The organism is Exiguobacterium sp. TNDT2 (genome assembly GCF_003331145.1).
Classification (GTDB): domain Bacteria; phylum Bacillota; class Bacilli; order Exiguobacteriales; family Exiguobacteriaceae; genus Exiguobacterium.
Genome location: NZ_QLVE01000002.1, coordinates 1 through 224,211, shown reverse-complemented (window position 1 = coordinate 224,211; position 224,211 = coordinate 1). Strand labels below are relative to the sequence as shown.

Sequence of the window (224,211 nt, the reverse complement as noted above, 5' to 3'; positions counted from 1 at the left end):
ATCACCAGGGGCGATATGGTCGAGGACGAGTCCTTCGAGAATGTGGACCCCGTTCCGGGCGAGCGCATGATGCGCCGCCATCTCTTTACTGTCGATCGCGTCGACCGACGGCAAATCGAGACCGATCAAGTAAATCCCAAGTTCGCCGAGACGGTCGGCAAGTGAAGACGTGAGTTCAGGGATATGGCTCGGAAACGTTCGTTTATTCGGCCAGCCGTCCGTCTTTAAAATCAACCGTTCGACGCCGGTCAAGTCAAAACCGTCCAAGTCCGTCGCCTCGATTTTTTCGCGGCCGGGGAGATGGATGACCCGGGCCGGGCCGATATAGAGACCGGGATCAAGGTCGATGACGCGCGGTCCGGCGTCGTCGAAATGGAACGGGGCATCGATGTGCGTGCCGGTATGCAGGCTCATCGTCACTTTCCCGACGTTGACCGAACCGCTGTCGGCCATCGGCCAAGCGATCTCGTAACGGAACGCCGTGTCGCCTGGCCATGTCGTGATCGTATCTTCAAGTGGTTGCGAAACATCAATCCATGTCATCGTGTTCGTCCTCCTCACAGTTTTGTCCGGACGGTCCAAAGTTCAGGGAAGAAACGGTGGTCGAGGACGCGGCGCAAATAGTTGACGCCTGACGAGCCGCCAGTTCCCATCTTTTGACCGATAATCCGCTCGACCGTGCTCATATGGTTGAAGCGCCACGTCTGCTGTTGGCTGCCGATATCGAGCAATTTCTCACCGAGCTCATACAAGTCCCAATACGTGTCCACATCTCGGTACACCTCGGCCCAAGCCGCTTCGACGCTCTCGTTCCATTCCCAGTCTTTCGTGACGTCGCGGTTGAGCACGGCGTCATCGATGGCAAGACCACGGCGGTGCATTTCGCGGACGGTCATGTCATAGATGCTCGGAGCCTGAAGCGACGTTTCGAGAAGCGGATATAGCTTCTCATCATGGGCGTACACACTGAGCGTGCGCGCGTTCTTAAAGCCGAGGGCGAACTCGATTTGACGGTTCTGGTACGATTGGAAGCCAGAAGATGAACCGAGTTTGTCGCGGAACTCCAAATACTCAGCCGGGGTCAATGTCGCGAGGACGCTCCACGACTGGATGAGCTGTTGTTGAATCTTCGAGACACGGGCGAGCATCTTGAACGAACGCTCGAGCTCTCCCGTCTCGATGGCGGTCACGGACGCCGTCAGTTCGTGCAAAATCAGTTTCATCCACAGCTCACTCGTCTGATGGATGATGATGAACAGCATCTCGTCATGATGGTCTGATAAGCGGTGTTGACTCGATAAAATCGGGTCGAGCTGCAAATAATCCCCATACGACATGTCTTTTGAAAAGTCTGTCTGAATCGATTGCTCGACTTTGTGTTCAATCCGTTCACTCATATTGTTTCTCCTTAGGCCACGACTTCGCGGACGTTCTCGAACGCCTCGTATTCTTTGTTTTCCATAATCGTCTGTAACGTCATCACGACATCATACACATCGGTGAACGTGTTGTAGAGCGCGACCGGTGCGAGTCGGATGATGTTTGGGGCCCGGAAGTCCGGAATGACGCGATGCTGTTTGAGCGCTTTACAGATGCGGGCCGCCTCCGGGTGTTCGAGACTCAAATGGGCACCACGCTGTGTCTCGTTGCGCGGGCTGCCGATGACGAAGTCATATGGTGCGAGCACTTCGTCAATCAGTGCGGTCATATACGTCGTCAAAGCGAGCGATTTCTCGCGGACGGCGTCCATCCCGATCTCGTTGAACATCTCGAGGGCACCAAGTTGCGGGGCCAGGCTCAAAACGTGCGGCGTCCCGATTTGGAACGCACCGGCGTCATCGGCCGGCGTCATCGTATGATCCATGTCGAACTGTTTATCTTTGCGTGAACCGAACCAACCGGCAAGGCCAGGCGTTGTCCCAAAGTGACGCTCGTGAACGAATAGACCGCCGACGCTGCCAGGTCCGCCATTCAAATGCTTATAGTTGCACCAGTAGGCGAAGTCGACACCCCAGTCGTGGAATGCGTGTGGGATGGCGCCGACCGAATGGCAGGCGTCAAAGCCGATCAAGATATCCCGTTCGTGTGCCGCCTTGGCGAGACGGGCCATATCGAGGATCTGTCCGCTGCGATAGAGGACGGTCGGCAAGACGATCAGGGCGATGTCGTCTGTCATCGCTGCGATGATGTCTTCTTCTTTCAAGTAGCGTCCGTCCGGGCTCGAGACTTGGACCAAATGTTCGGCCGGGTCGAGTCCGCGGAGCTCGAGTTGACTCTTCAAAGCGTAAATATCAGATGGGAAGGTGAGTGTGTCGGCTAAAATCTTCGTCCGCTTGCCTTCCGGTTTAAAAAATGAGGCGACGAGTTGGTGCAAGTTGACCGTCGTCGACCCGGTGACCATCACTTCCTCGGCTCTTGCCCCGATGAGTGGCGCGTTAAGTGCGGCTAATTGTTCTGACAAATTGAACCATGGATGGCGTCCCGACATCCAACCATCGATTCCAAGCTCTTTCCAATCGTTCAGCGATTCGAGGAGCGTCTGCTCGGCCCGTTTCGATAACAGGCCGAGCGAGTTCCCGTCCATATAAATCCCGTCTGTCGGCAAATAAAATTCTCCCCGGTAAGGTGCGAGCGAGTCGCTGACGTCGCGTGTTTCCGCGTACGCCCGTGTGAAATCTTGAGCCATATCATTTCCCCCTTTGACTTGCGTGTCATGCTGACAAAAGCGTAGCAATCAGGGCAAGGTGTGTCAACACGAATGACCGCAGTTCGGGCATGGTTCGCACGTGCTTCTCGCGCCTGTATATGTGATGATGAAATGGAGAGAGTCAATCTGAGGGAATTGGGTTATAAGACCCGAATGAAAGGAGAAGAGGACATGAAACTGATTGCCATCGATTTAGACGGAACGTTATTGTCTCGAACGGGTGTCATCACAGAAACGAACCAAGCCGCGATTCGGCGTCGCCAAGCCGAGGGAGATTTGGTCGCCATCTCTTCGGGTCGATCGATTCACGATATTGAAGAGTTGCTGAGCCGGAGCGGATTGACTTGTCCGATCTTGTCCGGGAACGGGGCGATCGCCTTCTATGAGAATGAGCGCATCTATTATCACGCGCTCCCGAAAGACGTCGTGCAAGAGTTGTGGGACGTGGCCCACGAACACGGGGCATACGTTGAATTTTATACGAATGCCGGGGTGAAAGTACTCCGTTCGGGTACCGATTTACTGAAGGGCGAGTTGGATGAGGTGTTGCCACACGACCAATCGTTCACACGAGAATGGGGCGAGCGGGAGATTGAAATTCAAAACGAGCAGTTCGGGCTGACATATGTTGACGCGATCGAGGAGATCGACTTCGAGGCCGATGAAGTGTACAAAGTCTTCGTCTATTCGTTCGACCGACGAAAACTGCACGAGCTCCGGAAGCTATATGAGCCCCGGACCGACATTTTGATCACGACGGCAGGGTGGACGAAAATTGAGATCGGCCATCCGAACGCGAGCAAAGGGATGGCGTTGACGCAGTTGGCGGAACATCACGGAATTCCACAGGCAGACGTCGTGGCCATTGGGGATAATTTGAACGACATCTCGATGTTCGAAGTGGCGGAAACGAGGATCGCGATGGGGAACGCCGTCGATCCATTGAAAGACATCAGCACCCATATCACGAAGGATGTCGAGGCAGACGGCGTCGCCTATGCGCTCGACCATTATATCGACGACTAAATTTTGGAGAAATGGTGAACAGGGATTCGATGACACGTAAAACGGTTAATGTATTAGTGTAGTCCTCATTCAACGTGTCGGGCTGAAAGGGGGCAACGGATGAAACGAAGATTCAATCGTTGTTTGACTGAGGCCGGCTCGGTGAAACGAGAGACAGGTTGGTTGAAAGACCGGCGGACTAGGTGATCTCCTGACTCAAACTGTCGTCCACCTGACCTCGCGCGAGAGGTGAGGGGCAGACAAAAAGGATATGTGGGAGGCAAAACGTCTAGGAAGCTCGGTGTTTCAAAACAGGTGGGCATGATGAGGTTCAAGATGGATTTCAACCTTATTACGTCGAAACGCAGTCATGGCCGTTTTGGAGGCAATGTCTCTGTGCAGGGTCAGATTGATGTTCAGACGAACGAACGCTCCGAAATCACGTTCTGAACCGCGTCCATTTTCTAGCACGTATCGATTGATTGCATGGGACGGTCGGCCGGGAACTTTCTCGGTCGGGTGAAAGTCCGCTCTACTAGAAAAGCTCACCGTTAAGCGCCACAGACGTGGCGCTTTTTCTTATGGGGCGAACGTGGCGACCCGGGCCGGCTGTTTGCCATCCGCTTGTTCGAACTTCACGCGATGGCCGTCTGCGGCCTGTTCGACCTGAAACGTGTAGGCGGCGTCAGGTTCGTCTTCGAACGTCAAGTCGTAGACATAACCGCTTAAGGAAAGGGTGCCGTCAATCGAATAGGTGTCCGCCGAAATGTTATAATGAGTCGCAAGGTGCTGCTCTAAGGCACGTTCGCGTTCCTCGATCTCCGTCGAATAGCGGACGTAGAGGAAAGTGGCGAGCGTGATCGTGACGACGAGGGCGATTCGGAAAATCGTCTCCCAGTTTCGTTTTGGCATGAGCGCATCTCCTTTCAATATAATGATAAGAATTTCAGAATATTTTACGAAAAATTCTGACAAATTACAAGGTAAAATAGAGAGGAGTGACGATATGCCGAAAATATACTGGCTCGGGACGTTCGTGAGCGGCCTAATCCTCATGATGATGGGGGAAACGGGAGCTGTCCCGCGAATCGTGCCCTATTTTTTGATGGCGCTTGGTGTGACGGGCTTTCTCGTCCAAGCTTGGTTCGAACAAAAACGGCGCCGCTAAGCGGACGCCGTTTTTTTGGTTACATCGATTCGAGCAACTGGTTCAACAACGTGTCGATGTCTGCTTGGAGCGCATCGGCTTGTTGCTGCAACGTCATTAATTCTTCTAAATCGTTCGTCTCATTCATTTGGTACAGGAGGGCTTGATGTGATGCTTCGAGCTCGGTCAGGCGAGCTTCGTCAACTGAAGTGTCGCGAGTCGTTTCTTGCTTCGGTTTCACGAGTTTCGGTTTAGGAACGGCGACCTCTGTGTTCATTTCATGTTGCCGTTTCTCGAGCACATACGACACGTTTCCCGGGAAACGTGCCGCTGTCCCATCAAGCCAATAGGTGACCGGGAACAGCTTGTTCAAGAAGTAGCGGTCGTGTGAGACGGCGACGAGCGTTCCGGTAAAGCGGTCGAGTGCGTCTTCGAGTGCCTCACGCGCTTCGATATCGAGATGGTTCGTCGGTTCGTCTAACACGAGCACGTTGATATCCTCGTGCATAAGAATGGCGAGCATGAGGCGCATCTTCTCGCCACCGCTCAAATCTTTGACCGGTTTGAAGACGCTCGCGCCATAGAAGAGGAACTGGGCCAGCAGTTGACGGGCCTTTCCTTCATCGACGGCGATGCGGTCACGGAACGCCTCGATGAGCCGATGGGAGTCATCGAAGTCGATGTATTGGGACAAGTATCCGATTTGGGCCCGTTCTGCTCGTCGCACAGTGCCCGAGGCCGGTTCGAGGTAACCGAGCAATACTTTCAACAAGGTCGACTTGCCGCTCCCATTCGGACCGACGATGGCGATGCGCTCGCCATGACCGGCGTAGAACGAGACGTGTTCGAAGACGGTCCGGTCGTAAGTGACGGTCACGTCGGTCGCCTCGAACACATCGCGTCCGGTCCGCCCGTTCGCTGTGAACTGGATGTCCGGTTGCACGGCCTCGAGTCGTGGTTTTTTGATCGTCTCGATACGGGCGAGCGCTTTCTCCATCGACTTGGCACGCCGATAAAATTTCTCGTTCGGTGGATTGCCTTCGTTCGCCCACTGTCTTAGCTGTCGAATCGTTTCCTTCATCTTCTTGATTTTCTTCTGTTGCTCTGTGTAGGCGTGGAACTGATCGAGCAACCGTTTTTCTTTTTGGGCGACGAATGCGCTATAGTTCCCATCGAAACTAGCCAACTCCCCATCCTCACATTCGACGATGCGCGTGGCGACGGCATCGAGAAACACACGGTCGTGCGAGACGAGGAGAAGCGTGGACGGACTGTCACGAAGGAACGACTCGAGCCAAGTCATCGCTTCTAAATCGAGATGGTTCGTCGGTTCATCTAAGATGAGCAGTTCTGGTTCTTGAAGCAATGCCAAGGCGAGCCCGACTTTTGTCTGTTCGCCACCGCTAAGTGTATCGAATGGGCGGTCGATGAAACTTGTGAGGCGTAATCCATCGATCATCGCACTCACTTTCGAATCGATGGCATACCCGCCACCGCTTTCATAGCGCATCTGCAAGGCGCCGTACGTCTCGAGCAGCGCGTCGATGTCGTCACTTGAAATCATCTGTTCCTCGAGTCGTCGCATCTCGTCACCGAGTCTCGTTAACTCGGCGAACGCCGTATAGAGCACGTCTCGACCTGACTTACCGGGATGGGCGGGAATCTGGGCCAAATAGCCGATCGTCAGCCGTTGTTTTCGATAGATTGTTCCTTCATCTGGGGACTCGGTACCGACGATGAGGCGCAAGAGCGTTGTCTTGCCGCTCCCGTTCCGTCCGACGAGCCCGATGCGTTCGCCGGCGTTTACGTGAAGATTGGCATCAGTCAAGACGGCGTGGCCGCCAAATTGTTTTTGAATATGTTGTAACTCGATGAACATGAGTGGTTCCTCCTCAAGTAGAGGCCTATCAAAAAAAACCGAGCGCAAAGAAGCGCTCGGCAAGAAAGAGAGGCGCTTTGTCGTATTTCAGCAATGTCTAAAAAAGGACAAACGGGTCCTATGGTTACGCGACATCGTGAAAAATCGCACGCAAAATGTACAAATGTTCTGTTGACCAATGCGTACGTCCGACAAAGTTCACCTTTCTCCCTCCTTTCCATTATCATTATGGTAAGTGTAAGCGATTTCGGTCGGTTCGGCAACTGGGGATACAGGAATATCAAGGATTGATGTCGTATTGTTTAGACATCAGAGAGGAGGGACGCTATGCGCAAGGAATGGTTAGGTGCCATCAGTTTAACGCTCGCCGCCAGCATTTGGGGCGGGATGTACGTCGTCAGTAAGTATGCGCTCGGCTATATCGAGCCGTTCACGCTCGTCTGGATGCGTTACGCCGTCGCTTTTGTCATCCTGTTTATAATGTGGTGGACGTTCGGTCGCGAGCGGATTGCCAGGGGCGACTGGAAGTGGATCGCGCTCGTCGGAGTCGTCGGCTATGTCGCCTCGATTTCATTTCAATTCATCGGCACGAAACTATCCGACGCCCATACGGGATCGCTCGTCACGGCGGCGACACCGGCGTTCATGGTAATTTTTGCCCGAGTCATCTTGAAAGAGCGGCTCACACCTGTCAAAATCGGGTCACTCCTTTTGGCGACGCTCGGGGTCATCATCGTCGTCGGTTGGCACGTCGAAGGAACGTATTTCATCGGTAGCCTCGTCTTGGTCGGTGCCGCCATCACGTGGGCGCTCATGTCCATCTATGTGAAAATCGCTTCCGCGACGATGTCGTCGTTGACGATCACGACGTTCGCCATCGGCATCGCCTTCGTGTTGATGACGCCGCTCATGGGGATGGAAGTGGTCGCATCCGGTCTTCCGAATATGACCATGGTGCTTTGGCTCAGCGTGTTATACGTCGGCATCATCTCGACAGCCGGGGCGTTCTTCTTTTGGAACAAAGGACTCGAACTCATGGATGCGAGCGTCGGTTCGCTGTTCTTCTTTTTCCAACCGCTCGTCGGAGGTTATCTCGGTTGGCTCGTCCTCGACGAACGGCTCGACCGCAACTTCTTCATCGGTGCCGCCTGCATCATCACGGCGGTCACCTGGTCGACACTCGCCGAACGACGGCAAAAACGGATAAGTGACGCAAGACTCGCCTCAGAACAGCATATCCTATAAGTGAAGACGGTCGACCCGATAAGGGCCGACCGTCTTTTCAAAATCCGTGATGATCGAGTTTGTCCTCGTCACGCTTCATCTCGAGCTCGAGCCGCTGGATGGCGAGCTTTTCTTGTTCGACTTTGAGCCGCAGCTCCTCGACACGAACCTTTTGCCTCTTGTTGAAGCTGTCCGCGGCGATGGACACGACGACGATGACCATGATGTAGAAAAAGAAATCCATTTGATACGCCTCCTTTTAGTGTGAGCCGAACAAATCCGTCACTAGCTGTTGTGTGAGGAGCGCCTCACGCCCATCCGTCAGGATAGCTGTATCCTCGGTCACTGCCGAGACGAAGTGGTCGATCGCTCCTTGGAACCCGCGTTGGGTCAGGAGCGTGTCCCATGACCCGAACGTCTTTGTCGAATGGGCGCCGTTCTCGAAGCGCTGAAGCGTCACCATCTCGTCGACCGTCATGCGAAGTCCGTCCCGGATGGCGCTCAGCCCTTCGTGATTCGTCCCGGCCTTGCGGTGCATTGACGTCGTGTGCAGTCCGTGCTCGTCTCGCCAAACGTGACGTGCGAAATGGAGACCGTTCGCTTCGGTCTTCTCCAAATGCCCTGTGACCAGGCGCAACTCGCTTCCAGCGAAGTACCGGAGTGTGTCGACGACATGCAAATAGTCATCGAGCAACGTGAACTGATAGTCGTGGCCACGCAATTCGTCCCCGCGATGCTTGACGAAGTCGAGCGTGTGGAACGGGGCTGCTTCTTTCACGTGCTGATACATCGGGGCGAAGCGGCGATTGAAGCCGACCATGAGCTTTCGGTTCGTCTGCTCGGCCAGCTCGACGAGACGTTCTGCCTGTTCAATCGTCGCGGCTAGTGGTTTATCGACATACACATCGATACCGTGTGCGAGCAGATAGGAGACGACGTCGAAATGCGTCTCGGTCGAACTGTGAACGAAGGCCGCATCGACGGAAGACGCGAGCTCGGGAAGTCCTGTGAACGACTCCATCCGATGGGCCCGACAAATCGCGTCGCGTTTGGCGACGGTCGGAGAATAGGCACCAATCAGTTCGAATGATGTGCTGTTCGATAAGATCGGCAAGTACGCTTTCTGGGCGATGCCGCCGAGACCGACGACACCGATTTTAGGCTGACGCATATGTACCACTCCTTTTCTATCATCATAAGGAAAAAAAGACCAGATGACACGTACGCGTGGCGCGTCACGTCCTCTGGTCTCTTCTTATAAACTGGCACTGAGGACGATCTCGCCAACGGGCGCCGTGTTGCCCCGTTCCGGTTCTTTCGTGACAGCGACCGTATCCCAATCTGTCTCCGATTCGGTCGAATCGAGTGGATAGATGACCGTCCCGTTGCCTTTGTCGTCGGTGACGAAGGCACCAGTCGGAATCGGTGAGCCGTCCTTCAAGAGCCAAACTTGATATACTTCGTTCGCTTCGAGGGGGGCGAGTCCGTTCGTCTGGACGATGAGCTGGCGCTGACCATCCTGTTCGGCCAGGTAAGCGACGCCTTCCGATTCGCCTTCGAGCGGTACCGTCTCGGTCAAGGCGATGCCGCTCGGGTCATCTTGGTTCAATAGCAGATAGCCGTTCCCGATCAAGGAGAGCATGAGTGTGGCCGCGAGGGCGAGCGCTCCCCATGGCGTCTTCTGGTTCTTCTTCGTAGCAGTGAACGGTGTGATCGGGGTCGGCTCGACTTTCTTAGGCTTTGGCTCGTCTTCAGCGAACACGTTGTCGAGGATGCGTGCCTTCATCCCGCTTGGTGGTTCAGCCGGTTCAGAGAGGAACGCGACGCCGCCGACGAGGGCCTCGAGTTGTTCGAGCTCTTCTTGACATGTTTGACATGTCGCGAGATGCGCTTCAAACTGGATGCGTTCGTCTTCTGTCAAATGCTGGTTGAAATAATCAATCAATTGGTCACAAGCGTTCATCGTTCCACCTCCTTATCGATTAAATCATGGGATAGATGCCTTCGTAACTGTTTCAACGCTAATCGAATCCTTCCTTTTACAGTACCGAGCGGGATGCCGCACGCATCGGCGATTTTTTGTTGGCTGAGCCCTTGGAAATACATGAGACGGACGACTTGTTGTTGCTCGACCGGAAGCTCGGCCATCGCCGTCTCGATTTGCGTTCGCTCTTCTTGCCATTCGACCTCGGTTTCGACGGACGGGGCCGGTGACGGGATGGCTTCCGCATAAGACTCATCAAGTTGCAGGTCGGGTTTTCGTTTGCGAATCAAGTCGATCGTGACGTGACGGCTCATCGTGAACAGCCACGATTTGAATTTTCCTTTTGTCTCATCATATACGCCGCCACCGCGCCACAGCTTAATGAATACTTCCTGCATCGCTTCTTCGGCGAGGTCGCGGTCTTTCGTCAACTGCATGACAAAGGCATACAGGATTCGTTCATAGCGATCATAAAGTGCCTCGAGCGCTTGTTTGTCTTTTTGCCTGACGCGCTCGTACAATTCAATATCAGTCATGGCTGTCTCCTTTATCCATAAGGGAATCCCTTGTATTGATCTAACGGATGAAACCGTGAAATGGATGCCTGTTTGACGTGACTATTTTGTGAACGGTCGTTATGTAGTCCCGTGTTTAACGGGAGCATGTCGACGTCGCGTCGCCGAGTCGGTGAAAGAGTTTCAAATTCAAGGCACTGAGCAATTGATGCGTCACGTAACTGGATAGCGTCGCCATGAGGAGCGTGACGAGAAGTGCGGGCCCGGTCGAGAGCCATTGTTGCCAGACCGGATACGTTCGTATCCCGAACAAAAAAGCGAAGACGAGGCCGAACCCGATCACGATTCCGCTATACTGACAATAGTAGCGGCTGAACCAATTTTTCATCATGTCACGTCCTTTCTCTCTTTCACTATACGAGAAGGGGTATGGCGACACAAGGAGGATGACGATGAGACGATTTACAAAGGAAGGTCGGACACTCGTCTGTTTTGATTTCGACGAGACGTACTTCCCGCATGCTTGTTCCGCAAAGCAGTTGGAGCACTTGCGGCAACTCGAAGATTTTCTCGATATGTACTCACATCGCTTATCGACGATGTGGGTGACGGGGAGTTCGCTCGAGACGATTATGGAGAAAGTGAAGCGGGCCGAGATGCGTTACTTCCCACATCGAATCGCGGCGAGTCTCGGGACAGAGCTGTATCAAGTGACGGCGTCCGGACAACTGGAGCTTGATCCCGGTTATTCGTCACGGTTTCCCGATGATTTTTCAGACCGCGTCACCCAAGTCGTCGACAGGCTAGGGCGAACGCTTGCGATTGAACCGCAAGCAAATCTCGGGACGAGTGCTTGGATGCACAATTATTATTACTTCGGCGAGAGCGAGAACGAGCTCGAGCACATTCGTTCGAGTGCTGGTGACTTCGGGATCGCCGTCAACGTCAGTCGTTGCAATCCGCTCGCCGGGGATCCGGCAGATGCCTACGATATCGATTTCATCCCACAAGGAGCGGGGAAAATCGCTGCTGTCGACTACGTGTGCGACCGATATCCGTTTCAGACCGAGCACGCCTACGCATTCGGTGACAGTGGGAACGATTTAGGAATGTTGCGATATGTTGGCAACGGCTACGTACTTGGCAACGGGACGGAAGAAGCCAAACGAGAACATGGTCGTGTCACCGAGGGCATGTATGCGGATGGAATCTTAGAAGTGTTACACCGAGCGATACGATAGACGGACTTACGCATTGGCGACTAGACGTAGCGCTGCGGTCTCCACCCGCTCAAACAAATGCGTTTTCAGCCGGTGTTTCGTCAAATCGAGCGGCAGACGACGTTTCCAAAGCTCGGTGAACACTTCAGATAGGACGGCCTCGGCCAAGTCGGCTCGCGTCGTCAAGCGGAGGGCGATTGAATATAAGATACGCTCATAGCGGTCGTAAAGTAGCTCGAACGCAGAAGTGTCGCGGTTTACATGCGTGCGTATAAATCGTGATCGGATATGAATGACATGGTAGATTCCTTCAGAATGAGACTGTCTCGTGGCTTGACTAGCGGGCAAATGACGTAACCTTCTTATTTCACTTATGGGGTGAACGTAAACGGCTACTTTCCGAGTCGAGCACATTCAAAAACACCCAACGTTACGCTGATGTGCGGTCGGTCGGGTGTTTTTGCGGTTAAAACGCCGTATAACAGTGAGGGCATGTCTGTGTGTTCCCACCGGACCGTTTGAACGTTTTCTTGCAGTTTGGACAAGTGACGGTCTCACTGTCTGTCCCAAAAAGACTGCCGCGGTTGAATAAGATATTTCTTAAATTCGGTAAGGCTTTGGCGGCATAAATCATGGAGATGAATAAGACGATGGCCAAAACGGCCAACATGACGTACGTCATAACGAGCGTACCCCCTTCGCAAAACAGTTGTTTCTTCTAGCATACGGCAAATTGCTCAAACGTACACCTTCAAACTGTAATTACGAACAAACGTTCTGTATAATAAAGGTACAAAGGAGGGAAATCAGATGAGGCAAGAAGTCATGCGGTGGATGCGAAACGGACGAGTCGTAGAAATGGTGTATATGGATCGAAACGGGGTCATTTCAAAGCGACGCGTCAAACTGATGAAGTTTCAAGGCGATCGACTCGTCGCCTGGGATGTGAAAAAACAGGCTCGTCGGACGTTTTGTATGGACCGTGTCCTCGCCTGTCTTCCGACGATCGAACGAGATTCAAAACGAGAGAAGGGAATCGGATGATCCCACTTCCGAAGTGTTCGGCACCGGCCGAACGGGCGCTCAAGGCCGCCAATATCGATACGCTCGAACAGTTGGCCACCTATACGAAGCAAGAGGTTTCGGCGCTGCACGGGGTTGGACCGAATGTGCTGCTAGTTTTAGAATCTGCTCTTCATGAGCAAGGACTTCGGTTCACCGACAGCGAAATACATTCCTAGTCCCGTTCTGGGCTAGGATTTTTTGGTTGGACGATTGTATCGCTCGTAAAAAGGGAAGTAATATATTTGTCATCTCCATTACCGCCTAATATCGAGTACCATGACGATAAGGTTTGCGAACCTAGCAACACCCATGAGAAAGGGAGTACACAGCATGAGGACGAAACGTTTATCCGCCATTCTAGGAAATGAGATGGATGACATCGAACGCGATCCATGGGTGACCGGAATTGAGACAGATTCCAGAAAGGTCAGTCCAGGGAATCTATTTATCTGTATCCGCGGCTATACGGTGGACGGACATGAATTCGCTGAGGATGCCGTCTCCAAAGGCGCGGTTGCTGTCATCTCGGAATACCCGCTCGATCTTGAGGTGCCGAATCTTGTCGTTACGGACACGAAGTGGACAGCCGGCGTGGTGGCCAGTGCTTTTTATGACCATCCCTCACATCGGATGCGCATTTATGGTGTCACGGGTACGAACGGGAAGACGACGACTGCGACATTGACATATGATTTATTTCGTCTGTCCGGCCGACCGGTCGGGATTGTCAGTACAATCGGAGCACGTTATAAAGATCAAACATTAAAAACACCAAACACGACGCCGGAAGCCGTCGTCTTACATCGTATCTTGGCCGAAATGGCGGATGCCGGCGTGACCGACTGTGTCGTCGAAGTCTCCTCGCATGCGATGATGGAAGGGCGTGTTGAAGGCGTCCGATTTCATGCGGCGGCGTTCACGAACTTGACGCATGACCACTTGGATTACCATCGTTCAATGGACGAGTACGCCCGGGCCAAAGCCCGATTATTCGAACAAGTCGAAACGACGGACGGGGACGCCATTATCTTGAACGCTGAAGACCCGGCCAGTAAGACGATGGCCGCCTTTGCTCCGACCCGTCGGCGCATCATGTATAGCACGCATGCGGACGTACCGGCTGAAATTCAAGTCATCTGGCATGACCAGACGGTCGTCGTCAAAATGAACGCCCTGACGATTGAGGCGCCAGTACATTTCATGGGCGCATTCAATGCCGCCAACTTGGCCGCGGCCATCGGTCTCGTCTCGACGTCGGAACTGATGTTGCGTTCGATTATCGCCAATGTGCCGGGACTCACGCTTCCGAAAGGGCGCCTCGAACGACTCGATACAGAGGACGCCGAGATTTATATCGACTACGCCCATACACCGGACGGGCTTGAAAAGTGTCTGTCGACGCTTCAGCAAGGCGAGCAGGAGCTTGTTGTTGTCTTGAGCGCGGCCGGAGACCGAGATCCGACCAAACGGGCGGAGATGGGCCGCATTGCGAGTCGCTATTCGGACGATTTGATTGTGACGGTGCATGACGTGCGGACAGAAGACCCGAGGCATATCATCGACGGGTTGCTCGAAGGCATCGATGCGCACACGCATTACGTGACGTTCGAGGAACGACGGGACGCCCTGCGCCACGCGGCGCAACAAGCGCTCGTCGGCAAACGGATCGTCGTCGTCGGAAAAGGACATGATCATGTCGAACGCGTCGGCCGAGAGTCGATTCCGTTCAATGAATCGGACATTTTGCTCGATGAATTAAAAAAATTAAAAGGTCAAGAACCGGCCGTTTAACGAAACGATGACAGCTGTCATCGTTTTTTAATGTGTAAATTTTGAAAAAGAAGGTAATTACTCTTACTGTAATGCTATCGAAGGAGGAGAACAGACATGTCAGTTTTGTATAAAGAGTTTACAAATGATGAAGAAGTCGTGACCGCCATTCAATCGATGAAAGCGAAGGGGATTGAGGACAAGCACATTTATGTCATCACCCATGATGATGATCGGACCGACCGTGTGGCCGATAACGCCGACGCGAATACGGTATCGGCATCAGATGTCGGCCTGGGGACGGCCACGAAAAACTTGTTCCGCAAAAAAGGCGATGAGCTTCGGGCTCAGTTCGAGCAACTCGGTTTCTCATCGACTGAAGCGGACCAACTTGAGAAAAAATTAGACCAAGGCAAGGTGATCGTCGTCGTCAAAGACGCACCAGCCGGATTCACTCTATAAGTCCACCACCATGGAGAATACAGAGACAGGGCTGAATCGATGGATTCAGCCCTGTTTATTTTAGTCGTGGATGCGGACGACGGTCCGGCCGCTCAGTTCACCGCGCATCATCGCCTCGGCTTGCCGAGGGACGTCATGCAACGGAATCTCATGAATCATATGATTGAGCACGTTCGAATCGAGTAGCTCCTCTAGTCGTTCCCACGCCTTCAGACGCCGTGCGATTGGTTGCATGACCGAGTCGATGCCGATGAGCCGGACGCCCCGTAAGATGAACGGATAGACGGTCGTATGGAGCTCATGGCCACCGGCAAGCCCGCATGCGACGACCGTCCCTTCGTAGCGCGTTCGGCTGAGGACGTTACCGAGTGTCTCGCCTCCGACCGAGTCGATGGCAGCATCAAATTTTTGTTCGTCGAGCGGACGACCTGGTCCTTCAAGCTGACTTCGAGGAATCACGTTTTCGATACCGAGGTCACGCAAATACGCCGGGTCTTGTTTGCCGGTCGAGGCGATGACGTGGTAGCCGAGTTTGTGGAGCAAAGCGATGGCAAAACTGCCGACTCCCCCGGAGGCACCGGTCACGAGTACTTCTTGACCGGGATGCATGCCCTCGTGTTCGAGCGCTTCGACAGCGAACATGGCGGTAAGTCCTGGCGTTCCGATCGTCATTGCATCTCGCAGCGTCATGCCTTTCGGTAGTTTGATGAGCCAATTACCAGGGACTTGAGCGTAACGGCTGAAGCCACCGAAATGTCGTTCGCCGATGCCGAAACCGGTGGCGATGACTTCATCGCCGGCTTTGAAGTCGAGATGGTCGGATTCAACGACTTTGCCGACGAACTCGCACCCGGGGATGAACGGGTAATGACTGACGATTTTGCCGGACCCGGTCAACCCGAGAGCGTCTTTATAGTTGAGCGCCGAATAATGTACCTCGACGAGGACGTTACCGTCTTCTTCTTTTGGAAGCGCGTCGAGTTTGACGTCCGTCACCTTGGCGTGGAGACGGTCATCCGTCTTGTCGAGGACGAGTGCTTGAAATGATTCGTTCATGGTCAATTGGCCCCTTTCACTGATCCGTATTCTATTCCTTTGTTATGATTCCCTACCAGCCAAAATATATACACGAATGTTTCGTTCTAACGGGGAGTGGAATGGTACAATGAAAGAGATTCAACTAGAGTGAGGAGGAATGAAGCATGCGGCACGACGACTATGAGTTTGATGAAGAAGTAGAAGAAGGCGAATTGTTTAACGTATACGACATTCTGCCACCGGATGGTACCATTCTTGAGATGGCTACGGCTGAAGAGATGGTCCGTGCGGCGGAGCTCGAGGCGACACATAATGCGCTCGAGCGAATCCAAGACTCAAACTTTCAGTTGTCAGGGGTAACCTTTAAAGAGTTGCTGGCAGAGTTCGAGCGATACGAGCAAGAATCGATGGAATTCTGGACAGGCGTTTATAGCCGATTGCGCATTCCATGGGCATGGACGATTCGAATCGATGTGGCCAACGGTCCGATTCACGTCGTCAATGACCGCGACATCTTTATCGATGAAGCGGACTTCGAAGAGTATGATTTCGAGGAATATGCGGATGATGATTACGAAGAAGAAGACAATCGATGAATCCAAAAACGTCTTTCCCTCATTCGGGGAAAGACGTTTTTTTGCTGTCGAGGAGAGCAACACGGATGCGCGTTACTTCTGTCGCTCCGAACCAAAGTCCGACACTGCATAAGATGGCGACGCCACTCACCATCGCTCCGACAATCGCCGTGTCCCCGATCATCGTGAACGACAATCCGAGACTGAACAAGCCGAAAAATAATAATCCTCCTGCAATCGTCTTCATGACTTAGTCACCCTTTCTCATTTCATCTGTCTCTAGTGTAGGCGGTTGAGCCTAAAAAGGGTGACTGAATTTTATACCAGGTTAAAAATCAGTCTAGGTCATACACCGAATACGTCTTGCCATTCTCGAACGGCTTGTCTAGCAAGTGTTCCGCCAAGATGCGGGCGACCGTCTCAGGGGTGCGCAATCGGCCCTCCGTCACGTAGGAACGGAACTGTTCCACGTCACGGAACGCGTCTTCTGACGAGGTACGAATGGTTGCTTGCATCGCGGTGTCCATGACGCCTGGATTGAACAAGGCGACCTTATCATCCGTATCAGTCAACTCAAGTGCGACCGTCTCGGTGAAATGATCGAGACCGGCTTTCGTCGCACAATAGGCACTCCAGCCCGAGATGGGGCGCTTGGCGGCCCCAGAGGTCACATGGATGAGCGAGACGGGCAGGTCGTATGCGAGCACCGCGTTTGTCAAGAGCATCGGGGCGAGCAGGTTGGCTTGGACGTGGGCGATGAGCTGCACGTCATCCAGTTGGCCAGCGCGGTGAATCGGCTCAATCAAGGCCGCGTTTTGCACGACGAGTAAGGACGTCGCCGTTTCGATGAGCGGCTTCATCTGTTCGAGCGCGGCCAGCGTGCTTGTTGGATCAGCTAAGTCGACCTTGACGTGACGAAACGAGGCAGCGGTCGCCCGCGTTCGTGAAAAATTGACGACCTCGTAATCCCGCTTCAATAGTTCCTCGGCGATGGCACGGCCGAGACCGCGCGACGCACCGGTCACGATGGCTAGTTTCATGACAGCTCCTCCTATTCGTGAATTGTCTTCCGGTACCGGTAAAACGGACGGAAGTTCAGTTTTTCGTAATACGTGTGGGATGAAGCACTCGCGAGCATCTCAAGGCGCGTCTCAGGGTAGAGCGCATGGACGTGTGATAACAACCGCTCGCCAATCCCGAGGCGACGGTGCGAGGCCGCGATGAGCAGTTCGCACACGTACAGGCTCACGGTCGTGTCGGTCAATCCACGCAAGTAGGCGATCACCTGTCCTTCTGACTCGACGACATAGGCGACGTTCGATTGCCGCCACGCCTGTTTCGTCAATTCGTGTTGTCGGACAAGTTGACTCCAACCTTCCGCTTCATTTAACGCTTGAATCTGTTCAAAATCGGCTTCTTCATAAGGGCGAATGACCATCAAGCTTCACCTACTTTCATTTCAATGGATTTCATGAGGTCGAACGCACCGTCCGATTTGTTCGAACAGACGACCGAGATGATGTCTGTGGCCGGGTAGTAAGCAGAATGAAAACTGACGCCGGGATCATAGCCCATGGCATGATATTTGAACACGTGTCGATTCGCATCCAGTTGAATCCAAAGGCCGTATCCATAATGTCCGCCTGTTTCGTTCACTGGCACGTGAGGCGTGAAGAGCCGTGATGTCATCTCCTCCCCAAGCAGGCGATGACCGAGCAGGTTTCTCCAAAGTTTGGCCATATCTTGTGTCGTCACGAATGCGCCGCCGTCCGCGCCGCCTTTGACGGGAATCGAATAGTGGTTCGTCCGCCACGAGCCGTCCGCGCTGTCGATATACCCTAGCGCCGTGTTCCTCGGTAAAGCATCGAGGGAGAAGTACCCAGAATCGGTCATGTCGGCCGGTTTAAACACGAATCGTTCGATATAGTCCGTGAAGGTCAACCCACTCGCTTGTTCGACGATAAGGCCGAGCACAATATAGCCGGCGTTATTGTATTGAAACGCACCGCCGGCTTGTCGCATCGGCTCGTGCTGGAACATTGGGAGAAAGTCACGTAGCTGCCTGATATGATACATCGGACGCTGTCGCCACAATTCCTCAAAGTCGTCCATGACAGACTCGTCGAAATAGTCGGGGATGCCGGACGTGTGGGTGAGCAACTGTTCGACTGTCACACCAGGGTCAAATCGGGGGAAGTCGATGGCCAAACTCTCACAGAGTGTCGACGTAAACGCCAATTTTCCCTGTTCGACGAGCTGGCAGATGGCGATCGCTGTGAACAGCTTACAGCCCGAAGCGATGCCGAAGCGGGTCGACGTTTGATTTTCGATTTGTTCGGCCCGATTCGCGTAGCCTTGTTGAAGTTCGAACAGGATGTCGTTCTGTCGCATGACGAGCGCCGATCCAGAAAAAGTAGATGAGACTTTATAAGGTGACCAGTCAGGACTCATGGTTGACCTCCAACTTCTAATTTTCAAGTTTACACTTATCAATCAGTAAACTTTATGTTTAAACATTAACCTAAATAATGGAAAAGGTACAGGCGTCGTTTTGCTAACGTGATACGATAGAATAGTATGTTCAGATGGGGAGCGGGGAAAACATGGAACAATTTTGGTCAGGTTTATTAGTTGGATTGATTTTGGTACTCGTTGCGCAGAAAATACTTCAATCACGTAAAGAGGTGGACGGAGCGTTTACACATTTTGCTAACCACGTTAAAGATGTCATCTACATATTTGAAGTCAAACCGACGTTTCGTTTTCGTTACATAAGTCCTTCCCTTGATTTGTATTTAGGTGAAGGTGTTGTAGCGAAAAACTATGAAAATCCAGATGATTGTTTTCGTCGTATTCACCCAGATGATTATCAACTTCTCATGAATAAAGTATCAGGAAATATGAGTTATGATGAGCCTATCTCTCAACGTTGGCGTACGAATGATGGTCGTTACTTGAGCTTTGAAGAATACACGACCCCGATTTATAAAAATGGTGAGATTGTAGCTGTACAAGGAATCATTCGGAATGTGGAAGCTGCTGTAATGAAACGCGAGGAGTTGGAATATGAGAGCCGTCATGATGAACTCACTGGGGTTTTAAATCGACGCGCTTTTAACGAAGCGCTTGATTGTCTCTCTCAAAAAGCAATAGGACTGATTGTGATTGACTTGAACGACTTGAAGAAAATTAATGATAACCAAGGTCATTCAGCTGGTGATTTGTTACTTCAAAAAGTGGGATTCCTTTTGCAGGAGTTAAGCACAGATGTTTATCGTATTGGTGGCGACGAATTCGTTTTGTTAACGGACAACATGCAACAAGATGAGTTACTGAATTTGACGGCTCTAGTTAGAAACAAATTTGAAGTGAATCACGTCTCAGCCGCTGTCGGGGTAGCTTGGGAAGAGCGTTTAATAGATTTCACGAATTTATATAATCAAGCGGATCAAAACATGTATGAACAGAAGCGTAAATGTAAAACAAACAGACACACTCTCTGCTAAATGATATTAGCAAGGAGTGTGTCTGTTTGTTTAAATATATTATTCACCAATCGCTTTTTCACGTTCGGTGTCTGTCGTACCGAGATTCGTCAAGTAAGCCTCATATCTCGGAAGCCAGTAGCGATACGACGCCCAAACGAGGGCGCCCGTCACAGCAAACAAGGCGACAGTCGCTGGCCAGAACCAGCTCGACACGATTCCATCTGCATAGGCGAGACCGATCGGCGAGAAGACAAAGTAGACGAACACCATCGAAGCAATCAGGATGATTGACGTCGAGATGGCATGGCGCCAAGGTTTGACGCGACCGAGGTCGATGCGAATCGGATTGATGTGCTGCATCGGTCGAACTTTCGCGAATACGAGCATGATGGCCGTCTCAAGGACGAACAAAATGCCATAAATATGAATGAAATTGATGCCGATGTCAAAGCCGAACCACTGCTCAGTTCCCCAGACGAGGAAGTAATACGTGACGACGTGGAAGCCGATGACGAGTTTCGCGGCAATCGGTGGCACGCGCTTCACGAGCATCCCGATTAAGACGATGACGAGAATCGGGATGTTGAAGAAACCGGTGAAGCGACGAATCAAGTCCCACAGTCCGTCCGGTGCGTACATCAAGTTCGGGGCGACGAAGAACGAGACGAGCGCGACGAGCGTCCCGAACCATTTACTGACCCGAATCAAATCTTTGTCAGACGCGTCCGGTTTGAACTTCGGTTTATAAATATCGAGCACGAATAAGGTGGCGATACTATTGAGCAACGAGTTGAACGAGCTGAACACGGCACCGAGCAAGACAGCTAGGAAGAAGCCCATGAGCCACATCGGCAACAAGTCGGCAATCAAGCTCGGGTAAGCGAGGTCCGCCTTATCGACGTTCGTACCATATAAATGGAACGCGATAATCCCTGGAAGCAGCATGAAAATCGGGACGAGCAACTTCAAGTAACCGGTGAAGAGCACGCCTTTTTGTCCCTCGGCCAAGTTCTTCGCCCCGAGTGCACGTTGGATGACGTATTGATTGAGTGCCCAATAAAATAGATTCGCAAAAATCATCCCTGTGAAGATGGACAAGAACGGGACGGAGTCGTTCTCTGAACCGATTGCGTTCAGTTTTTCCGGATTCTCGGTTGCAATCGTCTTCATCCCGTCGACGAGGTTGCCGTCGCCGAGCGCGATGAAACCGAGCGTCGGGACGAGGAAACCGATGATAATCAAGCCGATCCCGTTCAACGTATCGGAGACGGCGACGGCGCGGAGTCCGCCGAAAATGGCGTAAACGGCACCGATAATCCCGATGAACCAAATGACGAGCCAGAGTGACTGCTCGAAGCTGATTCCGAGCAGGGCTGGTACGTCAAACAGTTGCAAGACGGCCAAACCGCCGGAATAGAGCATCGATGGAATCGTGACGCACATATAGCCGAACAAGAACAAGAGGACCGTCAAGCGGCGGACGTCCTCATCATACCGTTGGCTCAAAAATTCAGGAATCGTCGAAATACCGATGCCGAGAAAACGTGGTAATAAAAACAGCGCCATGATGATGGCGGCGATTCCGGCTGTGACTTCCCAAGCCATGGCCGACATATTGCCGGCGAACGATTGCCCGTTCAAGCCAATCAATTGCTCGGCCGACAAGTTCGTCAGCAAGAGCGACCCAGCAATGAACAAGCCAGTAAGACCACGTCCGGCCAAGAAATAATCGTCGGCGCTTTCGACTTTTCCTCTTGTCATACGATACGATACGTATGCGACGAGACCCATGAATAGGGCACCCGTAATTAATATGTAAATCACTTGTTGAATGGTCAACGAGTATCCCTCCCACAATAGCTTCTTATTTATAAGTACTTTTCATGAATACCCATCCTAAATCACGATTATTTCCCATTTTTTATTTTGTAAAAAAATTGTAATAAAATTCACTAAAAAAGACACCTGAGAGCCAGGTGTCAAAAAAAGCGTAGCAGTGACGTCGCAACCGTAAAGTAAATGATCAATCCGAGATTGTCGATGACTGTCGTAATGAATGGCCCTGACGCGACGGCGGGATCAAGCTTCAATCGATTGATGAGGAGCGGTACGAGCGTCCCGACGATGGTCGCCACGCTGAGTGACGCGAAGATCGACAGGCCGACAATCATCCCGATCAAGGCACTGTCGTACAATACGGTGATGACGCCGAAGATGACGACCATGCAGGCGAGACCGAGTAACAGCCCCGTCCCAAACTCGCGGCGAATCATCTTCAATACATTTTTCCGATTAATTGTCCCGAGTGCGATCGAGCGGACGGCGACGACGAGCGATTGGGTGGCGGCGTTACCGGCCGAACCCATGACGAGCGGCATGAAGACGGCGAGTAGGACGATCGCTTCGAGCGTGTCCTCGAAACCACCGATCGTCGAAGCGGTGATCATCCCAAGGAACATAAGGCTGATAATCCATGGAGCCCGCTTTATCGCCGCCTCGACCGGTCCCATATTGATGTCAGACGATCCTTTCGTCGCCGACAGTTCTTCGAAGTCTTCGGTCGTCTCTCGTTCGATGACGTCCATGACATCGTCGACCGTGATAATCCCGAGCAAGTGGTCCTCGCTGTCGATGACAGGCAAGGCCAGTAAGTCATATTTCTGAACGGTCCTGGCCAAGTCTTCCTGGTCGGCGAGGACGTGGGCCGATACAACGCGCCGGCCCATGATGTCCGCAATTTGCACGTCGAGCGGGGAGACGATCAAGTCGCGTAGCGAGACGACGCCGACGAGCCGGCGCTCGGTGTCGATGACATACAGGTAATAGATCGTCTCGGCTTCCGGTCCGAGTTCGCGCAAGTCTTCGAGCGTCGCACCGACGGTCTTGTCCGCTTTCAACACGATGAACTCGGTCGTCATAATGGCGCCGGCCGTATCATCCGGATAGCGCATCAAGTCTTTGACCTCGGTCGCCTCGGTCTCGTCCATCAACTCGAACAGTTCGTTCATGAAATCATCGGGGAGCTCGGTCATCAAGTCGGCGGCGTTATCCGAGAACATGTCGTTCAACACACGCACGGCGAACGGACGGGGCATCTCTTGAATGAACTGTTCCTGTTCATCCAGTTCAAGTTTTTCAAACAAGTCGGTGAACTCCTCCGGAGATAACGCCTCGTAGACGAACTCACGGGCCGGACGTTCGAGTTCGATGAACAGGTCGGCCTGTTCACCAGGGTGGAGGGTGAGGAACACGTCGCGGAAATCGACCGGGTCCCCTTTTTGAATGAGCGCTGTCACTTGGGCTTCATGACGGGCGCGTTCTGTACGTTCGATTGCCATCGACTCACTTCCTTTTCAAATCATTTGTCTATATTATGTCACGTCTTCAATCAGGCTCAAACAAAATCAAAAAAATGTTATGAATTTTTTTCACAATCTATACAGTATGTATACGTTACTCCCCCTTGATGTGAGGGGACACATCGTTTCACGAGTGGTTGTTCATTCATGTCACGTCATGATCTATGCACTTTTATGTGGAATCCACCACAGTCTAAACGTCGGACTTGCCCATCCCGGAATTGGGTAAGTTGATAATGTAAGGGTAGAAACACACTCGAATCACAAGGAGGAAGCGAGATGATATCGATGACGGATCAACAAACCGCACGGGATACAACGCTGAAACATCCGATCCACGTGTATTCAGAAATCGGTGAACTTAGGACGGTACTATTGAAACGCCCTGGGCGCGAATTAGAAAATCTGACCCCAGAATATTTGGAACGGCTCTTGTTTGATGATATTCCCCATCTTCCGGTCATACAAAAAGAACATGACTATTTTGCGAGCGTGCTTCAAAATCGCGGCGTCGAAGTACTCTATTTAGAAAATTTGATGGCGGAAACGTTGTCACTACCAGGGGTGCGCGAACGGTTCGTCGCCGATATCTTGGCAGAGTCCAAATCGAACATCAACGGCTCGTACGAGACACTTAAAGAATATTTGCTCGCCTATGACAACGAAAAATTGATTGAAACGGTCATGGCCGGGATTCGAAAGTCCGAGATTAAGCCCGAAAAACGGCGCCACTTACACGAGATGATTGAGGACACGTATCCGTTCTATCTCGATCCGATGCCGAACCTATATTTCACTCGTGACCCGGCTGCGGCTATCGGGGACGGGCTATCGATCAACCGGATGAAAGAGCCGGCGCGACGCCGTGAATCGTTGTTCACGCAGTGTATTATGCGCTACCATCCACGATTCGCGAAACACGACATCCCGATTTGGTCGGATCGTGACTACCGCTTCGCGATGGAAGGCGGGGATGAACTCGTTCTTTCGAAAGAAGTCGTCGCCATCGGGATTTCCGAACGGACGACGGCCCAAGGGATTGAGCGGGTCGCCCTCAACTTGTTGAAAAACGGCGGCACGTTCAAAAAAGTCATTGCCATTGAAATTCCGAAGTCGCGCGCATTCATGCACCTCGACACGGTCTTCACGATGGTCGATCATGACAAGTTCACGATTCATCCGTTCATCCAAGGGCCAGGAGGCAAGATGAACATCTTTGAACTGACGTTGAATGCCGAGGGTGAACTTCACATTAGGCAGCATACGGATTTGTTGAACGTGTTGAAAGCCGCACTCGGTCTTGATGAGATCGTCTTAATCCCATGTGGGGGCGGGGATCCAATCGCTGCTGCCCGCGAGCAATGGAACGATGGGTCGAACACGCTCGCCATCGCCCCGGGCGTCGTCGTCACGTACGATCGCAACTACGTCTCGAACGAGTTGCTGCGCTCTGAGGGCGTCGAAGTCATCGAAATCATGTCGAGTGAACTGTCGCGTGGCCGTGGGGGCCCACGCTGTATGAGCTGTCCGATGATCCGCGAAGACATTTAACGAGGAGGAAACGAGCATGTCCACAACGTACAACTTTGATTTGAAAGGCCGTCATTTTCTATCATTGAACGATTTTTCAGGAGACGAGTTGAACTATTTGATCGATTTATCGGCCGCTTTCAAGCGTCAAAAGCAACAAGGCGTCCCGCATCGAATCTGTGAAGGGAAGAACGTGGCTCTGTTGTTTGAGAAACCATCGACGCGGACGCGTTGTGCGTTCACCGTGGCGGCCATCGATCTCGGCATGCATCCGGAATACCTCGGGAAATCGGATATCCAGTTCGGCAAAAAAGAATCGGTGCGCGACACGGCAATCGTGCTCGGGCGTATGTTTGACGGCATCCAATTCCGCGGCTTCGCCCATGACACGGTCGAAGGGCTGGCCAAAGACGCCGGTGTCCCGGTATGGAACGGTTTGACGGATTTGTATCATCCAACGCAAATCTTGGCCGACTTCTTGACGGTCAAAGAACAGAAAGGTGAACTGTCTGGCATCCGCTTCGTTTACGTCGGCGACGGACGCAACAATATGGGTAACACACTCTTGATTGGTGGTGCCAAAGTCGGGATGGACATGCGTATCTGCGCGCCGAAATCGCTTTGGCCATCGGATGAAGTCGTCGATTTTGCCCGCTCGGTCGCTGCCGAGACCGGGGCGAAGATCACGTTGACCGAAAGTATTGACGAAGCGGTCGCCGACGCCGACGTCATCTACACGGACGTCTGGGTGTCGATGGGCGAAGAGGCCGAGTTTGCCGAGCGCATCAAACTGCTCCACCCGTATCAAGTGAACATGGACATGCTCATGAAGACGAATAATCCGGACGTCATGTTCCTTCACTGTCTGCCTGCCTTCCACGACTTGGAAACCGAAGTCGGCCGGGCGATCCATGCGGAGTACGGATTGAGCGAGATGGAAGTCACGGACGAAGTGTTCCGAAGCCGCCATTCTTTCGTCTTTGATGAAGCCGAGAATCGAATGCACACAATCAAAGCGGTGATGGCCGCGACGCTAACTGACACGTTTGAATGGCTTGAACGCTGACGGATAGGAGGGGATCTCCCCTCCGGTCCGTATTAAACGAAAGGGATGAGTTCAATGTCTACGAAAATAGCGCATGACTCAAGTGGAACGGCTGGCGTGCAACCAGAGAAGAAAGATCGACGTCTAGGGCTCGGGGCGCTGACGGCACTCGTCGTCGGTTCAATGATTGGCGGCGGCGCCTTCAACTTGGCGGCCGACTTGGCCCAAGGTGCGAACGCGGGAGCGATTTTGATTGGGTGGGTCATCACCGGAATCGGGATTATCGCCCTCGGTCTCAGCTTTCAAAATTTGACGATGCGTCGTCCGGACCTCGACGGTGGGGTATACAGTTACGCCCGGGCCGGCTTTGGTCAGTTTGTCGGGTTCAACTCGGCGTGGGGCTATTGGCTCTCCGCGTGGCTCGGCAACGTCGCCTACGCGACGCTCCTATTCAGTTCGGTCGGCTATTTCTTCCCCATCTTTGAAGGTGGTCAGAATATCGCCTCGATCATCGGGGCCTCGATTATGTTATGGCTCGTCCATTCGCTCATTTTACGAGGCATTCATGAAGCATCCATGATCAACATCATCACGACGATTGCGAAACTCGTACCGATTTTTGCTTTCATCACCATCACCTTATTCTTCTTCAACCTCGATAATTTCACGTTCGATTTCTGGGGCCAGGGTGGTTTCTCGTGGGGTAGTGTGAGAGATCAGGTCGTCTCGACGATGCTCGTCACACTATGGGTATTCATCGGTGTCGAAGGGGCGGTCGTCTTATCCGGACGGGCCCGCAAGCGCTCAGACGTCGGGAAAGCGACGGTCATCGGGTTGCTCGGGACACTCATCATCTATCTGCTCATCTCGGTCATGTCGCTCGGTCTTATGAATCCGGAAAACGTAGCGAACGCCTCACAACCGGCGATGGCGTATTTACTCGAGTCAGCGGTCGGACCGTGGGGCGCGATGCTCATCAATGGCGGCCTCGTCATCTCTGTTCTCGGGGCATGGCTCGGTTGGACGTTGCTCGCCGCTGAGATCCCATTCGTAGCCGGGAAAGACGGCGTGTTCCCGAAATGGTTCACGAAAGAGAACAAAAACAACGCACCGGCTAACGCGCTTTGGCTCACGAACGGGTTGATTCAACTGTTCCTCTTCACGTTCCTGTTCTCGGATGCGGCGTATAACTTTGCCTTCTCGCTCGCCTCGAGCGCCATCTTGATCCCGTACGCCTTCTCGGCCTTCTATCAAGTCAAAGTCGCCAAGAACGGCATCGGCTACAACACCGGCGAGCGCAGGACTCGCGACCTCATTATCGGAGCCGTCGCCTCGATCTATGGGATTTGGCTCATCTATGCGGCTGGAATCGACTATCTGCTCTTGACGACCTTACTGTACGCACCAGGGACGTTGCTTTACATCAAGGCACAGCGTGAGAACGGCATCAAGACGTTGACGAAGACGGAGTGGATCGTGGCCGGTGTCTTGACCGCGCTCGCCATCTTGGCCGTCGTGCGCATCGTCTCAGGAAATATCTCAGTCTTTTGATCGGGGGAAACCAATATGCGGAATAAACGAGTAGTCATCGCACTAGGTGGAAATGCAATTCAACAAGGAAAAGATGCGACGGCCGAGGCTCAAATTCGAGCCGTCGAGGCGACAGCGGAATCACTGGCCGCGCTTATCGCCGAAGGGGTCGACGTCATCATCACCCATGGGAACGGACCGCAAGTCGGAAATTTGATGTTGCAACAGGCCGCATCGGACAGTCCGGCGACGCCGGCCTTGCCACTCGACGTTTGCGGGGCGATGACACAAGGGATGATTGGCTATTGGTTCGAGAACGCCCTCACGAAAGCACTGAGATCTCGTGGTTTGGAACGTTCGGTCGCACCGATCGTCACGCGGTCGATCGTTGACCTGAACGATAGCGCCTTCAGTCACCCGACGAAGCCGATTGGTCCCTTCTATGACGAGGCGGAAGCGCAGCAGCTTGAACGGACGACCGGTTACGTCTTCAAAGAAGACGCCGGTCGCGGCTATCGCCGCGTCGTCCCGAGCCCGTTTCCGGTGGCGATCCTCGAACATGCGGTCATTCGTGACCTCGTCGCCCATGAGCACATCGTCGTCGCCTCTGGCGGGGGCGGAATTCCCGTCATCGATACACCCGATGGCTACGTCGGCGTCGAGGCGGTCATCGATAAAGATTTTGCCGCTGCGAAACTCGCCGAACTCGTCGAGGCAGACATGCTTCTCATCTTGACGGCCGTCGATCACGTGTTCGTCGATTTCGGGACCCCGTCGGCCCGGGCGCTCGAGGAGACGACGAAAGAACAACTCGAGACGTATATCGCCGAGGGACAATTCGCACCGGGCAGTATGTTGCCGAAAGTTCGGGCCGCCCTTCAGTTCGCCGAGTCAGGGCATGACCGGGTTGCCGTCATCACGTCGCTCGAACAAGCGCTAGCGGCAGTGCGAGGCGAGGTCGGGACGCGTGTCCGGCTCGCCGCGACACTGCAACAATAAGTACGAAGCCGCAGACGAATACGTCTGTGGCTATTTTCATGAATCGGCAGCTCATCGTTTTTTATCCGTCAACATGGGGAAGGGTTGTTGTATGTCGATTCAGACATTGCTATCATCGTTTGTGTAACCGTTTGCACATGTGGAAAGGAAGTGACGAAGAGCGGCAACGCTCGAGCTTATGCGTCTATTTGAAGAGGAGAACGTCTATACGAAGCAAATGAAGCCACAGGCAGACGATCGTGCGATTGTCCAAGGGAGCTGTTATCGCTTTACGGTACTGACGAGCCAACTGATTCGGATGGAGTACGCCGAAGATGGGGTGTTCGAAGACCGGGCGACCCAAGTCGTCTGGAACCGGGCGTTTGACGTCCCAGCGTTCCGCGTGATTGAGGATGAGACAGAACTTCAAATCATCACGGAACATGTCCATCTGTACTATACGAAAGGACCGTTCGCTCCGAACACGCTCTACGTCGACGTAAAAGGAAATTTCAGTACGTATTATAGCCGCTATACGTTCAACGGACCGGAGCGGACGTTGAAAGGGACGGCGCGAACGCTCGACCACGTCGACGGGGCGACAGAACTCAGTGAAGGCATCGTCTCGAAACAAGGGTATGCCGTCATTGATGACTCTGATTCGTTCATCATGACGGAAGACCGTTTCGTCGAACCGAGGCGTAAACACATCCATGACTTGTATTACTTCGGATACGGGCATGAATATAAGCGTGCGCTCCGGGACTTCTATCAATTGACCGGCCCGACGCCGCTGTTGCCGCGAAAAGCGCTCGGCAACTGGTGGAGCCGCTACTGGCGTTATGATGAGACGGAATATAAAGAACTCATGCTCCGCTTCAAAACGGAGGATGTTCCGTTCTCGGTCAGTGTTATCGACACGGACTGGCATATCACCGATATCCCTGAGGAATACGGGAGCGGTTGGACGGGCTATTCGTGGAACAAGAATTTGTTCCCGGACCCGAAAGGTTTCCTGACGTGGCTCAAGCAAGAAGGGCTGCTCGTCACATTGAATTTACATCCGGCGGACGGGGTTCGTGCGTTCGAAGATCAATATGAGGCGATGGCCGAGGCGATGGGGCTCGATCCGTCCCACGGTGACCGCATCCCGTTCGATTTTTCTGATAAACGGTTCATTCAAGCCTACTTCGAACAGATGCATCACCCCCATGAAGTCGACGGGGTCGATTTTTGGTGGATTGACTGGCAACAAGGGTCGACGTCGAAAATGGAAGGGCTCGACCCGCTTTGGATGCTGAACCACTATCACGCGGCCGACATCGCCCGAGACGGCAATCGACCGCTCATCTTCTCCCGATACTCGGGACCCGGTAGTCATCGCTATCCGGTCGGCTTCTCGGGTGACACGTTGATTTCGTGGGCATCGCTCGCATTCCAGCCGTACTTTACGGCGACGGCGTCCAATATCGGCTATGGCTGGTGGAGTCATGATATCGGCGGCCACTACCGAGGCTCAAAAGACGATGAGCTCGCCGCGCGCTGGGTCGCGTTCGGTGTATTCAGTCCGATTATGCGGCTGCACTCGACGTTCAGTACGTTCAACGGAAAAGAGCCATGGCGCTTCGGTCTCGAGGTCGAACGATCGATGAAGACGTTCTTGCGTCTGCGTCATCAATTGATCCCGTACATCTATACGATGAACTGGCGCAACCATGCCGGTGCCTTGCCGCTCATTTTGCCGATGTATTATGAACATCCGGATGAAGACGCGGCGTATGAAGTGCCGAACGAATACTACTTCGGCAGTGAACTCATCGTCTCCCCGATCGTCGAGCCGATGAATAAACAGCTCCATGTGGCGGCGGCGAACGTCTGGTTGCCGAAAGGTGACTGGTTCGACTTCTTTACTGGTCATCGTTATACGGGCGAGAAGTCAATTCGGGTATTCCGGGGAATCGACGAACAAGCGGTGTTCGCGAAAGCCGGGGCCATCATCCCGATGGCGCGCCATTACTCGGGCCGGAACGATACGGATAACCCGGTCGAACTGGAAGTTCTCGTCTTCCCGGGCGCGTCGAACACGTTCACCCTCTATGAAGACAATGGGACGGACCGCGGCTATGAGACAGGAGCATATGCCGAGACGACGTTCACGCTCGATTGGGAGGAGAGGAAGCTACACATTCACGTCACGGGTGACCGGACCGTCTTGCCGTCTGACCGTAACGTCACGTTGCTCCTCCGAGGTGTGACCGGTTCTGGTGAGTACAATCGGACTACACAGACACTGCGCCTTGAACTCGGTCCGATTGATGAGGAGATGACGGTGTCGCTCCCAGTCGAACTGACGACGAACGATCACCGGCTCGATCGCTTGTATCGCTTCTTGGATCGGGCTGAAATCTCATATGATTTGAAAGATCGCTTGTATCGATCAGCTGCCGCGAAGACACGGCTCGAGGCATGGCTGTTCGACTTGCACGCGCTTGAGCTTGACCGCGACTTGCAAGACGCGATTATGGAATTGATGCTCGACTGAATAACTTGCTGTGACGAAGAGGGGATGTGTCCCCTCTTTTTTTGTCAAAAAATCATCGGATTTTGTAAGCGTTTTCAATGCAAATCCCGTTATACTTAGAGGAGAGGCAAGATGGATTGGAGGATTCGACATGAAACCGAAATGGACCGTAGACGACTTGCGACAGCTTGATGTGTTCGCTAAATGTGCCGCACGGGAGCTCGAGGCGTTGTTGCCCCATGTTTATTGCCGCACGTATCGGAAAGGACAGCTCTTATTTATGGAAGGCGACCCTCGGGAGCGCGTTTACTTTTTAATCAACGGTTACGTGAAGCTCGAGCGCAACAACGAGACGGCGACCCATCAATATACGGACTACTTGAAACCGAAGCAACTGTTCCCGTATCGCGGATTAATGACGGAACCGTATTATCAACATTCGGCGGAGGCGTTGACCGACATCGAGGTCATCTATATGCCGACGGACCGATTCGAACAACTCGTCTCACGGAACGCGTCGATGCTACTCCATATCGTCGGACAGATGAATCGGATTCTCGACTTGCACGAACGACGTGTCCAAGACATCATCACGCCGAACGCGACCGAGCGTGTGCTCAACACGATTCATTATTTGCTTGAAGACCTCGGGGAACCGGAAGCGGCAGGCGTCCGCGTCCGTTGTCCGTTCACGACGATTGAAATTTCACGTTTGTCCGGGACGTCACGCGAGACGGTGTCGAACATCTTATCACGCTTGCGGAAAGAAGATGTGCTCCACTTCGATGCGCGTGAATTGATGATTGGCCATCCGGAATATTTTGAACAGTCGCTTTGATGGCGCCGCGTGTGTGACGTGGCGTCTTTTGCATGTCTGGCTAAGCGAAGCGTTCGCCATGCTCGGATGCATCAGTTATAATTAGTGAGAATCCTCACAAAGAAAAGTTTTGAACAGTATAGAAAGGATGAACGCAGTGAAACGACTGCAAGCTCTCGCTTTAGCGGAAAAGCGCCATATCGTCGGACTCGTCATCGCCGCGGTGATGATCGGGTTATCGATTTTGGCGCAGGCATATTTAATCGTCGATATCGTCGACCAAGTCTTTTTAAAAAATGCATCGTTTGAAAGCATCGTTCCGACTCTCGGCTGGCTCATCCTGGCGCTCGTCACAAGAGCTGGATTTGGCTATATGTCAGGGAGGATTGGGGCAAGTCTATCGGAAAAGGCGAAACGGTCGCTCCGATTGCAGTTGCTTGACCGTTATACGTCGAACCCGATTGAGACATCTTTGTCCGGCCAATCGGGTAAGAAAGTCAGCGTCTTCATGGACGCGGTCGATGAAGTCGACGCCTACTTCAGCCAATATTGGCCACAAGTCATTCAAACGTCGATCATTCCGTTGCTCATCCTCGTCGTCGTCTTTAGCCAACATTGGATTTCGGGCGTCATCATGATGGTGACGGCACCGTTCATCCCAATCTTTTTCATCATCATCGGGATTGCGACGCAGAAAAAGTCCGAGCAACAGATGGAGAAGATGAACCAGTTTTCTGGAAAGTTTCTGGACGTGTTGCAAGGATTGACGACGCTCAAACTATACGGTCGGACCGAACGCGAGGCAGAAGCCATCGAGAAGAGCAGTCTCGACTTCCGTGACGCGACGATGGTCGTCTTGAAGACGGCGTTCTTGTCGGGTCTCATGCTCGAGTTCATCTCGATGCTCAGCACGGGCGTCGTGGCGCTCGAAGTGGCGCTCCAGATGGTCGTCTGGCAGAACTTGACGTTCTTCTCCGGCTTTTTGATTCTCGTCTTGGCCCCGGAATACTATTTGGCCATCAAAGACCTCGGCGGTGCGTTCCATACCGGACGCGGCAGCATGGGGGCGGCCGATCGTATTTTCGAGGAGCTGGACGCACCAGATGAACGCCTGCAATGGGGAAATCGGACGTTGACGAGCCGGACGCCCGAACTCGAACTCGACGAAGCATCGTTTGCCTATGCAGGCGGTCGCTTCACGCTCCATCCTGTAAGCGGCGTGATTCCCGCCGGTGCCCACGTGGCGCTCGTCGGGGCGAGCGGGTCCGGGAAGACGACCGTCTTGAACGTATTGTCTGGGCTTGTGAAACCCGACAGCGGGCGTGTCCTCGTGGACGGCGAACCGCTCGAAACGTACACCGATACATCATGGTATGGCACGATCGGCTATATCTCCCAACATCCGTATTTGTTCGCCGGCACCGTCGCCGATAATATCGCCCTCGGGGAAGCAGCGGATGAAGCGAGCCTCCTCGAAGCGGTGCATGCGGCCGGACTGACCGATGTCATCGCCCAATTGCCGAACGGACTCGATACCGAGCTCGGTGAAGGGGGGTACGGCTTGTCCGGAGGCGAACGGCAACGGCTCGCCTTGGCCCGGGCCTTCTTTAAACGTCCCGGCATCATCTTGTTCGATGAGCCGACGACGGGACTTGACTTAGTGACCGAGCAAATCGTCCGCCGCTCGATTGAGGAGTTGTCGCGTGAGGCAACGCTCGTCACGGTCGCGCATCGCCTGCACACGATCAAACAAGCCGATGCGATTTGGTTCATGGATGAAGGGCGTCTCGTCGCCCAAGGCACACATGACGAACTGCTCAGCGTTTCGCAGTACGCCGACTTGTTCACGCTACAGAAAGGAGTGAGAGGATGAATTCGCTTTGGACGATCACAAAATGGATGATGCGAGAGAAGAAAGATATCGTCCTCTCAATCTTCTTTGGCTACGTGGCCGGTATCGCGGCCGTCGCCTTGTTCGCGGCGAGCGGATATCTCGTCTCACGGGCAGGTCTCGTACCGCCGCTGTATGCGCTCATGGTGCCTGTCGTCTTGATTAAACTGTTCGGTGTGATTCGGGCGAGTGCGCGTTATCAAGAGCGTCTTGCCTCGCACCGGGCGACATTCACGATTTTGAGCGAGCTACGGGTCCGCTTTTATCGCCAGCTCGAACCGCTCGTGCCGAGCATCTTTGCCAAGTATCGGAGCGGGGACTTGCTCGCTCGCGTCGTCGGTGACGTCGAGAGCCTGCAAAACTACTTTTTACGGGTATTCTATCCGCCGATGATCTTGGTGCTCGTCTTCTTGAGCACGATTTTCTTCGTCACGTACTTCTCGATGTGGGTCAGCCTTTGGATTTTGTTCGGTGTCTTCGTGACCGGCTTTTTGATTCCGGCGTTCTTCGCCCGAATCCGTGCCAAGCACGACCGCGAGCTTCGCGCCTTACGGGGTGACTTGTCGAGCGGGATGACGGAGATGATGTACGGATATCGCGATTTATTGCTTCATCATCGACTTGGACGGACGCGCGGTGAGCTGCTCGAACAGAGTGACCGTTACGCCGAAGCGCAGAAGCGGGATGTGACGAATCAGTTCTTCAACTCGTCACTCGTCGTGGCCGCATCCTTGCTCGTCTCGTGGGGTGTTCTCGCTATCGGGGCCTATCTCGTCGTCAACGGGGAATTGAATGGCCTATATTTGGCCATGCTCATCATGATGTCGCTCACCGCGTTTGAGAATGCGACACCGATGGCGGTCTTCCCAGGTCATTTTGCCGACAGCAAACAAGCAGCCGACCGTTTGCTTGAAGTGGTCGAGCCGAGTGAAACGATTGTCGCGGCCGAGGCCGCCCGGACGGACATAGTACTCGAATCCGCTCCGGACGTATCGTTCGAGCGCGTCAGCTATCGCTATCCGGACACATTCCGGGACGTATTGAGCGACGTCGACGTGACGTTACGCAGCGGGACGAAGACGGTCATCGTCGGACCGAGTGGTTCTGGTAAGTCGACGCTCTTGCAACTGTTGCTCGCATTCGTCAGACCCGATGCGGGGGAGCTCCGATTGAATGGGCAACGGTTGGACGATGTGACCCAAGCGTCGGTCTGGCGTGCAGCCAGCGTCGTCCTTCAAGAGAACCATTTCTTCTTCGGGACGGTGCGGGAGAACTTGGCGCTCGCCGGGGACTTCACCGACGCCGAAATGGAAGCGGCGCTCGCAAGTGTTCGCCTCGGTTTCTCACTCGATGAGCCTGTCCTTGAGAAAGGGGCGAACTTGTCAGGTGGGGAACGACAACGTCTCGCCATCGCTCGGGCGCTCTTGAAGAACGGGGTGCTCTGGATTCTCGATGAAGCGACGTCGGCGCTCGATGCGCGGACCGAGGCGGACGTGTTCGCCGAAATCTTCCGTCGCGCCGAGTCATCGACGCTCGTCATGGTCAGCCATCGCTTGACCGGGCTCGAGCGCTTCGATCACATCATCGTCATGGAAAATGGTCGCGTCGTAGAGACGGGAACGTACGATGAACTGATGCGGTCCCGCGGTGTATTCTATGGCTTGAAACAAATCGAGCAAGATATTTTCGCATGAAAAAACGAGCGGCTCCGTCGGAGAGCCGCTCGTTTTTTGGATGGCAAATTTGGGTGCAACAAATGGGGGTTATCGCATTGCTTTCAAAAAGAGTGTCGTGGAGGGGAATCCACGTGACGTAATGGTTTGGGGAACGGTTACGTCAAGCTTTAGGAGCTACAAATAGAGTATAAGTGATAACGATTCTCATTGTCAATTAGTAAATTGCACAAAAAAACCGCAAACCAAACTGTTTGCGGATCGGCGTCAGCTAGACGTCACGCCTTTTCGAAGTGTGAAGCGAAGCAAGCTGAACAAGTAACGCGTATAGAATAGCGCGAACGCATAAAATACGGCGATGGCTGCTGCACCGAGTTCAACGCCCGGAATGTTCATCAAGAACTCGAGGATGAGAATCGACAGCAAGAAGATATAGAGGCCAGCGTCGAGATAGAGCGGCATCAACTTGCCGCGCTGATGCCAGAACGTCCGCACGAGCGGTGCGACGATCATGCCGATGATACGTTCCGCGAACCCGATGCTGAGCACGGAAATCATGAATGCGGCTACCGTTTCGAACGAGACGAGCTCCGAGAAGGCGAACATGGAGATGAGCAAGAGCGGGCCGATGAAAATCATCATCGAGAGTGACGTGCGTAAAAAAATCAATAAGTTCCGTTTCATCGTGCCGACTCCCCCAAAGAGCGACTGGCGGAACGTTTTACCGCGTTGATAGTCAAGGATGAACAATCCCACAAACATCAAACCGAAAAGCGATAACAATACTGTCATGAAATGTGTTTCCCCTTTTCTGTCCAAATCTATGATCAACTGTAAGAATCATCGAATCAAAGTCTAGCCTAGTTTACCGATTCACTAGTTGAAAGTAAAGCGGAAAAACTGAGGAAAATCGCAATCTTTTGCGAACATGCGACGCTTTACGACGCTAGAATGAAGCGATTTCGTCCCGATTCCTTAGCGTGGTATAACGCTTCGTCGGCATGTTTCAACACGCTGTCGACTTCAATGTCGTTCGAATGGCAGGCCCCGAGCGAAACGGTGATATGGAGCGTTCCCGCGCTCGTCTCGAACGGGAACGTCGAGACTTTTTCTCGTATAGATTCAGCGAGGCGAGTCACTTCATCTCGATTGGCGTTCGGCATGATGATTAAAAATTCTTCTCCGCCGAAGCGGCCGACGAGATGACGTCCTTCGCTCTCGGCGACGAGCAACATACCGAGCTCTCGCAAGACGTCGTCCCCGACGTCATGGCCGTACGTGTCGTTCACGCGCTTGAAATGGTCGATATCGACGAGGATCAGGGCATATTCTTTCGCTTCGACATTCAAGTTGGCCATCGCTTCGTTCAATAGACGCCGATTGGCAATGCCGGTCAATGCGTCTGTCCGGGCGAGCTGTTGTTGATGCTGGACGTTCTCGAAGTGGCGGCGTAATTCTTGAAGCAAGCGATATGCGGCACAGGCACCACCATAGGCCATGACGACGTACGCGAGAATGACCGGATAGAACAGGTGGAGCGGTAACGCATAATACATGGCGGCGCCGAAGACGACAATACTAATCGTCGTGAAAATGAGTAGCGTGCGGCGAGTGTTGTCGAGCCGAAGCCGGAGCAGGCTAATCGGGAAGACGAGCCCGACCATCGTTAAGACGGCAAGATAAAAGCCGATGTACGCTCCATCCGTCACCATGAAAAGTCGGATGACTAAAAAGATGACGGCGGCGACCGTTCCGCTTACCCAGCCACCAAACAGGACGGCGAGCGAGATTGGGATGGAGCGCAAGTCGATGAGGATGCCTTCGAGTGGCAATGCGTTCGCGAGTAAAATCAAAGCGACAAATCCGGTTTGGACACCGAGCAAGATTCGGCTTTTCAAAGGAGAATTTGGTGTGAGCCGCGGACGATTTCGAAACGGGAGGAACGAGATCGTGAATAGTGTGAACAGGATACATAGATTCAAAAAAAATGAGTTAATAATTGTGAGCATGACCGCATCCCCTTGTATGAAATGGAAATAATTAGTTTCAGTTTAGCATATTCAAATAACATTGACTGCTTATGAAAGAGTGCACAATGTGTTCACCAGTCACGCCATTACCCCCATGATCGTTCAACTTCCATCTGAGGTGCTTCCTTTGAAATGAAACATCATCTTCCTCTCTATCTTAGCAAACAAATTTGGTATGATAGACGAAAAGGGGGACTGTCCGTGCGGTATTGGGATCATTTTAAGCGAGCGTTCATTCCGATTGCGCTCATCTTGATCGGGTTGGCCATCTTTTATACATTATCGGCTCGAGGGAATCTGGCGTTGACTGTTCTCGGGGCGCTTATCGTCGGTGTCATCTTATTTTTAGTGATGCGGCATATGAACCGGGTCGAAGAAGACTAACGAGAACACGTTCGAGGTTCTCGTTTTTTTGTTGTCTGTGAGATTTTTTGGGTACACTACATAGTAAGGAGGGATTTATGATGGCAAAAGCTACATTTGCGGGAGGATGTTTTTGGTGCATGGTCAAACCGTTTCATAAATACGAAGGGGTCGAGCGTGTCATTTCCGGTTACACGGGCGGGCACGTCGACAACCCGACTTATCAGCAAGTCTGTTCAGAGACGACCGGACACTTAGAGGCGATTGAAGTCACGTTTGATCCGGAAATCATTTCGTACGAGGAACTGTTGCGCATCTATTGGCGTCAAATCGACCCGACCGATGGCGGTGGACAGTTCAATGACCGCGGTGAGTCATATCGTCCGGCCATCTTCTATCATTCGGAAGAACAGCGCGTAGCGGCGGAACGTTCAAAGCAAGAAATCGAGGACTCGGGACGGTTTGACCGACCGATCGAAGTCGAGATTCGTCCGGCGAAGACGTTCTGGGAAGCGGAAGACTATCATCAAGACTACTATAAAAAGAATCCGTTCCGTTACGAGATGTACCGCGTCGGTTCAGGTCGGGCCAAGTTCGTGAAAGAGGCGTGGAGCGACAAGAAACTTCAGAAGGAACTGAAAGACCGCCTGACGCCGATTCAATACAAAGTCACGCAAGAGAACGGCACCGAGCCCCCGTTCCAAAATGAGTACTGGGACGAGGAGCGGGAAGGATTGTATGTCGATGTGATTGATGGCACGCCGCTCTTCACGTCACGCGATAAATTCCAATCGAATTGCGGCTGGCCGAGCTTCGCCCGCCCGATCGAAGAGAAGCGCATCGACATGAATATGGATACGACGCACCATATGGTCCGGACCGAAGTCCGCTCGAAGGGGGCCGACAGTCACCTCGGTCATTTATTCGATGACGGCCCGAAAGAACTAGGGGGCCTGCGTTACTGCATCAACTCGGCAGCACTCCGTTTTGTTCCAAAAGAAGAGCTCGAGTCTGCAGGTTATGGAGAGTACAAGCACTTATTCGATGCGTGAAGGGGAGACAGTCATGTTCACATCCGTCAAACAACAAATCCGTCGTGAGACGCTCGCGACCGTCTTGGATTACTACGACAAATCGATTCGAAACTTGTCTGAAGCGGCTAGAGATGAGAAGTACAATAAGATGAGCGCGACACCGTTCTCGTTTTTCCGTGGGAGTTCGCACTTGTTCTATTATGATTTTGCGAAAGTGCCGCTCGCGTTCGACACCGACGCGTCTCATCCAACGTTTATTCAAGGGGACCTTCACTTTGAAAACTTCGGTGTGTTCGAAGATGGGGCCGGGACGATTATTTACGACGTGAACGATTTTGACGAGGCGTATCTCGGCTCTTACTTGTTTGACGTCCTGCGCATGGCCATTTCGGTCGATTTGTTCGCCACGGAATCGGGCTTTGACGCGACACGAGCGATTGAGACGTATGCAGAGACATACGCGCAGGCAATTGAACGCTATGCGAATGGGAAGGATGAAGATGTCCAGTTTACGAAAGCAAACACGTGCAAAGCCATCAAGAAAGTGATTAAAAAGGCAGAGAAGAAGAAAGACGCATTCATGGCGGAGCGAACGGAAGTCCGGGATGAGGAGCGTTACTTCGCGACAAGTGACGACCTCGTTCCAGTCAGTCCGAAGATGGCGAAGCAAATCAAGCAGGCATGGCCGGACTATTTGTCGTCCTTGTCAGAGAAGCACCGCCATCACGTCGACTATTATGAGATTAAAGATATCGCCATTAAACGTGAGAGCGGGACGGCTTCAATTGGGCTCGAACGGTATTATATTTTGATTGAAGGTGCGGACGAAGAGCATGACGAAGATGTCATCCTTGAGATGAAGCAGGCCCAATCGGCTGTACCGTCGCTCTTTCTACCGTCACATCCATTGTTCGAGGACGGACTGTCCCATCAAGGAGCCCGCGTCATCGCGGCCCAGCGCGCCATGGTGCATAGCCAAGACCCGTATCTCGGCTATTTGACCATCGACGGGAATGAATATTACGTCCGGCAACGTTCGCCTTATAAGCGGAAAGTGAAGGCGAAGCATATCAAAAATGAAGAATCGCTCATTGAGACGCTGAAAGTACAGGCGGAAATCACGGCTAAAATCCATGCTCGGGCTGACGCGGATGCGAACGTGCTCGATTATGAGGCGAGTGAACGGATTGCGGCGGCCATCGGGGCGTCACGTCCGCTATTCATTCGTCAAATCACACGCTGGTCCCAATTTTACGCCAATCAAGTCCGGTTCGACTTCGAGGCGTTTCAATCTTGGCTCAAGACGCGTGAGGAGACACGGGTCTGAAGAGCATCGGACTTGCGGCCAGGACCTCATTTGCCTCAGAATGGAACGGTAAAGGATGTGTGTGACGTATGATTACAGAACAACAGGTCATCACGCAAATGAAACAAGTGATGAGTCAAATCGAACAGTCGAGTGGCGAGACCCAAAAGCGCCATTTGGCCAAATTGATGGGGTATTGTGAGCTGTTGCTCGCCGATTCGGCTCCAACACAACCCGCTACGGCGCCGCTGGTCCAACCGACCGAGACGAAACCGCCACTCGATCGGCAGATGGCAGCGTTTCTCGGGATTCCGTTAGAAGAGGAAGACAAACCGAAAACCGATTCATTGCTCGACTTTTAAGCTGTGCCACGAGGCACAGCTTTTTTGTGAGGCGTTCGCGTTGACTTATATACCATAGGGGGTATAATGAGATTAACTAAACAATACCTAACGGAGGCGTGACTATGCTTGATTTCTTGTTTGTCGCAGTAGTGATCAGATTGATTTATTTTTGGTGGACGAAGCGAAACGGCGTCAAAACAGTGTCGACTGATGAGTTGAAACGGAAGATTGTCGAAGAACGAAACATTCAATTGCTCGATGTTCGTGAACCGCACGAATACCGCGGTGGGCATATTAAGCAAGCGAAGAACGTACCTTTATCCGGATTCGGGAATGCGAGCGCCCAGTATCCGAAAGATAAAGCACGTCCGGTCTACGTCATCTGTCAGAGCGGGATGCGGAGCCACCGGGCTGCTGCCATGCTGAAGAGCGCGGGCTATACGGACGTCTACTCGGTCAAAGGCGGCATGAGTTTCTGGCGCGGCTAATACGAGATGAATGCGGTTGAACACATGTTCAACCGTATTTTTTTATGTAATGAAGCTTACTAGGCATGGCAAGACTTGCCGTGTGACGTTTCCGCTTTCAGATTTCAGGGGATTCTGCTACGGTAGGAACATAGGAAAGAGAGAGGAGATACCAACATGGCAGTTATTTTATTTGATATCGATGGGACGCTCGTTGACACGACCGAACCGATGACGCAAGCAATCCACGAGGCGTTAGAGCAACTTCCACATTTACCGAAACCGAGCGAGGACGCGGTCCGATCGGGATACGGATTGGCCGGTAACGCATTTTGGGAGCACGTCATCCCGGAGGCGACAATCGAGGAGATCCGTCAAATTCGCAAACTTCGTCATGGGACGCTCGAACGAGCGATGGAAGGACAACACGTTTTGTTCGACGGGATTTACGAGATGCTCGAGGCGCTCCATGCGAACGGACACACGTTGACTACCGCGAGCAACTGTGGCGTCCATTATTTGAACCTCATGCTCGACTCACAAAACATTCGTCAGTTCATGACGGCTCCAGAATGTCTTGAATCCGTGAACGGTGAGAAGAAAGCCGACATTTTGACGGCGCATCGTCTCCGACACGGTGAGAACGACTACGTGATGGTCGGTGATCGTAAATCTGACGTGGAAGCGGCACGAGCGCATGACTTCCCGGTCGTCTTGACTGGTTTCGGTTTCGGCAACGAAGACGAGTGGGCGCTCGCCGATCATGTGATTGCGACACCGAACGATTTGATCGCCTTCATCGAAGCATAAAAAATCCGGTTGAACATGATGTTCAACCGGATTTTTTTATAGCCCGAGCGAGATGTATTTCACTTCTAAAAACTCTTCGATGCCGTGATGACCGCCTTCGCGGCCGAGACCGCTCTGTTTCCACCCGCCGAACGGCGCTTGCGGCGTCGACGGTAGACCGTCATTGACGCCGACGATACCGTATTCGAGCGACTCGGCCAAATAGAGGGCCTCGTTGATGTCTTGCGTGAACACATAGGCAGCAAGCCCGAACGGGGTCGCGTTCGCCCGTTCAATCACTTCCTCGAGCGTATCGAACGACGCAATCGGGGCGACAGGACCGAACGTCTCCTCGTTCATACACAGCATATCCTCATTCGCATAGCGGACGACGGCCGGCCGGACGAACAGGCCATCGAGTTGCTCGCCACCCGTGATCTCGCCACCGCGAATTTGAGCGTCTTCCAAGTGCTTCATCACTTTCTCGACCGCGGCCTCGTCGATGAGCGGACCGATATCGGTCCCTTCATCGAGCCCGTTTCCGACTTCGAGCGCTGTGACGGCTGCAATGAATTTTTCGGCGAACGCATCGACGATAGATTGCTCGACATAAATCCGGTTGGCACAGACGCACGTCTGTCCACCGTTACGGAATTTTGTGGCGACGGCTTGAGGCACGGCCTTGTCGAGGTCTGCCTGCGCCGTGACGATGAGCGGGGCATGACCACCGAGCTCGAGGGAGATTTTTTTCATCGTATCGGCGGCTCCGCGCATGAGTGTCTTGCCGACTTCGGTCGAACCGGTGAACGTCAGCTTGCGGACACGAGGATCGTGTTGCCACGTGTTCACGATATCAGTTGCTTTCCCGGTGACGAGATTGATGACGCCGGGTGGGAAGCCCGCTTTCTCGGCCAGTTTGACGAGTTCGATGGCCGTCAGCGGCGTCGCTGAGGCCGGTTTTAAAACGACGGTACACCCTGCGGCAAGTGCTGGCGCCAATTTTCGGGTGATCATCGCCGCCGGGAAGTTCCACGGGGTGATGGCGGCGACGACGCCGACGGGTTGTTTGATGGCAAAGATGCGCTTTTGGTTCGACGAGGCTGGAATCGTCTCGCCGTACACACGTCTGCCTTCGGCGGCGTACCATTCGATGAAGCCGTTCGCATAGCGGACTTCACCGATGGCTTCTTGGAGCGGCTTGCCTTGTTCCTCGACCATCGTCCGAGCGATGGCTTCAGTATGTTCATCGATCAGGCGATTCCATTCGAGCAAGAGGGCGCCGCGTTCTTCGGCCGTCTTCTGTTGCCAGTCCTTCAAAGCGTCGTGGGCGGCGTCGACAGCCTGCTTCGCTTCGGCCGTGTCACTCCTTGTCACCGTGGCCATGATGTTGCCGGTCGCGGGATTCCGCACCTCGATCGTTTCCGATGTATCAATCCATTCTCCGTTGATGAAATTGTTTTCCACTCGCATCTTGATTTCCCCTTTCGTCTAGGTGCACATTTAGAAGGTACCCGATTTCAAGATTCATACACAATATCACAATCGTCCTACTAAAAAACCGCCACTCCAAAGAGTGACGGGTTCAGACGCGGAAATCTTGGCGGGCCAAATGACGAATTTTTCGACCGAGGCGTCTGGAGTTGAAATAGGCGATGACGGCGACGACGCCACCTGACCAAAACAGCCACTCGTCAGGCCGGACGTAGCCGAACAGGCCGACGAGCAGCCCGAGGATAATCAGGCCTGAGTTGAACGTTTGGCGGTGGAGCAGCTCTTTGGACTCGAGGTCGCGCTGGAACATCGCCTGCTCGGACAGACGCTTTCGGGTCGGTTCTTTCAAATAGTTATCGAGGAGCGGCGGGACGTTCAGTAACTTCTTTCCGTAGTTGAGCGCCGTCATGACGTAACGGTTTTGAATCGTCGTCCCATCGGACTCGAGCCATTGGATGACAATCGGTTTACCGAGCGTGAACAAATCGATTTTTGGGTCGAGGATTTGTAGAATTCCGAGCAGCGTCGAAGCGGCCCGACCGAAGAAGGCGAACTCGGCCGGCAACTGGATCGGTTCGTTCTTCACGAGCAGTTGGATATCTTGCAACACTTTCTCGATCAGCTTCGTATCGACCGTATCAATATCGGTTTCTAAATAGAACGTGACCGCCTTTTCAAGCGCTTGACGAATGTTGTGCTTGTTCGCCGTAGGCAACAGGAAACGCAAATCTTCAAGTCCGTCGACGACACCGTCATAATCGAGCGAGATGAACGCCTGCAAGATTTTCCGAATCGTCGCCATGTCTTGAGCAGTCGATGACCCGACCATCCCGAAGTCGAGCAAGATGATCGTCCCGTCGGCCCGGATTTGGACGTTTCCGGGGTGGGGGTCGGCGTGGAATTGCCCGCCGAACAACAGTTGCTCGGCTGCCATCGTGAACAACCGTTCGGCAAGTGCGGAGCGGTCGATATTATTTTCTTTTAAGAAAGCGAGGTCGGTGATGCGACGGGCATCGACCCAATCCATCGTCAATACCCGATTCGTGCACAGATGGTCATAGTAATCCGGGATATAGACATTTGGATTGTCGGCATACTTCGCTTTGAAATAAAGGGCATTTTTCAATTCAGTTTGAAAATTTAACTCGTCCCCGATGACAAAAATCATTTGGCGATATAAGCTATCTAAGTCGGTCGATTTTGCCAGCGCTGTCCGTTTAAGCATCGTCGTGACGATTCGCATCGCTTTAAAGTCGGTCCGAATGATTTTTTCAATGTCTGGACGCTGGATTTTCAGAGCGACGCGCTTCCCGTTCTCAAGTAACGTCGCGCCATACACTTCCCCGATTGAGGCAGAGGCGACGGCGTCGATCCCGACGTCTTTCACAACTTGTGTATACGGGACGCCCCATTCTGCTTCCAGGATGGCGCGGGACTTGTCCCAGCCTGATGTAGGGACACGGTCGACGAGCTCGGATAACTCGTTCAATACAGAAGGAGGCAACAAGTCGGCCCGAATCGATAGAAACTGCCCGAGCTTGATGAGCAGCCCTTCGAGCCGGAGTGCGTTCCGCTTATACTCGCGGGCAAGGTTCAACATGAGCGTCTCATACTCTTCGGTTGACGCGAGACCTTGTTGCTGTTTGCGGGAGAATGCATAAATTTTAATGATGAATCGGGCGAACATCGTGACGATAATCCATATGCGGAACAAGGCGATTCGTTTCATAAAAGTACCGACATCCTTTACAAGCAGTCGCTCGACTGATCTGATTTTTTATATCTTAACTTTACCACAGAATGCTTTAAAGAAAGGGCAAGGGATATTTATGGAGTGGGAATTACTCAACGTCGTCGGAACGATTGCGTTTGCGGCGAGCGGTGCCATCATCGCGATGGACGAGAAATATGATATTTTTGGGGTATGGTTGCTCGCTTTCACAACAGCTTTCGGTGGCGGGGCCATCCGAAACGTCTTGCTCGGAAACCCGGTCAGTTTGATTTGGCAACAAAACGATCTCTTCATCCTTTGTTTTCTTGTCGCATTGCTCATCTTCCTGCTGCCAAACGTTGTTTTGCCGCATTGGGAACGCTGGGGCGTCATCGTGGACGCTATCGGACTCGTCGCCTTCGCGTTTCAAGGAGCACAAGTCGCCATCAAGCTTGATTTACCATTATCGGCCGCGATTGCAGCGGCCGTTTTGACGGGTGTCGGTGGCGGGGTCGTCCGTGATTTGTTGGCCGGCCGAAAGCCTCTCGTCCTACAATCGGAAGTGTATGCGATTTGGGCGATTATTATCGCGGTCGTCACATATTATTTCCGTCTTGAAGGAGGACTTCCTGTCTATACGTTACTTGTTGTCGTTGCGGCGCTTCGAGTGATATCCTACTATCGGAAGTGGAATTTACCTGCACGCAAAGTGCGTTGAGGAGGAAATGAATATGAAATTATTACTCATCATTGGTGCTGCTTTAATGGCGCTCGGCGTCGCCCTAGGCGCTTTCGGAGCCCATGCGTTGAAAGAACGTCTGGCACCGAATATGCTTGCGAATTGGCAGACCGGTGTGCTCTATCATATGATTCATGCGATTGGGATCATCGCTTTAGCGAGCATTTTGATGAAAGTGAGCATTAGCCAGTTCAACACAGCAGGATGGCTCATGTTTGCCGGGATTCTCTTTTTCTCAGGCAGCCTGTATGTCATGGCATTGACCGGGATCACGAAGCTTGGGGCGATCACACCGATTGGCGGCGTCTTGTTTATCGCGGCGTGGGTGTTCGTCATCATCGGCGCGTTCAAACTGTAATCAAACGTTAATACAGGATTAACAGTCAATGTGTAACATACTAAGTGTGAGACCCCTTGTCTTCACATCACAACGGACAATTGGCCCAGTTGGCCTCTTCGCTTTGAGCGAGAGACCAGCCGGGTCCTTTTTACGTTTTTTGGGAATGGTTAGACTTAGAAAAACGACTGGATGATGTTATTTAAATATAAGGTCAATAATTTCCTATTTTCAACTATTGTTACGAAAGTGTTTCGAGAAAAGAAAAGTGGAAAAATGTTGAAATATAAAGGGGTGAGGAGCCGTATAAGGTTTCCCACCCCTTCATCGTAATAAAAGTGAAATATAACTTTAACAGGAAAACATTCGACACTTCGATATAATTAGTCGTGTTGAAACTAAAAAATTAATCGTTTTTGTTACATAACAAAACGACGGACTTTAAATAGAACATGAACCTCGATCCCGTCAATAGAAAGGATGTCCCCATTGATCAATTGGAAACGCACCGTCTCGACACTCACGCTTAGCGCGCTTCTTCTTGGGACGCACTCGGTGGCCGATGCCTCGACGTCAATCAAGGAGAAACAAGAACAGCAGAAGAAAGTGCAAGAGCAACGGAATAACGTCAAACAGAACCAATCGAATACGTCTTCGAAAATTAAGCAGAATAAGAACGAAATCTCGAAAGTTCAAGCTGAAGTCAACAAGATGGACGCCCAGCTTCAAGACATCATCAATGATGTCGCAGCGAAACGCCAAGAAATCAAGCGTACGGAGTTGAAAATTGAAGACCTCGAGAAAGATATTAAAGGGTACGAGAAGAAGATGAAGGCTCAAGAAGCAATGATGAAAGAGCGTATGGCCACGATGCAAACGAACGGCGGCGGCTCAATCAACTGGGCAGAGTTCATCTTCGGGTCAAAAAACTTCTCGGATTTGATTACGCGCATGATTACGGCCGGAACGATTCAACGAAGCGACCAAGAGTTGTTTGAAGATTACGAAGCGACTCGTCAAACGTTACAAGAAGCGCAAGCCTCACTGAAAGAAGAGCGTGCTTCACTCTTGAAACAACAAAAAGCGCTTGAAGTGCGCCAAGCTCAACTCGAGAAGAAGATGAAAGAGCGCGAAGCCCGTATTAAAGAGCTCGAGGAGAAGAATATCGAATTCGAATCGCAAATCTTCAACCTTCAAGAAATCGAAGCGACGTTAATCGCCCAAGAAGAGGCGATTGCGGCTGAGATTGAAGCGCAGCGTCGCGAGGAAGAAGAAGCACGTCGTCGTGCTGAAGAGGCGGCTCGTCAAGAAGCAGCACGTAAGGCTGAAGAAGCTCGTCAAGCGGAAGCGGCGCAAGCGGCAGCAGCGGCCCGTCAAGCAGAAGCAGAACGTGCGGCAGCGGCTAAAGCCGAGGCAGAACGAGCAGCAGCACAAAAACAGCAGAACAATAGTAATAGTACCCAGTCATCTGCCTCTTCAAACCAGACGACACAAAATAGTACACCGGCACCAAAACCGGCTGCACCAGCACCTAAACCTGCACCAGCACCAGCGCCTAAACCGGCTCCGGTTACACCAGCAGCATCAGCACCTGCTTCATCGGGCGCGATGTTCATTCAACCGACAACAGGACGTTACTCGCAAGGTTTCGGTCCGGCGAGCGGTCAGTTCGGTTACACGTTCCATAACGGCGTCGATATCGCTGGACCTGTCGGAACGCCAATCCGTGCCTCGGCAACGGGAACGGTCATTCGTGCCGGATGGGGTGGCGCATACGGGAATCACGTCATGATCGCCCACGTCATCAACGGACAAGTTTGGACGACAGTCTATGCCCACATGAACTCGGTCTCGGTGAGCGCCGGTCAACGTGTGACACAAGGTTCGAACATTGGCGGACTCGGAAATACGGGTAACTCGTCAGGCCCGCACCTTCACTTCGAGATCCATAAAGGCAGCTACTCGTACTCGTCATCGAGCGCGGGCAGCACAGTCAACCCACGTCAGTTCTTCTGATTTCAATGGGCACCCGTCAATCGTGACAGGTGCTCGTTTTGTGTCCTGGAATAACGAAAAACAAGCGCCCATCCGTTGCGGACAGGCGCTTGTTTCAGTTGGCTTGTTCGATGTCGTCTGCTTGATCTTTTGCTTTGCGGAACCGCTCACGGACCAGATAGATGACGGTCAATCCGACCAACCATGGAATCCCGAACTTGAGCAGAATATTGAAGTCGGTAAACCATGTCGTGATCATCAGGCTGAGCAACAGCCCGGCACCGAGTAGCGGTAGGAACGGATAACCGATCATGCGGACCGGCAATTTGCGTCCTGTCCATTTCTTGCGGAAGAACAGATGTGAGACGAACACCATGAACCATGTGAAGATGGCTCCGAACATCGAAATCCCCATGAGGAATGGATACGATGTTTCCATGAACACTTGAAGTAGTGCCGCGAGAATGATTCCGCCCGTCGAGACGAATAGGGCGGGCATTGGAATCCCGCTAGCGCTGACCTTTTTAAAGATTCGCGGAGCATCCCCGGCCTCGGCGAGGGAATACATCATCCGCGTCGACGCGTAAAGCTGGGCGTTCATCGCCGACAAGGCGGCGATCAAAATGACGAAGTTCAGAATACCGGCGGCACCAGGCACGTCAAACTGTTGCATGACGAGAACGAACGGGCTTTGATCGATCCCAGCCTGCTGCCACGGGATGAGCATGAGCATGATGGCGATTGTGACGAGATAAAAGAACGTCAACCGGAATACGGTCGCACGCAACGCTTTCGGGACGGCGCGGTCCGGGTCTTTCGCTTCACCAGCTGTGACGGCGACGAGCTCGGTTCCGAGGAAACTGAAGAGCGAGATGAAAATCGTCACCCACATCCCGTAAAACCCGAAGGCGAAGAAACCTTCATTCCCGGTCGTGATCGATTCGATTGGTGAACCGGGTTGACCGAACAACGTGGCCGCCCCGAGGACGATGAACAGAATGATGGCCGTCACTTTGATAAACGATAACCAGTATTCAGTGGTCCCGAACGTATGGACGTGCCGGGCGTTGACGTAGATGAGCAACCCGCCGAATACGGCGACCCAGACGAATCCGTTCACATCAGGGAACCAGTACCGCATATAGATGGCGATCGCACTCACTTCGACGCCGATGGCCAGGACGTTGGCGACCCAGTACGAGTAGCGGACCAAGAATCCGGCAAGCGGATGGATATACCGCTCGGCGATCGTGCCGAACGAGCCCGAGGTCGGATGGGCGACCGTCATCTCAGCGAGACAGCCCATCAACAACAGGACGATGAACGCCCCGATGGCGTAACTGACGAGCACGCTCGGTCCGGCCGTTTGAATGGCGAGCCCGCTTCCGAGAAAGAGGCCTGTCCCGATGGCACTGCCGAGCGAAATCATCGTCAACTGCCGTGTGGACAGTTCACGTTTTAATTTGCTAGTTGCCAAAGTTGATTCTCCTTTAGTTGAGTGAAGTGTGGTTGGGGACGACTATAGCAGACAAAAAAAACAAGTGTCAACTCGTGAAATCGTAAAAGACGGCATCGATTTGGCCGCACCTATAGAAGCAAAGTTTTTTTGCACGCTTTTGTTTGACAGGAGGTTGCCCGCCCTGTATAGTACGAGTTAACTTAACTGAAACGAATAAAGGCGTCGACGAAGAGAAGTAACGACGGTCCCTGCATGACAGAGAGCTGATGGTTGGTGCGAATCAGTATGCGGGACGTCGCGAATGGACTTCCGAGCTCTAAACCGAAACTTTTAGTAGGCTTTAGCGGGTCACCCACCGTTACCATGGGAAAGCGGATGTTTGTCCGTGAAGTGGGTTCTACGGAACCAACGAAGGTGGCACCACGGGGTTACTCGTCCTTCTCCTAGCGTAAGCTATGAGTCGGGCGGGTAACCTTTTTTCGTTTCAACACATGATAAATCAGTGATTGAGAAGAGTAGCGTGAATAAGTCTCGTCAAGAGAGCCGGGGATGGTGGGATCCTGGCCGAGACATTTACGTGAATGGGCTCATGAGAGCATGGCTGAATCAAGTAGGTCATGACGGCTTCCTCCGTTATCAGGATACGATGTGATAGCATCGGAAAGTGGGATCAATCGATCCAACGAGAGGTGGCACCGCGGTCCATACCGTCCTCCATACGACAGACGTCGTATGGAGTTTTTTTATACCCAAAATGCTTGAGGAGGAACGGACATGTTAACACGACTATTGACGAACCCATTGACGACGAACGAAATGAAACTGGCGGCGGCCGAGCTGTTCCAAGCCGATGAAGCGCAAATCGCCGAGGTGTTGCTCGCCATGAAAGCGCGCGGGGAGACGGCCGAGGAGATGGCCGGGCTCGCCGACTACATCCGTGAGGCAGCCACGTTCCCCGAGACGGCGCTTCCTGTGCTCGACGTCTGTGGCACGGGCGGGGACGGGGCGAACACGTTCAACATCAGCTCGACAGTCGCGTTCGTCTTGGCGGGGCTCGATATCCCGGTCGCCAAACATGGGAATCGCAGCGTGTCGAGCCGGTCAGGCAGTGCCGACGTCCTCGAGTCATTAAATATCCCAATCGTCCAAAGTCATGAGGCGATGCTCGCCGACCTCGAGCGGACGAACTTGAGCTTCTTGTTCGCCCAACATATCCATCCGGTCATGAAGCACGTCATGCCGGTCCGGAAACGACTCGCCACGGCGACCATCTTCAATCAAATCGGTCCGTTGACGAACCCGCTCAAGCCGAAGCGCCAATTGATCGGCGTGTACCACCCATCGCTCGTCGAGAAGATGGCGACGGCGATGCGCCACCTCGGCGTCGAGCGCGGCATGGTCGTCCATGGGTCAGGCGGGCTAGATGAAGCGAGTCTTGCCGGCAGAAACGACGTCTTGTTCTTCAATGGCGACAAAGTAGTTCGCTACACCGTCGACCCGAGAGATATCGGACTGATGCGAGCGCCGCTGTCAGCGTTAAAAGGCGGGACACCGGTTGAAAATGCCGAGACGCTCCTTGCCGTCTTGAACGGAGAACCAGGACCGGCGCGAGACGTCGTCTTATTGAACGCCGCACTCGCCCTATGTACGTACGGGACGGTCCAGACGCTTCGCGAAGGCGTCGCCGTGGCAACGGCAAGCATCGATGAAGGGCACGCCATCCGCGTACTCAAACAACTACAACGAACGGAGGTCGGCGCATGAGCTACTTGACGAAAATTATCGGGACGAAAATCGAAGAGGTCAATCAAATGGCAGACATCAAGGTGACGCGGTCGACAGCCATTTCTTTACCGGATTTAATGAAGGACGGCTTCCATGTTATCGCTGAGATTAAGCGGGCATCTCCGTCAAAAGGGGTGATACGCGAGGAAGTAGATGTCGTGAGTCGGGCCCGCACGTATGAACAGGCAGGGGCGACAATGATTTCGGTTTTGACGGATACGACTTACTTCAACGGTTCGTTCGACGACTTGCGTGATGTCGCGGCCGCTGTCGAGATCCCGGTCCTCTGTAAAGACTTTATCATCGACGAACGACAACTCGACCGGGCCAAAGCGGCCGGGGCGAGTGCGGCACTGTTGATCGTCGCGGCACTTCATCCGAGTCGGCTCCATACGTTAAAACAGTATGCGCGGTCCATCGGTCTCGACGTCCTCGTCGAAGTGCACGATGAGGCCGAGCTAAAGACGGCACTCGAACTCGGAGACGTCTTGATCGGCATCAATAATCGGAACTTGAAAACGTTCGAGGTCTCGCTCGATACTTCGGTCGACTTGATGAAGAAATATCCTGACGTCGCGTTCGTCAGTGAGAGTGGTGTCAGCACAGGCGAGGCGGCCCGACGGTTACAGACGGCCGGGGCCCGGGCGATTCTCGTCGGGGAGGCGCTCATGCGACAGGACGACCCGACAGCTTTAATCGAGGAGTTGACGTCATGTTCGTTAAAATATGTGGACTGACGACCGAGGCCAGTGTCGTCACGGCGGTAGAGGCGGGAGCAGATGCCATCGGGTTCGTGTTTGCGGACAGTCCGCGGCAGGTCGATATCAAAACGGCGCAACGGTTGCGCCAATTGATTCCTGACGGGGTTCGGGTCGTCGGCGTGTTTCTCGACCCGACAGTCAAAGAAGTCGAAGCTGCCGTCGCTTGCGGCTTGACCGACATTCAATTGCACCGTCGGACGCGCCCGCTTGAAGCGTTCCGTCAGTTCGGGCTTCCGCTCATCGAAGCAAGTCAACAGTCGGAGGCTGATGTCATTTTACTCGACGCCCCGACACCGGGCAGTGGGGAGACGCTCAATTGGGAGACGCTCGAACGGCCGGAGCGAACGTTTTGGCTCGCCGGTGGATTGAATGTCGACAATGTCGGCGCGGCGATTCGCGCCATGCGACCGGACGGCGTCGACGTCTCGAGTGGTGTGGAAACAAATAAACAGAAAAATCACGATAAGATTCGCGCGTTCATCCGACGCGCCAAGGAGGAAACATGATGTATACACAACCAGTGAACGGAAAGTTTGGCCCATATGGCGGAAAATATATCCCGGAGACGCTCATGCAAGCGGTCGAAGAGCTCGAAGTGGCTTACGAGGAAGCGAAACAAGACCCTGAGTTCCAGGTACGCTTCAACGATCTCCTCAGCGAGTACGTCGGTCGTGAGACGCCGCTCTATTATGCGGAGAACATGAGCCGTCGCCTCGGGACGAACGTCTATTTGAAACGGGAAGACTTGAACCATACCGGGGCCCATAAAATCAACAACACGATCGGCCAGGCGCTCCTCGCCAAACGAATGGGCAAACGAAAAGTCGTCGCCGAAACAGGGGCCGGACAGCACGGTGTCGCCACGGCGACGGTATGTGCGCTCCTCAATCTCGAATGTACGATTTTCATGGGGGAGGTCGACGTCGAACGTCAAGAATTGAACGTGTTTCGAATGGAACTGCTCGGTGCGACCGTCGTTCCCGTCAAGTCAGGGAGCCGGACATTGAAAGATGCCGTCAACGAGGCACTCCGTTACTGGGTCAAACATGTCGATGACACGCATTATGTGATGGGGTCGGTGCTTGGACCGCACCCGTTCCCGACGATGGTCCGCGATTTCCAAAGCGTCATCGGGACGGAGACGCGTCGCCAAGTGCTTGAGAAGACAGGTCGTCTCCCTGATGCGGTCGTCGCCTGTGTCGGTGGCGGCAGCAATGCGATGGGTATGTTCTATCCGTTCTTGAATGACGAAACAGTCGCCTTATACGGTGTCGAGGCAGCAGGGAGTGGCGTCGATACGGACAAGCATGCGGCGACGCTCACGAAAGGTGAGGTCGGGGTGCTCCACGGGTCGCTCATGTACGTCTTGCAAGACGCGGCCGGACAAATCCAGGAAGCGCACTCGATCTCGGCCGGGCTCGATTATCCGGGCGTCGGACCAGAGCACAGCTTCTTAAAAGACATCGAACGGGTTCGCTACGCGGCGGTAACGGACGAAGACGCACTCGCGGCCTGCATGACGCTCAGTCGCCAAGAAGGAATCATCCCGGCACTCGAGTCATCGCATGCGCTCGCCTATGCGGAAACGCTCGCCAAAACGATGGACGCGGATGACGTGCTCGTCATCTGTCTATCTGGTCGCGGGGATAAGGATGTTCATACGATTCGAGAAAGGGTGACACAATGATGCGGTTAGATGAAGCGATTCGACAGCGGAGTGAAGGGACGGCGTTCGTCCCGTACATTATGGCCGGGGACGACGGTCTCGACAGCTTGATCCCGACGATCGAACGGTTGGAGGCGATGGGTGCGACGGCCATCGAGCTCGGTATCCCGTTTTCCGATCCGGTAGCAGACGGTCCCGTCATCGAGGCGGCCGGAATGCGCGCCCTCGAACACGGTGTGACGTTGACGGACGTGTTGGACCGTTTAATAGAAGGAACGGGTCGTTTTTCGGTCCCGATCGTCCTGATGACGTACTTGAATCCGGTGTTCCGGTTCGGGGTCGAGCGCTTCTTCGAGCGAGCGGCAGCGTCTGGAGTCAGCGGCGTCATCATTCCCGATTTGCCGTTTGAAGAGAGCCTCGATTTGTTCGCCGGCATCGATCGTCACGAGGTCGCGGTCGTACCGCTCGTCACGTTGACGAGCAGTCAGGCTCGCATCGACACGATCCTGGATCAGGCGGAAGGATTCGTCTATGCGGTGACGCTCAAAGGGACGACCGGGAAAACGGATGTGTTCCCGGAGGAGTTACTCGACCACTTGCGTTCGTTGACGGAGCGGTCACCGGTACCGGTGCTCGCCGGATTCGGTGTCCATCGCGCCGATCAGGTTCGGACGCTCGGGGCAGCCTGTGACGGGGTCGTCGTCGGTAGTTTTATCGTCGAGGCGCTCCACGCGGGACGTGTTCAGGACGTGGCCGCGTTGATTGCATCGGCGCGGACGGTCAACGCAAAAAAATAAGGGTCGTGCCTCGGCACGATCCTTATTTATTCCTCGATTTCGATGGTGCGTGCGCTCGAGCCGTCATCGGCTTTCGGTACGGTCAAGTGGAGCACGCCGTCTGACAGTCTCGCTTTGATGGCATCTTCTTTCACGTTCGGTAGATAGAGTGAACGTTGCATCGATGTGACGCGGCGTTCCCGATAGACGTAGTCTTTGTCTTCTTCCCTCTCTTCACGTTGGTCGACCGAGAGGATGAGATAGTCTTTGTCGTAGCGGATGTGAATGTTATCTTTTTTGATACCTGGCATCTCGGCCTCGATGACGTATTGGCCATCCTGGTCCCGGACGTCGAGTTTGAAGGAGTCGAGGAACGACGTGGAACCGTCTTTTAGGTCGAACAGTTGATTCATCCGATCAAAGACGTCGCCGAACAAATCTTTGCGCAATCGGTCGAGCTCATTCTTCCGAAATGGCGTCAAATCGAACATACAAATTCCCCCTTCAAAAAACGGACAGCGTAGAAGTGTTGTCACTTTTACTCTGTCCGTTTTTAGCTAAGGATAAACGTAATTGACGTGACAGTTTATTGAAGAAACGAGAGTCACAATTCGACGCGCTCTAACCCGTCTTCCCCGAACTTGCGATCGAGTTGGTCATGGCGATACGTCGAGGCGAGGACGTATAACAAGTCGCCTGGCTCGATTTTCGTCTGGCCCGTCGGCGGGATGAGATAGTCTTGACGGACAATCGCATTCACGACCGTGTTCGGTGGCAAGGTGATATCGGCGAGCGTTTTTCCAATCATTGATGATTCTTCGGTCGCCACGTAAGGGACGAGCTGATGTTGCGATTGCTTGCTCGAGACGAGTGCGATCGTATAGGGCGATCGAATTTTATCCGGTCCGAGCAAATCGAGTTTTGCCGCGAGCGGTGTCAATGTCGTTCCTTGAATCAAGGCACTCGTCACGACGACGAAGAAGACGGTGTTGAAAATCAATTGGGCGTTGTCGATGCCTGCGATGAGCGGGAACGTAGCGAGGACAATCGGCACGGCGCCTTTCAGTCCGGCCCACGAGATAAACAGTTTTTCTTTGTGGGTAAACTGCATCTTGATTGTCGATAAATAGACGGCAATCGGCCGGGCGATGAACATCAGGATGAACGAAATCAATAACCCTTTCCAGATGAGCTCCGGGTCGAGCAACTGTCTCGGGAAGACGAGCAGGCCGAGAATGACGAACATGATGATTTGCATAATCCAAGCGAGTGCCTCTGAGAATTGGACGATGGTCACTTCGTGGGCTGTATGCGCATTCCCGACAATCATCGCGGCGAGATAGACGGCGAGCAGTCCGCTACCGGCGAAGTATGCGGCGACGCCATACGTCATGAACGCCATCGAAATCATGAGGACGGCGTGCAAACCACTCGACTCGAGGCGCAAGTGGTTGAGCATGAGTCGGGACAAGTTCCCGAGCATGTAACCGACGAACGCCCCGACGAGGAGTTGGAGGGTAAACATCCAAACACCGTCCCAAATCGTCGTGTCGGGTTTTAACATGAAATCGAGGGCGAGAATCGTCAAGAACATCGCCATCGGGTCATTCGTGCCGGACTCGGCTTCGAGTGTCGCGCCGACTTTCGGCGAGATATTCTTTCCTTTAAAGGCGGCGAAGACGGCAGCCGCATCGGTTGAACCGATGATTGCGCCGAATAGGAAAGATTCAATCCAGTCGAAGCCAAATACGAAACGAACGGCCACGGCGATAAGTCCGGTCGTCAACAAGACGCCAATTGTGGCGAGTGAAGCGGACGGGGCGAGGACGCTCCGGATCGACGACCATTTCGTCTGCAATCCACCTTCGAACAAAATGACGACAAGTGCGGCGACGCCGATCATTTGAGCGAGATCGGTATCATCGAAGAAAATCAGACCGGTGATATCGCTGCCCATCAGCATACCGATACCCATAAACAGGATCAAGGCAGGCAAGCCGAAACGAGTCGATACGCGTGTGGCCAACACGCCGGCGACAAGGAGCAACCCGAACAACAAAATTAAGACATCCGTACTTAAAATCGAACCATTCAAACACATCACTTCCTTTTAGAAATTAATCACATTTCGCTATATTATTAAGTTCATTATACCATGAAACCGTTATGAATTAAGAAATAACGCATCATAAATTATGCGCATTGGAATAATCGGATATCGATGTGGTACAGTAAGGGCATCAAAAAGGGGGATTCACATGGCTAAAATTCACGTGCTCCATGAAAACAACGAATGGACCGATCACCTCGTGAAACGACTCGAGGAATTATCACTGCCGTATGAGCTGTGGCATCTTGACCAAGGGACGATTGATCTCATGGCAGAGCCGCCGGAAGGTGTGTTTTATAACCGGATGAGCGCCTCGTCACACACGCGAGGGCATCGCTATGCGCCGGAATTGACGGAAGGGGTGCTTGCTTGGCTCGAAGCGAACGGACGAACGGTCTTCAATGGGACACGGGCGATTCGGCTCGAAGTGAGCAAGGTCAATCAATATACGGCGCTCCGCCAAGAGGGAATTCGAGTGCCGAAGACGATTGCGGCCGTCGGGAAAGCCCAAATCATCGAGGCGGCCGAGAAGCTCGGGATGACGCCGTTCATCACGAAACACAACCGGGCCGGTAAAGGGCTCGGTGTCCAACTGTTCCATTCGATCGATGCGTTGAAGGCATACGTGAACGGACCGACGTTCGAGGAATCGATTGACGGGATTACGCTCATCCAACAATATATCGAGGCACCGAAACCGTTCATCACACGCTGTGAGTTCATCGGGGGCAAGTTCGTTTACGCGGTACGAGTCGATACGTCAGACGGCTTCGAACTCTGCCCGGCCGACGCCTGCTCGATTGAAGGCCAGTTTTGCCCGGTCGGCGAGACGCCGCCGGCGAAGTTCGAAATCGTCGCCGGTTTCGACGACCCGATTATCAAGCAGCTAGAGGCGTTTCTGAAGAACAATCAAATTGCCGTTGCCGGAATTGAAATCATCGAAGACGAGGACGGGAACGTGTACGCGTATGACGTCAACACGAACACGAACTATAATTCGGACGCCGAAGCGAAAGCAGGGCAGTATGGCATGCTCGAACTGGCGACGTTCCTTGGGGACGCCTTGGCGGTCACGATAAAATAAAGACAGAAGAAAGGGTCAGGCTTTTGCCTGACCCTTTCGCTGTGTATGTTGTAATTGCTGTTCAAATCGAAGTTGGACTAGTTCTGCCGTCGGTGCCATTCGTTCGATGAACGAATTTAAATGCTTCGCAGTGTCTCGATTTGATTCCTTGAACACGCGCATCGTTGTTCACCTCATTGATCATTGATATGTTGCTTCTACAACAACGATTCCCGAGGCTCGGACGACGTAAACCTCGTTTACCCGAGGAATGTGCCCAGTTCTTCTTTTGGAAGGATGTTCCCGACATAAAAGTCGCCGAATTCGCCATATTTGGCACTGACTTCATCAAAACGCATCTCATAGACGATCTTCTTGAACTGGAGCGAGTCTTCTGCAAACAAGGTGACGCCCCACTCCCAACCGTCAAAACCGGTCGAGCCGCCGATGAACTGTTGAATCTTGCCGGCGTAGCTGCGGCCGATCATGCTGTGGCGATACATGAGGTCTTTACGCTCATCCATCGATAACGAGTACCAGTTGTCCCCATCGCGACGAGCCTTGCTCATCGGGTAGAAGCAGATGTGAGCCGCTTTCGGGAGTGTCGGATAGAGACGGGCCCGGATGTGAGGATTCTCGTACGGGTCACCGTCTCCTGAACCACGGTACATGCCGAGTTCGATGACTGACACGTATGAATAGCTTGGAATCATGTAATCGTATAGTTTCGTCTTCCGAAGAGCGAGTTCGACTTGTTCGAGCTCTTTGAACGTCGGACGAAGGACCATCAAGACGACGTCCGCCTTTTGGCCAAGAATGGAATAGAAGGCGTGGCTTCCTTCACCGCGTCTCTCGACATCTTCGAGTGAGCCGAGGAAGGCGACGAACTCGTCAATCATCTCTTGACGGGTGGTTGGGTCGACTGCTTTTAAACGAGTCCAATCGATTGTGCGAAAATCATGGAGCGTATACCAACCGTCTAACGTGGCGGCCGCGTGTTGCGTATCGGTTGTCGGTGTTGGTGCTGGACGTTCTGACATAAAAAAACTCCTTTCGAGACTAGGCTTCGCTGACTATTTTACCATATACGAATCACCGTCTGGCAAATTTGACGCTGTTGTGAGGGTAGTCACACTTCGAGCTGGGTAAAGAGGTAAAGAGCAGGTTTTATGAAAACGGCTTCACAACAGCCTGTACCAGTCGATAAGTCTAAACTGTTCTATCTATATAATGATTGATTTCAAGCGATTTATGACGAATTGGGCAGAATAGTTTATTTTAAAAAACGTACTGTGTATAATAAAACTCGCATATGGACGAGAGCGTCCGAGAGAGAAAAAATCCGATTTCTTCTAATCGAAAAGGAGTTCATTCACTATGAAACTATTTGACACGTTGAAACAAAAAGTCAGCCCGATTCGCCCGACCATCGTCTTCCCAGAAGGAATCGATGAGCGCGTCCTCGGTGCCGCTGTTCGTTTGAAGAATGATGGCATGGTCGAACCGATCGTCATCGGACCAAAAGTGGAGATTGAGGCGGTCGCTACGAAGCACGGCTTTGACATCTCAGGTTTGACGCAATACGACCCAGCGACGTATGAAGACATCGATACACTCGTCGAGTCGTTCGTTGAGCGCCGTAAAGGCAAAGCGACACCGGAACAGGCACGTGAATTGTTGTCGTCAGACGTGAACTACTTCGGTACGATGCTCGTCCACACAGGGAAAGCAGAAGGTCTCGTCTCAGGTGCGATGCATGCGACTGCCGATACGGTCCGTCCGGCCCTTCAAATCATCAAGATGCAAACAGGCATCAAAAAGACGTCAGGTGTCTTCATCATGGTACGTGACGACGAGCAGTACGTCTTCTCGGACTGCGCGATCAACATCGCACCAGACGCGGCTGACCTCGCCGAGAACGCCTATTTGTCAGCATTGACAGCGAAGACGTTCGGCATCGAGCCGCAAGTGGCGCTTCTCAGCTTCTCGACAAAAGGCTCAGCGAAATCACCAGAGACAGAAAAAGTCATCGAAGCGACACGTCTCGCCAAAGAGAAGGCACCGAACCTTCCGATTGACGGCGAACTTCAATTCGATGCGGCGTTCGTCCCGAGCGTGGCGGCGAAGAAAGCACCAGGCTCTGAAGTAGCCGGAAATGCGAACGTCTTCGTCTTCCCAAGCCTCGAAGCCGGAAACATCGGCTATAAGATGGTTCAACGTTTCGGCGGATTCGAAGCAATCGGACCGATCCTTCAAGGTCTCAACAAGCCAGTCAACGACTTGTCGCGTGGCTGTAACGAAGAGGACGTCTATAAATTGACGCTCATCACAGCGGCACAAGCGATCGACGAGCGCAACGAAGCGTAAGTCAAAAGCATCCTTCCTGAGCGGAGGATGCTTTTTTGTTCGACCATTGTAAATGATTTGAGGAATGGGGGGAAAGAAAGCCGAGATTGTGATGAAAACACGTCAATCAATTGGAGTTTCTCTAATTGAAAACTGAGGTAAACTAGTAAGGGATAATATATAGAGGAGGAACCACTATGCAAAGTATCCATGCAACCGAATTACGTGAAAAACTTGAGAACGGCGAATCACTCCACATCATCGACGTCCGCGAACAAGACGAGTACGATGCGGGCCACATTCCGCACGTACCGCTCTATCCGCTGTCTGAATTCCCTGGCGTCACGGACAAGCTCGCGAAAGACAACGTCTATTACATTATCTGCCGCTCAGGCGGCCGCAGTCAGACGGCAGGTGACTACTTGGAGTCGGAAGGCTACAAGGTCGTCAACGTCGAGGGCGGTATGCTCGCTTGGGACGGCGATATCGAAGCGTAATGCTCGACAATCCATGGGTCGTCATCCCGCTGTTGATCGCGCTCTACTTGACCGTCTACACGTTCGTCAAACGAGTCGATGGGGACAAGTGGCGGCTCGTCTGGGCCGTCTGGATCATCGTCATCGTCATGATGTTGACGATTCGACTCGTCCAAAGTGTATAGAAAAACGAGTGAAGCCCGCACAGGCTTCACTCGTTTTTAGTTATCGCGCTTATCAAATGTGATCGAGGCGATCGCATCGTGTTGGTGAATCGACTCTTCGTTGCGGCATTCGACGAAGAAATTGACGACTTGTTTCATTTCGTACAAGTCAGCCGCGATTAAGCGGACCATGTCTTCAACGAAACGCGGGTTCTCGTACGCAATTTCTGTCGCACGTTTCTCGTCCGGACGTTTGAGGACAGGGTGAAGCGGGGCCGATGCGTTCGACTCGGCCGCCTCAAGAAGTGCGAGACGCCAGTCGAAACCGTCGAGCGATGCTTCATCGAGACCGGCTTCAATCGTGATGTAGCCGCGTTGGTTGTGGGCGCTGTACTCGCTGATTTCTTTCGAGCATGGGCAGAGCGTCGTCACGTTGATGACGAGACCGACCGTCACGCTCGCCATACCAGTCTCTAAGTTATACGTCACGTTGTGCATGACGTCCGCGTTCATAAGACCGCTGAGACCTGTGGCCGGGGCTTTGCGGCTAAAGAACCATGGGTAACGGACCGTCAATTGACCTTCCGTCTGTTCCATGCGTTCAGCGAGTTCTTGCGCGAACTCGATGAGCGAGCGGTTCGATAACGTCCAGCCTTGTGTGTGGTACGCGTCGAGCTGTTCTGTCAGACGCGACATGTTGATGCCTTTACGGTCTTGGACGAGCGATGTCGTCAACTCGAACGTGGCGACCGTCGCTTGAATGCCGTCTGGCGTCTCGATGTTGACCGGATGTTTGACGTTTGAGATACCGACGCTGTCGAGCGCGAACAAGAAGTTTTTTGGTGTGTTTTGTAAATCGACCATTTTATCTTTTTCAGTTGGCTTCGTGCCTTTGATCGGCGGGACCGAACCGAATAATTTATGTCGTTCTGCTTTAGTAGGTAAAGCGACATGGCTTGTAGACATAATCGGATTCTCCTTTTTTGAGAGGGCAAATGACTGCCACTCGTTCTTGTTAGGATTTTATCACGAAATGTACATCGACCGGGTACCATTTTGCTCTTTGAACGTGCTTTGAACGTGCTCACAAATAAAAAAACTTCAGCAATTGAAGAAAAGAAGATTGATTTCAATCTAAATGGGGAATAAAATGTTCCTGTGAACTTAAAAAATAGATCACTATTAAATATGAAGGAACACAACAGAAAAAGGGGATGTTTTAATGGATTGGCAGTTAATCCTGCAGTACGCCTGGATTATCGTCGTACTCGTCGGTCTTGAAGGGCTACTTTCTGCAGACAACGCGCTCGTCTTGGCGGTCATGGTCAAGCACTTACCGCGGACAGAGCAGAAGAAGGCACTATTTTACGGATTACTTGGAGCGTTCGTTTTCCGCTTCATCGCTTTGTTCTTGATCTCATTCTTGATTAACGTCTGGCAAGTTCAGGCGCTCGGTGCGCTTTACTTGATCGGAATGAGTGCACGACATCTGTATATGACCTATAAGGCCCGTAAGATGGAGCCGAAACAAGACCTCGCCGCTGAGGCGAAAGAAGAGACGGCCATCACGGAGAAGCCGGTCACGAAGAAAGAGTTCTGGTGGACGGTTGCTAAAGTCGAGTTCGCCGATATTGCCTTCGCGGTCGATTCGATTCTCGCAGCGGTCGCGCTCGCGGTCAGCTTGCCGCCACTCGGTCTCGGTGAGATCGGCGGCATCGACTCAGGTCAGTTCTTCGTCGTCTTGACTGGTGGACTCATCGGGGTCATCTTGATGCGTTTCGCTGCGCGTATTTTCGTCAAGTTGTTACATCAACGCCCATCACTTGAGACAGCTGCTTTCATCATCGTCGGCTGGGTCGGTGTGAAGTTGACGGTGCTCGTCCTTGAACACCCTGGCTTCAAGAAATTGATTGCCGGCACACCGTTCGAATTCATGGGTCTTCCGGACGGATTCGTTCACTCGACGGCATGGACATTGTTCTTCTGGTCGGTCATGGTCGGCATCGCGGTATGGGGTTGGTTCTCTTCAAAACCGACAGCCGCCGTCAAACATTAAAAAAATGGTCTCTCGCACAAAGGCGAGAGACCATTTTTCATGCTGTCACGTCCTGTTTCTCGTAAATCGGCACCCAGCCCTCCGTCGTCACAAAGATGCGGACGGCGACGACTTTACGATCGTCCTGGAGTGTGAAATAGTGACGTGTGTTCACCGGGACCGAAATGAGGTCGCCCGGGTTGAGTTCGATATTGAAATAGCCACGCTCGGCGTCGTCGATGGCGAAGATGCCGTGGCCACTGACGATGAAGCGGACCTCGTCGTCCGTATGGTGGTGCTCTTTTTGGAAGTTGACGAGCAGTTCGTCCAAGTTCGGCGTCGCCTCCGACAACGAGATGACGTCTGCCGTCTCGTAGCCGCGGCGCTCCGATACGTCGCGAATCTCGTCACGGAACGTCGACAAGATTGCTTGTTTGTCCTCGTCCGTCAACTGATAGTTCTCTTGCAGGTTTTCCGGGAGCTTCGTGATGTCCCACTGCTCGTACAAAATACCGCGCGACTCTAAAAAGGCACTCACTTCAGTTTGATTGACGTAACGTTCTTCGGTTTGTTGGAAATAGACAGTTGCCATGGTTGGTTCCTCCTTATGAATGGACGCCTAGGGCGCGTAGTTTTAACGTATAGCTGAACAAGAACTCGTAAGCCTCTAAATAGCGTTTGGCCGCGGCCGGGGTCTCGCCCCAGACGGTGATGCCGTGATTGCGGATGAGGACGGCGCCGGCGTTTGCCTGGATATGAGGGGCGAAGGCGGCCGCGAGCGTCGGAATGTCCGCATGGTTCTCGATAATCGGTACGCGGACGACCGCATCCTCGTCCCAGTAGCCGAGCGCCTTGATAATCTCTTGGCCGGTGAAGACGACTTCGCCGGTAGCGGCATGTAGCTCGGAGATGACGTTATTGTCGACCGTATGGACGTGGAGCGAACATGTCGCGTCCGTCCGATTGAACACTTCGACGTGAAGTAGCGTCTCGGCGGATGGTTTTCCCGTTTGTTCTCCAATCAAGCGTCCGGCCGCGTCGACGTGAACAAAGTCGTCCGGCGTTCGTTTCCGTTTATCGCGTCCACTCGCCGTGACGAGAAATTCGAGCGGGTCATCGGACACGCGAATCGCCAAATTCCCACTCGTTCCGGGGAACCAGTCGCGGGCGGCGAGTTCGTCTTTAATGTCGGCCAGTTCGAGCCAACGTGCCGCAAGATTCATACGGACACCTCCTTCAAATGATGGGTGATGTCGTCGAACGTCTCGAACGGGGCGTAACGGATGCCTGCCGACTCACAGAGCGTGATGAGTTGACCTCGGGCATAGACAAAGTCGGCACGCTTCGCGACCTCGAAATCGGTCACCGAGTCGCCGATGACGATCAAGCGATTGGCGGGATCGACAAGGCGACGAGCGAGCGTCGGCTTGCAACAGCCGCAATCGTTCGTACAGTGCTCGTCGCAAGCGTGCGGCCACGTCACACCTACCGTCTCATCAGAGAAGTCGGCGACGTTACAGTAGATGTGCTCGGGAGCGACGTAGCTTTCCAAAATTGGATGGACGAAAAAGTCCATCCCGCCGCTGACGACGTCAAACTTCCAGCCGTGGGCCCGAACTTGTTCTAAAAATGACGAGAACCCTTGACGGAGCGTGATCCGCTTCAACAAATAATCACGGTAAGCCGGGGCATCTGCGCTCGGCAATAGTTGAAACATTTGACCGACGCCGGAGCGAATCGAGATCCGTTGTTCGAGGACCGCATCTTTCAACTCGACCCAAGCGGGCGGGGCGAACGCCTTCATCAGCGCGATAATATTGTCTTCCGCCGTGATCGTCCCGTCGAAGTCGCACAGGATATGGACCGTCATCGTGACGCCCACGCCTTTAACGCGGTATCGAGCTCGTCCGTCTGTCCATCGGTTAGGCCGAGAACATTAGCAATGGCTTGTCGGAACGCACGGGCCCCGGCGGCTGCGCCATCCGGGTGTCCGTGAATGCCGCCGCCGGCGTTGATGACGACATCGGTCCCGAAATCACGGATGATATCGGCGACGAGTCCTGGATGAATCCCGGCTGACGGGACCGGTAAAATCGGTTTCGACCAATGCGGTTCGGCGCTCAAATCACGAATCGCGAACGCCTCGTCCCGCGGTGTCGCGAGTGAGCCGTACGGTGACGGGAAGAGCGTCAAATCGGCCCCGGCGAGACGTGGGAGTTTACCGAGTAAGAGCGAATGACTAATTGACCCGGTCAAGGCGCCGGCAAAGGCCGGGTGGGCCAAAATCGGCACGCGGATGTCTGGGTCGTTCGCAAGTTCGCGCAGTGCGTCAAGACCGTACGTATAGACGTTGAACAGGAGCGCCGTCGCACCGGCATCGATCAGCCGGAGCGCCTGGTCACGCAGACCGAACACAGGGCCGCTCAGCGTGATGGCGTAGAGAACACGTTTCCCAGTTGCCTCGAAGTGGGCTTGAATGACGTCCGCTCCAATCCGGGCCCGTTCGAGCGACGGAGTAAGCGGGTTGTCGTATAAAATCTCGTCGTCTTTGACGATATCGATGCCACCGGCGAACTGATCGCGGAGTTGCTGCTCAAGAAACGCGAGGTCACGGCCGATGACGCCTTTGAAGATGCTCATGACGAGCGGACGATCATGGACACCGAGCAACTCGCGAACCCCGTCGACGCCGAACTTGGCGCCTTTGAAATGAGAGGCGAACGTCTCGGGTAACGTCAAATCGATTAACCGAATCGAATCGTCGAGAGACAGTTTCCCGAACGTCGTCGTCAAGATAGATGAAAATTCAGGGCTGACGTTATGTAACGGATAGCGGATAGTGAAGCGGCTCGTCGCCCCCGTATGTGTGGTCGACACGACCTCCCCTCGGTACGCCTGTAACTGCTCTTGCTCTAGATGAGGCAGCTCCGTCCATGTGCCGACGGTCAGCTCGAGGGCGATTTTGTCGGCGACGGTCGCGACCGCGTCCGTCCGTTTGATTTCATATGTGACAATGATACTCATATGGTTCCTCCTTCCAGGCAAACAAAAAATAACCCCATGCCGAGGCAAGAGGTCATCATAAAAAATGAACTCTTATCTCTCAGCTTTCGCTGCAAGAATTAGCACCGTGCCATCTCTGGTCGGTTGCTGCGACATCATCGGGCTCGTCCCTCCGTCTGCTCTTGATAAGAATGTGATTTGAAGTTGTGAAATTTAATTGAATTTTTGCACAGAATCGTCACGTCGTCAATTCCTTTTTTTCCAAAAAAATTATTTCGGGAAGTTGTTTCTATATATGCACAAAAAAAGATGGGTTTGCATGGAAAAAATGACGTTGACAATTATGACATCAAGTCCGTAATATTCATCACATAAGTTCACCGAATCGAATAACACACTCTTATCGCGAGTTGGCAGAGGGAATTGGCCCGATGACGCCGCAGCAACCGACCACTAGGCACGGTGCTACATCCACCAGACGTATGTCTGACAGATGAGAGGAACAACCAGTTTGGCTGTGCCTCTTTCTCGCGGAGAAAGGGGCTTTTTTTGTGGGCAACGTACAGGAAGGGGAAAACATCATGTCATATCAACCATTTACAGAACAGACCGTCGTCGAGCATGTGAAAACGTTGGGGTTAATCGAAGACGGAGGCATCACGCATTGCGAGGAGATTGGAGACGGCAATTTGAACCTCGTTTTCCGCATACGACAAGGCGAAACGAGTCTCATCGTCAAACAGGCGCTCCCGTATGCGAAAGTCGTCGGCGAAAGTTGGCCGCTCACACTTGAACGGGCGTGGATCGAGCAGTTGGCGTTGCGCGAATTCGCCAACGTCGTCCCTCGTTTCGTGCCAGTCGTGCTTGGCAGTGACCGCACGCTCGCCTACACGATTTTAGAGGACCTGTCAGATTTTGAGATTGTTCGGACAGGCTATTTGGAAGGGAAAACGTATCCTGAACTCGCCCGTCATGTCGGTGAGTTTTTAGGCGAGACGCTGTTCGCGACGTCGGATTACGCGGCAGGACCAATCACGAAGAAGCGGATTGAACGTGACTATTACAATCCAGAACTGTGTGACATCACCGAGAAGCTCATCTTCACCGACCCGTTCAAAGACGCGGAGTCGAACAACATCGAGGTGGCGCTTCGAGAAGATGTCGAACGCCTTTGGCAAGACCAAGCGCTCAAGGTCGAGGTGACGAAACTGAAAGTCGGTTTTGTCACGAAACATGAGGCACTCCTGCATGGAGACCTACATACAGGTAGCATCTTCGCGACCCAACAAGAAACGAAGATCATCGATCCAGAATTTGCATTTTACGGACCGTTTGGCTTCGATCTAGGCCAAATCATCGCCCATTTAACGTTGTCGACGTTCCATGACCCGCTCAAGCGCTTCGAGCGTTTCACAGACGTCTTGACGGTATGGGAGACGTTTGAGAAGACGTTCCGGGCCAACTTTGAGCGCGCTGTCGAGCCGTTCAACACGATTGGTTTTGTCGACGAATTGTTGCGGACAATCTTCAGTGACACGATCGGCTACGCCGGTTGCGAGCTCATTCGTCGTACCGTCGGACTCGCCGGTGTCGCCGATCTCGAGACGTTGCCGGAAGCGACGCGGCTCGAACGAAAACGTGACGCGCTCGCCCTCGGGACGGCGCTCATTAAAGAACGCCACAGCGTCGAATCGATTGACGACTTGGTGACGCTTTTGTCGGGGGTGCGTATATGACGGTCCAAAACATCCGCTTTAATTCGCAAACGGACGAACTCATCGTATTGGATCAGACGTTGTTACCGCATGAAGAGCGTTACGTGACGATCGAGACGCTTGAACAAGCCGAACATGCCATCGAGACGCTCCAAGTCCGTGGCGCCCCGGCCATCGCTTATTTCGGGGCGTTTGTCCTCGCCAAACAGGCGGGACGGTTAGTTGACGATCCGGACTTCACGCGTCGGCTCGACCTCGTCGGACGCCGCTTGATCGCGACCCGGCCGACGGCGGTCAATCTGCAAAACGTAATCGAGTCGCTCCTTGATTTGAATGTCGGGGACGACTTTGAGGCGATTGCCGAGGAAATCAAACGCCGCGCCATCGCGTTGTACGACCGGGACATCGATACGTATCGGGCCATCGGCGAGCATGCACTGACGGTGTTGCCGGCCGGGGGGAACGTGTTGACGATCTGCAACGCCGGTGCCATCGCGACATCGCGTTATGGCACGGCGCTCGCACCGTTTTATGTCGGAAAAGAACGCGGCGTATCCTTCAACGTCTTCGCCTGTGAGACGCGACCGCTCCTGCAAGGGGCACGCCTCACCGTCTGGGAGCTCGATCGGGCCGATATCGACGTGACGCTCATCACGGACAATATGGCGGCTTGGACGATTCAATCGAAACGAGTCAACGCCATCATCGTCGGAGCCGACCGCATCACACGGACGGGTCACGTCGCCAATAAGATTGGGACGTTGCAGCTCGCCATCCTCGCCAAGCATTACGGCATTCCGTTCTACGTCGCGGCGCCGCATTCGACGTTCGATTTGACGGCGGACGACACGATTGAAATCGAGGAGCGCAACCCGTCAGAAGTCACACATATCGGTGGTCACCCGACGGCGCCCGTCGGCATCACCGTCTTCAATCCGGCGTTCGACGTCACGACGCCCGACCTCATCACCGGACTTATCACCGAGGCGGGTGTGTTCGCACCGACAGAGGCCGCCATCACACACCATGTAGGGGGAACGATTCATGTCTAAAAAACTATTGATTTTGTTATTCACATTCGTCTTGGCGCTCGTCGGTTGCACGAACGAGCAAGCGGCTCCATCGAAGCCGGCCGAGAAGACGGCAGAGACGAAACCCGTCTCGGTCTCGAACGGGACGTTGCCGAAAGAGATCGACGTCGCCCTCATCATGCAGATGTCGATCGGGACGTTCTCGTCGCAGTATATTAACGGGGTGACGGAACAAGTCGAATCGTTCGGCGGCAACGTGAAAGTGTATAACGCCGACAACGACCTGTCGAAGATGGCAAGCTACGTCGATACGGCGACGACACAAGGGGTCGACGTCATCTTGATTGACCATGGCCGCGCCGATGCATTGAAAGAACCCGTCCAACGCGCGCTCGACAAAGGCATCAAAGTCGTCGCGTTCGACAACGATTTGACGAACGAAGGGGTGACCGTCATCGACCAGGACGACTATTCGCTCGCCTGGCGTTCGCTCAAGGCACTCGCCGAAGATTTAGACGGCGAAGGCAAAATCGTCACGATTTGGGTCGGGGGATTCACGCCGATGGAACGACGCCACACGATTTATGATGCATTCTTAAAACGCTACCCAGGCATCACGGAAGTCGCCAAGTTCGGTTCGGCGACGAACAATACGGCGCTCGATACACAGAGTCAGATGGAAGCGATTTTGAAGAAGTATCCGGAAGGCGAGATTGATGCCGTATTCGCGATGTGGGACGAGTTCGCCAAAGGAGCGAGCCGTGCCATCAAACAAGCCGGACGCGATGAGATCGCCGTCTATGGCATCGATTTGAGTGACGAAGACCTGCAACTCATGCAAGAGGACGGCAGCCCGTGGAAAGTGACGGCGGCGACCGACCCGGCTGAAATCGGACGAATCCAAGTCCGTTACGCGTATCAAAAACTAGCGGGTGAAGAGACGCCGTCGATTCATTCGGTCGATCCGTATCTCGTCGATCGTGACGTCTTGCCGGACGAGAAAGTGACGATGGACGACCTCGGCCAATACGTCCCGAACTGGGGCGCTTCAGACGCGGCCTGGTCGGACTGGATGAAAGGGACGGACTGATGTTACGGCTCGAACGTGTCACGAAACGATATGGCGATGTCACCGTGCTCGACGATGTCAGCTTCACGCTCCGCCGTGGCGAGATTCATGGCTTGCTCGGATTGAACGGGGCCGGAAAGAGCACGCTCGTGAAGCTGTTGAGTGGCGCCATCATCCCGACATCCGGGACGGTCGAGCTCGACGAGACGGCGGTCACACTCACACCGGCCGAGGCGATTCGCCGCGGGGTCATCACGGTGTCGCAAGAAGTCGATGACGCCCTCTATCTCGATTTACCGATTTATGAGAACGTCGTGCCGTGGCAGGGGGTCGAACGGATTCGGCCTCGTGAGCTAAAACAGCGAGCGGCTACTTACTTGGAACGCGTCGGGCTAGAGATTGACGTGACCGAACCGGTCGGCCGTTTCCCGCTCAGCGTCAAACAACGTGTCTTGATTGCGCGGGCACTCGCGAGTGATGCGGCCTACCTCTTGCTCGACGAACCGACGGCCGCCTTGTCGACGGATGATGCGGCGGCACTGCTCACGTTACTACAGTCGCTCGCAGAAGAAGGCGTCGGCATTCTTCTCATCACGCACCGGTCAGACGAACTGTCGCGCGTCACCACGACGACGACGTTCCTCCGGGATGGGCGCATCGCTTACGAAGGGCCGTTTCAGACGTTGTCAGAACCGGATATCCATACGTATTTGAGCGGATCCGACATGGCAGAAGCGGTAGAGAAAGCCGTTCCTAAAACCGAGACCCGGATTCAGGCGGAGCTCACGTTACCGACGTTCGGGACGAGGCTGTCGTTCACGGCGTATAAAGGCGAAGTCGTCGGCATCGGCGGTGTCACCGGGAGCGGGAAGACGGAGTTGATCGAGGCACTATTTGGTCTCTCCGGTGTCGAACAGCAAGTGACGTTGGACGGGAAACCAATCAAGATTCGCGAACCGCGTCAGGCGGTCCGGTCCGGATTCGCCCTCGTACCGGAAGAACGCCGGAAACAGGGGCTTTTCCTCGACGATTCGATTGAACGGAACGTCCTCGCGATTGAAGGGAAGGCGAACGCGGTCACGCGCATCTTGGCCTCGCTGCGCGTGAAATACGACCAGGTCGGGCAACCGGTCCGAGAGCTGAGCGGGGGGAATCAACAAAAAGTCGTCCTCAGCAAATGGCTCCTCGAGGACCGGGACGTCTATCTGCTCGACGAACCGACGAAAGGCGTCGACGTGACGGCGAAACGGGATATTTATGAACTCGTCACCCGTCTCGCCAAAGACGGGAAGACGGTCATCTTCACCTCGAGTGAACCGCATGAACTAGAATTGATCGCCAACCGGACGCTTTGGCTCGACCGTGGCCGTTGGCAACAGAAAGGAGGCGTCTAACATGGCCCAACTCGTCATCAAACAACGCACGAAACGCTTCAGCGGCATCGGTCAATACGGGACGTTGTTCGCGATTCTCGCACTCATCGCCGTCTTCGGTGTGACGAACGACCAGTTTTTGACGTATGCGAACTTCAGCGACATCATCAAGTCCGTATCAATCGTTTCCTTGCTCGCCCTCGGGGTCACGTTCTCGCTCATCGTCGGCGGGTTCGACTTGTCGGTCGGCTCGACGGCGAGCCTCGCAACGATTGGGGCGGCTTCGAGCCTCGTGTTACATAGCCAAGAACTGCTCGTCGCTCTTCTCGTCCCGATTGCCCTCGGCGTGCTCGTCGGGCTGTTGAACGCGCTCGTGACGATCAAGTTCCGGTTGCCGGATTTGCTCGCGACGCTCGCCATCATGTACGTCATCAACGGGGTCCAATTGACGTATACGAAAGGATTCTCGATTTATGACAACATGCCAATTGAAGGGGGAACGGCACCGGGACGTTTTATCCCGTCGTTCCTTTTCATCGGCCAAGGTTCGATCGGTCCTGTCCCGTTCGTCGCCATCTTGATGATTCTCTTCTTCGCCGGAGCCCATCTATTTTTGACGTATTCGAAGACGGGACGCGAGTTTTATTACGTCGGCTCGAACGTCGAGGCGGCTCGCCGCTCCGGTATCGCCGTCACGCGGATCAAACTGTACGCGTATGTGTTGAGTGGTCTGTTCGCAGCCATCGGCGGCATCATTTTGGCGTCACGCATCGGCACGGGACAAGTATCGGCCGGAGCACCGCTCCTCATGGACGCGGTCGCGGCCGCCTATATCGGCTACGCCGTCTTCGGGACCGGGCGACCGAACGTCGTCGGTACGTTGATCGGTGCCATCTTGATTGGGATTTTGCTGAACGGACTGACAATGTGGGACGTGCCATATTACGCACAAGACATCGTCAAAGGCACAATTTTGATTGCGGCGCTCGGCTTGTCATACATCCAAAAGAAGCAGCTCACATAGGAAAAGTCCTCAGAACGGTTGGTTCTGAGGACTTTCTTGACGTTCCATTTGGATGAAAGTGAACGTGCTCCCGTTTGTCGCTTGTTGGAACGAACCGGTCTGCGTGAACCCGCACGACTCATAGACACGGATTGCCCGCACGTTGAAGGCGGCGACGGACAAGGTGATGCGATGAGGTGAGTACGTCGTTTTGACGAAGTCGAGAATCGATGTGACGAACGTCCGTCCGCTCCCGTTCCCGGTCAAATCGGGCTTCATGCCGAGCCCGATATCGACCGTCTCGGCATCCGCTTGCGCGACGCTCACGAAGCCGACCAATTCCTCGTCTGAGGTGATGGCGAACACCGACTGTCCGCGCTGTTCGGCGTCTAAAAATTCGGCCAAATCGTCCTGATCGGCCTCCATATTGTAAAACGCATAATCGCCTTCGTAATGCCACGTGTAGGCGATCGTTTCCGCCTGTGGCTGGGTCAGGACAGCGAATTGATGGGTCATTTGAATTTCCTCGTTTCACGAGCAGGATGTAGTGCTACACTCATCATAGCACCACCAACTTGGAAAATGAGGTGATCACATGGGAATCAAGCTAGATATGATTGGCATCGTCGTCGAAGACATGAAACGGGCGCTCGATTTTTACCGTTTGCTCGGCCTATCAATCCCGGAAGCGATGGATGGGGAAGCGCACGTCGAAATCGATGACGGCGGTGTCCGGCTCGCTTTCGATACGGTCGAAGTGGCGGAGTCGGTGTATGGGGAATGGAAACCGGCGACGGGGCACCGGGTCGAACTCGCCTTCTTATGTGACAGTCGAAATGAGCTGGATGCGCGTTATGAGGCAATCGTCGAGCACGGCTATGCCTCGCATCGGGAACCGTGGGATGCGTTCTGGGGGCAACGTTACGCCATCGTCATCGATCCGGATGGAAACCTCATCAGTCTGTTCGCAGCATGACAAAACCCTCGCCGGATTCGGCGAGGGTTTATTCGTCTCGTGTCTCGCCCCACGAGCAGAGCGCCTTCATCGCCGGTTGCAGGCTGAGTGCGTCTTCGGTGAGCGAGTATTCGACGTGAAGCTGTTTCTCGGTCGAGTAGTCGATGCGGCGGACCATGCCGAGTTGTTCGAGTTCACGGAGTTGGTCGGTCAACACTTTACGGCTGACGTCAGGGATGGCGCGCTGAATCTCCGAGAAGCGGCGCGGGCCGTTCTCGAGCGTACAGTACACTTGAGGCCGCCATTTACCGCCGATGATGTCGAGCGCCTTATTGACGGGGAACGGGGTCGTCATGTTCAATTCGCCTCGCTTTCGGGTAGTTACTTGAATGTGCGTACTTTTTTTATTGCTTCGATGAAGGTATCGTATCGTTATCCATCAAATTGAGCAAACAAAAAGGAGCGGATGACAGTGACATATCCACGTACATTCTCACATATCGGGCTATCGGTCCCGAGTGTGACCGAAGCAGTTAAATTTTATGAGGACGTGATGGGCTGGTACACCATCATGCAACCATCGGACGTCGTCGAGGACGACTCGCCGATCGGTGTCATGTGCTCGGACGTATTCGGACCGGGCTGGGGCAGCTTCAGAATCGCCCACATGTCGACGGGTGATAAGATTGGCATCGAGCTGTTCGAGTTCCCGAACAATGAGTTGCCGGAGAATAATTTCGAGTTTTGGAAGACGGGTATTTTCCACTATTGTGTTCAAGACCCGGACATCGAAGGGCTCGTTGAGAAAATCGTCGCCCATGGCGGGAAACAACGGATGCCAATCCGGGAATATTACCCGGGCGATAAACCGTACCGGATGGTGTATTGTGAAGACCCGTTCGGCAACCTCGTCGAAATCTACTCGCATTCCTATGAACTGACGTATTCGGAAGGAGCGTATTGAGCATGAAGGCTTGGCTACTTGATCAACCTGGATTAGAACATCTATACATCGGTGAGGTGGAGCGGCCGACACCAGATGCGGGCGAACTGCTCATCAAAGTCGAAGCGGTCGCGTTGAACCCGGTCGACTATAAAGTCGGCACGAACGGCAACCCGAACTGGTCGTACCCACACATTCTCGGCGTCGACCTCGTCGGGGAAGTCGTCGAAGTCGGTTCGAGCATCGCCAATATCATTACCGGTTCACGTGTCGCCGTCCATACGAGCCTTGGAAACAACGGCGGCTTCGCCGAGTATGCGGTGGTCGATGCGCGTGCTTGCGCCGTCGTTCCGCCGGAAGTGAGCGACGAGGCCGCTGCGGCCATCCTCTGTGCCGGCATGACAGCGTATGAGGCTATCATGCAGAAGTTGAACACGCGCGACAAAGAGACGATTCTCGTCCACGCCGGAGCGGGCGGGGTCGGTGGTTACGCAATTCAACTCGCCAAAAAACTTGGGCTTAAAGTGTTCACGACCGCATCGCCGGAAAACTTTGACTGGGTCACATCTCTCGGTGCCGATGTCGCCATCGACTACAACGTCGAGGACGTGACGGAGAAAATCATGGAAGAGACAGACGGCCGTGGGGTCGACTTGATTTTGAACACGGTCGGACGCGATGTGGCGACGGCCGACCTCGACCGGCTCGCATTCAGTGGACAGCTCGCTTATATCGCCGGTCCACCTGACATGTCGAACATGAAAGGGTTCACGTTGTCGCCGTCGATTCATGAAGTCGCCCTCGGTGCGGCCCATGCGAGTGAGAACGAGCGGGCCATCCGTAACTTGTCGTATATGGCCGAAGAGATGATGAAGCTGCTCGAGGCGGGCGAGTTGAACGACCTCGTCACGGACGTCTTGCCGTTTGAACGGTTAAAAGATGGCTTGGAACAGCTACAAACACGCAAAGCGCGCGGCAAATTAATCGTCCGTATGCGCGACTAACTGATGGCCTCCTGTCTGTAGACAGGGGGCTTCTTGTGGAGGGGATGACATGGATTTACGCACATCGTATCAACAGACGTCACATCAACTGAGCGGCCACGGGAAACGAACCGTCGGCGTGTTGCAACAGGCGTTCGCCGAGGTCGACCCGAATCAGGCGAGCGACCATTACGGGACGGGTGAGGTCATCGCGCGCTTCGAGCAAAAGCTGGCACAAGAACTCGGCATGGAGGATGCGATTTTCTTTCCGAGCGGCACGATGGCGCAGCAGATTGCGTTACGGATTTGGGCAGACGAGACCGAAAATCGAAGCGTCGCCTATCATCTGCTCTGTCACTTGGAGATTCACGAACAGGACGGGTTGAAGGAGTTGCATCACCTCGAACCGATTTTGCTTGGAGACGACAAGCGGTTGATGACGCTCGACGAAGTGAAGGCGTTACCGGACGTCGCTTGCCTGTTGATCGAGTTGCCGCAACGGGAACTCGGGGGCTATTTGCCGCCGTTCACCGAGCTTGAGACAATCAGTCAGTATTGCCGGGAGCGGGGGATTCGGTTGCATCTTGACGGAGCACGCCTCCTCGAGATGCTCCCATATTATGAGAAGACAGCGGAGGAAATATGTGCGTTGTTCGATAGCGTCTACGTCTCATTCTATAAAGGCATCGGCGGAATCGCCGGTGCCATCTTAGCGGGACCGAAACTGTTCTGTGCCGAGGCGAGAGTATGGAAACGTCGGTACGGCGGCGATTTGATTGGACTATATCCGTACATCATCTCGGCCGACTATTACTATGAGCTGCGGAAAGACAAGATGGGGACGTACTACGAACAAGCCAAAGCTCTAGCACATCGCTTCAATGCGCTCGACGGGGTGTGGACGACACCGGACGTCCCGGTGACGAATATGTTCCACCTCCATCTTGAAGGAGACGTGGAGGAAGTCGCGGCACGGATTCAATCCGTTCAAGACGCGACCGGAATCGGCATCACGGGCTATCTCGTACTCCATGACGGCTATTGTTCGACCGAAATCAGTGTAGGGGATGCGTTTGAGGCGATTGATGCACCTCAACTCAATCGACTATTCGAACAATTAGAGCGATGAGGAATTCGAAAAAGCACCGCGTCTCAGTCGAGGAGCGGTGCTTGCTGCTATCTGGATACGATGGCGTCGAGACGTTCGAGCTGCGAGGCAAAACCTTCGACGGCTCCCATGTCCACGACTTGTTGGAGCGACTCGGCGTCCGTGAATTCGGAGCGGCTGATGAACAGCGTACCGTTCGGGATGTCGACAAACTCGTTCGTGATCGTCATGACGGGAAGTTCAGGATTGACGTGGCCGTCCGCGTCCGAGAAGGCGTCCGTATAGACGATTTTACGATGCGGGTCGATCTCGAGGAACATCGATTTGCCCCATGATTCCATGCCGTAATAGTCGCCTTGCTCTTTGTCGACACATGTCATTTTGTAATGCCACGTGCCCCCAGGTTCGAACTCGAACGTTCGAATCTCTGTCTTCCATCCGGCCAGCCCCCACCAGGATTCGAGGTGGGCCGGTGTCGAGAACGCCTCGAACACGAGCTCACGTGGTGCGTTGAAACTTCGTTCGACGACTAACGTGTTGCCTTCGACTTGAGATTTCACTTTTTCCATTGGAAAGACCCCTTTTTCGAGAAAGAAGATACATCTGTCTAATCAATGTAGTCTCTATTCCCGATTCATGAACCTCTTCAACCTTTTCCGTCAAATATCAAATCGAGCACGGTCTCGCCAATCGGTCGTTCCTTGCCTTCGTACGGGAAGGCGTGGATATGGATGGCCGGGTTGAAGTTCAGTTCGATGATGCCGTAGTTATCTTCACGCTCGAGCGACGGAATCATCATGTCGACGCCGCAAATCGTCGCGCCGATGGCTCGGGCAGACTCGACCGCGATTCGTTTGTAGAAATCAGCAATCCGGTCCGTATAGTCGATGCTGTCGCCGCCTGTGCTGATGTTCGAGTTCTCACGAAGGAAGACGAGCTCGCCGTCCGCGAGGACGCTGTCCGGTGTCTTGCCTTGTAGACGGAGGAACGTCACGACGATGTCATCGATGTCGATCTTCTCGAGCGGTGTCTTATAGCCTTTACCACGGAGCGGATCTTCATTCTTCTTGGCGACGAGCTCCCGAATCGTCGACACGCCATCCCCGGTCACGTTCGCCGGGACACGGTGCAAAATGCCCGCGACCTCGTCACCGATGACGAGGAACCGATACTCTTTCCCGGGCAGGAACGTCTCGAGCAGAACGACGTCGTCAAACGTACGGGCGTGACGGAACGCCTCGCGCGCCTCCTCGAACGTCGTGCCGTCTTTGAAGATGTGGATGCCGATGCCAAAGTTCGTCGATTTTGGTTTCAAGACGATTGGTTGATTCGCGAACGTCGGCCAGGCGTTTTGTAAATCGGTTTCAGTGCGGAGTTCGACCCCGCTCGGCACACAAATGCCGTGTTCGGCGAGTATGTGTTTTGTCACTGTCTTGTTCTCCATCATGAGGACCGATACGTAGTTGTCTTTCGACGTCTTCGTCGCCTGTTTGACGTACTCGGTCCGCTTACCGTTCCGGATTCGGATGAACTGATCATCCCGGTCAATCACGTCGACGGCATAGCCGCGTTTCAAAGCCGCCTTCATCAAAATCTGCGTCGACAGCTCCATGTCGGTATAGCCGTGCATCCGAAACCGGTTGGCGTAGGCGTCTTGATAGAACATTTCCGCTTGTCGGAGCGACCAGTCGGTATAGCCGTCCGTCGTCATGGCGGAGGTGAGCCGTGACGCGTAAGTCGCCTCGACATGGTCAATCCGATTCCGGACAGGGGCGAAGACGTCATCGAACCCGAGTGCGTATCGCTCATTGAACGCTTCGATCTCGTCGAGTAAATCGCGAGCGTATGCTTGAAGCGGCATCGCCTCGCCATCGCGGTACAGCAAGAGCGTTGGGGATAACCCTTCTTTCGCCACGCGTTGCTGGTTGTGGAACGCCTCGGCCTGCCAGTCCGCAAATCGTGTCTCGTCTTTCAATGTCAAGTAGAGCAAGAAGACGTGCAAGAACTTCAAATCGGACAGGGCGATGCCGGTCTTCTCGAACGGGTTCAAATCGATATTGCGAATCTCGATGTAATCGATGCCGTTCGTCTCGAGTCGTTCCAAGTCATTGCCTCCTCGTGACGTCTTCAGCCGAATCGGAGAGTAGAGCTCGTTCGGGTTGGCGATGTCACCTTGGGCGATGAAGCGGCGCAAGCTCGCGGTGTAGTCCGAGAGCGTCGAATAGTCCGGATAGAGCGGCTCGACATTCGTGTAGCCGCAGTCACTATTCCGGTACGACAACGCCGTCGTATTTGAATACACATCTTCGCTGAGCGCCTGCATTTGACTGACGCAACGTTCTTCATAACTCGTATGGACGGCCGGTGTCCCGCCTAACAGATAGACGACGAGCCAACGTGTCCGTAAATAGTTGCGGACGAGTTTTAAATACAGGTCGTCCTTAAAACGGTCATAGCGTTCCGGTGATCCTTCATAGAATGCAGCAATCAGCTCGTCTGCGAACGAGAAGTTGAAATGGATGCCGGAGATGAGCTGTTTTTTCGCCCCATATTTTTGGAGCAGATGCTCCCGGTAACGGCCGGCCTCAAGTCCGGAACTGCCAAAATCCGCGAGCGGGATGACCCCGCCTTCCGGAAGCGCGCACGGCATCGATTGCGGCCAAAGCCGCTCGTCACCGATATTCAGTGCTGTGATGTCATAAAGTGTCTGTAAGAAATCGTGCGCCGCCTCGACGGTCGGGAACGTCGGTGTGATCAGCTCGATCTGACTTTCCGAGAAGTCGGTCGTAATATACGGGTGCGTCGCCTTGTCACCGAGTGCTGCCGGATGCTTCGTGACGGCGAGCATCCCTTCAGGTGTCACACGGAGCATTTCACGCTCGATGGCAAAACGCCCGTGCAACAATTGGTTGGTCAGTTGATTAAATCGCTTCTGCAAGGGAAGTCACTTCCTTTTTCATTAGTCGGACATAGAGGACGGAGACGAGCCCTTTGATGATGCTCGAGAGGGCGATGCTCCACCAGATGGCATCGAGACCGAGATAAGGCTCGAGGGCAAGCGCGAGCGGGATGCGGGCGACGGTGAAGACAATCGAGATCGTCGCTGGGATTTTAGGGAGTCCGAGTCCTGAGAAATAACCGTTCCCGATCATCTCGAAAGAGGCGAAGATGAGCGAGATCCCGATGATCCGTAAATAACTCGCGCCGATGTCGATTGTTCTCGGATCATCGACGAACAGCCCCATCAGGACGTCCGGCACGAATAAAAACACGAGGGTGATCAGCCCGGTATACAAGACACCGAGTCGTGTCGTCACCCGGTACCCTTCATGGACCCGGTCCACTTTGCGGGCGCCGAGATTTTGTCCCGTGTAACTTGCGATGGCACCGTTCAATCCGCCGATCATCATATAGGCGATCGACTCGATTTGAAGCCCGATGCGCTGGGCCGCGATCGCTTCGGTCCCGTATGAACCGATCATGCGGGCGAGGAAAATGCTGATGACCGTGAACAAGACGCGCTGGGTCGCCATCGGGAAACCGAGGCGAAGAATTTCTATATAGTCCGTGCGATTTGGTTCGACCGTCTCCTCCCAATCGAACAAAGCGCGGGCCCGGTGCCAGAAGAAACCGAACATGACGACGTTCGCGACGAGCGTCGCGAGACCGGCACCGACGACGCCGAGTCCGAGCGGATAGATGAAGAGCGGTGACAGGATCATATTGAGGGTGACCCCGGTTGCGTTGATACGCATCGCCGTCGTCGTATTGCCATAAGCACTGAACAGACGGGCGAACAGCAAGTTGAAGAACGAGAAAACGAGCATCGGTGCACTGACGAGCAAATAGCTGTACGCTAGTCGTTCGACAGCCGGTGCATTCATGTTCAAAAAGCCGATGAGCGTCTGGCCGAGTACGGCGAAAAGGACGACGAACAACAGTCCGATCCCGAGATTCATTCGCCTCCCAGCCCGGACGTAACGCTGAATCAGCGCCTGATCCCGCCGTCCGACGGCTTGCGACACTTTGATGCCGGCGCCGACGACGATGAGCGATTGAATCGCCTGACCGAGCATGATATAAAAGCTGGCCGCGCCGATGCTGGCGACGGCGTCGCTACCGAGCGCACCGACCCAGAACATATCGACGAGACTATACGTGAACTGTAAAAGCGAACTGCCGACGAGCGGAAGGGCGAGCGCCACAATGACGCGTTGAACCTGACCGGTCGTCAAATCGATGGTTTTCACGATGAAAGACCCCTTCAATACATTTAGTATATAACCGTTTAGTTATATATAAGCACGACGTGACTGAATTCGCAATCGCAGGGAACGACTCGACGAAAAATCGACACAAAAAAAGGAATTCGATGTGAATTCCTTATTACATCTAGACATAGCTCTAACTGGTCAGTTGTACTACTGTCGCACTTTTAGAAATAAGTGTCCCCTTGTCAATTTCTGATAGAATCAAAGGTGAAAGGGGAGAAGTCGGATGAAGGCGATTTTAGGGCAACATCACGTGTCGGCGATGACAGGGGACGCGTTGAAGAACTTGCGATTCTACACGGAGGTACTCGGGATGCGACTCGTCAAAAAGACGGTCAACCAAGACGATCCGTCGATGTATCACTTGTTTTACGCAGATGAATCGGGGACACCGGGGACGGATTTGACGTTCTTCGAGCTACCGTTTCTCGGGCAAACGTATAAAGGGTCGAGCAGCATCTCACGGACGGCGCTTCGAGTTCCGGACGGGGCATTGTCGTACTGGCTTGAGCGATTTTCCGAATTCGGTGTACTGCATAATCCGGTCGAGGATGTGCTCGGTCGTCCGACGCTCTACTTCGAAGATGAGGAAGGACAGCGACTCTGTCTCGTCGAGGGCGGGTCAGGGACGCCATGGGAAAATGGAACGGTGCCGGCAGACGTCGCCGTCTTCGGCCTCGGATTTAGCGAGTGGACGGTGCGGCGAATCGAGAAGACGGAACGGGTGCTGACGGACGTGCTCGGATATCGCTTCGCGTCTGAGTTCGAACGGAACGGTCAATCGGTTCGTGTGTTCGAGACGGGGGATGGCGGTGTGGCGACAGAGATTCATCTTGTCGACCGTCCCGATTTGCCATCGGAGCGCCCGGGCCGGGGTAGTGTCCATCACGTCGCAATCCGCGTCGAGGATGATTTGGAGATGGCACGATGGGTCGAGCGGCTCGATTCATTCGGCATCAGTCATTCAGGTCTGATCGACCGTTATTATTTCAAATCGATTTATTTCCGCGAACCGAGCGGGATTTTAGTGGAACTCGCGACGGACGGACCTGGTTTTACGACCGACGAACCCCTCGAGACGCTCGGGGAACGATTGGCCTTGCCGCCGTTTCTCGAACCACGACGAGCGGAAATCGAGGCGAAGTTGAAACCGCTATAATTGATTACACAGCTAACATAAGTGAGAGGATGAAACGATTGGACGAGCAGGAGATTAGTCTTGTCATTTCTAAACTGTTAGGGGACATCATCGAGAAATACCCTCCGTATCAATGGGTCAAAACAGTAGAATCGTTTCCACACCCCTACCAATTCAATAAAGTCAGCTATGACTACTCTGGGGACGTTGAGCCGATGACGAAGGAAGTGTTTCAAAACATTGTAAAAAACCTTGGAGCAAAAGAATGGTATTCGTCTTCATTTGAGGAGTTGTTGCACGACATCCATATCAATCAATGGAAACCGACTTTCATCTCAAATTGCGGAAAGGATTGGATATCCTATCACGGTTTGCTTCAAGACGCATATGATGACTGGAAGTATGAACACTTCGAATTGTACGACGAGGACGGGAATGAGCTGGATGAAAACCTCGAGATTGATTTGAATAATTGTTTGTATCGTTTCCTGGAATACACTTCTCCTGAATTATACGTGAAGAAAATCTTGAAGCGGTGGTGGGGATAAATCGTAAACACCATGTGGATATACAAAACCCGACGAACTATGTCAGTCCGTCGGGTTTTGTATGCCTAGCAACATGGCCAGTTCGTTCGTCCGGTTGGCGACGAGGTCGGCGATCGTGTAGCGGTCGAGCACGTGCAGGAAGGCGAGCATCGCCTCGTTCAACACGCTCCGCAAGTCGCATGCGGGCGCGATGACACATCGTCCTTCGCCGAAACATTCGACGAGCTCGAACGGTTCCATCGTCCGGACGACGTCGCCGACGTTGATGTCCTCCATCGGTCGGGCGAGCCGGAAGCCTCCGCCACGGCCGCGCACCGATTCGAGATAACCGTGCTTGCCGAGCTCATAGACGACTTTCATGACGTGGTTCTTTGAAATCTGATATTGATCCGCCACTTCTTGAATCGTCACGAGACGATGGGAGAACGTGGCGCTATACATGAGTGTTCGAAGTGCGTAATCGCACGTTTGCGTGAGCCGCATGATGTTTCACCTCTTCATCCGTTCATTGTACAAGACATCTGACGAAAGCGCGACGATGGAAGATGTGAAAAAAGCGTGGCGGATTCAAGGCGGAAATTTGAACTTGTGTCTAAACAAGTATTTAATATATTGCTTTTGAAGTGACTTACCTCACATAATGGACGTGTACTTTCAAAAAGGGGGAAACAATATGTTAGATCAACAAACGATGGATATCGTCAAAGCGACCGCACCGGTCCTGAAAGACCATGGTGTTGCCATCACGAGTCACTTCTATAAACGCATGTTCGAAAACAACCCAGAAGTCCGCCACTTCTTCAACCATACGAACCAAAAACGCGGTCGTCAGCCAGAGGCGCTCGCCAACGCTGTCTACGCGGCAGCCGTCCATATCGATCGTCTCGAAGCGATTCTTCCGGCCATCCAACCGGCGCTTCATAAACATAAAAGCTTGAACATCCGTCCGGAACATTATCCGATCGTCGGTGAGAACTTACTCGGCGCGATTCAAGACGTGCTCGGTGAAGCAGCCACGCCGGACATCATTGACGCGTGGGCGAAAGCATATGGTGTCATCGCCGACGTCTTCATCTCACTCGAGAAACAGATGTATGCCGATGCGCCATGGATCGGTTTCAAACCGTTCACGGTCGCTGAAGTGATTGAAGACACGCCGGAAGTGAAACGATTCCGAATCAAAGCGAACGATGGCGTCGTCGGGACGGCCATCCCAGGTCAATATATCTCGGTCCAAGCCCGTATCGCTGGGGAAGACATCTTGCACCATCGTCAATATAGTGTCGTCGAGACGACCGCAGACGGCTACTGGATCGCACCAAAAGCGGAAGGTCTCGTCTCAAACTGGCTCCATGAGCAGACGGTCGGTACGGAGATTCCAGTGAGTGCCCCAGCTGGCGAATTCGTGCTCGAAGCATCGGATCGTCCGCTCACACTCATCGCTGGCGGCATCGGTATCACACCGCTCTTCAACATGGCGAAAACGGCACTCGACCAAGGCCGTTCGGTCACGTTATTGCATGCGGTCCGCAGCACGAACCTCCGTCCGCTCGGTGAAGAGCTCGACGAACTCGTGAACGCTGGTCTCCAGCTCATCACGCACGTCGATGACGTATCAGGCTGCATGAGTGCAAAACAACTCGAAGCACTCGATGTCGACGGACACGACGTCTACACGTGTGGCCCGACCGCGATGATGGAGACGGTCGTCCAAACGATTCCACAAGCCCGTTACGAGTTCTTCGGTCCATCGGCCGTACTCGCCAAAGCATAAGAAAAGACGACTGCGAAAACAGTCGTCGTATCACCGCAGACCGTTGTTGGTTTGCGGTTTTTTATAGTTGTGTTGAATGAAGCACATTTTTTTCGCGGTCGAGCGTTTCGATTGTCCAGTCGCCAAGTAGCGCCTTCTCTAGAGTAATCAAGTAAGTCCTGACATACCCTTCGTCTTGAGGATCATTGACCATGTAGGTTTTACTCCAACCGGAATTCTTTAACCGTAAGTACACGACGTCTTCCGGTTGATTGTTCAACCGAACTCCAAGATATTCGTCTGTTCCATTGCCAAGATGAACCCAGTCGAATGGTGTTTCTTCAATTGTGTCACGGGTCGAGCTACTAAACTCACCGTTCGTTTTCATGATGCCTAGACCGAGAATCGTGTCGTCTGCGTTCGTGAATAGCGTGACGGTCGATCCTTCTAATTTATGGTATTCGTAAGCAGACCACCCTTGGGCCGTCATCTGGTCGTTCAATGCTTGTTGTACTTGTTCGGATGCTTGCTTTTCTTGTTCATCGTTGTACGATTGGATTCCGGCGGTCACGGAAATAGTGATGACAGTGAGCATGCCTAGCAGCAAGATGAGAAGTCCACGTGTAGACATTTCGTCCCTCCTTTATAAGAACAGCCCATGACTCTCTATGAGTGCATGGGCTTATTTCAGTACGTCAAGCTCGCGGCGACGATGATGCCGACGACGAGTGAGGCGGAGAACAGGCTAATCCCGATGGCGAGGTTACCGTTCTCGACTTCTTTCTCTAAGTTCACGCCTGGCGTCAGCACGTATTCGAACGTCCAGAAGGCGAGCACTTGAGCGAGAATCCCCACGAGTCCCCAGATGAAGGCGTCGAGCAGGTTAACACTGTTCGCCCACACCGTGTAGATGACGATGGCGAGTCCAATCGCTTTCCCCCAAAGTTTCAAGGCAACGGCGACGTTACCTTCTTTAATCAATTTACGTTCCGAATACTTCGTCGTCAGTGCGAAGACGACGAGTCCGGCTAAAATCAGGCCAAACCCTGTGCCGAGGTGAGCGAGGAAGCTCAAGATGGAATCGAGCGTGATGAACGTCATAAGTTATTCTCCTTTTTTATGCCAATGGCTAAGTAGTAAGACTGATTGTTCGTAATCATGCTGCCGGCGCGGACGCCGAGAGCGGACGGATGGCCGTTCAAGCAAAAACAGCCGACCATGTAGTGCGTCTTGAGCGGACCGTTGACCGTGTTCGTCAGACGGGTCGGCAGCTCGATGAACTGTTGATACACCGCCGTCTCGTCCGCGTACGTCTGGAGCGCCTCTTTATGGAACGGGACACCGGCCTGGTCGTATAGGATGACCGAGTCGCCTTCTCGGCCGAAGGCGGGCTTTTGTACGTATGCGCTCTGGCCGATAAACGGCTCGGCCTCGAGATACGTCGGTAAAAAATACGTCTCGATGATAGAACGCTCCGCTTCGTCGAAATATGTATCGGCCTCATACAGTTCCCAAATGAGCGCTTGGACGCCTTTGGACTGCATGAGGAATGCCGAGAGCGGATTGAGTAACGAGACGTGTTTGGCTGCGTTCAGTTCAAGCAGGCGGATGCCAATCAAGTCACCATTGGGTGCCCGGTCGTCGACCAGGTGCTCGATCGGATACGTCTGACGATATAATACGTCGACTTTTTCCCCGGACGGTGTGAAAACGCCGTCCGCATCGACGAGCAATCGGTCGAGCGGGACGAATTCGGACGGTAAATCGAGCGTCTCTTGAAGGAAGCGCGTCGTCCATTTGTCCTCGATGTTGTCATCGTGGGCCGTGAAGACGATTTTCGGTGTCCCATCCCGGTCGAGTCGTTGCCACGCTGCGATGACGGCTTTTCGCAATTCGGTCTTGAGCTCAGCAGTCGACGCCGCGTTCGGGTCGTCGAGCCCGAATTCTGTCGTCACATAGCCGTTCACGTCGAACAGTTCTTTGATGAACGTCGGTGTATCGGCATTGAATTCCATCAACTTGATAATGCCGTCTTTGACGATCCAGTCATAGCGACCGATAATCGTCTCTTGCGGCAGCGCCTTGTCCCGGACGAACGGCAGGCTCGCCTCGGGATAACCGAGCAGGCGGAGCGTATCGTCCGGGAGCGTCCGAAGTAGGCGGTTCGTCTTACGAAAAATCGCATCGACGTCACGCGTCGCCTTTCGAATCTGCCTCACCGCGTCATCCGACATGGAGAGACAGTCGTAAAGGGCGTATTCTTCGTCGTTCAAGTCCGGCCAAAAGAAAGGAATTTGGCCAAACAGTGCGTCTCGCTTCATCCCCCAAAGCCGCCTTTTGAGCCGCTACCGAGTCCCGAGTTCGATCCTGAGTTTGAGCGGTTCGGAGTGATGCTGCTGGCGCCGCCATTCGAACGGTAATTCTTATAAGACGAGGAGTTCTTCAATGCACTCTTTGAATTGAACAGGCTACCGAGTAAGAAGAAGCTCCCGAAGTGAGGGGAGCGCTCGTCGTCACAGTAATATGACTCCGTCTCATCATCCCAGTCCCAATCGTCGCACTCATAGCCCGTCGGTTCTTCCGGTAACGTTGCTTGTTCGGTTTCGTCGGTGCCACACGCCGCGAGTGAAGCGGTTAATACCGCGGCTGACAGACCGCTCAAGATTTTTTTGCTTGTCTTCATGTTGATTCCTCCAATGTATAACCTGTAGGGGTGACGTAAATGACATAGACGCCACGATCTTCGTCCGTCTCGGCCGAATCGCGCTCATATTCTTTGCCGGCGACGTACAAGTACTGACTGCCGAGCATGGCGAGTGCGTCGAGATGACGGTCGACGTAATACGCCTCGAGCATCGGATTGTCGAACCGGTCGTCGAGCGTTCGAATCTCGACTTTGATGTCGGTCGTCTCATGCTTGTCGACGGGTCCTTCCGTGTAGCGGTCGACGTAAATCAAGAAGTATTGCTCGCCTTCGAGCGCGGACGAGCGCTGTTTGTAGGTCATCCCGTCCTTGACAAAAAATTCGCATTCACGGCGGGCGAGTACTTCATCGAGGCCGAGCGATGTATAATGGTAAAGTGGCTCGAAGGAAAGTTCATTTTTATAAAGTCGATATTCTAACACGATTGAGTTCATGACGTCGTCCTTTCTTTTTTCTTTCTATACGGAACCGAACGTGAGGTGGTTTCGTAAAACAAGTAAGTTGTCTCTAGTATATAGGAAACGGAGGGAATTTTCTGTGCATATCTTTTTTCGCGTCTGGCGCGGATTATCGAAATTATCATTTTTGAACGTCGTCTTGGCATCGCTCGTCATCATCTTGACGGGTACCCTCCTCGGGTTTGTGCTCGAGCCGGAGACGTTCCCGTCGATGTTCGACTCGTTCTGGTGGACGATGACGACGCTCACGACCGTCGGATACGGTGACTTTTTCCCGACATCGGTCGCGGGACGTTGGCTCGGGATTTTCTTGTTCCTGTTCGGGATTGGGATTATCGGGGCGTTGATTGGAAAACTCGTTGAAGTCGGTGCGACGTTTCAACGGTTAAAACGGGAGGGGAAGTTAGTGTATCGAGGAGAAGGGCATTACGTCTATATCGGTTGGTCGCCGAAGACGAAAAAAGCGATTGATGAAGTGCTCGTCTATGAGCCGAAGGCTGAGATCGTCTTAATCGATCAGTTGAAGGAAGAACCGTACGACCACGACAACGTCCACTTCGTCCACGGTGACGCGTCGGATGAGGCCGTACTCTTGCAGGCCAATATTTTAAAGGCGCGCCGGGTCGCCATCTTCGCGGATGCGAGCATCACGGAGACACTCCTCGCCGACGGGAAATCATTGCTCATCGCGTCAGCGGTCGAGGCGCTGTCGTCTGAACGTGGCGTCGACTTGCATACGGTCGTCGAGGTATGCGAAGAACGAAATATCTCGAAGTTCAAACACGTCCGAATCGACGACTTTATTCTTGCGAACGACTCGGTGTCACTCCTCATGGCGAAAGCGACGCTGCAGCCGGGGACGACATCGATTTTCCGTCAGTTGCTCAGCAAACAGTCGGGCGGCAATATCCAAGCGCTCGCGCCGAAACCGGAATGGACGACGGTCCGGACCGCTACCGAAGAACTGTTACGCCAAGGCGTCACATTAATCGCTGTCAACGACCGTCTCGATTACGCGACGGTGCTCGATACACCGCTTCAGGCGAACGACATGCTCTATATCGTCTGTCATGACGACTCGTGGGAACGACTGAACCAAGGAGGAATTTGATGCATAACGGAACGTTTATCCGTAAGATGACACGCATGCAAAACGTACAACGCTGGGACGAATATGCGCCGCATTACCATGACAACGCGGCAAGCCACAGTTTCCGCGTCGCCGTCTTCAGCTTAATCGCGGCGTACTATGAAGAAAACAGGGGACATGACGTCAACCTGCTCGACGTGCTTGGCAAGGCACTATTTCATGATATGAACGAAGTGCAGACCGGCCCGATTATGCACCGGACGAAAAAAGAGCCGACGCTCAAAGAACATATCGAACGGATGGAGCGGACAGCGAGTCTCGGCCTCGTCGAGTTGCTGTCACAGTCGCTCCGGCCGCATTTTTATCGTTTCCTCGTCGAGGCGGAGGACGACTCATTCGAGGGACGGCTCGTCGATGGGATCGACTCGTTCGATGCGATGCTATTCGTCCGTCGGGAAGTCGGACACGGCTCGCCCCATTTCGTCGCGAAATCGGAAGAGATGAAAGCGGCATTGCGCGAACATCCGCTCGAATCGGTCCGCTGGCTCTATGAACAAGTCGAGGCGGAGACCGACGTGGCGGCGTTCATTGAGAACGTCATGCGGATGGACAGCGTCCGGCGTTGGAAAGGCCGCTTCAATACAATTGACGACAATGATGCTATCCACGGCTTCAGGGCTGCCGCGCTCGGCATGTTTAGTGGGTTGTTGGAGCGCGAGAAATATGACATCGACGTCGATGTCGCTGAACTGACGGCGCGTCTCCTCTGTCACGACCTCGTCGAAGGGGTGACCGGGGACGTGCTCGGTCCGGTTAAGCATTCGACCGCCGAGACCGGTGCGGCATTCGAGGCATACGAACGGGCCGAGAGCGAGGCGCTCTTGTCGCTCCTCCCGGACTATATGCAGCCGGCGTTCCGGCGCTATATGGCCGATTCGAAAGATGACACGTATGAAGGCATGCTCGTCGATATGATGGACAAGCTCGACGCGCTCATCAAGATGAACATGGAGCGGAAGATGAATGGGGCCGAATATGAGGTCACGTATCGTGAACAACTCCGTAAAGTGCAGATGCGCTACGAGAACCCGAGCATGTTGTTCTTCTTGGCGTACATCTTGCACGATTTAGATTACGTCACTACTTAACGAGGTCGCAGACGAATTGTCTGCGGCTTTTTTTATATCATTCATTGACATATATCATTAAACGATATATATTAAGGGTAAGATATATCAATAAATGATATAGGAGGTGGCGGGATGCCACGTAACGATACGATCGAGCTCGGAAAATTGACCGACAGCATGTTCTACATTCTCCTCGCCTTGACTGAGGCGCGTCACGGCTACTTGATTATGCAGTTCGTCGAGGAGTTGACGAACGGGCGAATCAAGATTGGCCCGGCGTCGATGTATACGATTATCAAAAAGCTTGTGAACGCACAACTCATCGAACCGATTGACGGGGACGGCAAGCAGAAACGCTATGTGATCACGGCGCAAGGCCGTGCCCTCGTGGCGGAAGACTTGAAACGACGGCAAGCAATCGTTGATGATGCACGCTTCATTTTAGAAGAGGAGGGACACCGATGAAACGGAAATATATGTCGAGTTGGGGACTGGCGTTCGCCGAAGAACGGGAAATGAAGAAGCTAGGGGAGATGGCAGCTCGTGGCTGGCATTTAGAGAAGTTCGCTCTGCTCGGCTATACGCTCGTCGAAGGGGAGCCGATGGACGTGCGCTACAGTCTCGATTACCGCCAACGGCCGGACGAGGATTACTTCGAACTGTTCGCCGCGAGCGGATGGGAACATGTCACGTCGTCCGGCGATGAGATTCATGTGTTCAAAGGCAGTCCGGACGCGACGCCTCTTTATACGGATCGCCAGACGACCCAAGAGAAATATGGGCAAGTCGAGCGGGCGATGGGGCGGGGTGCGCTCATCTGCTTGGTCATTTCAATCGGGTTGATGCTGTTACTTCAATTAAATTGGTCGGGTACAGCCGAGGCGATCATCTGGATTGTCCAAACACTGGTGGTGATTGGACTCGTCTTCACCGGTCTCCCATATCTCGGTTTTCTCGTGAAGCGAAAACAATTGGAACGGAATGATTGACTAGGCGGATGGCACAAGCCATCCGTTTTTGTTTTGGTTGACTGAACGATTCAAAAGATTAAGTAGAAGATGACCATCTCTTTTCGAAACCTTTATATCAAAAAACGAGTCTCGCGACTCGTTTTTAGCGTTTCCAGACCCACTCATCACTCTCATACTTGGCGACGAGCTCCTGAATCTCTTGTTGTTGCGCCTCGGTGAACGTCAGCGGTTCGAACGTCAAATCGAACGCGTCGCGGAATCCGTCCGTGAACGCCGCGGCGACCTCATTGAAGGAGACCGGTCGGCCGAGCGTCTTGTTCAGGGAGACTGCCTTGTCACCAAAGCGCGCTTTCGCCTCCGCCTTCGCATCAGCCTCGAGATTGAAGCAGTCGAACAGGACGTCATCGTCAATCGACAATGGAATCGACCCGTGCTGCAGGACGGCGCCTTGATGGCGCACTTGGGCGCTCCCGGCGATTTTCTTCCCGTCGACGGCGAGCTCATAGTACGAGGCGGCGTCGAAGCAGACGGCCGACTTCGGCTTTCGGAGTGCCTCGCGGTCGGCCTCGGTCAATGGTACCGAGAATTCGGCCGGGACGCCGAGCGCGTGATAGCCGCGACGTACCCCTTCGGTCAAGAGGCGATAGCTCTCGATGACGTTCGTCGGCAAAGACGGCATCGTCTCAGGGAGAATGACGCTATACGTCAGCTCGTCCGCGTGCAAGACGGCCCGCCCGCCGGTCAAACGGCGGACGACCGGGATGCCGTTCGAGGTGAGCGCGTCCCGATCGAGGTCGCGCGTCGCCCGTTGGAAGCGTCCGACGCTGATGGCGTGCGGGGTCCAGGCGTAAAAACGGAGTGTCGGTTTTACGTCACCGCGCGCGACCCAGCCGGCGATGGCCTCATCGATGGCCATATTCTCGGCCGGGGACAGCGGGTCAGTGTGAAGCAAATGCCATGTCGTTCCAGTCATATCGGTCTCTTCTTTCTCTTAGTCGATTGGCAGCATCGTATGACGACGCGCCTTGTGGACTTGTTCGTCCGCGTGATACGAGGAACGAACGAGCGGTCCGGCCTCACAATGGGAGAAGCCTTTCGCCAATGCGATCTCTTTTAACTCGGCGAACTCTTCTGGATGGTAGTAGCGCTCGACGTCAAGATGCTTCTTCGTCGGCTGCAAGTATTGGCCGAGCGTCAAGATATCGACGTGATGGGCCCGCAGGTCGTCCATCGCCTGAATCAACTCTTCCTTCGTCTCGCCGAGTCCGACCATGATGGACGACTTCGTCGGGATGTCCGAGTTCAGTTCTTTCGACCGTTTTAAAAATTCAAGCGTCCGGTCGTACGTTGCTTTGGCGCGGACTCTCGGCGTCAAGCGGCGGACCGTCTCCAAGTTGTGGTTCATGATGTCTGGACCGGCGTCGATGAGCGTCTGGAGCGCCGAGAAGTCACCCATCATATCGGACGGGAGCACCTCGATTGACGTCTCCGGGTTCATGCTACGGACAGCGCGGACCGTCTCGGCGAAGACGGTCGCCCCGTAATCGCTCAAGTCGTCGCGGGCGACGGCTGTGATGACGACGTGCTTCAAATTCATGAGACGGACCGATTCGGCGACGCGTTTCGGTTCTTCCCAGTCAAGCTCGTTCGGCTTGCCTGTCGTGACGGCGCAGAAGCGGCAGGCCCGCGTACAGATGCTTCCGAGAATCATGAACGTCGCCGTGCGGCGGACAGCCCAACATTCGTGGATGTTCGGACATTTCGCTTCTTCACAGACCGTATGTAAATTTTTCTCACGCATCATCTTTTTGAGACCGGTATACGTTTCGTTCGTATTCAGTTTAATCTTTAGCCATTCTGGCTTTCGTTGCAGTTCCCCTCGTACCAAGATGATTTCCCCCTTTTTGAAAGTTAACCCCTAACAAAAAGAGTTTACCAAAAATGGAGTCGAATTCGAACCAGCGAAATTATTGGCTTTGCCAATACAGGTCAGCTGTGTGTCAAAACAGATTGTATATGTCAAAATGATTACGCTTTCATTTGAAGTGTTGTCTCCCATTTTTTGAATTGATATACTGACGATGACCACCTGAATAAGGACCATATGTAACTGATACGATCAGGCATGGGGCGAACGAGCGTTGGTGAGGCAACGCTTCTTCCTCCGTGCCTTTTTGTTTGGGGGTCGGGGAAACTTTCAGAAAGGAGTGAAGGAATATGAACAAGGCACTGAACTGGACGGCAACACTCGGACTGACGACAGCACTACTCGTCTCATCGGCCCCGCTGGCGAACGCGGTCGTGGCGGAGGAGACACCGGTCCCGTCGATCGAGCAGCGTGTCGACGCCAAGCTCGATTCGATGACGCTTGAACAAAAGCTCGGCCAAATGATCATGCCAGACTTCCGATTATGGAACGGGGCGAACCATACGGCGCTCGCGACAGATGTAGCACGCGTCATCGATCGGTTTGACCTCGGGGGTGTCATCTTGTTCGCGGAAAACGTGACCGAGACCGAACAGACGACGAAACTCGTCCACGACCTCCAAGAAGTCGTCAAACAAGACGCAAGCAACGACGTACCGCTCTTCATCACGATTGACCAAGAGGGTGGAATCGTGACACGGCTCGGAACGGGCACGAATTTGCCGGGCAACATGGCGCTCGGGGCGACACGGAGCAGCCAGTATGCATACGACGCGGGGAATATTATCGGTTCGGAGTTGAACGCGCTCGGGGTGAACGTCAACTTCGGTCCGGTGCTAGACGTCAACAACAACCCGGCTAACCCGGTCATCGGCGTACGCTCGTTCTCGAGCGACCCGGAACTCGTCGGCGAGCTCGGCTCGGCGATGATACAAGGCATTCAAGACCAGGGCGTCGCCGCGACGGCGAAGCATTTCCCGGGTCACGGTGACACGGCGGTCGACTCGCATTACGGACTCCCGATCGTTGACAAATCGCTCGAAGACTTGCGCGGTCTCGAACTGTTACCGTTCAAGCGGGCCATCACTGAAGGCATCGATATGATCATGACGGCACACATCGGGATGCCGCAAATCGAGGATGAAGTCGTCAACTCGCCGCGCGGCACGTTCCCGCTCCCAGCGACGTTGTCGGACGATGTCATCACCGGCGTCTTGCGTGAAGACATGGGCTATGACGGCATTGTCATCACGGACGCCTTGAACATGCAGGCGATTGCCGATAACTTCACGGAAGCCGAAGCGGTCATCAAAACGTTCGATGCGGGCGTGGATATCGCGCTCATGCCGACGATCTTGCGGTCGAACGCGGACGTCGTGAAACTCGAGACGATCTTTAACGACGTCATCGCGGCCGTCGAAGACGGACGCCTGTCAGAAGCGAAGATTGATGCAGCGGTCGAGCGGATTTTGACGCTCAAAGCGAAACGCGGTATTTGGGACGAGTCGGTCGACACGACGACGCTCGAAGCGAAGCTCGCCGAGGCGAACGCGGTCGTCGGCAGTGCCGAGCATAAAGCGAAAGAACGTGAAATCGCCGAGGCGGCTGTCACGCTCGTGAAAAACGACGACAAGACGCTTCCGTTCAAACCGAAAAAAGGTGAGACGGTCCTCGTCTTGTCACCGGCGAAAGATCAGACGGACAGCATGATCAAAACGATCAAGTCACTTGAGAAAAACGCCGGCAACATGAAAGACGTGAACGTCATCGCTGCGAACTATACGGCATCGACGAAACACTTGGAGCAAAACCCGGCATTGAAAGAAAAACTCGACGCGGCCGACTATATCATCGTCGGCTCGAACGTCAACAACAGCGCCAAACTGAAATCGACGGCGGCGGACAACTACGTGCCGGCCGAAGTGTTCCGTTACGCGAACGAGACGGGCAAGAAGTCAGTCTTGCTCAGCCTGCGTAACCCGTACGATGTGGCGGTTCAGCCGGACGCACCGGCCCAGCTCATCATCTACGGCTTCAAAGGTGACCCGAACGGACCGGACTCCGAGGCAGGCAATGCCAAATCGGCAGGACCGAACCTCCCGGCCGGCATTCGCGCCATCTTCGGTGAAGTCAAGCCTACGGGCAAACTCCCGGTCGATGTACCAACGGTCGAGAACGGCTTGTTCGGAGATGACTTGCATCTCGAATTCGGTGACGGATTCCGCAACTGGAATAAATGAACAAAAAACCACGAGCGCCCATGAGGGTGCTCGCGGTTTGTCATTTGAATAACGTATCAAGGATGGCGTAGTTGACGGTTTCGAACTCGCGATCGCGGAGACCGTGTCCTTGTTCCAAATTAAAACTGTAAACGATATGCATGACACCATCGCGTCGTTTGACAAAAAAGTCGTACATGATGTCCGGTTCATCAACTAACGTGACATGGAACATGGTACCGAATTGAGTGATACTGGCATGCGATGAATAAGACGAATCAGACAGTGCATGATATTCATGCAAATAGTGTTGAAGAAATTGTCGTTTATGGGCTTCATCGATGTGAAACAACGCATATGCTCCAATCAGCAGGAGTAATCCCGTCGTGAGCCAAACGCGTCGTTTCATCACGCCTCAAAATAACCGACGACGAGAAGACCCGGGCCTGTGTGCGCCCCGATGGCCGAACCGACAATCGTTTTCGTGACGTGCGCCGGGTTCATGTATTCCCGCAGCAACGCTTCAAATTGATCGGCTTTGACCGGGTCGTCGCCATGACCAATGAAGACGTGCCCGCCCTCGACGAGCGGTTTCGACTCGGTCATCCATTCGACGATGCGGCGCAACACTTTTTTATGACCGCGCACCTTCTCGATTGGGACGAGCTTGCCGTCTTCGACTGTCAAGAGCGGTAAAATCGTCAACAAATCCCCGATGAACGCGCTCGCTTTCGAGACGCGACCGCCGCGCATCAAATACTCGAGCGATTCGACCGTGAACAAATGCCGGATTTTGCCGACGAGTGACGTCGCGTAGGCGACTGTCTCTTCATACGTATGGTCTTGACCATACTCGGCGACCGTCTTGACGAACAGTCCTTGTCCGACCGAGGCGGCACGCGTATCAAGAATATGGAACGTGCTGTTCGGGTATTCTTCTTTAAGAAGGTTTCCGACCATGACGGCCGTCTGATAAGTGCCTGAGAGCTCACCTGAGAAGGCAAGGTACAGAAATGGGATTTCCGATTCGAGATGTTGACGGAAACAGTGTTCAAGCTGGGATGCCTCGATTTGGAACGTTTTCGGCGTCTTCCCGGCACGCATCGCATCGTAGACGTCTTTCGGCTGAATCGTCTCTCCATCTAAAAACTCTTCATTGTCAATGACGACACCAAGCAGTAACATCTCGAGACCGTATTCGACGACTTGGTCTTGGGTCAAATCGGCGCCGGTATCGGTTATGATTTTAAACATGCGCTCACTCCTCTGCTAGTTGTTGTTCAATCTCGCGGATCGGTTCATTGCGCTTCCACATCCGGTCGAGCTGGGTAACAAGCGTCGCCTGCTCGTCCGTGTCGAGCGAGCCGGGAATCAGCCGGCTCACGCTGCTGAGGACAGTGTAGGCGCGACGCAACACGTCGTTGACGGTGAGCGGGATCCCAAGCAAGTCCTCGAGTGACGCCATCGTCTCAGGCACGATCGCCGGATAAGTGAACCGTGTCGCTTCACCTTGGATGGCACGCTCATAAAAGTCACGGATGAGAGCGGCCCGTTCACTCCCGCTCTTGCGGACGCTCAAGTAAATCTGGACGGCGACGCCGCCGCGGACACGGCGCTGTGAGATGCCGGCGAACTTTTTCCCGTCAATCGACAAATCGAAGCTGCCCGGGCAGTAGGAGCCGACGATTTCACCAGGAACAATCTTGGTCGTCACGTCTCGAAACATGAGTTGGATGAGTGACGTCATCGCTTCGTAGCCGCTATCGATTTGAATCCCGTCTTTCTCGGGTAAAATTAGGGACAAGTTCAATACGTCCGCGTCTAAGACGACGGCAAGCCCTCCTGAATTTCGCACGACGGGACGGAAGCCGCGTTCCTGGAGGAATCGAATCCCGTCTGATAAATGAGGCAGCCGGGCGTCTTGAATTCCGAGAACGACCGTGTTTACATGGACCCAGGCCCTGAGGACGGCACCTGACGTCGCTGTCGACGCGCAGAGCGTGTCGTCCGTCGCGAACGATTGCTCGGCTTGAAAGGCGGGGCCGAGCGAAGACTGATCAATGACACGATAGGTCGGTTGTCGTAATAATGGATGGGTCATATACATAATTCCTTTTCAATAAATAAGTTCCTCTTCATTATAGCACGGGAGGAACGACGGACTAGAAGTCGAATTCAATCACTAATGAAACGTAGGGGGCAACGTCATGTACACGTCACGAGGTCAATTATCCGGTTCGAAAGTGTTCAAAGATCCGGTTCACCGCTATATATATGTCTATGATCATCTCGTCTGGGAATTAATCAACACGAAAGAGTTTCAACGGTTACGTCGCATTAAGCAGCTCGGGACGTCATTTTTGACGTTCCATGGGGCCGAGCATACACGTTTCCATCATTCGCTCGGCGTCTATGAGATTGCCCGACAGCTGATCGACCAGTTCCACGAGTATCCGGAGTGGGACGACCGGAACCGGGAGTTGTTGCTCGCAGCGGCTCTGCTCCACGACGTCGGACACGGTCCGTTCTCGCATGCGTTCGAGCACGTCTTCGCCGTCCGCCACGAGGTGTGGACCGAACGCATCATCCTCGGTGACACGGAAGTGAACAAAGTGCTGTCCGAGATGGGCGTCGGTTTTCCGGAAGAAGTCGCGGCCATCATCAATAAGACGCACCCGAACCGCCTGCTCGTCAACATCCTCAGTTCCCAGCTCGATGTCGACCGGATGGACTATCTGCTTCGCGACGCCCATTTCGCCGGTGTCAGTTACGGCAAGTTCGATCTCGAGCGCATGCTTCGGGTATTGCGTCCGGACGAGGATCAAATCGTCGTCAAACAGTCTGGGATGCATACGATCGAGGACTATATCATGCGACGCTATCAAATGTATTGGCAAGTGTACTTGCACCCGGCGACGCGGTCGAGCGACTTGTTACTCAAGGCCGTGCTCGAGCGCGCGCAAGAACTGTACGAGTCGGGCTACGCGTTCGACATGACGCCGAAGCACTTCTTGCCCATCTTCAACCATGAAGATATGACGCTTGAGCATTATTTGAAGCTCGATGAGACGATCGTCTATTTCTATTTTCAAGAATGGATGGATGAGGCGGACCCGATTTTGGCCGACCTCGCTAGTCGTTTCGTGAACCGTCGTCTGTTAAAATATAGAAACTTTCCAGAAGCGAACCGCGTCCGCTACATGGCCCGACTTCGTTCGACGATGGAGGCGATCGGCTTACCGACCCGCTACTATTTGCTCGAGGATCAACTCAGTCAATTGCCGTACGATTTGTATAAAGGGCACGGAAAATATGAAGGCATCTACCTTCAAATGAATGACGGCGACCGACGTGAGATTTCGGAAGTGTCGATGCTCGTCCAATCGATTTTGAACTCACGACAATCCGACGAGAAAATCTATTATCCGGAGGACGTGCTCCTTAATTTGAAAGAGTATGCGTCAGAAAAGACATGGATGTTGTCAACGCTACGAGGGGATTGAATCGTTGAAAAGGAAGTGACACCATGGGGGTCGGAACATTGGTCGGCGGGGTCGGCATCTTCCTGCTCGGGATGATGTTGTTGACGGATACGTTGAAAAACATGGCCGGGGAACGGCTCCGGCAACGGTTGAATCGTTTGGCGGAAGGTCCGGTCGCCGGTGCGTTTCTCGGGGCGACGATGACGGCATTGTTTCAATCGTCGACCGTGACAACGCTCATGACGATCAGTTTCGTCAGTGCCGGCCTGCTGACGTTCACCCAAGCGCTCACGCTCGTCATTGGGGCGAACGCTGGCAGCGCGACGACGGGATGGATTGTGGCGCTCTTAGGTTATAACGTGGACATCCGCGAGCTGTTGCTCCCGCTCATCGGGGTCGGGATGACGCTGCGATTGATTGGGCGGCGCGTCAAACGCATCGGCATGCTCATGGTCGGACTCGGCCTCATTTTTGTCGGCATCGGGACGCTTCAAGAGGCGATGCGCGACGTCGTCTCGTTCTCGTTCGCTGGTTGGGAAACGGACACACCGTTGCATCAACTCGCGCTGCTCGGTACGGGTCTGTTGATGACTGTTTTATTGCAGTCGTCGAGTATTGGTCTCGTCTTGACAATGACGGCACTTGCGACCGATACGGTGACGCTTGCTCAAGCCTGTCTACTTGTCCTAGGGCAAAGCGCCGGGACGAGTCTCGTCGTCGCGCTCGGATCGATTGGAGGTTGGAAGTCGGCTCGCCGGATTGTCCTCGCCCATCTGCTCGTCCACGGCTCGATTTTACTGATTGGCTGGCTGACGTTCCCGCTCTTGTTCGGTGTAGTCAACGGTGTGGCCGAGCGCCTCGACTGGAACGAATTGTTGCGGCTTGCTTTGTTCCACACGTCGTTCCATCTGCTCGGGGTGTTCACGTTTTTGCCGTTTCATGAGGCGTTCAGTCGACAGCTGCTCAAATGGATTCCGAGCCGCTCCGAGAAACTGACCCGTTTTTTAAACCCAAACATGGCCCGCATTCCGACAGTCGCGCTCGAGGCCGCTCGGCGATCTTTGATTGAGATTGAGCGGTATCTCGGCAACGAGACGAAACTGTTGCTGACGGAAGGTGAAAAACGCGACGATGAACTTCAACTCGTCGAGAAAACGCTCGGAGACGTCCGTGTCTTTTTGAGCACGATTCAATTGGAGGAAGGGCGAGGCCGCAACGACTATGGACAGCACGTATCGTTGCTTCATACAATCGACCACTTGGAGCGGTGGCTGTTCGTCATGCGTGAAGTCGACCCGGTCGATGCGCTTCGAGATACGGACTTCTTGGTCGCACGTCAACTTGTCTTGCATGAACTCGATATGGTCGAGACGCTCAATCATCACACGCCTCCGGAAGAGTCGCGGCAGTGGAAGACGGTCTCAAAACAACTTGCCGAATACAGGAAAGCGCACCGGGCCGAACTGCTCGAAGAGACGGCGGCCAATCAGCTCGAGATGGACCAAACGATTCAAAAAGTCCAGGCCCTTCTCTGGCTCGACCGGATCGGCTATCACATTTGGCGTGCGACGCGTCATCTCATTAAGCCGACCGTGCCGAACGAGCGGTTTGAAGTGAATTTAGAAGACTAAACAACGACCGCCCTCCGAGTTGGAAGGGCGGTCGTGTTGGTTACTTCTTGTCCGCGTGCATAACGCCGGCTTGGCCGTAGTGCGTTGCGTCCATCTCTTCGATAAAAACGGTGATGTTTTCTTTCGGTGCGTTCGTCGTTTCCGAGACGGCGTCTGTCACTTTTTCAATCAACGCGCGCTTTTGTTCGACCGTACGGCCAAGAAGCATCTTGACAGTTACGTATGGCATATAGGTTCCTCCTTTTTATTCGTTCTCTTTCAGTTTAGTGAAACGAAGATGGTGTGAAAAGAACAAAATCAGGAAAAGGAACGACGGAAATAAAAAATACAGGTGCGAAATGGCTTCAAACCGGGTATGGAACAAGACAGACTAGACGTAGGAGGAACAGGCGCATGAAATGGAAAGGCAGACAAGCAAGTCGGAACGTCGAGGATCGACGGGGACAACGTGTCGGCGGGAGGGGAATCGCGGGGGTCGGCGGAGGCTTCGGACTGATTTTAGTCATCGTCTTCACCTTGCTCAATGGTGGTAATCCAGGGGACATCGTCAACAACATCGGACTCGGAGAACCACAACAGACATCGGGCACGTATGAAGGGTCAGCCCGGGAAGAAGAGATGGCGGACTTCGTGTCGGTCGTGCTAAGGGATACCGAGGAAGTATGGACCGATCTTTTCGCGGAGAACGGATTGACGTATCGGGAGCCGACGCTCGTCATCTATAAAGACCAGGTCGAATCGGCGTGTGGAATTGCTGGGTCAGCGGTCGGGCCGTTTTACTGTCCGGGTGATCAGAAATTATATATCGACTTGAGTTTTTACGATGACTTGAGCCAGCGCTTCAATGCACCGGGTGACTTTGCGATGGCATATGTCGTCGCCCACGAGGTCGGCCATCACGTGCAGACACTGCTCGGAACGACGGATGAGATTATGCCGCTCCGTAACGAGATGAGTGAGACGCAGTTCAATAAATATTTGGTCCGCTTCGAGCTTCAGGCCGATTACTATGCGGGCGTTTGGGCCCACCACGCTCAAGGGTTGGGTTACCTCGAAGCTGGAGATGTCGAAGAGGCGATGAACGCGGCGCATCAAATCGGGGATGACACGCTTCAAAAACAGGCACGCGGCTATGTGACGCCAGACTCGTTCACCCATGGGACGTCTGATCAGCGGAAACGCTGGTTCGACAAAGGGTTCCAAAACGGGACGATTCAGGGCGGTGACACATTCAATGCTAAAAACTTATAACGATTGGGTCAAGCTACGGCTTGACCTTTTTCATATCCAAATTGGCTTGTGCAGAAAGAATCCGCTATCATGGAAACAGAAACTAGAAGTAGGAAGGGGATAACCCGATGGAATCCTTACTCAAAAAAATCGAACTCGCTAAAAGTGAGATGACGTCTGTCGAGAAGAAAATCGCAGACTATATTTTGACCCACTCGACGCTCGTTCCGAATATGACGACAAAAGAACTCGCGCAAAAGACGGACGTATCAGAGGCGAGTATCGTCCGCTTCGCCCGCGTCGTCGGCATCGATAGCTTCAAATCGTTCAAGCTCGCCCTCGTCAAAGACTTAGCCATCACCGAGACCACGCTCACCGACTTCAACGTGTTGCAACAGAAAGATACACCTTATGACTCATTCCAAAAAGTCATTCACGTGAACAAGAAGGCGATTGAGGCATGCGCCGAGGCGATGGACAAGCGCGAACTCGAGCACGCAATCAATCTGTTCGCCCGCGCGAACAGGGTCGTGTTTTACGGGGTCGGCGGCTCGTCGACGGCAGCATACGACGCCCAGTATAAATTTACGAAACTAGGCTATGCGGCCCAGACGTCGCAAGACTTTCATTACATGTTGTCACTCATCCCGCACCTCGGACCGAACGACGTGTTCGTCGCCATCAGCACGTCGGGACGGACGAAAGATGTGCTCGAACTCGTCCGTTTCGCCAAGAAGAAAAAAGTGCCGGTCGTCGCCATCACGGACCTCGATAAATCCCCGCTCTATCGGGAGGCGGACGTCCGTCTCTGCACACCGAGCGTCGAACGTGATTTCCGCATCGCGAGCATCGCTTCCCGGATGACGCAGTTGACGATTATCGATACGCTCTATATGGGGCTATTGCACCGGAAAGGCGAAAGGTTGATTGATCGCTACGCCGAGGCGCGTGACGAGATGGTGAAGTTGCGCCGATGATTCACGTTTATGACGCAACGTGGCGCGACAAGGTCGCGGCTTTCTTGTTGCAGCAGTCGGCGTTTGCGAGCTTGAACGGACAGACACCGGAAGCGTTTCGAGACGAGAATTTGACCGACTTTGAAGCCGAAGGGACCGTCAGCCTCGTCTTTGAAGAAAGGGACGTCATCGCGGTCGTTGATTTGTTGAAAAAACATCCGATCGACGGGTCGCTCTGGCTCGGCTTGTTCGTCGTCGAGGAGAGATTTCATGGTACCGGTGTTGCGCAACGGTTATATGAGCAACTTGAGCAGGAATATATGTGTCCTTTTCAGACGGTGTTCCGACTCGGGGTCTTACCGCACAATAAGCGGGCGCGCCGCTTTTGGGAGCGGCAAGGCTATGTGTACGAAAAAGATTCTGTCACGGCACGGGGCGACCGCGTCCACGTGCTGAAAAAAGTCATCAGTTAGAACGCTCGGTTCACTAGGGCCGGGCGTTTTCCTTAGATATGTATACGCCTGACATTTGATGAAATTTTATTTCCTTATTTTTTTAAATATATTTGACTTATAATTTCAAGTTAGTACAATAAAATGAGAGAGAAGAAAGGATGGTGGCGATGCTAGACAAACTGGCTACTGAAAGACGGAATGAGCGAACGATGCGCTTGGACGACATGACGATCGAGGAATTCCTTCTGGTCATGAACGAGGAAGATCAAACGATTCCGCACATCATTAAAGAAGAGCTATCGGCCATTGCCGAAGTGACGAAGTGTGCCATCGGCTCCTTCAAACAAGGCGGGCGGTTGATTTATCTCGGAGCAGGGACGAGCGGACGGCTCGGTATCTTGGATGCGGCAGAATGTGTGCCGACGTTCGGCGTATCATCGGACATGGTCGTCGGACTCATCGCCGGAGGCGAGCGCGCGCTCATTAAAGCCGTCGAGGGAGCAGAAGACAGCAAGGATTTGGCAATCAACGATTTGAAAGCGCTTCACTTGAGCGAGAAGGACACGGTCGTCGGGATCGCGGCGAGTGGCCGGACGCCATACGTCATCGGCGGACTCGATTACGCCCGCGAAGTCGGCGCGACGACAGCCGCGCTATCTTGTAACAAGGGCTCAACAATCAGCGACCACGCCGAGTATAAAATCGAAGTCGAGACGGGTCCGGAGGTGTTGACCGGTTCGACCCGTTTGAAAGCAGGGACGGCACAAAAACTCGTCCTCAACATGATCTCGACGGCGTCGATGATTGGGATCGGGAAGGTGTATCAAAACCTGATGGTCGACGTGCAACCGACGAACGAGAAGTTGGAAGTACGGGCCAAACGGATGATTGCGGAAGCGACAGGGGTCGACGAACAGACGGCCGCGCGTTATTTCGATTCATCCGGTGGGCACGTCAAGACGGCGATCGTCATGATTTTAGCCGATGTCCCGCATGCGGAGGCAGTCGAGCGATTAGAGCGTGCGAACGGATTCGTCCGTGACGCATTATAAGGGGGATTCGAGATGAAGAAAGAAGAGGTTCTTGCACATGCGATACTCGAGCATGTGGGGGGGAAAGACAACATTCGTCAACTCGCGCACTGTATGACGCGCGTGCGCTTGGCGCTCAAAGATCCGACGAAAGCGGATTTTGCCGCCTTGAAACAAATTGACGGGGTCATGGGTGTCATCGATGACGAGACGTTGCAAATCGTCGTCGGCCCGGGGACGGTCAATCGCGTAGCGGACCATCTCAGTCGTGAGACGGGGCTCGCTATCGGGGAAGAGTCGGTCGACGCGAACTTGACACCGGACGAACGGGCGGCCATCGAGCGTCAAAAAGTGAAAGACAAACAGAAGTCGCCGTTCAAGCGCTTCTTGCGTCGCTTAGGGAACATTTTCATCCCGCTCATTCCGGGACTTGTTGCTTCAGGAATCATTAATGGAACTGCCAACTTCGCCAAGAACGCCGGCGTCGACCCGACCGAAACGTGGATGCAAATCCTTTTATTGCTCGGTAGCACGGTCTTTGCCTACCTCGCCATTCTCGTCGGTTGGAACACGGCAAAAGAGTTCGGCGGGACGCCGGTTCTCGGGGCCATTGCCGGGGGGATCCTCTTTAACCCGATGCTCGCAGACATCACCATTTACGGGGAACCGCTCGTCGTCGGACGGGGTGGGTTGTTCGGGGTCATCTTTGCCGCTTGGCTCATGACGTATATCGAGAAACACGTGCGTCGCTTCATGCCGACCGCGGTCGATATCATCTTCACACCGCTTCTCACGGTCCTCGTCGTCGGCTTCACGGCGCTCTATGCGATCATGCCGGTCGCAGGCGTGTTGTCAGACGGGATCATGCAAGGACTTAATGCAGTTCTTGAAGTCGGTGGACCGCTTGCCGGGGCTGTACTCGCTGGCTTCTTCTTACCGCTCGTCATGGTCGGGTTGCATCACGGACTCACACCGATTCACTTGGAACTGTTAAACACGGTCGGAAATACGGCACTCTTGCCAATCTTGGCGATGGCTGGGGCCGGACAAGTCGGGGCGGCGCTCGCCATCTTTGTGAAGACGCGCAATCAACGTCTCCGCAACATCATCAAAGGGGCCATCCCGGTCGGATTCCTTGGCATCGGTGAGCCGCTCCTTTACGGGGTCACGCTCCCGCTTGGACGTCCGTTTTTGACGGCCTGTATGGGAGCCGCGGTCGGCGGTGCGTTCCAAGCGACGATGAAGACGGCAGCACTCGGGATTGGGGTCTCAGGTCTTTCGCTCACGCCGCTCATCGACAACGGTATGTACTTGACGTATATTGCAGGTCTTGTCATTTCGTATACGGCCGGCTTCATCTTCACGTATTTCTTCGGCTTCAAAGAAGAAATGGCGGACGGGATTTAATAACCGAGGCGGCTCTTTGGAGTCGCCTTTTCATTTGATGAGGAGGGTTTTCTGATGAAAGGATTATCGGTTTATTTGAGTGAACCGCTCACACCACAGTTCAAGACATGGGTCGGGCGCATGCGCGAGATTGGTTTCACTTCAATGTTCACCTCGCTACATATCCCCGAGGACGATCCATCGGTGTATACGGAACGGCTCCGTGACCTCGGGACGCTCGCGAGCGAACTCCACATGGAACTGTTCGCCGATATCGCACCGACGTCGCTCGCCGCACTCGGCAAGACGTGGGATGATGCCCACACGCTCGTCGAGTGGGGCGTGACCGGGCTGCGCGTCGATTATGGGGTGATGCCGAAACAAGTCGCCGACTTGTCGACGCGGATGACGGTCGCGCTTAATGCGAGTACGCTCACAGAAAGCGAACTCGCGGAGATGAAGCGATGCGGTCTCGTGACGGACAACGTCGAGGCGTGGCACAATTTCTATCCGCGACCGGAGACGGGACTCGACCGAGACTGGTTCGAGGCTAAGAACGATTGGCTGCAGCGGCAGGGATTGAAGATCCAGGCGTTCATCCCTGGAGACGGGACGCTCCGCGGACCGTTGTTCGAACGGTTGCCGACGCTCGAGGACCATCGGACGCTGTCGACGTTCGCTTGTTACTTGGACCTCGCCGATAGCGTCGATCGCATCTTGATTGGTGATCCGGGACTTGCTGACGAGACGATCGAACAGTTCGCCTCACACGCCGACGGCATGCTCGTCCTCCGGGCCAAAGCGGAGACGACAATCGAGGCCGCCTTCTATCGTGTCCAGACGAACCGGATGGACCCCGCACGTGACGTCATCCGCTCGGTCGAATCGAGGGGCTATGGCCGTCCGGGGGACCTTTTGCTCGAGCCGATGGCAGCGAAACCGCGTCCGCTCGGGACAATCACGGTCGATAATGCGAAGTACGGGCGCTACGCCGGCGAGTTGCAAGTGACGAAACGCGATTTATTGGCAGATGAACGGGTCAATGTCCTGGGACGCGTCATCGAGGCAGACCGGCCGCTCATCCGGGCGATCGGACCGGGCACAAAGTTTCGAATCGAGTGGTGCTGACGTTCCGGATTGCCACATTCCCTTGTTTTTGTGTACAGTAGAGAGGGAGGGAAGTCCATGAAAGAGATTAATTTTAATATCGTCGCTGACGATTCGACCGATGGCCATGGTGGTTTTGGGGTCGGTTCGCTCAGTTTGAACAATATGTCTCCCGTTATCATCGATGTCGAGGCGGGGACCGCGGTCATCGATATGGGAGCGATGCATGCCAAGTCGGCGATCGAGAAACGCATCAAGTTTTTGACCGACCCAGAAGCGGTGCCGAACGGCAAACCGTACTGGATCGTCTGGGTCACGGTCGGTCGGAAGCCGGAAGGATTCTATTATGGCGGTGTCGCGGCGTGTGATATGTCGGTCGACCTCGAGGCGCGGCGCGGATACAAGCTGTTGCCTTACCATGTGAATCAGATGGACAAATCGCTCAAAGGCCGCATCCTGATTGACATGATGGATGCACCGTCACGCAACTTGCTAGCCGCATTTTTAAAAGAACATCGTCCTGAGATTTGGGAGCAATCAATCGAACTACAAACTGAGCTTGCGCGCCTCGATGCCGAGTGAAAAGATTGGACCGGTTCGGTCTCCAATCTTTTTTGTTTTCATTCGGGTTCAGGTGGGAACATGACCTTGTTATGATGGTGTGATTTACCGTAATTGTATGAATATTCAGTATTATGCTATACTAAACGCACTGTGCAAGAAAGAAAGGGTGACACGATGAGTGAAACGAAGAAAATTTTAATTGGCCTCGCCTTAGGGGTCCTTGTCGGTCTAGGGCTCGCCGGCCTGTCCGGTAACGTATATGACATTGTCAATACGTATATCCTTTCCCCAGTTGGTACTGTATTTTTGAACTTGATTAAAATGTTAGTCGTTCCGATCGTCTTCTTCTCGATCATTCTCGGTGTCATGGGTCTCGGGGATCCGAAAGAGCTCGGACGGGTCGGGTCGAAAGCGCTTCTCTTCTTCTTGACGACGACAGCGCTCGCCATCATCTTGGCGATGGGTGTCGCTTCGGTCATCAAACCGGGAGAGCGCGGAGATTTCCCGACGACTGGATTGGAATTTGAATCGACCTCGACTGAAGAGTCGTCGAACATCGTGCAGACATTCGTCAATATGATTCCGACGAACCCGATTCAAGCGCTCGCCGAAGGCAACATGCTTCAAATCATCGTCTTTGCGGCGCTCATCGGATTTGCGATGATCGCCCTCGGCGAACGGGCCAAAACGTGGCGCCGTTTCGTCAAACAAGGTGACCGTATCATGATGCACTTGATTCACTTGGTCATGAAACTCGCCCCATATGGCGCATTCGCGTTAATTGCCTCGGCGATCGGTGGAATCGGGTTTGATGCTGTCAAAGCGATGGCGTGGTATATGTTCGCCGTCGTCTTGACGCTATTCTTACACTCGGTCATCGTCTACGGTGGGGCACTCGTCCTGCTCGGGAAGATGAGTCCGGTCTTCTTCTTTAAAAACTTCTATGAAGCGATCACGCTCGCATTTTCGACATCGTCTTCGAATGCGACGCTGCCTGTGTCGATGGAGCTCGCCCAGACGAAACTCGGCGTGCCGCGTTCGATTTCCTCGTTCGTCCAGCCACTCGGCGCGACGGTGAACATGGATGGGACGGCTATCATGCAAGGGGTCGCGACGATTTTCATCGCCCAAGTATTCGCGGCTGATTTGACGATGACTGAACTCGTGACGGTCGTCATCACGGCGGTACTCGCCTCGATCGGAACGGCTGGTGTACCAGGTGTCGGGCTCATCATGCTCGCGCTCGTCTTACAGTCGGTCAACTTACCGGTCGAAGGGATTGCCCTGATCATCGGGGTCGATCGGATTCTCGACATGCTCCGGACGTCGGTCAACATTACCGGCGACGCGACATGCGCGGTCGTTGTCTCGAAACTTGAAGAGAAACACCTTCCACCGGTCGACGAAGACGCGTGGGATGAAGTCGAAGCAAAATAAGCAAAAGGCTGCCTCGTCAACGACAAGGCAGCCTTTTCAAATGAAGTGAGGTTTTTATATGGAATGGACAGCTTTGCCGATCCCGTTGTTTGTTGTCGTCAGCATCTTGTTGAATACGCTCATCGCCGTCGCCGGCGTATTGCCAAGCGCGTTTTTGACGGCGCTTAACGTTCAACTGTTAGGGTTTGGACCGGGTGTCGCCGTCTCCATCGTCGGCGAGGCGGCCGGGGCAGTGCTCAGCTTCATCCTTTATCGTAAGGTACTCCATCGCTACACGTCACCAGACGGGAAACGGTTGCGCCGTCTCCGTGAGGCCGAAGGGATCGAGGCCTGGTTCCTCGTGCTCGGTCTTCGCCTGATGCCGTTCGTGCCGTCCGGTCTCGTCACGTTATCGGCAGCATTCAGCCGGATGTCGCTCCCGTCGTTCGCAGTAGCGAGCACGATTGGAAAAGTGCCGGCGCTCGTCATTGAGGCGCTCGCCGTCGCGGCCGTTTTGAATGTGGCCGCAGGCTGGCAGCTCGGTCTCATTGCGTTGCTTATCGTTCTCTACGCCGTTTGGCGCTTGCCTCAAAGGAGCGGCGAGAAGATATGACAGAACGCCTCGATGAACCGTTTGCCGTTCGATTTTTTGCGAAGCATCGACCAGTCGATGAGAATCGACTCATCAAAGTCTTTCAAAAACGCTTGTTTCAGCTCCTCGACGGATGATGTCTCGTACTGGGCGATCGTCATCTCGTGGTTCAAATACATGCTCCTAAAATCAAAATTGGCCGTCCCGACGAGTGCAATCTTGCCATCGATGAGGACGGTTTTTGCATGGATGAAATGACGATTGTATTTATAAATCTGGATGTTCCGTTTGAGTAGTTGCTCAAAATAATACTCGGTCGCATGAAAGCTGAACCATTCGTCGCCTTGCCCGGGGACGACGATTCGCACATCGACGCCGCGCTTACCGGCGACTTCCAACAGTGCGAGCAGTTCAGGAGGGGGAATCAAGTACGGGGTCGTGATCCAAATCGATTCTTTCGCCTCCATCAAAAGGGCCATGAGTCCATCCCGAATCGTGACGTCTTTCCCCGGAGACGTCACGAGAAGCTGTGTCGCCCCGTTGGCCGCTTGCGGGTCGTCGATAAAATATTTCGGTAAATGTTCGTCGTCAGCAAATAAATCCCACGTCTCTTTGTCTTCCTCATGGCCTGCGTATAGCCAATTCTCGACGAACAGGCGCTGCAGTTCTCGTACGAGCGGTCCTTCGAGGCGCAGGTGGGTATCGCGCCAAAATCCAAGTTTTTTATGCTTGCCTAAATATTCATCTCCGACGTTCAGACCGCCCGTATAGGCAATCTGTCCGTCGATGACGATTAACTTCTGATGATTGCGGAAGTTGGCGTTAAAGACGAGCAGCGGATGAACGATCGGATCAAATGCTTGGACGTGGACGCGTGATTCACGAAGTGGTTCGATGAAGTCTTCATTGATTTCTTGACTGCCGAGTCCATCGTATAAAAAGCGAACGATGATATTCTCATTCGCTCGTTTGATTAGCGCATCCCGAATCTTTAGCGAAATCTCATCGGTCCGGAATAGAAAATATTGGACGTGGATGTGGTGTGTCGCGCGCTCGATGTCGTGAAGTACTGCTTCAAACTTCGCATCGCCATTGATGAGCAGTTTCGTCGATGTATGACTATCCGCCCCTGTCGCGCCAAGCTTTTCGAGTGTACGCGTGAGCGGATAACGATCTGACACGTCGTTGGACGTCTCGATGCGTTCGGTCGCAATCGCTTGCCGGAACATACGAATCTCGGTCGAGGTTCGTTTGATGCGGCGATGGCGTCGTGGTGTTCGGCCAAATAATATCCAGGCGAGGGCACCGAGAAACGGAATGAACAAGACGGCGAGAAGCCAGGCGAGCTTGGCCTGCGGCTGGACATGGTCGAATAAAATATGCCAGCCGACAATCAGTGGCGCTACGATGGCGACCCCGATTAAAAAAGGAACCAATCCGTTCAAAGAATAAAGAAAAAGGAGAAGGAAGATGCCGAGTACAATCATAGTAAGGAGTTGCCAGACGCGTCGTTTCAACATGTACACCTTCTTTCTGTTCAGTTGTCATCACTGAATTCATTCCACCATTTACGCGTTCTTAACCTAAGAAAAACGTTTCAACGTGGAGTGCAAGGGAATAAACCGTACTGTACAGCACAACACAAAAAGGGGTGTTAAGGATGAAGAAGAAAGGTACATTGGCCGCGTCGTTATTGGCGACAGGTATCCTCCTTGGAGCTTGCGGGGAAGCTGAGGAAGAACCGATGAACAATAAAGATACGGAGATGCAAGAAGAGATGGACGAAGACGAAGACGAAGACGAAGATTAAAAATGGCCTAGAGCTTCCACTCTAGGCCATCATTGCGTCAAAGTGAGTATGGGGACGGTTTGCCAAAGTAATAGCCTTGGGCGAGGTCAAACCCGAGTTCGCGACAGACGTCGACTTCTTCAAGGCGCTCGATGCCTTCGGCGAGAATCGTGATGTTCATCGATTTCGTCAATTGACGGACATTTTTTAGAAATGCTCGTTTTTCGGCGTCTTGGTCGCAAAACGAGATGTACGACCGGTCGATTTTGACATAGTCCGGTTCAAGCCGTTTCAACATATCGAGCGTCGAGAAGCCGGCCCCGACATCGTCGAGGGCGACTTTCATGCCGCGCTTCTTATATGTAGAGAACACGTGTTGCAAGTGGGCAACGTCTTGGACTTTTTCCGTCTCGACGACTTCGAAGATGAAGCGATCGGCACCGAGTCCATACTGATCGATAATCTCGAACGTGTGTTGAAGGCAGTAGTCCGGGTTGTAGATTGTCGACGGTAAAAAGTTGATGAATGTCTTCTCGTGCGGCGCGACGGCATGATATGTCGCTTTGACGGCTTCGGCACGGGCCCGTTGATCGAGTTTCGAGTGAAGCCCGAATCGGTTCGCGGCCCGGAACAATTCGCCCGGTGAGACGTTGTTTTGACTTCTCAGAAGCGCCTCGTAGCCGAACCGTTCGCCGGTATCGAGATGGATGATGGGTTGCAAGTGGCTCTCGAAGTCGCCATGTTGAATCAGTTCGATCGTATCGCGGTTGGCGATTTGTTCGAGCAGGTCGCTTGCGGAGACGACAGCGGTTTGGCGCTGCGTGGCCGGATCGACACAATACACGTCGTCCTCGACGGCGGCAAGGCGCTCCGTCAATTCGTCAAACGAGTCATACGGATGAGGTTCGTCATTGACGACTACGAAACCCCGTTCAATAAATGGGATGGTCGTGGAGCAGGCGGTACATGGAGACCACATAGGATCCCTCCTTTCAAATGATAGAGGCACTCTCTTTATTTTATCGGATAACACTCACATAAATCTCACATAACCAAGCAAATAAATAAAAAAATCGTGCAAAATTCGGACAATTTTTGTATACTTCCTATCGTATGATTAAGAAGCGCCTCAAAACGCCACTCGCATACGAACAACTTTTTGAACAGAAAGGGGTTCTATCGATGGACCAAAAATTAAAATTATGGTTTACGGAGCACCAGACAGAAGATTACGGAATCACGTTCCGAGTAAACCACGTTTATGAGAGCGAACAAACGGAGTTTCAACGACTAGAAATGGTCGAAACGGACGAGTTCGGGACAATGTTGTTGCTTGACGGAATGGTCATGACGACGGATAAGGACGAATTCGTCTATCACGAGATGGTGGCTCACGTCCCACTCTTCACGCACCCGAATCCGAAGCATGTACTCGTTGTCGGCGGCGGAGACGGCGGCGTCATCCGTGAGATTATGAAACACCCATCAGTTGAAAAAGCAGTTCTCGTCGACATTGACGGGAAAGTTATTGAATATTCGAAGAAATACTTACCAAACATCGCAGGCGAACTCGACAACCCGCGCGTTGAAGTCATCGTCGGCGACGGTTTCATGCATATCGCCGAGTCGGAGAACGAGTACGACGTCATCATGGTCGACTCGACAGAACCGGTCGGCCCAGCGGCCAACTTGTTCACGAAAGGGTTCTACGCCGGAATCTCGAGAGCGCTTAAAGACGACGGGATTTTCGTCGCACAGACGGACAACCCATGGTTCACGCCAGAGCTCATCCAGACAGTCCAACGTGACGTGAAAGAAATCTTCCCAATCACGAAGCTCTACACAGCGAACGTACCGACGTATCCGAGCGGCATGTGGACGTTCACAATCGGTTCGAAGCAGTATGACCCGGAAGCAGTGGCTCCAGAGCGTTTCCACGACATCGAGACGAAGTACTACACGCCGAAGCTTCACAATGCGGCTTTCGTCCTTCCTAAATTCGTGGAGGACTTGACGAAATGATTAAACGTTTCGATGAAGCCTACTCAGGCAAAGTGTTTATCGCGAGTCTGCCTGAAGTCGCAGACGCGAAGACGGTCCTTTACGGGATGCCGATGGACTGGACGGTCAGTTTCCGTCCGGGCTCACGTTTCGGTCCGAACCGGATTCGTGAAGTCTCAATCGGACTTGAAGAATATAGCCCGTACCTTGACGGAGATTTGACGGAAGCAGCCGTCTATGACGCCGGTGACATCCCGCTTCCGTTCGGGAACGCTCAAAAATCACTAGATATGATCGAGTCGTTCGTCAAGGACGTCATCCAAGCAGGCAAGTTCCCGCTCGGCATGGGTGGGGAGCATCTCGTCACGTGGCCGGTCATCAAGGCGATGCATGATGCGTATGGCGACGATTTCGTCATTCTGCACTTCGATGCGCACACGGATCTCCGTGACGAATACGAAGGTGAGCCGTTGTCGCACTCGACACCACTTAAAAAAGCGGCCAACTTGATTGGGCCATCGAACTGCTACTCGTTCGGAATTCGTTCTGGGATGAAAGAAGAATTCGACTGGGTGAAAGAAGTCGGTTATAACATGTATCAATATGAAGTGATCGAGCCGCTCAAACGTGTGTTGCCGACGCTCGCCGGGAAGAAAGTGTACGTCACCATCGACATCGACGTCCTCGACCCATCGGCGGCACCGGGAACAGGCACGCAAGAAATCGGGGGCATCACGACGAAAGAATTGCTCGAAGCGGTCCACGCCATCGCGAACGCCGACGTCGACATCATCGGTGCCGACCTCGTCGAAGTGTCGCCGGCCTATGACCAATCGGACATGACGGCCATCGCCGCCGCGAAGATTCTTCGCGAGATGATGATCGGATTCGTGAAGTAACGATGCCGAAAAAAGGTCAGCTCGAAATGGAACTGAGTGCTCGCATCACCCAATGGGAGAAAGAGTATCTCGGACGCGGCTCTTTGACGTGTAAAGCAGACCTGCTCCGCGACTTGGCGATTATAACGCTTCAAGGTGTCTTGACCCCGGCCGAGTACGAACTGGCCGCCAAGTCAGCCGGTCGTGAACAGTTGAAGAAATACCGCAACAACCTTGTCGAATCAGGCCGGACTCAACTCGAGACGATCATCCACGACGTGCTCGGACGGCGTCTCATCTCGCTTCACACGGATATCAGCACAAAGACGGGGGAACGCCTCATCGTCTTTCGACTTGATGCCCCGTGGGATGGCGGGATTGACAAGCCGTGACGCCATTTATAAACTAGAAGCAGAGACGGTTCAGGATTGGTGGTGTCCGCGAGACATCCCCGTCGTCCTGTCCCGGAGCTGACGAACTAATAACCCGGCAGTTGTCGGCTAGACGGAGCGAACGTGTTCGAGCCGTCGGCATGCAGCGCACACCACTCTTTGGTGTGCGCTTTTGTCGTCTAGGAGGAAACGATGGAACTATTGACGTTTTTATTGACGAGCGCCCCAGTGCTCCTCTTTGTGACAGGCGTGATCGCCGCTCTCGGCAAATCGAATTTGAAAATTCCTGAGTCGCTCAGCATCACGCTCAACTTGTACTTACTGCTCGCGATTGGATTGAAAGGAGGGATGGGACTCGCTTCGGTATCAATGGATGAGTTGGCGCTTCCGCTCGCAGTGACGCTCGTGCTCGGTCTCGTTTTGCCGCTCGTTGCGTTCGGTCTCGGCGCGCTCTTGAAGTTTACCTTCCCGGAACGAATCGCCATGGCGGCGACGTTTGGCTCGGTCTCGCTCGTGACGTACGTCGCGGCGACTGCCCAGCTCGAACGGCTCGGCATCGCATATGAACCGTTCATGACGACGCTCGTCGTCGTCCTCGAGATTCCAGGCCTCGTCGTCGCGTTGTTGTTGTATAACCAGAGTCGTGTCCTTGGCATTACAGCTGCGCCAACCCAATCGCTCACCGTCGTCCGCGACAGCCTGCTCTCTAAGAGCATTTTGCTTTTATTGGCCGGTCTCGTCGTCGGCCTTGTCACACCGGATACATCAGCATTGACCCCGTTTTTCGTCGATTTATTCCCAGGTGTGTTGCTGTTGTTTTTACTCAGTCTCGGTGTCAAGGTCGGCCATCAATTGAAGACGGTCCCATCGTATGGGATTAAATTTTTAGTCGTCGGGATGACGTTCCCGCTTGTCGGCGCGGCGATCGGCTTCCTCGCGGCCGGGATGGCCGGATTGTCTGACGGGGGAACGATTCTCTTGATGACGCTCGCGGCGAGCGGATCGTATATCGCGGCACCGGCCATGCTCCAGGCGTCAGTTCCAGAAGCGGAGCCGTCGTTTTATTTGACACTTGCTCTCGCCGTCACGTTTCCGTTCAACTTGCTCGTCGGCATCCCGCTGTTCATTTCGATTGTTACGTAAACGAAAGCCCTGTCTCGTCATGAGACAGGGCTTGTTTTATTGGGTGATTGTCTGTTCTTCCATACATTTCAACGCCGCCGTCCAACTGCCAAAGAGGGCGTTGATCGTCGACGTACTCGGCACGTTGCGTCCCTCGGCCCATTTCCGGTAATGCAAGATGCTGAAGTGGGACAATTCATGCTTGGCGACGCGGAGGGCCTCGATGACGTCTTCTTCGTCCCATTTTCGTTTCGGCGGGGCGATATCGAGGACGAACAAGGCGTAGCTCCATGATCCATACTTCCGGGCGATGGTCGCGACCGTCGGATAACCGTGCTCTTGGGCCCAGATGGCGTAGTGCTGAGACGTGAGACGTTCGAGTTCTTCAGACGCTGCGATCAAGGCTTGGATGATGCGCTCTTCATTGTTTTTCGCGGCGGTCGTCTGTAGTTTCGCTTCTCGGAGCGCGTTCGACCAAGAGCCGAAGCGGCTGCTGATCAAGGTGAGCGACGGCGAGCGCGTCACTTTTGACCATTCCCGATACGTTTGACTTGTGAAGAGCGGTAGCTCCTCGGCAGCATGGTTCAAAGCGCGGAGGATGTCTTCATCCGAATAGTAATGGAACGACATTTGAATCTGAGCAGCGGCGAGTGCCTCGCGCCAGGATCCGAATTGATGGATGACGGTGGAGAGGGAAGGGACGTTTTTGTTCTGCGACCAAATGCTGTACCGTTTTGAATCGAGTTCGGCATGTTCTTGAGCAGCTAACTGCAACGCTTGTACGATTTGAGGGCGTGTCCATTTTTTCATCTTGGTGTCTCTCCTTTGGAGGGAGACGCAACGAGCGTCTCGGAAGGTCTCTTGGTGTGAATGAACAGCATGTATTGGTTGAAGAGTCAACGAGCTAGTCAAAAAGAATGCTTCAGATTGATTGCTACCTCCTTACACAGTGTTTTTGAGAATGCAAAATAATGTAAACGATACCCAATTCGGGTTATGTACATTTCCATTCCCGTTTGTCGGACAATTATTCATTATGTGAATGAAATCATGATAATAATTTCGTGAACTCCTTTTTCGCAACTAGGTCGTTAATAAGAAAAAGCTTGGCTTATCTTTTAAGTTGTCAAGAAAAGTCGGGTAGTTTACTAGCATCGACGCATCTTTTGCGCATTCCAACTTACACCACGAACGAACAACTCAGACTCTTGGAGGTGCGAACTACCATGGCAACATTCGTAAACGTCTATCGCAAGAACCAACGCAACTTGCTCTTTTTATGTCTCGATATCTTGATCGTTTCATTTGTCCTGTATGCGACGTTTAAATTGATGTTCTCTACACTTACGTCGTATACGACGCTTGAATCAAGCGAGATGTTGATGATGGTCGCCATTAAAATTGTCAGCTTCAGCCTCGTCGGGAGCGTCTTGAAGATTCATCGCATCGATTGGCGTTATGCGTCGATTCATGAGATGAAACAAGTCGCCATCGCCCTTCTCAGCAGTGACCTGGTCTTGTACGCCTACAATCAGTTCCATTTTGGGGCGGGGCTAGGAATCATCATCGCTGTCCAAGGATTGCTCGCCTTCAACTTGATTTTGTTCACTAGATTCTTAGCCCGTAACCATGTGTTCGACGTCTTTAAACCGCATACGAATCATCCAGGGCGAAAAGCACTGATCATCGGGGCCGGGGATTCGGGACAATTGATCGTCCGCGAGTTGAAAGAGCATCGGACGACCGTGTTGCACGTCGTCGGTCTGCTTGACGACAACCCGCAACTTCAGGCGCTCTATGTCCACGGCGTCCCGGTGCTTGGGATGACGGACGATTTAGAACGCATCATCCAAGAACATGGGATTGAAGTGGTCATCTTGGCCATTCCAAGCTTGCCTTATGCCCGACGGCTCGCCTTGCTGAAACGAATCGAGAAGACAGGGGCCGAATCCCACGCCTTGCCGATGATTTCGGAACTGGCGACCGGAAAAGTTTCCATCAACGAGATTCGCGAAGTGAAAATCGAGGACTTGCTCGGTCGTGAACATGTTCAATTGGACATATCTGGAATATCTCACCATGTCGAAGGCGCGACCGTGCTCGTCACTGGCGCCGGGGGGTCAATCGGCTCGGAGTTATGCCGTCAATTGATCAAATTCGCCCCGGCAGAAATGATTCTCCTCGGTCACGGGGAGAACAGTATTTACTTAATCGAGCGAGAGTTGCGTGGGCTCGGTACGGAGACGATGCTCTATCCGGTCATCGGGGACGTGCAAGATGAGAGCCGGCTCGAAGACGTGTTTTGCACGTATAAACCCGATATCGTCTATCATGCCGCCGCCCATAAACACGTACCGCTCATGGAAGACAATCCGCTTGAAGCCGTCAAAAACAATATTTATGGGACGAAGCACATGGTCGATGTCGCCGCTCGTCACAAAGTGAGCCGTTTCATCATGGTCTCGACGGACAAAGCGGTCAATCCGACGAACGTGATGGGTTCGACGAAACGGATTGCTGAGATGGTCGTCCAGGAAAAAGCGCGTGCGAGTGACACAATCTTTGCGGTCGTCCGCTTTGGGAATGTCCTTGGCAGTCGAGGTTCGGTCGTGCCGCTCTTTAAAGAACAGATTCTCCGAGGCGGACCGGTCACCGTCACCGATCCTGAGATGACGCGCTACTTCATGACCATCCCGGAAGCGAGTCGTCTCGTCATTCAGGCAAGTGTCTTGTCTAAAGGTGGTGAAATTTTCGTGCTCGATATGGGGGAACCGGTCAAAATTATCGATTTGGGGAAAAAAATGATTGAGCTGAGCGGATTTACGACCGAACAAATCGGGATTGAAGTCACCGGGATTCGCCCAGGTGAGAAGTTGTATGAAGAGTTGCTCGCTGCGAGCGAACTCGGTCCAGAAGCAAACGTCTTTCCAAAAATCTTTGTCGGCCGGACTCGCCCCTTCACGACCATCGCTTTCGTATTGAATCTCATTGAGACGTTACGGGATGACCAAGAGGCCTTGACCTACTTGCTGCTCTTTATTGCAAACAGTGACGATCTCGACCGAGACATCGATCGCTTGTTCACGAACGGCGTGCAGTGGATGCGTCCTCACATCGCCGGGACGCGTCTCGCTGATGGAAACTAATGGACATAACAAGTGAAGAGGGGGAGACCAATGGTCGAGCAAACAGTCCTGATTGTCGGAGTGGCCAGTTTTCAAGGGTTTCATATCGCACGTCGGCTTTTGCGAGAGGGGTTTGATGTCGTCGGAATTGACGATGAAGGGCGGCATAAGACACGAATCGCCAAGCAACGGCTCTATGTGCTCACCCATCCGCGGTTCCATTTGATTCGTTCCACGCTCGCGAACAAGACGGTCATGCGCAGCATCTTGAATCGACACGAACCGAGACACGTCATTTTATGTTCGACGCGCCGGCATGGTACCAGTGATGGGCCGCTGGAACGTTACGAGTGGATGAAACGCTATATTGCAATTCAAACGAAGCGGGCACCGGTCGACTCGTTCATTACGTTCGACTTGCCTTTCACACAGGAATACGGGGAACGCCCGGGGGTCCATTTGTTCACAGAAGACGTCTTCGGACCATGGGATGATGCCTCGACGTTAGTCTCTAAAGCGATTGTCGCCGTCGACCGGGGGGGACGACTCTCCGGATATTACGCGACGGACATCCTCAACGTCTCCTATATCGACGACGTCGTCGAGTCGGTCGTACGCTTGTTGCGATTGATTCAAACGGGAATATCGCCAGTCGGTCTCTTTCAAATCCCGGCTTCCGATTACGTGAACATCCAAACATTACTGTCCGACATCGGGCTTATCCTTAATAAGTCAGCCAAGACGTCACTGCCGAAGCGAGAAGCGGTGCTCCGCCAATCAAACACCCCCACGCTCGACACACTCATTGGCTTCAGTCCAAGCACGTCGCTGTTTGAAGGACTCGAGCAAGTGGTCGATTGGTATATCTCGTACAAAACCATGATGAAGGAGGGCATCAAATGAATATTCTACTATCGAAGCCCCATATGTCAGGCCGTGAGATGGCCTACATCGAAGAGGCGTTCGCGAGCAATTGGATCGCCCCGCTCGGGCCAAACGTCAACGCGTTTGAAGCGGAAGTGGCCGCCTATGCGGACCATCCATATGCGTTGGCGACCAGCTCAGGGACGGCCGCCCTCCATCTGGCATTACTTACGCTCGGTGTCGAGACGGGGGACACGGTCTTCTGTCAGTCGCTCACGTTCGTGGCATCGGTCAACCCGATCCGTTACGTCGGAGCAATCCCGGTCTTCATCGACTCGGAAACGGTGACATGGAATATGTCGCCCGATGCGCTCCGGAAAGCACTCGTTCAAGCCGCGACGAAAGGAAAACTGCCGAAAGCCGTCATCGTCGTTCACTTGTACGGTGTCGTCGCGAAAATTGGCGAGATTCGCCACATCTGCCGTGAGTTCGGTGTCCCGTTGATCGAGGACGCGGCCGAATCACTCGGCTCGACATGGCATGGGCAGATGACAGGGACGATCGGCGACATCGGCTTCTATTCGTTCAACGGTAATAAAATCATCACGACATCAGGCGGCGGCATGTTGTTGACACCGAACGAGGAAGTGAGGCAACTGGCGCTCAAGCTGGCTACGCAAGCTCGGGAAGACGCACCTCATTATGAGCACGAACAAGTCGGCTACAACTATCGGTTGAGCAACGTCGCGGCCGGGATTGGTCGGGGGCAACTCGAAGTGATTGAACAACGCGTTCAAGCACGCCGCCGCGTCTTCGTCCGCTATGAGCGCATGTTTCGTCAGCTCGGGACGACGTATCAGCAAGAAGTCCCGCACTCGCGGGCCAATCGCTGGTTGACTGCCATGCAGTTGGATCAGACCAATTTGCACCGGGACACGTTGATAGAACGGCTCGCTAGTAGCGGCATCGAATCCCGCCCTGTCTGGAAGCCGATGCACTTGCAACCGGTCTATCGTGATGCCGAATACGTGACGGTTGATGGGGAAGACGTCAGTCGCCGCCTGTTCGAGAACGGCATCTGCCTTCCGTCGGGATCAAATTTGACACTCGGTGAACAACAACAAGTCATCCAGACCGTGCTCGATAAACGCTCAATCGTCACGGAACAAAGCGGTTAAGGAGGACGTACGATGAATCGGGAAGCAGAAATCATTCAAGCGCTTCGAGCCGCTACATCTCGGACCCCAACCTTGACAGTGAAACAATATCAGCTCTGGAGCCGAGACCGTGCCGTCCCGACATTTCTCGACGTTCTCAATTTTTATGGGTCATGGACCGGTGCTTTAAAAGCAGCCGGTCTATCAGAAGCCCGAAAGCACTATACCCAACAAGAAATCGTTGGAGCGCTTCGTCTCGCATGTGAGCAAGAAGGGAAGTTGACGAGCACCCATTACCAACAATGGGCGAAAGACCATATCGGTCCTTCCTTAGGTGATATTATTTCCCATTTCGGGTCTTGGAGTCTGGCCGTGAAAACGGTAGAGCGTCTAGAAGAACTCCATTTTACCGTCCAACCAGAACGTGAAAAAGCCGAAATCGTGCAATCACTGCTAGAAGCAAGCCAGGTCGTCGTGCCATTCAACGCAATCACCTATCAAAAATGGGCGAAACAACATGGACGACCGAGTGTCGCCAAAGTCTCCCGACGGTACGGCTCTTGGAAACGAGCGCTCGCTGAGCTAGAGCTTCTTGAATCTTGCGACCGAAAGAAGTAAAGACAACCGATGACCGGGACGTTTGTCGTCGAACATTAGGAGAGGTTGAATCGAACGTATCAATTTGAAAGTTTGTCGATGGAAGAAGCAGCGGACCGTTGCCGCCCGGCTGTCGTCTCCTCGCAGGAGCGACATGGATGAGAGGTGCTCGGTAGAAGAGAAGGGGGAAGGGCAAATTGGGACGACCAATCGTACTACTCATTGGAGAACACCGGACGTCTGCCTACGTCTATCATGCGATCCGCAATCTAGGGGTGACCCATGTCATTCAGGAAGATGGACCGAGCGAGCATCGTTCGGAATCTTTTAAACATTGGCTGACGTCTGCATATGTCCGGCTGTCATCGCCTGTCATGCGCCTGTCAAGCCGTGCGCGGATTCTAGAACTCAAGCAGCGTTATCCGTTGAACGATGGGCCGATTCCGTCCCATCACGTGCTACGCGTCACGTCATTGAACGACACGAAGACGACGATGTGGCTCGACCGTCTTGACCCGCAACTGATTATTACTCACGAGACGGGCCCGATTGACCCGAGCGTTCTCGCTCGATTTGACTGCCCGGTGCTGACGGTGAAGCCGACGATGGCAGAAGGGCAACTCCAAGCGTACTGGGCGTTCCGGGCCAAGCCTGACGTCTGTGAAGTCAGAATTGAACAATGGACCGAACGGGGTTGGACCGTCGTGGACCGGTCCATGCTCTATCTCGGTGGAACGGATAACTTTGCCACATATCCGTACTTGCAGCTCGCGACGGCCTTACCGCTCTTGAGACGTCAAATCGAGTTACAATTAAAGGAAGAGGTTTATGAACGCCGAAAAGCGAAATAACGGCCAAAGCGAGATGCTTTGGCCGTTTAGCTTTGGGTGATGCAATAGTGTTGAATGGCGTCATTGTAGTAGACGGCCAGTCCTGGGGCGTACTTGTCGTAAAACGCGGTGAAGCGCTCGTCCATGACGTACATCTGTCCGAGTCCGCTGAACATGTCGAGCGAACAATCATAAAACTGGTCATGGATGAACAAGTGGTTCGCCCGAACGGCTGCTTGGACACGCGGGTCTTCGACTGGGACGCGGGCAGTGAACAAATCGACGAGTGGTTTGATGAGATCGACCTGCTGTTGGCTGAGTGCTTCCCAATCCTCTTTCGAACGTTTGGCGGCGCGAGCCCGTGACGTTCGATACGCCTCACTCTCGCCCCAACGTTCTTCTGTCTCCGCCTCGTGCTTCGCTTCATGGGCTTTCAATTCGTCAAACGACAGGCCGTTGAACAACGATTTGTCTTCCATCGGAATTCCTCCTCTCAATGAGGTGAGTGTCGATTCCGCCGTCTCGGCGAGCGTCGCAAAATAAGCGGCTTTCTCACGCAAGGCGGTTACTTGCTCCTCGAGGATACGAGTACGGTCGAACGGTTCGGCTTCGAGTAAGCCTTGAATCGTTTCGAGCGGAAAGTCGAGCGAACGGTACAACAGAATCGTCTGCAATCGCTCGACGTCACGTGACGAGTAACGGCGATACCCGTTGGCGTCACGCTCGGCCACAAGCAGACCGATTGCGTCATAGTGCCTGAGCGTCCGCGTGGTTGTGCCGGCGAGTGTGGCGAGCTGCTGAATCGTATACATGTCCTCACCTCCTTGGATTCAGCGTACACGTTGACGTCGCGTCAAGGTCAAGCCTCTTTTTCAAACAAGGAAAAACCATCCCGTTCGCCGATGTACCGGAAGCCGAAGCGTGGATAGTAAGCGTTCAAAAAGGAGTTCGTAGCGACGCAGTCGAGGCGAATCCGATCTGACGTCGCCGCGAGCGCATGGCGCATCAACTGTTCGCCGATTTGTTGGCCTTTCATTCGGTCGTCGACGACGAGCCGATGCAAATAGACGGCCGCCCCGGGATCGTCCCATAAATTTTCATCCCAAGCCGTCGGCGGAATCAAACTGACCGACCCGGTGATGGTTCCATTTGTTTCATATACATACACGGTCCCGTTCGTGACGTCATGAGTCACGAAATCGGTCCGACTCGGTTCTAAATATTTGACCCATTGCGTTTTCCCAGCTGCCCGAAACGCTCGGGCTTTCGTTAAAATCAGTTGATCGATTGCCGAAAGGTCGGCCTGTGTGGCCAAACGGATCATGTAAGTCGCCTCACTTTCATTTCATTTCAAATTCGTGTAGGGTACACGATGAGTAAGCTGTTAAAAACATCTTTGTGTCGTGGAATGATTTTTGGTAAGATAAACTTACTGCAATCGTGCAAACGATTGCGCTAACGAGATAAAGAGACAACAGCACTAATATTAGTATATAGGATGCGCAGTGAGTTTAGGGACAAGGGAGTATCATTGACACATGCCACTTTTACAACGTGACCAACACACACAAACGAAAACACTGAAACGAAACTGGTGGAAAGAAGCCGTCGCTTATCAAATCTACCCGCGCAGTTTTTATGATGCGAACGGGGACGGGATTGGCGACATTCAAGGCATCATCGACAAACTCGATTACTTGAAAGACCTCGGCGTCGACGTCATCTGGATTTGTCCGATGTACAAATCGCCGAATGACGACAACGGCTATGACATTAGCGACTATCAGGACATTATGGACGAGTTCGGGACGATGGAAGATTTCGACCGTCTGTTGACGGAAGTCCATGCGCGCGGCATGAAATTGCTGTTAGACCTCGTCGTCAACCATACGTCGGATGAGCACCCATGGTTCATCGAATCGAAGAGCTCAAAAGACAATCCGAAGCGTGACTGGTACATTTGGCGTGACGGCAAACCCGACGGCTCGAAACCGAACAACTGGGAATCGATCTTCGGCGGGTCGGCTTGGGAGTTTGACGAGACGACGGAACAATATTTCTTGCATGTCTTCTCGAAGAAACAGCCGGACCTGAACTGGGAGAACGCCGAGATGCGCCAGACGGTGTACAACATGATCAACTGGTGGCTCGACAAGGGGATCGACGGTTTCCGTGTCGATGCAATCAGCCATATCCGCAAACACCCGTCGTTCGGCGACTTGCCGAACCCGGAAGGTCTCGACTTCGTGCCATCGTTCGAGATGCACATGAACGTCGACGGGATTCACGGTTATTTGGAAGAGCTTCGCGACGAGACGTTCAACAAGCACGACATCATGACGGTCGGGGAAGCGAACGGCGTCTCGCCTGATGATGCTCACCTTTGGGTCGGCGAGAAGGAAGGCAAGATGAACATGGTGTTCCAATTTGAACACATGGGTCTCTGGCGCGAAGACGCTGAGTCGAAGCTCGACGTCGTCCATTTGAAGAACGTCCTCACAAAATGGCAGAAAGGTCTCGAAGCAGACGGCTGGAACGCCCTCTATGTCGAGAACCACGATCAAACACGGACCGTGTCGTCATGGGGTGATGACGAGTGTTATTGGAAAGAGAGCGCGAAATCGATCGCGATGATGTATTTCCTCATGCAAGGGACGCCATTCATCTATCAAGGCCAAGAGATCGGCATGACGAACGTGAAGTTCGACTCGATCGACCAGTACGACGATATCGCGACGCGTAACCGCTATTACATCGGTCTCGAGAACGGCAAGAGCCATGAGGAGATGATGGACATCACATGGAACTCGTCACGGGACAACACGCGGACGCCGATGCAGTGGAGCGACGCCCCGAACGCGGGCTTCACGTTCGCCGAGACACCTTGGTTCGGCATCAACCCGAACTATACGGACATCAACGTCGACGCCCAGCTTGAAGACGACGACTCGATCCTCAACTTCTATAAAGAGATGATTCGTCTCCGGAAACAAGACGAGACGTTCGTCTACGGGACGTATGACATCGTCTTGCCGGAACACCCGGAGATTTACGCGTACACGCGCACGCTCGGGGACGCCCAATACCTCGTCATGACGAACTTGACGGGCAAAGAAGCCATCTTTGCGACGGAGATTCTACTTCGTTCGGAAGACGTCGTCTTGAAAAACATGCCACTCGAGCCGCATGATGAGACGACACTCGTCCACTTGAAGCCGTTCGAAGGACGCGTCTATAAATTGAGTTAATCCAAGACAGGGCATTCCCTGTCTTTTTTAGTGTGAACAGTTCACGAACCGGGAAAGAAAAAGTTACCGATTCCGGACCGTTCGCGAGATATGGTACGATGGGACAGCGGAAAGGGGAATCACCATGGCAATTGAACCGAAACGCGTACGTGTGCGCCAAAAGACGACGATCAGTGAAATCGCGGAACCGATTGAGCTGCAAGCCGATGGGCTTTATTATGAATTGAAGACCGGCTTCATCATCACGTTCGACCAAGACCGGGAAGACGGCATCGTGCCGACGACGATCAAATATACGACAGGCCGGCTCGCGCTCATCTGTAAAGGTCCGATCGAGATGAATCATTCCTTTATCGAAGGACGTTTGACCCAAAGCCTATATAAAAACCCATACATGTCCATGACGATGGCGACGACGACGGAACGACTCGATGTCGCCGACGGCCGTTGCCGCTTCGCCTACGAGTTATCGATGAACGACGACTTGGCGGGCAGCTATGAAGTCGACGTCACATGGACGTTTGAAGGAGGAGAACAAGCATGAACTTTGCTGAACGCGTGAGAAAGATTGAAGAGATGTTGAACGAGGATTGGTTCGAGATGCTTGAGACGAACGAGGATGAGTATGAAGAGTGGCGCGGACGCCTCGAAGACCACGCTGAGCAGGTCGTCGGGCACTACGATAATGAGACCGGTGTCGACATGGACTCGGTCGATAAATTGCTTCAACTGAACGATGAGTTCCCGCTCCTTTACGGCGAAGACACGGTCCGGCTCTATATTGCCTTGATTGAGGCGCGGCCGGAAGACAAATCGGTGTATGAGCGTTATATCGACTACTTGGCCGCCATTGGTGATGCGACACATGAGGAATTCTTACGGTTCCATACGCTCGTCGAGGCGGGCCGTTTAGACGAGGCCCGTACGCTTGCCCCACAGATGCCGAAACGATTAGGACTCGAAGACTAAGGCCGCATTGCGGTCTTTTTCATACGTATAAATAGGGGGGATTCGATGTTACAGCTCGTTAAAACAACGATGGTGCAACAAGCGCAAGTGATTGATTTTTTACAGGAGTGGCACGAGCGGGGCGAGACGATCGTCCCGAACGCCGTCGACCGTGACGCGTCTGACTTCGCGACGTACGTCCAACAGATTCGTGACAAAGAGTCACGGGTAGATAACGTCAGTTGGGTGCCGAGCACGACATATTGGCTGACGGACGGGGACGAGTTGCTCGGGGCGGCAAATATCCGTCACGAATTGAATGAACACTTGCTTAACTTCGGGGGACACATCGGCTATGGTATCAAGCCGAGTGCCCGTGGTCGTGGTTTCGCTACGAAACAGCTCGAACTCGCGCTCGAGAAGGCGAAGGAGCTCGGGATCGAGCGGGCGTTGATCACGTGTGACCGGACGAACACGGCGTCACGCCAAGTCATCTTGAACAATGGTGGGGTACCGGACACGCCCTTCACGACGGAAGGCGGGAAAATCGTCGAGCGGTTTTGGATTGAACTGAAGGGGTGACAGGAGATGGCGAACTGGATCGTGGTCTATTTAGCGCTCATCAATTTTTTCGGGATTTATCTGTTTCCGCGAGACCGGGTGCCGTCTCAAAAATGGTTCTCATTTTCGAGCGGGATCGCCATCACGTACTTTTTTATGTATCTTTTGCCTTCCTTGAACAAGCGGCAAGACACGCTCCGGGTCGACTGGCTCGACCTGGCCTTGCCGTCGGAGATTTATGTCGTCAGCTTGCTCGGTTTCACCGTCTTTTACGGAACGATGCGGGTCGTCCGGACGCCACATTTCAAAGGTGAGACGATTGACCAGAACGTGTCGTATTGGCTCCAAGTGACGCTCTTGACGGCATATATGTCAGTCTCGGCGTACGTCGTCACGGCGTCATCCGTCACGTTCGTCGCCCGCAGCTTCTACGCGACGGCGCTCGGCGTCCACTTTCTCGCCGTCGGCCACGACTTGTATCGTCATTACGGGGAACGGTACATTGGGCAAGGGCGCTATTTGTTGAGCGGCGGGATTCTTGCCGGTGGTTTCTTCTCCCGCCTGATCGACCTCGCCTCGCACGTCGAGGCGATTTTGTTCGCGTTTGTCGCCGGGGCGATGATTCTGAACATCGTCAAGTTCGAGCTCCCGGCTGACCGTAACCTCCACTTCCGGACGTTCGTCCTCGCCGTCGTCGGATATGGCGGCATCCTCTTAGTCTTAAAGCATGTGCTCAATTTTTGACCTTTCCAATAAAAATGAATGACTGTTCATTCATTGTTTGATATACTGAACTCAAGATTGAATCCGTTTTCAAAAGGGGGAATTTTGGGGATGTCTACATTTTTAATCGTCAACTGGATTCTATTCTTGCTCGTCCTCGGCTATGGACTATATTTGTTCGCATCGTTAGTGTACCAGCGCTATACGTTCATCAAGCTCGGGAAAAAGGCAGAGTGGAGCCAAACGAACAAAGAACGGTTTGAACAGGTCATGATCAACGTGTTCGGCCAAAAGAAACTGTTGAAAGACAAGAAGAGCGGCATCATTCACGTCATGATGTTCTATGGGTTCATCCTCGTCCAGTTTGGGGCCATCGACTTCATCTGGAAAGGGCTCGCCGTCGGGACGCGTTTCCCGCACATCCCGCTCGGTCCGCTCTATCCGATTTTCACGTTCATGCAAGAAATCGTCATGCTCATGATTCTCGTCGCGGTCGTTTGGGGATTCTACCGCCGTTACGTCGAGAAACTCGTGCGCTTAAAACGAAACTTTCTGGCCGGTCTCGCCCTCATCTTCATCGGTGGGTTGATGGTATCGGTCTTGTTCGGGAACGGGTTCTACCTCGTCTATAAGGAAGAGCTCCCGATGTGGGGCGAACCGGTCGCGACACTCATCGGTTCGGCGTTCGCTTGGGTACCGGGAGGGGTCGCCTTCGCCTTGTTCGTCGTCTTCTGGTGGCTTCACCTCTTGTTCTTGCTCAGCTTCATGATCTATATCCCGCAAGGCAAGCACGCCCATTTGATTGCCGGGACGCTCAATGTCTGGCTCGGACGGACGCACAAAGTCGGTCGTCTCGCACCGGTCGACTTCTCAGCGATGGAAGAGGCGGAGGAGTCGGATGAAGAAATTGTCTTCGGCGTCAATAAGATTGAAGACTTCAACCAAAAACAACTCGTCGACTTGTACGCCTGTGTCGAGTGCGGACGCTGTACGAACGTCTGCCCGGCGACCGGGACCGGCAAGATGCTGTCACCGATGGACCTCATCGTCAAACTGCGCGACCATATGAATATGAAAGGGGCCGCCATCACGCGGAAATCACCGTGGGCGCCGGCACTCATGTTCCAAAACACGCAAGGGGCCGAGATTGCGGCCGCGGCGATGAATGGGAACATGCTCGTCGCTGACGAGTTGATCGGCAACGTCATCACCGAAGAAGAGATTTGGGCATGTACGACGTGCCGCAACTGTGAAGACCAATGCCCGGTCATGAACGAGCACGTCGACAAAATCATCGACCTTCGTCGTTATCTCGTCATGATGGAAGGGAAGATGGATCCAGAGGCACAGCGTACGGTTGCCAACATCGAGCGTCAAGGTAACCCGTGGGGGATGAACCGGAAAGAGCGCGAGAACTGGCGCAAAGACCGGGAAGAACTCGTCATTCCGACAGCGAAAGAGAAGAAGAAAGCCGGCGAAGAGTTTGAATTCCTCTTCTGGGTCGGGGCGATGGGCTCATACGATAGCCGTAGCCAAAAAGTCGCGCAAAGCTTTGCGAGTGTCTTGAACAAGGCGGGCGTCTCGTTCGCCATCCTCGGGAACGAAGAGAAGAACTCAGGGGACACGCCGCGCCGTATCGGGAACGAGCTGTTGTTCCAAGAGCTCGCCGAGGCGAACATCAAACTGTTCGAGAAATATGGCGTCACGAAGATCGTCACGGTCGACCCCCACGCGTACAACACGTTCAAAAACGAGTATCCGGACTTCGGGCTAAGTGGTGTGAAAGTGTATCATCATACCGAGCTTCTCGCCGAGCTGCTCGATACGGGCCGAATCAAGCCGGACTTCTCTGTGAACGAACGCGTCGTCTATCATGACTCGTGTTACCTCGGGCGTTACAACGGCATCTATGACGCGCCGCGTTTCGTCTTAGAACGCATCCCAGGTGTCGAACTCGTCGAAGCGGAGCGGAACCGTGAGAACGGTATGTGCTGTGGCGCCGGCGGCGGTCTCATGTGGCAAGAAGAGAAAGTCGGGACGCGCGTCAACGTGGCCCGGACCGAGCAGTTGCTCGAGACGAAGCCGACCGTCATCGGTTCGGCGTGTCCGTACTGCTTGACGATGCTCTCGGACGGGACGAAAGCGAAAGAAGTCGATGAGTCAGTCGGTACGTTCGACGTCGTCGAGTTGCTTGATCGCTCGCTTGCCCCGCTTGAAGTACCTGAACCGCTCGTTCAATAAAAATAAGGCACGGTCCGTGGACCGTGCCTTGTTCTGTCGTTACTGCATCTCGGCAGTCGCCAATAGGGAAGACGTTAAGTGCGACAAGCCTTGCGTCGTCTCATTGATGGCCGAGATCGTCTCGACCATTTGGCCGAGGTCTTGCTTGTTCCGTTCGAACGAGAGGACGTAATTGCCCATCTCGTCTTTGACGGTCGAGAAACCGGATTTGACGGCGCCAAGTTGACGCATCGCCTCATCGTTCGTCCGATGCATCTGTCCCATCTGATCGAGCAGGGCGGCGATGTTCGTCTCGTTCTCATGGATGAGCACGTTGATTTGGCTGCTCAGTTGCTTCGCATTTTCGGCGAGCGTCCTTACTTCAGTGGCGACTACGGCGAAGCCTTTGCCGTGCTCCCCGGCCCGGGCCGCTTCGATTGATGCGTTCAACGCCAATAAGTTCGTCTGGTTGGCAATCTGTTCGATGCTGCGTGTCATGCTGACGATCTCTTGTGAGCCGTCCTTGAGCGCGGTGATGCGATCGAGCGAGGCGTCCACATATGTCGCCGACTGCTTGAACTCGGACTCCATCTGCTCGATTTGTTCGCCGTTCGTCTGCGTCAAGCTCATCAAGTGCCGACTCATCTTCTCCGTCTGCTCGGTCTCGGACAATACTTGATGGGCTCGTTTGCTCGTCTCGGACATAGCGTGGCCGGTCTGTTCCATCGTCGTCGCGACTTCGGTACTGACGCGGCTCACGTCATGGAGTAGCGCCGCCCGGGCCGCGTTCGCCGACTCGATCTCCTCGAGCCGAGCGTCGACGTATTGTTCGGTGACGATTTGAGCGTCTAAATTCATCGCATGGGACAATGCGAGGAGCGATTCGGTCAATACGGCCGGATCGTGTTGATACGTCTCGACGATTTTTGGGATGAGCAACGTGTTGAAGGCAGAATATGTTGCAAGGAACCAGACGACCGGTACCGAGAAGTGGTGATGCGTCTGACCCATCCGTTTGCGCATGGCGAGGAAGTTGTCATCGATATTCCCGGTCAACAGGCTGCGGAAATAGTCTCCGAACACCTTTTTCAGACGTTCACGCGTCGATGAGGCGTTGGCAAGTTGGACCATCTCAGGCTGGAGCATCAAGTGGTCGAGTACACCTTCTAGCACGTCATCTAACACCGATTCGACGAGCGGTGCCATTGCTTGGAGTCGTTTCACTTGGGCAGAAGTATAACCCATGTAGTGCGCCCGTCCATTCAAATTCGGATCGGCCGGTTGTGCGATCGTCGTCACATCGGGAAAGCCGATTGACGCGACGTAGGCGTCAGGTTTCGTTTTACGGAACAATGCCATGTTGTATTCTCCTTTTCAGCATATAAATAAAATAGTGTTCTTCTCTATATCGGTCATAAGGTCAAAAAGATGAGCGACTGATGTGCAATGGGGCAGGTTGCGTTAATGGATGAAGGTAGAAAAGAACAAGAGACCATGTCTAAGGATGGAGGTGCTCGGTCTGACCTGGCTGTTCAACGTCGGATGGATCACCATCTACTGGTCTCGCTCGCATCCAAAAAACCATTGAAACCTCAAAATAATTTCCTCTAGCTTTTTCATATCGGTTTTGTTTATAATGAGGAGTGATGTTTAACTAGTGACGGAAAAGGAGTGTCCTTTAATGAATAAATCGTTGATCGATTTCGTTTACGAAATTCTTCAAAAGACTGGCGAGCAACCAGTTTCATTTGATGAGATTCGTGAGCAGATCAGACAAAACTATACGTTCGCGAGTGAAGAGGAAGAGCTCGAGAAAATCGCGCAACTCTACACGGACATGAACATCGACGGACTATTCGTCAACTTGGGAGCTAACCGTTGGGCGCTTCGTGTTTGGTATCCGTTCGATAAGTCAGACGAGGATCTTGTCATCGAGGCACGCCAACGCGGTGAACTCGATGAGTTCGAAGAAGAGCTTGACGAGACGGATGAAGGCATCGTCGACATTGAAGACGACCTTGACGTCTTTGCAAAAGGTGAAGATTTTGACGCCTCTGAGTTCGATGCCGAGGATGAAACCGAAAAAGTGGAAGGCCTTGACGAGTTCGAGGACGAAGACTTGGACGACGACCTCGACCTTGAAGATGAGGATGATTTATAAGAGACCGCAAAAAGCCGGGCATTTGTCCCGGCTAGGCGTGTCTCTTTTTCTTTTTTGGCAGTTGCAAAAAAGAAAAAATAATGACTTGACGACTGCATCGTCTCTGACGTAAATTAGTCATGGGCTAGTTTAGCACGTAACGATGCAGCAAAAGTGTCCTCCATTTCAGTGGGGGCGCTTTTGCTTTTTTTGTTTTTTCGTTTCCCGTTGTGGCATTCAAGAGAGGAGAATGATGATGACAAAGTATATTTTCGTAACAGGTGGGGTAGTATCTTCACTCGGTAAAGGAATCACGGCCGCTTCGCTCGCACGTCTACTTAAGAACCGAGGATTGAACGTGACGATTCAAAAGTTTGACCCGTATATCAATATCGATCCAGGGACGATGAGCCCGTATCAGCACGGTGAGGTGTTCGTCACGGATGACGGTGCCGAGACAGACCTTGACCTCGGTCACTACGAGCGCTTCATCGACATCAACTTGTCGCAAAACGCGAACGTCACATCAGGTCGTATCTACTCGACCGTGTTAAAGAAAGAACGTCGCGGCGACTACAACGGGGGAACAGTCCAAGTCATCCCGCACATCACGAACGAGATTAAAGGCCGCGTCTTCCGAGCTGGTCGCGAGACGAACGCAGACGTCGTCATCACAGAGATTGGTGGAACAGTCGGGGACATCGAGTCGCTTCCGTTCATTGAGGCCATCCGACAAGTGAAGAACGACATCGGCAAAGAGAACGTCATGTACGTTCACTGTACGCTCGTTCCTTATCTCCGTGCTGCCGGTGAGATGAAGACGAAGCCGACGCAACACAGCGTCAAAGAGCTTCGCAGTTACGGGATACAGCCGGACATTATCGTCCTTCGTACCGAGCACGACATCCCGGATGACATGCGGGAGAAAATCGCCTTGTTCTGTGACACGCGCAAAGAAGCGGTCATCGAGGCGCAAGATGCATCGACACTTTACGAAGTGCCGCTCAATCTTCAAAAACAAGGCATGGACCAACTCGTCAACGACTATTTCGGCTTCAACACACCGGCCGCTGACATGACGGCTTGGAAAGAGCTCGTCCACACGGTCACGCACCTCGAGAAGAAAGTCAAAATCGCGCTCGTCGGGAAATACGTCGAACTTCGTGATGCGTATATCTCGGTCGCCGAATCGCTCAAACACGCGGGTTACGCGTTCAATGCCGACATTGACATCGACTGGGTCAACGCCGAAGACGTCACGGCAGACAACGTTGAGACGCTCCTAGGAGACGCGGATGGGATTCTCGTTCCGGGCGGATTTGGAGAACGCGGCATCGAAGGAAAGATTGAAGCGACACGTTATGCCCGTGAGAACAACGTCCCATTCTTCGGAATTTGCCTCGGCATGCAGCTTGCGACGGTCGAGTTCGCCCGCAACGTCTTGAAACTCGACGGTGCCCACTCGGCGGAAATCGATCCGACGACGGATTACCCGATCATCGATTTGCTTCCAGAGCAAAAAGATATCGAGGACCTCGGCGGCACGCTTCGTCTCGGGCTCTACCCATGTAAGCTCGAGCCAGGTACGAAAGCGCATGCCGCTTACAACCAAGAGCTCGTCTATGAGCGCCATCGTCACCGTTACGAGTTCAACAACGAGTATCGTGAAGCGTTCGAGGCGGAAGGGTTCAAGTTCTCAGGAACGAGCCCGGACGGCCGTCTCGTCGAAATCATCGAGATTCCAGAACACAAGTGGTTCGTCGCGTCACAGTTCCACCCAGAACTCATTTCGCGTCCAGAACGTCCACAACGCTTGTTCCACGATTTCATCCAAGCTTCACTTGGCGAATGAGTGGCAGGTCACAGTCTATGACTGTGGCTTTTTTTCTCGGGCAAAAGGCTGATACACGCAACAGCTTCAGGTGGATACATGTTGCTCAAAATCCGGGTACACTAAGAATAGAACGGGGAGAGGACGATGCGACATGCAGAAACGAATGATGGTGTATATCGGATATGGGGCGGCGCTCGTCACGCTCAGCCTGTTGCCGTTCGTCGTCTTGCCGACGTTATTGCTCCCTTATCAACTTGGCTGGACCGGAATCGTATTGCTCGCGCTGTCGATCGGTCTATTGCGATCGATTCGCGAGGGGTCGAACACGTATTTGAAACAGATGCTGAAAATGACGTTCACGTTGTTCTTGTTGTTCGTTTTCGTATATTATGTCTCGTTCGGACTCGTATTATACGATTCATACGGGCTCGAGCGGTTGCTCGAACAGTACGGGGACCAGGCGATGTGGGTGTTCGCCGCGTTTAGTTTCCTGCAGCCGATTGCGCTCCCGGTCCCAGAGGCGGTCAGTGTGCCGATTGGCAGCGTCGCCCTCGGGCCGCTCCGGGCGGCGTTGATCGGGAGCGTCGCGACGACGCTCGGTATTCTTGTCATGTACGGGATTGCCCGGTTCGGACGGGAGCGGGTCATGCGGCTCATCGATGCCGGTAAGCTCGCGACGTATGACCGGTATGTGGACAAATACGGCCTCGGCGTCTTGCTCATCTTGTTCATCATCCCGATTTTACCCGACGAAATGATCTGCCTTGCGGCCGGGTTCAGCCGGGTGCCGTTCCCGAGGTTCGTGCTAATCGCTACCGGGGCGAAGCTTGTCACATCGTTCGGTCTCGCTTATTCGGTCTCACTCGGAGAGCTGTTCATCACCGGTGCAAGTCCGTTCGCCATCGTCTCGGTGACGGCGAGTCTGTTGCTCGTCATCTTGGCGCTCGTCTGGCGGAAACGAAAAAAAGGGAATTCGAACTGACAGCTTGAAAGAGTAGAGAGCACAGATAGAGAGGAAGACATTATGGTTCGTGATGAGGATTTAGTGATTCGACCGATTCAAAGAAGCGATTTGAATCGATTATGGGAATTGATCTATAAGGATGAGACGCCGGAGTGGAAACAGTGGGACGCCCCGTATTTTGAACATCGGGCGCAAACGTATGAGGTGTACCGAAAGGGCGCCGACGAACACATTGGCCGTGACGACATGTGGGTCATCGAGGTCGACGGCACCGTCTACGGGACGGTTTCCTTCTATTATGAGGATACGGGCCAGAACTGGCTCGAGGTCGGTATCATCCTCCATCAAGCCGACCGTTGGAATCGCGGGATCGGCACCCGGGCGCTCAAGCTATGGGTCGGACATCTGTTTCAGACGCTGCCGACGGTCCGGATCGGGTTGACGACGTGGTCTGGCAACGAGCGGATGATGAAAGTCGCCGAGAAGGTCGGCATGCGACTCGAAGGACGGATTCGCAACGTGCGCGTCGTCGATGACGTGCGATACGACTCGATTCGTATGGGTGTATTGCGGGAAGAATGGATGACAGAAAGCGCTAAGTCTCAGTAGAGGCTTAGCGCTTTTCACGTGTGGAACAATTGGCGATATTGGAGCGGGGTCATTTGTTTATACGTTTTGAATGTATTGATATACGCCGTACAGGAGGCGAAGCGATATTTCTCGCCGATGGCACAAATTGGCAAGGTCGTCCCGAGCAAATCGGCGATGGATGCATCGATGCGTCGGCGCCGGATTCGTTCCGGCACACTTTCGCCGACTTCCTGTTTGAACAGGGCTGACAAATAATTGTTCGACAATCCGATTTGTTGGGCAATCCACGGGAGCGATAAGTCAGGCTCTTTCAAATGGTCCTCAATCAAATGGATGGTCGTCGTGACGTTCGGGTTCGTCGACACGGGCGGGGAGAGGAACGCCATCATCTTTATCAAATACTTGACGATGACAGGAATGGCGTAGATAAAGTCAAGCGTCGTCGTCAGCTCATCGATCAAAATGAGTAGCGCGCTCGTATAGTCGAGGGCGGTCTGGACGTTCGGGTTGTCGACCGGGATTAAACGGATGATGTGATAGACGAGACCGCGATAGTAGAAGCGGACACTCGTATACTCATCTGAGGCCGGTAATTTGAGTAAATCGAGCGTCAATGTTTCGAGCAGTTGCTCGGCCCGGATTGGATGGGCACTGCGTAGCGCGCTCAAAATCTGTTGGTCGAGTGCATAAAAGTTATCGACATGCTGAAAATCATCGAACAAATTTTTATCACGATGCAAGTGGTCCAGAAATTGGCGCTTGATTTTATTTTCCAACGGATGATTCACTTCTTTCGTCTTACATTTCGGAACTGCTTATGGATTGCGTGAAACGTTCCGTTTGGTCGCTTGTTTTAACTCGGTAATTTCTTGCGCCAACGCCTCATCCCGGGAACGGGCGGATGATTCAAGGCGGAGTTTGAGATTCTCACTTTTCTGTCGATACGTTTCAGCGACTTGTTTCGTACGCTGTTGGTGCTGACTGAGCTGTTTGTTGTACGCATCAAAATCAATTGGCTTTTTCGTCATACATCATATGCCCCTTTCAAAAGACGGTCAAACAGACAGACAAGGCGCAAAAGCAAAGTTTGGCCTAAGTCCTGCAGGAGAGAATGGCTCCTGTCTTTAGCTTACGAAGGAGGTGGGGGCTTGAAAAGTTAGGTCAACATGAAAGGAGAAGTGAAAAAGAATAAAAATGTGACGAAATTGTGTCTAAATGATAATTGCTCTTTTCGATTGCTTATAAATAGAAAGGCTAAAAAATCCGCAGACGTGAAGTCTGCGGACGGACGATAGTTTATTTGATGGCTTGGTCTTTGATGGGGAACCAGCCGGCGCGTGTCGTGATGGCGTTCCAGAGCGGGGCCGGGACAGCGAGTTCGGCTTGTTTATCCAAGTCGAGTTCGGTCTCGATGTCGTCTTCCCGGTCATCTTTCACTTTCTCGAGCCAATCCGGGTCGATGATGAGTTCACGGCCGAGCGCGGCGAGGTCGATGACGTTCAGTGCGTCTTCGACTTGACCTGGGCGCTGGAGCTGTCCGACTCCGATGAGAGGGACGGCACCATCGATGCGTTTAGAAATCCGGTCGATTGACCGCTCCGTCACGTTCTCGTCGCGCATCGAACCGATATTGAAGTTCCAAAGCGAGGCATGGATATAGTCGAGGTTTTCCTCGAGCAACATGTCGATCAATACGTCCGTATCGTCGAGCGTGATGCCTGGCTCTTCGACTTCTTCAGGTGAGAAACGGTAGCCGATCAAGAAATCGTCTGCGCCTTCAGCCGCACGCTTCACTGAGCGGATGACTTCGCGCGGAAACGTGAGACGTGCGTTCACGTCGCCACCGAAGCGGTCATCACGTCGGTTCGAGTGAGGTGAGAAGAACTGCTGAATCAAATACGTGTTCGCGCCGTGAATCTCGACGCCATCAAAACCAGCCTCGATGGCACGACGTGTCGCATCGCCGAACGCCTCGATGATCGCTTCGACTTCCTCGGTCTCAAGGGCACGCGGCGTGGCTGCCCCTTCACGGACCGGTGCGACCGCACTGGCGCTCACCGGTTGTTCGTTCGGTACGAGTTCCGGAGGAGACATGCGTCCCGCATGGAAGATTTGAAGGATCGCTTTCGCGCCTTCCGCTTTTAGACTCTCGGCGAGTTGACGCAGTCCAGGGATGAACTTGTCGTCGTTCACACCGAAGGCGTTCGGGAACCCTTTGCCGTCTTCGGTCACGTACGCGCACGCCGTGATGGCGAGTCCGACGTTCTTCGCCCGCTTCCGGTAATAGGTGAGTTCATGCTCCGAAACTTCACCCGTCGGTTCAGACGAATAGTGCGTCATCGGCGCGAGCACGAGCCGATTGTGGAGCTTGACGCCGTTTTTAAATTGGAAAGGTTGTAACATGCGTTTCATAAAAACTCCTCCTTATTGGTGATACCTTGAAGTCTAGTCGTCTCTTTTCAAAATTGCGAGCAGGATGCTTTCTGAGGAGCAGGTTGCACAATCGGTGAGCGGGTCGATGGTTGAAGACGTGAGAATAGGGTATAATACAGGAGAAAAGTTGATAACCGGTTGGAGACTACAGAGAGACCACGACATGGGGGGCGAAGCCTTGTTTTGTTGTGGTCTCTTTTCGTATACGTCTGACCGGATTCATTATAGGAGGGGACAAGATGGAAATCAGAAATTTCTCAGCGAAAGAACGTGCCAAACGATACGAACAACTGACGGGGGAACGCCATGATATTCTCGTCGTCGGTGGAGGGATCACCGGTGCCGGGATTGCCCTGGATGCCGCGTCTCGCGGGATGAAGACGGCCGTGCTCGAGATGCAAGACTTCGCGGCCGGAACGTCGAGCCGCTCGACGAAACTCGTCCACGGAGGGTTGCGTTACTTGAAACAGTTCGAAGTCGCACTCGTTGCCGAAGTCGGGAAAGAACGGGCGATCGTCTATGAGAACGGGCCACACGTCACGACACCGGAACGCATGCTGTTGCCGATGCATAAAGGCGGCACGTTCGGACCGCTCTCGACCGCGGTCGGCTTGATGGTGTACGATTTCTTGGCCGGTGTCAAACGCGCCGAGCGCCGCTTGATGTTGAAACCGGATGAAGTCATTCAAAAAGCGCCGCTCGTCAAAAAAGACGGTCTCGTCGGTGGCGGCTATTACGTCGAATATCGGACGGATGACGCCCGGATGACAATCGAAGTCGCAAAAGAGGCGGCCAACCACGGTGCCCTCCTCATGAACTATTCGAAAGTGACCGGTCTCATCTATGAGCAAGGCAAAGTCGTCGGCGTCCATGTCGAAGATCAAATCGATGGCAAGACATATGAAATCTATGCGAAGAAAGTTATCAATGCGACCGGACCTTGGGTCGACGTGCTCCGCGAGCAGGATGGTTCAAACAAAGGGAAGATGCTCCGCTTGACGAAAGGGATTCACCTCGTCATCGACCAATCGAAATTCCCGCTCAAACAAGCGATCTATTTCGATACGCCGGACGGCCGGATGGTGTTCGCGATCCCGCGTGACGGCAAAGCATATGTCGGGACGACGGACACGTTCTTCGATAAGGATAAAGCCCATCCCCGCATGACGACCGAGGACCGCGACTACATTTTAGACGCGATCCACTATATGTTCCCAGATGTGAACGTCACGGCAGACGATGTCGAGTCGAGCTGGGCCGGGATTCGCCCGCTCATTTACGAAGAAGGGAAAGACCCGTCTGAGATTTCACGGAAAGATGAAGTGTGGCAGTCAGAGAGCGGTCTCATCACAATCGCTGGCGGGAAGTTGACCGGTTATCGGAAGATGTCAGAGACGGTCGTCGATTTGGTGGCGAAACTGCTCAAACAAGATGAGGGTATCGTCTTCCTTGCCTCACGCACGAAGCATATGCCGATGTCGGGCGGTCACGTCGGCGGCTCGAAAGGATTTGACGACTTCTTGACGAAGAAGAAGGCAGAATTGAAAAACCTCGGTCTCGAGGATGATTTGGCCGAACAGCTCGTCCGTCTATACGGCTCGAACATCGATCGCGTCATCGAACGGATGGATACGAACGCGTACGACCTTCCAGAAATCGTCTACGCACAACTCCTTTACGGCATCGAGGAAGAGTCGGTCGTTCGGGCCATCGATTTCCTCGTCCGCCGGACCGGCGCGATGTTCTTCGACATCGATTTCGTTCGTAACTATAAAGAGGGCGTGCTCCGTTGTATGGCCGACGTCTTCAAATGGTCGGATGCTCGTCTCGCTGAAGAGCGGGCCGAGGTCGAGAAAGAAATTGACCTCGCCGTCGTCCCAGTGACGGTCGAATAACGAGACAAAAGGAACCTCGCCGCGGCGAGGTTCCTTTTTATAGGCCCAATGCTTCATAGTACGCCATGATGCGGTCGTCGAGCGCCAAGACGACATCTTCATCGCCCGAGAAATAAAGAATGAGGTACGTCCCGTCTTCCCGGTATACTTCTGTCTCGACCGTAAGGGTGGTCGGACGCCCTTCAAAAATAACGTCGATCGTACCGAGCGTGTGCACGTTCGCCTCGTCGAGTGCCGGGTCGGCCGCGAGTCGTTCCATCTGAGTGATATCAGATTCTCGGATCGGCTCATCGAACGTCTCGGATAAGACGGCAAACGTATCAGCAAAGTCCTCTAACTCGGTGTCAATCGAGGCCGCAAGCGGGATGTCCTCTTCATAAAAGGCGTTAAGATGATTGTCGTCGCCAAACAACGAGGCGCTGAGTGCGACCGAACTCCCGACCGCCAAGACGAACAACACGTATAACAAATATTGCTTCATGATTCAGCTCCAATTCGTTTCATATTTTCAGTATATCAGCGTACCCTGTGTTTAGAAATAGGTAGACAATGGTATTGAAAAAGATGGAAACAAGGAAAATGGGGATATCCGATGAAACAAGGACTGACGATTGGTAGCGATTCCGTTGCCTTGATTTCAAAATCGTCACGTCGCCAAATAAAATTGAATTTGATATGGTTAGACTAGTGCAAACTATGGAGAGAAGGTAGATGGATGTCACGGATGTTGATCGCAGACGACCAAGACGGGATTCGGTTGATGTTGGCGCAAGTGTTCCAAAACCTCGGCATCGAGGTCGACACGGCGAACGACGGACTGAGCGCCTGGGAAAAGCTCGAACAGAACGGATATGACTTAGTATTGCTCGATATGAATATGCCGCGCATGTTTGGCCACGAGGTGCTTCGCAACATGCGCCAACGAGACATCGATACCCCGGTCATGATCATGACCGCGTTCGGAGAAAAATCGACGCTCGAAGAAGTGCAACGGCTAGGCATCACTGCGCAATTTGAGAAACCATTTGATATTTATAGCATGATTGAAAAAGTGAAAGAAGTCTTGAAAATCGAGTAATTCGTCACGAAGATGACATATGTAAACGCTTGCGCAGAGCCATTTCTATGCCCAAATAGCATAGGCACACGTTTCGACGTGTGTTATAATGGGAACGAATTGCACGGGGGCATTTTTCCCAAAGTGCACAATAGCGAACAGACAGGAGGATGTCATTATGCCATTAGTATCAATGACAGAAATGCTTAACAAAGCATTCGAACGCAAGTATGCAGTCGGCCAATTCAACATCAACAACCTCGAGTGGACGCAAGCGATTCTTCGCGCTGCGGAAGACGAGAAATCACCAGTTATCCTCGGTGTATCAGAAGGTGCAGCGAAGTACATGGGTGGCTTCACAACAGTTGTTAAAATGACTGAAGGTCTCATGCACGACTACAACATCACTGTTCCAGTTGCAATCCACCTCGACCACGGTTCATCTTTCGACAAGTGTAAAGCAGCGATTGACGCTGGTTTCACATCTGTTATGATTGATGGTTCACACCACCCGATCGAAGAGAACATCGAAATGACGAAACAAGTCGTTGAATATGCACACGCTAAAGGCGCTTCAGTTGAAGCGGAAGTCGGCACAGTCGGCGGCGAAGAAGACGGCGTTGTCGGCGGCGTGCAATATGCTGACCTCGACGAGTGCGTACGTGTCGTCAAAGAAGCGAAAGTTGACGCTCTTGCGGCAGCACTCGGTTCTGTACACGGAGAATACCAAGGCGAGCCAAAACTCGGCTTCAAAGAGATGGAAGAAATCGCAGAAGCGACAAAAACTCCACTCGTTCTTCACGGCGGTTCAGGGATCCCTGAACACCAAATCAAAAAAGCAATCGAGCTCGGTCACAGCAAAATCAACGTTAACACAGAGTGCCAACAAGAATGGACTCGTGCCGTACGTGAGAAGCTCAACACAGACTCGAAAGTATATGACCCACGTAAAGTCATCGGCCCTGGTGTCGAAGCAATCTACAACGTCGTTACTGGCAAAATGCGTGAGTTCGGTTCAAGCAACCAAGCATAATCCTGTCACATCAGTCGGTTCTCCCTGTGAGAACCGGCTTTTTTCATGGAGCGCTCATCGGCTTGATGTTCGACACCGCCGCCTTAACGTAAAGGGTGTAGCAATTCCATGACAATTTCCTCATAATAAGAAGTGTAAGCGATCACAACACCATTCGAGGAGGAATTGCACATGCGTTTTTTCATTGATACGGCAAACGTGGAAGACATCAAGAAAGCTCATCAGATGGGCGTCATCGGGGGCGTGACGACAAATCCATCGCTCGTCGCCAAAGAAGGCGTCGATTTCCATACACGGCTACGCGAAATCTGTGAGATTGTCGGGGACCTCTCAGTCAGTGCGGAAGTTATTGCGCTCGACGCAGCGGGTATGGTGGAAGAAGGAAAGGAACTCGCGGCCATCGCGCCGAATATTACTGTCAAAGTACCGATGACACCAGCAGGCATGGAAGCGGTCAATACGTTTTCGAAACTTGGCATCAAGACGAACGTGACACTCATCTTTAACGCGAACCAGGCTCTCCTTGCAGCACGCGCCGGCGCGTCATACGTCTCGCCATTCATCGGTCGTTTGGATGATATCGGTCAAGATGGCCTCGACCTCGTCGAGACGATTGCGAATATTTTTGCCATCCATGGCATCGAGACAGAAATCATCGCGGCTTCCGTCCGCCATCCGGTCCACGTGACGAAAGCGGCTCTCCTTGGAGCCGACATCGCCACGGTACCGTATAAAGTCATCGAACAGATGATGAAACATCCGCTCACTGACAAAGGAATCGAGCAATTTTTAGCGGATTGGAATAACGCTCAATCCAAATAAGTTTGTCGCAGAAAGGTTTGATCATCGTGGAAATTCTCCATATCGTAGGACAGCAAAAACTTGAAGGAACAGTCGACATTAGCGGGGCCAAACAGAGCGCCTTACCTTGTCTCGTCGCAGCACTGTTGACGGAAGAACCAGTGACGATTGAAAACGTCCCTGTGATCGAGGACGTCGGAGTGATACTTAGTCTGTTACAAGAACTCGGGGTCGTGATTGAACGGGATGGGGAGCGGATGACGCTTCATGCGAAAGATGCTGTCGCGATGCCGCTACTCGGTTCAGAGACGCGTAAAGTCCGAGCCGCTGTCTATTTGCTCGGGGTGTTTGCGGCTCGTTTTGGGAAAGGGGCCGTCGGACTTCCTGGGGGATATGCGATTGGTCCACGACCGATCGATTTACATTTGAAAGCACTTGAGCGTCTCGGCATTACAGTCGAGAACGAGTCGGGACTCTATCACGTGAACGCTGAAAAGCTAGAGGGAAATCGAATTTATCTCGATCTCCGTTCGTTCGGGGCGACGGTGAGCGCCATGCTTGCGGCCGTGCTCGCTGATGGGACGACCGTCATCGAGAACGCGGCCATCGACCCGGAAGTGGTCGACGTCGCGACGATGCTCACTTCGATGGGGGCCCATGTGATTGGAGCGGGTACAGACGAGATTCGGATCAAAGGGGTCGACAAACTCCATGGCTGTACGCATACGCTCATCCCTGACCGCTTAGAGGCCGGGACGTTCATGATTTATGGCGCGGTGGCCGGGGATGTGACGGTACAAAACGTCATCCCGACCCACCTAGAAGGTGTCATCCAAAAGCTGATGGATTACGGGGCCGAGGTCGAAGTGGACGAGGAATCGATCACGGTGCGGGCGAATGCCTTCCAGCCGATCGATATTCGTGTCTTCCACTATTCGGGGTATCCGACCGATTTGCAGCCGATCATGTCGGCCGCGCTCTTGAAAGCAGATGGGACGAGCGTCGTCACGGACAAGTTGTACACCCAACGCTTTCGCCATATCGCGGAAATGCGACGGATGAACGCCCAGATTACGCTCGAGGATTCCTCTGCCGTCATCCGCGGCGGGACGACGCTCGCCAATGCGGAGATGGAATGCGCAGATGCGCGGAGCGGGGCAGCCCTCGTCTTGGCAGGACTCCAGGCGAGCGGTGAATCGACCTTGATCCATGCGGAAAAATTGAACGATTCTTATGTCGATTTCGTCGGCAAACTAAAACAACTCGGCGCCCTCGCCTGGGTCGATGAGGTGTCCGAGTAACAAAGGGGAGAATTCGGGTGGAACGTAGTTTATCAATGGAATTGGTCCGAGTCACAGAAGCGGCAGCGCTATCTTCGGCTCGCTGGATGGGTAAAGGTTTGAAAGAAGAAGCGGACGACGCGGCGACGACCGCCATGCGTGAAGTGTTCGATACGATTCCGATGAAAGGGGTCGTCGTCATCGGGGAAGGCGAGATGGATGAGGCGCCGATGCTCTACATCGGTGAGAAAGTCGGGAACGGGTACGGTTCACGCCTCGACGTCGCCGTCGATCCACTCGAAGGGACGAGCATCGTCGCAACGGGGACGTGGGGAGCGCTGGCCGTTCTCGCTGTCGCCGACGCGGGGGATTTGTTGCACGCGCCGGACATGTACATGGACAAGATTGCTGTCGGCCCGGAAGCGGCCGGATTGATCAGCCTCGACAATTCGATTGAAGAGAATATTGCCATCGTCGCCAAGGCGAAGAATAAGAACGTCGAAGACGTCGTCGTCACGATTTTACACCGTGACCGTCACGCAGAGTTGATTCAGCGCGTCCGGGCGACGGGTGCCCGCATCAAGCTGATTCCGGACGGTGACGTGGCCGCGGCTATCAACACGGCGTTCCCGAAAACCGGCGTCGACTTGTTGCTCGGCTCGGGTGGTGCGCCGGAAGGCGTCATCGCGGCCGTCGCGATGAAGTGTCTCGGCGGTGACTTCCAAGGCCGTCTGCTTCCTGAAGACGAAGCCCAAGAGAAGCGTTGCCAAGACATGGGCATCGCCGATACGGGCCGGATTTTGCTTCTAAACGACCTCGTCAAAGGTGAAGACTGCATCTTCGCGGCGACGGGCGTGACAGACGGAGAGCTTCTCCGCGGTGTCCAGTTCACCGGACAAGGCGGTCAGACGCACTCGGTCGTCATGCGCGCCAAGTCGGGGACGGTCCGCTTCGTCGAAGGCATCCACTCCTTGAAGAAAAAACCGAAAATGGTCATGAAACCATAATTCTCTCGAGTCGCGGACGTGATGTCCGCGGCTTTTTTGATGTGTTCCTACATATTTATAATGCACGCAGAATGGGAATGGAAAGACAGGAGGTGTGGATGATGATTGAAGTGGAATCGCTCGTCAAAACGTTCGGGGACGTCCCGGCTGTTGAGGGCATCTCGTTCTCGGTCCAGGAAGGAGAGATTTTCGCATTTTTAGGACCGAACGGAGCCGGAAAGTCGACGACCGTCCAAATGTTGACGACGCTCGTCCGGCCGACTGCAGGGAAAGCTCGGGTGAACGGATTCGATGTCGTCAAACAAGAGAAAGACGTCCGGCTATCAATCGGCGTCGCCTTGCAGGAGACCGGGATTGATAAAGATTTAACCGGACGGGAGTTGCTCGTTCTTCAAGGCAGATTGTTTAAAATGACGAAACAAGAAGCCGAAGCGCGTGCCGAGGAACTGCTCCGCGTCGTCTCGCTCACAGAAGCAGCAGACCGCCGGAGTGGCACATATTCAGGCGGCATGCGGCGGCGGCTCGATTTGGCGCTCACACTCGTCCATCGTCCGACCGCCTTATTTTTAGATGAACCGACGACAGGACTCGACCCGGCGAGCCGCATCGAGATTTGGAACGAGGTACGACGGCTGAACGAGGAGTTTGGGACGACAATCTTTTTGACGACGCAATACTTAGAAGAAGCGGACGAACTCGCCGACCGGATTGCCATCATCCATCACGGGAAAATCGTCAGTGAAGGGACGGCCGAAGAATTAAAACGCCTCGTCGGCGGCGAGACGATTGCGATGACGTTCCATAGTCCGCAAGAGGCGACGGCGGCCGCAGGTCTGTTCGGTCACACGGCCTTGGGGCACGATGTCGGCTTCGAGTTGGACGACCACACGTTGATGGATGTCGTTCGCCGGCTTGATGAACGGTCGCTTCAACCGGAACGCCTGGCCGTGAAGCAACCATCGCTCGACGACGTGTTTTTGAAAGTGACCGGGGAATCGTACGAAGGAGGTATGCCGGATGTGGACTGAAACCTGGCTGTTCACGAAACGGAGTCTATTGACGACGATTCGGAACCCGTTCTCGTTCATCCCGAACTTGATCATCTCCGTCTTCTTTCTGCTCGTCTACACGAGCGGGCTGTCGAGCGTCGCATCGTTGCCTCAATTTGAAGGGAGCGCCTATTTGAACTTCATCTTGCCGGTATCCATCGTCTCTGGGGCGGTCGGTGGGGCCGGGGGTACGGGACAAGCGCTCGTCCGCGATATCGAGAGTGGGTATTTCGCCCGGTTGCTCCTCACGCCAGCGACGCGGACGGCCATCGTGCTCGGACCGATGATTGCGGGGATGTTGCAACTGCTCGTTCAGACGCTCCTCATTTTCGGCGTCGCATTCTTGCTCGGTTTGTCGATTCCGGTCGGTCTGCCTGGTTTCTTGTTCACGGTGTTGCTCGCCATCGGGTTCGGCCTCGGTTTCGCCGGCTACTCGGTCGGAGTCGCATTGAAGACACGGAACGCACAGGCCGCACAGGCTGGGACCCTCTTGTTCTTCCCGCTCATTTTCTTGTCGACGACGTTCGTCCCGAAAGAGTTGATCGAGGCCGAGTGGCTCAAAGTGGCCGCGACGTTCAATCCGACGACGTATATCTTTGAAGGGATGCGTGCCGTCTTGACGCAACCGACGATCGATTGGAGCGCCTTATCGGCTGGACTAGCCGTCGCCGGGGCGATGAGCGTCATCATGGTCGTGTTCGCGGCGACGAACGCGCGCGGTGCCTTGAAACAAAAATGACGAGAGGGGTTCAACCCCGATCGTCCTGGTCGATCATGAACGTGACAATCAAAAAGAGAATAAAACTGGTCAATGAGGCCGTGCCCCCGATGATGAAGTAGACGAGGGTGACGGTCTCATTCCATTGAAACGGGTTCAGCGTGTAGAACCACATCCCACTCGTCAATCCAATCGATCCAAGCACGGCCGTCCATCCGTGAATCGTGACGAGCAGTTGGTTTCGGACCGAATAGACACGATAGAACACGCCCCAGGCGAAGACCGATAACCAACCGGCGAGCAGGACGTGGGCATGAATCGGACGAAAGGCGTAACTGCCGGCCCCGGACATATGCGACCCGAGCGCCGTCCCGATGACACCGAACATGGCGGCGAGGCGAATCAAACGAATTCCCCAAATCTTTTCCATGACATAGAACAACTCCTTCAAGGTGATGGCTCTATCGTAACGAAGCCAGATGAACGGAAGATGAACAGGGATTGAAGATGTACGTGGGGTGGTACACCATTAGAGAAGGAGGGAGACGATGGAACAATTACGAACGATGTTACACATCATACTGACCGGGGTGGGCGCCTATTTGGCCATCATCCTCATTTTGCGGGTATCTGGAAAGCGGACGCTCGCCAAAATGAATGCCTTCGATTTTATCGTCACCGTCGCGCTCGGTTCGATTTTGGCCACGATACTGACGAGTCAACAGACGCCGTTATTGAACGGGTTGACCGCATTTGCAACACTCGTGTTCATGCAATACATCATGGCCAAGTTGGCGACCCGCTCGAAACGTGTGAATCAACTGATCAAGTCGACGCCAGCACTGCTTTACTATGATGGGATCTATTTAAAAGAAACGATGCGCCGGGAACGGGTGCTCGAGATTGAAGTGTTGCAGGCGATCCGATCGAGTGGTACTGATTTCGATCAAGTCGAGGCCGTCGTCTTGGAGACGGATGGGACGTTTTCCGTATTGACGAGCACGGACACCGTGTTACGAAACGTCGAGACGAAAAAAACGACCCGGTTCCAATGAACCGAGTCGTTTGATCGTTTGTATTAGAGGTACGTGCCAGCACCGACATAACGTGGTGCCCAGTAACCTGATGTGAAGCTCGCGTATTTAACGCCGCCTGTCTCAGAGTTGATCATTTGTGTTTTGCTGAGTGCCATTCCAACGTGTTGGATCGTGCGGCCGTTGTGTGAGAAGAACACGAGGTCGCCGGCTTGAATCGCTGACTTCGAAACTTTCTTCGAGTTGGCGTATTGTGAGCGTGAATCACGTGGGATCGATTTGTTGATGGCTTTCTTGTAAACGTGACCTGTGTAACCTGAGCAGTCAAAGCCCGAAGTTGTCGTTCCGCCGTAACGGTAAGGTGTACCGAGGTACTTCTTCGACTCGGCTACGAGTTTCGTGCGGGCGCTTGACGCAGAAGACGTTGTGACTTTAGTGGCAGTTGCAGTTGCTGCTTTCAAGTACGTGAAAGTCGATGAAGCTGAGATATAACGGTGAGTCCCTTTATAGTTGATTTTGTAGAACGAACCAACTTTACCGAGGTATGTATAGCGTTGGCCTTTGTTCATCGTTGTCGTGACTTTCGAATTGAGCGACGGTGCTGTACGGATGTTCAAGCCGTTCACTTTCGAGTAAGCGAATGTTCCGCTAGCGGCTTCTGCTTGTTCACCTGTTGTGAAAGCAAGACCCGAGAAAGCGAGAGTGGCGGCGACAATGATAGATGCGAAACGCTTTAACATAATGTAATTCCCTCCGTTTTTTAAAATAAAACCCTAAGTGGCTGTATATGATCGACGTTTGTAAATAAGCTGTGGCAAAAGTTGAATGTATTACCCGGTTTCCTTTGCAAATAAACTATATCATGCGTAAGACCGATGGCATTTTTCAATCACAAGACAAAAACGATTTTCTTGTAACATATTTGAAACAATATGGGAGAATAGAGACTTGTTTGTTACATAGAACAGAAAAAGACTGTTATATTTTCAACAACAGGGGAATAGACTGTCATGAAGCCGTTTTTCAAACAGTGACGGTTCAATGAAATTATGATTAGATGAATGATGACTAAACGTTTATTTTTGAAATATAGAATCATGAAAGACAGGTGACTTGAATGAGTCAAACGACAGAACCCGCTAAAAACTATACGCTTCGAGAACTCGAGACGAAGACGTTAAAGGAATTATATGAAATCGCGAAAGAAGTGAACGTGCCGCAATACCGTGAAGCACGCAAGCGCGAGCTCATGTTTCGGATTTTAAAATCACAGGCCGAATCGAAAGATCTTTACTTCCTCGAAGGCATCCTTGAAATCATCCCGCCGAACCCGCAGTCCCAAAACGATGGCGGCTTCGGGTTCCTCCGACCGATCAACTATTCCCAATCGTCTGAAGACATCTACATCGCCGCCTCACAAATCCGTCGCTTCAACCTTCGCAACGGCGACCTTGTGACGGGAAAAGTCCGGAAGCCAAAAGAGAACGAGCGCTTCCAAGGACTGCTCAGCGTCGAAGCGGTGAATGGGGAGACGACGGACTCGACACGGAACCGTGATTACTTCCCGGCACTAACGCCGATTTATCCAGAGCAACAAATGGTGCTCGAGACGGAACCGAACCACTTGTCGGTCCGTGTCATGGACATGATCGCACCGGTCGGATTTGGACAGCGTGGCTTGATTGTCGCACCGCCAAAGGCAGGGAAGACTTCCCTGTTAAAAGAGATTGCCAACTCGATCACGACGAACCACCCGAATGTCGAGTTGATTATTCTCTTGATTGACGAGCGGCCAGAAGAAGTGACGGACATCCAACGTTCGGTGCCGGGTGCGGACGTCGCCTACTCGACGTTTGACGAGACACCGGAAAACCATGCCCGCATCTCGGAACTCGTGCTTGAACGAGCGATGCGCCTCGTCGAACATAAGAAAGACGTCGTCATCTTGCTCGATTCGATCACGCGTCTGACGCGGGCGTACAACTTGTCTGTCCCGCCGAGCGGACGGACGTTATCGGGCGGGATTGACCCGGCCGCATTCCATAAACCGAAGAAGTTCTTCGGGGCGGCCCGTAATATTGAGGATGGCGGTAGTTTGACGATTCTCGGGACGGCGCTCGTCGACACGGGATCACGCATGGACGACGTCATCTATGAAGAGTTCAAAGGGACGGGGAACATGGAGCTCCATCTCGACCGGAAGCTCGCGGAACGCCGGATTTTCCCGGCCATCGACATCCGTCGTTCGGGAACGCGGAAAGAAGAATTGCTACTCGGCAAAGGCGAACTCGACTCACTTTGGACGATTCGTCGCACGATGAACGAGTCGCCAGACTTCGTCGATCAGTTCTTGCGCCGGATTCGAGAAACGAAAACGAACCTCGACTTTTTTGCGGCGCTCGAGGCCGATAAGAAAAAGAGTCGTCGCCCGGTGAAAAAAACGAAAACGGACTTGTAAATCCGTGAACCGGGTGCTATTATATTCTAGTGAACTTTCTCTAGGTTGAAAGAATACTTAGGGCCGAAGGAGTTGAAAAGCAATGAAACAAGGAATCCACCCAGAATACCGTAAAGTCGTATTCATGGACTCGACGACTGAGTTCAAATTCATCTCTGGTTCGACTCGTTACTCTAACGAGACAATCACGATGGAAGATGGTAACGAATACCCACTCATCCGTGTCGATGTATCTTCTGATTCGCACCCGTTCTACACAGGTCGCCAGAAATTCGCATCTGCGGACGGTCGTATCGAGCGCTTCAACAAGAAGTACCAACGTTAATCGTCAACTTGTATGCACACCGCCTAGGGATTGCCCTTGGCGGTTTTTTGTTGTCTTTCGATGGGTAAAGAGACGAAAGACTGACGCGAGGGGGCTTTTATGGAATTCATATTGATTAGTATCAGTGTATTGATTGGCGTCGGTATATTGTCACAGTGGTTGGCTTGGCGCTATCAAATCCCGGCCATCATCGTCATGACGGTCGCAGGCGTTTTGGCGGGGCCGATTTTCGGATTGTTCGACCCGCGCGAACTGCTCGGTGAATTGTACAGCCCGATCATTTCATTTGCCGTCGCCATCATCTTGTTTGAAGGGAGCCTCGGCCTTCATTTCAGTGAAATCAATCAATTCCGACGGTCCATCGTCCGCATCGTGACGATCGGGGTGACGTTGTCGTTCGTTGGGGCCTCGCTGTTGATTCAATATGTCGGGGGTCTCCATTGGGTCGCTGCTTGGACGATGGGGGCGCTGTTCGTCGTCACCGGGCCGACGGTCGTCATCCCGCTACTGCGCCAAGCGCATCTGAAGGACCGGGTCGGCGCCATCTTGAAATGGGAAGGGATTATCGTCGACCCGGTCGGTGCCCTTCTCGGCTTGTTCGTCATCCGCATCGGCTATATCGTCTACGAAGGGATGGACTTGTGGATGCAACTCTTGTTCGCGGGCGCTTGTCTCGTCGGCATCGGTCTCGGCTACTTGTTCGGGCACGTGTTGATGGGCTGGTTTGTCGGTGAGAAAATCCCTCGCTATCTCCGGGCCTCGGTCACGTTGACGGCCGTCTTGATTTTGTTCTCATTGAGCGAGTTCATGATGCATGAAGTCGGCCTGCTCGCTGTCACGGCGATGGGGATGACGATGGCGAACACGAAACATCGAGATGAGGAGATCATCGAAGAGTTGCAATCGTTCAAAGAAGACATCTCGATTTTACTGATTTCGTCCGTGTTCATCTTGTTGACAGCGTCGCTGTCACGTGATGAGCTGCTCAACATTTTCCAATGGCCGCTCCTGCTGACGATTGCCGGCATCTTGTTTCTCGTCCGTCCGCTCGCGATTTACGGATCGACGATCGGCGTCGGCCTTCCGCTCAGTGAGCGCGGCTTCATCGGATGGATTGCCCCGCGTGGCATCGTCGCCATGACGGTCGCTGGTTTCTTCGCGGAAGAAGTGGCGCATCTCGGCATTGACGATGCGTCACAAATGTTGCCGCTCACGATCGGGCTCGTCTTTATTTCCGTGACGCTCCACGGATTGACGATTCGACCGCTCGCCCGAAAGTTGCAGTTGATCGATTACAAAAAAGAAGAAGCGGCAGACGAATGATGCGAAATCGGGACGGCAGTATGTCGTTCCGATTTTTGTCAGAAGTCAACCCTTTTCCTGTGACCGAAAGATGGGTATAATCGGAAAGCGATTAACGAAGGAGAGGGCGAAGTAGAATGATGCATGTGACGAACCGTTACGGTTGGATAGAAGTGATTTGTGGGAGTATGTTTTCTGGGAAGTCGGAGGAACTGATCCGCCGTGTCCGTCGGGCGCACTACGGGAAAATCCCTGTCCAAGTGTTCAAACCAGCGATTGATGACCGTTACCACGAGGAGAACGTCGTCTCCCATAGCGGCAACTCGGTCGTGGCAGTGCCGGTTCAATCGAGTCAAGACTTGTATGATGCGGTGCGTGAAGAGACACAAGTCATCGCCATCGACGAGGTTCAGTTCTTCGATGAAGGAATCGTCGACGTGGTCGAGCAATTGGCGTCAGAAGACAAACGTGTCATCTGCGCCGGCCTCGATATGGACTTCCGTGGTGAACCGTTCACGATGATGCCGGAACTGTTGTCGCGTGCCGAGTTCGTCACGAAACTGCAGGCGATTTGTCTATCGTGCGGAGCCCCGGCTTCCCGGACGCAACGATTGATTGACGGGGAACCGGCCCGTTACGAGGACCCGGTCATCTTGGTCGGCGCCTCGGAGTCATATGAGCCGCGTTGCCGCCATTGCCATGATGTCCCGAATAAACCACGCCCGGTCCGCCACACAGTGACCGACTGACGTCAACGGACCGCCCTCGGCGGTTCGTTTTTTGCTATAATGAAGACAGTTCGATTTGACGGAGAAAGGACGGATCATCATGTTTGACCGTTTGAGTGTATTAGAAGAACGCTATATGCAATTAAATGAGATGCTCGCTGACCCAGAAGTGCTCAGCGATGCGAATAAATTACGACAATATTCAAAAGAGCAGTCTCAACTCGAGGAGACGGTACAGGCGTACCGCCACTATAAAGAGACGAGCACGGCGTATAAAGAGGCGAAACTCATGCTTGAAGACCGCACGCTCGATGCCGACATGCGCGAGCTCGCCAAAGAAGAGATGACGCTTCTCGAGCCGGAAGTAAAGGCGCTCGAGGCGAAACTGCGTGTGCTTTTATTGCCGAAAGACCCAAACGACGACAAAAACGTGATCGTCGAGATTCGTGGGGCGGCCGGCGGGGACGAGGCAGCACTCTTTGCGGGTGATTTGTATAAAATGTACACACGTTTCGCCGAGCGCCAGAACTGGAAGGCCGAATTGATTGACGCCAACTATACGGAACTCGGCGGTTTCAAAGAAGTGACGTTCCTGATTAATGGGACGGGCGCCTATTCGAAATTGAAGTTCGAGAATGGGGCGCATCGGGTCCAGCGCGTCCCGTCGACCGAGTCGGGCGGACGCATCCATACGTCGACGGCGACCGTCGCGGTGTTGCCGGAAGCAGAAGACGTCGAGGTGCACATCGATATGAAAGACGTCCGCGTCGACACGTTCACATCGTCGGGTCCAGGGGGCCAGTCGGTCAACACGACCCAATCGGCCGTGCGATTGACGCACATCCCGTCGGGGCTCGTCGTGTCGTGCCAGGATGAGAAGTCGCAACATAAAAACAAAGACAAAGCGCTCAAAGTACTCCGGGCCCGGCTCTATGACAAGATGCAAAGCGAACACCTTGAAGAATTATCGGCCCAGCGAAAGTCGGCTGTCGGGACAGGGGACCGCTCGGAGCGGATTCGGACGTATAATTTCCCGCAGAGCCGTGTGACCGATCACCGCATCGGGCTGACACTTCAAAAGCTCGACCGCGTCCTCGCCGGTGAACTTGAAGATATCATCGACGCCCTTGTCATGGACGAACAGGCCCGTCTGATGGAGGATGTCGATTGATGCGAATCGCCGCGAGATTGAAGCAAGCGGAGCGGGAACTTCTAGAAGCAGGACGCGATGCCTCGACCGCGGAGTGGTGGCTCATGCACGTCCTTGACGTCGATCGGACGGGACTGCTCATCCGTTTATCCGACGAATTGACGCCGGAAGAGGCGTCGTCGTTCGATTCTGGCTTCGAGCGTCTCTTAGCAGGCGAGCCGGTCCAACACTTGATTGGCCGCGCCCCGTTTTATGGACGGATGTTCGAGGTCAATCGTGACGTCTTAATTCCGCGTCCGGAAACGGAAGAGCTGATTGAATGGGTCGTCGCGCATGTGCGGGACGTGTCTGATGATGACATCGTCGACATCGGGACAGGCAGCGGCGCAATCGCCGTCACACTCAGTCTCGAACTCGGCGTCCGTGTCCAAACGGTCGATATTTCCCGGGAAGCGATTGTTGTCGCCAAGCGGAACGCGGCCGTACTCGAGGCCGACGTGTCCTTCCATGAAGGCGACTGCCTCGCCCCGATTCCTGACGATTCGATTCGTGTCCTCGTCTCGAATCCGCCCTACATCGAGGCGGACGAGTTGCTCGACGAGACGGTCGCAGGTTATGAGCCTCACCTCGCTTTGTTTGGAGGGGCGGACGGGCTCGAGTTTTATCGGAAGATCATCGCCGACTCGATGCGCGTCTTGTGTGCCGATTGGCAGTTGATTGCATTTGAAATTGGGTATAATCAAGGACAAGTTGTGAAATCGTACCTGTCCGAACGTTATCCTGAAGCAGAAACGGGTATTTTAAAAGATATAAACGGCAAAGACCGAATCGTCTACGCCGTGAGGGAAGGGATTGCGCATGGAAACGAAATGGATCAAGCCGACAGAAGTTGAAGAAGGGGTACGTCTCTTACAGGCGGGCGAGGTAATCGCCATGCCGACGGAGACCGTCTACGGACTCGCTGGAGATGCGACGAACGATGTCGCCATCAAAAAGATTTTCGAGGCGAAAGGCAGACCGTCGGACAACCCGCTCATCGTCCACGTGGCCTCGGTCGAGCAGGCCGAACATTTCGCGCAATCCATCCCGCCGGTCGCGAGACGCTTGATGGAAGCGTTTTGGCCCGGTGCCTTGACCATCGTCTTGCCATCGAACGGTCAGGTGTCCGCGCTTGTGACGGCTGGCCTTGATTCGATTGGACTTCGGATGCCGGACCATCCGGCCGCGCTCGACTTGATTCGCCGGTCTGGTCTTGGACTGGCGGCACCGAGCGCGAACCGTTCGGGACGTCCATCACCGACGTCGGCCCGCCATGTGGCAGATGATTTGACCGGTCGGATCGCGGGTATTATGGATGGGGGACCGACAGGCATTGGTGTCGAATCGACCGTAATCGACTGCACGACGGAACCGGCGACGATTTTACGTCCGGGTGGCGTGACGAAAGAAGCGATCGAAGCGGTCATCGGCCCGGTCATTCTCGATGCCAACTTGAGCGATGAATCAGCTGCGCCACGATCACCAGGAATGAAGTATACCCATTACGCCCCGAGCGCGCCTCTTTACTTAGTCGAAGGAGGGCGCGACGATCTCGTCCGTGTCGTCACGACACGGCAGGCGGAGGGCAAGCGAGTTGGCGCACTCGTATTCGATGAAGCGACGACCCCGGCTGACGTCACCCTCTCCCTCGGAATTTCGATGGAGACGGCGGCCCAGCGGCTATACGAGGCGTTGCGAAAATTTGATGAGACGGATGTAGAAGAGATTTACGTGAATCGGATTGAACCGACGGGAGTCGCTCTTGCCGTATACAACCGCCTCTACAAGGCGGCAGGCGGTAAAGTCATCCGTCCACAGGAAGAGGCTTAAGGACATAGAGGAGGATCACGCGATGTCGATGAAACGCGTATTATTCATATGTAGTGGGAACACATGCCGAAGCCCGATGGCGATGGCCTTGCTCCGCTCGAAAGTGACGGGGGACGAGTTCGATATTCGTTCGGCCGGGCTTCGGACGATGCAAGGGTTTGACGCATCAGAAAATGCACTCCAAGTGCTGCGTGAACGAGGAATTGAGCTCGATCACGTGACGCAGACGTTTGACGACGTCCTCGGACGCTGGTCAGACGTCATCTTGACGATGACACGGGCGCATCGTGAACAGATTCGGGACACGTATCCGGATTTGGCCGATCGCACGTTCACATTATATGAATTCGTCACGGGGCTCGAGCGCGATATTAACGACCCGTTCGGAGGGTCGATGAACGTCTACCGCCAAGTCCGAAACGAACTCGAACCACTCGTGAATCGACTTGTGCTAAAATTGACGAATGACGGGTCAAAGGTGACAAAACCACCGAGACGCCTACCAAAGAAGACGGGGGAATGACGGAATGAAAATCGCAATTGGCGCCGATCATGGCGGATTCAACTTGAAGAAAGACATTATCGGACTATTGGAAGAGCTCGGTCACGAGTATAAGGACTTCGGGACGCACTCGGCCGACTCGATCGACTATCCAGACGTGGCGATTCCGGTCGCTGAAGCCGTTGCGGCCGGCGAGTTCGACCGTGGCATCTTGATTTGCGGGACTGGAATCGGCATCGGGATTGCCGCCAACAAGGTCAAAGGCATTCGCGCGGCGCTCGTGCACGACTCGTTCAGCGCGAAAGCGACACGTCAACACAACGACTCGAACATCATGACGATGGGCGAGCGCGTCATCGGACCGGGTCTTGCCCTCGATTTAGTGGCGACATGGCTCGATACAGACTTCGAGGGCGGACGCCACTCGAACCGTGTCGACAAGATGAGCGCTTACGAAACGAAGTGACGGCGATGAAGGCGGAACTTTTGAACTTACTGACGGAGTTGCACGAACGCTTTCCGTTAGATGAGGACAAGATTCTTGTCATCGGTTGTTCGACGAGTGAGGTCGTCGGCAAGACGATCGGCAAAGCGGGTTCGATTGATGTGGCGTCAGACTTCATCGAAGCGTTTCTCGCGTTTCGGGACAAGACCGGCGTCCATCTCGCTTTTCAAGGCTGTGAACATATCAATCGCGCCCTCACGGTCGAACGACGGACTCTCAAACAGTTCGGTTTGCAGGAAGTGACGGTCGTCCCGGTCCGCGCGGCGGGCGGGGCGATGGCGGAGAAGGCGTACGAGCAATTCAATGCACCTTGCGTCGTCGAATCGATTCAAGCGGACGCCGGAATCGACATTGGATCGACGTTGATCGGTATGCACTTGAAGCCGGTCGCAATCCCGGTCCGATTGTCGGCAAAGCAACTCGGTGAGGCGTACGTCACATTCGCCATCACGCGACCGAAACTGATTGGCGGCCCGCGGGCCCACTATCCAGCGAAATAACGAAAGCCGGTCGTATTGACCGGCTTTTTTGCGTTACAATTCTTCACTGAATAGATATGAAATGACCATCGGAAAGCGTTCGCGCCAAGCGAGCTCGTTATGCACGCCTTCTTCGATGACCTCGAAGCGGATATGCTCGACCTTGTCGCGCAATAGGGCGTAGACACGTTCGCTCGACTCGAGATACATCTCGTTCGTCGGTCCGTCTGCTGACGGTTGTTCGACTTCTTTGCGGCCAACGTCCATATACAGACGTTCGACATCGCTCAAATCGCTTGACTCGATCAACTGCTCGAGCTCGGTCTGGTTGAACCAGAACGCCGAGGACAACGAGGCGACACGTTTGAAAATGTCAGGATAGACGCATGCGGCGTAAATCGAGATCAGGCCGCCCATCGAGCTGCCCATCATCGCCGTCTCGTCCGGGTTCGTCCGGTAGTTCGCGTCAATCATCGGCTTCAACTCTTGGGCGATATACTCGATATAGGCCGACCCTTGTCCGCCGAGCGTCACGTCTTGACCGAGCAGGCTCTCACCGATGAACGGGTTTTCCCACGGTCCATATTCGTCGAGCCGCATCTCGCCGGGGGCGCTGTCGATGCCGACGATGATCAAGTCGCGTTTCGAAGCGTCCACATACTCGCCGGCGCGCCAGCTCATTTTATAGATTGCGTCCTCGTCGGCGAACACGTTTTGTCCGTCATGCATATAGAGCACGGGATAACGCTTGTCCGTCATGTCGTAATCGGCCGGCGTATAAATCCGAATCGTCCGCTCACGTTCGAACGGGGTGATGGTGATCTGTTTTGTCTCAATCATACAAACCCTCCTCTGATCGTCTTCTTCCATATGATACCCAACTTGACCTCTGATTAGACGATACCCAAAAAAAGAAGCATATGTTACGATGGGGTTGTTGATTTGTAGACATTTAGAGGGGGTTTCAACATGGTAAACACGACGAAGTTGAAAGTACAGGATGCGGAATTGTTTGAAGCGATGCAACACGAGCTCGGTCGTCAACGCGAGAACATCGAACTCATTGCCTCGGAGAACTTTGTCTCAGAAGCAGTCATGGAAGCGCAAGGTGGCGTGCTCACGAACAAGTACGCGGAAGGTTATCCAGGCCGTCGCTACTACGGTGGATGTGAGTTCGTCGACGTGGCCGAGAATTTGGCCCGCGACCGTGCGAAAGAGCTGTTCGGTGCAGAGCACGCCAACGTGCAGCCGCACTCGGGTGCCCAAGCGAACATGGCCGTCTACTTCACAGTTCTTGAAGCAGGTGACACAGTGCTCGGCATGAACTTGTCGCACGGTGGTCATTTGACGCACGGAAGTCCGGTCAACTTCTCAGGCGTTCAATACAATTTCGTCGAATACGGTGTGGACAAAGAGACAGAACACATCGATTATGACGTCGTCGCAGCCCTCGCGAAAGAACATAAACCAAAACTCATTGTCGCTGGTGCCTCGGCGTACCCGCGGACGATTGACTTCGCCAAGTTCCGTGAGATCGCCGATAGCGTCGATGCTTATCTCATGGTCGACATGGCCCACATTGCCGGTCTCGTCGCGGCCGGTCTTCATCCGAACCCGGTCGAGCACGCGCATTTCGTGACGACGACGACGCACAAGACGCTCCGTGGCCCGCGCGGCGGCATGATTCTCTGTAAAGAAGAGTTCGCCAAAGCGATCGACAAGTCGATTTTCCCAGGGATTCAAGGTGGTCCGCTCATGCATGTCATCGCCGCGAAGGCCGTGGCGTTCGGCGAAGCGCTTCAACCTGAATTCAAAGACTATCAAGCACAAGTCATCAAGAACGCACAAGTGCTCGCGCAAGGATTAGAAGAAGAAGGACTCCGCGTCGTATCGGGCGGCACAGATAACCACCTTCTCCTCGTCGACCTCCGTGGCATCGACATCACCGGGAAAGCGGCCGAGCACGCGCTCGACGCGGCCGGCATCACCGTCAACAAGAACACGATCCCATTCGACCCGGCCTCACCGTTCGTCACGAGCGGGATTCGTCTCGGGACGGCGGCGATGACGACACGCGGATTGAAAGAAGACGATATGCGTGAAGTTGCTCGCTTGATCGGACGCGTCTTGACGAACCATGAAGATGAAGCAGTACTCGCTGAAGCGCACGAAGCCGTTCGTGCGTTGACGGCGAAATTCCCGCTCTATCCTGCACGAGGCTGACGAATGGACGTACGGACACTCGCAGATCGGGAACTTGCGGAACTGCCGCTCATCGATATGACGGAATGGCTCGTCCGAAAAGGCGAGCACGACCCGACGTTTCGCCTCGTCGCGAACGAGTTCGGGGTCGTGACGACGCTACTCGACCACGGGTATTATATCGAGGCAAGTGAACGGATTGTACCGCTTCTCGGAATGAAAGTGCCGGCAGCGTTTCATCGGCTCGGACTCGCGCTCGAAGTGAAGGCGAACGGAAAGAAGGCGGCCAAGCGCCGCTTTCGTTCGTTCTCGCCGGCCGTCATCGGTCATGCGGACTTGTCGGATTGGCGCAACGCCTTCAAATGGAACAAATCGTGGCTCGGCCTGCCGCTCGCCGTCGGACTCGGGTTGGTCGCACTCATCTTTTGGCCGGACCCGGCACCGCCTCCCGTGACGCCGACCGCGTCCGACGAACGGGTCATCACGGTGACCGAAGATGAGGCGCTCGCGAAGCGGCTAGAAGAACTCGAGCAAGAAGTCGCCCGACTCGAAGAAGCGAACGAGGCGCTCACAACCGAGGATAAGACGAGCGAAGCGCCTAAAGCGCCTGAAGCATCAGCTGTCGTGCCGCTCGGTGAAGTCGAACAGCTCGTCTCGGACAAACGATACGAGGAAGCGGATGTGCTCCTCGCCGGCAAGGCGAAAGCCGGACAGGAGCAGGCGGTCGGTTTTTATCGCTTGCTCGTCGACAACAAGCTCGGCGAAGCGGACATCGACGATTATGCTGACTATGTCAACAAGTACCCAGAGTCAGGGTATATGGCGGACGTCCTTTGGATGAAAGGCATCGCCGAGAAGAAGGCCGGGGACGACACGTACCGGACGACGCTCGCCGAAGTCGCCGCCATGGACGGGACGTATTGGGCCCCGATCGCCAAATCGGTGCTCGAGGAAGAATGAGGTCGCAGCCGCGCTGCGGCCTTTTTCTCATCAAATTCTAATCTGTTTCACCGCTCTTTCTCAGTTCGGTCCCGTACAGTAAAGAAAAAGGATAAGGGAGAGAGAGATATGCGCTCAATGAGCAGAGGAAAGATTGGAAGATTGATTCGAGGAGTGGCCGTCGGTGCGCTCGCATTGACACTCATGGCGGCAGGGATCGCCGGGTTCTTATTCTTCACCTTGACCGGCAACGCTTGGCTCGACCAAATCGCTCAAGTCGGGACTGATTTAGCGTTTCAGGCGGAAGGGATTGAAACGACGTTTGACCGGATGGGCGATTCACTCGAATTGCGCATCGAACAAGCGATTCCAGAAGCAGTTCGTCCGTTTTTTGACTGAGGAATCCGGGAACATTTAGAATGATGCGTCGGGCGGACTGCTCGGCGCTTTTTTGAGAAAGGATGAATGCCATGCCTACGATTCTCGTCGTCGAAGACGATGCTAAAATTGCCAGACTGCTCGAACTTGAACTCATGCATGCCGGTTATCAAGTCGAGGTCGCTCATGACGGGCGGGCCGGGCTCGACTTGGCGCTCGCCGGTGGGATTGACCTCATGTTACTCGACGTCATGCTGCCACAGATGAGCGGACTTGAAGTCGTGCGCCGCGTCAAAGAAGAGCAGCCGCTCCTCCCGGTATTGATGGTGACGGCACGCGGGGACCGTTACGACAAAGTGAGCGGGCTCGACCTCGGGGCCGACGATTACATCACGAAGCCGTTCGAGATGGAAGAGTTGCTCGCGCGGATTCGGGCGTTCTTACGGATGCGGCAACACGTCCACGTCGATACGAGCGAACGGGTCTTATCGTATGAAGGGCTGACCGTCGACGTCAATCGCCATGAAGTGATGTGCGAAGGGCAAAAAGTCGACTTGACCCGACGTGAGTTCGATTTGCTCGTCTATCTGCTCGAACATCCGGAACGGGTGCTCACGCGCGACCAACTCGTCGAGCACGTCTGGGGCTTCGATTATTACGGGGACACGAACGTCGTCGATGTGTACGTCCGTTATGTCCGAAAGAAACTCGGAGGCTCTTGGATTCAGACGGTCCGAGGCGTCGGCTATATGCTGAAGCGTGGTGAATAAGGTCAACAACCCACCACTTAACGAACTGACGGTCCGTTTGTAGCGGGGGCTTGCGTCCGTCGAGGACTCGACGGCGCCTCTACCCTCGTAGAGTGCGGTTACGCTCGTTCCTGCCCGGTAGTGCGGACGGCGCTCGTGCACATCCTACCTTCGCGTGGCGGAACATCGGGACGGTCGACCTCGCCCCTGCCACGGGAGTCATGCTCCCGTGGCACCTGCACCGATGTGTTCGATGCCTTTCCGGTGCAGGTTCATCGCGCCGACCCGGTCGTCGTTCGACCGGTACCGGCAGTTCTTGCATTGGAACAGGTGGAACGCCCACGACACGGAGACGTGGCGGTTTCGCGCGCACCTTCTCGGTGGCGGCACGGATGCCGGTCAGGTCCTCCAACACGAACAGCGTGCCCCTCGGGTGTCGGTCGACGAGTGCCTTCGTGACCTGATGGTTCACATCGGTCACATAACGGTTTTCTCTCGAGCCGAGATGTCTCAGCCGTTTGCGGGCCGATGGGGTCTGCCGTCGTTGCAGCTGTTTGCGGGTCGCCTTGAAGATACCTCGTTTGTGTTTGACCACATGACCGTTGTAAAAAGCGGTCTCGCTCTGGCTGTCGTAGGTGACCGCCAGGAAGTTGATGCCGAGGTCCACGCCGACGACGTTGGTGACACTGGCGTCGTCGAGTTCGGGGAACGTCTTCGTCACGGGGATGTGCAGGAACCATTTCTCGTGTTTGTGCACCAGTTTGGCCGTGCCGAACCGCCACGTCCCGTTGAAGTACCGCCTCATGCCCTTGCGCGCATAGTCCAGCTTGATCCGGCCGTCCAGCGTGTTCACGCTGAACCGGTCCCGGGTGAGCGAGTAGTCGCGGTTCCAGACGAGGTCGTACTCGGGGCGCTTGAACTCGACCCGGGACCACGCGTGCCCGTTCGACCTCGCCGACTTGTACCTGGCGATCACCGTTTTCATGACCGACTGGGCCATCTGGCTCTTCAGGCCGAACCGTTGCCGGATCTCGGCATAGTGCGAGTCGTTGAGGCTCGCCTGGTTCAGGTCCCTCGTCTCGAAGACGTGTCCCGACAGCCAGTCATAGGCCGACCGGTACGCGTCCATCGTTGCCCTCAGGGTAGCGGCTTGAGAGTCTTGGATGTAGATTTGTATTTTTGCAGTGATTGTAGACATGGTGCTCACCACCTTTCGCTACATAAACGATACCCGTTTTTTTAGCGGAAAATGAATGGACTTAACTCATAGAAGGGAGGAGGCAAGGTAGGAGTTCATAAGCGGTTATCATGCACATGTTTAGCATGATTGTGTCCCATACCGAAAATGATGGAAATTCCTCCCCCCACTAATCGTCGGGCTGTGCCCGGGACACGATTGAAGTAGGGGTATCCTTGCCGATTAAAGATGAAGCTACGGACGAAAATCGCTTTGGCGATGGGGGGGTTCATGTTGTTCCTGCTGATCACCTCGTTCGGTGTCGCCTGGCTCGTCTCGCGTCAACAAATCGTCGACGCCCGCTATGACGTCTTGCGCCAGGCGCTCAGCTTGCTCGAGGAAGACGAGCGGAACCAACAAGCCGTCTTGTCGTTGCACGAGGACAGTGTCGTGCTCGAGCGACAAGCGAACGGCGACTGGGGCATCATCGGCGGAGAGGCCGAGGAAGGATTGCGGTTTCCCGTCAATTTCGGCGAGCCGGCCCTCGTCGACGACTGGTTCGTCATCGCGACGTCGAATGGGCTCGGCTACGCGTTTCAAGACGCGGCCGTCAGTGAGACGCTCCAGACGCTCGCCACCATTTTTCTCATCATCTTTTTGATCGCCGTGGCGGTGACGTTCATCGGCAGCCTTTGGATTGTCAGGCAAGGGCTCGACCCGCTCCGCCGGCTCGAGACGACGATGGAACGGATCACGGAATCGGGAACCCTTGAGACCATCGATGTCGGGACGAGCCAAGACGAAGTGTCGACACTTGCGACCGGCTTCAATCGAATGATTGGCCGGGTCGAGGAATCGATAGAGCAACAACGGCGCTTCGTCGCCGATGTTTCACATGAACTGAAGACACCGCTTACGGTCATCGAAGGGTACGCCAAACTGCTCCGACGTTGGGGACAGAGTGACCCGGCCGTCCGTGACGAGGCGATTGACCACATCTTGACCGAATCGCGGCAAATGCGCGAGGACTTGATTGAACCGATGCTCGAGCTGAGCCGCTTCTCCTCGCTCGAAGACGTGGAGACCGAGGCGATTGCCTTGACCGAGCTGGCCGAGCAGTTGACCGAACGATTCGAACGGTCCCACGGTATCCATGTACCAATTGAGGCGATGGGGGCGTGGCACGGGCATCGCGATTCGTTGCAGCGGCTCGTCGTCATCTTCATCGATAACAGCTTGAAGTACGCGACCGACACGCGCGTCACGATGACGCCAGACCGCATCGAAGTACGCGACCATGGGACGACGCTCAGTGAGGAGGACCGAGCGCGGCTGTTCGACCGCTTTTATCGACTCGATGAGGCGCGGGACCGGAGCGGCAGCGGACTCGGGCTCGCCATCGCCAAGGAAGTGGCGGACTTGAACGGGTGGACGGTCGGCAGTTATGCGAACGCGCCGGACGGCAGCGTCTTTTACGTCACAACATGACAAACCTTTCGCAGATTCTCATCATTTTCTAATGGAATCCTCGTGGTGCTCTAAGGTCACCGTTCTATGATGAAGATGTAGAACAAGTTCACCACATGAAACGAGGAGGAAACATCATGAAACTAATCGGATGGATTTTAGGAGTCGGGTTGGCGGTACTCGCCGTCGCCGGAATCGGGTTGTATGTCGCGAACGACAAGACGGACACGGTCATCGTCCCACGGGCGGTCGATAGCGTGAACAGTGGGACCGATGATGCCGCAGATGACGCGCAAGATGATGCGAGTCAAGAAGCTGCCGCTTCGTCAGAAGGGTCAGCATCGAACGATACGCCGGTCCGCTCGGTCGATGACGATGATTATGAATTGTATGGTACCCTCGTCAGCCTATCAGACCGTGACGTGACAATCAGCTTCAGCGGCAAAGAATCGACGTATCCGCTCGCGGCCCGTCACGAGATTGATGACGATACACCGAAAGCCGGTGATCGTGTCAAACTTGAGTTCAACCGAAATGAGGAAGTCAAAGAAGTCGACCGTGAGAGTGACGACTTCGACATCTACGGCACGTTCGTCAGCTTGTCAGACCGTGACGTGACGATCGAACGGGACGGCAAGTCAGAGACGTTCCAACTCGCAAACCGCTATGAGATTGATGATGAGATGCCAAAAACTGGCGATCTCGTCAAACTCGAGTTGAACCTTCAACAGCAAGTGAAAGAGATTGAACGGGACGATGACCGGGATGACCAAGACGATCAAGGTGATCAAAACGATGACGACCAAGATGACGACCGGGACGATAATCAAGATGATGATCGCGACGACGACTAAAAAAATGCCACCACCAGTGGCATTTTTTGTTTATTCTTCTATCAAACGTCGTAATTATTATTGTATGATAAGATGAAAAAGAAAAATTTAGGCGATGTAACCAAATAAATGTGAAAGGAGGGGACGGAATGAAGAACGTCATCGGGCTGATGGGTATGGCTGTCGTATTATTAAGTGGCTGCGGAACAAATGAAATCAATGCGCTCAATTTACGACCGTTGTCGACATATGCGATTCAACAAGACCGAGACGTTCCGTTGACGTCCGCTTTGAAGACGCGATTGCTCAATTACTGTGAGCGACAACCGACAGATATGTTGCCGACGCGTCGCGCAGAACTGGCGGCCATCACATTCCGCCACCCCTTCTATGATGAATTAGGTAGCAAGACCGTCAAATATTGGCGGAGCGGGGACGAGCGTTACGTCTCTTGTTTGAATAGCAACGAACAGAACGAACGTGTCTTCCGGACGGATGCACTTGAGGCGTTCGAGTCCGCATCTGGTTCTGCGCCGAGAGAGGTCGACGTCGGCGATACGCTAACCTTCATTCCTGAGCCGGACGTCACGACCGTCGCACGCGCCTTCGCGGTCAATGAGACGCATGAGGCGATCATTCCCGGTTCGGTCTTCCGGTATCACACGCCTGACCGAGGGGCGCTCCATGTCACATATCACGTTTATCAAGACGGTGCCGAGGCACGGCAACTGATTGAGCCGGGACTGTTCCTCTTCGAGAGCGGCAAAAATGAAGGCGTCGCGTTCTTGACCCAATTGACCGACCGTCGAATCACGCTTCAAATGGGCACCGAGCAGGCGTGGGATCGCACCGTGTTACCCGATTCACTCTCGGGCGAGTATGTGCAAATCGACTCGAAGGAAGCGATCTTCAATTTAGATACCGAAGTTCGGCGTCTTATGAAACGAATCGTGCTCGCGGATGAGCCGATTGAAGACGTATTGGAACAAGATTCTGCCGCACTGTCTAGCCGCTACGGGACTGTGATTGAAATATGGGGGACCGTTCAACGACCGGGCGCCGGTGAATTGACAATCACGTCGGAGCAAAAAGAGGCGATGCGGTTGGCAACGTACGAGACGGAGACGAAGACGGCCCACCTCGGTGGCCCGAACACGCGTGAGCTGTTCGAACTGTTGTCCCGCGTACAAACGACGAGCGCCGCACCGACGGGTGAACGACGGGGGACGCTCGCGTTATATGAGCAGTTGACCGAGCAACGGTTCGACGTGTGGATCGAGAAAGGGAAAGACACCCTTCAACTGATGGACGTCGAGACGAAGCGGGTCTATTTGATTGATCAACTAGAATTAGAGGAATTGCTCGACACTTATATATAGATGAAAAACTAATTCTTTTCCCGTTTCATGACACTTTCATGTCGTGAGACGGGTTTTTGTCGTCAAATTGACACTATGTTTTTGTAAAAAACTATCCTATAATTTTTTTTTGCGAAGGTTCAACATTACATACATGACTCCGATATATCCATAAAATACACAGCACTAACCTTCTCGTCATTTGAATATAAGAAAAGGGGGAGCAACGAGACACGATTCCATTCAACCATCATCGTCCGTCACCACGTTTTGTTAGTCATCAGGAGAGGAATAGGTAGTGAAATTGAAAAAGTTAATGTTGTCTCTAACGGTAGTGTTGTTGATTGTTAGTCTGAACATGTCTAAAACGGGGGCACAAACCATGAACCCACTCGACGGTGTGAAGAACTATCAAGTGTATTATGGCCATCCAACTGAAGCGATTTTAAAGGATATGCAAAACTATGATCTCGTCATCATTGAGCCGCTCCATTATACGAAAGCGCAAGTGGAGCAAATCAAAGCGCGCGGGACGAAAGTACTCGGTTATATTAGCGTCATGGAAGTCGCGACATGGAACACGGGTCTCATGTCAAAACTTCAGTCAGGTGACTTCTTTACGCGTAACGGACAACGTGTCCATTACCCGGAATGGGATTCGTACTTGACGAACATCGCCTCACCGCATTTCCAAGGGTTACTCCTCACGGAAATCCAGAACCAAGTCGTCGCCAAAGGCATCGATGGCGTGTTCATGGATACGGTCGGTGATATCGATAACGAACATTTGAACAATCCGACCGTGCTCAAGCAACAACGGGACGGACTCGTCAACTTCTTGAAACAAGCCCGGGCTCGCTACGGGGATATCGCCATGGTTCAAAACTGGGGCTTTGACACACTTGAGACAGCGACGGCAACATACGTCGATGGCATCATGTGGGAGAGCTTCAACGCCGACACGATCAAGAGTGACGCATGGTCACAAAACATGATCAAGAAATTACAAGCGGTCGACGTGAAGCATTCGGTCAAAACGCTCACGATTTCGACTCGCCTCAGCGCGGACAGCCACAAGCTCGCCAAGGATTCTGGATTCATCCACTTCCACGAAGCCGATGCCTACGTGAACTGGAACGCAGGTCTCGTCACACGCACACAAGATGCGGCACCGACACCAGTCGCAGTAACGCCGGTGACGAAGCCAGCTACGACGACTACGACAAATCCAGCTGAAATGACTGCGACGAAGCCAGCTGAAACGACTACGACGAAGCCAGCTACGACGACTGCGGCGAAGCCAGCTACGACGACTACGACGAAGCCAGCTACGACGACTGCGACAAAGCCAGCTACGACGAGTACGACAAAACCAGTGACTGAAACTGCAACGAAGCCTGTTACCAATGCAGAAACGGCGCCAAAAGCAGATGCTTCGACAGACAAACAAGCCGAGTCGAAACAAAAGACGAAAGCCGAGTTGAAGCAAGAGAAGAAAGACAAGAAAGAGAAGAAGAAGGCGAAAAAGCATGCGAAGAAACATACGAAAAAGTATGCCGCCAAGCAAAGCTCGTCTAACGACCATTACGCCGCCAAAGGCAAGATGTGTGGAAAAGAGAAATACAAGACAGCCGGTTTTCTAAATTTCTTCAAATTCTAATCGATAGGTCACTTGAAGCCCGAAGGATCGAATCGTTCCTTCGGGTTTCGTCTGACCTCTTCGAAAACAGAAGTTGACCCTACCTTTCTCAGAAAAGTTAGGGTACAATGCTCAAGAGAGATTGAGAGAGGAGTGAAGCATGATGGGCAAAGTACACGTTTATGACCACCCATTGATTCAGCACAAGATGACGATTATGCGTAAAGTAGAGACGGGGACGAAGCAGTTCCGTGAACTCGTGGACGAGGTTTCGTCACTCATGGCATATGAAATTACACGCGACCTTCCGCTTACTGATGTGGAAATCGAGACACCGGTCTCTGTATCGACACAAAAGATGATCGCCGGCAAGAAATTGGGAATCGTCCCAATTTTACGGGCAGGACTCGGCATGGTGGATGGCTTCCTCAAAATGATGCCGAACGTCAAAGTCGGTCACATCGGTTTATACCGTGACCCGGAGACGCTCGAGCCGCACGAATACTATCTCAAGTTGCCGACGGACGTCACAGAGCGTGACTTCATCGTCGTCGACCCGATGCTTGCGACAGGTGGTTCTGCCGCTGATGCGATTGCCGCGCTTAAAAAGCACGGTGCCAAGTCAATCAAACTCGCTTGCCTCTGTGCAGCCCCTGAAGGTGTAGAACGTGTTCAAGCCGAACACCCGGACGTCGAAATCTATCTCGCCGCACTAGACGAGAAGTTGAACGACCATGGTTACATCGTCCCAGGACTCGGTGATGCAGGTGACCGTTTGTTCGGAACGAAATAAGCATGTATCTGATGAAGAGGATCCAAGTGATCCTCTTTTTTTATGTGGAATGTGCCGCAATCGATTCAAAATAGTTGAGAAGCTTTCTGTCACGGCCGATAGTAAAGAAGGAAGAGGCCGCAAATCGGGCCGATGTCGGAAAAAAAGGATGAGACGCCATGAAGACTAAATTCTCACGACTACAAACATACTTGCTTATTTCTTTGATGGCGCTATTTTTGACGAGCATCTGGAGCTATAGCGCGTTTCAAAATATCGAACGAGAGAACCGTCGTATCGTCGAAGAGGCGATCCCGATTGCGAACGCCGCCTCAGAGCTGCTCCGGCTGTTGCTCGATCAAGAGCTGTCGGTCCGAGGCTATACATATAATCAAGACACCCCGTCACTCGAACAGTATGAAGCGACGAAGCGCTCGTTGTCGGAGACGATTCATGTCATCCGACAGATGGAGGCGTTCCACGAATCTCAAATTGAACTCATCAAAGCGGGGGATGTTCTGACAGCGAACGCGCGTCGCTATAGCGGAACCGACTATATCAACCAGTTCCGGGACGTCGATGCGGCGATTCGTGAGGATATCGACAACATTATTCAACAGGCGTCAATCCGGAGTGATACCGCCTCGAGCTCGGCGAAGTGGGTGATCGTGATCGTCGTCGGGCTGAGGCGGGCCAGGGCGGATAAGGCGATGCGCCGCGCATAGCGCAACGTCTCGGCGTGCGCTTCGTCCCGGGCCACTTCGACCGACAAGGCCCCTTCCTCGAGACAAACGGCGTGCATCGCTTCGATATCGCGCCGGACGACGTCACGCGGTCCGTCCTGTTCTAATAGAAGGAGAGCACCGACGTCTGTCGGCAGTCCGATGTTCGCATACGCCTCGACGACCTCGATCGTCTTCTTGTCCATGAACTCGAGTGTCGCCGGGATGATGCGGTTCTCGAAGATGCGGCTCACCGTCCGGGCCGCGCTGTCCAAGTCCTCGAAATAGGCGAGCATCGTCTGTTTCGTCTCGGGGAGCGGGATGAGCTTGAGCGTCGCTTGCGTGATGACGGCGAGCGTCCCTTCCGAGCCGACGAGGACACGGGTCAAATCATAACCGGCGACGTCTTTCGCGAGCTTCCCGCCCGTACGGAGCACTTCGCCGTTCGGGAGCACCGCCTCGAGCGCGAGCACATAATCGGCCGTGACCCCGTATTTCAGCCCACGCAAGCCGCCGGAGTTCTCACTGATGTTGCCGCCAATCGTCGAGATTTTCATCGAACTCGGGTCCGGCGGATAAAACAGGCCTCTCGCCTCGACGGCTTGTGCCAAATGGGCGGTGATGCAGCCCGGTTCGACCGTCACCGTCAAATTCTTCTCGTCGATCTCGACAATCTTGTCCATATGACGGAAGTCCATGACGACACCACCGGAAAGCGGCGTCGTGCCGCCGGCAAGATTTGTCGCCGATCCGCGTGGGACGACGGGGATCCGGTGTTCGTGGCACAGCCGCAACACGGCCTGCACGTCCTCGGTCGAGCGGGGGGCGACGATCGCGTCTGGCATCGCTTGATAGTTCGGCGTCGCGTCAAATGAATAGGCGAGTCGGGTCGTCGAGTCCGTGAAGACGACATCGGCGCCGATTTCCTCGCGTAGTTGGGCCATCCAATCCATTCTAGTTCCTCCTCACACGCATCAACATGCATTCGATGCGGGCGTCGGTTTCGAAAGTCACAAAATTGACACATTTTTAGATAGCGCTTACATCGTAATCGTAGCCATTCGAACTGGTATTGTCCACCCATTTCGGGTTGATAGGAAGGGCTTTCCAGGCGATTGACTGCTCGGAAAAGGCGGTGTGATATTCATCACTACAAATTCGTCAGAACCCCTCGACATGACAAAAAGATAATCGGTATACTGATACAGGACGATGTAAACGATTTCAAAATCGGGTCAACGTTTGTTTCAAAACCTTTTGTGAACGTAAGCCGTTTTGCATTGTAATTTCCAAAACGTGAAGGTATAACTGAACTATTCTTCATCTGGTTCGTAATGTGAAATGTTATAAAGTCAACATTTTTGTTTCACCGTTTCCTCACACTTTCTTAAAATTTACCGATTTTAATTTAGTTTGTGAACTGCGTAAAAGCCTTGATACGACTTGATTTAAAGCGCTTTTATAATTGTGAAATCAATTGACTTCTTATGCCATTTCCAGTACTCTGAACTTGTGTGACTTTTGATGGTCACGCGAGTGTGAACCCGGTGATGATGGAAGGAAGCTCGGTAGCCTGAAAGGGGGATGGGGATGACGAAAAAAGACAATCGTTACCTATCTTATGCCTCGCTCGCCTCTCAAATCTCGACCGCGCTCGCTGGACCGATCGTCATCGGTTATCTCGTTGGCCAATACGGGGCGAGACGTGAATTTTGGGGCACGTTTGGTTGGAATGTGTCAGTGCTTCTCGGAATGGCTTTCGGGATCACGGCGCTCGTTCTCACCCTTCGAAGTTTACTGACAGGAGAGGACGAATGAAGCTAGAACAAACAGAACTACAACAAGTGCAAGCAGACAGAAAAGCACAGCAGCAGTTGATGAAACGCTATACGAAGTGGTTTATCGGATGGTTCGCCATTCTCCTCATCGGAGCGCTCATCGTCCCTATGTACAAACCGGTGTTTCTCGGGTTGTTTCTAGGCGGGGTCGCCAGTCTCATCATTCTACATATGCAGAATCGAAGCGTCATTCGCATGTTTGACGTCATCGAACATGGACGACGCCCAAAGTCGCACGGGACTGTTTCAAGAATGGCAGTCGGTGCGCTAGCCGTGATAGTCGGTCTCTTTTATGAGGATCGAGTATCGCTGATCGCGGTGGTAACTGGTCTAATCGCCGGCCACATCATACAATTTGGCGAGTTCACACTTGCCCAGCTCAGCAGGAAAAGAGGTGAATACTAATGGGTCATGAGTTTCCCACATATTCTCTACAACTCGGAGATTATACGTTATATGGGAGCTGGACGAACGTCATTACGGTGCTGATCGCATCACTACTCGTATTTACGTTTGCCGTTTGGGGAACGCGACGCTTGGCTATGAAGCCGACCGGTAAGCAGAACTTAATGGAATTCTTCGCGGAATTCACACGCGGGATTATCTCGAGTGCGATGGACTGGAAGACAGGTGGCCGTTTCATCGGATTTGGAATGACGTTGATTTTGTTCATTCTCTTCTCGAACTTGATGGGTCTACCGTTTAACGTCATTTCTGGTCACTATCTATGGTTCAACTCACCGACGGCCGATCCTTACGTCACGTTGGCATTGTCGACACTCGTCGTTGCAATGTCGCACTATTACGGCGTGAAGCTACACGGTTTGAAGCACTACTCGGCGGAATTCGTGAAGCCGGTCTGGTTCTTATTGCCGATCAAGCTCATCGAGGAGTTCGCGAACACCTTGACGCTCGGTCTGCGTCTTTACGGTAACATCTTTGCCGGTGAAATCATGATTACCATCATCTTGGGACTCGCAATTACCGCAGAAGGGGCACTTAACCCGCTCGGTGCTGTGTTCGCAGTTCTCCCAATGATTTTATGGCAAGGCTTCTCAATCTTTATCGGGGTTATCCAATCCTACATTTTCCTGACGCTTGCAATGGTCTACATCGGGCATAAAGCTTCTGCCGAGCATTAATTCGGTTTGTCTCGCCAAAGCGTTGAACAAAAAAACTATTTACTTAACTTTTAGGAGGAATATACACAATGGAACAACTCAATCTTCTCGCAACAGCACTCGTTATCGGTCTTGGAGCACTCGCGGCTGGTATCGGTAACGGTCTCATCGTATACGGAACAGTACAAGGACAAGCACGTCAGCCAGAACTCAAAAACGAACTTCGTCAAACAATGTTCATCGGTATCGGTTTGGTTGAAGCCCTCCCGATCATCGGTGTGGCTGTCGGTTTCCTTCTCCTCAACTCTTGATTACGAGTTAACGAGAACAACGTAAGAGGGAGCGTGTCTCCCTCACTTATTTAGTCAAGAGGAGGGTATGCATGGATACGATGATGATTGCAGCTGGTGCTGGTGGCGAAGGCCTCCGCATCCTGGATATGATCTTTACACTTTTCACATTCCTCGTACTCTTGGCCCTGTTGAAGAAATTTGCTTGGGGACCACTCCTTGGAATGATGAGACAGCGTGAAGAGTATGTAGCGAACGAAATCGAGCTCGCTGAAAAGAGCCGCAAAGATGCGGAAACATATGTAGTCGAACAACGTGACGCGCTTAGCGCTGCACGTACAGAATCGAAAGAAATGCTTGATTCAAGCCGTCGTCAAGCAGAAGCGGAACAAGCACGCTTGGTGGAGCAGGCGCGTTTGGAAGCCGAACAAATCAAAATCGAGGCGGGTAAAGCGATCGAACGTGAGCGTGAGCTCGCAAAACAATCGCTCCAGACCGAAGTCGTCACACAGGCGCTCTCGGCCGCACGCCACGTCCTTCAGTCAGACCTTAAAGGCGACGAAGCGAAACAACGTGCCCTCGTTACAGACTTCCTGTCTAAAGCGAAAGGTGCTAACTGATGAACACATCGTTAGCAAAACGCTACGCCAAAGCGCTCTTCGACTTAGCGCGGGAACAAGGCACGCTCGACCAAGTCGAAGCGGAAGTGCGTCTGCTCGATGAAGTGCTCCACGCGACTCCTGAACTTGCGAATCTCTTAGAGAATCCGGCAATCAGTGACAGCGAGCTTGCACAGCTTTTAACACATAGCTTTGGTGACATGACAGATATCGTGCTCAACACACTTCTCGTCATGGTCGAAAACGACCGTGCGAGCGAAGTTCGCGGCTTGTCGCGCTACGTCCTTGATTACATCAACGACTACCGTGGCATCGCCGAAGGGTTCGTCACGAGTGCTTACCCGTTGTCGGCAACAGAGTTGAAAGAAGTCGAACTCGTCTTCGGTCAGAAGATGAACAAGACGCTTCAATTGAAGAACGTCGTCGATGAAGACGTCATCGGTGGACTCCGTGTCCAAATCGGCTACACGACGTATGATGACACAATCGAAAACAAACTAACACGCCTCGAGCGTGAATTGTTGAATGCGTAAGAAATAGGGGTGAATTCAATGACGATCAAAGCTGAAGAAATCAGCGCCCTGCTAAAAGAGCGGATCGCTTCGTACGGTTCTGAAATCGAAGTCAGTGAGACAGGTACAGTCATTCAAGTAGGTGACGGTATCGCTCGTGCATACGGACTCGATAACGTTATGGCGGGGGAACTCGTAGAGTTCTCTAACGGCGTAATGGGCTTGGCGCAAAACTTAGAAGAAGGTAACGTCGGGATTATCATCCTTGGCGACTACAAAGGCATCAAAGAAGGCGACTCGGTAAAACGTACGGGCCGCATCATGGAAGTTCCAGTCGGTGAAGCGCTCCTCGGACGCGTCGTCAACCCGCTCGGACAACCAATCGACGGTCTCGGACCGATCGTGACGGACACATACAACCCGATCGAGCGTAAAGCTTACGGCGTTATGGCCCGTAAGTCAGTACACGAACCGCTCCAAACTGGGATTAAGGCGATTGACGCCCTCGTACCAATCGGTCGCGGTCAGCGTGAGCTCATCATCGGTGACCGTCAGACTGGTAAGACTTCGGTCGCAATCGATGCGATCATCAACCAAAAAGAAGAAAACATGATCTGTATCTACGTCGCCATCGGTCAGAAAGAATCGACTGTCCGTGGCGTAGTTGAGACGCTCCGTCAAAACGGCGCCCTCGATTACACGATCGTTGTGTCGGCATCGGCTTCACAGCCGGCCCCCCTTCTCTACCTCGCACCATTTGCAGGGGTATCGATGGGTGAGTACTTCATGGACCGCGGACAACACGTCCTCGTCGTGTATGATGACCTCTCGAAACAAGCGGCAGCCTACCGTGAGCTCTCGCTTCTTCTCCGTCGTCCTCCAGGCCGCGAGGCTTACCCAGGGGATGTCTTCTACCTCCACTCACGCCTTCTTGAGCGTGCGGCGAAGTTGAATGACGAACTCGGTGGCGGCTCGCTCACAGCTCTTCCGTTCATCGAGACACAGGCGTCGGATATCTCGGCTTACATCCCGACGAACGTGATCTCGATCACAGACGGTCAAATCTTCCTTCAGTCGGACCTCTTCTTCTCAGGGGTACGTCCAGCGATTAACGCCGGTCTCTCGGTATCGCGTGTCGGTGGTTCGGCTCAAGTGAAAGCGATGAAGAAAGTTGCTGGTACGCTCCGTCTTGACCTCGCGTCATACCGTGAGCTCGAAGCGTTCGCCCAGTTCGGGTCGGACCTCGACAAAGCGACACAAGCGAAGCTCAACCGTGGACAACGTACCGTTGAAGTCTTGAAACAAGACTTGAACGCACCGCTTTCGGTCGACAAGCAAGTCATCATCATCTATGCACTCACGAAAGGTCATCTCGATGACGTCCCAGTCGAAGACATCCGTCGTTTCGAAAAAGAAATGAACGCATGGCTCGACCAAAACCGTGCGGACCTCTGCCGTGAAATCCGTCAAACAGGAAACCTTCCTGCTGACGAGGCGATGGTCGATGCACTTACGGAATTCAAAAAGACGTTCTCGCCATCGGTTTAATCCGGTGACGAGCGTCTATTAAGGTGGTGAATCGAAATGGCATCATTACGTGAGATTCAGATGCGGATCACCTCGACCCAAAGCACGAAGCAAATCACGAAAGCGATGAACATGGTGTCGGCCTCGAAATTGAACCGCGCTCAAGGGAGCAACGCCAACTTCAAGCCGTACATGACCAAGTTGCAGGAAGTCATCTCGTCGATTGCCGGCGGTACTTCAGGCGCAACACACCCGATGCTTCAAGTCCGTCCCGTCAAACGGACCGGCTATATCGTCATCACGTCAGACCGCGGACTTGCTGGTGGATATAACGCCAGCGTCCTTCGTGACGTGTATCGCGAGTTGAAAGCCAAACACGGTTCAACAGACGAGTACCGTCTGTACGTGATCGGGAAGGTCGGCGTTCAGTTCTTCAAGGCCCGTAACATTCCGGTGTACAGTGCCATGACAGGATTAAACGACCAGCCATCATTCGTTGAAGTCGCAGAGATCGTCAAACAGACGGTCGGCGCGTTCAGTGAAGGCGAGATCGATGAATTGAAGCTCTGCTACAACTCATTCATCTCTGTCATCAGCCAAGAAGTGAAGATCGATCGATTGCTTCCGCTTGGGAATATCGAACAGACCGCATCCAATGTGATGTATGAATATGAACCAGAAGAAGAAACGATCTTAGCAGCGCTTCTCCCGCGTTACGCGGAAGGACTCATCTACGGCGCGCTCCTCGATGCGAAAGTATCGGAGCACGCGGCTCGGATGACGGCGATGTCGAATGCGACAGATAACGCGGATGAACTCATCCGTGGACTCAAGCTCAAGTTCAACCGCGCGCGTCAAGCGGCGATCACACAAGAAATCACAGAGATTGTCGGAGGTGCGGCTGCGCTTGAATAAGCGCACGCCCTCTAGATTGTAGGAGGCTAACACGATGAACGAATACGGCATGAAAGGCCGCGTAGTCGCAGTCATGGGCCCAGTTATCGACGTTAAGTTCGACAACCACTTACCGAACATCTATAACGCCCTTAAAGTCACACACGTGGCTGAATCGGCGCAAGATGTCAGTGTCGACTTGACGCTCGAGGTAGCGATTCACCTTGGGGATGACACGGTCCGTACGATTGCGATGGACTCAACGGACGGCGTTCGCCGCGGCATGGAAGTACTTGACTTAGGTTCACCGATTTCAGTACCAGTCGGAGAAGAGACGCTCGGTCGTGTCTTCAACGTACTCGGTAACCCGATTGACGATAAAGAAGTGTCACCGACTGTCCGTCGGTCACCGATTCACCGTCTCGCACCGACGTTCGATGAATTGTCGACAAAAGTTGAGATCTTGGAAACAGGGATCAAAGTCGTCGACCTTCTCGCACCTTATATCAAAGGTGGTAAAATCGGCCTCTTCGGTGGTGCCGGTGTAGGTAAAACCGTTCTCATCCAGGAACTTATCAACAACATCGCGCAAGAGCACAGCGGGATTTCTGTATTCGCAGGAGTCGGCGAGCGTACGCGTGAAGGAAATGACTTGTTCCACGAGATGACGGACTCAGGCGTTATCAAGCAAACGGCGATGGTCTTCGGTCAGATGAACGAGCCGCCGGGCGCGCGTCTTCGCGTAGCCTTGACGGGTCTTACAATGGCAGAGTACTTCCGCGATGAGCAAGGACAAGACGTTCTTCTCTTCGTCGATAACATCTTCCGTTTCACACAGGCAGGTTCGGAAGTTTCGGCCCTTCTCGGTCGGATGCCATCTGCCGTAGGTTACCAACCGACACTCGCGACGGAAATGGGTATGCTTCAAGAGCGGATCACGTCAACAGCTAAAGGATCGGTTACATCGATTCAAGCCGTATACGTACCAGCCGATGACTATACTGACCCGGCTCCAGCGACAACGTTCGCTCACCTTGATGCAACGACTAACTTGGAGCGTCGTCTTTCGGAGATGGGGATTTACCCAGCCGTTGACCCGCTCGCATCGACTTCACGTGCCCTCTCGCCTGACATCGTCGGACCAGAGCACTACGAAGTAGCCCGCAACGTCCAGCAGACGCTTCAGCGTTACAAAGAGCTCCAAGATATCATCGCAATCCTCGGTATGGACGAGTTGTCTGAAGACGATAAGCTCACGGTTCACCGTGCGCGTCGCATTCAGTTCTTCTTGTCACAAAACTTCCACGTGGCTGAGCAGTTCACAGGCCAAAAAGGTTCGTACGTACCAGTTAAAGAGACAGTCCGCGGCTTCAAAGAGATCCTCGATGGCAAACACGATGATCTTCCAGAAGATGCATTCCGTCTCGTTGGTCCAATCGAAGACGTCATCGAAAAAGCGAAGACGTTGGTCTAAGACCTACACGGAAGGGGGAAACTAGACGATGAATACGCTTCACGTCAACGTCGTCACCCCGGATGGCGCAGCCTATGAGGGCGAGGCACGGATGGTCGTCGCAAAATCGGTGACTGGTGAAATCGGTATCTTACCGAAACACATCCCGATGGTGACACCGCTCGATATCTCAGTTCTCAAACTGCGCCACGAAGATGGTGGACGCACGCTGATCGCACTCAGCGGCGGTTTCATGGAAGTTCGTCCCGACACGGTGACGATCTTAGCTGAAACAGCCGAAATGGCGGATAAGATCGACTACGACCGCGCTTCTGCGGCGAAAGTTCGTGCCGAGCGTCGTCTTCAAGACACGAAGCTCTCGGACCTCGAATTCCGCCGTGCGGAGCTCGCGCTCAAAAAAGCGATCAACCGCTTGAGCATTCGCGATATCAAAGAATAACCAAACATCTCCTCTGCTGCCGCAGGGGAGATTTTTTTGGTTCATACGAATGGAAGCTACAGATTACTTCTATATATATGTAGGACAAAAGTATCAGAAGTTTTGCGTCCGAACAGTGGAAGACAGAGAGACCACATCCGATAATATAAGTGGAACGATTGCAAAGGAGATACCAAAATGAAAGTTTATGTGGCGCGTCAACCCATTTTTGATCAAAAACTACGGATCTGTGGCTATGAGCTGTTGTATCGCCGCAGTGAGAAAAATATATTTGAACATGTCGACGATGCACTTGCGACCGCCGACGTGATTCATAACGCCTATCTCGTCTTCAATTTTCGAGAACTGACGGAAGGGACGCGGGCGTTCATCAATTTTCCGCAAAATTTGATTGAAAGTGAAGTGCCGACTCTGTTGCCCCGGCAAACGCTCGTCATCGAAGTGCTCGAACACGTCGAACCGACCGAGAAAGTACTGGCTGCCTTACGCTCGTTACGACGGAAAGGGTACACCATCGCGCTCGACGATTTCGTGTTCGAAGAGAAGTATCGACCGCTCATCGGCCTTGCCGATATCATCAAAATCGATTATCAAGCGACGCCGATTGACCAACAGAAACGATTGATCGATGCGCTCGGGCACCGAGTCGAATTTTTAGCGGAGAAGATCGAGACGCCGTTCGAGTACGAGACGGCAAAAAAACTCGGCTACCACATGTTCCAAGGTTACTTCTTCAGTCGGCCGACGGTCGTCCATGGTGCCGAGGTCCATCCACTTCGGCACACGCTCGTCGAAGTGTTGAAAGAACTCGATACGCCCGACCCGAACTTCCGATATATTGCGAATCAAATCGAACGCAGTGTCGACTTGTCGTACAAGATGCTTCGGTCGGTCAACACGGTCTATCAAAAAGGCCGACATACGATTCAGTCGATCGAGCAGGCCGTCGCGCGCATCGGTCTCGATGAACTGCGCCGCTGGTCTTACTTGATGTTGCTCCGTGAATTACAGACGTCCGAATCCAAAGAATTGATTAAACAGAGTGTCATCCGTGGCAAGATGATGGAGTTGATCGCGGCCGAGACGTTGCCGTATGTGAAGGCGTTTGATGCATTCATCACCGGGATTTTTTCATCACTCGACGTCATCTTGGATGAAACGATGCAAACGCTCGTCTCGGAACTCCCGGTCGAGCCGGTCGTCAAGGCGGCACTCCTCGGAGAAGATAACGACTTACGTGAGTTGCTCAATATGGTACTCGCTTATGAACAGTTGACGATACGGGTCGAGGAGGACGCGCCGGACTTGTCTCGCTACTATGTCGAGGCGATTCGATGGAACCAAACGTATGATGTTGAAGTGAATAATGTTTGAAATGTTGAAGGGACGTCAATTACTGTACTAAGGCCATGCGCCGATGACGTTCCTTTTGTATGCGGTTTCTGGAGAGAAAGCGAGTTGATCGGATGAACCCATTCCACTACTCACTTATACGCTAAGTCTTTTTTTCTCTAATGCGACATGCTATGATTAAAAATGGTACGAATTTTTGAAAAGAGGGGAATCGTCGATGTTGAACACCGTCTTATCGCTCGTCATTTACGTCGTAGCGATCTATGTCGCTTGGTGGGCACTCATGCCGGTCAAATGGGATCGTGTGCTCAATCAAGTGAGAAGTCCGCAAGCTGCTGTCTTGCGCGTCCTCGTGGCCGTCGTCTTCGGTTCCCTGATCGCCCAGTTCTTTTTGGAATATATCCGATTGGCTCAGGCGCTCGCACCATTACAGTAGCTACAGAAGTGATTACTAAACTGTAATCCTGCTGTAACGTTTCGTCTATATTTATCATGTAGGATAAATTCGTCTGACATGACGAATTTTCATCAGATTTCATTTTAGATTTTTATTCATTATTTTCTCTCTGATGAAACGTCACGTGTTACAAACCATCATAGTAATCGACATAACTGCATCCGGTAACGGATCTCGACGCATAAAACAAAAAATCAACGAAGTTGGAGGACAAAGAGAGATATGAAGGATTTGATTGTAGTCCGTGGAGGACGTAAATTGTCAGGTACTGTGCGTGTTGAAGGAGCAAAAAACGCCGTACTCAAAACATTGGTTGCCACTCTTTTAGCAAGTGAAGGAAAGTCGGTGTTACAAAACGTGCCGCGCCTTGCTGATGTGTACACGATTAACAAAGTACTTCGTCACCTCGGTGCAGAGGTTTCGTTTGACGAAGCGAATAACGAAGTCACTGTCGATGCGTCGGGTACAATCAAAGACGAAGCACCACTTGAGTACGTCCGCAAGATGCGTGCCTCGATTCTCGTCATGGGTCCTCTCCTTGCTCGCCTCGGACATGCACGTGTTGCGATGCCGGGCGGATGCTCAATCGGTTCACGTCCAATTGACCTCCACTTGAAAGGCTTCGAGGCAATGGGCGCGAAGACGGTCATTGGTAACGGCTTCGTCGAAGCTTCAGTCGACGGTCGCTTGAAAGGTGCGAAGATCTACTTGGACTTCCCATCTGTCGGCGCGACAGAGAACATCATGATGGCGGCGGTCCTCGCTGAAGGGACGACAGTCATCGAGAACGTCGCCAAAGAACCTGAAATCGTCGACCTTGCCAACTTCTTGAACGGTATGGGTGCACACGTGCGCGGTGCCGGTACAGAAACGATTCGCATCGAAGGCGTGGAGAAGCTTCACGGCGCTGAACATTCAATCATCCCTGACCGCATCGAAGCCGGTACGTTCCTCGTCGCAGGTGCCATCACAGGCGGCGACATCGAAGTCATCGGCGCTGAGCGCGAGCATCTTCGTCCGCTCATCTCGAAGATGGAAGAAATGGGCGTCAAGTTCGAGGATACGTCGGAAGGCATGCGCGTCATCGCACCGGATGAGTTGAAGCCGGTCGATGTGAAGACGATGCCGCACCCAGGATTCCCGACGGACATCCAAGCTCAAATGATGGCGCTCGTCTTAAAAGCCGGCGGCACATCAGTCATCACGGAGACGGTATTCGAGAACCGCTTCATGCACGTCGAAGAATTCCGCCGCATGAACGCAGACATTAAAATCGAAGGACGTTCGGCCATCATCAAAGGCGGCGTTCGCCTCCAAGGTGCTGAGGTCGTCTCGACTGATCTTCGTGCCGGTGCCGCTCTCGTCCTCGCTGGACTCATCGCAGACGAAGAGACACGCGTTGGCGATCTCTACCACATCGACCGTGGCTACGTCGACTTCCACAAGAAACTTCAAGCTCTCGGTGCTGACATCGAGCGCATCGAAGGTACTGTCGAAGTTGCCGAAGAAATGGTGAAGAACTAATTAATAGACTCATAGGAGCGAGGAGAGACTCTTCTCGCTCTTTTCAATGAAGTAACGAACGGAGGAACCTACACACCATGTTTTCAAAAGATATCGGGATTGATTTAGGAACAGCAAACGTCGTCATCCACGTCAAAGGTCGAGGCATCGTCCTCGACGAGCCATCCGTCGTTGCCATCAAACGTTCGACAGGGAAAGTACTTGCTGTCGGGACAGAGGCGTATCAGATGGTCGGACGGACACCAGGTGACATCGTCGCCATCCGTCCGCTCCGTGACGGCGTCATCGCTGACTTCGCGACAACCGAAGAGATGCTTCGTCATTTCGTCGAGAAGATTCAAGTCCGCGGTTTCTTTGGCGGCATCCGCATGCTCATCTGTACGCCGGCGAACGTGACACCGGTCGAAGCGAAAGCCATCCGTGAGGCGGCCGAGAAGGCCGGGGCGAAAGAAGTCTTCCTCGCCGTAGAACCGAAAGCAGCAGCGGTCGGTTCGGGCATGGACATCTGGAAGCCGGTCGGGCATATGATCGTCGACATCGGTGGCGGGACGACAGACGTTGCCATCCTCTCGATGGGTGATATCGTCTGCGGTGAAACGATTAAAATCGCCGGGGACCGTTTCGATACGGACATCCTCCGCGCCATCAAGGACAAGCATAAGCTCGTCATCGGAGAGCGGACGGCCGAGCAAATCAAGAAAGAGATTGCGACGGTCTTCCCGGGCGGACGTAATGAGACGATGGATATCCGCGGTCGTGACATGGTGCGTGGGCTTCCGCGTACGGTAACCATCACGTCGGAAGAACTCCGTGAAGCAATGGCCGAGTCGGCGAACGAGATCGTCGAAGCGACGAAGCGTGTCCTCGAACAGACGCCTCCGGAACTTGCGGCCGATATCATCGACCGTGGTATCATCATGACAGGCGGCGGCTCGCTCCTCCACGGCATCGACCAGCTCGTGGCCGAGCGTGTCGGGTTGCCGGTCATGATCGCCGAAGAGCCGACGCTCAGTGTCGCGCACGGCACGGGCATCATGCTTGAGCACTTGGATCGCTTGAAGTAATACGATATAGAGGTACGACGTCTGCAGGCGTCGTGCCTTTTTTTGCATTCAAGACTGTCCGAATTTCCTGGAAATGGATAGACTAAGGGAGGAGGGCTGCAGATGAATCCATTGATTGAGCCATTGACTTCGAAAGGGGTCGAGGTCACAGAGATTGAGAGCCGTGGTCAAGAAGCTCGTCAGACGTGGCTAATGAACTTCATACGACCAGAACAGCGGATACGGCTTTCCCCTTATCTGTGGGAGGATATTGTGGCATGGGATGAAGGCTGTTTCGTCGGAACAGCCGCGGATCAAGCGTTCGAACGGGCCGCGAAGTGGAAAGCGCTGCTCTTCTTTCAGCATTCGGACGATATGCTCGAGCTCGATTTGACGCAAGCCAAACCACTTGCGAGAAAAGACTTGATTGCCGCAACGATGGACTATGCGGACGTCTATATCGTCGATCCGGCTTACACATGGACGTATGTCATCCCGCATGAAGCGGATTGGGGACCGTATTTTCTCACTAAATTAAAGGCTAAAGGGGATGATTGAATGACACGACCACTCACACTCATTACCGGCGTCAGCCGGATGCAAAGCATCGGGGCGGCCATCGCACGAAAACTTGCTGCGGCTGGCCATGACCTATATCTGACGCACTGGAGCCCGTTTGACGGCACGGAAGGCGTTGGGGCAGAGCCAGACTTCATCGACGGATTCGTCGCCGAATTACAGGCATCAGGAGCTCGCGTTGCCCATGAGTCGTATAATCTGACGTCTGGAGACGCAGAAGGGCTACTCGACCGCGTCGAGGCGGCGCTCGGTACGCCAAGCCGTCTGATCAACAATGCGACGTATGAGCGGCACGTGAGCGTCGATACGTTCACGATAGAGACGCTCCGCCGTCATTATCTCGTCAACAACGAAGGGACGCTCGGTCTGACGTTCGGCTTCATCGAGCGGTACAAACAAGCGGGGCATACGGACGGACGCATCCTGTTTATGGTGTCTGGCGGTGCGGATGCGTCCAATTTGGCCTATATCGCGACAAAGGGCATGCTGATTGCGATCACGCCGGCACTCGCCAACGGGGCCGGGCAGTACGGGATTTCCGTGAACGCGCTCGACCCGGGTCCGACCGATTCAGGTTGGATTGATGACGCGTTCCGTCAACAGCTCGAGCCGCTGTTCCCACATGGACGTGTCGGCACACCTGAGGACGCGGCGCGTTATATCGCCTTCCTCATGGGGCCGGACGGGGCATGGGTCAACGGTCAACATCTCCACGTCGACGGCGGTTTCGTCGGACGTTAAAACGAGCCTCTCCCATAGACGGGGAGAAACTCAGGATGTGAACGAATCGATTCGCCAAACAGCGAGTTGGTTCGTTTTTTTATTTACTGATTGGGAAGAGACGGTCTATAGTTACCCTCTTTTGTTTTTGAAGGTCAATATGTAAATGAAGGATGATAGGAATGAAAAACGGCCGCCTGAAGGCGACCGTTTGCATTGCTCGTCAAGGGCGCCCCGACTCCGACAGGAAAGCAATCCGACGGAGACCCAGTAGCGACGCGAGTCGTGATGCGGCTCCGAGATTGTCTACGGAAAGTGTGGGGGCCGACGAGCAAGATGTTTCGCAATAGTCTATGAGCTGAGCTTCTCCTGGATTCTGGTAAAGCTCTTTTTTAATGCCACATATAGTCTTTGTCCACGAAGAGACGAGCGCTCAAGTCCGCCTGCGTGAACGGCTTTTCTTTTGCGTCCAACCAATCATGATAGTCGCATAGACAGGCATCATCCAAATGGAGCGAATAGCCGTTGTTGATCGTCTGGACCGAGATGCTTAAATCATATTCGGCGAGCGTCTTCTTCAAGCGATAAATGAGATTGTAGACATTGTGGAGCGCACGTTGCGGCTCATCAATGTCTGGGTACAGTGTCTCGGCAATCAGCCATCGAGCAGTGCGGCCGATATGAGCGCGAGCATCGTCGATATGGAATCGGTGTTCACCGATTATCGGTCCGAACTTGACTCTCAAGAGACGAGCTTGCGGGAAGAGTTATCCGAACAGCTCGCCAAAGCCCAATGGATGTGGTTGCTCATTTTGCTTGGTGCTTTATTCATCTTGTTCGTCAGTTTGCAACCGTACGTCGTACGTTTGACAAAGCAACTCCAAGCACTCATAGCGAACAGTGAACGACTCGCGGTCGACCCGTACGCCACGCTCATTCCAATCGAACCGCTCCAAAACGAGGTCGGACAATTGTCGAAATCGTTCTCGGAGATGTCAAGCTCGTTGATTCACCAGCACGATGAACTCGAGAAGGAGCGGGAGAAGACAGCCCGCATCTTGCACACGATGCGTGACGCCATCGTCTTCGTCGAGACGGACACCAATCAATGTTTCGCCAACGAGGCACTATTTAATCTGTATGAACAACCTTTCCTGTTTGGAGACCGTCAAAGCCTGTATCCAATCGACGCGTTTTATGAACCCTTCATGGCGCAAATTGATGACCAAGACGGTTTCAAGCGCTTCACGAACCGGGCCAAAAACTGTGGGATTTTTGACGAGACGTTTACGTATTCGATGCAAAGGGGAAGACGTACCGTACGGATGTACGCCGAACCGATTGAACTGCAGGACGAACGTTTCGGCGTGATGTTTGTGTCGCGGGATATCACGAAAGAGATTGAAGTCGACCGCTTGAAGACGGAACTCGTCGCGACGGTCTCTCATGAGCTTCGAACCCCGCTCACATCCATTCTCGGCTTTACCGAACTACTTGAACATCGTCATGTCGACGAAGAGAAGCGGAAACGCTACTTGAGCATGATTCATAGCGAGAAGACCCGACTCGAGCGGCTTGTCAGCAATTTGCTCGACGTGCAGAAGATGGAGGCCGGTAAGGGCCAGCAAGACTTCAAAGTCGAGAGTTTGTTCGAACTATTGTCGGACGTCCTTGAGATTCATGCCGGTTCGACCGAGTTGCATGCATTTCATTTCGAATGTGATGAAACGCTTCGCGTCTCCGGGGACCCGGCGCAACTGCGTCAAGTGTTCTCGAACATTTTGAACAACGCCATAAAATATTCACCCGACGGCGGTAACATTGTCGTCAACGTCTCGTGCGAGGACGATGTCATCCGGATCGCCATCGAAGACGAAGGGATGGGTGTGGCGCCCGCAGATGCCGAACGACTGTTTGAGAAGTTCTACCGTGTTCAGAGCGAGCAGAGTCGCCATATTGGAGGCACCGGCCTCGGACTCGCCATCTGTAAAGAGATTATTGAATCGCACGGAGGGACGATCAACGTACGTTCGGAATTGGGGAATGGGACGATTATGACGGTCGAACTTCCGATTGTCGCTTGATGCAAAACCACTTCACGAGGAAGTGGTTTTTTAGTTTTTTTAGAAAAACGGTAAACGAAGCGTTCCTTTGGTACGATATAAGAAGTGAAGAATTTGAACGATGAAGGGAAGACGACCATGCTACGCGGATTATATACGGCGGCAGGCGCGATGAACGCGCTTCAACGTCAACAAGAGATTTTAAGCAATAACCTTGGAAACGTCCGGACACCTGGATTCAAGGCGTCAAACGGCGTCGTCCGTTCATTCCCGGAAATGTTGCTCGCTCAAGTGAGCCACTCTGGGAATGCGGGATCACGCGTACAAGGTGAGGTCGGCACGCTGTCGACGGGCGTCTATCTGCAAGAGACGATGCCACGTTTCTCGACAGGCAGCATCTCGGAGACGGGCAGCCCGACTGACGTATATATGAAAGTACCGGCTGACTTTACCGGAGCGGCCATGTTTGCCGTTGAACAAAACGGTGAGACGCTCTATACGACGAACGGACGCTTCGCGGTCGATGAGGAGCGCTTCTTGCGTTCAGCGGACGGCGGCTACATCCTCTCGGATGCCGGCGCGCGGATTCAATTGCCGTCAAGTGAGTTCACCTTGTCAGACGACGGTCAAATCACGTCGCTCGGTCAAAACGTGGCGACGCTCGGTGCCGTCCAAATCGATGACTTGGCGACACTCGAACAAGTCGGGAACGATTATCGGGTCAATGGAGACGCCCTGCCCGCTGCGAACGTTCAGTTCCAGCAAGGATTTATTGAAGAGGCGAACGTCGATCTCGATCGAACGATGGCCGATTTGATGACGACGTATCGTCAGTTCGAGGCGAACCAAAAAGTCGTCCAAGCGTATGACAAGAGTGCCGAGCGGGCCATTGAAATCGCTCGGATTCGTTAAGGAGGAAGCTTATGCAATCGATTTATAATTCGGTATCGTCACTCACACAGCTCCAGCGTCAGCTTGATGTGACGGGCCATAACATCGCCAACGTCGACACAGCCGGCTATAAGCGGGAACAGACTCATTTCGCTTCGCTCTTGTCACAGGCTTATGACAATCAACCGCGTGCCGAACTTGAAGTCGGACGTGACACGCCGAACGGGATTCGTATCGGGGTCGGGGGCCACGTCGCGGACATCAGTCAACAGTTCAATATCGGTCAGATTCGGAAGACCGACCGTGGCCTTGATGTGTTCTTGAAAGCAAGCCGCCAGTTCTTCGCCGTCGAGACGGAGAACGGTATCGGATTGACTCGGAGCGGGAACCTGCAACTGTCGGTCGGTGACACGACGACGCTCGTCGACGTGAACGGCAACGCCCTCCTTGGTGCGGACGGCAATCCGATTGACATGCCGAACGAGGCGACGGGGCACCGCGTCCGTCAAGACGGCATGGTCGTCGCCAGCGTGAACGGGGTCGAGCAAGAGTTCGGCCGTCTCGATATCGTCGAGGTGCGTAACACGTCGGCATTGCGTCCGCTCGGTGACAACGTCTATGCGGCTGACTTGGCGGCGGACGTCGATCGTCCGCTCGGCAATCTGTTGATTGAAGGGACGCTCGAATCGTCGAACGTCGATTTGACGAAAGAGATGACCGACATGACAATCACCCAACGCGCGTATCAGATGAACTCACGGGCGCTGTCGATGAGTGACCAGATGATGGGGCTCGTCACGTCGCTCCGTCCATGATGATGAACCGTTCTTCTTCGGAGGAGCGGTTTTTACATTATAATGAAGCGGAGGAGGGATGGACATGCGAATTGTCGTGGCGATGGATTCGTTCAAAGGGTCACTCACGAGCGTGGAAGCCAATCGGGCGGTGCGCGAAGCGCTCGCTGAACATGACGTCATCGAGGTGCCAATCTCAGACGGCGGCGAAGGTTTTTTGGACGCGTGGCTCTTGACGCACCCGCAGGCCGAGGTGGTCACGCAAGACGTGATGTCGCTTGACAGGACGGTGCGGAAAGCCCGGTATGGCTGGTCGGAACGAACGCGCGAGGTGGTGATTGAAGTTGCCGAGGCGTCTGGCCTCACCCTCATCGACGTGCTCGACCCGTGGCGCTACAGTTCTTATGGGACGGGACTGCAGATTAAAGATGCACTTGGGCACGGGGCGACACGCATCACGGTCGGTCTCGGCGGGAGCGCGACCGTCGATGGAGGGAAAGGCTTGCTCGAGGCGCTCGGCGTCCGCTTTCTTGATGAGACAGGGCATGTCATTGATTCGTTCCCGCATCAACTCGAGCGCGTCGCGCAAGTCGATTGGACCGGACTCCTCCCGGAAGCGCGTCATGTCGAGTGGCGTCTGGCCTCGGACGTGACGAATCCGCTCCTCGGACCATCAGGGGCAGCGGCCGTATTCGGTCCGCAGAAAGGATTGGCGCTAACGGACGTCGCCCGTTATGACGAACAGCTCGCCGCGTATGCCCGTTGCTTCGAGCGTGATGTGACGGGACAACCTGGAGCGGGCGCGGCCGGCGGGATCGGCTTCGCGCTCTATCAACTCGGAGCCGTATATGGGAGCGGGATTGACGAGGTAGTACGGTGGTCGAACCTAGAGGAGACGTTGCGAACGGCCGATTGGTTGATCACCGGGGAAGGCCGGTTCGATGAACAGTCGCTCCACGGGAAAGCGCCGTACGGGCTGGCCCGACTCGCCCATGCGCATGGTATCCCGACGCTCGTGTTCGCTGGACAGACTGACCTAGTCGATGTGCCAGACGTCGGTATCCAAGCCGTGTTCCCAATCGTTTCCCGGGTAATGACGCTCGAGGAAGCGATGCAACAGGCAGAACCGCTTCTCACGAACGCCGTTAGTCGAGTAATGTCGATCCTCGACAAAAACGCCTGAACCGATTTTGATTCAGGCGTTTTTACGTCACGGACGTTCTTTTAACAAGTCTCTAATCTCAGACAGGAGCTGTTCCTCACGCGACAGTTCCGGCTCTGGCGTCTCTTCGACCGCTTGCTCGCGTTTCAGACGGTTCAACACTTTGACCATCATGAACAAGGCGAAGGCGACGAGGAAAAACTTGACGATTTCTTGCAGGAAGTTGCCGTACGTCACGTTCACGCCGAGCACCGACACTGCGAGCATCGAGAAGTCGATGCCACCGATGAGGATGCCGAGGAACGGCATGAAGATGTCATTGACGAGCGACGTGACGATGGCCGTGAAGGCGGCCCCGAGGATGAAGGCGACGGCGAGGTCGATCACATTGCCTTTGATGGCAAACTCTTTGAATTCTTTCCACATGAAATAGTACCTCCTATAGGATGAATACTCTTACGGTAGCATAGCATCGGTGGAAGCGGGCAGGAATATTTCATAAAAGCGTTCCTCTTGTTCTAGACCGGACGCTTGTTCGACATTTGGAGATACGTTACACTTAGATGGAACTCATGCAATAGTTTTATTACCTGGTACTAATATGTTATAATCAATTCAGCTGAAAGGATGTATGGACGTGGCGAACGAAGAACAGAACGGCTCGGAACAGACCGAGTCCAAAGAGCGGACGAAGCGGAAGCGATTGTCAAACCATCGACGTTTCCCGATCTTGTTACGCGTCATCGTTGTCTTGTTGTTGGCTTTCGTGATGCTTGCGATTGGGGCCATCATCGGGTACAGCGTGATTGGCGGAGGCGAGTGGAAGGACGTGTTCAACATCGACACGTGGCGCCATATCACCGATTTTTGGCTAACCTCATAAGGGTGGTGGAACCATGTACACGATTGAACAGATTAAAGAAGTGATCCCGCATCGGTACCCGTTTTTGCTCATCGACCGGATTCTTGAAGTCGAAGAAGGCAAACGGGCCGTTGGATTAAAGAATGTGACGGCGAACGAAGAGTTCTTCAATGGACATTTCCCAGACTATAACGTCATGCCTGGCGTCTTGATCGTCGAGGCGCTCGCGCAAGTCGGCGCGTTCGCCATGCTCAAGCAAGAGGCAAACCGAGGCAAGCTCGCGTTCTTCGCAGGCATCGACGGATGTCGCTTCAAACGTCAAGTCGTCCCGGGCGACCAATTGCGCCTCGAGGTCGAGATCTTGAAAGCGCGCGGACCGATCGGTAAAGGGCGCGCCGTGGCGACGGTCGATGGAGAAGTGGCGTGTGTTGCGGAGCTCACTTTCGCCTTGAAGTGAGGAGAGAACGAGATGCGTGCATTGGTGATTGCCTTGATTATCGGATTGGCAACAATTGTCGGTTGCCAACAAGTGCAAGATGACCCGGTCGAAGAGAACGTCGTGTTCGAGCAGGACGTCGATGATGCGATGATCAATAAACGGGCCGGCCAATCGGAATCGATTGCGGTCTCACTGGAGCGGACGAACAGCTCGACGATGCTGTTCACGATTCGGATGCTCGAAGACCGTCGCCTCGACCCGACGACGATTGTCAGTTATGAAGTCGACGGCACGCGTGTCCCAATCCCGTTCGGTGAAATCGTCGCTGAACGTGAAGGGGATGTGCGGACGTACGTCTATCAAGCGGATTTGAACCCCGATTTATTCGTCACCGAGACGCTGCCGCTTTTCCATATCGGAGAAGACGGTGAGGCCGAGGTGTCGATACCGCTCGAGGTTATAAATTCGACAAATGAATGAACGAACGGATGGTTTTTGTCGAAAACATCCGTTTTTTTCGTGCACATTTCCTGAAAATCATCCGATATACAAGTAAAGATGATTGGAGGGAATCATATGAGACGGAAGAAACCACAGTCACTGCAGACCCGGATTTTAGCGATGATGTTAATCTTTATCACGCTGCTCATCGTCACGTTTGGGGTGTTACAGTACGTCAGTACGAAACACACGGTACAGCGTTCGATGCAAGCGGTCCTGTTAGCGGACGGGGCCCGCATCAGTGAGGCGATCGATGGGGAAGCGTATGCGGCTTTTTTACAAAATCCGGCGAAAGATGAACGGTTCGAGCAGTTTCGGGAACAGCTCGACACGTATCGGACGCAAATCGGGGCCATGTACGTGTACACACTCGCGACCGACGGGGAAGAACTTCAAATCATGGTTGACGGGATGAGTGCATCAGACGCGGTCGACATCGGCACTCCGACGACGGCGACGACGTTCGATGACGCGAAACCCGTGTTTGACGGTGGGACCGTCACGACACCGATTGTCGAAGACCCAGAGTACGGGGACTATATGACCGCGCTCGTTCCAATCATACAAGGCGGGGACGTGATCGGTGTCCTCGGAATCGATAAAGGGGCGAGCGACGTCGCCGCGGTGACAGAAGCCGTGCTCCAAGAGAGCCTGCCGCCGATCCTCATCGGACTCGTCATCTTGCTCGGGGTCGCCTCGGTCCTCATTTGGCGCTATCTCGGCTGGAAGCTCCGACCGCTCCGTGAGCTTGAACGCGTCGCGACGCACATCGCGAGCGGTGACTTGGCGACGGCAGCTCATGAGGTGAACAACATCCAGTTGAAAGCAAATGATGAGATCAAGCGGCTCACCGCCTCGATGGACCAGATGACGAAGATGCTCCGTGATTTGATTTCCGGATTGCAGACGTCCGCTCAGACGGTGCGCGATGAGAGCGGCAACGTGGCGAGCATCTCGGAAGAAGTGAACGACGCCTCGCGGCAAATCGCGTTCACGATGGAAGAGATTGCGGGCGGTGTCGAGAACCAGAGCGTGCTCACGATGAAGCTGTACGGGCATATGAACGAATTTTCGGGACTCGTCGACCGGACGGCGCACGACGGCAACGGGGTAAGTGAGCAGGCAGAAGTCGTCAGTCGGGTGACAGCCGAAGGACTTGAACTGATGGAGGACGCTGTCGGCAAGATGACGAACATTCATCTACAAGTGCGCGAGTCGCAAGGACAGGTGAAAGACTTTGAACAACAAGCGGACGAAGTGACGACGCTCGTCACGATGATCCGTCAAATCTCGGCGCAGACGAATTTGCTCGCGTTGAATGCGGCCATCGAGGCGGCCCGCGCCGGCGAGCACGGGAAAGGGTTCGCCGTCGTCGCTTCTGAAATTCGAAAATTGTCAGATAGCGTCGCCAAATCGGTCAGTGAGATCTCAGAAATCGTCGGCAGCGTCAAACAGAACTCGATCGCGCTCGGCGAAACGTTCACCGACAGCATGCACGCCGCCGAGGACGGCAAGCGGACGCTCGAAGCGACGAAGCAGGCGTTCAACGAGATCGAACAGAGCGTGCGCGAGATGCAACGCCTGACGAACTCAATGCAAGGACAACTCGGGCGCGTCAAGACGAACCAAGACGACATCAAACGTGGTCTCTCGGACATCGCGTCGATTTCTGAAGAGAGCACGGCCGGCAACGAGGAAGTGGCCGCCTCGACCGAACAGATGTCGGCGACGAGCGAGACGATGAACCGGCTCGTCAAAGATTTGTCGCACACGGCCGAGGACATGCAACGCATGAGCCGGCAGTTCAAGTTGTAAACAGTCTCAAGTCAGACAGACCTCCGTTGCGTCCGTTATACTAGGCGCAAGGGAGGTTTTTTCATGCAACGTGTCTCAAGTGAACTCACACAATTCCGCGGCAGTCACTACGACTTTGGCCGCTTTCAAGGTACTTATATTAAGCGCAGCAAACTGCTCGAGAACCGGACCGACCAGTGGAAGCTCCGCGTCCCGCGCTTTGAGATTGATGAGCGCGAGGCGAAGCAGGCGTTCGACCGGTTCGCCCCGAAGATTTGGGAAGAACTGCTCGGTCTTCAGGACGAGCTCGAGTTGACGCTCGCCGACACGCTCCTTCATTTCGGTCATTTCCGGGTCAATAATCCGATCAGCGGCTGTTCGATTTTGACGGGGGACAACTTCCTTGTCCGCAATTATGACTATCATCCGATGACATACGACGGACGCTATAACGTGTTCCAACCAGATGAGGGTTACGCCGTCATCGGGCCCGTCTCGCGTGTCACCGGCCGAATGGACGGGATGAACGAGAAAGGGCTCGCCATGGGTTATAACTTCATCAACCGACGGCGGCCAGGGGACGGGTTCGTCTGTCAGATGATCGGCCGAATGATTCTCGAGACGTGCGCCACGGTCGAGGAGGCGGTCGATCTGCTGCAAGAGATTCCGCACCGCGGCTCGTTCACGTATGTCGTCCACGACAAGTCGTCGAAGACGCGGGTCATCGAGGCGACACCGCGCGATATTCGTGTCCGCGAGTCAAACATCTGCACGAACCATTTCGAGCTGCTGCAACACGAGAACCGTTACCATCTTGATGATTCAACGCGCCGGATGATGGAAATCAAGATGTATCAACATATCGTCCAAGACGCCGAGAGCGCGTTCCGGCTCATGAACGACTCGGATAAGGGCGTCTTCTCGGAGCTGTACAAGAGCTGGGCCGGCACGATTCACACGGCGGCTTACTTCCCGGAGACGCTCGAGACGTGGTTCGCCCTCGGTGGCGACCGCGACCCGGTCATCTTCGATTTTCAGGAGTGGCTCGACGGCAAAGATTTCGATTTACATGCCCTCGACGGGGAAATCGCGACCGATATCGAGTTCGCGAACACGGTCCAACTTTGGCGGTAACACAAACAAGCAGCGGCTCATAATGAGTCGCTGCTTGTTTTCATTCTTTTGACGCATGTTGGCCCGTACTGAATTCTGCAAAACCGGGAATACTCATAGCAGGAGGGATTTATGATGAAACGAATCGGATTATTGGCCATCATGCTCAGTTTGATTGTCGTCCTCGGCGGCTGTGTGCCGGGCGACGGGACGTACACGACCGACCCGGCTGGATTCTTTTGGGGCGTCTGGCATGGTTGGATCGCACCAGTGTCACTCGTTTTAGGATTGTTCAATGACACGTATCGCATCTATGAAGTGAACAACACCGGTTGGTTCTACGATTTGGGCTTTTATATCGCCATCATCAGCGGGTTCGGCGGCGTGGCCGTCACACGGAAGGGTCGAGGTTGACGTTTGACGGGCTTTCGTCCGGACACCGCGACCGTATGATTATCACGCGAGTCAGAACCTCGTGTCTCGAGAACGTCGGTCAGGTCGAGCGCGAAAACGGCGGGGATGAACTGTTCCCGCACGATGGACGCGATGCCATCCCACGTCACTTTTCCCGTCGCAGTAAGTGATAACGAATGACCCGCCCGGAACGAGAACGCGATCAATCTCGGCAAGAACCGCAGGCACGTCTTCCCAAAAGTAGAGTGTGTGGATGCTGAAGACGCGGTCAAACCGCGCGTCCGGAAACGGGAGCGTCCTGAGGTCGCCTTCGACGACTTCGGCTCGCCCAGCTTGCACGTCCATTCGATTTCGTCGAAGCGCCGAGCGGACGATGGTCGGGGAACGATCGAGTCCGGTCACATGCACGTGATTATAGCCACGTAGCATCTGCGCCAGTGCGTCGCCGGCCCCGCAACCGAGGTCGAGAACGCGATTATCGGGCTGAATATGAAGTTGCTCAATCGTCCAATCGACTTCGACCCGGTGTTGCCTGACCATCTTCTCACCGATATACGTGCCGACGATGCCGCGTGGATTCTCGTATTGACTGTCAATCCATGTTTGGAGACGCGTGAAGCGCATCGAACCATTCCTTTCCAAATAAAGTCGAGGTAGATTGAGTGTAGCATAACCATTTTGGGAGGGGAGTTGAATCGATGCGTTCCTTTTGGATCTTCGGCAATCAACTGTCGCATGAGCTCGAGCTGTTCAATCACATCGAGGAGGATGACGTCATCGTCATGATCGAGGCGACATCACGGGCGACATGGCGGCCGTACCATAAACAGAAACTCGTCCTCATCTTCTCGGCGATGCGTCACTTCGCTGAGGAGCTAAGGGAAAAGGGCTATACCGTCGACTATCATGAGTCCGACTCGTTCCAGGACGCATGGGACGACCACTTCCAACGGTATGAACCGGAAGAGGTCCATTACACGGCCGTCACCGATGCCGCGATGGAGAAGAAGTTGCAACAGTTCGGTCAGCAGTACAAGCTCGTCGAACATACGGACGTGCCGCTCTTCTATTTAACGAAGAAGGAAGCCGTCGACACAATCGGCAGCACGCCGTGGCGGATGGACCGCTTCTATCGCCAGATGCGGAAACGGTTCGATGTGTTGCTCGAGGACGGGAAGCCACGGGGTGGCAAGTGGTCGTTCGATGCAGACAACCGCCAGCCGCCGAAAGCAGGACTCACGTTCCCGCCACCAATCCATTTTCGACCGGACGCGATCACGAAAGAGGTCATCCAAAAAGTCGAGACGGGCTTCGCCGACCACCCCGGAGACATCACTCCGTTCGTCTGGCCGGTGATGCGAAGTGAGGCACAACGGGCGCTCGCTCGTTTCGTCGAAGCACGTCTCGAGACGTTCGGTCCGTATCAGGACGCGATGCTGTCGGACAATCAAGAGATGTCACATAGCCTGTTGTCCCCTGCCGTCAACATCGGGCTCCTGACACCGGACGAGGTCGTCCAGGCGGCGGTGGCGTCGGATGCGCCACTCGCCTCGGTCGAAGGATTCGTCCGTCAACTCCTCGGCTGGCGCGAATATATGCGCGCCGTCTATGTGGCGTCGATGCCGGGTTATGAATCGGTCAACACGTTCAAACATGAGCGCGACTTGCCGGACTACTTCTGGGACGCCGAGACGGACATGCATTGCATCCACCAGAGTGTGAAGCCGGTCATCGAGCGGGCGCACAACCACCACATCCAGCGGCTCATGGTGCTCGGGAACTTCGCGACGCTGTTCGAGGTGTCGCCGCAACAGACGAGTGACTGGTTCAATGAGATGTATATCGATGCCTACGACTGGGTCGTGTTGCCGAACGTGCTCGGGATGGCGCTCCATGCCGATGGCGGGAGATTGGCGACGAAGCCGTATATCGCCTCGGGGAAGTATATCGACAAGATGAGCGACTACTGCAAAGGCTGCAAGTATAACCCGAAACACACGACCGAAGACGACGCCTGTCCGTTCAACGCGCTCTATTGGCACTTCATCGACAAACACGAGGAGCGGTTCGAAAAGAACCAGCGCATGAAGATGATGGTTCGAAACTGGAAAGGGCGGGACGATGCCGTCAAAGCCGACATCTTGGCGAAGGCGAGACAGACGCTAAAAGATATGTGATTGCGACGAAGTGATCAAAACAAATGACGTGAGCCTGGCAAACTTCCAGGATCACGTTTTTATAAGAACTTTTGTTCATCGAATCATCATGTACTCGGCCATTCGATTCCGATTTCAGAAAAAGAACATTTACTTTCTTCAATTCCTTCAACGTCATTCGCGTTAATGGATTGAATGTCCGCTTCCGTTAAAAGAATACGTCTAATAGGATCTTTCAACTTTAAAAGATATAGTTTTTCCACCAATGCTAGCTGTTCTTCTGTGAGTTCGTAATACTCTTCCCAATATTCAAGAGCTGATTCATACCCAGATGCCTGTACCTCTAAAAGATCTGCCCCTCGTTCCATCATGATGTCATAAGGATGACTCGAAAAAACGCGCTCGTCACTTTCCCATAAGACGGTCGTGACGACCGGACGAACCTCTCCATCCACTTCATCTAACAAGTATTGAAGCGTTTCTTGTTCAGCCATTTCTTGTACTAGGTCCGGAGCTTCGATGAAGTATTGTTTTGCCTCTACTGGATTTAAAGCAAAACGTTCATTTCGGAAACCTGCGACATAAAACTCTTGACCAAATGTCAGCGTCCCTCTGCTCCCTTGGCCATCATTGGTACTGTAGTTGTCACCATCCCATGAATGTTCGTAAGCAAAATCAGGAGCATTCGCAATAAAAATGGCATGGGCGATTGAGGCGAGGATGCAACCTTCCCATATGTTTTGACGAGTCCATCCATGTTCGGTTAGTTGGATTTTATTCATTTCGACTACTCCTTTTCATTATCAAGTGAAGACTGTGTTCGATTACCGCTCTTCAGTATTATAACGTGTTCGATCTATCGGCATGGATGTTAGTGGGTTTCGGTTAAATGGTTTGTAAATCTCATTCATGAAAGGTTTACGCTTTTTTGCACGTCCTTCACGACCACTTTACATTCATCCGTTACGATATGACTTGTGAGACCCCTCATGCCAAGTGAATAGCAACTGGTAGAACATTCGAGAGACCAACAGAAGCCCGTACGTCGATGACGTCCTGTTTCTGTTGGTCCTTTTTTCTAGGGAAGGATGATTCAAGTGCATGAAACACTTCGCACGATCGGACAAGAGAAAATGATCGCCTCCATCAAATCACCGAAACAACTCGAGAAGTTCCTGCAGTCGGACGTGACGACGACGTTCCTCATGATGGGGACGCTCAGCACGCTCGACCGCTACGTCGCCCATTTGAAGCGTGAGAATCGGACCGTGTTCCTGCACGCCGAACGCATCAACGGCATCAGCCTCGACCGGGACGGCATCGACTATTTGGCGAAACGGGTCGGCGCCGACGGGATTGTGACGACGAAGGCGTCTGTCATCCAACACGCCAAACGGGCCGGCCTGATGACGGTGCAGCGCCTGTTCCTCGTCGACTCGGACGCCATCACCTCAGGCATCAAGATGGCGAAAGACCAACAGCCGGACGCGCTCGAACTGATGCCGGGTCTCATCCCGAATGTCATCGAGCACGTCGCGGAACACGTCTCGTTGCCGATTGTGACAGGCGGGATGATCCGGAAACCGATTCACGTGCATGAAGCCCTGTCCCACGGGGCGTTCGCCGTCTCGACCGGGGACGAGCGGCTTTGGGCGTCGCAAGGAATGAAGGAGGACATCATATGAAATCGATTCAACTGCAGAACATCAAAAAGTCATACGACGAGACGGAAGTCATCCGTGGCATCGACGTGACGATCGAGGCGGGTGAGTTCTTCGCCCTCGTCGGACCGTCGGGCTGTGGCAAGAGCACGATGCTCCGGATGATCGCCGGGCTCGAATCGATCACGAGCGGGACGCTCCGCATCGACGGCGTCGCCGCGAACGAACTGAAACCGAGCGAGCGGCAACTATCGATGGTATTCCAAAACTATGCGCTCTATCCGCACATGACCGTCGAGAAAAACATCACGTTCGGGTTACATACGAAAGGACTGACGAAGCTCGAGCAGCGTGAACGTTGCTTGGAAGCGGCCGATACGCTCGGACTGACCGACTATTTGAAGCGGAAGCCGCGCGAACTGTCGGGCGGGCAACGGCAACGGGTCGCACTGGCCCGGGCCATCGTGACCGAGTCGCCGATTTGCCTCATGGACGAGCCGCTCTCGAACTTGGACGCGAAACTTCGGGCCAAGATGCGCTCGGAGATCCGGCAGCTGCAACGCAAGCTCAAACTGACGATGATTTACGTCACGCACGACCAAGTCGAGGCGATGACGATGGCCGACCGGATGATGCTGTTGAACGATGGCCAGGTCCAACAAGTCGGTCAACCGCTCGATTTGTACAATAAGCCGGCGAACACGTTCGTCGCCTCGTTCATCGGGTCACCGCCGATGAATTTGACGTCGGTGCAACGGAGTGACAAGGGCTGGGTCGCCTCGGACGGGCGTCTATTCCACCCGAACACGCTGACGCGAGAAGATACGGCGACGCTCGGCATCCGGCCGGAACAAATCACGCCGGCGAAAGACGAGATCACGTTCTACGCCGAACTGAAAAATATCGAAGTGCTCGGCACGGAGACGATTCTCGCCTTTGACATGGGCGGCGTCGAGTGGCTCGCCAAATGGCCCGGACAATGGCCGCTCGCGATTGGGGAGAAGATTGCCTGTTACGTCGACCCGAAACAGATGTCACTGTTTGACGCGACGGGGAATCGCATCGAACCGCGGCAACCGAAACTGTTCGAGGCGTTGGAGGTGTTCCAATGACGGTCGCCCTTCCGAGACAACGCGTCCGGACCCGATTATCAGACGCGTCGAGCGGACTCCTCTACTTGTCCCCGTCGATCGCGTTATTTGGGATCTTTCTCGTCTATCCGTTGTTCCGGACGATTTACTTGAGTTTCTTTCAAACGGACACACAAGGGACGCCGCTCAATTACGTCGGCGGCGAGCATTACGCCAAACTGTTCACGAGCGCCTCGTTTTGGCAGAGCATCCAGGCGACGGTCGGCTTCGTTCTGTTGACCGTCCCGCTCACAATCATCATCGCGCTCGGGCTCGCGCTCCTCGCCAACGAGAAGCTGCGCGGGATTGGCATCTTCCGGACGGCATTCTCGGCGACGATGGGGATGAGCGTCGCAGCCTCGTCGGTCATTTGGATGTTCATGTACAACCCGTCCATCGGTATCTTCAATCGCTTCTTGGAAGCGGTTGGGGCAAGCGGGGTGCAGTGGCTCCTTGACCCGCAGTACGCGCTCTTATCCGTGTCGCTCGCGACCGTCTGGATGAATATCGGCTTCACGTTCTTGATTCTCCTCGGCGGGCTGCAAAACATCGACCGGACATTGTATGAGAGTGCGGACATCGCCGGAACCGGATATTGGACCCAGCTCCGGGCCATCACGATCCCGATGCTGTCCCCGACGCTCTTCTTCGTCGGCATCATCTCGCTCATCAATGCGTTCCAGACGTTCGGACAAATCGATTTGCTCACGAAAGGCGGACCGACGAACTCGACGAACGTCATCGTCTACGCCATCTATAAGGACGCGTTCATCAACTATAACGTCGGCGGGGCGAGTGCGCAGGCCGTGCTCTTGTTCTTGACGGTCCTCCTGTTGACGTGGCTCCAGTTCAAGCTCGTCGAAAGGAAGGTGCATTACCAATGACGCTCCGGAAAGTAGTCACGTATACGCTCCTCGTCTTGAGCGCCGTCGTCATGCTGTCCCCGATTGCCTACGCGTTCTCGATCAGCCTGATGGACGGGAGCGAAGTGTTGAAAGGGAACCTCATCCCGCGCGACGTCACATTCGACAACTATGTCGCCGCGTTCGAACGAATCCCGCTCATGACGTACTTATGGAACAGTCTCGTCGTCGCACTCCTCGTCATGGTCGGCCAAGTCGTCTTGTCGAGTCTTGCCGCCTTCGCGTTCGTCTTCATCGACTTCAAAGGAAAAGGGCTCATCTTCATGCTCTTCCTCGCGACGATGATGGTGCCATGGGAAGCGACGATGGTACCGAACTTCTTGACGATCCAGTCGCTCGGCTGGCTCAACTCGGTGTGGGGGCTGTCGGTGCCATTCTTCGCGCTCGCGTTCGGGACGTTCCTGCTCCGGCAACAGTTCAAGACGATTCCGTACGAGATGTACGAGGCATCACAAATCGCCGGCATCAGCCGTTTCCGTTTCTTTTGGAACGTCGTCTTGCCGGTCTCGAAGACACCGCTCGTCACGTTGTCGGTATATAGCTTCTTGACGACATGGAACATGTACTTATGGCCGCTCCTCGTGACAAACACGGAGCAGGCACGCACGGTGCAAATCGGGATTAAACAGATGCAGTCGAACGAGGTCGCCTCGGATTGGGGCGTCGTCATGGCGGCGGTCATCTTGATTATCATCCCGACGCTGATGTTGTTATTCGCAGGACAAAAGCAGTTACAAGAAGGTTTGACACAAGGTGCGGTCAAATAATAGGGGGAATATATGATGAAAAAGAAAGCGTTATTCGCAGGGTTGGCCAGTTCGGTATTGTTGCTCGGGGCATGTGGTAGCGAAGAGGCGGAGCCGGCCGCTTCGGCGACGGAGGACGGGAAGACGGAAGTCGTGTTTTGGCACGCGATGAGCGGGGACTTAGAGACCGCGCTCAACAACCAAGTCGACGCCTTCAACGAGTCGCAAGAAGAGTATGAAGTGAAACCGGTGTTCCAAGGTACGTATGAAGAGGCGCTCACGAAGTTCAACGCCGTCGCCGGTTCGACAGATGCACCGGCCATCATGCAGACGTTCGAGGTCGGCACGAAATATATGATCGACTCGAACAAAATCACGCCGGTCCAAGAGTTCATCGACAAAGAAGACTTCGATACGGGCGTTTGGGAAGAGAACATCTTGAGCTATTATCAAGTCGACGGCAAGCAGTACTCGATGCCGTTCAACTCGTCGACACCGGTGCTCATCTACAACAAGGATGCGTTCGAACAAGCGGGACTCGACCCGGAGAAAGCGCCGCGCACATATGACGAGCTGAAGCAGGCGGCGAAGGCACTGACGACCGACGGCCAGACCGGCTTCACGATGCTCAACTACGGTTGGTTCTTCGAACAGCTCGTCGCCGCGCAAGGCGGGTTATACGTCGACAACGACAACGGGCGCAGCGGTGCGCCGACGAAAGCGGTATTCGATGGGGAAGAAGGACAGAACGCCTTCAACTTGATCAAAGAGATGTACGACGACAAGACGTTCTTGAACGTCGGCCAAAACTGGGACGACATGCGTGCCGCCTTCCAATCAGGGAAAGTCGCTATGTATCTCGACTCGTCGGCCGGGATTCGCACCGTCGCGGATAACGCCGACTTCGAGGTCGGGGCGTCGTACTTGCCGGTGCCGAACGAAGCGGAACGGGAAGGCGTCATCATCGGCGGGGCCTCGCTCTGGATGGGTGACGGGATTGCCGACGAGACGAAGCAAGGTGCATGGGAGTTCATGAAGTATGCGGCGTCGAAAGAAGCACAGGCCAAATGGCACGTCGAGACGGGCTACTTCGCCATCAATCCGGAGGCGTATGACGAGCCGATCGTCAAAGAGATGTGGGCCGAGTACCCGCAACTGAAAGTGACGGTCGATCAATTGAGTGAGACGACAGCCTCACCAGCGACACAAGGCGCGCTCATCTCGACGTTCCCGCAGTCCCGTCAAAGCGTCGTCAATGCGATGGAGAGCCTATACCAAGGCGTATCGGTCGAAGAGGCGTTGAAGCGCGCGGCCGATGAGACAACTTCCACCTTGGGGCAGTGACATGTTGATTTACGCACATCGCGGCTATAGCGCCAAGTATCCGGAGAACACACTAAGCGCGTTCAAGGCGGCGTTGCCACATGTCGACGGCATCGAGCTCGACGTCCAATTGACGCGCGACGGACGCCTCGTCGTCATCCATGACGAGACGGTCGACCGAACGACGAACGGGAGCGGTTTCGTCAAAGACATGACGCTCCGGCAGCTCCGCTTGCTCCGGACGGAGAGCGGGGAACGAATCCCGACGCTCGAGGAAGTGCTCGTCTTGCTCGAACCGACCGACGTCACGCTCAACATCGAGCTGAAGACGGACCGGTTCGACTATGACGGGATCGAGTATCTGACGTGGCTCGCCGTCACCGAGTTCAAGCTCGAACAACGTGTCGTCTTCTCTTCATTCAATCCGGACACGCTCATCCGATTGCGGGATATCGCCCGTGAGGCGAGGATTGCCGTCCTGACAACTGATGGGCATCCGAATTTGATCGAGTTCGTCGAGCGGATCGGGGCCGAGGCCGTCCACGCCCAGCCGGAATTCATCGGGACAGCAGACACGGCGACGCTCCGCGAACAAAATCGGTCACTTCGTCTCTACACGATTAATGACCCGAGCGAGTTGCCGGACATGACTGGTGTCGACGCCATTATGACGGACGAGGTCGAGCGGTTTCAATCGATGTCGCGTCATTGAAGTGAGGCTGGGATATAACTTAATCGATAGGTAAGAAAGAGGCCAGCTGGCGCGCCGTGTTCGCATCAGTTGGCCTCTTCTCATGGCAATTCTCTAAATTTAGTATTCTTTGTTCAACGTGGTGAATTCATCTTCTTTCAAAGGTGAATCGCCATACGAGTTATGTCCATAATAGGTGACGACGTACTCTTTCTCTTGATTGGTTTTGACGAAAAATTCATACTCGACTCTCTTTTCGTCCTCGAAATTCAAGCGATATAAGTACCCAAATTGATTCATGCTGAACTCGACATCATAGGCGTTCTTATCGATTGAAAAATGCTCAGTTAACGTTTCATTCAAAAAAAGCTTCTCGCTGATCTACCTCATGAAGAAGGAAAAAGACACCTCCTAACATGAATAGCGCAAAAGCGAATTGAAACTTGGGTAAAGGTTTCCTAGATGTCATCTACATAGGCCTTCCTTAATGAGATTGATAAACTGCTACCGTACGAGACACAGATATACACAAGGACCGCTCAATGAAGCGGGCTTTGTCATGTTTTCTTCGGCGAATCACTAAAAGCGAAATATATCCCGACGCCAATCGCGAGCCCAATCAAGTAGTTGTCGAGGGCGATGGCTAACGAGATACCGATTGCGAGGGCGAGCGGGAAGGCATAGCTGCCGGTCGTCTGTTTATTGGACATGGAGAACTCCTCCTTTGTCCAATTTGTACGGGTGTCGCCTCAAAAAGTTTCAAGCTTTCTTCTTCGTCCCTTGGAACGCGAAGAACATCGCGATGCCGATCCCGAGTCCGAGCCACCAGTTATCGAACAACAAGCCGAAGATGAGGACAAAGGCGACGGCGACCGGGAGTGCTAAAAATCCGCGTTGACGTTTCACAAAAATCATCCTTTCTGCTTCTCTCTGTTCGACTGTTCCCGGTTTCGAATCAATCCATTCCAAAAGCAAACGTTTTCATAAAAAACGGCTCAACCACAACGTTTGTCTAAACAATGAACACTTTCATTCTCATGTGAAATTGTGAGCAATTACATCTGTTCAATGAACAAGGACCCTGCTATATTAATCATGTGATATATTTCACATAAAGAAATCATAAATCACTTATATATAGGAGGACCACCCGATGGTTACATTTTTCTTAGCGTTAGGATTATTATTGCTCGGTTATCTCGTCTACGGCCGTTACGTCGAGAAGACATTCGGCATCAAGGAAGAACGGACGACGCCTGCCTATGCGTCACAGGACGGCATCGACTACGTGCCGATGGGGACGAAGCGCAACTCGATGATTCAACTGTTGAACATCGCCGGTGTCGGCCCGATTTTCGGCCCAATCATGGGGGCGCTCTACGGACCGGTCGCCTTCCTCTGGATCGTGCTCGGCTCCATCTTTGCCGGTGCCGTGCACGACTATTTGACCGGGATGATCTCGCTTCGCAACAACGGGGCGCACTTGCCGCAACTCGCCGAGAAGTTCCTCGGCCGCTCGCTCCGCCACGTCGTCAACGGCTTCGCGTTGCTCTTGTTGCTCCTCGTCGGGACGGTGTTCGTCACGTCACCAGCAAATATGATCAACAACTTGTTTGACGGTAACGGCTCGACGCTCGCCATCGTCACGTTCGGCATCTTTGCCTACTACATTTTGGCGACGCTCCTCCCGGTCGATCAAATCATCGGGCGCATCTACCCGTTCTTCGGGGCGCTCCTCTTGTTAAGCGCGATCGGCATCGCGGTCAGTTTGTTCGCTCAAGGCTACCAAATCCCAGAGATGACGTTGACGAACATGCATCCGGACAACTTGCCGATTTGGCCGCTCATCTTCTTCACGATTTCATGTGGCGCGCTCTCGGGCTTCCATGCCACCCAGTCGCCGATCATCTCGCGGACGACGATGAAAGAGAGCAACGGTCGCAGCATCTTTTATGGCATGATGATCGTCGAGGCGGTCATCGCCATGATCTGGGCCGGGGCTGCGATGGCCATCTTCGAGCCGGGTGAACTGCTCGCCATGATCAATGCCGGCACGCCGGCGCTCGTCGTTCAAGAAGTGGCGACGCTCATGCTCGGCAGCATCGGCGGCACGCTTGCCATCCTCGGTGTCATCGTCTTGCCGATCACGTCAGGCGACACGGCGTTCCGTAGCGCGCGGATGATTATCGCCGACTATATGAAAGTCGCGCAGAAGAAGTTCACGTCACGCCTGTGGATCGCGCTCCCGCTCTTCGTCTTGTCATTCATCTTGACGAAAGTCGACTTCCGTCTGCTGTGGCAATACTTCAACTGGGCCAACCAGACGACGGCCGTCATCGCCTTGTTCGTCGGCGCGACGTACTTGTACATCAAAGGACGAAACTATTGGATCGCGCTCGTGCCGGGGACGTTCATGTTGTACGCCGTCTGGTTCTATATCTTGACGGCTCCGATTGGCTTCAAGATGGACGGGGTGCTCCCGTATATTTTGGCCACAATCGGCACGGTCACACTGTTCGGCTTGTTCTTCCGCCACGCGAAAGCGATGCGCGAACAAGGGCTCGAGTGCGACGTTTCAAGCGATCAAGTGGCATGACGAAAGGGTTTGGCCTCGGCCAAACCCTTTTTTCTCAAATTTGTGAAGGTTATCCCTTTCCTCCGCTAGACAAATCCATTCCTTCAATGAAGTATTTTTGGAAAATGAAGAACAGGATGATGACGGGAAGGAGGACAATCAATGAACCGGCCATCAGCAAGTTCCATTGTGTGTTCGCCTCGCTTTTAAAAACTTGAAGTCCGAGTTGCAACGTGTACTTCGTTTCATCGTTCAAATAGAGAAGAGGACCAAGGAAGTCGTTCCAGGCCCCATTGAACGAGAAAATCGCTACAGTCGCCAAGATTGGCTTCGAGAGGGGGAGCATGATGTGCCACCAAATATAAAAGTGGCTTGCACCGTCCATTCGTGCTGCTTCGATTAACTCATTCGGGATGCGCAAATAAAATTGGCGAAGTAAAAAGATGAAGAACGCGCTACCGAAAAAAGCCGGGACAATCAATGGCAGATATGTGTTTAACCAACCGAGCCGAGAAAATAAAATGTACTGCGGGACGAGTGTGACGAACCCAGGAATCATCATCGTGGCCAATAGGATGATGAACCAGACGTTTCGGCCCGGAAACTGGATTTTCGCAAAACCATAGGCGACGAATGCGTTGACGAGCACGTTGCCGATGACGACGAGCAAAGTTATAAACAAAGTATTCACCAAATATAGCGTGAACGGAGCAGCTTGCCATGTTTTGATGTAGTTGCTGAATTGCCAATCGTCCGGAAAGAATGTTGGCGGGAATTGAAGAATCTCAGCCATCGGTTTTAATGAAGTTGAAATCATCCACCACAGCGGGAGAAGGATGAGCACGCTTCCGATGCACAATAGTAAAAAGACGATTAGATTGCTGCCACGTAAGGATTTCATCGACGATCCCCCTCATAATACACCCATTTTTTAGCAAATTTGAAGTTGAACAATGTAAGCAACAAGACGATTACAAATAAGAACCATGTCATCGACATCGCATAGCCCATATTGTACACTTCAAACGCTTGATTCCAAATGCGTAAATTATAGAACAACAAGGAGTTCACGGGCCCCCCGTTGCCGCCTTCACTCATTACATACGCTTCAGAGAAAATCTGAAAGGCGCCGATAGTGCTTGTAATCAAGTCGAAAAAAACGACAGGGGTGATGAGCGGGAAGGTGATGTAACGGAACCGATGCCACCAATTGGCACCTTCTAAAGCCCCGACTTCGTACAACGTCTTTGGCACACTTTGTAAAGATGCCAGGTAGAATAGCATACTGCCACCGACTGACCACATCTTCATTAAGATGAGAGCCGGTTTCGTCCACTCCGGGTCAGCAAGCCAGGCCGGACCGTCGATTCCGATAAACCCAAGCATCGTATTGATGAGTCCGGAAGACGGGGATAACATCTGCATCCATAACAAGTAGACGCCAACGCCGGACAGGACGGCTGGCAAATAAAAAATGGTGCGGAACAGACGTTGACCCGGAATGCCTTTATTCAACAGGAGGGCCAGGATCATGGCTCCAATGGTCGTCAAAGGGACACTCCAAATAACGAAAAAAAACGTGTTATAGAGTGAGACCCAGAACAGGTCGTCTTTTGTAAACATCGTCAAATAATTTGAAATCCCGACAAAATTCATACGGGACGTCATATCATAATCGGTAAAGCTTGCGAAAAGTGAAAACAACATCGGACCCGCCGTTAATACGGCGAATCCGAGAAGCCAGGGCATGATGAACAAATAACCTTGCCATGTGTCGGCACGGCGAAGTGGATGTTTCATTGAGTCCCCTCCTTGGCAGCTTTTACTTTCCGTTCAGCTGCTTGGAGAGCTTCTTCAGGCGTTTTTTTCCCAAGTGTTGCTTGCTCTAATTCCGGATTAACGAGGCTGACCAAGTCTGGGACTTCGACCGGCACTGGGGTTAACAACGTGTTTTCCATCGCGCTCAAGGCAACCGAATATACTTCTTGCTCTTGTCCTTCTAGCTGGTCGGCTACCGCTTGGCCAGCATCTTGATTCGCAACTTGGTCAAAGTTTTGCTCGGCCCAATACATCTGGGCTTCTTTGCCGGCCATATATTCAATGAATGTGGCGGCTTCTTCTGGATGCTTCGCCCCCTTTGGAATCTCTAGCGCAAAACCTCCACTCCAGCTATAGTGACCGCTTCCTTCCTCACGCTCTGGAAGTGGGACAACGCCATAGTCGAGATGTTGGCCATAATCGCGAATTTGCGTATAGAAAGTAGCTACGTCGACGTACATCGCTACTTTTTCTGATAAGAACGGATTGGCTTGTTGTTCGCCGAACTCGGCCTTGAAGGCGTCGATTTCTTTGCGCCCCATCTTTTCGGTGAAGGCGTTGATCCATTCAAGTGCCTCGCGGTCTTCAGGCGTGTCAATCGTCACATCGCCGTCTTTCGAGATATAGTTGCGTCCGTCTGAATTAATGAGCCAGACGTCCGTTCCCACGCCGAACAGCGGATAAAATCCGACCTGCTCGAATGTATTGTTCTGTTTGACCGTGATTTTCTCGCTCATCTCAGTCAAATCATCCCATGTTTGGGGTGGTTCGGTATATCCGGCTTCTTCTAGCATTTTTTTGTTGTAGAAGAGGAGGCGCGTGTCCATCGTAAAGGGAACAGCGTAAGTCTCGTCTTCGTATTGCACCGCATCCCATGCTTCTGGGTGCATCACTTCTTTTAGAGAAGCCGTGTCGATTAAAGTATTGAGCGGTTCAACTTGTTGTTTTTGTCCGCGAAGTTTTATGGCATTAATATCGCCGACGACCACATCCGGAATTGCATCTTCATTTTTTGAGGCGACAGCGGCCAATTCTTTCGTCCAAATATCGCCAAAAGGAATGAACGTATGTTTGACAAAAATCTCATCTTGCGATTCGTTGAAATCTGAAATCATCTTTTCGATAATCGGGCGGCGCGTCTCAGAACCCCAAAATGACCAAAAATCAAGGGTCACACGATCCTCCGACTCGACATTGCTAGCCGTGTCTTGTTGACCGTTTTGCATCCACCACATTAGTCCTCCAAGCGTGACAAGCAAAAGAGCGACAAGACCAATCACTGTTCCTTTTTTCATGAGGGCATTCTCCTTCTGCGTGAAGTATGTAATCACTTATTGAAAAATAAACATTTGAATGTGCTCATAATGTATTACCACTTACGACCAGTAAAGAAACCACTTTACAGAAAAATCTGTTAAGAAAAAGAAACTAGGTTTCGGGAACTACAAAAAGAGCCGATGCAGGCACCGACTCTTTGATAGGATTAGGTAAGGCTTCTCCCATTTCTAAACGTCTCGACAACGGATGTGAGGGAGAAAAGAACGGTGAGCAGGACAGTGAACTACTCACCACTTGCTTGCTTCGCAACCTGAAGTGGGAGCTTCTTGGGAAGACCGTGCTTTTGGTAGCCACGGTTATGGGCCAAGCTCGTCGGACAGTCCCTGCCCTGAGGTGTTCCGGTCGGCGAGCCGCAATAGGTTGAGGCTCGCGTTGACGTCACGGTCGTGATGCGCGCCACATGTCCATTCCCGGACGTGCAGGCCCTTCTTGCCGCCGTTCTCGCCACAGGATCAATTAAATGTAGGCGGAACAGGGAAGGTAAATCGAAAAACTCGTTCCTTCGCCGTAAACCGATTCCGCATGAATGCCCCATCCGTGTGCCTCGGCAATTCGTTTACAGATTCGAAGTCCCAGGCCAGTCCCTTTAATGGGGCGGTGGGCATCCGAATCAACCCGATAATATTCATCGAATATATAAGGCATCGACTCGTCCGGAATGCCGATCCCCATATCCCGAACCGACAAGACGTACAGCTCTTCTTCTTCGACTAAATCGATATATACATTACCGCCGTCTGGGGAATACTTGATCGCGTTCCCAATTAAGTTATGGAGCAGCTGCAACAGCTTCTCTTGATCGGCCTCGATTGTCACGTCGTCGGCTGCTAAGATGACGTCGTGTTGGGGAGACGTCGCTTTGTAATGGGCGACGATGTCCTCGAGCACCGGTCGCAAGGCAAACGTCGACAGTGACAATAGCTCCTCGGAGTAGTTGACGCGCTGGTAATCGAGGAAGTTGTCGACGAGCCGCTCGAGCCGCTCGGCTTCCCGTTTGACGAGCGTCAACATACTATGCGTCTTTTCGTTGTCGTTATGCTGATACATGAGCAGTTCGGCGTACCCGTTGATGGCTGTGAGCGGGGAGCGGAACTCGTGGGACAGCTCGGCGAGAAAGGCGTCTTTCTGCTCCTCGAACCGGATGGAGTCGGTGATGTCCCGCCACATGATGAACACGCCGCGCGGGGTATGCGTGAAGTTGAAGATGAGCTGCATCGTCCGTTCGCCGATCCGGAGCGACTTCGCCTCCATGTTCGGGCAGCAATCGAACCGGTTCGTCAACAGCTCGTCCCAAAAGAGCGTCACCTCGTTCATGTCCGCCCCGTTCCGTTCGAACGTCTTAGTAAAGAAACGGGTCAAGTCGTCCATGCTTTGAAATCGGTACGTCTCAAGAGACGGGCAGATGGCACGGAGCTGCTCGTTGGTGTACAGATGGCTCCGCGTGAAGTCGATATAGCAGACGGCGTCTTGCATTTCCTCGACGAGCGAATCGATCGGGAAAGCGTGAGGAGAGCGTGATCGCTTCGTCATGATGGAACGCCTGCTTGCGGTTCTTACGTGAGACCGTCGTGCCGGATAGAATGACTTTCGATGCACCAGAGAACCTCCTTTCGATCAACAAATGAATGAAGAGAATAAGGACATGCAGTCGTTTTGTATATTATACGATATTCCGGCCTAATTCCCTATACCTTCAATAGACCTACTGAAAAACATGGTCGTTTTGGGACGGTTGCGGGCGATTGACACAAATTGTTCTGACAACGCGTCTCACGATTATAAGACAATAGAGAAAAGGAGTGAGGACATGAGACAAGCAATTTTAGTGACCGGCGCGACCGGGAACGTAGGGCAGTATGTCGTGAAATATTTAGCAAAGCGCGGCGAGACGGTCGTCGTGGCCGGCAGTCGACTCGATGAATTGACACAGCGCTTCCCGAAAACAAGACAGGTCGAACTCGATTTTGAGAATCCGGATACGTTCGAGGCGGCACTCGATGGTGTCGACCGTGTCTTTTTGATGCGTCCGCCACAAATCGGGGACGCGGATGTGTTTCAACCGTTCGTGGACGCCATGGCAAAGCGTTCGATTCGCCTCGTCGCGTTTCTCTCCCTCATGGGGGTCGAACGCAATCCGTTCCCGCCGCACTACAAGATTGAAAAGATGATTGAAGCGGCTGGACTGCCCTATGCGCATATTCGTCCCGGCTTTTTCATGCAGAATGTGACCGGTGTCCATGCTGAAGAAATCCGAAACGATGACCGCATCTTGATTCCGGCTGGTAACAGTAAAGTCAGTTTCATCGACGCCGAAGACATCGGGAAGGCCATCGCCCATGTCTTATCCGAAACGGAGGAACATCAACATACGGCATATACGCTCACTGGCCCCGAGGCGCTCGACTATGTCGACATCGCGAACGTGTTGACGCTCTTGACGGGACGTCGCATCACCTATGCCAATCCGAGCATGCTCGCGTATCGTCAGCATTATATACACGAGCGAGGACTCGCACCCGCATACGTGAACGTGACGATGGCGCTTTATTTGATGACACGGCTCGGGACGGCCAAAGCCGTGACCGATGACTTCGAACAACTGACCGGTGAATCGCCGCGGACGTTTGCCGCGTTCGCGAGCGAGCACTTGGAAGCGTTTCAGCGATAAGGAAACAGCCCCTTCATCGATTGATGAAGGGGCTTGGTGTTTAGAATAACGTGTACGGATTGACGCTATTGGCAGCCGTCGAACTGCTGTAGACGTATTTGTTTTTGTGGATTTCGAAATGGAGGTGGCTCCCGAACGAGTTGCCGGTGTTGCCGACCGTTCCGACGTTCGCGCCTTTGGCGATCGTCTGTCCTTTCACGACGTTCAAGCGGTCCAAATGGGCATAGACACTCGTATACGCTTGTCCGTTGATGATATGTGAGATCATGACATGGTTGCCATAGGCCCCGTAATTACGGGCGACGATAACTTGGCCAGATGCGGCGGCCTGGACCGATGTGCCTTTAGCGGCCGCCAAGTCGATGCCGTTATGGAACGTGTACCCGTACTTGCCGCTCGCCGGTCCATAGCCTTGCGTCAATGTGCCTTTCGTCGGCATGATGAACTTGGCCGCTGTCGCCGTTTGGAGTGACGTGCTGCTATATTTTTTTACATATGTACTCGAGACGTATTTCGTGCTGCCGTTATAATTGATTTTCGTCCATGAACCGGTCGCGCCGAGATACGTGAACGTTTGGCCGAGTTTGGCACTGCCGACTTTTTGGTAAGACGTCGATGGGCCTGTTCGTACGTTCAAGGTGTTCGTCGTCACTTTCACTTTATAGGAGGCGGCTGCCTCTACCGGTGTCGTGGCGGGGATGGTCAAGCCAGAAGCGAGTAAGGTGCCTAATGCAATCGTCATGAGCTGTTTTTTCATTTTATAGTAAATCCTTTCAATTATGTAACAAGGCGACAGAACAATGATAACTTATCTACAAAAAAATTTTACCATCAAAAAATAGAATTAAATATGTCATTTATATTTCAAAAAAATATATCGACATTTTATATTCTATGGATGGATTCCCCGAGAGGCCTTTTACTAGATGAGTCAGTACGTGCGTTAACAAACGAATAAGATTCCGATTGCTCGCCCGAAACGTTTCGGATAAACTGAGCCCATATATATCAAGGAGGCGTTTTCATATGAAAAACTGTATGCATTCACGTAAGCGACGGGGGACCCGTTCGTTCTAAATGATGCAGGCCGCCCCGTCGTGTCTGTCCGACTCACACGATAAAGGGGTTCACCAATTTGTTAAACACGTTCATTTCTTATTATCGACCGTATCGGTCACTGTTTTGGAAAGTCATGCTTTTTACGGCCGTCTCGGCGTTGTGCGCGCTCTCGATTCCGTTGTTCGTCCGTTACGTGACAAAAGAGTTAATTGCGGACGGTCTGACGTGGTCACTGGTCAGTATTGGGATGGTGATGGCACTCGTCACGACGGTACAAGTGTTGTCGTATTATGTGCTCGACTATCATGGGCACCGGATGGGGGCGATGATGGAACGAGATATGCGACAAGAGCTGTTCGAACATTTCATGAAGTTGCCGGTCGCCCACTATGATCGTGAGCCGATCGGAGGCATGATGTCGCGCATCACGAACGACTTGTTGATGGTGTCTGAACTCGCGCATCATGGGCCGGAGGATTACTTGCGTCACGGCATCAAATTCGGCGGGGCGCTCGCCATTTTAGCGTGGATCGACTGGCGACTGACGCTCGTCATCGCCGTCTTTCTCCCAATCATGGGCGGGCTGATCCTGTACTTCAATTAGCGGCTCCAACAGAACCTGCTCGAGAACCGCGAGCGGATCGCCGATGTGAACAGTCAAGTCGAGGAGAGTCTATCGGCCATCCGCGTCGTGAAGTCTTTCGTTATGGAACAGGCGGAAGCGCTGAAGTTTCGCCGGCACAATGAGCGGTTCTTAAAGAGCCGCGAAGGGACGTATCGTTCAGAGGCGTTGTTCTACAATGGTCTCGAATGGTGCACCGGCATCCTCGTCGTGCTCGTCATCGTCATCGGGGCGGCACGCATCACAAGTGGCTCCATCGACTTGGCCGATTTGTTGACGTTTATCCTCTATTTAAACTTTTTGGTTGAACCGGTCCGGAATATGGGCTTCATGACCATGCAGTATCAGGAAGGGATGAGCGGCTTCAAACGGTTCCAAGAAGCACTCGCTTGGACACCGGAACGACGAGGCGGTGAGCCCGTCGCGCTTCAAGGCGCGGTCACGTTCGACCATGTCGCCTTCCAATATGAGACGGGGCGCCCTGTGCTCCGAGACGTCCATGTCGATGTCCGTCCAGGCGAATATGTCGCCATCGTCGGTGCGTCGGGTGTCGGAAAGACGACGCTCGCCTCGCTATTGTCCGCCTTTTATCATCCGGGCGCAGGTGAATTGAAGTATGACGGGGTGAGTCAGCACGTGCTCGACCTCCATGTCCTCAGGCGACAAATTGCTGTCGTGCAACAAGACGTTCATCTGTTCTCCGGAACAATTCTCGATAACATCCGCTATGGCAGTGAGGCGGGTCAGGAAGAAATCGAGGCGGCGGCACGTTTAGCGAATGCTGATGAGTTCATCCGTGCTTTTCGTAAAGGATATGCGACTGAGGTCGGCCCGCGCGGGGTGAAATTGTCAGGCGGTCAAAAGCAACGAATCAGCATCGCGCGCGCATTTCTTAAAAATCCAGCCATCCTCGTCCTCGATGAGGCGACGAGCGCACTCGATCAACAAAGTGAACGAGCCGTTCAGGCCGCGCTCGAGACGTTGACGACAGGACGTACGACGTTTGTCATCGCGCATCGTCTCTCGACGATCCAAGCAGCCGGCCGCATCCTCGTGATGAAAGATGGGCGCATCGTCGAGGAAGGACCGCATGGTGAATTGATGAAGCGTGCAGGCGCTTATGCCGATCTCTATCGCTCTGTGGCAATCGTCTAATGGAATGGAAAAGAACTCGTCCGGAAAATACGGGCGAGTTCTTTTGATAAATCAATATTAAATCGATCAAGGTGCCGACAATTCTTCCTCGGTGACCCATTTATGGTTGGTCACTTCTTCACCGGACTCTAACGAGAAGTCGACCATATAGACGGTTGTCTCTTCGGCCGAATCGATAGTAGCGGTCGTGCCGCCCATACCGCTCATATGCTCGGCATTGACTTCAACCTCGTCGCCGACCATGTACGGGTCGTCCTGTGCATCCTCAATCTCTTCATGGATAATCCATTTGTGGTCTTCGACGCGTTCACCCCCATGCATTGGATCATACGAAATGCTGTATACGACTGTATCGTAGGCACCGACGATCGTCGCTTCGGCCCCTTCCATACCTGGCATATGGGCTTCTGTGATGATGGCCTTGTCACCGACCGCGAACGTCGGGTTCTCCGCTGACTTCAAGCCCTCGGGGACGTCCCCAGACCCGGACATATCCATCCCTGAATGGTCGTTCCCATCCTTCGTCTCTTCCATCTGGTCACTCATATTCGTATCGGTATTCGTCGTTTCGTCTTCGCCACAGGCGACGAGCAAACCGCTGAGCGAGAGTGCCATCGTCATCATTCCAAGTTTTTTGTTTACCTTCATTACTATTCCCTCCAAATAAAGTGTGATTAGTTTACTTTCAATTGTCCCGATTTCCCTTGAATGATTCGTTTCCCATCATCCAGCCTCCAGGAGCGAACGTGAATAATAAAAGGAGCAGTCCAATCACGATACTTAAGATACCCATCCCGATAATCCATTTCATGACGCGGTTCATAAGGCATCATCCTTTCTTGGTAAAGCGAGGACTTATTTAGTTATACCATCAACTTATGAAATATTTGTTAAACAAGAAAATAGTTTTTATATACTGCATAGGGGTATAAGGTATACATAGGAGATGGTCAAACGTGGAACATCCACACCACGCGTCATCTCATCATGAACACGGAGAAGCGCATGACTCGCATGCCGGCGGACATGAAGAGATGATTGCAGAGTATAAGCGTCGATTTTTCGTCTCGTTCGGACTGACAATCCCGATTCTCATCTTGTCGGATATGATTCAAGAGTGGGCCGGGTTCGAACTCACGTTTCCTTATGAAAAAGAGATGTTGTTCGTGTTGGCGACGATTGTGTACGTCTATGGAGGATGGCCGTTTTTGAAAGGGAGCATCGACGAATTGCGTCAACGAAACCCGGGGATGATGATGCTGATTGGACTCGCCATCAGCGTCGCGTACTTCTATAGTGTCGCCATCGTGTTCGGGTATGGGCATGGACATGATTTCTTTTGGGAGTTGGCGACGTTGATCGTCATCATGTTGCTCGGGCACTGGATTGAGATGCGTTCCATCATGGGCGCCTCGAATGCACTGCAACAACTCGTTCGTCTCTTGCCGAGTGTGGCGCACCGCATAAACGGGAGTGACATCGAAGACGTTCCGGTCTCGGCGCTCGCCGCCGGGGATTTGATTCTCGTCAAGCCGGGCGAACAGATTCCTGTCGACGGGGAGCTACTGAAAGGGCGGACGACGGTCGATGAGTCGATGTTGACCGGTGAATCGATGCCTGTCGAGAAAGAGACAGGGGACGTCGTCATCGCCGGGTCGATCAACCAAGAAGGCAGCATGACGATCGCGACGACGGGCACGGGAGAGAGTACGTACTTGTCGAAAGTCATCAACTTGGTCAAAGAAGCGCAAGAATCCAAATCGAAAACGCAGAACCTGGCCAATCGGGCTGCCAAGCTTTTGTTCTATGTCGCCGTCGGGGCGGGTGTGCTGACGTTCGTCATTTGGCTCACTCTCGGTTATCCCGTCAGTATCGCCGTCGAACGGATGGTTACCGTCATGGTTATCTCATGTCCACATGCACTCGGTCTTGCCTCTCCGCTCGTCGTGGCGGTCTCGACGGCTCTTTCGGCGAAACGCGGGCTGTTGATTCGGAACCGGACCCAGTTCGAAGAGGCGCGTCATCTCGATGCGGTCATTTTCGATAAGACGGGCACATTGACACAAGGTGACTTCGGGGTGACAGACATTGAGGCCATATCTTCGTATACGAACGACGACGTGTTGCGTCTAGCCGCCGCGGTCGAGACGGCATCGCAACATCCGCTCGCACGTGGCATTCTTCGTGAAGCGGAAGCACGCAAATTGACGTTGCCAGAAGTCGTCGATTTCGATTCGATCACGGGCGTCGGACTGGAAGGTCGCGTGGACGGAGCACACGTCCAAGTGGTCAGTCCCCGCTATATTCGGGAGCACGAGCTCTCGATCGACGAAGCGGCGTTCAATCGGTTATCCGCAGCCGGCAAAACCGTCGTCTTCACGATTCGCGACGGGGACTTGGTCGGTATGATCGCTTTGGCGGACATGGTCCGCGATGAAGCGAAAGAGACGGTCCGTGCCTTGAAAGATCGGGGCGTCCGCTCGATTATGCTGACTGGGGACAACCGGAAAGTGGCCGATTGGGTCGCGTCGCAACTTCATATCAAGGAAGTTTACGCCGAAGTATTGCCGGATGATAAATCCCGGCAAGTGCAAACCGTCCAAGCCGACGGCAGCAAAGTGGCGATGGTTGGGGACGGCATCAATGATGCGCCGGCCTTGGCCCAAGCGGACGTCGGCATCGCCATCGGAAGCGGGACCGACGTCGCCGTCGAAACGGCCGATATCGTCCTCGTCCGGAGCAACCCGAAAGACGTGCTGTCGATTCTCGACTTGTCTCGCAACACGTACAACAAGATGATTCAGAATCTATGGTGGGCCGCCGGTTACAACATCGTTGCCATCCCGCTCGCGGCAGGTGTGTTGGCACCGATTGGCATCATCTTGTCTCCGGCCGTCGGTGCAGTGCTCATGAGTCTCAGTACGGTCATCGTCGCGCTCAACGCCCGAACGCTCAAGCTTTAACAAGTTCTTCACATTTAGTATCTATACTGGGGAAGATGCTAAAGATGGAGGGACTTTATAATGAAACGAACATTACTCGTATCGACGCTCATGATGACGGTATTCCTTGCCTCGTGTGGGGGAACGGAACCAGCGAGCGAGACGACGGCACCAGTCACGGAAAAAAATGAGGCGCCGACGGAACAGGTGCCAGACCGCTGGGAAGCGACAGCAGCAGACACCGAAGTTTCCCATATTCACGGTGCCGGTTTTTGGCAAGACGGCCGCCCGGTCATCGCGACGCATACAGGACTGATGGAATTTAGGGAAGACGGTTGGTACGAGTTGTCGTCGAACCGGCATGACTATATGGGCTTCGAGCTCGTCGCGGACGGCTTTTACGCGAGCGGTCACCCGGCGCAAGATTCGCCGTATAAGAATCCGCTCGGCGTCGTTCGTGGAACCGAGAAAGGCGAGACGCTCGAAATTCGTTCGCTAGAAGGAGAGGCGGATTTTCACTATATGAGCGTAGGCTATGAAACAGAAAGCATTTACGTCTATTTAGAACAAGCGACAAAAGAGCTCGCACCAGGATTTTATCGTTCGCTCGACGGCGGTGTCTCGTTTGAGCCGATGAAGATGGACGGAATCGACGGTCGTGGCATCGCCGGTATCATGGCCGATGCAAGCGAACCGGAACGCGTCTTCGTCTATGGCCCGGACGGCATCCTCGTCTCAGACGACGGGGGAGATACGTTCGAGCCGTTCAATGATCAAGGAAACATCGTCACGATGGCCGCGGCAAAAGGACAACTGGCGTATATCGCTAAAACAGGTACCTCGTTCGATCTTGTGGTCTCGGATTTGACCGAGGAGACGGAGACGACCGTTGAGTTGCCATCGATGAACACGGAAAGCGTCCCAATTGAACTGTTCATACAAGAAGGACGGCTATTGCTGGGGACATCGGACAACAGTGTGTACGTCTTCGATGACGAGCAATGGATGCAACTGTTGAAAGCAGGAAAGATAAACTAAAAAAATGGCCGGCGCCTGAGTCAGGGGCCGGCCATTTTTAGTGGAGCGGAAGCGTGATTGTAAACGTCGTCCCGGATTGGTCGGAGGCGACGGTCAACGTACCGTCATGCAGACGAATGATTTGATGGGCGATGGCGAGTCCGAGTCCGCTGCCTCCTGTCCGACGGGAACGTGATTTTTCGACCCGATACAGACGGTCAAAGATGTGAGGCAGGTCCTCTTGTGGGATGCCTTTCCCGTCGTCTTGGATGTTGAAGTGAAGCGCCTCATCCGCAAGCTGCATATCGAATTGGACGTGGCCTGCCTCGCTGTGTTCAATCGCATTGTGGGCGATGGAACGGAACACTTGCAAAATCCGGCTTCGATCTAACTGAAGGGCGACGTCTGTCGCGCCGCAATCGGTCCGAGCTTTGAAAGCGATTGGCGTCACCCGGAACATCGTATCGAGCACTCTGCGTAAATCTTCGCATAACTCACTTGCAGGCACAGTTTCACGATGCAACGTGAACGTGTTCTCGTCCAATTGGGCGAGCTGGAACGCGTTCTCGACGAGTTCGGTCAGCGCTTGGCTCTCCTCAAGAATGGTTTGGATCGACTGCTTTTTTAAAGGCTCTGGCGTTTGCGGTTTTGACGCGATCTCGGCATACCCTTGCAGATACGTGAGCGGTGTCTTAATCTCATGGGCGAGATCAGATAAAAATTGGTTCCGTTCTTTGCGGAGGCGAGCCAGTTCGAGCGACATCGCTTCAATCGAGCGGGCCAGTTCCCCGATTTCATCCTCTCGAGTCGTCGGGAGCGTCAACGTCTCAGGATTCGTCAACACATCCTCGGTCGCTCGGCGCAACAGCTGAATCGGATTGGAAATCAAACGGCTAAGCAAAACGAACGTCAAAACGGTGATGACGAGCGCAATCCCAGTGATGTAAAGAAACCGGAGTTGAAGGCGATGACTGATCTCATGAATGATCTCAGTCGGGAGAAACATGTACACGTACCCGTAGCGTGTCGCGCTCTCCATGGCGTCAATCGGGGCCAGCACGGCGAGATACGGTTCGTTCTCCCAGTCATTTTCGAGAACGATCGTTTCATTCACGTCTTCGCGACTCGCTTCATTTTGAACGAGCGTCGCGAGCGGATCGGGGAATCGATTGGACGTCTGTAACATCGAATGATCGGGAGCGGTGATGGCGACTTTCGTGTCGGTCTCACTTTCCATCGTCGCGACGTGACCAATCGTCTCATCATCAAAGCTCATCGAGAGTACGCTCGCATGACTCTCGGCCCGCGACTCGAGCCGATCGATTTCTTCGACGACGCGTTCACCGAGGAGCGTGTGATACAGCAATAAAAACAAGACGCCTTCAATCAACAGCGTCGTCAATAAGAAAATCAGGCTGATCCGGAACGGGAGGCTGTTGCGTCGAAACGTCATGAGTCCGCCCGCTCCTCGCTCCAGCGATAACCGCGTCCCCACACCGTCTTCAAATAATCGTCGATCGGGAAGCCAGCCTCGCCGAGCTTGTCGCGAATCATGCGGATATGAGCATCGACCGTTCGCGGATCCGACTCGGACGAATATGGCCACACCAAGTCGTATAAATCCATCCGGTTGTACAACCGGTTCGGATGTTGCAGAAACAACTTTAAGATGGCCGTCGCTTTCGGCGTCATGACGACTTCTTGTTCTTGATAGAGGATGCGCCCGCTCGTTTCTTCATAACGCAATTGTCCATAATTCACATTCGTGACGCGGCTCCGTCGCAACACCGCACGAATTCGGGCTAGGAGTACATTTCCTTCGAACGGTTTCGTGACATAATCGTCGGCTCCCGCGTCCAACCCACGAATCGTCGTCTCGCTGTCTGAGCGAGCCGTTAATAAGACGACAGGAAGTTCCGCGTCGAGCGCTTTGATTTGGCGACACAATGTGATTCCGTCGACACCGGGCATCATGATGTCTAACATGACCAAGTCCGGACGCTCAGAAAGCAGCTCCATCGCTTCTTGTCCGTCTGCGGCCTCGATGCAGGTGTAGCCGTCCCCTTCGAGAAATAGACGGAGGAGCCGCCTCATTTTTGCTTCGTCATCGACAATCAGGATGTTCATCGGTTGCCCCCCTTTCTTCATAGATTCATCACTCCTAACAATTTCGAGACTCCGATTATGTTCTCCTTGTCGTTCAAGGGCGAAAGAATCGTCGGACAAGTCCGGCTTCGTCGAACGGCACAAGCTCGTCTTGTATGCGCTCGACACGGTCATGTCCTTTTCCGAACAGAACCCCACAGTCATAGTCTACCATCCGCTCGCAGAAGAAACGGATGGCTTCTTCGCGCTCGTCAAAACGGGCGAGTTCGGCAGACTGACCATCCGCTAAGTCGTCAAGGATTTGCTGGGGATCTTCATGACGCGGGTCATGGACCGTCAAGATGAAGTCGGCGCTTGAAACAGCGACCACATCGGTCATCATCCGACGTTTCATCCGGTCCCGTTCACCGGCGGCGCTAAGTAACACGAGCACACGAGAATGACGGGTCGTGAGTGACGTCACGACTTTTTCAATGGCATCCGGGGTGTGCCCGTAGTCGATATAGATTGGTGTCGAGATGCCCGTCACTTTCTCGAGTCGACCGCTCGGTAAGCTCAAATTCGAGAGGTGAGGGGTAATTTTTTGTAAGGGGATTCCCGACTGATGGATGATACTGATCGCACACAACATGTTATCAAGGTTATAGCCTTCTTGGAACGGGAGCGCAGATGACGCCGTCTCTCCGTCCATACGAACGATAAGCCGGTCATATTCCGTCTGACCGAATAAATCGGCTGTGGAGGAATGGCGGCTGAACATGAACCGCCTCGCGTGAGGGGGTGCGACGGACCGCATGAGCGCATGATACGGGTCGTCACCGTTGAAGATGCCGCAACCCGAATCTGACAATTGCGCGAACAATTGAGCTTTCGTGTGCGCATACGTCTCCATCGTACCGTGATAGTCCAAATGGTCGTGCGACAGATTGAGAAATGAGGTCGTGTCGAAGGAGAGACTGAAGATGCGTCCCTCCGCGATGGCTTGGGACGAGACTTCAATTAGGCAATCCGTCACGCCGGCCTTGACCATGGCGTGGAGGTGGCGGTGGATCGTCAACGAATCGGGTGTCGTGTTCGGCGTCTCGAACGTCTGACCGGCATACGTGATACCGAGTGTGCCGATCAAACCGATTGACCTGCCGAGTCGGTCGAACAATTGATGCGCGAGCGCGGTCGTCGTCGTTTTTCCGTTCGTCCCGGTGACACCATGCAGACGCAGTTGCGTCGACGGATAATCATAGAACGCACTGGCGAGTTCAGCTAAAGCAAGTTTCGTATCTTTACAATAGATGACAGGCACCCGGGCCTCGATCGGACGTTCGGCGATGATGGCGATCGCTCCGTTATGGATCGCCTCGTCCACGTAGTCATGGCCGTCATGGCGATAGCCCGAGATGCAGACGAATAAAAAATTTTGTTTAATTTCTTTTGAGGAGATGGAAATGCCCTCAATCATCGTTTCGGCAGGGTGATCTAAATACGTCCATGTCACGAGCTGTTTCAGCTCTGTCAACAGGTCTTGCAGGTTTTTTAACACGTCTTGATTTCTCCTTTGTCGGCAAAGTCCATTTTGATAGTATAGCCCCTGTTTGTGAAAAAGAAGTGAAATGATAGACATGCTCGCTCGACGAGATGGACCATAGGGTTTTAACGAAAAAAGAATAGGCAAAGGAATACATAGCAGCAAATGAATAGAAAGGCAGGAGAGACAAATGAAACCTTACGCAAAATTCGGCTTGATGATTCTTGTGTCGACGTTTCTTATGTATTGGCTCATGTATTTGAACGTGTTCCAATTCGACCACATCTTCTTCAGTCAGACGCGTCTGTACATGGCGCTCATCATGGGTTCGGTCATGGCGTTCGTCATGTTGCTGTTCATGTGGGGCATGTACAAGAACAAGAAGTTGAACGCCGTCATCTTGGGAGCGAGCGCGCTCGTGTTCGGACTCTCGCTATGGCTCGTCCGCAGTCAGACGACGGTCGATGACGTCAGTTGGATGAAAGCGATGATCCCGCACCACTCGATCGCCATCTTGACGAGCGAACGGGCGGAGATCGAGGACCCACGCGTGAAACAGTTGTCAGAAGAGATCATCAAAGCGCAAGAACGGGAAATCGCTGAGATGAAGCGATTGATTGAAGAGTTGGAGAAAGAAGAGGAAGAAGCGAAAGCGAACGTGGAATCTGAAGCGAAAACAGACGTGGCCGAATAATGCGGCCACGTCTGTTAGTTTCCGATTAGCGGATATTCGTGCACGTATTGACGCTCTTCAAGTTCGCGCAACATGAAATGGGCGACGTCGGCCCGGTCAATCATCGGCTTGTCAAACGCGAAATAACCGGTCCGATACGTTCCGGTCATAGGTCCTTCTAATAAGTAGGGGCCACGGACAATCGTCCATTCGAGACCGCTTGCCTCGAGAATCCCTTTTTGGATGTAACTGTCGCGCAGTAAATCGCCCGCGAACGTCTTCATGAGCGTCTCGGCGAACCGGCTGATGAGTTTCTGTTTGACGTCTTTCGGTACTTTGACCGTCGCACCTGTCAAATTGACGACGCGTGTCGCGTTGTACGCATGCATGGCGGCAACGACATGGGATGTCGCTTGTTCCAATACGTCCTTGTTCGATGTCTTCGTGTGGCCGAGAGCCATCAGGACCGCATCCGTTCCTTCAACGGTCCGGAAAACATCATCCCGGTTTTCGGCGTCTCCTTTCACAATCGTCAACCGGTCATGAGTCAAATCAAGTTTTTCCGGACTTCTGACTAGCGCTTTGACATGATGACCATGGGCGAGAGCCTGAGTGATCAATTCACGCCCCGTCCGTCCGCTGCCTCCGAATACTGCGATATGCATCACATTCACTCCTTTGTCTAGTAGATATCTCTAGCGTACTTGTTTATGTACAAGAATACAAGTACGCACAAATTTGACGTATACTATCCTCAAAGATACTGAAGGAGTGGTTCCATGGAAACGTGTCCTGTCGAAACGATTGTCCAAAAAGTTTCCGGGAAATATAAGATGTTGATTCTGCATCGGCTCGGCACGCTCGGCGTGAAGCGGTTCAATGAAATCTGCCGCCTGTTCCCGCAAGCGACCCCGCGAACATTGACCCGTCAGTTGCGGGAGCTCGAACAAGACGGATTGATCATCCGTACCGTCTACTCAGAGATTCCGCCCCGGGTCGAATATCGATTATCAGAGGAAGGGGAGTCCCTTTATCCGATTTTAGAACAGTTGGCACGGTGGGAATACGAAAGAAGCGGACAGACGCAAGCATCCGCTCGCTCATAAAGAGAAGGATTTGGTCGCATGACCAAATCCTTCTCTTTTTTAGAAGCGTCGTGGAAAACGCAAGGTGAACGTGGATCCGATGCCAGCGACCGATTCAACGTGGATACTCCCGCCGTGGGCGTCCATGCATTGTTTACAAATTTGAAGTCCGAGCCCGGTCCCTTTGATGGCACGGTGAGCCTCCGATTCGACTCGATAGTAACGTTCAAACAATTTAGGCAACGCGTCTGCTGGGATGCCGATGCCTTCATCACGGATTTGAATGACTATCTCATGTGCCTCTTCAAACGCCGATATAGACACATTGCCGCCTTGCGGTGAATACTTGATCGCATTATGAATAAGATTTTGCAGACATTGTCTGACCCGATCCGCATGAGCGACGATGGTCATGTTTTCTGGCTCGATCTGTATGGAAATGGTATGGGTTGCGGTCGTCGCGTGAAATGTCGCAAGAATTTCATCTAACATGTGGGAGACGGACACGTCGTCCATGTGTCCGTTCAGCACGACCGCATCATGGCGTTGAAAATCCAAATAATGATCGGCGAGCCGCTCGAGCCGTTCAGTCTCTTGTTGAATCAGCCGTAACATATTCGCTTGCTTCTCACGCGTGAGCGGTTGATGCAATAACAGTTCGGTGAATCCTTTGATGGCCGTCAACGGTGTGCGAATCTCGTGTGACAACTCGGCGAGGAACACTTCTTTCCGTAAAGATAACTCAAGTGTCTCGGTATGGTCGTACCATGTGAGGAACACGCTGTCCGGGTTATTGATAAAGTATGGGACGACTTGAAAAAGATGTGTATCGAACGAGCATTCGAGCGTCGAGACCGGCTCAGATGAGCAAATCGAGCGGAAGAAAGCCTCAAACTGTTCACGCGGTACGACTTCTATTTGCCGGCATCGCGCGAGAAAAGACTCGAGCGTGCTTGATTTCGAAACCTCGAAGCGTCGAGCCAAATTCTCATTCATTAAGAACGTATTCGTCGCGGGTTCATAAAAGCAGACCATCGCCTGCGACTTGTCGAGCAAGGATTGGACAAATCCATCCGGTTTCGTCCAGTCTCGCTCGGTCGGATCAGGTCGAGTGTCGTCGTGCGCTTCAAAAAAAGACGAAGCAATCGGTTCAAGGTTGTGTGTCATCGGTGTCGCCCCCTATCTTCTGCTGAAACGTTCCTAAAACGCCTTCAAGTGAAATTGTAAAGCAACGTGTATGCATTGCCTATGCGACAATGTGCAAAATGTGCAAAATTCTTGAATTTGAACCAAATTTCTCACAAGTCCTTGTGAAGCTTCTCTTCGATCAGATATAACGCTAACGTGAGGGCATCAATCCGTCGTTTCGCCAGTGTCACCTGCGATTTGTATCGCTCAGGGGAGTCTTTCGCCTCGAGCGTCCTCACCGTCTCGTTCAGTTTTTGGAGAATCGAATCGATTTGCCGCTTCGCCTCCGTCAGTTCCGTCATTGAATAATTCATGGCTCCTCCTAAAGGGTTTTCTCCAGTATACAGAAGAAAAACCGAAGCATGTGCCCCGGTTTAGTCTGTCTGCGGTATATAGTTTCTAGTACGGCGGTTTGTCGAGCGCGGTGCGACGAGGAAAAAGATTCCTAACATCACGCCGACGCCAAGTCCCCATGGACTGTTGAACAGAAGCATCAACACGATCCCGAAGACGAGTCCAATACTCACATCACCCATACGGTCAAACATGCATAACCACCTTTTCTGTGTTTGCTAGACTAAAGGTTTACCCACAATTGAGAAGTGATACACCTGGGAGGCTAGCACGTCTCCCTTTTGTTATACGTTCGTCTGTTGATTTGGTTTCGTTTTGTAGAAACTATAGACGACGCTAATTAAGATGACGAGCACAATTGTCCCGAGCGACATCCAAATCGGCATCTTGTACACATCGCCGAAAATCATCTTCGTCCCGATGAAGACAAGCATGAAGCTGAGCCCGTGCTTCAAGTAGTAGAAGCGGTCAATCAAGTTAGCAAGGACGAAGTAGAGGCTACGGAGTCCAAGAATCGCCATGATGTTCGCATAGAAGATGATATACGGGTCACGCGAGTAGGCGAAACTGGCCGCGACCGAGTCGACGGCGAAGACGATATCTGAAATTTCGATAAAGATGAGCGCGATGAAGAGCGGTGTGAAAAACAGTTTGCCGTTGATACGTTTCGTGAACTTACCAGACGAGATGTCTTGCGTGATCGGCAAGCGGCGCTCGAGCCAACGAATCGTCTTGTTCTCTTCGAGCGACTCGTCTTTGCCGATATTCTTGAACATCATCCAACCTGTGTAGACGAGGAAGGCACCGAACACGTAGTAGACCCAACCGAAATTCTCCAACAGGGATACCCCGGCAACGATGAAGACGGCCCGGAAGAAGATTGCTCCGAGAATGCCCCAGAATAATACTTTGTGTTGATACTTGAGCGGAATCGCGAAGTAGGCGAATACGAGCGAGAAGACGAACACGTTATCGATGGCGAGTGCTTTCTCGATGAAGTAGACGCTCGCATATTCGGTCGCGGCCGTGCCACCTTGTGAGTAAAACAACCATCCACCGAACGCGAGAGCAATCCCAATCCAGACGAACGTCCAAATCCATGCCTCACGGAGCGAGACTTCGTGTGCCTTGCGGTGGAACACCCCGAGGTCAAGTGCGAGCATGAAGATGACGAGTGCCAAAAAGGCGATGAGCAGGGTCAACAACAATTCCTCCTTTTTAAGTTCACATGAACTCTATATGATTAATTTAAGTTCATAAGAACTTAAAGTCAAGTAA

General features: G+C 53.4%; 238 protein-coding genes, 3 pseudogenes, 2 riboswitches and 2 other annotated features (1 of these 245 only partly in view). Of the genes and pseudogenes, 155 read left to right on the top strand and 86 right to left on the bottom strand.

Going from position 1 to position 224,211, the window contains the following annotated elements:
• The 3 genes in view from kynB to kynU are tightly spaced (at most 14 nt apart) and all read right to left on the bottom strand, a layout consistent with a single transcriptional unit that may run on beyond the window.
• A protein-coding gene (gene kynB, locus DPV68_RS02795; protein WP_114165313.1) for an arylformamidase crosses the window boundary here: on the bottom strand, positions 1 to 543 show its 5' portion. 81 nt of this gene lie to the left of the window's left edge; 543 of the gene's 624 nt are visible here — the first part of the coding sequence; the start codon lies at positions 541 to 543; its stop codon lies beyond the left edge, outside the window.
• Positions 544 to 557: 14 nt separating this feature from the next.
• Entirely contained in the window at positions 558 to 1,397 is an 840-nt protein-coding gene (gene kynA, locus DPV68_RS02790; protein ID WP_114165312.1) for a tryptophan 2,3-dioxygenase, read from the bottom strand.
• Between the two features lie 11 nt (positions 1,398 to 1,408).
• The gene (gene kynU, locus DPV68_RS02785) at positions 1,409 to 2,686 is read right to left on the bottom strand and encodes a kynureninase (RefSeq protein ID WP_114165311.1); all 1,278 of its coding nucleotides are present in this window, start codon (positions 2,684 to 2,686) and stop codon (positions 1,409 to 1,411) included.
• Positions 2,687 to 2,878: 192 nt separating this feature from the next.
• Here kynU and DPV68_RS02780 point away from each other — a divergent pair, with 192 nt between their 5' ends.
• Positions 2,879 to 3,733: an HAD family hydrolase gene (locus DPV68_RS02780; protein WP_114165310.1), complete on the top strand. Its 855-nt coding sequence runs from the start codon at positions 2,879 to 2,881 to the stop codon at positions 3,731 to 3,733.
• 558 nt (positions 3,734 to 4,291) lie between these two features.
• Here DPV68_RS02780 and DPV68_RS02775 read toward each other — a convergent pair.
• On the bottom strand, positions 4,292 to 4,624 hold the full coding sequence (locus DPV68_RS02775) for a hypothetical protein (RefSeq protein ID WP_114165309.1): 333 nt from the start codon (positions 4,622 to 4,624) through the stop codon (positions 4,292 to 4,294).
• A gap of 94 nt (positions 4,625 to 4,718) precedes the next feature.
• On the opposite strand from DPV68_RS02775, the gene DPV68_RS14940 reads away from it, so the two are divergent.
• On the top strand, positions 4,719 to 4,880 hold the full coding sequence (locus DPV68_RS14940) for a hypothetical protein (RefSeq protein WP_034779568.1): 162 nt from the start codon (positions 4,719 to 4,721) through the stop codon (positions 4,878 to 4,880).
• Between the two features lie 19 nt (positions 4,881 to 4,899).
• On the opposite strand, the gene abc-f is transcribed toward DPV68_RS14940, so the two are convergent.
• Complete coding sequence (gene abc-f / locus DPV68_RS02770; RefSeq protein WP_114165308.1) at positions 4,900 to 6,738, bottom strand: ribosomal protection-like ABC-F family protein; 1,839 nt, start codon at positions 6,736 to 6,738, stop codon at positions 4,900 to 4,902.
• 327 nt (positions 6,739 to 7,065) lie between these two features.
• On the opposite strand from abc-f, the gene DPV68_RS02765 reads away from it, so the two are divergent.
• On the top strand, positions 7,066 to 7,983 hold the full coding sequence (locus DPV68_RS02765; RefSeq protein ID WP_114165307.1) for a DMT family transporter: 918 nt from the start codon (positions 7,066 to 7,068) through the stop codon (positions 7,981 to 7,983).
• Between the two features lie 37 nt (positions 7,984 to 8,020).
• Here the strand turns inward: DPV68_RS02765 and DPV68_RS02760 are convergent, their stop codons facing one another.
• The 5 genes from DPV68_RS02760 to DPV68_RS02740 form a co-directional block, all read right to left on the bottom strand.
• Positions 8,021 to 8,206, bottom strand: a complete 186-nt coding sequence (locus DPV68_RS02760) for a hypothetical protein (RefSeq protein WP_114165306.1) — start codon at positions 8,204 to 8,206, stop codon at positions 8,021 to 8,023.
• A gap of 15 nt (positions 8,207 to 8,221) precedes the next feature.
• Positions 8,222 to 9,133, bottom strand: coding sequence for a Gfo/Idh/MocA family protein (locus DPV68_RS02755; protein WP_114165305.1), 912 nt, complete (start codon positions 9,131 to 9,133; stop codon positions 8,222 to 8,224).
• 84 nt (positions 9,134 to 9,217) lie between these two features.
• On the bottom strand, positions 9,218 to 9,925 hold the full coding sequence (locus tag DPV68_RS02750; RefSeq protein ID WP_114165304.1) for an anti-sigma factor: 708 nt from the start codon (positions 9,923 to 9,925) through the stop codon (positions 9,218 to 9,220).
• The gene (locus DPV68_RS02745) at positions 9,922 to 10,482 is read right to left on the bottom strand and encodes an RNA polymerase sigma factor (protein ID WP_114165303.1); all 561 of its coding nucleotides are present in this window, start codon (positions 10,480 to 10,482) and stop codon (positions 9,922 to 9,924) included. Before DPV68_RS02745 ends, DPV68_RS02750 begins: the two co-directional genes overlap by 4 nt.
• A 115-nt stretch (positions 10,483 to 10,597) precedes the next feature.
• The gene (locus DPV68_RS02740) at positions 10,598 to 10,849 is read right to left on the bottom strand and encodes a hypothetical protein (RefSeq protein WP_198662224.1); all 252 of its coding nucleotides are present in this window, start codon (positions 10,847 to 10,849) and stop codon (positions 10,598 to 10,600) included.
• Positions 10,850 to 10,913: 64 nt separating this feature from the next.
• On the opposite strand from DPV68_RS02740, the gene DPV68_RS02735 reads away from it, so the two are divergent.
• On the top strand, positions 10,914 to 11,702 hold the full coding sequence (locus tag DPV68_RS02735; RefSeq protein ID WP_157964131.1) for an HAD family hydrolase: 789 nt from the start codon (positions 10,914 to 10,916) through the stop codon (positions 11,700 to 11,702).
• A gap of 6 nt (positions 11,703 to 11,708) precedes the next feature.
• Here the strand turns inward: DPV68_RS02735 and DPV68_RS02730 are convergent, their stop codons facing one another.
• Positions 11,709 to 12,029, bottom strand: a complete 321-nt coding sequence (locus DPV68_RS02730; protein WP_157964130.1) for an RNA polymerase sigma factor — start codon at positions 12,027 to 12,029, stop codon at positions 11,709 to 11,711.
• A gap of 118 nt (positions 12,030 to 12,147) precedes the next feature.
• Positions 12,148 to 12,363 (bottom strand): hypothetical protein, encoded by a 216-nt coding sequence (locus DPV68_RS02725; protein WP_232819462.1) that lies wholly within the window; start codon positions 12,361 to 12,363, stop codon positions 12,148 to 12,150.
• Between the two features lie 128 nt (positions 12,364 to 12,491).
• Here DPV68_RS02725 and DPV68_RS02720 point away from each other — a divergent pair, with 128 nt between their 5' ends.
• From DPV68_RS02720 to DPV68_RS02705, 4 genes are all read left to right on the top strand, one after another.
• Complete coding sequence (locus DPV68_RS02720; protein ID WP_114165299.1) at positions 12,492 to 12,725, top strand: hypothetical protein; 234 nt, start codon at positions 12,492 to 12,494, stop codon at positions 12,723 to 12,725.
• Positions 12,722 to 12,922, top strand: a complete 201-nt coding sequence (locus tag DPV68_RS02715) for a helix-hairpin-helix domain-containing protein (protein ID WP_114165298.1) — start codon at positions 12,722 to 12,724, stop codon at positions 12,920 to 12,922. Before DPV68_RS02720 ends, DPV68_RS02715 begins: the two co-directional genes overlap by 4 nt.
• A gap of 154 nt (positions 12,923 to 13,076) precedes the next feature.
• Positions 13,077 to 14,537: a UDP-N-acetylmuramoyl-L-alanyl-D-glutamate--2,6-diaminopimelate ligase gene (locus DPV68_RS02710; RefSeq protein ID WP_114165297.1), complete on the top strand. Its 1,461-nt coding sequence runs from the start codon at positions 13,077 to 13,079 to the stop codon at positions 14,535 to 14,537.
• Between the two features lie 96 nt (positions 14,538 to 14,633).
• Complete coding sequence (locus DPV68_RS02705) at positions 14,634 to 14,978, top strand: YflT domain-containing protein (RefSeq protein ID WP_114165296.1); 345 nt, start codon at positions 14,634 to 14,636, stop codon at positions 14,976 to 14,978.
• 60 nt (positions 14,979 to 15,038) lie between these two features.
• Here the strand turns inward: DPV68_RS02705 and DPV68_RS02700 are convergent, their stop codons facing one another.
• Positions 15,039 to 16,034, bottom strand: coding sequence for an MDR family oxidoreductase (locus DPV68_RS02700; protein WP_114165295.1), 996 nt, complete (start codon positions 16,032 to 16,034; stop codon positions 15,039 to 15,041).
• 146 nt (positions 16,035 to 16,180) lie between these two features.
• Here DPV68_RS02700 and DPV68_RS02695 point away from each other — a divergent pair, with 146 nt between their 5' ends.
• Complete coding sequence (locus DPV68_RS02695) at positions 16,181 to 16,612, top strand: hypothetical protein (RefSeq protein ID WP_114165294.1); 432 nt, start codon at positions 16,181 to 16,183, stop codon at positions 16,610 to 16,612.
• A gap of 19 nt (positions 16,613 to 16,631) precedes the next feature.
• Here the strand turns inward: DPV68_RS02695 and DPV68_RS02690 are convergent, their stop codons facing one another.
• The 4 genes from DPV68_RS02690 to DPV68_RS02675 form a co-directional block, all read right to left on the bottom strand.
• Positions 16,632 to 16,838 (bottom strand): hypothetical protein, encoded by a 207-nt coding sequence (locus DPV68_RS02690; RefSeq protein WP_034779520.1) that lies wholly within the window; start codon positions 16,836 to 16,838, stop codon positions 16,632 to 16,634.
• An 88-nt stretch (positions 16,839 to 16,926) separates the two neighbouring features.
• Complete coding sequence (locus tag DPV68_RS02685; protein WP_114165293.1) at positions 16,927 to 17,631, bottom strand: SDR family NAD(P)-dependent oxidoreductase; 705 nt, start codon at positions 17,629 to 17,631, stop codon at positions 16,927 to 16,929.
• Positions 17,632 to 17,642: 11 nt separating this feature from the next.
• Positions 17,643 to 18,029, bottom strand: a complete 387-nt coding sequence (locus DPV68_RS02680) for a GNAT family N-acetyltransferase (protein WP_114165292.1) — start codon at positions 18,027 to 18,029, stop codon at positions 17,643 to 17,645.
• Positions 18,029 to 19,042: a serine hydrolase domain-containing protein gene (locus DPV68_RS02675; protein ID WP_114165291.1), complete on the bottom strand. Its 1,014-nt coding sequence runs from the start codon at positions 19,040 to 19,042 to the stop codon at positions 18,029 to 18,031. Before DPV68_RS02675 ends, DPV68_RS02680 begins: the two co-directional genes overlap by 1 nt.
• A gap of 152 nt (positions 19,043 to 19,194) precedes the next feature.
• On the opposite strand from DPV68_RS02675, the gene DPV68_RS02670 reads away from it, so the two are divergent.
• On the top strand, positions 19,195 to 20,097 hold the full coding sequence (locus tag DPV68_RS02670) for a sensor domain-containing diguanylate cyclase (protein WP_198662223.1): 903 nt from the start codon (positions 19,195 to 19,197) through the stop codon (positions 20,095 to 20,097).
• Positions 20,098 to 20,136: 39 nt separating this feature from the next.
• Here DPV68_RS02670 and DPV68_RS02665 read toward each other — a convergent pair whose 3' ends face one another.
• Positions 20,137 to 21,918 (bottom strand): solute:sodium symporter family transporter, encoded by a 1,782-nt coding sequence (locus DPV68_RS02665; protein ID WP_114165289.1) that lies wholly within the window; start codon positions 21,916 to 21,918, stop codon positions 20,137 to 20,139.
• A gap of 140 nt (positions 21,919 to 22,058) precedes the next feature.
• Entirely contained in the window at positions 22,059 to 23,417 is a 1,359-nt protein-coding gene (gene mgtE / locus DPV68_RS02660) for a magnesium transporter (protein WP_114165288.1), read from the bottom strand.
• Positions 23,418 to 23,759: 342 nt separating this feature from the next.
• Here mgtE and arcA point away from each other — a divergent pair, with 342 nt between their 5' ends.
• The 8 genes from arcA (at position 23,760) to cydC (ending at position 35,444) form a co-directional block, all read left to right on the top strand.
• Positions 23,760 to 24,989, top strand: coding sequence for an arginine deiminase (gene arcA / locus DPV68_RS02655; protein ID WP_114165376.1), 1,230 nt, complete (start codon positions 23,760 to 23,762; stop codon positions 24,987 to 24,989).
• Between the two features lie 16 nt (positions 24,990 to 25,005).
• The gene (argF, locus tag DPV68_RS02650; protein ID WP_114165287.1) at positions 25,006 to 26,034 is read left to right on the top strand and encodes an ornithine carbamoyltransferase; all 1,029 of its coding nucleotides are present in this window, start codon (positions 25,006 to 25,008) and stop codon (positions 26,032 to 26,034) included.
• Positions 26,035 to 26,088: 54 nt separating this feature from the next.
• Positions 26,089 to 27,564, top strand: a complete 1,476-nt coding sequence (gene arcD / locus DPV68_RS02645) for an arginine-ornithine antiporter (protein ID WP_114165375.1) — start codon at positions 26,089 to 26,091, stop codon at positions 27,562 to 27,564.
• 15 nt (positions 27,565 to 27,579) lie between these two features.
• A complete protein-coding gene (gene arcC, locus DPV68_RS02640; protein ID WP_114165286.1) occupies positions 27,580 to 28,542 on the top strand; it encodes a carbamate kinase in 963 nt (320 codons plus the stop codon).
• 178 nt (positions 28,543 to 28,720) lie between these two features.
• Complete coding sequence (locus DPV68_RS02635) at positions 28,721 to 31,063, top strand: glycoside hydrolase family 31 protein (protein WP_114165285.1); 2,343 nt, start codon at positions 28,721 to 28,723, stop codon at positions 31,061 to 31,063.
• A gap of 130 nt (positions 31,064 to 31,193) precedes the next feature.
• Complete coding sequence (locus DPV68_RS02630) at positions 31,194 to 31,880, top strand: Crp/Fnr family transcriptional regulator (RefSeq protein ID WP_114165284.1); 687 nt, start codon at positions 31,194 to 31,196, stop codon at positions 31,878 to 31,880.
• Positions 31,881 to 32,007: 127 nt separating this feature from the next.
• Positions 32,008 to 33,732, top strand: coding sequence for a thiol reductant ABC exporter subunit CydD (gene cydD / locus DPV68_RS02625; RefSeq protein WP_114165283.1), 1,725 nt, complete (start codon positions 32,008 to 32,010; stop codon positions 33,730 to 33,732).
• On the top strand, positions 33,729 to 35,444 hold the full coding sequence (cydC, locus tag DPV68_RS02620) for a thiol reductant ABC exporter subunit CydC (protein ID WP_114165282.1): 1,716 nt from the start codon (positions 33,729 to 33,731) through the stop codon (positions 35,442 to 35,444). Before cydD ends, cydC begins: the two co-directional genes overlap by 4 nt.
• 246 nt (positions 35,445 to 35,690) lie before the next feature.
• On the opposite strand, the gene DPV68_RS02615 is transcribed toward cydC, so the two are convergent.
• Positions 35,691 to 36,215, bottom strand: coding sequence for a hypothetical protein (locus DPV68_RS02615; RefSeq protein WP_114165281.1), 525 nt, complete (start codon positions 36,213 to 36,215; stop codon positions 35,691 to 35,693).
• A gap of 146 nt (positions 36,216 to 36,361) precedes the next feature.
• Positions 36,362 to 37,432: a diguanylate cyclase gene (locus tag DPV68_RS02610; protein WP_114165280.1), complete on the bottom strand. Its 1,071-nt coding sequence runs from the start codon at positions 37,430 to 37,432 to the stop codon at positions 36,362 to 36,364.
• A gap of 222 nt (positions 37,433 to 37,654) precedes the next feature.
• On the opposite strand from DPV68_RS02610, the gene DPV68_RS02605 reads away from it, so the two are divergent.
• The 6 genes from DPV68_RS02605 to DPV68_RS02580 all read left to right on the top strand — a co-directional run bounded on the left by DPV68_RS02605 (position 37,655) and on the right by DPV68_RS02580 (position 41,777).
• Positions 37,655 to 37,837, top strand: a complete 183-nt coding sequence (locus tag DPV68_RS02605; protein ID WP_114165279.1) for a hypothetical protein — start codon at positions 37,655 to 37,657, stop codon at positions 37,835 to 37,837.
• An 80-nt stretch (positions 37,838 to 37,917) separates the two neighbouring features.
• Positions 37,918 to 38,868 (top strand): peptide-methionine (S)-S-oxide reductase MsrA, encoded by a 951-nt coding sequence (gene msrA / locus DPV68_RS02600; RefSeq protein WP_114165278.1) that lies wholly within the window; start codon positions 37,918 to 37,920, stop codon positions 38,866 to 38,868.
• On the top strand, positions 38,837 to 40,177 hold the full coding sequence (locus DPV68_RS02595; protein ID WP_232819461.1) for a DUF2252 domain-containing protein: 1,341 nt from the start codon (positions 38,837 to 38,839) through the stop codon (positions 40,175 to 40,177). Before msrA ends, DPV68_RS02595 begins: the two co-directional genes overlap by 32 nt.
• A gap of 68 nt (positions 40,178 to 40,245) precedes the next feature.
• Positions 40,246 to 40,518 (top strand): DUF5327 family protein, encoded by a 273-nt coding sequence (locus DPV68_RS02590; RefSeq protein WP_114165277.1) that lies wholly within the window; start codon positions 40,246 to 40,248, stop codon positions 40,516 to 40,518.
• A 104-nt stretch (positions 40,519 to 40,622) separates the two neighbouring features.
• Positions 40,623 to 40,988 (top strand): rhodanese-like domain-containing protein, encoded by a 366-nt coding sequence (locus DPV68_RS02585; protein ID WP_114165276.1) that lies wholly within the window; start codon positions 40,623 to 40,625, stop codon positions 40,986 to 40,988.
• Between the two features lie 156 nt (positions 40,989 to 41,144).
• Positions 41,145 to 41,777: an HAD family hydrolase gene (locus DPV68_RS02580; RefSeq protein WP_114165275.1), complete on the top strand. Its 633-nt coding sequence runs from the start codon at positions 41,145 to 41,147 to the stop codon at positions 41,775 to 41,777.
• A gap of 36 nt (positions 41,778 to 41,813) precedes the next feature.
• Here the strand turns inward: DPV68_RS02580 and DPV68_RS02575 are convergent, their stop codons facing one another.
• Both DPV68_RS02575 and DPV68_RS02570 read right to left on the bottom strand, forming a co-directional pair.
• Positions 41,814 to 43,226 (bottom strand): NAD-dependent succinate-semialdehyde dehydrogenase, encoded by a 1,413-nt coding sequence (locus DPV68_RS02575; RefSeq protein WP_114165274.1) that lies wholly within the window; start codon positions 43,224 to 43,226, stop codon positions 41,814 to 41,816.
• 112 nt (positions 43,227 to 43,338) lie between these two features.
• Positions 43,339 to 44,976 (bottom strand): ABC1 kinase family protein, encoded by a 1,638-nt coding sequence (locus tag DPV68_RS02570; RefSeq protein ID WP_114165273.1) that lies wholly within the window; start codon positions 44,974 to 44,976, stop codon positions 43,339 to 43,341.
• A 100-nt stretch (positions 44,977 to 45,076) separates the two neighbouring features.
• Between DPV68_RS02570 and DPV68_RS02565 the strand changes: the two genes are divergently transcribed.
• The 3 genes from DPV68_RS02565 to DPV68_RS02555 all read left to right on the top strand — a co-directional run bounded on the left by DPV68_RS02565 (position 45,077) and on the right by DPV68_RS02555 (position 48,050).
• Positions 45,077 to 45,676: a trimeric intracellular cation channel family protein gene (locus DPV68_RS02565; RefSeq protein WP_029594577.1), complete on the top strand. Its 600-nt coding sequence runs from the start codon at positions 45,077 to 45,079 to the stop codon at positions 45,674 to 45,676.
• 13 nt (positions 45,677 to 45,689) lie between these two features.
• On the top strand, positions 45,690 to 46,055 hold the full coding sequence (locus DPV68_RS02560; protein ID WP_114165272.1) for a DUF423 domain-containing protein: 366 nt from the start codon (positions 45,690 to 45,692) through the stop codon (positions 46,053 to 46,055).
• A gap of 459 nt (positions 46,056 to 46,514) precedes the next feature.
• Positions 46,515 to 48,050 (top strand): murein hydrolase activator EnvC family protein, encoded by a 1,536-nt coding sequence (locus tag DPV68_RS02555; RefSeq protein ID WP_114165271.1) that lies wholly within the window; start codon positions 46,515 to 46,517, stop codon positions 48,048 to 48,050.
• 94 nt (positions 48,051 to 48,144) lie between these two features.
• Here the strand turns inward: DPV68_RS02555 and DPV68_RS02550 are convergent, their stop codons facing one another.
• Positions 48,145 to 49,506, bottom strand: a complete 1,362-nt coding sequence (locus DPV68_RS02550; RefSeq protein WP_114165270.1) for an amino acid permease — start codon at positions 49,504 to 49,506, stop codon at positions 48,145 to 48,147.
• A 195-nt stretch (positions 49,507 to 49,701) separates the two neighbouring features.
• Positions 49,702 to 49,931 (top strand) — a binding site (T-box leader).
• A gap of 50 nt (positions 49,932 to 49,981) precedes the next feature.
• Positions 49,982 to 50,206: a binding site (T-box leader), on the top strand.
• A gap of 56 nt (positions 50,207 to 50,262) precedes the next feature.
• Between DPV68_RS02550 and trpD the strand changes: the two genes are divergently transcribed.
• The 5 genes from trpD to trpA are packed head-to-tail and all read left to right on the top strand — an operon-like array spanning position 50,263 to position 54,497.
• Complete coding sequence (gene trpD / locus DPV68_RS02545) at positions 50,263 to 51,252, top strand: anthranilate phosphoribosyltransferase (RefSeq protein WP_114165269.1); 990 nt, start codon at positions 50,263 to 50,265, stop codon at positions 51,250 to 51,252.
• The gene (gene trpC / locus DPV68_RS02540; protein WP_114165268.1) at positions 51,249 to 52,010 is read left to right on the top strand and encodes an indole-3-glycerol phosphate synthase TrpC; all 762 of its coding nucleotides are present in this window, start codon (positions 51,249 to 51,251) and stop codon (positions 52,008 to 52,010) included. Before trpD ends, trpC begins: the two co-directional genes overlap by 4 nt.
• Positions 51,986 to 52,540 (top strand): phosphoribosylanthranilate isomerase, encoded by a 555-nt coding sequence (locus tag DPV68_RS02535; RefSeq protein ID WP_114165267.1) that lies wholly within the window; start codon positions 51,986 to 51,988, stop codon positions 52,538 to 52,540. Before trpC ends, DPV68_RS02535 begins: the two co-directional genes overlap by 25 nt.
• On the top strand, positions 52,540 to 53,721 hold the full coding sequence (gene trpB / locus DPV68_RS02530) for a tryptophan synthase subunit beta (RefSeq protein ID WP_114165266.1): 1,182 nt from the start codon (positions 52,540 to 52,542) through the stop codon (positions 53,719 to 53,721). Before DPV68_RS02535 ends, trpB begins: the two co-directional genes overlap by 1 nt.
• On the top strand, positions 53,718 to 54,497 hold the full coding sequence (trpA, locus tag DPV68_RS02525; protein ID WP_370447061.1) for a tryptophan synthase subunit alpha: 780 nt from the start codon (positions 53,718 to 53,720) through the stop codon (positions 54,495 to 54,497). Before trpB ends, trpA begins: the two co-directional genes overlap by 4 nt.
• Positions 54,498 to 54,523: 26 nt before the next feature.
• Here trpA and DPV68_RS02520 read toward each other — a convergent pair whose 3' ends face one another.
• The gene (locus DPV68_RS02520; RefSeq protein ID WP_114165264.1) at positions 54,524 to 54,967 is read right to left on the bottom strand and encodes an Hsp20/alpha crystallin family protein; all 444 of its coding nucleotides are present in this window, start codon (positions 54,965 to 54,967) and stop codon (positions 54,524 to 54,526) included.
• A gap of 113 nt (positions 54,968 to 55,080) precedes the next feature.
• On the bottom strand, positions 55,081 to 56,577 hold the full coding sequence (locus tag DPV68_RS02515; RefSeq protein ID WP_114165263.1) for a potassium/proton antiporter: 1,497 nt from the start codon (positions 56,575 to 56,577) through the stop codon (positions 55,081 to 55,083).
• A gap of 157 nt (positions 56,578 to 56,734) precedes the next feature.
• Between DPV68_RS02515 and DPV68_RS02510 the strand changes: the two genes are divergently transcribed.
• A complete protein-coding gene (locus DPV68_RS02510; protein ID WP_114165262.1) occupies positions 56,735 to 57,670 on the top strand; it encodes an ATP-grasp domain-containing protein in 936 nt (311 codons plus the stop codon).
• 239 nt (positions 57,671 to 57,909) lie between these two features.
• Here DPV68_RS02510 and hemQ read toward each other — a convergent pair whose 3' ends face one another.
• Positions 57,910 to 58,689: a hydrogen peroxide-dependent heme synthase gene (hemQ, locus tag DPV68_RS02505; protein ID WP_114165261.1), complete on the bottom strand. Its 780-nt coding sequence runs from the start codon at positions 58,687 to 58,689 to the stop codon at positions 57,910 to 57,912.
• 337 nt (positions 58,690 to 59,026) lie between these two features.
• Here hemQ and pta point away from each other — a divergent pair, with 337 nt between their 5' ends.
• The 3 genes from pta to DPV68_RS14935 all read left to right on the top strand — a co-directional run bounded on the left by pta (position 59,027) and on the right by DPV68_RS14935 (position 60,656).
• Positions 59,027 to 60,016: a phosphate acetyltransferase gene (gene pta, locus DPV68_RS02500; protein WP_114165260.1), complete on the top strand. Its 990-nt coding sequence runs from the start codon at positions 59,027 to 59,029 to the stop codon at positions 60,014 to 60,016.
• A gap of 176 nt (positions 60,017 to 60,192) precedes the next feature.
• Positions 60,193 to 60,492 (top strand): rhodanese-like domain-containing protein, encoded by a 300-nt coding sequence (locus DPV68_RS02495; protein ID WP_114165259.1) that lies wholly within the window; start codon positions 60,193 to 60,195, stop codon positions 60,490 to 60,492.
• Complete coding sequence (locus tag DPV68_RS14935) at positions 60,492 to 60,656, top strand: hypothetical protein (protein ID WP_198662222.1); 165 nt, start codon at positions 60,492 to 60,494, stop codon at positions 60,654 to 60,656. The genes DPV68_RS02495 and DPV68_RS14935 overlap by 1 nt, the downstream gene beginning before the upstream one ends.
• A 36-nt stretch (positions 60,657 to 60,692) precedes the next feature.
• Here DPV68_RS14935 and folE2 read toward each other — a convergent pair whose 3' ends face one another.
• Entirely contained in the window at positions 60,693 to 61,601 is a 909-nt protein-coding gene (gene folE2 / locus DPV68_RS02490) for a GTP cyclohydrolase FolE2 (RefSeq protein ID WP_021066012.1), read from the bottom strand.
• A 256-nt stretch (positions 61,602 to 61,857) separates the two neighbouring features.
• Here folE2 and DPV68_RS02485 point away from each other — a divergent pair, with 256 nt between their 5' ends.
• The gene (locus DPV68_RS02485) at positions 61,858 to 62,691 is read left to right on the top strand and encodes a TerC family protein (protein ID WP_114165258.1); all 834 of its coding nucleotides are present in this window, start codon (positions 61,858 to 61,860) and stop codon (positions 62,689 to 62,691) included.
• 37 nt (positions 62,692 to 62,728) lie between these two features.
• Here the strand turns inward: DPV68_RS02485 and DPV68_RS02480 are convergent, their stop codons facing one another.
• From DPV68_RS02480 to DPV68_RS02465, 4 genes are read right to left on the bottom strand one after another with little or no spacing between them, the layout of a single operon-like run.
• A complete protein-coding gene (locus DPV68_RS02480) occupies positions 62,729 to 63,262 on the bottom strand; it encodes a 1,2-dihydroxy-3-keto-5-methylthiopentene dioxygenase (RefSeq protein WP_114165257.1) in 534 nt (177 codons plus the stop codon).
• Between the two features lie 13 nt (positions 63,263 to 63,275).
• Positions 63,276 to 63,893: a methylthioribulose 1-phosphate dehydratase gene (locus tag DPV68_RS02475; protein ID WP_114165256.1), complete on the bottom strand. Its 618-nt coding sequence runs from the start codon at positions 63,891 to 63,893 to the stop codon at positions 63,276 to 63,278.
• A complete protein-coding gene (locus DPV68_RS02470) occupies positions 63,890 to 64,540 on the bottom strand; it encodes a 2-hydroxy-3-keto-5-methylthiopentenyl-1-phosphate phosphatase (protein ID WP_114165255.1) in 651 nt (216 codons plus the stop codon). The genes DPV68_RS02475 and DPV68_RS02470 overlap by 4 nt, the downstream gene beginning before the upstream one ends.
• A complete protein-coding gene (locus DPV68_RS02465; RefSeq protein ID WP_114165254.1) occupies positions 64,537 to 65,694 on the bottom strand; it encodes a 2,3-diketo-5-methylthiopentyl-1-phosphate enolase in 1,158 nt (385 codons plus the stop codon). The genes DPV68_RS02470 and DPV68_RS02465 overlap by 4 nt, the downstream gene beginning before the upstream one ends.
• Positions 65,695 to 65,763: 69 nt before the next feature.
• Positions 65,764 to 65,865, bottom strand: a riboswitch (SAM riboswitch).
• A gap of 205 nt (positions 65,866 to 66,070) precedes the next feature.
• Positions 66,071 to 66,173: riboswitch (SAM riboswitch) on the top strand.
• An 81-nt stretch (positions 66,174 to 66,254) separates the two neighbouring features.
• Here DPV68_RS02465 and mtnK point away from each other — a divergent pair.
• Genes mtnK through DPV68_RS02440 form a run of 5 tightly spaced genes read left to right on the top strand, consistent with a single transcriptional unit; the run spans position 66,255 to position 71,885 of the window.
• Positions 66,255 to 67,409: an S-methyl-5-thioribose kinase gene (gene mtnK / locus DPV68_RS02460; protein ID WP_114165253.1), complete on the top strand. Its 1,155-nt coding sequence runs from the start codon at positions 66,255 to 66,257 to the stop codon at positions 67,407 to 67,409.
• Positions 67,406 to 68,440, top strand: coding sequence for an S-methyl-5-thioribose-1-phosphate isomerase (gene mtnA, locus DPV68_RS02455; RefSeq protein ID WP_114165252.1), 1,035 nt, complete (start codon positions 67,406 to 67,408; stop codon positions 68,438 to 68,440). The genes mtnK and mtnA overlap by 4 nt, the downstream gene beginning before the upstream one ends.
• Complete coding sequence (locus DPV68_RS02450) at positions 68,433 to 69,509, top strand: sugar ABC transporter substrate-binding protein (protein WP_114165251.1); 1,077 nt, start codon at positions 68,433 to 68,435, stop codon at positions 69,507 to 69,509. The genes mtnA and DPV68_RS02450 overlap by 8 nt, the downstream gene beginning before the upstream one ends.
• Positions 69,509 to 70,882: a sugar ABC transporter ATP-binding protein gene (locus DPV68_RS02445; protein WP_114165250.1), complete on the top strand. Its 1,374-nt coding sequence runs from the start codon at positions 69,509 to 69,511 to the stop codon at positions 70,880 to 70,882. Before DPV68_RS02450 ends, DPV68_RS02445 begins: the two co-directional genes overlap by 1 nt.
• A 1-nt stretch (position 70,883) precedes the next feature.
• Positions 70,884 to 71,885 carry an ABC transporter permease gene (locus tag DPV68_RS02440; protein WP_114165249.1) on the top strand — a complete coding sequence of 334 codons (1,002 nt, stop codon included), beginning with the start codon at positions 70,884 to 70,886 and terminating at the stop codon, positions 71,883 to 71,885.
• A gap of 9 nt (positions 71,886 to 71,894) precedes the next feature.
• On the opposite strand, the gene DPV68_RS02435 is transcribed toward DPV68_RS02440, so the two are convergent.
• On the bottom strand, positions 71,895 to 72,380 hold the full coding sequence (locus DPV68_RS02435) for a GNAT family N-acetyltransferase (protein ID WP_114165248.1): 486 nt from the start codon (positions 72,378 to 72,380) through the stop codon (positions 71,895 to 71,897).
• Between the two features lie 79 nt (positions 72,381 to 72,459).
• Here DPV68_RS02435 and DPV68_RS02430 point away from each other — a divergent pair, with 79 nt between their 5' ends.
• The gene (locus tag DPV68_RS02430) at positions 72,460 to 72,840 is read left to right on the top strand and encodes a VOC family protein (protein WP_114165247.1); all 381 of its coding nucleotides are present in this window, start codon (positions 72,460 to 72,462) and stop codon (positions 72,838 to 72,840) included.
• A 28-nt stretch (positions 72,841 to 72,868) separates the two neighbouring features.
• Here the strand turns inward: DPV68_RS02430 and DPV68_RS02425 are convergent, their stop codons facing one another.
• The gene (locus DPV68_RS02425; RefSeq protein ID WP_114165246.1) at positions 72,869 to 73,174 is read right to left on the bottom strand and encodes a winged helix-turn-helix transcriptional regulator; all 306 of its coding nucleotides are present in this window, start codon (positions 73,172 to 73,174) and stop codon (positions 72,869 to 72,871) included.
• Positions 73,175 to 73,291: 117 nt separating this feature from the next.
• Here DPV68_RS02425 and DPV68_RS02420 point away from each other — a divergent pair, with 117 nt between their 5' ends.
• The 3 genes from DPV68_RS02420 to DPV68_RS02410 are packed head-to-tail and all read left to right on the top strand — an operon-like array spanning position 73,292 to position 75,874.
• A complete protein-coding gene (locus DPV68_RS02420; RefSeq protein ID WP_114165245.1) occupies positions 73,292 to 73,783 on the top strand; it encodes a lactoylglutathione lyase family protein in 492 nt (163 codons plus the stop codon).
• 2 nt (positions 73,784 to 73,785) lie between these two features.
• The gene (locus tag DPV68_RS02415) at positions 73,786 to 74,766 is read left to right on the top strand and encodes a zinc-binding dehydrogenase (RefSeq protein WP_114165244.1); all 981 of its coding nucleotides are present in this window, start codon (positions 73,786 to 73,788) and stop codon (positions 74,764 to 74,766) included.
• Positions 74,767 to 74,815: 49 nt separating this feature from the next.
• Complete coding sequence (locus DPV68_RS02410; protein WP_114165243.1) at positions 74,816 to 75,874, top strand: threonine aldolase family protein; 1,059 nt, start codon at positions 74,816 to 74,818, stop codon at positions 75,872 to 75,874.
• 47 nt (positions 75,875 to 75,921) lie between these two features.
• On the opposite strand, the gene DPV68_RS02405 is transcribed toward DPV68_RS02410, so the two are convergent.
• From DPV68_RS02405 to DPV68_RS02395, 3 genes are all read right to left on the bottom strand, one after another.
• Positions 75,922 to 76,422, bottom strand: coding sequence for an SRPBCC family protein (locus DPV68_RS02405; RefSeq protein WP_114165242.1), 501 nt, complete (start codon positions 76,420 to 76,422; stop codon positions 75,922 to 75,924).
• A gap of 77 nt (positions 76,423 to 76,499) precedes the next feature.
• Entirely contained in the window at positions 76,500 to 78,791 is a 2,292-nt protein-coding gene (gene gshAB, locus DPV68_RS02400; protein WP_114165241.1) for a bifunctional glutamate--cysteine ligase GshA/glutathione synthetase GshB, read from the bottom strand.
• On the bottom strand, positions 78,775 to 80,103 hold the full coding sequence (locus DPV68_RS02395; RefSeq protein ID WP_114165240.1) for an MATE family efflux transporter: 1,329 nt from the start codon (positions 80,101 to 80,103) through the stop codon (positions 78,775 to 78,777). The genes gshAB and DPV68_RS02395 overlap by 17 nt, the downstream gene beginning before the upstream one ends.
• Before the next feature lie 247 nt (positions 80,104 to 80,350).
• Here DPV68_RS02395 and DPV68_RS02390 point away from each other — a divergent pair, with 247 nt between their 5' ends.
• Together DPV68_RS02390 and DPV68_RS02385 are read left to right on the top strand one after the other, a co-directional pair.
• Positions 80,351 to 81,283, top strand: a complete 933-nt coding sequence (locus DPV68_RS02390; RefSeq protein ID WP_114165239.1) for a ring-cleaving dioxygenase — start codon at positions 80,351 to 80,353, stop codon at positions 81,281 to 81,283.
• Positions 81,284 to 81,312: 29 nt separating this feature from the next.
• Positions 81,313 to 81,810 (top strand): hypothetical protein, encoded by a 498-nt coding sequence (locus DPV68_RS02385; RefSeq protein ID WP_114165238.1) that lies wholly within the window; start codon positions 81,313 to 81,315, stop codon positions 81,808 to 81,810.
• 42 nt (positions 81,811 to 81,852) lie between these two features.
• On the opposite strand, the gene DPV68_RS02380 is transcribed toward DPV68_RS02385, so the two are convergent.
• Complete coding sequence (locus DPV68_RS02380; protein WP_021066036.1) at positions 81,853 to 82,293, bottom strand: RrF2 family transcriptional regulator; 441 nt, start codon at positions 82,291 to 82,293, stop codon at positions 81,853 to 81,855.
• A 190-nt stretch (positions 82,294 to 82,483) separates the two neighbouring features.
• Here DPV68_RS02380 and DPV68_RS02375 point away from each other — a divergent pair, with 190 nt between their 5' ends.
• Positions 82,484 to 83,584, top strand: coding sequence for a globin domain-containing protein (locus DPV68_RS02375; RefSeq protein WP_114165237.1), 1,101 nt, complete (start codon positions 82,484 to 82,486; stop codon positions 83,582 to 83,584).
• A 61-nt stretch (positions 83,585 to 83,645) separates the two neighbouring features.
• Here the strand turns inward: DPV68_RS02375 and DPV68_RS02370 are convergent, their stop codons facing one another.
• From DPV68_RS02370 to DPV68_RS02350, 5 genes are read right to left on the bottom strand one after another with little or no spacing between them, the layout of a single operon-like run.
• Positions 83,646 to 84,194, bottom strand: a complete 549-nt coding sequence (locus DPV68_RS02370; RefSeq protein WP_114165236.1) for a hypothetical protein — start codon at positions 84,192 to 84,194, stop codon at positions 83,646 to 83,648.
• Between the two features lie 56 nt (positions 84,195 to 84,250).
• Complete coding sequence (locus tag DPV68_RS02365; RefSeq protein ID WP_021066039.1) at positions 84,251 to 84,664, bottom strand: DUF350 domain-containing protein; 414 nt, start codon at positions 84,662 to 84,664, stop codon at positions 84,251 to 84,253.
• Positions 84,661 to 85,884 (bottom strand): glutathionylspermidine synthase family protein, encoded by a 1,224-nt coding sequence (locus DPV68_RS02360; RefSeq protein ID WP_114165235.1) that lies wholly within the window; start codon positions 85,882 to 85,884, stop codon positions 84,661 to 84,663. The genes DPV68_RS02365 and DPV68_RS02360 overlap by 4 nt, the downstream gene beginning before the upstream one ends.
• Positions 85,881 to 86,246 (bottom strand): hypothetical protein, encoded by a 366-nt coding sequence (locus tag DPV68_RS02355; protein ID WP_114165234.1) that lies wholly within the window; start codon positions 86,244 to 86,246, stop codon positions 85,881 to 85,883. Before DPV68_RS02355 ends, DPV68_RS02360 begins: the two co-directional genes overlap by 4 nt.
• Complete coding sequence (locus DPV68_RS02350) at positions 86,243 to 86,701, bottom strand: hypothetical protein (RefSeq protein WP_021066042.1); 459 nt, start codon at positions 86,699 to 86,701, stop codon at positions 86,243 to 86,245. Before DPV68_RS02350 ends, DPV68_RS02355 begins: the two co-directional genes overlap by 4 nt.
• 103 nt (positions 86,702 to 86,804) lie before the next feature.
• Here DPV68_RS02350 and DPV68_RS02345 point away from each other — a divergent pair, with 103 nt between their 5' ends.
• The 4 genes from DPV68_RS02345 to DPV68_RS02330 all read left to right on the top strand — a co-directional run bounded on the left by DPV68_RS02345 (position 86,805) and on the right by DPV68_RS02330 (position 89,934).
• Entirely contained in the window at positions 86,805 to 87,836 is a 1,032-nt protein-coding gene (locus tag DPV68_RS02345) for an ion channel (RefSeq protein ID WP_114165233.1), read from the top strand.
• Positions 87,836 to 88,963: a YfbR-like 5'-deoxynucleotidase gene (locus DPV68_RS02340; protein ID WP_114165232.1), complete on the top strand. Its 1,128-nt coding sequence runs from the start codon at positions 87,836 to 87,838 to the stop codon at positions 88,961 to 88,963. The genes DPV68_RS02345 and DPV68_RS02340 overlap by 1 nt, the downstream gene beginning before the upstream one ends.
• Before the next feature lie 114 nt (positions 88,964 to 89,077).
• A complete protein-coding gene (locus tag DPV68_RS02335; RefSeq protein ID WP_114165231.1) occupies positions 89,078 to 89,410 on the top strand; it encodes a PadR family transcriptional regulator in 333 nt (110 codons plus the stop codon).
• Positions 89,407 to 89,934 carry a DUF2812 domain-containing protein gene (locus DPV68_RS02330; RefSeq protein WP_114165230.1) on the top strand — a complete coding sequence of 176 codons (528 nt, stop codon included), beginning with the start codon at positions 89,407 to 89,409 and terminating at the stop codon, positions 89,932 to 89,934. Before DPV68_RS02335 ends, DPV68_RS02330 begins: the two co-directional genes overlap by 4 nt.
• 124 nt (positions 89,935 to 90,058) lie before the next feature.
• Here the strand turns inward: DPV68_RS02330 and DPV68_RS02325 are convergent, their stop codons facing one another.
• Together DPV68_RS02325 and lipA are read right to left on the bottom strand one after the other, a co-directional pair.
• Positions 90,059 to 90,889 carry a lipoate--protein ligase family protein gene (locus tag DPV68_RS02325; RefSeq protein ID WP_114165229.1) on the bottom strand — a complete coding sequence of 277 codons (831 nt, stop codon included), beginning with the start codon at positions 90,887 to 90,889 and terminating at the stop codon, positions 90,059 to 90,061.
• A gap of 18 nt (positions 90,890 to 90,907) precedes the next feature.
• Positions 90,908 to 91,807, bottom strand: coding sequence for a lipoyl synthase (gene lipA / locus DPV68_RS02320; protein ID WP_370447063.1), 900 nt, complete (start codon positions 91,805 to 91,807; stop codon positions 90,908 to 90,910).
• 326 nt (positions 91,808 to 92,133) lie between these two features.
• Here lipA and DPV68_RS02315 point away from each other — a divergent pair, with 326 nt between their 5' ends.
• Positions 92,134 to 94,083: a glycoside hydrolase family 3 protein gene (locus tag DPV68_RS02315; RefSeq protein WP_114165227.1), complete on the top strand. Its 1,950-nt coding sequence runs from the start codon at positions 92,134 to 92,136 to the stop codon at positions 94,081 to 94,083.
• A 40-nt stretch (positions 94,084 to 94,123) separates the two neighbouring features.
• On the opposite strand, the gene DPV68_RS02310 is transcribed toward DPV68_RS02315, so the two are convergent.
• From DPV68_RS02310 to DPV68_RS02300, 3 genes are read right to left on the bottom strand one after another with little or no spacing between them, the layout of a single operon-like run.
• Complete coding sequence (locus DPV68_RS02310; RefSeq protein WP_114165226.1) at positions 94,124 to 94,471, bottom strand: hypothetical protein; 348 nt, start codon at positions 94,469 to 94,471, stop codon at positions 94,124 to 94,126.
• Entirely contained in the window at positions 94,471 to 95,316 is an 846-nt protein-coding gene (locus DPV68_RS02305; protein ID WP_114165225.1) for a DegV family protein, read from the bottom strand. Before DPV68_RS02305 ends, DPV68_RS02310 begins: the two co-directional genes overlap by 1 nt.
• A 4-nt stretch (positions 95,317 to 95,320) precedes the next feature.
• Complete coding sequence (locus DPV68_RS02300) at positions 95,321 to 96,169, bottom strand: lipoate--protein ligase family protein (protein WP_114165224.1); 849 nt, start codon at positions 96,167 to 96,169, stop codon at positions 95,321 to 95,323.
• Positions 96,170 to 96,269: 100 nt separating this feature from the next.
• Here DPV68_RS02300 and DPV68_RS02295 point away from each other — a divergent pair, with 100 nt between their 5' ends.
• Together DPV68_RS02295 and DPV68_RS02290 are read left to right on the top strand one after the other, a co-directional pair.
• Positions 96,270 to 97,565, top strand: a complete 1,296-nt coding sequence (locus tag DPV68_RS02295) for an HD domain-containing protein (RefSeq protein ID WP_114165223.1) — start codon at positions 96,270 to 96,272, stop codon at positions 97,563 to 97,565.
• 23 nt (positions 97,566 to 97,588) lie between these two features.
• Positions 97,589 to 99,175, top strand: a complete 1,587-nt coding sequence (locus DPV68_RS02290) for a Na/Pi cotransporter family protein (RefSeq protein ID WP_114165222.1) — start codon at positions 97,589 to 97,591, stop codon at positions 99,173 to 99,175.
• A 40-nt stretch (positions 99,176 to 99,215) separates the two neighbouring features.
• Here DPV68_RS02290 and DPV68_RS02285 read toward each other — a convergent pair whose 3' ends face one another.
• On the bottom strand, positions 99,216 to 99,404 hold the full coding sequence (locus tag DPV68_RS02285; protein WP_114165221.1) for a 2-hydroxymuconate tautomerase: 189 nt from the start codon (positions 99,402 to 99,404) through the stop codon (positions 99,216 to 99,218).
• Between the two features lie 164 nt (positions 99,405 to 99,568).
• Between DPV68_RS02285 and ypfJ the strand changes: the two genes are divergently transcribed.
• The 9 genes from ypfJ to DPV68_RS02240 all read left to right on the top strand — a co-directional run bounded on the left by ypfJ (position 99,569) and on the right by DPV68_RS02240 (position 107,933).
• Entirely contained in the window at positions 99,569 to 100,426 is an 858-nt protein-coding gene (gene ypfJ / locus DPV68_RS02280; protein WP_114165220.1) for a KPN_02809 family neutral zinc metallopeptidase, read from the top strand.
• 107 nt (positions 100,427 to 100,533) lie between these two features.
• Positions 100,534 to 101,382: a MurR/RpiR family transcriptional regulator gene (locus DPV68_RS02275; protein WP_114165219.1), complete on the top strand. Its 849-nt coding sequence runs from the start codon at positions 100,534 to 100,536 to the stop codon at positions 101,380 to 101,382.
• Positions 101,379 to 101,834: a GNAT family N-acetyltransferase gene (locus tag DPV68_RS02270; RefSeq protein ID WP_114165218.1), complete on the top strand. Its 456-nt coding sequence runs from the start codon at positions 101,379 to 101,381 to the stop codon at positions 101,832 to 101,834. The genes DPV68_RS02275 and DPV68_RS02270 overlap by 4 nt, the downstream gene beginning before the upstream one ends.
• A gap of 140 nt (positions 101,835 to 101,974) precedes the next feature.
• Positions 101,975 to 102,868 (top strand): N-acetylmuramic acid 6-phosphate etherase, encoded by an 894-nt coding sequence (gene murQ, locus DPV68_RS02265; protein WP_114165217.1) that lies wholly within the window; start codon positions 101,975 to 101,977, stop codon positions 102,866 to 102,868.
• A 12-nt stretch (positions 102,869 to 102,880) separates the two neighbouring features.
• Complete coding sequence (locus DPV68_RS02260) at positions 102,881 to 104,254, top strand: PTS transporter subunit EIIC (RefSeq protein ID WP_114165216.1); 1,374 nt, start codon at positions 102,881 to 102,883, stop codon at positions 104,252 to 104,254.
• A gap of 54 nt (positions 104,255 to 104,308) precedes the next feature.
• Entirely contained in the window at positions 104,309 to 105,361 is a 1,053-nt protein-coding gene (locus DPV68_RS02255) for a DUF871 domain-containing protein (RefSeq protein ID WP_114165215.1), read from the top strand.
• 57 nt (positions 105,362 to 105,418) lie between these two features.
• Positions 105,419 to 105,922, top strand: a complete 504-nt coding sequence (locus DPV68_RS02250; RefSeq protein ID WP_114165214.1) for a YwhD family protein — start codon at positions 105,419 to 105,421, stop codon at positions 105,920 to 105,922.
• 156 nt (positions 105,923 to 106,078) lie between these two features.
• Positions 106,079 to 107,341 carry a dicarboxylate/amino acid:cation symporter gene (locus DPV68_RS02245; RefSeq protein WP_114165213.1) on the top strand — a complete coding sequence of 421 codons (1,263 nt, stop codon included), beginning with the start codon at positions 106,079 to 106,081 and terminating at the stop codon, positions 107,339 to 107,341.
• Positions 107,342 to 107,399: 58 nt separating this feature from the next.
• The gene (locus DPV68_RS02240; RefSeq protein ID WP_114165212.1) at positions 107,400 to 107,933 is read left to right on the top strand and encodes a TVP38/TMEM64 family protein; all 534 of its coding nucleotides are present in this window, start codon (positions 107,400 to 107,402) and stop codon (positions 107,931 to 107,933) included.
• Here the strand turns inward: DPV68_RS02240 and cls are convergent.
• Complete coding sequence (cls, locus tag DPV68_RS02235; RefSeq protein ID WP_232819459.1) at positions 107,909 to 109,432, bottom strand: cardiolipin synthase; 1,524 nt, start codon at positions 109,430 to 109,432, stop codon at positions 107,909 to 107,911. The genes DPV68_RS02240 and cls overlap by 25 nt on opposite strands.
• Before the next feature lie 140 nt (positions 109,433 to 109,572).
• Here cls and DPV68_RS14830 point away from each other — a divergent pair, with 140 nt between their 5' ends.
• Entirely contained in the window at positions 109,573 to 109,722 is a 150-nt protein-coding gene (locus tag DPV68_RS14830) for a hypothetical protein (RefSeq protein ID WP_157964129.1), read from the top strand.
• Between the two features lie 37 nt (positions 109,723 to 109,759).
• Here DPV68_RS14830 and DPV68_RS02230 read toward each other — a convergent pair whose 3' ends face one another.
• Positions 109,760 to 110,680 (bottom strand): EAL domain-containing protein, encoded by a 921-nt coding sequence (locus DPV68_RS02230; RefSeq protein WP_232819458.1) that lies wholly within the window; start codon positions 110,678 to 110,680, stop codon positions 109,760 to 109,762.
• A gap of 203 nt (positions 110,681 to 110,883) precedes the next feature.
• Between DPV68_RS02230 and speE the strand changes: the two genes are divergently transcribed.
• From speE to DPV68_RS02210, 4 genes are all read left to right on the top strand, one after another.
• On the top strand, positions 110,884 to 111,723 hold the full coding sequence (gene speE, locus DPV68_RS02225) for a polyamine aminopropyltransferase (RefSeq protein WP_114165210.1): 840 nt from the start codon (positions 110,884 to 110,886) through the stop codon (positions 111,721 to 111,723).
• Complete coding sequence (gene speB, locus DPV68_RS02220) at positions 111,720 to 112,601, top strand: agmatinase (protein ID WP_114165209.1); 882 nt, start codon at positions 111,720 to 111,722, stop codon at positions 112,599 to 112,601. The genes speE and speB overlap by 4 nt, the downstream gene beginning before the upstream one ends.
• A 2-nt stretch (positions 112,602 to 112,603) precedes the next feature.
• Positions 112,604 to 112,972 (top strand): Na-translocating system protein MpsC family protein, encoded by a 369-nt coding sequence (locus tag DPV68_RS02215; protein ID WP_114165208.1) that lies wholly within the window; start codon positions 112,604 to 112,606, stop codon positions 112,970 to 112,972.
• A 192-nt stretch (positions 112,973 to 113,164) separates the two neighbouring features.
• The gene (locus DPV68_RS02210) at positions 113,165 to 114,115 is read left to right on the top strand and encodes a sodium-dependent bicarbonate transport family permease (RefSeq protein ID WP_114165207.1); all 951 of its coding nucleotides are present in this window, start codon (positions 113,165 to 113,167) and stop codon (positions 114,113 to 114,115) included.
• A gap of 36 nt (positions 114,116 to 114,151) precedes the next feature.
• On the opposite strand, the gene DPV68_RS02205 is transcribed toward DPV68_RS02210, so the two are convergent.
• Complete coding sequence (locus DPV68_RS02205) at positions 114,152 to 114,904, bottom strand: homing endonuclease associated repeat-containing protein (protein WP_114165206.1); 753 nt, start codon at positions 114,902 to 114,904, stop codon at positions 114,152 to 114,154.
• Positions 114,905 to 115,320: 416 nt separating this feature from the next.
• Here DPV68_RS02205 and DPV68_RS02200 point away from each other — a divergent pair, with 416 nt between their 5' ends.
• The 5 genes from DPV68_RS02200 (at position 115,321) to DPV68_RS02180 (ending at position 120,688) form a co-directional block, all read left to right on the top strand.
• Entirely contained in the window at positions 115,321 to 117,240 is a 1,920-nt protein-coding gene (locus tag DPV68_RS02200; RefSeq protein WP_114165205.1) for a polysaccharide biosynthesis protein, read from the top strand.
• Positions 117,241 to 117,270: 30 nt separating this feature from the next.
• Positions 117,271 to 118,122, top strand: coding sequence for an NAD-dependent epimerase/dehydratase family protein (locus DPV68_RS02195; protein WP_114165204.1), 852 nt, complete (start codon positions 117,271 to 117,273; stop codon positions 118,120 to 118,122).
• Positions 118,119 to 119,261, top strand: coding sequence for an aminotransferase class I/II-fold pyridoxal phosphate-dependent enzyme (locus DPV68_RS02190; protein WP_114165203.1), 1,143 nt, complete (start codon positions 118,119 to 118,121; stop codon positions 119,259 to 119,261). Before DPV68_RS02195 ends, DPV68_RS02190 begins: the two co-directional genes overlap by 4 nt.
• Positions 119,262 to 119,273: 12 nt before the next feature.
• Entirely contained in the window at positions 119,274 to 119,858 is a 585-nt protein-coding gene (locus tag DPV68_RS02185) for a hypothetical protein (RefSeq protein WP_114165202.1), read from the top strand.
• A gap of 176 nt (positions 119,859 to 120,034) precedes the next feature.
• Positions 120,035 to 120,688 carry a hypothetical protein gene (locus tag DPV68_RS02180; protein WP_114165201.1) on the top strand — a complete coding sequence of 218 codons (654 nt, stop codon included), beginning with the start codon at positions 120,035 to 120,037 and terminating at the stop codon, positions 120,686 to 120,688.
• Between the two features lie 26 nt (positions 120,689 to 120,714).
• Here the strand turns inward: DPV68_RS02180 and DPV68_RS02175 are convergent, their stop codons facing one another.
• Both DPV68_RS02175 and DPV68_RS02170 read right to left on the bottom strand, forming a co-directional pair.
• Positions 120,715 to 121,479 carry a MerR family transcriptional regulator gene (locus DPV68_RS02175; RefSeq protein WP_114165200.1) on the bottom strand — a complete coding sequence of 255 codons (765 nt, stop codon included), beginning with the start codon at positions 121,477 to 121,479 and terminating at the stop codon, positions 120,715 to 120,717.
• A gap of 47 nt (positions 121,480 to 121,526) precedes the next feature.
• Positions 121,527 to 121,991: a GNAT family N-acetyltransferase gene (locus DPV68_RS02170; RefSeq protein WP_114165199.1), complete on the bottom strand. Its 465-nt coding sequence runs from the start codon at positions 121,989 to 121,991 to the stop codon at positions 121,527 to 121,529.
• Positions 121,992 to 122,205: 214 nt separating this feature from the next.
• Here DPV68_RS02170 and DPV68_RS02165 point away from each other — a divergent pair, with 214 nt between their 5' ends.
• The 6 genes from DPV68_RS02165 to DPV68_RS02140 all read left to right on the top strand — a co-directional run bounded on the left by DPV68_RS02165 (position 122,206) and on the right by DPV68_RS02140 (position 128,388).
• Positions 122,206 to 123,915, top strand: coding sequence for a glycoside hydrolase family 13 protein (locus DPV68_RS02165; RefSeq protein ID WP_304529346.1), 1,710 nt, complete (start codon positions 122,206 to 122,208; stop codon positions 123,913 to 123,915).
• Between the two features lie 124 nt (positions 123,916 to 124,039).
• Positions 124,040 to 124,459 carry a YwiB family protein gene (locus tag DPV68_RS02160; protein ID WP_114165198.1) on the top strand — a complete coding sequence of 140 codons (420 nt, stop codon included), beginning with the start codon at positions 124,040 to 124,042 and terminating at the stop codon, positions 124,457 to 124,459.
• Positions 124,456 to 124,884 carry a hypothetical protein gene (locus DPV68_RS02155; protein ID WP_114165197.1) on the top strand — a complete coding sequence of 143 codons (429 nt, stop codon included), beginning with the start codon at positions 124,456 to 124,458 and terminating at the stop codon, positions 124,882 to 124,884. Before DPV68_RS02160 ends, DPV68_RS02155 begins: the two co-directional genes overlap by 4 nt.
• Before the next feature lie 45 nt (positions 124,885 to 124,929).
• A complete protein-coding gene (locus DPV68_RS02150; protein WP_114165196.1) occupies positions 124,930 to 125,445 on the top strand; it encodes a GNAT family N-acetyltransferase in 516 nt (171 codons plus the stop codon).
• Between the two features lie 6 nt (positions 125,446 to 125,451).
• Positions 125,452 to 126,168 carry a hypothetical protein gene (locus tag DPV68_RS02145; RefSeq protein WP_114165195.1) on the top strand — a complete coding sequence of 239 codons (717 nt, stop codon included), beginning with the start codon at positions 125,452 to 125,454 and terminating at the stop codon, positions 126,166 to 126,168.
• A gap of 90 nt (positions 126,169 to 126,258) precedes the next feature.
• Positions 126,259 to 128,388 (top strand): (Fe-S)-binding protein, encoded by a 2,130-nt coding sequence (locus tag DPV68_RS02140; RefSeq protein ID WP_114165194.1) that lies wholly within the window; start codon positions 126,259 to 126,261, stop codon positions 128,386 to 128,388.
• Between the two features lie 39 nt (positions 128,389 to 128,427).
• Here DPV68_RS02140 and DPV68_RS02135 read toward each other — a convergent pair whose 3' ends face one another.
• A complete protein-coding gene (locus DPV68_RS02135) occupies positions 128,428 to 129,726 on the bottom strand; it encodes a methyl-accepting chemotaxis protein (RefSeq protein ID WP_114165193.1) in 1,299 nt (432 codons plus the stop codon).
• A gap of 322 nt (positions 129,727 to 130,048) precedes the next feature.
• On the opposite strand from DPV68_RS02135, the gene rpoE reads away from it, so the two are divergent.
• From rpoE to DPV68_RS02115, 4 genes are all read left to right on the top strand, one after another.
• Complete coding sequence (rpoE, locus tag DPV68_RS02130; protein ID WP_114165192.1) at positions 130,049 to 130,528, top strand: DNA-directed RNA polymerase subunit delta; 480 nt, start codon at positions 130,049 to 130,051, stop codon at positions 130,526 to 130,528.
• Positions 130,529 to 130,763: 235 nt separating this feature from the next.
• Entirely contained in the window at positions 130,764 to 132,359 is a 1,596-nt protein-coding gene (locus DPV68_RS02125; protein ID WP_114165191.1) for a CTP synthase, read from the top strand.
• A gap of 133 nt (positions 132,360 to 132,492) precedes the next feature.
• Complete coding sequence (locus DPV68_RS02120; protein WP_114165190.1) at positions 132,493 to 133,323, top strand: TVP38/TMEM64 family protein; 831 nt, start codon at positions 132,493 to 132,495, stop codon at positions 133,321 to 133,323.
• Between the two features lie 42 nt (positions 133,324 to 133,365).
• Entirely contained in the window at positions 133,366 to 133,914 is a 549-nt protein-coding gene (locus DPV68_RS02115) for a GNAT family N-acetyltransferase (protein WP_114165189.1), read from the top strand.
• A gap of 14 nt (positions 133,915 to 133,928) precedes the next feature.
• Here DPV68_RS02115 and DPV68_RS02110 read toward each other — a convergent pair whose 3' ends face one another.
• The 3 genes from DPV68_RS02110 to DPV68_RS02100 form a co-directional block, all read right to left on the bottom strand.
• Positions 133,929 to 134,672, bottom strand: coding sequence for a helix-turn-helix transcriptional regulator (locus DPV68_RS02110; protein ID WP_114165188.1), 744 nt, complete (start codon positions 134,670 to 134,672; stop codon positions 133,929 to 133,931).
• Positions 134,673 to 134,711: 39 nt separating this feature from the next.
• Complete coding sequence (locus tag DPV68_RS02105; protein ID WP_114165187.1) at positions 134,712 to 134,924, bottom strand: hypothetical protein; 213 nt, start codon at positions 134,922 to 134,924, stop codon at positions 134,712 to 134,714.
• Positions 134,925 to 135,192: 268 nt separating this feature from the next.
• Positions 135,193 to 136,308, bottom strand: coding sequence for an NADH-dependent flavin oxidoreductase (locus DPV68_RS02100; RefSeq protein WP_114165186.1), 1,116 nt, complete (start codon positions 136,306 to 136,308; stop codon positions 135,193 to 135,195).
• Positions 136,309 to 136,568: 260 nt separating this feature from the next.
• Here DPV68_RS02100 and DPV68_RS02095 point away from each other — a divergent pair, with 260 nt between their 5' ends.
• Positions 136,569 to 138,224, top strand: coding sequence for a glycerol-3-phosphate dehydrogenase/oxidase (locus tag DPV68_RS02095; RefSeq protein WP_114165185.1), 1,656 nt, complete (start codon positions 136,569 to 136,571; stop codon positions 138,222 to 138,224).
• Positions 138,225 to 138,261: 37 nt separating this feature from the next.
• On the opposite strand, the gene DPV68_RS02090 is transcribed toward DPV68_RS02095, so the two are convergent.
• Positions 138,262 to 138,705: a hypothetical protein gene (locus DPV68_RS02090; RefSeq protein ID WP_114165184.1), complete on the bottom strand. Its 444-nt coding sequence runs from the start codon at positions 138,703 to 138,705 to the stop codon at positions 138,262 to 138,264.
• Between the two features lie 234 nt (positions 138,706 to 138,939).
• On the opposite strand from DPV68_RS02090, the gene DPV68_RS02085 reads away from it, so the two are divergent.
• The 7 genes from DPV68_RS02085 to DPV68_RS02055 all read left to right on the top strand — a co-directional run bounded on the left by DPV68_RS02085 (position 138,940) and on the right by DPV68_RS02055 (position 145,190).
• A complete protein-coding gene (locus DPV68_RS02085; RefSeq protein ID WP_232819456.1) occupies positions 138,940 to 139,302 on the top strand; it encodes a response regulator in 363 nt (120 codons plus the stop codon).
• Between the two features lie 157 nt (positions 139,303 to 139,459).
• Positions 139,460 to 140,314 carry a class II fructose-1,6-bisphosphate aldolase gene (fba, locus tag DPV68_RS02080; protein WP_114165183.1) on the top strand — a complete coding sequence of 285 codons (855 nt, stop codon included), beginning with the start codon at positions 139,460 to 139,462 and terminating at the stop codon, positions 140,312 to 140,314.
• A 171-nt stretch (positions 140,315 to 140,485) separates the two neighbouring features.
• Positions 140,486 to 141,136 carry a fructose-6-phosphate aldolase gene (gene fsa / locus DPV68_RS02075; RefSeq protein ID WP_114165182.1) on the top strand — a complete coding sequence of 217 codons (651 nt, stop codon included), beginning with the start codon at positions 140,486 to 140,488 and terminating at the stop codon, positions 141,134 to 141,136.
• A gap of 26 nt (positions 141,137 to 141,162) precedes the next feature.
• Positions 141,163 to 142,416: a UDP-N-acetylglucosamine 1-carboxyvinyltransferase gene (murA, locus tag DPV68_RS02070; RefSeq protein WP_157964128.1), complete on the top strand. Its 1,254-nt coding sequence runs from the start codon at positions 141,163 to 141,165 to the stop codon at positions 142,414 to 142,416.
• Between the two features lie 17 nt (positions 142,417 to 142,433).
• Entirely contained in the window at positions 142,434 to 143,402 is a 969-nt protein-coding gene (glpX, locus tag DPV68_RS02065; protein WP_114165181.1) for a class II fructose-bisphosphatase, read from the top strand.
• Between the two features lie 101 nt (positions 143,403 to 143,503).
• The gene (locus DPV68_RS02060) at positions 143,504 to 144,430 is read left to right on the top strand and encodes an ATP-binding cassette domain-containing protein (protein WP_114165180.1); all 927 of its coding nucleotides are present in this window, start codon (positions 143,504 to 143,506) and stop codon (positions 144,428 to 144,430) included.
• Entirely contained in the window at positions 144,420 to 145,190 is a 771-nt protein-coding gene (locus tag DPV68_RS02055) for an ABC transporter permease (RefSeq protein WP_114165179.1), read from the top strand. The genes DPV68_RS02060 and DPV68_RS02055 overlap by 11 nt, the downstream gene beginning before the upstream one ends.
• 10 nt (positions 145,191 to 145,200) lie before the next feature.
• On the opposite strand, the gene DPV68_RS02050 is transcribed toward DPV68_RS02055, so the two are convergent.
• Positions 145,201 to 145,599 (bottom strand): hypothetical protein, encoded by a 399-nt coding sequence (locus DPV68_RS02050; RefSeq protein WP_114165178.1) that lies wholly within the window; start codon positions 145,597 to 145,599, stop codon positions 145,201 to 145,203.
• 118 nt (positions 145,600 to 145,717) lie between these two features.
• Here DPV68_RS02050 and DPV68_RS02045 point away from each other — a divergent pair, with 118 nt between their 5' ends.
• Entirely contained in the window at positions 145,718 to 146,224 is a 507-nt protein-coding gene (locus DPV68_RS02045) for a DUF421 domain-containing protein (RefSeq protein ID WP_114165177.1), read from the top strand.
• Between the two features lie 23 nt (positions 146,225 to 146,247).
• Here DPV68_RS02045 and DPV68_RS02040 read toward each other — a convergent pair whose 3' ends face one another.
• Positions 146,248 to 146,943 carry a C40 family peptidase gene (locus DPV68_RS02040; RefSeq protein WP_114165176.1) on the bottom strand — a complete coding sequence of 232 codons (696 nt, stop codon included), beginning with the start codon at positions 146,941 to 146,943 and terminating at the stop codon, positions 146,248 to 146,250.
• Between the two features lie 377 nt (positions 146,944 to 147,320).
• Between DPV68_RS02040 and rho the strand changes: the two genes are divergently transcribed.
• The 10 genes from rho (at position 147,321) to DPV68_RS01990 (ending at position 155,542) form a co-directional block, all read left to right on the top strand.
• Entirely contained in the window at positions 147,321 to 148,661 is a 1,341-nt protein-coding gene (gene rho / locus DPV68_RS02035; RefSeq protein ID WP_114165175.1) for a transcription termination factor Rho, read from the top strand.
• Between the two features lie 82 nt (positions 148,662 to 148,743).
• Positions 148,744 to 148,986 carry a type B 50S ribosomal protein L31 gene (locus DPV68_RS02030; protein WP_021066109.1) on the top strand — a complete coding sequence of 81 codons (243 nt, stop codon included), beginning with the start codon at positions 148,744 to 148,746 and terminating at the stop codon, positions 148,984 to 148,986.
• Between the two features lie 99 nt (positions 148,987 to 149,085).
• Positions 149,086 to 150,309, top strand: coding sequence for a cation:proton antiporter (locus DPV68_RS02025; protein WP_114165174.1), 1,224 nt, complete (start codon positions 149,086 to 149,088; stop codon positions 150,307 to 150,309).
• 116 nt (positions 150,310 to 150,425) lie between these two features.
• Positions 150,426 to 151,037: a thymidine kinase gene (locus DPV68_RS02020; protein ID WP_114165173.1), complete on the top strand. Its 612-nt coding sequence runs from the start codon at positions 150,426 to 150,428 to the stop codon at positions 151,035 to 151,037.
• 79 nt (positions 151,038 to 151,116) lie between these two features.
• Complete coding sequence (gene prfA, locus DPV68_RS02015) at positions 151,117 to 152,187, top strand: peptide chain release factor 1 (protein WP_114165369.1); 1,071 nt, start codon at positions 151,117 to 151,119, stop codon at positions 152,185 to 152,187.
• Positions 152,187 to 153,059 (top strand): peptide chain release factor N(5)-glutamine methyltransferase, encoded by an 873-nt coding sequence (gene prmC, locus DPV68_RS02010; protein WP_114165172.1) that lies wholly within the window; start codon positions 152,187 to 152,189, stop codon positions 153,057 to 153,059. Before prfA ends, prmC begins: the two co-directional genes overlap by 1 nt.
• Entirely contained in the window at positions 153,025 to 154,035 is a 1,011-nt protein-coding gene (locus DPV68_RS02005; protein WP_114165171.1) for an L-threonylcarbamoyladenylate synthase, read from the top strand. Before prmC ends, DPV68_RS02005 begins: the two co-directional genes overlap by 35 nt.
• A 28-nt stretch (positions 154,036 to 154,063) precedes the next feature.
• On the top strand, positions 154,064 to 154,558 hold the full coding sequence (locus DPV68_RS02000) for a low molecular weight protein arginine phosphatase (RefSeq protein ID WP_232819455.1): 495 nt from the start codon (positions 154,064 to 154,066) through the stop codon (positions 154,556 to 154,558).
• Between the two features lie 4 nt (positions 154,559 to 154,562).
• Positions 154,563 to 155,003 (top strand): ribose 5-phosphate isomerase B, encoded by a 441-nt coding sequence (gene rpiB / locus DPV68_RS01995; RefSeq protein ID WP_114165169.1) that lies wholly within the window; start codon positions 154,563 to 154,565, stop codon positions 155,001 to 155,003.
• Positions 155,000 to 155,542 carry a TIGR01440 family protein gene (locus tag DPV68_RS01990; protein ID WP_198662229.1) on the top strand — a complete coding sequence of 181 codons (543 nt, stop codon included), beginning with the start codon at positions 155,000 to 155,002 and terminating at the stop codon, positions 155,540 to 155,542. Before rpiB ends, DPV68_RS01990 begins: the two co-directional genes overlap by 4 nt.
• A 33-nt stretch (positions 155,543 to 155,575) precedes the next feature.
• Here the strand turns inward: DPV68_RS01990 and DPV68_RS01985 are convergent, their stop codons facing one another.
• Entirely contained in the window at positions 155,576 to 156,361 is a 786-nt protein-coding gene (locus tag DPV68_RS01985) for an alpha/beta hydrolase (RefSeq protein WP_114165167.1), read from the bottom strand.
• A 129-nt stretch (positions 156,362 to 156,490) separates the two neighbouring features.
• Between DPV68_RS01985 and glyA the strand changes: the two genes are divergently transcribed.
• The 4 genes from glyA to DPV68_RS01965 all read left to right on the top strand — a co-directional run bounded on the left by glyA (position 156,491) and on the right by DPV68_RS01965 (position 159,810).
• Positions 156,491 to 157,744, top strand: coding sequence for a serine hydroxymethyltransferase (gene glyA / locus DPV68_RS01980; RefSeq protein ID WP_114165166.1), 1,254 nt, complete (start codon positions 156,491 to 156,493; stop codon positions 157,742 to 157,744).
• 3 nt (positions 157,745 to 157,747) lie between these two features.
• Positions 157,748 to 158,683, top strand: a complete 936-nt coding sequence (locus DPV68_RS01975; RefSeq protein ID WP_114165165.1) for a hypothetical protein — start codon at positions 157,748 to 157,750, stop codon at positions 158,681 to 158,683.
• Between the two features lie 117 nt (positions 158,684 to 158,800).
• Positions 158,801 to 159,061: a hypothetical protein gene (locus DPV68_RS01970; protein WP_157964127.1), complete on the top strand. Its 261-nt coding sequence runs from the start codon at positions 158,801 to 158,803 to the stop codon at positions 159,059 to 159,061.
• Between the two features lie 71 nt (positions 159,062 to 159,132).
• Positions 159,133 to 159,810, top strand: a complete 678-nt coding sequence (locus tag DPV68_RS01965) for a response regulator transcription factor (RefSeq protein ID WP_114165163.1) — start codon at positions 159,133 to 159,135, stop codon at positions 159,808 to 159,810.
• Positions 159,811 to 160,008: 198 nt separating this feature from the next.
• Here DPV68_RS01965 and DPV68_RS01960 read toward each other — a convergent pair.
• Positions 160,009 to 160,987 (bottom strand): annotated as a pseudogene (locus DPV68_RS01960) (RNA-guided endonuclease TnpB family protein).
• 228 nt (positions 160,988 to 161,215) lie between these two features.
• On the opposite strand from DPV68_RS01960, the gene DPV68_RS01955 reads away from it, so the two are divergent.
• From DPV68_RS01955 to DPV68_RS01930, 6 genes are all read left to right on the top strand, one after another.
• Positions 161,216 to 162,454, top strand: a complete 1,239-nt coding sequence (locus tag DPV68_RS01955) for a sensor histidine kinase (RefSeq protein WP_114165162.1) — start codon at positions 161,216 to 161,218, stop codon at positions 162,452 to 162,454.
• Positions 162,455 to 162,570: 116 nt separating this feature from the next.
• Positions 162,571 to 163,287 carry a hypothetical protein gene (locus DPV68_RS01950; protein ID WP_232819454.1) on the top strand — a complete coding sequence of 239 codons (717 nt, stop codon included), beginning with the start codon at positions 162,571 to 162,573 and terminating at the stop codon, positions 163,285 to 163,287.
• Between the two features lie 128 nt (positions 163,288 to 163,415).
• On the top strand, positions 163,416 to 164,645 hold the full coding sequence (locus DPV68_RS01945; protein WP_114165160.1) for a hypothetical protein: 1,230 nt from the start codon (positions 163,416 to 163,418) through the stop codon (positions 164,643 to 164,645).
• 361 nt (positions 164,646 to 165,006) lie between these two features.
• The gene (locus tag DPV68_RS01940; protein WP_198662221.1) at positions 165,007 to 166,284 is read left to right on the top strand and encodes a glycoside hydrolase family 191 protein; all 1,278 of its coding nucleotides are present in this window, start codon (positions 165,007 to 165,009) and stop codon (positions 166,282 to 166,284) included.
• Positions 166,285 to 166,426: 142 nt separating this feature from the next.
• Entirely contained in the window at positions 166,427 to 167,056 is a 630-nt protein-coding gene (gene upp, locus DPV68_RS01935) for a uracil phosphoribosyltransferase (protein WP_021066126.1), read from the top strand.
• 158 nt (positions 167,057 to 167,214) lie between these two features.
• A complete protein-coding gene (locus DPV68_RS01930) occupies positions 167,215 to 167,760 on the top strand; it encodes a CHASE3 domain-containing protein (RefSeq protein ID WP_114165158.1) in 546 nt (181 codons plus the stop codon).
• Here DPV68_RS01930 and DPV68_RS01925 read toward each other — a convergent pair.
• Positions 167,706 to 168,701 (bottom strand): annotated as a pseudogene (locus DPV68_RS01925) (FAD-binding oxidoreductase); the annotation flags it as partial. The gene DPV68_RS01930 and the pseudogene DPV68_RS01925 overlap by 55 nt on opposite strands.
• Before the next feature lie 646 nt (positions 168,702 to 169,347).
• On the opposite strand from DPV68_RS01925, the gene DPV68_RS01920 reads away from it, so the two are divergent.
• The 16 genes from DPV68_RS01920 to DPV68_RS01845 all read left to right on the top strand — a co-directional run bounded on the left by DPV68_RS01920 (position 169,348) and on the right by DPV68_RS01845 (position 182,169).
• Complete coding sequence (locus DPV68_RS01920) at positions 169,348 to 169,575, top strand: hypothetical protein (RefSeq protein ID WP_114165157.1); 228 nt, start codon at positions 169,348 to 169,350, stop codon at positions 169,573 to 169,575.
• Positions 169,572 to 170,000 (top strand): ATP synthase subunit I, encoded by a 429-nt coding sequence (locus DPV68_RS01915; RefSeq protein WP_114165156.1) that lies wholly within the window; start codon positions 169,572 to 169,574, stop codon positions 169,998 to 170,000. Before DPV68_RS01920 ends, DPV68_RS01915 begins: the two co-directional genes overlap by 4 nt.
• On the top strand, positions 170,000 to 170,737 hold the full coding sequence (atpB, locus tag DPV68_RS01910) for a F0F1 ATP synthase subunit A (RefSeq protein ID WP_114165155.1): 738 nt from the start codon (positions 170,000 to 170,002) through the stop codon (positions 170,735 to 170,737). The genes DPV68_RS01915 and atpB overlap by 1 nt, the downstream gene beginning before the upstream one ends.
• A gap of 68 nt (positions 170,738 to 170,805) precedes the next feature.
• A complete protein-coding gene (atpE, locus tag DPV68_RS01905) occupies positions 170,806 to 171,027 on the top strand; it encodes a F0F1 ATP synthase subunit C (protein ID WP_012727360.1) in 222 nt (73 codons plus the stop codon).
• A 71-nt stretch (positions 171,028 to 171,098) separates the two neighbouring features.
• The gene (gene atpF, locus DPV68_RS01900; protein WP_029594688.1) at positions 171,099 to 171,626 is read left to right on the top strand and encodes a F0F1 ATP synthase subunit B; all 528 of its coding nucleotides are present in this window, start codon (positions 171,099 to 171,101) and stop codon (positions 171,624 to 171,626) included.
• Positions 171,626 to 172,159 carry a F0F1 ATP synthase subunit delta gene (locus DPV68_RS01895; RefSeq protein WP_114165154.1) on the top strand — a complete coding sequence of 178 codons (534 nt, stop codon included), beginning with the start codon at positions 171,626 to 171,628 and terminating at the stop codon, positions 172,157 to 172,159. Before atpF ends, DPV68_RS01895 begins: the two co-directional genes overlap by 1 nt.
• Positions 172,160 to 172,177: 18 nt before the next feature.
• Positions 172,178 to 173,686, top strand: coding sequence for a F0F1 ATP synthase subunit alpha (atpA, locus tag DPV68_RS01890; RefSeq protein WP_114165153.1), 1,509 nt, complete (start codon positions 172,178 to 172,180; stop codon positions 173,684 to 173,686).
• Positions 173,687 to 173,722: 36 nt separating this feature from the next.
• A complete protein-coding gene (gene atpG, locus DPV68_RS01885) occupies positions 173,723 to 174,580 on the top strand; it encodes an ATP synthase F1 subunit gamma (RefSeq protein ID WP_021066139.1) in 858 nt (285 codons plus the stop codon).
• A 34-nt stretch (positions 174,581 to 174,614) separates the two neighbouring features.
• Entirely contained in the window at positions 174,615 to 176,033 is a 1,419-nt protein-coding gene (atpD, locus tag DPV68_RS01880) for a F0F1 ATP synthase subunit beta (RefSeq protein ID WP_021066140.1), read from the top strand.
• A gap of 28 nt (positions 176,034 to 176,061) precedes the next feature.
• Positions 176,062 to 176,472, top strand: coding sequence for a F0F1 ATP synthase subunit epsilon (locus tag DPV68_RS01875; protein ID WP_114165152.1), 411 nt, complete (start codon positions 176,062 to 176,064; stop codon positions 176,470 to 176,472).
• 177 nt (positions 176,473 to 176,649) lie between these two features.
• Positions 176,650 to 177,846, top strand: coding sequence for an EAL and HDOD domain-containing protein (locus DPV68_RS01870; RefSeq protein WP_114165151.1), 1,197 nt, complete (start codon positions 176,650 to 176,652; stop codon positions 177,844 to 177,846).
• A gap of 196 nt (positions 177,847 to 178,042) precedes the next feature.
• The gene (locus DPV68_RS01865) at positions 178,043 to 178,261 is read left to right on the top strand and encodes a DUF1146 family protein (RefSeq protein WP_114165150.1); all 219 of its coding nucleotides are present in this window, start codon (positions 178,043 to 178,045) and stop codon (positions 178,259 to 178,261) included.
• A 243-nt stretch (positions 178,262 to 178,504) separates the two neighbouring features.
• Positions 178,505 to 179,806, top strand: coding sequence for a UDP-N-acetylglucosamine 1-carboxyvinyltransferase (gene murA / locus DPV68_RS01860; protein ID WP_114165149.1), 1,302 nt, complete (start codon positions 178,505 to 178,507; stop codon positions 179,804 to 179,806).
• A 77-nt stretch (positions 179,807 to 179,883) separates the two neighbouring features.
• On the top strand, positions 179,884 to 180,870 hold the full coding sequence (gene mreB / locus DPV68_RS01855) for a rod shape-determining protein (protein WP_021066145.1): 987 nt from the start codon (positions 179,884 to 179,886) through the stop codon (positions 180,868 to 180,870).
• A 102-nt stretch (positions 180,871 to 180,972) separates the two neighbouring features.
• Positions 180,973 to 181,407 carry a DUF4275 family protein gene (locus DPV68_RS01850; protein ID WP_114165148.1) on the top strand — a complete coding sequence of 145 codons (435 nt, stop codon included), beginning with the start codon at positions 180,973 to 180,975 and terminating at the stop codon, positions 181,405 to 181,407.
• Complete coding sequence (locus tag DPV68_RS01845; RefSeq protein ID WP_114165147.1) at positions 181,408 to 182,169, top strand: SDR family oxidoreductase; 762 nt, start codon at positions 181,408 to 181,410, stop codon at positions 182,167 to 182,169.
• Between the two features lie 371 nt (positions 182,170 to 182,540).
• Here the strand turns inward: DPV68_RS01845 and DPV68_RS01840 are convergent, their stop codons facing one another.
• On the bottom strand, positions 182,541 to 182,729 hold the full coding sequence (locus tag DPV68_RS01840) for a hypothetical protein (protein WP_232819453.1): 189 nt from the start codon (positions 182,727 to 182,729) through the stop codon (positions 182,541 to 182,543).
• Positions 182,730 to 182,753: 24 nt separating this feature from the next.
• On the opposite strand from DPV68_RS01840, the gene DPV68_RS01835 reads away from it, so the two are divergent.
• The 4 genes from DPV68_RS01835 to DPV68_RS01820 all read left to right on the top strand — a co-directional run bounded on the left by DPV68_RS01835 (position 182,754) and on the right by DPV68_RS01820 (position 187,079).
• Positions 182,754 to 184,232 carry a sensor histidine kinase gene (locus DPV68_RS01835; protein ID WP_114165146.1) on the top strand — a complete coding sequence of 493 codons (1,479 nt, stop codon included), beginning with the start codon at positions 182,754 to 182,756 and terminating at the stop codon, positions 184,230 to 184,232.
• A gap of 117 nt (positions 184,233 to 184,349) precedes the next feature.
• The gene (locus tag DPV68_RS01830; RefSeq protein WP_114165367.1) at positions 184,350 to 185,123 is read left to right on the top strand and encodes a flagellar hook-basal body protein; all 774 of its coding nucleotides are present in this window, start codon (positions 184,350 to 184,352) and stop codon (positions 185,121 to 185,123) included.
• A gap of 11 nt (positions 185,124 to 185,134) precedes the next feature.
• Entirely contained in the window at positions 185,135 to 185,917 is a 783-nt protein-coding gene (locus tag DPV68_RS01825; RefSeq protein ID WP_114165145.1) for a flagellar hook-basal body protein, read from the top strand.
• 64 nt (positions 185,918 to 185,981) lie between these two features.
• Positions 185,982 to 187,079, top strand: a complete 1,098-nt coding sequence (locus DPV68_RS01820; RefSeq protein WP_232819452.1) for a glycerate kinase family protein — start codon at positions 185,982 to 185,984, stop codon at positions 187,077 to 187,079.
• A 27-nt stretch (positions 187,080 to 187,106) separates the two neighbouring features.
• On the opposite strand, the gene mscL is transcribed toward DPV68_RS01820, so the two are convergent.
• Positions 187,107 to 187,484 (bottom strand): large-conductance mechanosensitive channel protein MscL, encoded by a 378-nt coding sequence (gene mscL / locus DPV68_RS01815; RefSeq protein WP_114165144.1) that lies wholly within the window; start codon positions 187,482 to 187,484, stop codon positions 187,107 to 187,109.
• A gap of 205 nt (positions 187,485 to 187,689) precedes the next feature.
• Between mscL and DPV68_RS01810 the strand changes: the two genes are divergently transcribed.
• The 6 genes from DPV68_RS01810 to DPV68_RS01785 all read left to right on the top strand — a co-directional run bounded on the left by DPV68_RS01810 (position 187,690) and on the right by DPV68_RS01785 (position 192,181).
• The gene (locus DPV68_RS01810) at positions 187,690 to 187,941 is read left to right on the top strand and encodes a DNA-directed RNA polymerase subunit beta (protein WP_114165143.1); all 252 of its coding nucleotides are present in this window, start codon (positions 187,690 to 187,692) and stop codon (positions 187,939 to 187,941) included.
• Positions 187,942 to 187,954: 13 nt separating this feature from the next.
• Positions 187,955 to 188,377 (top strand): 3-hydroxyacyl-ACP dehydratase FabZ, encoded by a 423-nt coding sequence (fabZ, locus tag DPV68_RS01805; protein ID WP_114165142.1) that lies wholly within the window; start codon positions 187,955 to 187,957, stop codon positions 188,375 to 188,377.
• A 12-nt stretch (positions 188,378 to 188,389) separates the two neighbouring features.
• Positions 188,390 to 188,839: a hypothetical protein gene (locus DPV68_RS01800; RefSeq protein WP_114165141.1), complete on the top strand. Its 450-nt coding sequence runs from the start codon at positions 188,390 to 188,392 to the stop codon at positions 188,837 to 188,839.
• A gap of 96 nt (positions 188,840 to 188,935) precedes the next feature.
• Positions 188,936 to 190,675: a methyl-accepting chemotaxis protein gene (locus DPV68_RS01795; protein ID WP_114165140.1), complete on the top strand. Its 1,740-nt coding sequence runs from the start codon at positions 188,936 to 188,938 to the stop codon at positions 190,673 to 190,675.
• Positions 190,676 to 190,738: 63 nt separating this feature from the next.
• Positions 190,739 to 191,788, top strand: a complete 1,050-nt coding sequence (locus DPV68_RS01790; protein ID WP_114165139.1) for a C45 family autoproteolytic acyltransferase/hydrolase — start codon at positions 190,739 to 190,741, stop codon at positions 191,786 to 191,788.
• A gap of 114 nt (positions 191,789 to 191,902) precedes the next feature.
• On the top strand, positions 191,903 to 192,181 hold the full coding sequence (locus DPV68_RS01785) for a hypothetical protein (RefSeq protein ID WP_198662219.1): 279 nt from the start codon (positions 191,903 to 191,905) through the stop codon (positions 192,179 to 192,181).
• A gap of 51 nt (positions 192,182 to 192,232) precedes the next feature.
• On the opposite strand, the gene DPV68_RS01780 is transcribed toward DPV68_RS01785, so the two are convergent.
• Positions 192,233 to 192,805, bottom strand: a complete 573-nt coding sequence (locus DPV68_RS01780; protein ID WP_232819451.1) for a class I SAM-dependent methyltransferase — start codon at positions 192,803 to 192,805, stop codon at positions 192,233 to 192,235.
• Between the two features lie 74 nt (positions 192,806 to 192,879).
• Between DPV68_RS01780 and DPV68_RS01775 the strand changes: the two genes are divergently transcribed.
• Positions 192,880 to 194,358, top strand: a complete 1,479-nt coding sequence (locus DPV68_RS01775; protein ID WP_114165137.1) for a cryptochrome/photolyase family protein — start codon at positions 192,880 to 192,882, stop codon at positions 194,356 to 194,358.
• Positions 194,359 to 194,444: 86 nt separating this feature from the next.
• Here DPV68_RS01775 and DPV68_RS01770 read toward each other — a convergent pair whose 3' ends face one another.
• Positions 194,445 to 195,119 (bottom strand): hypothetical protein, encoded by a 675-nt coding sequence (locus DPV68_RS01770; protein WP_114165136.1) that lies wholly within the window; start codon positions 195,117 to 195,119, stop codon positions 194,445 to 194,447.
• Between the two features lie 315 nt (positions 195,120 to 195,434).
• Here DPV68_RS01770 and DPV68_RS01765 point away from each other — a divergent pair, with 315 nt between their 5' ends.
• Genes DPV68_RS01765 through DPV68_RS01740 form a run of 6 tightly spaced genes read left to right on the top strand, consistent with a single transcriptional unit; the run spans position 195,435 to position 200,832 of the window.
• Positions 195,435 to 196,022 (top strand): glycerol-3-phosphate responsive antiterminator, encoded by a 588-nt coding sequence (locus tag DPV68_RS01765; protein ID WP_370447060.1) that lies wholly within the window; start codon positions 195,435 to 195,437, stop codon positions 196,020 to 196,022.
• Positions 196,019 to 197,110, top strand: a complete 1,092-nt coding sequence (locus DPV68_RS01760; RefSeq protein WP_034779187.1) for an ABC transporter ATP-binding protein — start codon at positions 196,019 to 196,021, stop codon at positions 197,108 to 197,110. Before DPV68_RS01765 ends, DPV68_RS01760 begins: the two co-directional genes overlap by 4 nt.
• On the top strand, positions 197,107 to 198,012 hold the full coding sequence (locus tag DPV68_RS01755) for a carbohydrate ABC transporter permease (RefSeq protein WP_114165134.1): 906 nt from the start codon (positions 197,107 to 197,109) through the stop codon (positions 198,010 to 198,012). Before DPV68_RS01760 ends, DPV68_RS01755 begins: the two co-directional genes overlap by 4 nt.
• A complete protein-coding gene (locus tag DPV68_RS01750) occupies positions 198,009 to 198,818 on the top strand; it encodes a carbohydrate ABC transporter permease (RefSeq protein ID WP_114165133.1) in 810 nt (269 codons plus the stop codon). Before DPV68_RS01755 ends, DPV68_RS01750 begins: the two co-directional genes overlap by 4 nt.
• Positions 198,819 to 198,830: 12 nt before the next feature.
• Positions 198,831 to 200,141, top strand: coding sequence for an ABC transporter substrate-binding protein (locus DPV68_RS01745; protein WP_370447059.1), 1,311 nt, complete (start codon positions 198,831 to 198,833; stop codon positions 200,139 to 200,141).
• Positions 200,113 to 200,832 carry a glycerophosphodiester phosphodiesterase gene (locus DPV68_RS01740; RefSeq protein ID WP_114165131.1) on the top strand — a complete coding sequence of 240 codons (720 nt, stop codon included), beginning with the start codon at positions 200,113 to 200,115 and terminating at the stop codon, positions 200,830 to 200,832. Before DPV68_RS01745 ends, DPV68_RS01740 begins: the two co-directional genes overlap by 29 nt.
• A 99-nt stretch (positions 200,833 to 200,931) precedes the next feature.
• On the opposite strand, the gene DPV68_RS01735 is transcribed toward DPV68_RS01740, so the two are convergent.
• From DPV68_RS01735 to DPV68_RS14825, 3 genes are all read right to left on the bottom strand, one after another.
• The gene (locus DPV68_RS01735) at positions 200,932 to 201,174 is read right to left on the bottom strand and encodes a hypothetical protein (RefSeq protein ID WP_114165130.1); all 243 of its coding nucleotides are present in this window, start codon (positions 201,172 to 201,174) and stop codon (positions 200,932 to 200,934) included.
• 194 nt (positions 201,175 to 201,368) lie between these two features.
• Positions 201,369 to 201,521: a hypothetical protein gene (locus tag DPV68_RS14930; protein WP_198662218.1), complete on the bottom strand. Its 153-nt coding sequence runs from the start codon at positions 201,519 to 201,521 to the stop codon at positions 201,369 to 201,371.
• Between the two features lie 49 nt (positions 201,522 to 201,570).
• Positions 201,571 to 201,717, bottom strand: coding sequence for a hypothetical protein (locus tag DPV68_RS14825; RefSeq protein ID WP_167491745.1), 147 nt, complete (start codon positions 201,715 to 201,717; stop codon positions 201,571 to 201,573).
• A 247-nt stretch (positions 201,718 to 201,964) separates the two neighbouring features.
• Here DPV68_RS14825 and DPV68_RS01730 point away from each other — a divergent pair, with 247 nt between their 5' ends.
• A complete protein-coding gene (locus DPV68_RS01730; RefSeq protein WP_114165129.1) occupies positions 201,965 to 203,407 on the top strand; it encodes a carbon starvation CstA family protein in 1,443 nt (480 codons plus the stop codon).
• A gap of 49 nt (positions 203,408 to 203,456) precedes the next feature.
• Here the strand turns inward: DPV68_RS01730 and DPV68_RS01725 are convergent, their stop codons facing one another.
• From DPV68_RS01725 to DPV68_RS01705, 4 genes are all read right to left on the bottom strand, one after another.
• The gene (locus DPV68_RS01725; RefSeq protein WP_114165128.1) at positions 203,457 to 204,287 is read right to left on the bottom strand and encodes a carbohydrate ABC transporter permease; all 831 of its coding nucleotides are present in this window, start codon (positions 204,285 to 204,287) and stop codon (positions 203,457 to 203,459) included.
• A complete protein-coding gene (locus DPV68_RS01720; protein ID WP_114165127.1) occupies positions 204,284 to 205,186 on the bottom strand; it encodes a carbohydrate ABC transporter permease in 903 nt (300 codons plus the stop codon). Before DPV68_RS01720 ends, DPV68_RS01725 begins: the two co-directional genes overlap by 4 nt.
• Positions 205,183 to 206,499, bottom strand: a complete 1,317-nt coding sequence (locus DPV68_RS01715) for an ABC transporter substrate-binding protein (RefSeq protein ID WP_114165126.1) — start codon at positions 206,497 to 206,499, stop codon at positions 205,183 to 205,185. Before DPV68_RS01715 ends, DPV68_RS01720 begins: the two co-directional genes overlap by 4 nt.
• 499 nt (positions 206,500 to 206,998) lie before the next feature.
• On the bottom strand, positions 206,999 to 208,072 hold the full coding sequence (locus DPV68_RS01705) for a sensor histidine kinase (RefSeq protein WP_114165125.1): 1,074 nt from the start codon (positions 208,070 to 208,072) through the stop codon (positions 206,999 to 207,001).
• A gap of 277 nt (positions 208,073 to 208,349) precedes the next feature.
• Between DPV68_RS01705 and DPV68_RS01700 the strand changes: the two genes are divergently transcribed.
• Complete coding sequence (locus tag DPV68_RS01700; protein WP_114165124.1) at positions 208,350 to 209,210, top strand: SDR family oxidoreductase; 861 nt, start codon at positions 208,350 to 208,352, stop codon at positions 209,208 to 209,210.
• A gap of 40 nt (positions 209,211 to 209,250) precedes the next feature.
• Here the strand turns inward: DPV68_RS01700 and DPV68_RS01695 are convergent, their stop codons facing one another.
• On the bottom strand, positions 209,251 to 209,952 hold the full coding sequence (locus tag DPV68_RS01695) for a peptidoglycan DD-metalloendopeptidase family protein (protein ID WP_370447058.1): 702 nt from the start codon (positions 209,950 to 209,952) through the stop codon (positions 209,251 to 209,253).
• A 450-nt stretch (positions 209,953 to 210,402) separates the two neighbouring features.
• On the opposite strand from DPV68_RS01695, the pseudogene DPV68_RS15010 reads away from it, so the two are divergent.
• Positions 210,403 to 211,194, top strand: a pseudogene (locus DPV68_RS15010) (ABC transporter transmembrane domain-containing protein); the annotation flags it as partial.
• An 18-nt stretch (positions 211,195 to 211,212) separates the two neighbouring features.
• Positions 211,213 to 212,046, top strand: coding sequence for an ABC transporter ATP-binding protein (locus tag DPV68_RS15005; RefSeq protein ID WP_370447062.1), 834 nt, complete (start codon positions 211,213 to 211,215; stop codon positions 212,044 to 212,046).
• A 66-nt stretch (positions 212,047 to 212,112) separates the two neighbouring features.
• Here the strand turns inward: DPV68_RS15005 and DPV68_RS01685 are convergent, their stop codons facing one another.
• Both DPV68_RS01685 and DPV68_RS14820 read right to left on the bottom strand, forming a co-directional pair.
• A complete protein-coding gene (locus DPV68_RS01685; protein WP_114165122.1) occupies positions 212,113 to 212,694 on the bottom strand; it encodes a YdhK family protein in 582 nt (193 codons plus the stop codon).
• 37 nt (positions 212,695 to 212,731) lie between these two features.
• Positions 212,732 to 212,869, bottom strand: coding sequence for a hypothetical protein (locus DPV68_RS14820; RefSeq protein ID WP_157964123.1), 138 nt, complete (start codon positions 212,867 to 212,869; stop codon positions 212,732 to 212,734).
• Positions 212,870 to 213,080: 211 nt separating this feature from the next.
• On the opposite strand from DPV68_RS14820, the gene DPV68_RS01680 reads away from it, so the two are divergent.
• Both DPV68_RS01680 and DPV68_RS01675 read left to right on the top strand, forming a co-directional pair.
• Positions 213,081 to 215,009, top strand: coding sequence for a heavy metal translocating P-type ATPase (locus DPV68_RS01680; RefSeq protein WP_114165365.1), 1,929 nt, complete (start codon positions 213,081 to 213,083; stop codon positions 215,007 to 215,009).
• Between the two features lie 60 nt (positions 215,010 to 215,069).
• A complete protein-coding gene (locus tag DPV68_RS01675; protein WP_114165121.1) occupies positions 215,070 to 216,026 on the top strand; it encodes a F510_1955 family glycosylhydrolase in 957 nt (318 codons plus the stop codon).
• A 37-nt stretch (positions 216,027 to 216,063) separates the two neighbouring features.
• Here DPV68_RS01675 and DPV68_RS01670 read toward each other — a convergent pair whose 3' ends face one another.
• The 3 genes from DPV68_RS01670 to DPV68_RS01660 form a co-directional block, all read right to left on the bottom strand.
• Entirely contained in the window at positions 216,064 to 217,458 is a 1,395-nt protein-coding gene (locus DPV68_RS01670; protein ID WP_114165120.1) for a sensor histidine kinase, read from the bottom strand.
• Positions 217,455 to 218,132 carry a response regulator transcription factor gene (locus tag DPV68_RS01665; RefSeq protein WP_198662217.1) on the bottom strand — a complete coding sequence of 226 codons (678 nt, stop codon included), beginning with the start codon at positions 218,130 to 218,132 and terminating at the stop codon, positions 217,455 to 217,457. Before DPV68_RS01665 ends, DPV68_RS01670 begins: the two co-directional genes overlap by 4 nt.
• A 73-nt stretch (positions 218,133 to 218,205) precedes the next feature.
• A complete protein-coding gene (locus DPV68_RS01660) occupies positions 218,206 to 219,648 on the bottom strand; it encodes a UDP-N-acetylmuramoyl-L-alanyl-D-glutamate--2,6-diaminopimelate ligase (protein ID WP_157964122.1) in 1,443 nt (480 codons plus the stop codon).
• A gap of 175 nt (positions 219,649 to 219,823) precedes the next feature.
• Between DPV68_RS01660 and DPV68_RS01655 the strand changes: the two genes are divergently transcribed.
• On the top strand, positions 219,824 to 220,327 hold the full coding sequence (locus DPV68_RS01655; protein WP_114165117.1) for a DUF305 domain-containing protein: 504 nt from the start codon (positions 219,824 to 219,826) through the stop codon (positions 220,325 to 220,327).
• 14 nt (positions 220,328 to 220,341) lie between these two features.
• On the opposite strand, the gene DPV68_RS01650 is transcribed toward DPV68_RS01655, so the two are convergent.
• Positions 220,342 to 220,971, bottom strand: a complete 630-nt coding sequence (locus DPV68_RS01650; protein WP_114165116.1) for an NAD(P)-dependent oxidoreductase — start codon at positions 220,969 to 220,971, stop codon at positions 220,342 to 220,344.
• 114 nt (positions 220,972 to 221,085) lie between these two features.
• On the opposite strand from DPV68_RS01650, the gene DPV68_RS01645 reads away from it, so the two are divergent.
• Positions 221,086 to 221,412 (top strand): winged helix-turn-helix transcriptional regulator, encoded by a 327-nt coding sequence (locus tag DPV68_RS01645; protein WP_114165115.1) that lies wholly within the window; start codon positions 221,086 to 221,088, stop codon positions 221,410 to 221,412.
• Between the two features lie 39 nt (positions 221,413 to 221,451).
• On the opposite strand, the gene DPV68_RS01640 is transcribed toward DPV68_RS01645, so the two are convergent.
• From DPV68_RS01640 to DPV68_RS01630, 4 genes are all read right to left on the bottom strand, one after another.
• Positions 221,452 to 222,558, bottom strand: a complete 1,107-nt coding sequence (locus DPV68_RS01640; RefSeq protein WP_114165114.1) for a sensor histidine kinase — start codon at positions 222,556 to 222,558, stop codon at positions 221,452 to 221,454.
• Between the two features lie 131 nt (positions 222,559 to 222,689).
• Positions 222,690 to 222,893 (bottom strand): hypothetical protein, encoded by a 204-nt coding sequence (locus DPV68_RS01635; protein ID WP_114165113.1) that lies wholly within the window; start codon positions 222,891 to 222,893, stop codon positions 222,690 to 222,692.
• 60 nt (positions 222,894 to 222,953) lie between these two features.
• Entirely contained in the window at positions 222,954 to 223,115 is a 162-nt protein-coding gene (locus DPV68_RS14925) for a hypothetical protein (protein ID WP_198662216.1), read from the bottom strand.
• 102 nt (positions 223,116 to 223,217) lie between these two features.
• Positions 223,218 to 224,135, bottom strand: coding sequence for a TerC family protein (locus DPV68_RS01630; protein ID WP_114165112.1), 918 nt, complete (start codon positions 224,133 to 224,135; stop codon positions 223,218 to 223,220).
• Between the last annotated feature and the right edge of the window lie 76 nt (positions 224,136 to 224,211).

Excerpts from the sequence above, each read along its gene's own strand:
- kynA (WP_114165312.1), bottom strand. The coding sequence starts at position 1,397 with ATGAGTGAACGGATTGAACACAAAGTCGAGCAATCGATTCAGACAGAC.
- kynU (WP_114165311.1), bottom strand. The coding sequence starts at position 2,686 with ATGGCTCAAGATTTCACACGGGCGTACGCGGAAACACGCGACGTCAGC.
- DPV68_RS02780 (WP_114165310.1), top strand. The coding sequence starts at position 2,879 with ATGAAACTGATTGCCATCGATTTAGACGGAACGTTATTGTCTCGAACG.
- DPV68_RS02775 (WP_114165309.1), bottom strand. The coding sequence starts at position 4,624 with ATGCCAAAACGAAACTGGGAGACGATTTTCCGAATCGCCCTCGTCGTC.
- DPV68_RS14940 (WP_034779568.1), top strand. The coding sequence starts at position 4,719 with ATGCCGAAAATATACTGGCTCGGGACGTTCGTGAGCGGCCTAATCCTC.
- abc-f (WP_114165308.1), bottom strand. The coding sequence starts at position 6,738 with ATGTTCATCGAGTTACAACATATTCAAAAACAATTTGGCGGCCACGCC.
- DPV68_RS02765 (WP_114165307.1), top strand. The coding sequence starts at position 7,066 with ATGCGCAAGGAATGGTTAGGTGCCATCAGTTTAACGCTCGCCGCCAGC.
- DPV68_RS02760 (WP_114165306.1), bottom strand. The coding sequence starts at position 8,206 with ATGGATTTCTTTTTCTACATCATGGTCATCGTCGTCGTGTCCATCGCC.
- DPV68_RS02755 (WP_114165305.1), bottom strand. The coding sequence starts at position 9,133 with ATGCGTCAGCCTAAAATCGGTGTCGTCGGTCTCGGCGGCATCGCCCAG.
- DPV68_RS02750 (WP_114165304.1), bottom strand. The coding sequence starts at position 9,925 with ATGAACGCTTGTGACCAATTGATTGATTATTTCAACCAGCATTTGACA.
- DPV68_RS02745 (WP_114165303.1), bottom strand. The coding sequence starts at position 10,482 with ATGACTGATATTGAATTGTACGAGCGCGTCAGGCAAAAAGACAAACAA.
- DPV68_RS02740 (WP_198662224.1), bottom strand. The coding sequence starts at position 10,849 with ATGAAAAATTGGTTCAGCCGCTACTATTGTCAGTATAGCGGAATCGTG.
- DPV68_RS02735 (WP_157964131.1), top strand. The coding sequence starts at position 10,914 with ATGAGACGATTTACAAAGGAAGGTCGGACACTCGTCTGTTTTGATTTC.
- DPV68_RS02725 (WP_232819462.1), bottom strand. The coding sequence starts at position 12,363 with ATGACGTACGTCATGTTGGCCGTTTTGGCCATCGTCTTATTCATCTCC.
- DPV68_RS02720 (WP_114165299.1), top strand. The coding sequence starts at position 12,492 with ATGAGGCAAGAAGTCATGCGGTGGATGCGAAACGGACGAGTCGTAGAA.
- DPV68_RS02715 (WP_114165298.1), top strand. The coding sequence starts at position 12,722 with ATGATCCCACTTCCGAAGTGTTCGGCACCGGCCGAACGGGCGCTCAAG.
- DPV68_RS02710 (WP_114165297.1), top strand. The coding sequence starts at position 13,077 with ATGAGGACGAAACGTTTATCCGCCATTCTAGGAAATGAGATGGATGAC.
- DPV68_RS02705 (WP_114165296.1), top strand. The coding sequence starts at position 14,634 with ATGTCAGTTTTGTATAAAGAGTTTACAAATGATGAAGAAGTCGTGACC.
- DPV68_RS02700 (WP_114165295.1), bottom strand. The coding sequence starts at position 16,034 with ATGAACGAATCATTTCAAGCACTCGTCCTCGACAAGACGGATGACCGT.
- DPV68_RS02695 (WP_114165294.1), top strand. The coding sequence starts at position 16,181 with ATGCGGCACGACGACTATGAGTTTGATGAAGAAGTAGAAGAAGGCGAA.
- DPV68_RS02690 (WP_034779520.1), bottom strand. The coding sequence starts at position 16,838 with ATGAAGACGATTGCAGGAGGATTATTATTTTTCGGCTTGTTCAGTCTC.
- DPV68_RS02685 (WP_114165293.1), bottom strand. The coding sequence starts at position 17,631 with ATGAAACTAGCCATCGTGACCGGTGCGTCGCGCGGTCTCGGCCGTGCC.
- DPV68_RS02680 (WP_114165292.1), bottom strand. The coding sequence starts at position 18,029 with ATGGTCATTCGCCCTTATGAAGAAGCCGATTTTGAACAGATTCAAGCG.
- DPV68_RS02675 (WP_114165291.1), bottom strand. The coding sequence starts at position 19,042 with ATGAGTCCTGACTGGTCACCTTATAAAGTCTCATCTACTTTTTCTGGA.
- DPV68_RS02670 (WP_198662223.1), top strand. The coding sequence starts at position 19,195 with ATGGAACAATTTTGGTCAGGTTTATTAGTTGGATTGATTTTGGTACTC.
- mgtE (WP_114165288.1), bottom strand. The coding sequence starts at position 23,417 with ATGGCAATCGAACGTACAGAACGCGCCCGTCATGAAGCCCAAGTGACA.
- argF (WP_114165287.1), top strand. The coding sequence starts at position 25,006 with ATGTCCACAACGTACAACTTTGATTTGAAAGGCCGTCATTTTCTATCA.
- arcD (WP_114165375.1), top strand. The coding sequence starts at position 26,089 with ATGTCTACGAAAATAGCGCATGACTCAAGTGGAACGGCTGGCGTGCAA.
- arcC (WP_114165286.1), top strand. The coding sequence starts at position 27,580 with ATGCGGAATAAACGAGTAGTCATCGCACTAGGTGGAAATGCAATTCAA.
- DPV68_RS02635 (WP_114165285.1), top strand. The coding sequence starts at position 28,721 with ATGCGTCTATTTGAAGAGGAGAACGTCTATACGAAGCAAATGAAGCCA.
- DPV68_RS02630 (WP_114165284.1), top strand. The coding sequence starts at position 31,194 with ATGAAACCGAAATGGACCGTAGACGACTTGCGACAGCTTGATGTGTTC.
- cydD (WP_114165283.1), top strand. The coding sequence starts at position 32,008 with ATGAACGCAGTGAAACGACTGCAAGCTCTCGCTTTAGCGGAAAAGCGC.
- cydC (WP_114165282.1), top strand. The coding sequence starts at position 33,729 with ATGAATTCGCTTTGGACGATCACAAAATGGATGATGCGAGAGAAGAAA.
- DPV68_RS02615 (WP_114165281.1), bottom strand. The coding sequence starts at position 36,215 with ATGACAGTATTGTTATCGCTTTTCGGTTTGATGTTTGTGGGATTGTTC.
- DPV68_RS02610 (WP_114165280.1), bottom strand. The coding sequence starts at position 37,432 with ATGCTCACAATTATTAACTCATTTTTTTTGAATCTATGTATCCTGTTC.
- msrA (WP_114165278.1), top strand. The coding sequence starts at position 37,918 with ATGGCAAAAGCTACATTTGCGGGAGGATGTTTTTGGTGCATGGTCAAA.
- DPV68_RS02595 (WP_232819461.1), top strand. The coding sequence starts at position 38,837 with ATGGAGAGTACAAGCACTTATTCGATGCGTGAAGGGGAGACAGTCATG.
- DPV68_RS02590 (WP_114165277.1), top strand. The coding sequence starts at position 40,246 with ATGATTACAGAACAACAGGTCATCACGCAAATGAAACAAGTGATGAGT.
- DPV68_RS02585 (WP_114165276.1), top strand. The coding sequence starts at position 40,623 with ATGCTTGATTTCTTGTTTGTCGCAGTAGTGATCAGATTGATTTATTTT.
- DPV68_RS02580 (WP_114165275.1), top strand. The coding sequence starts at position 41,145 with ATGGCAGTTATTTTATTTGATATCGATGGGACGCTCGTTGACACGACC.
- DPV68_RS02575 (WP_114165274.1), bottom strand. The coding sequence starts at position 43,226 with ATGCGAGTGGAAAACAATTTCATCAACGGAGAATGGATTGATACATCG.
- DPV68_RS02570 (WP_114165273.1), bottom strand. The coding sequence starts at position 44,976 with ATGAAACGAATCGCCTTGTTCCGCATATGGATTATCGTCACGATGTTC.
- DPV68_RS02565 (WP_029594577.1), top strand. The coding sequence starts at position 45,077 with ATGGAGTGGGAATTACTCAACGTCGTCGGAACGATTGCGTTTGCGGCG.
- DPV68_RS02560 (WP_114165272.1), top strand. The coding sequence starts at position 45,690 with ATGAAATTATTACTCATCATTGGTGCTGCTTTAATGGCGCTCGGCGTC.
- DPV68_RS02555 (WP_114165271.1), top strand. The coding sequence starts at position 46,515 with ATGTCCCCATTGATCAATTGGAAACGCACCGTCTCGACACTCACGCTT.
- trpD (WP_114165269.1), top strand. The coding sequence starts at position 50,263 with ATGTTAACACGACTATTGACGAACCCATTGACGACGAACGAAATGAAA.
- trpC (WP_114165268.1), top strand. The coding sequence starts at position 51,249 with ATGAGCTACTTGACGAAAATTATCGGGACGAAAATCGAAGAGGTCAAT.
- DPV68_RS02535 (WP_114165267.1), top strand. The coding sequence starts at position 51,986 with ATGTTCGTTAAAATATGTGGACTGACGACCGAGGCCAGTGTCGTCACG.
- trpB (WP_114165266.1), top strand. The coding sequence starts at position 52,540 with ATGTATACACAACCAGTGAACGGAAAGTTTGGCCCATATGGCGGAAAA.
- trpA (WP_370447061.1), top strand. The coding sequence starts at position 53,718 with ATGATGCGGTTAGATGAAGCGATTCGACAGCGGAGTGAAGGGACGGCG.
- DPV68_RS02520 (WP_114165264.1), bottom strand. The coding sequence starts at position 54,967 with ATGTTCGATTTGACGCCATTTCGGAAGAATGAGCTCGACCGATTGCGC.
- DPV68_RS02515 (WP_114165263.1), bottom strand. The coding sequence starts at position 56,577 with ATGTGTTTGAATGGTTCGATTTTAAGTACGGATGTCTTAATTTTGTTG.
- DPV68_RS02510 (WP_114165262.1), top strand. The coding sequence starts at position 56,735 with ATGGCTAAAATTCACGTGCTCCATGAAAACAACGAATGGACCGATCAC.
- hemQ (WP_114165261.1), bottom strand. The coding sequence starts at position 58,689 with ATGTCAGAACGTCCAGCACCAACACCGACAACCGATACGCAACACGCG.
- pta (WP_114165260.1), top strand. The coding sequence starts at position 59,027 with ATGAAACTATTTGACACGTTGAAACAAAAAGTCAGCCCGATTCGCCCG.
- DPV68_RS02495 (WP_114165259.1), top strand. The coding sequence starts at position 60,193 with ATGCAAAGTATCCATGCAACCGAATTACGTGAAAAACTTGAGAACGGC.
- DPV68_RS14935 (WP_198662222.1), top strand. The coding sequence starts at position 60,492 with ATGCTCGACAATCCATGGGTCGTCATCCCGCTGTTGATCGCGCTCTAC.
- folE2 (WP_021066012.1), bottom strand. The coding sequence starts at position 61,601 with ATGTCTACAAGCCATGTCGCTTTACCTACTAAAGCAGAACGACATAAA.
- DPV68_RS02485 (WP_114165258.1), top strand. The coding sequence starts at position 61,858 with ATGGATTGGCAGTTAATCCTGCAGTACGCCTGGATTATCGTCGTACTC.
- DPV68_RS02480 (WP_114165257.1), bottom strand. The coding sequence starts at position 63,262 with ATGGCAACTGTCTATTTCCAACAAACCGAAGAACGTTACGTCAATCAA.
- DPV68_RS02475 (WP_114165256.1), bottom strand. The coding sequence starts at position 63,893 with ATGAATCTTGCGGCACGTTGGCTCGAACTGGCCGACATTAAAGACGAA.
- DPV68_RS02470 (WP_114165255.1), bottom strand. The coding sequence starts at position 64,540 with ATGACGGTCCATATCCTGTGCGACTTCGACGGGACGATCACGGCGGAA.
- DPV68_RS02465 (WP_114165254.1), bottom strand. The coding sequence starts at position 65,694 with ATGAGTATCATTGTCACATATGAAATCAAACGGACGGACGCGGTCGCG.
- mtnK (WP_114165253.1), top strand. The coding sequence starts at position 66,255 with ATGTCATATCAACCATTTACAGAACAGACCGTCGTCGAGCATGTGAAA.
- mtnA (WP_114165252.1), top strand. The coding sequence starts at position 67,406 with ATGACGGTCCAAAACATCCGCTTTAATTCGCAAACGGACGAACTCATC.
- DPV68_RS02450 (WP_114165251.1), top strand. The coding sequence starts at position 68,433 with ATGTCTAAAAAACTATTGATTTTGTTATTCACATTCGTCTTGGCGCTC.
- DPV68_RS02445 (WP_114165250.1), top strand. The coding sequence starts at position 69,509 with ATGTTACGGCTCGAACGTGTCACGAAACGATATGGCGATGTCACCGTG.
- DPV68_RS02440 (WP_114165249.1), top strand. The coding sequence starts at position 70,884 with ATGGCCCAACTCGTCATCAAACAACGCACGAAACGCTTCAGCGGCATC.
- DPV68_RS02435 (WP_114165248.1), bottom strand. The coding sequence starts at position 72,380 with ATGACCCATCAATTCGCTGTCCTGACCCAGCCACAGGCGGAAACGATC.
- DPV68_RS02430 (WP_114165247.1), top strand. The coding sequence starts at position 72,460 with ATGGGAATCAAGCTAGATATGATTGGCATCGTCGTCGAAGACATGAAA.
- DPV68_RS02425 (WP_114165246.1), bottom strand. The coding sequence starts at position 73,174 with ATGACGACCCCGTTCCCCGTCAATAAGGCGCTCGACATCATCGGCGGT.
- DPV68_RS02415 (WP_114165244.1), top strand. The coding sequence starts at position 73,786 with ATGAAGGCTTGGCTACTTGATCAACCTGGATTAGAACATCTATACATC.
- DPV68_RS02410 (WP_114165243.1), top strand. The coding sequence starts at position 74,816 with ATGGATTTACGCACATCGTATCAACAGACGTCACATCAACTGAGCGGC.
- DPV68_RS02405 (WP_114165242.1), bottom strand. The coding sequence starts at position 76,422 with ATGGAAAAAGTGAAATCTCAAGTCGAAGGCAACACGTTAGTCGTCGAA.
- DPV68_RS02390 (WP_114165239.1), top strand. The coding sequence starts at position 80,351 with ATGAAGGCGATTTTAGGGCAACATCACGTGTCGGCGATGACAGGGGAC.
- DPV68_RS02385 (WP_114165238.1), top strand. The coding sequence starts at position 81,313 with ATGAAACGATTGGACGAGCAGGAGATTAGTCTTGTCATTTCTAAACTG.
- DPV68_RS02380 (WP_021066036.1), bottom strand. The coding sequence starts at position 82,293 with ATGCGGCTCACGCAAACGTGCGATTACGCACTTCGAACACTCATGTAT.
- DPV68_RS02375 (WP_114165237.1), top strand. The coding sequence starts at position 82,484 with ATGTTAGATCAACAAACGATGGATATCGTCAAAGCGACCGCACCGGTC.
- DPV68_RS02370 (WP_114165236.1), bottom strand. The coding sequence starts at position 84,194 with ATGTCTACACGTGGACTTCTCATCTTGCTGCTAGGCATGCTCACTGTC.
- DPV68_RS02365 (WP_021066039.1), bottom strand. The coding sequence starts at position 84,664 with ATGACGTTCATCACGCTCGATTCCATCTTGAGCTTCCTCGCTCACCTC.
- DPV68_RS02360 (WP_114165235.1), bottom strand. The coding sequence starts at position 85,884 with ATGAAGCGAGACGCACTGTTTGGCCAAATTCCTTTCTTTTGGCCGGAC.
- DPV68_RS02355 (WP_114165234.1), bottom strand. The coding sequence starts at position 86,246 with ATGAAGACAAGCAAAAAAATCTTGAGCGGTCTGTCAGCCGCGGTATTA.
- DPV68_RS02350 (WP_021066042.1), bottom strand. The coding sequence starts at position 86,701 with ATGAACTCAATCGTGTTAGAATATCGACTTTATAAAAATGAACTTTCC.
- DPV68_RS02340 (WP_114165232.1), top strand. The coding sequence starts at position 87,836 with ATGCATAACGGAACGTTTATCCGTAAGATGACACGCATGCAAAACGTA.
- DPV68_RS02335 (WP_114165231.1), top strand. The coding sequence starts at position 89,078 with ATGCCACGTAACGATACGATCGAGCTCGGAAAATTGACCGACAGCATG.
- DPV68_RS02330 (WP_114165230.1), top strand. The coding sequence starts at position 89,407 with ATGAAACGGAAATATATGTCGAGTTGGGGACTGGCGTTCGCCGAAGAA.
- DPV68_RS02325 (WP_114165229.1), bottom strand. The coding sequence starts at position 90,889 with ATGACTGGAACGACATGGCATTTGCTTCACACTGACCCGCTGTCCCCG.
- DPV68_RS02315 (WP_114165227.1), top strand. The coding sequence starts at position 92,134 with ATGAACAAGGCACTGAACTGGACGGCAACACTCGGACTGACGACAGCA.
- DPV68_RS02310 (WP_114165226.1), bottom strand. The coding sequence starts at position 94,471 with ATGAAACGACGCGTTTGGCTCACGACGGGATTACTCCTGCTGATTGGA.
- DPV68_RS02305 (WP_114165225.1), bottom strand. The coding sequence starts at position 95,316 with ATGTTTAAAATCATAACCGATACCGGCGCCGATTTGACCCAAGACCAA.
- DPV68_RS02300 (WP_114165224.1), bottom strand. The coding sequence starts at position 96,169 with ATGTATATGACCCATCCATTATTACGACAACCGACCTATCGTGTCATT.
- DPV68_RS02295 (WP_114165223.1), top strand. The coding sequence starts at position 96,270 with ATGTACACGTCACGAGGTCAATTATCCGGTTCGAAAGTGTTCAAAGAT.
- DPV68_RS02290 (WP_114165222.1), top strand. The coding sequence starts at position 97,589 with ATGGGGGTCGGAACATTGGTCGGCGGGGTCGGCATCTTCCTGCTCGGG.
- DPV68_RS02285 (WP_114165221.1), bottom strand. The coding sequence starts at position 99,404 with ATGCCATACGTAACTGTCAAGATGCTTCTTGGCCGTACGGTCGAACAA.
- ypfJ (WP_114165220.1), top strand. The coding sequence starts at position 99,569 with ATGAAATGGAAAGGCAGACAAGCAAGTCGGAACGTCGAGGATCGACGG.
- DPV68_RS02275 (WP_114165219.1), top strand. The coding sequence starts at position 100,534 with ATGGAATCCTTACTCAAAAAAATCGAACTCGCTAAAAGTGAGATGACG.
- DPV68_RS02270 (WP_114165218.1), top strand. The coding sequence starts at position 101,379 with ATGATTCACGTTTATGACGCAACGTGGCGCGACAAGGTCGCGGCTTTC.
- murQ (WP_114165217.1), top strand. The coding sequence starts at position 101,975 with ATGGTGGCGATGCTAGACAAACTGGCTACTGAAAGACGGAATGAGCGA.
- DPV68_RS02260 (WP_114165216.1), top strand. The coding sequence starts at position 102,881 with ATGAAGAAAGAAGAGGTTCTTGCACATGCGATACTCGAGCATGTGGGG.
- DPV68_RS02255 (WP_114165215.1), top strand. The coding sequence starts at position 104,309 with ATGAAAGGATTATCGGTTTATTTGAGTGAACCGCTCACACCACAGTTC.
- DPV68_RS02250 (WP_114165214.1), top strand. The coding sequence starts at position 105,419 with ATGAAAGAGATTAATTTTAATATCGTCGCTGACGATTCGACCGATGGC.
- DPV68_RS02245 (WP_114165213.1), top strand. The coding sequence starts at position 106,079 with ATGAGTGAAACGAAGAAAATTTTAATTGGCCTCGCCTTAGGGGTCCTT.
- DPV68_RS02240 (WP_114165212.1), top strand. The coding sequence starts at position 107,400 with ATGGAATGGACAGCTTTGCCGATCCCGTTGTTTGTTGTCGTCAGCATC.
- cls (WP_232819459.1), bottom strand. The coding sequence starts at position 109,432 with ATGTTGAAACGACGCGTCTGGCAACTCCTTACTATGATTGTACTCGGC.
- DPV68_RS14830 (WP_157964129.1), top strand. The coding sequence starts at position 109,573 with ATGAAGAAGAAAGGTACATTGGCCGCGTCGTTATTGGCGACAGGTATC.
- DPV68_RS02230 (WP_232819458.1), bottom strand. The coding sequence starts at position 110,680 with ATGTGGTCTCCATGTACCGCCTGCTCCACGACCATCCCATTTATTGAA.
- speE (WP_114165210.1), top strand. The coding sequence starts at position 110,884 with ATGGACCAAAAATTAAAATTATGGTTTACGGAGCACCAGACAGAAGAT.
- speB (WP_114165209.1), top strand. The coding sequence starts at position 111,720 with ATGATTAAACGTTTCGATGAAGCCTACTCAGGCAAAGTGTTTATCGCG.
- DPV68_RS02215 (WP_114165208.1), top strand. The coding sequence starts at position 112,604 with ATGCCGAAAAAAGGTCAGCTCGAAATGGAACTGAGTGCTCGCATCACC.
- DPV68_RS02210 (WP_114165207.1), top strand. The coding sequence starts at position 113,165 with ATGGAACTATTGACGTTTTTATTGACGAGCGCCCCAGTGCTCCTCTTT.
- DPV68_RS02205 (WP_114165206.1), bottom strand. The coding sequence starts at position 114,904 with ATGAAAAAATGGACACGCCCTCAAATCGTACAAGCGTTGCAGTTAGCT.
- DPV68_RS02200 (WP_114165205.1), top strand. The coding sequence starts at position 115,321 with ATGGCAACATTCGTAAACGTCTATCGCAAGAACCAACGCAACTTGCTC.
- DPV68_RS02195 (WP_114165204.1), top strand. The coding sequence starts at position 117,271 with ATGGTCGAGCAAACAGTCCTGATTGTCGGAGTGGCCAGTTTTCAAGGG.
- DPV68_RS02190 (WP_114165203.1), top strand. The coding sequence starts at position 118,119 with ATGAATATTCTACTATCGAAGCCCCATATGTCAGGCCGTGAGATGGCC.
- DPV68_RS02185 (WP_114165202.1), top strand. The coding sequence starts at position 119,274 with ATGAATCGGGAAGCAGAAATCATTCAAGCGCTTCGAGCCGCTACATCT.
- DPV68_RS02175 (WP_114165200.1), bottom strand. The coding sequence starts at position 121,479 with ATGTATACGATTCAGCAGCTCGCCACACTCGCCGGCACAACCACGCGG.
- DPV68_RS02170 (WP_114165199.1), bottom strand. The coding sequence starts at position 121,991 with ATGATCCGTTTGGCCACACAGGCCGACCTTTCGGCAATCGATCAACTG.
- DPV68_RS02165 (WP_304529346.1), top strand. The coding sequence starts at position 122,206 with ATGCCACTTTTACAACGTGACCAACACACACAAACGAAAACACTGAAA.
- DPV68_RS02160 (WP_114165198.1), top strand. The coding sequence starts at position 124,040 with ATGGCAATTGAACCGAAACGCGTACGTGTGCGCCAAAAGACGACGATC.
- DPV68_RS02155 (WP_114165197.1), top strand. The coding sequence starts at position 124,456 with ATGAACTTTGCTGAACGCGTGAGAAAGATTGAAGAGATGTTGAACGAG.
- DPV68_RS02150 (WP_114165196.1), top strand. The coding sequence starts at position 124,930 with ATGTTACAGCTCGTTAAAACAACGATGGTGCAACAAGCGCAAGTGATT.
- DPV68_RS02145 (WP_114165195.1), top strand. The coding sequence starts at position 125,452 with ATGGCGAACTGGATCGTGGTCTATTTAGCGCTCATCAATTTTTTCGGG.
- DPV68_RS02140 (WP_114165194.1), top strand. The coding sequence starts at position 126,259 with ATGTCTACATTTTTAATCGTCAACTGGATTCTATTCTTGCTCGTCCTC.
- DPV68_RS02135 (WP_114165193.1), bottom strand. The coding sequence starts at position 129,726 with ATGGCATTGTTCCGTAAAACGAAACCTGACGCCTACGTCGCGTCAATC.
- rpoE (WP_114165192.1), top strand. The coding sequence starts at position 130,049 with ATGAATAAATCGTTGATCGATTTCGTTTACGAAATTCTTCAAAAGACT.
- DPV68_RS02125 (WP_114165191.1), top strand. The coding sequence starts at position 130,764 with ATGACAAAGTATATTTTCGTAACAGGTGGGGTAGTATCTTCACTCGGT.
- DPV68_RS02120 (WP_114165190.1), top strand. The coding sequence starts at position 132,493 with ATGCAGAAACGAATGATGGTGTATATCGGATATGGGGCGGCGCTCGTC.
- DPV68_RS02115 (WP_114165189.1), top strand. The coding sequence starts at position 133,366 with ATGGTTCGTGATGAGGATTTAGTGATTCGACCGATTCAAAGAAGCGAT.
- DPV68_RS02105 (WP_114165187.1), bottom strand. The coding sequence starts at position 134,924 with ATGACGAAAAAGCCAATTGATTTTGATGCGTACAACAAACAGCTCAGT.
- DPV68_RS02100 (WP_114165186.1), bottom strand. The coding sequence starts at position 136,308 with ATGAAACGCATGTTACAACCTTTCCAATTTAAAAACGGCGTCAAGCTC.
- DPV68_RS02095 (WP_114165185.1), top strand. The coding sequence starts at position 136,569 with ATGGAAATCAGAAATTTCTCAGCGAAAGAACGTGCCAAACGATACGAA.
- DPV68_RS02090 (WP_114165184.1), bottom strand. The coding sequence starts at position 138,705 with ATGAAGCAATATTTGTTATACGTGTTGTTCGTCTTGGCGGTCGGGAGT.
- DPV68_RS02085 (WP_232819456.1), top strand. The coding sequence starts at position 138,940 with ATGTCACGGATGTTGATCGCAGACGACCAAGACGGGATTCGGTTGATG.
- fba (WP_114165183.1), top strand. The coding sequence starts at position 139,460 with ATGCCATTAGTATCAATGACAGAAATGCTTAACAAAGCATTCGAACGC.
- fsa (WP_114165182.1), top strand. The coding sequence starts at position 140,486 with ATGCGTTTTTTCATTGATACGGCAAACGTGGAAGACATCAAGAAAGCT.
- DPV68_RS02060 (WP_114165180.1), top strand. The coding sequence starts at position 143,504 with ATGATTGAAGTGGAATCGCTCGTCAAAACGTTCGGGGACGTCCCGGCT.
- DPV68_RS02055 (WP_114165179.1), top strand. The coding sequence starts at position 144,420 with ATGTGGACTGAAACCTGGCTGTTCACGAAACGGAGTCTATTGACGACG.
- DPV68_RS02050 (WP_114165178.1), bottom strand. The coding sequence starts at position 145,599 with ATGGAAAAGATTTGGGGAATTCGTTTGATTCGCCTCGCCGCCATGTTC.
- DPV68_RS02045 (WP_114165177.1), top strand. The coding sequence starts at position 145,718 with ATGGAACAATTACGAACGATGTTACACATCATACTGACCGGGGTGGGC.
- DPV68_RS02040 (WP_114165176.1), bottom strand. The coding sequence starts at position 146,943 with ATGTTAAAGCGTTTCGCATCTATCATTGTCGCCGCCACTCTCGCTTTC.
- rho (WP_114165175.1), top strand. The coding sequence starts at position 147,321 with ATGAGTCAAACGACAGAACCCGCTAAAAACTATACGCTTCGAGAACTC.
- DPV68_RS02030 (WP_021066109.1), top strand. The coding sequence starts at position 148,744 with ATGAAACAAGGAATCCACCCAGAATACCGTAAAGTCGTATTCATGGAC.
- DPV68_RS02025 (WP_114165174.1), top strand. The coding sequence starts at position 149,086 with ATGGAATTCATATTGATTAGTATCAGTGTATTGATTGGCGTCGGTATA.
- DPV68_RS02020 (WP_114165173.1), top strand. The coding sequence starts at position 150,426 with ATGATGCATGTGACGAACCGTTACGGTTGGATAGAAGTGATTTGTGGG.
- prfA (WP_114165369.1), top strand. The coding sequence starts at position 151,117 with ATGTTTGACCGTTTGAGTGTATTAGAAGAACGCTATATGCAATTAAAT.
- prmC (WP_114165172.1), top strand. The coding sequence starts at position 152,187 with ATGCGAATCGCCGCGAGATTGAAGCAAGCGGAGCGGGAACTTCTAGAA.
- DPV68_RS02005 (WP_114165171.1), top strand. The coding sequence starts at position 153,025 with ATGGAAACGAAATGGATCAAGCCGACAGAAGTTGAAGAAGGGGTACGT.
- DPV68_RS02000 (WP_232819455.1), top strand. The coding sequence starts at position 154,064 with ATGAAACGCGTATTATTCATATGTAGTGGGAACACATGCCGAAGCCCG.
- rpiB (WP_114165169.1), top strand. The coding sequence starts at position 154,563 with ATGAAAATCGCAATTGGCGCCGATCATGGCGGATTCAACTTGAAGAAA.
- DPV68_RS01985 (WP_114165167.1), bottom strand. The coding sequence starts at position 156,361 with ATGATTGAGACAAAACAGATCACCATCACCCCGTTCGAACGTGAGCGG.
- glyA (WP_114165166.1), top strand. The coding sequence starts at position 156,491 with ATGGTAAACACGACGAAGTTGAAAGTACAGGATGCGGAATTGTTTGAA.
- DPV68_RS01975 (WP_114165165.1), top strand. The coding sequence starts at position 157,748 with ATGGACGTACGGACACTCGCAGATCGGGAACTTGCGGAACTGCCGCTC.
- DPV68_RS01970 (WP_157964127.1), top strand. The coding sequence starts at position 158,801 with ATGAGCAGAGGAAAGATTGGAAGATTGATTCGAGGAGTGGCCGTCGGT.
- DPV68_RS01965 (WP_114165163.1), top strand. The coding sequence starts at position 159,133 with ATGCCTACGATTCTCGTCGTCGAAGACGATGCTAAAATTGCCAGACTG.
- DPV68_RS01955 (WP_114165162.1), top strand. The coding sequence starts at position 161,216 with ATGAAGCTACGGACGAAAATCGCTTTGGCGATGGGGGGGTTCATGTTG.
- DPV68_RS01950 (WP_232819454.1), top strand. The coding sequence starts at position 162,571 with ATGAAACTAATCGGATGGATTTTAGGAGTCGGGTTGGCGGTACTCGCC.
- DPV68_RS01945 (WP_114165160.1), top strand. The coding sequence starts at position 163,416 with ATGAAGAACGTCATCGGGCTGATGGGTATGGCTGTCGTATTATTAAGT.
- DPV68_RS01940 (WP_198662221.1), top strand. The coding sequence starts at position 165,007 with ATGAACCCACTCGACGGTGTGAAGAACTATCAAGTGTATTATGGCCAT.
- upp (WP_021066126.1), top strand. The coding sequence starts at position 166,427 with ATGGGCAAAGTACACGTTTATGACCACCCATTGATTCAGCACAAGATG.
- DPV68_RS01930 (WP_114165158.1), top strand. The coding sequence starts at position 167,215 with ATGAAGACTAAATTCTCACGACTACAAACATACTTGCTTATTTCTTTG.
- DPV68_RS01920 (WP_114165157.1), top strand. The coding sequence starts at position 169,348 with ATGACGAAAAAAGACAATCGTTACCTATCTTATGCCTCGCTCGCCTCT.
- DPV68_RS01915 (WP_114165156.1), top strand. The coding sequence starts at position 169,572 with ATGAAGCTAGAACAAACAGAACTACAACAAGTGCAAGCAGACAGAAAA.
- atpB (WP_114165155.1), top strand. The coding sequence starts at position 170,000 with ATGGGTCATGAGTTTCCCACATATTCTCTACAACTCGGAGATTATACG.
- atpE (WP_012727360.1), top strand. The coding sequence starts at position 170,806 with ATGGAACAACTCAATCTTCTCGCAACAGCACTCGTTATCGGTCTTGGA.
- atpF (WP_029594688.1), top strand. The coding sequence starts at position 171,099 with ATGGATACGATGATGATTGCAGCTGGTGCTGGTGGCGAAGGCCTCCGC.
- DPV68_RS01895 (WP_114165154.1), top strand. The coding sequence starts at position 171,626 with ATGAACACATCGTTAGCAAAACGCTACGCCAAAGCGCTCTTCGACTTA.
- atpA (WP_114165153.1), top strand. The coding sequence starts at position 172,178 with ATGACGATCAAAGCTGAAGAAATCAGCGCCCTGCTAAAAGAGCGGATC.
- atpG (WP_021066139.1), top strand. The coding sequence starts at position 173,723 with ATGGCATCATTACGTGAGATTCAGATGCGGATCACCTCGACCCAAAGC.
- atpD (WP_021066140.1), top strand. The coding sequence starts at position 174,615 with ATGAACGAATACGGCATGAAAGGCCGCGTAGTCGCAGTCATGGGCCCA.
- DPV68_RS01875 (WP_114165152.1), top strand. The coding sequence starts at position 176,062 with ATGAATACGCTTCACGTCAACGTCGTCACCCCGGATGGCGCAGCCTAT.
- DPV68_RS01870 (WP_114165151.1), top strand. The coding sequence starts at position 176,650 with ATGAAAGTTTATGTGGCGCGTCAACCCATTTTTGATCAAAAACTACGG.
- DPV68_RS01865 (WP_114165150.1), top strand. The coding sequence starts at position 178,043 with ATGTTGAACACCGTCTTATCGCTCGTCATTTACGTCGTAGCGATCTAT.
- murA (WP_114165149.1), top strand. The coding sequence starts at position 178,505 with ATGAAGGATTTGATTGTAGTCCGTGGAGGACGTAAATTGTCAGGTACT.
- mreB (WP_021066145.1), top strand. The coding sequence starts at position 179,884 with ATGTTTTCAAAAGATATCGGGATTGATTTAGGAACAGCAAACGTCGTC.
- DPV68_RS01850 (WP_114165148.1), top strand. The coding sequence starts at position 180,973 with ATGAATCCATTGATTGAGCCATTGACTTCGAAAGGGGTCGAGGTCACA.
- DPV68_RS01845 (WP_114165147.1), top strand. The coding sequence starts at position 181,408 with ATGACACGACCACTCACACTCATTACCGGCGTCAGCCGGATGCAAAGC.
- DPV68_RS01830 (WP_114165367.1), top strand. The coding sequence starts at position 184,350 with ATGCTACGCGGATTATATACGGCGGCAGGCGCGATGAACGCGCTTCAA.
- DPV68_RS01825 (WP_114165145.1), top strand. The coding sequence starts at position 185,135 with ATGCAATCGATTTATAATTCGGTATCGTCACTCACACAGCTCCAGCGT.
- DPV68_RS01820 (WP_232819452.1), top strand. The coding sequence starts at position 185,982 with ATGCGAATTGTCGTGGCGATGGATTCGTTCAAAGGGTCACTCACGAGC.
- mscL (WP_114165144.1), bottom strand. The coding sequence starts at position 187,484 with ATGTGGAAAGAATTCAAAGAGTTTGCCATCAAAGGCAATGTGATCGAC.
- DPV68_RS01810 (WP_114165143.1), top strand. The coding sequence starts at position 187,690 with ATGGACGTGGCGAACGAAGAACAGAACGGCTCGGAACAGACCGAGTCC.
- fabZ (WP_114165142.1), top strand. The coding sequence starts at position 187,955 with ATGTACACGATTGAACAGATTAAAGAAGTGATCCCGCATCGGTACCCG.
- DPV68_RS01800 (WP_114165141.1), top strand. The coding sequence starts at position 188,390 with ATGCGTGCATTGGTGATTGCCTTGATTATCGGATTGGCAACAATTGTC.
- DPV68_RS01795 (WP_114165140.1), top strand. The coding sequence starts at position 188,936 with ATGAGACGGAAGAAACCACAGTCACTGCAGACCCGGATTTTAGCGATG.
- DPV68_RS01790 (WP_114165139.1), top strand. The coding sequence starts at position 190,739 with ATGCAACGTGTCTCAAGTGAACTCACACAATTCCGCGGCAGTCACTAC.
- DPV68_RS01785 (WP_198662219.1), top strand. The coding sequence starts at position 191,903 with ATGAAACGAATCGGATTATTGGCCATCATGCTCAGTTTGATTGTCGTC.
- DPV68_RS01780 (WP_232819451.1), bottom strand. The coding sequence starts at position 192,805 with ATGCGCTTCACGCGTCTCCAAACATGGATTGACAGTCAATACGAGAAT.
- DPV68_RS01775 (WP_114165137.1), top strand. The coding sequence starts at position 192,880 with ATGCGTTCCTTTTGGATCTTCGGCAATCAACTGTCGCATGAGCTCGAG.
- DPV68_RS01770 (WP_114165136.1), bottom strand. The coding sequence starts at position 195,119 with ATGAATAAAATCCAACTAACCGAACATGGATGGACTCGTCAAAACATA.
- DPV68_RS01760 (WP_034779187.1), top strand. The coding sequence starts at position 196,019 with ATGAAATCGATTCAACTGCAGAACATCAAAAAGTCATACGACGAGACG.
- DPV68_RS01755 (WP_114165134.1), top strand. The coding sequence starts at position 197,107 with ATGACGGTCGCCCTTCCGAGACAACGCGTCCGGACCCGATTATCAGAC.
- DPV68_RS01750 (WP_114165133.1), top strand. The coding sequence starts at position 198,009 with ATGACGCTCCGGAAAGTAGTCACGTATACGCTCCTCGTCTTGAGCGCC.
- DPV68_RS01745 (WP_370447059.1), top strand. The coding sequence starts at position 198,831 with ATGATGAAAAAGAAAGCGTTATTCGCAGGGTTGGCCAGTTCGGTATTG.
- DPV68_RS01740 (WP_114165131.1), top strand. The coding sequence starts at position 200,113 with ATGAGACAACTTCCACCTTGGGGCAGTGACATGTTGATTTACGCACAT.
- DPV68_RS14930 (WP_198662218.1), bottom strand. The coding sequence starts at position 201,521 with ATGTCCAATAAACAGACGACCGGCAGCTATGCCTTCCCGCTCGCCCTC.
- DPV68_RS01730 (WP_114165129.1), top strand. The coding sequence starts at position 201,965 with ATGGTTACATTTTTCTTAGCGTTAGGATTATTATTGCTCGGTTATCTC.
- DPV68_RS01725 (WP_114165128.1), bottom strand. The coding sequence starts at position 204,287 with ATGAAATCCTTACGTGGCAGCAATCTAATCGTCTTTTTACTATTGTGC.
- DPV68_RS01720 (WP_114165127.1), bottom strand. The coding sequence starts at position 205,186 with ATGAAACATCCACTTCGCCGTGCCGACACATGGCAAGGTTATTTGTTC.
- DPV68_RS01715 (WP_114165126.1), bottom strand. The coding sequence starts at position 206,499 with ATGAAAAAAGGAACAGTGATTGGTCTTGTCGCTCTTTTGCTTGTCACG.
- DPV68_RS01705 (WP_114165125.1), bottom strand. The coding sequence starts at position 208,072 with ATGACGAAGCGATCACGCTCTCCTCACGCTTTCCCGATCGATTCGCTC.
- DPV68_RS01700 (WP_114165124.1), top strand. The coding sequence starts at position 208,350 with ATGAGACAAGCAATTTTAGTGACCGGCGCGACCGGGAACGTAGGGCAG.
- DPV68_RS01695 (WP_370447058.1), bottom strand. The coding sequence starts at position 209,952 with ATGACGATTGCATTAGGCACCTTACTCGCTTCTGGCTTGACCATCCCC.
- DPV68_RS15005 (WP_370447062.1), top strand. The coding sequence starts at position 211,213 with ATGGGCTTCATGACCATGCAGTATCAGGAAGGGATGAGCGGCTTCAAA.
- DPV68_RS01685 (WP_114165122.1), bottom strand. The coding sequence starts at position 212,694 with ATGAAGGTAAACAAAAAACTTGGAATGATGACGATGGCACTCTCGCTC.
- DPV68_RS14820 (WP_157964123.1), bottom strand. The coding sequence starts at position 212,869 with ATGAACCGCGTCATGAAATGGATTATCGGGATGGGTATCTTAAGTATC.
- DPV68_RS01680 (WP_114165365.1), top strand. The coding sequence starts at position 213,081 with ATGATTGCAGAGTATAAGCGTCGATTTTTCGTCTCGTTCGGACTGACA.
- DPV68_RS01675 (WP_114165121.1), top strand. The coding sequence starts at position 215,070 with ATGAAACGAACATTACTCGTATCGACGCTCATGATGACGGTATTCCTT.
- DPV68_RS01670 (WP_114165120.1), bottom strand. The coding sequence starts at position 217,458 with ATGACGTTTCGACGCAACAGCCTCCCGTTCCGGATCAGCCTGATTTTC.
- DPV68_RS01665 (WP_198662217.1), bottom strand. The coding sequence starts at position 218,132 with ATGAACATCCTGATTGTCGATGACGAAGCAAAAATGAGGCGGCTCCTC.
- DPV68_RS01655 (WP_114165117.1), top strand. The coding sequence starts at position 219,824 with ATGAAACCTTACGCAAAATTCGGCTTGATGATTCTTGTGTCGACGTTT.
- DPV68_RS01650 (WP_114165116.1), bottom strand. The coding sequence starts at position 220,971 with ATGCATATCGCAGTATTCGGAGGCAGCGGACGGACGGGGCGTGAATTG.
- DPV68_RS01645 (WP_114165115.1), top strand. The coding sequence starts at position 221,086 with ATGGAAACGTGTCCTGTCGAAACGATTGTCCAAAAAGTTTCCGGGAAA.
- DPV68_RS01640 (WP_114165114.1), bottom strand. The coding sequence starts at position 222,558 with ATGACACACAACCTTGAACCGATTGCTTCGTCTTTTTTTGAAGCGCAC.
- DPV68_RS01635 (WP_114165113.1), bottom strand. The coding sequence starts at position 222,893 with ATGAATTATTCAATGACGGAACTGACGGAGGCGAAGCGGCAAATCGAT.
- DPV68_RS14925 (WP_198662216.1), bottom strand. The coding sequence starts at position 223,115 with ATGGGTGATGTGAGTATTGGACTCGTCTTCGGGATCGTGTTGATGCTT.